Annotated in this window: 196 protein-coding genes, 4 tRNA genes and 2 riboswitches (2 of these 202 only partly in view); of the genes, 105 read left to right on the top strand and 95 right to left on the bottom strand. The window is 33.1% G+C overall.

From position 1 onward, the window contains the following. The 10 genes from V6624_RS08195 to V6624_RS08150 all read left to right on the top strand — a co-directional run. Positions 1–2,124, top strand: the 3' portion of a protein-coding gene (locus tag V6624_RS08195; protein ID WP_338841515.1) for a M1 family aminopeptidase. 453 nt of this gene lie to the left of the window's left edge; 2,124 of the gene's 2,577 nt are visible here — the last part of the coding sequence; its start codon lies beyond the left edge, outside the window; it ends in the stop codon at positions 2,122–2,124. Further along, the gene (locus tag V6624_RS08190; protein WP_111286047.1) at positions 2,121–3,047 is read left to right on the top strand and encodes a DUF58 domain-containing protein; all 927 of its coding nucleotides are present in this window, start codon (positions 2,121–2,123) and stop codon (positions 3,045–3,047) included. The genes V6624_RS08195 and V6624_RS08190 overlap by 4 nt, the downstream gene beginning before the upstream one ends. Positions 3,048–3,133: 86 nt before the next feature. Continuing rightward, positions 3,134–3,207 (top strand) — tRNA-Asp (locus V6624_RS08185). A gap of 693 nt (positions 3,208–3,900) precedes the next feature. Further along, positions 3,901–3,974, top strand: a tRNA-Asp gene (locus V6624_RS08180). A 205-nt stretch (positions 3,975–4,179) separates the two neighbouring features. Next, the gene (locus tag V6624_RS08175) at positions 4,180–5,004 is read left to right on the top strand and encodes an AraC family transcriptional regulator (protein WP_111288516.1); all 825 of its coding nucleotides are present in this window, start codon (positions 4,180–4,182) and stop codon (positions 5,002–5,004) included. Positions 5,005–5,350: 346 nt separating this feature from the next. Continuing rightward, complete coding sequence (locus V6624_RS08170; RefSeq protein ID WP_239455698.1) at positions 5,351–6,649, top strand: TolC family protein; 1,299 nt, start codon at positions 5,351–5,353, stop codon at positions 6,647–6,649. 57 nt (positions 6,650–6,706) lie between these two features. After that, on the top strand, positions 6,707–7,759 hold the full coding sequence (locus tag V6624_RS08165; RefSeq protein WP_111288512.1) for an HlyD family secretion protein: 1,053 nt from the start codon (positions 6,707–6,709) through the stop codon (positions 7,757–7,759). 1 nt (position 7,760) lies between these two features. Further along, on the top strand, positions 7,761–9,344 hold the full coding sequence (locus tag V6624_RS08160) for an MFS transporter (RefSeq protein ID WP_111288510.1): 1,584 nt from the start codon (positions 7,761–7,763) through the stop codon (positions 9,342–9,344). Between the two features lie 106 nt (positions 9,345–9,450). Beyond that, on the top strand, positions 9,451–10,464 hold the full coding sequence (locus V6624_RS08155) for a hypothetical protein (RefSeq protein ID WP_111288508.1): 1,014 nt from the start codon (positions 9,451–9,453) through the stop codon (positions 10,462–10,464). Between the two features lie 79 nt (positions 10,465–10,543). Next, positions 10,544–11,215: an HAD family hydrolase gene (locus tag V6624_RS08150; RefSeq protein WP_111288506.1), complete on the top strand. Its 672-nt coding sequence runs from the start codon at positions 10,544–10,546 to the stop codon at positions 11,213–11,215. Positions 11,216–11,496: 281 nt separating this feature from the next. Here V6624_RS08150 and V6624_RS08145 read toward each other — a convergent pair whose 3' ends face one another. Beyond that, a complete protein-coding gene (locus tag V6624_RS08145) occupies positions 11,497–12,288 on the bottom strand; it encodes a DUF6055 domain-containing protein (RefSeq protein WP_111288504.1) in 792 nt (263 codons plus the stop codon). Positions 12,289–12,477: 189 nt separating this feature from the next. Beyond that, complete coding sequence (locus V6624_RS08140; RefSeq protein WP_111288502.1) at positions 12,478–12,783, bottom strand: hypothetical protein; 306 nt, start codon at positions 12,781–12,783, stop codon at positions 12,478–12,480. 177 nt (positions 12,784–12,960) lie between these two features. Between V6624_RS08140 and V6624_RS08135 the strand changes: the two genes are divergently transcribed. Next, on the top strand, positions 12,961–13,194 hold the full coding sequence (locus V6624_RS08135; RefSeq protein WP_111288500.1) for a hypothetical protein: 234 nt from the start codon (positions 12,961–12,963) through the stop codon (positions 13,192–13,194). Between the two features lie 57 nt (positions 13,195–13,251). Here V6624_RS08135 and V6624_RS08130 read toward each other — a convergent pair whose 3' ends face one another. The 4 genes from V6624_RS08130 to V6624_RS08115 form a co-directional block, all read right to left on the bottom strand. After that, entirely contained in the window at positions 13,252–13,521 is a 270-nt protein-coding gene (locus tag V6624_RS08130) for an STAS-like domain-containing protein (protein ID WP_111288498.1), read from the bottom strand. A gap of 82 nt (positions 13,522–13,603) precedes the next feature. After that, entirely contained in the window at positions 13,604–14,506 is a 903-nt protein-coding gene (locus V6624_RS08125) for a sensor histidine kinase (protein ID WP_111288496.1), read from the bottom strand. A 214-nt stretch (positions 14,507–14,720) separates the two neighbouring features. Then, positions 14,721–15,020, bottom strand: a complete 300-nt coding sequence (locus V6624_RS08120) for a hypothetical protein (protein WP_111288494.1) — start codon at positions 15,018–15,020, stop codon at positions 14,721–14,723. A 491-nt stretch (positions 15,021–15,511) separates the two neighbouring features. Continuing rightward, a tRNA-Leu gene (locus V6624_RS08115) sits at positions 15,512–15,593 on the bottom strand. A gap of 110 nt (positions 15,594–15,703) precedes the next feature. On the opposite strand from V6624_RS08115, the gene V6624_RS08110 reads away from it, so the two are divergent. From V6624_RS08110 to V6624_RS08085, 6 genes are all read left to right on the top strand, one after another. After that, positions 15,704–17,092 carry a dipeptidase gene (locus V6624_RS08110; RefSeq protein WP_111288491.1) on the top strand — a complete coding sequence of 463 codons (1,389 nt, stop codon included), beginning with the start codon at positions 15,704–15,706 and terminating at the stop codon, positions 17,090–17,092. Between the two features lie 680 nt (positions 17,093–17,772). Next, positions 17,773–18,204: a hypothetical protein gene (locus V6624_RS08105; RefSeq protein ID WP_111288489.1), complete on the top strand. Its 432-nt coding sequence runs from the start codon at positions 17,773–17,775 to the stop codon at positions 18,202–18,204. Positions 18,205–18,223: 19 nt separating this feature from the next. Beyond that, positions 18,224–19,186, top strand: coding sequence for a DUF6624 domain-containing protein (locus tag V6624_RS08100; RefSeq protein WP_338841514.1), 963 nt, complete (start codon positions 18,224–18,226; stop codon positions 19,184–19,186). Further along, entirely contained in the window at positions 19,183–19,557 is a 375-nt protein-coding gene (locus V6624_RS08095; protein ID WP_111288485.1) for a BlaI/MecI/CopY family transcriptional regulator, read from the top strand. Before V6624_RS08100 ends, V6624_RS08095 begins: the two co-directional genes overlap by 4 nt. Continuing rightward, complete coding sequence (locus V6624_RS08090) at positions 19,554–20,756, top strand: M56 family metallopeptidase (RefSeq protein ID WP_111288483.1); 1,203 nt, start codon at positions 19,554–19,556, stop codon at positions 20,754–20,756. Before V6624_RS08095 ends, V6624_RS08090 begins: the two co-directional genes overlap by 4 nt. 59 nt (positions 20,757–20,815) lie before the next feature. After that, positions 20,816–22,027: a M56 family metallopeptidase gene (locus tag V6624_RS08085; protein WP_239455696.1), complete on the top strand. Its 1,212-nt coding sequence runs from the start codon at positions 20,816–20,818 to the stop codon at positions 22,025–22,027. 197 nt (positions 22,028–22,224) lie between these two features. On the opposite strand, the gene V6624_RS08080 is transcribed toward V6624_RS08085, so the two are convergent. Then, positions 22,225–23,589, bottom strand: a complete 1,365-nt coding sequence (locus V6624_RS08080; protein ID WP_111288481.1) for a saccharopine dehydrogenase family protein — start codon at positions 23,587–23,589, stop codon at positions 22,225–22,227. Positions 23,590–23,776: 187 nt separating this feature from the next. Between V6624_RS08080 and V6624_RS08075 the strand changes: the two genes are divergently transcribed. Both V6624_RS08075 and pckA read left to right on the top strand, forming a co-directional pair. Further along, positions 23,777–24,163, top strand: coding sequence for a DUF423 domain-containing protein (locus V6624_RS08075; protein ID WP_111288479.1), 387 nt, complete (start codon positions 23,777–23,779; stop codon positions 24,161–24,163). A gap of 302 nt (positions 24,164–24,465) precedes the next feature. Beyond that, on the top strand, positions 24,466–26,070 hold the full coding sequence (gene pckA, locus V6624_RS08070) for a phosphoenolpyruvate carboxykinase (ATP) (protein ID WP_111288477.1): 1,605 nt from the start codon (positions 24,466–24,468) through the stop codon (positions 26,068–26,070). A gap of 124 nt (positions 26,071–26,194) precedes the next feature. On the opposite strand, the gene V6624_RS08065 is transcribed toward pckA, so the two are convergent. Together V6624_RS08065 and V6624_RS08060 are read right to left on the bottom strand one after the other, a co-directional pair. Continuing rightward, positions 26,195–27,253 (bottom strand): phytase, encoded by a 1,059-nt coding sequence (locus V6624_RS08065; RefSeq protein WP_111288475.1) that lies wholly within the window; start codon positions 27,251–27,253, stop codon positions 26,195–26,197. 74 nt (positions 27,254–27,327) lie between these two features. After that, complete coding sequence (locus V6624_RS08060; RefSeq protein WP_338841512.1) at positions 27,328–30,138, bottom strand: TonB-dependent receptor; 2,811 nt, start codon at positions 30,136–30,138, stop codon at positions 27,328–27,330. A gap of 240 nt (positions 30,139–30,378) precedes the next feature. Here V6624_RS08060 and V6624_RS08055 point away from each other — a divergent pair, with 240 nt between their 5' ends. Further along, a complete protein-coding gene (locus V6624_RS08055) occupies positions 30,379–31,479 on the top strand; it encodes a DUF4407 domain-containing protein (RefSeq protein ID WP_111288472.1) in 1,101 nt (366 codons plus the stop codon). Between the two features lie 133 nt (positions 31,480–31,612). Here the strand turns inward: V6624_RS08055 and V6624_RS08050 are convergent, their stop codons facing one another. From V6624_RS08050 to V6624_RS08010, 9 genes are all read right to left on the bottom strand, one after another. Beyond that, complete coding sequence (locus tag V6624_RS08050) at positions 31,613–32,314, bottom strand: PH domain-containing protein (RefSeq protein ID WP_338841511.1); 702 nt, start codon at positions 32,312–32,314, stop codon at positions 31,613–31,615. Between the two features lie 72 nt (positions 32,315–32,386). After that, a complete protein-coding gene (locus V6624_RS08045) occupies positions 32,387–32,758 on the bottom strand; it encodes an MmcQ/YjbR family DNA-binding protein (protein WP_095928184.1) in 372 nt (123 codons plus the stop codon). Between the two features lie 38 nt (positions 32,759–32,796). Continuing rightward, complete coding sequence (locus V6624_RS08040) at positions 32,797–33,183, bottom strand: hypothetical protein (RefSeq protein ID WP_338841509.1); 387 nt, start codon at positions 33,181–33,183, stop codon at positions 32,797–32,799. A gap of 3 nt (positions 33,184–33,186) precedes the next feature. Beyond that, a complete protein-coding gene (locus V6624_RS08035) occupies positions 33,187–33,537 on the bottom strand; it encodes a DUF4260 domain-containing protein (protein WP_338841508.1) in 351 nt (116 codons plus the stop codon). Beyond that, the gene (locus V6624_RS08030) at positions 33,534–33,935 is read right to left on the bottom strand and encodes a GNAT family N-acetyltransferase (RefSeq protein WP_338841506.1); all 402 of its coding nucleotides are present in this window, start codon (positions 33,933–33,935) and stop codon (positions 33,534–33,536) included. Before V6624_RS08030 ends, V6624_RS08035 begins: the two co-directional genes overlap by 4 nt. Positions 33,936–33,963: 28 nt before the next feature. Beyond that, on the bottom strand, positions 33,964–34,758 hold the full coding sequence (locus V6624_RS08025) for a cyclase family protein (protein WP_338841505.1): 795 nt from the start codon (positions 34,756–34,758) through the stop codon (positions 33,964–33,966). 79 nt (positions 34,759–34,837) lie between these two features. Beyond that, entirely contained in the window at positions 34,838–35,974 is a 1,137-nt protein-coding gene (gene hemW, locus V6624_RS08020) for a radical SAM family heme chaperone HemW (RefSeq protein WP_338841504.1), read from the bottom strand. A gap of 64 nt (positions 35,975–36,038) precedes the next feature. Further along, complete coding sequence (gene ruvC, locus V6624_RS08015) at positions 36,039–36,593, bottom strand: crossover junction endodeoxyribonuclease RuvC (RefSeq protein ID WP_008466394.1); 555 nt, start codon at positions 36,591–36,593, stop codon at positions 36,039–36,041. Positions 36,594–36,598: 5 nt separating this feature from the next. Next, positions 36,599–38,335 carry a WG repeat-containing protein gene (locus tag V6624_RS08010; RefSeq protein WP_338841503.1) on the bottom strand — a complete coding sequence of 579 codons (1,737 nt, stop codon included), beginning with the start codon at positions 38,333–38,335 and terminating at the stop codon, positions 36,599–36,601. 125 nt (positions 38,336–38,460) lie between these two features. Between V6624_RS08010 and V6624_RS08005 the strand changes: the two genes are divergently transcribed. Both V6624_RS08005 and V6624_RS08000 read left to right on the top strand, forming a co-directional pair. Then, on the top strand, positions 38,461–39,405 hold the full coding sequence (locus V6624_RS08005) for a hypothetical protein (protein ID WP_338841502.1): 945 nt from the start codon (positions 38,461–38,463) through the stop codon (positions 39,403–39,405). Beyond that, complete coding sequence (locus tag V6624_RS08000; RefSeq protein WP_111288452.1) at positions 39,402–40,505, top strand: glycosyltransferase family 2 protein; 1,104 nt, start codon at positions 39,402–39,404, stop codon at positions 40,503–40,505. Before V6624_RS08005 ends, V6624_RS08000 begins: the two co-directional genes overlap by 4 nt. Before the next feature lie 130 nt (positions 40,506–40,635). On the opposite strand, the gene V6624_RS07995 is transcribed toward V6624_RS08000, so the two are convergent. Further along, entirely contained in the window at positions 40,636–41,121 is a 486-nt protein-coding gene (locus tag V6624_RS07995; RefSeq protein WP_111288450.1) for a hypothetical protein, read from the bottom strand. A 166-nt stretch (positions 41,122–41,287) separates the two neighbouring features. Between V6624_RS07995 and V6624_RS07990 the strand changes: the two genes are divergently transcribed. Both V6624_RS07990 and V6624_RS07985 read left to right on the top strand, forming a co-directional pair. After that, positions 41,288–41,788, top strand: a complete 501-nt coding sequence (locus tag V6624_RS07990) for a DUF456 domain-containing protein (protein ID WP_111288448.1) — start codon at positions 41,288–41,290, stop codon at positions 41,786–41,788. Positions 41,789–42,063: 275 nt separating this feature from the next. Continuing rightward, positions 42,064–42,666: a DUF937 domain-containing protein gene (locus tag V6624_RS07985; RefSeq protein WP_111288446.1), complete on the top strand. Its 603-nt coding sequence runs from the start codon at positions 42,064–42,066 to the stop codon at positions 42,664–42,666. A gap of 65 nt (positions 42,667–42,731) precedes the next feature. On the opposite strand, the gene V6624_RS07980 is transcribed toward V6624_RS07985, so the two are convergent. The 6 genes from V6624_RS07980 to V6624_RS07955 all read right to left on the bottom strand — a co-directional run bounded on the left by V6624_RS07980 (position 42,732) and on the right by V6624_RS07955 (position 48,034). Further along, positions 42,732–43,640 (bottom strand): pseudouridine synthase, encoded by a 909-nt coding sequence (locus V6624_RS07980; RefSeq protein ID WP_111288444.1) that lies wholly within the window; start codon positions 43,638–43,640, stop codon positions 42,732–42,734. A gap of 327 nt (positions 43,641–43,967) precedes the next feature. Beyond that, complete coding sequence (locus tag V6624_RS07975) at positions 43,968–44,924, bottom strand: geranylgeranylglycerol-phosphate geranylgeranyltransferase (protein WP_111288442.1); 957 nt, start codon at positions 44,922–44,924, stop codon at positions 43,968–43,970. A gap of 59 nt (positions 44,925–44,983) precedes the next feature. Continuing rightward, positions 44,984–45,574 (bottom strand): DUF502 domain-containing protein, encoded by a 591-nt coding sequence (locus V6624_RS07970; RefSeq protein ID WP_111288440.1) that lies wholly within the window; start codon positions 45,572–45,574, stop codon positions 44,984–44,986. 76 nt (positions 45,575–45,650) lie between these two features. Beyond that, a complete protein-coding gene (locus tag V6624_RS07965) occupies positions 45,651–46,589 on the bottom strand; it encodes a mevalonate kinase family protein (RefSeq protein WP_111288438.1) in 939 nt (312 codons plus the stop codon). Between the two features lie 45 nt (positions 46,590–46,634). Next, positions 46,635–46,889, bottom strand: a complete 255-nt coding sequence (locus V6624_RS07960) for a hypothetical protein (protein WP_111288436.1) — start codon at positions 46,887–46,889, stop codon at positions 46,635–46,637. Positions 46,890–46,933: 44 nt separating this feature from the next. Next, positions 46,934–48,034, bottom strand: coding sequence for a diphosphomevalonate decarboxylase (locus V6624_RS07955; RefSeq protein WP_338841499.1), 1,101 nt, complete (start codon positions 48,032–48,034; stop codon positions 46,934–46,936). A gap of 143 nt (positions 48,035–48,177) precedes the next feature. Between V6624_RS07955 and V6624_RS07950 the strand changes: the two genes are divergently transcribed. Further along, positions 48,178–48,654 (top strand): TspO/MBR family protein, encoded by a 477-nt coding sequence (locus V6624_RS07950; RefSeq protein WP_338841498.1) that lies wholly within the window; start codon positions 48,178–48,180, stop codon positions 48,652–48,654. An 18-nt stretch (positions 48,655–48,672) separates the two neighbouring features. Here V6624_RS07950 and V6624_RS07945 read toward each other — a convergent pair whose 3' ends face one another. The 17 genes from V6624_RS07945 to V6624_RS07865 form a co-directional block, all read right to left on the bottom strand. Then, positions 48,673–49,380 carry a hypothetical protein gene (locus V6624_RS07945; protein ID WP_338841497.1) on the bottom strand — a complete coding sequence of 236 codons (708 nt, stop codon included), beginning with the start codon at positions 49,378–49,380 and terminating at the stop codon, positions 48,673–48,675. Between the two features lie 10 nt (positions 49,381–49,390). Beyond that, on the bottom strand, positions 49,391–50,107 hold the full coding sequence (locus V6624_RS07940) for a hypothetical protein (protein ID WP_111288428.1): 717 nt from the start codon (positions 50,105–50,107) through the stop codon (positions 49,391–49,393). Positions 50,108–50,189: 82 nt separating this feature from the next. Beyond that, on the bottom strand, positions 50,190–50,858 hold the full coding sequence (locus V6624_RS07935) for an MBL fold metallo-hydrolase (protein WP_338841495.1): 669 nt from the start codon (positions 50,856–50,858) through the stop codon (positions 50,190–50,192). A 61-nt stretch (positions 50,859–50,919) separates the two neighbouring features. Continuing rightward, positions 50,920–51,492 carry a Crp/Fnr family transcriptional regulator gene (locus V6624_RS07930; protein ID WP_338841494.1) on the bottom strand — a complete coding sequence of 191 codons (573 nt, stop codon included), beginning with the start codon at positions 51,490–51,492 and terminating at the stop codon, positions 50,920–50,922. 1 nt (position 51,493) lies between these two features. Further along, a complete protein-coding gene (locus V6624_RS07925) occupies positions 51,494–52,141 on the bottom strand; it encodes an HAD family hydrolase (protein ID WP_338841493.1) in 648 nt (215 codons plus the stop codon). Positions 52,142–52,147: 6 nt separating this feature from the next. Then, complete coding sequence (locus V6624_RS07920) at positions 52,148–53,356, bottom strand: NAD(P)/FAD-dependent oxidoreductase (protein ID WP_338841492.1); 1,209 nt, start codon at positions 53,354–53,356, stop codon at positions 52,148–52,150. Positions 53,357–53,432: 76 nt separating this feature from the next. Further along, the gene (locus V6624_RS07915) at positions 53,433–54,110 is read right to left on the bottom strand and encodes a glycerophosphodiester phosphodiesterase (protein WP_338841491.1); all 678 of its coding nucleotides are present in this window, start codon (positions 54,108–54,110) and stop codon (positions 53,433–53,435) included. 136 nt (positions 54,111–54,246) lie between these two features. Next, positions 54,247–55,914, bottom strand: coding sequence for an alpha-amylase family glycosyl hydrolase (locus tag V6624_RS07910; protein ID WP_111288417.1), 1,668 nt, complete (start codon positions 55,912–55,914; stop codon positions 54,247–54,249). Between the two features lie 163 nt (positions 55,915–56,077). Continuing rightward, entirely contained in the window at positions 56,078–57,943 is a 1,866-nt protein-coding gene (locus V6624_RS07905) for a glycoside hydrolase family 13 protein (protein WP_111288415.1), read from the bottom strand. A 28-nt stretch (positions 57,944–57,971) separates the two neighbouring features. Then, positions 57,972–58,151 (bottom strand): hypothetical protein, encoded by a 180-nt coding sequence (locus V6624_RS07900; protein WP_111288413.1) that lies wholly within the window; start codon positions 58,149–58,151, stop codon positions 57,972–57,974. Between the two features lie 57 nt (positions 58,152–58,208). Then, positions 58,209–58,517 carry a hypothetical protein gene (locus V6624_RS07895; protein ID WP_111288411.1) on the bottom strand — a complete coding sequence of 103 codons (309 nt, stop codon included), beginning with the start codon at positions 58,515–58,517 and terminating at the stop codon, positions 58,209–58,211. A 1-nt stretch (position 58,518) separates the two neighbouring features. Continuing rightward, on the bottom strand, positions 58,519–59,220 hold the full coding sequence (locus tag V6624_RS07890; RefSeq protein WP_111288410.1) for an alpha/beta hydrolase-fold protein: 702 nt from the start codon (positions 59,218–59,220) through the stop codon (positions 58,519–58,521). Positions 59,221–59,330: 110 nt separating this feature from the next. Then, positions 59,331–61,445 (bottom strand): glycoside hydrolase family 97 protein, encoded by a 2,115-nt coding sequence (locus V6624_RS07885; RefSeq protein ID WP_338841490.1) that lies wholly within the window; start codon positions 61,443–61,445, stop codon positions 59,331–59,333. Between the two features lie 28 nt (positions 61,446–61,473). Next, positions 61,474–63,777, bottom strand: a complete 2,304-nt coding sequence (locus V6624_RS07880) for a glycoside hydrolase family 65 protein (protein WP_338841488.1) — start codon at positions 63,775–63,777, stop codon at positions 61,474–61,476. A 139-nt stretch (positions 63,778–63,916) separates the two neighbouring features. Continuing rightward, positions 63,917–64,570: a beta-phosphoglucomutase gene (gene pgmB / locus V6624_RS07875; protein ID WP_338841486.1), complete on the bottom strand. Its 654-nt coding sequence runs from the start codon at positions 64,568–64,570 to the stop codon at positions 63,917–63,919. 18 nt (positions 64,571–64,588) lie between these two features. Further along, the gene (locus tag V6624_RS07870) at positions 64,589–65,944 is read right to left on the bottom strand and encodes an MFS transporter (RefSeq protein ID WP_338841485.1); all 1,356 of its coding nucleotides are present in this window, start codon (positions 65,942–65,944) and stop codon (positions 64,589–64,591) included. Positions 65,945–66,121: 177 nt separating this feature from the next. Continuing rightward, positions 66,122–67,153 (bottom strand): LacI family DNA-binding transcriptional regulator, encoded by a 1,032-nt coding sequence (locus tag V6624_RS07865; protein ID WP_274255178.1) that lies wholly within the window; start codon positions 67,151–67,153, stop codon positions 66,122–66,124. Positions 67,154–67,389: 236 nt separating this feature from the next. Between V6624_RS07865 and V6624_RS07860 the strand changes: the two genes are divergently transcribed. From V6624_RS07860 to V6624_RS07845, 4 genes are all read left to right on the top strand, one after another. After that, entirely contained in the window at positions 67,390–70,365 is a 2,976-nt protein-coding gene (locus V6624_RS07860) for a TonB-dependent receptor (RefSeq protein WP_338841484.1), read from the top strand. Positions 70,366–70,400: 35 nt separating this feature from the next. Then, positions 70,401–72,008, top strand: coding sequence for a RagB/SusD family nutrient uptake outer membrane protein (locus tag V6624_RS07855; RefSeq protein ID WP_111288400.1), 1,608 nt, complete (start codon positions 70,401–70,403; stop codon positions 72,006–72,008). 23 nt (positions 72,009–72,031) lie between these two features. Further along, positions 72,032–72,847: a SusE domain-containing protein gene (locus V6624_RS07850; RefSeq protein WP_111288398.1), complete on the top strand. Its 816-nt coding sequence runs from the start codon at positions 72,032–72,034 to the stop codon at positions 72,845–72,847. An 80-nt stretch (positions 72,848–72,927) separates the two neighbouring features. Continuing rightward, the gene (locus V6624_RS07845) at positions 72,928–75,804 is read left to right on the top strand and encodes an alpha-amylase family glycosyl hydrolase (RefSeq protein WP_338841483.1); all 2,877 of its coding nucleotides are present in this window, start codon (positions 72,928–72,930) and stop codon (positions 75,802–75,804) included. Between the two features lie 61 nt (positions 75,805–75,865). On the opposite strand, the gene V6624_RS07840 is transcribed toward V6624_RS07845, so the two are convergent. The 4 genes from V6624_RS07840 to V6624_RS07825 form a co-directional block, all read right to left on the bottom strand. Beyond that, positions 75,866–76,093, bottom strand: a complete 228-nt coding sequence (locus V6624_RS07840) for a DUF6814 family protein (protein ID WP_111288546.1) — start codon at positions 76,091–76,093, stop codon at positions 75,866–75,868. A 13-nt stretch (positions 76,094–76,106) separates the two neighbouring features. Next, entirely contained in the window at positions 76,107–77,600 is a 1,494-nt protein-coding gene (locus V6624_RS07835; RefSeq protein WP_338841482.1) for an MFS transporter, read from the bottom strand. Between the two features lie 347 nt (positions 77,601–77,947). Then, on the bottom strand, positions 77,948–78,235 hold the full coding sequence (locus tag V6624_RS07830; protein WP_111288392.1) for a GIY-YIG nuclease family protein: 288 nt from the start codon (positions 78,233–78,235) through the stop codon (positions 77,948–77,950). A 51-nt stretch (positions 78,236–78,286) separates the two neighbouring features. Continuing rightward, a tRNA-Phe gene (locus V6624_RS07825) sits at positions 78,287–78,359 on the bottom strand. Between the two features lie 103 nt (positions 78,360–78,462). Between V6624_RS07825 and V6624_RS07820 the strand changes: the two genes are divergently transcribed. The 7 genes from V6624_RS07820 (at position 78,463) to V6624_RS07790 (ending at position 85,417) form a co-directional block, all read left to right on the top strand. Continuing rightward, positions 78,463–79,197, top strand: coding sequence for a type III pantothenate kinase (locus V6624_RS07820; RefSeq protein ID WP_338841481.1), 735 nt, complete (start codon positions 78,463–78,465; stop codon positions 79,195–79,197). Further along, entirely contained in the window at positions 79,190–80,419 is a 1,230-nt protein-coding gene (locus V6624_RS07815) for a hypothetical protein (protein ID WP_111288388.1), read from the top strand. The genes V6624_RS07820 and V6624_RS07815 overlap by 8 nt, the downstream gene beginning before the upstream one ends. Positions 80,420–80,470: 51 nt before the next feature. Beyond that, complete coding sequence (lptC, locus tag V6624_RS07810; protein ID WP_338841480.1) at positions 80,471–81,025, top strand: LPS export ABC transporter periplasmic protein LptC; 555 nt, start codon at positions 80,471–80,473, stop codon at positions 81,023–81,025. A gap of 8 nt (positions 81,026–81,033) precedes the next feature. Next, positions 81,034–81,228: a hypothetical protein gene (locus V6624_RS07805; RefSeq protein ID WP_111288384.1), complete on the top strand. Its 195-nt coding sequence runs from the start codon at positions 81,034–81,036 to the stop codon at positions 81,226–81,228. A 2-nt stretch (positions 81,229–81,230) separates the two neighbouring features. Next, positions 81,231–82,487, top strand: a complete 1,257-nt coding sequence (locus tag V6624_RS07800; protein ID WP_338841479.1) for a hemolysin family protein — start codon at positions 81,231–81,233, stop codon at positions 82,485–82,487. A 107-nt stretch (positions 82,488–82,594) separates the two neighbouring features. After that, positions 82,595–84,694 (top strand): peptidylprolyl isomerase, encoded by a 2,100-nt coding sequence (locus V6624_RS07795; protein WP_111288380.1) that lies wholly within the window; start codon positions 82,595–82,597, stop codon positions 84,692–84,694. Between the two features lie 276 nt (positions 84,695–84,970). Beyond that, on the top strand, positions 84,971–85,417 hold the full coding sequence (locus V6624_RS07790; protein ID WP_338841478.1) for a hypothetical protein: 447 nt from the start codon (positions 84,971–84,973) through the stop codon (positions 85,415–85,417). Between the two features lie 18 nt (positions 85,418–85,435). Here the strand turns inward: V6624_RS07790 and V6624_RS07785 are convergent, their stop codons facing one another. Together V6624_RS07785 and V6624_RS07780 are read right to left on the bottom strand one after the other, a co-directional pair. Beyond that, a complete protein-coding gene (locus V6624_RS07785) occupies positions 85,436–86,344 on the bottom strand; it encodes a GYDIA family GHMP kinase (RefSeq protein ID WP_338841477.1) in 909 nt (302 codons plus the stop codon). Positions 86,345–86,444: 100 nt separating this feature from the next. Further along, positions 86,445–87,758: a hydroxymethylglutaryl-CoA reductase, degradative gene (locus tag V6624_RS07780; RefSeq protein WP_111288376.1), complete on the bottom strand. Its 1,314-nt coding sequence runs from the start codon at positions 87,756–87,758 to the stop codon at positions 86,445–86,447. Between the two features lie 182 nt (positions 87,759–87,940). Here V6624_RS07780 and V6624_RS07775 point away from each other — a divergent pair, with 182 nt between their 5' ends. The 6 genes from V6624_RS07775 (at position 87,941) to V6624_RS07750 (ending at position 95,227) form a co-directional block, all read left to right on the top strand. Then, entirely contained in the window at positions 87,941–90,112 is a 2,172-nt protein-coding gene (locus V6624_RS07775; RefSeq protein WP_111288374.1) for a S9 family peptidase, read from the top strand. A gap of 37 nt (positions 90,113–90,149) precedes the next feature. Then, complete coding sequence (locus V6624_RS07770; protein WP_111288372.1) at positions 90,150–91,841, top strand: peptide MFS transporter; 1,692 nt, start codon at positions 90,150–90,152, stop codon at positions 91,839–91,841. A gap of 4 nt (positions 91,842–91,845) precedes the next feature. Continuing rightward, positions 91,846–93,330 (top strand): peptide MFS transporter, encoded by a 1,485-nt coding sequence (locus tag V6624_RS07765; RefSeq protein WP_111288542.1) that lies wholly within the window; start codon positions 91,846–91,848, stop codon positions 93,328–93,330. Between the two features lie 51 nt (positions 93,331–93,381). After that, complete coding sequence (locus V6624_RS07760) at positions 93,382–93,849, top strand: thioredoxin family protein (RefSeq protein ID WP_111288370.1); 468 nt, start codon at positions 93,382–93,384, stop codon at positions 93,847–93,849. 221 nt (positions 93,850–94,070) lie between these two features. After that, positions 94,071–94,523 (top strand): thioredoxin family protein, encoded by a 453-nt coding sequence (locus V6624_RS07755; RefSeq protein ID WP_111288368.1) that lies wholly within the window; start codon positions 94,071–94,073, stop codon positions 94,521–94,523. 254 nt (positions 94,524–94,777) lie between these two features. Next, positions 94,778–95,227, top strand: coding sequence for a thioredoxin family protein (locus V6624_RS07750; RefSeq protein WP_204251691.1), 450 nt, complete (start codon positions 94,778–94,780; stop codon positions 95,225–95,227). Positions 95,228–95,229: 2 nt separating this feature from the next. Here the strand turns inward: V6624_RS07750 and V6624_RS07745 are convergent, their stop codons facing one another. The 5 genes from V6624_RS07745 to surE all read right to left on the bottom strand — a co-directional run bounded on the left by V6624_RS07745 (position 95,230) and on the right by surE (position 100,027). Beyond that, positions 95,230–97,263, bottom strand: a complete 2,034-nt coding sequence (locus tag V6624_RS07745) for a ComEC/Rec2 family competence protein (protein WP_111288366.1) — start codon at positions 97,261–97,263, stop codon at positions 95,230–95,232. A 48-nt stretch (positions 97,264–97,311) separates the two neighbouring features. Beyond that, a complete protein-coding gene (locus V6624_RS07740) occupies positions 97,312–97,797 on the bottom strand; it encodes a C40 family peptidase (RefSeq protein ID WP_111288364.1) in 486 nt (161 codons plus the stop codon). 2 nt (positions 97,798–97,799) lie between these two features. Then, entirely contained in the window at positions 97,800–98,918 is a 1,119-nt protein-coding gene (gene lpxB, locus V6624_RS07735) for a lipid-A-disaccharide synthase (protein ID WP_111288362.1), read from the bottom strand. 67 nt (positions 98,919–98,985) lie between these two features. Then, the gene (locus V6624_RS07730) at positions 98,986–99,255 is read right to left on the bottom strand and encodes a hypothetical protein (RefSeq protein ID WP_111288360.1); all 270 of its coding nucleotides are present in this window, start codon (positions 99,253–99,255) and stop codon (positions 98,986–98,988) included. Next, a complete protein-coding gene (surE, locus tag V6624_RS07725; protein ID WP_111288358.1) occupies positions 99,248–100,027 on the bottom strand; it encodes a 5'/3'-nucleotidase SurE in 780 nt (259 codons plus the stop codon). Before surE ends, V6624_RS07730 begins: the two co-directional genes overlap by 8 nt. A gap of 213 nt (positions 100,028–100,240) precedes the next feature. Between surE and V6624_RS07720 the strand changes: the two genes are divergently transcribed. Both V6624_RS07720 and V6624_RS07715 read left to right on the top strand, forming a co-directional pair. Next, complete coding sequence (locus V6624_RS07720) at positions 100,241–102,424, top strand: carboxy terminal-processing peptidase (RefSeq protein WP_111288356.1); 2,184 nt, start codon at positions 100,241–100,243, stop codon at positions 102,422–102,424. A 93-nt stretch (positions 102,425–102,517) separates the two neighbouring features. Continuing rightward, positions 102,518–103,303 carry a DNA/RNA non-specific endonuclease gene (locus V6624_RS07715; protein WP_111288354.1) on the top strand — a complete coding sequence of 262 codons (786 nt, stop codon included), beginning with the start codon at positions 102,518–102,520 and terminating at the stop codon, positions 103,301–103,303. Here the strand turns inward: V6624_RS07715 and rpe are convergent. The 8 genes from rpe to V6624_RS07675 form a co-directional block, all read right to left on the bottom strand. After that, positions 103,280–103,942: a ribulose-phosphate 3-epimerase gene (gene rpe, locus V6624_RS07710; RefSeq protein ID WP_111288352.1), complete on the bottom strand. Its 663-nt coding sequence runs from the start codon at positions 103,940–103,942 to the stop codon at positions 103,280–103,282. The two genes, V6624_RS07715 and rpe, sit on opposite strands and share 24 nt — an antisense overlap. Positions 103,943–104,302: 360 nt before the next feature. Beyond that, complete coding sequence (locus tag V6624_RS07705; protein ID WP_007804760.1) at positions 104,303–105,166, bottom strand: sigma-70 family RNA polymerase sigma factor; 864 nt, start codon at positions 105,164–105,166, stop codon at positions 104,303–104,305. A gap of 199 nt (positions 105,167–105,365) precedes the next feature. Continuing rightward, positions 105,366–107,159, bottom strand: coding sequence for a hypothetical protein (locus V6624_RS07700; RefSeq protein ID WP_338841464.1), 1,794 nt, complete (start codon positions 107,157–107,159; stop codon positions 105,366–105,368). Between the two features lie 17 nt (positions 107,160–107,176). Continuing rightward, positions 107,177–108,364, bottom strand: coding sequence for a DUF4249 domain-containing protein (locus tag V6624_RS07695; RefSeq protein WP_338841463.1), 1,188 nt, complete (start codon positions 108,362–108,364; stop codon positions 107,177–107,179). A gap of 14 nt (positions 108,365–108,378) precedes the next feature. Beyond that, complete coding sequence (locus V6624_RS07690; protein ID WP_338841462.1) at positions 108,379–109,605, bottom strand: DUF4249 domain-containing protein; 1,227 nt, start codon at positions 109,603–109,605, stop codon at positions 108,379–108,381. Between the two features lie 4 nt (positions 109,606–109,609). Beyond that, positions 109,610–112,390: a TonB-dependent receptor gene (locus V6624_RS07685; protein ID WP_338841461.1), complete on the bottom strand. Its 2,781-nt coding sequence runs from the start codon at positions 112,388–112,390 to the stop codon at positions 109,610–109,612. Next, complete coding sequence (locus V6624_RS07680; protein WP_111288342.1) at positions 112,391–113,134, bottom strand: hypothetical protein; 744 nt, start codon at positions 113,132–113,134, stop codon at positions 112,391–112,393. A gap of 149 nt (positions 113,135–113,283) precedes the next feature. Beyond that, the gene (locus V6624_RS07675; RefSeq protein WP_111288340.1) at positions 113,284–114,246 is read right to left on the bottom strand and encodes a hypothetical protein; all 963 of its coding nucleotides are present in this window, start codon (positions 114,244–114,246) and stop codon (positions 113,284–113,286) included. Between the two features lie 102 nt (positions 114,247–114,348). Between V6624_RS07675 and V6624_RS07670 the strand changes: the two genes are divergently transcribed. Then, a complete protein-coding gene (locus V6624_RS07670; RefSeq protein ID WP_111288338.1) occupies positions 114,349–114,948 on the top strand; it encodes a CDP-alcohol phosphatidyltransferase family protein in 600 nt (199 codons plus the stop codon). Positions 114,949–115,018: 70 nt separating this feature from the next. On the opposite strand, the gene V6624_RS07665 is transcribed toward V6624_RS07670, so the two are convergent. The 4 genes from V6624_RS07665 to V6624_RS07650 form a co-directional block, all read right to left on the bottom strand. Further along, positions 115,019–117,154, bottom strand: a complete 2,136-nt coding sequence (locus V6624_RS07665) for a polyribonucleotide nucleotidyltransferase (RefSeq protein WP_338841460.1) — start codon at positions 117,152–117,154, stop codon at positions 115,019–115,021. Positions 117,155–117,333: 179 nt separating this feature from the next. Beyond that, positions 117,334–117,600 (bottom strand): 30S ribosomal protein S15, encoded by a 267-nt coding sequence (rpsO, locus tag V6624_RS07660; RefSeq protein ID WP_111288334.1) that lies wholly within the window; start codon positions 117,598–117,600, stop codon positions 117,334–117,336. 177 nt (positions 117,601–117,777) lie between these two features. Then, positions 117,778–118,473, bottom strand: coding sequence for a hypothetical protein (locus V6624_RS07655; protein WP_111288332.1), 696 nt, complete (start codon positions 118,471–118,473; stop codon positions 117,778–117,780). Positions 118,474–118,506: 33 nt separating this feature from the next. Then, positions 118,507–118,962, bottom strand: coding sequence for a GAF domain-containing protein (locus V6624_RS07650; protein ID WP_338841459.1), 456 nt, complete (start codon positions 118,960–118,962; stop codon positions 118,507–118,509). A gap of 70 nt (positions 118,963–119,032) precedes the next feature. On the opposite strand from V6624_RS07650, the gene xrtF reads away from it, so the two are divergent. The 6 genes from xrtF to V6624_RS07620 all read left to right on the top strand — a co-directional run bounded on the left by xrtF (position 119,033) and on the right by V6624_RS07620 (position 123,757). Next, positions 119,033–119,569: an exosortase family protein XrtF gene (xrtF, locus tag V6624_RS07645; protein ID WP_111288328.1), complete on the top strand. Its 537-nt coding sequence runs from the start codon at positions 119,033–119,035 to the stop codon at positions 119,567–119,569. After that, the gene (locus V6624_RS07640; RefSeq protein WP_111288538.1) at positions 119,559–120,005 is read left to right on the top strand and encodes an exosortase F system-associated membrane protein; all 447 of its coding nucleotides are present in this window, start codon (positions 119,559–119,561) and stop codon (positions 120,003–120,005) included. Before xrtF ends, V6624_RS07640 begins: the two co-directional genes overlap by 11 nt. A 46-nt stretch (positions 120,006–120,051) precedes the next feature. Next, a complete protein-coding gene (locus tag V6624_RS07635; protein ID WP_111288326.1) occupies positions 120,052–120,450 on the top strand; it encodes an HYC_CC_PP family protein in 399 nt (132 codons plus the stop codon). 117 nt (positions 120,451–120,567) lie between these two features. Continuing rightward, positions 120,568–122,574, top strand: a complete 2,007-nt coding sequence (locus V6624_RS07630; protein WP_111288324.1) for a TonB-dependent receptor plug domain-containing protein — start codon at positions 120,568–120,570, stop codon at positions 122,572–122,574. A gap of 28 nt (positions 122,575–122,602) precedes the next feature. Next, a complete protein-coding gene (locus V6624_RS07625) occupies positions 122,603–122,947 on the top strand; it encodes a heavy-metal-associated domain-containing protein (RefSeq protein ID WP_111288322.1) in 345 nt (114 codons plus the stop codon). A gap of 129 nt (positions 122,948–123,076) precedes the next feature. Further along, complete coding sequence (locus tag V6624_RS07620; RefSeq protein WP_111288320.1) at positions 123,077–123,757, top strand: DedA family protein; 681 nt, start codon at positions 123,077–123,079, stop codon at positions 123,755–123,757. A 236-nt stretch (positions 123,758–123,993) separates the two neighbouring features. On the opposite strand, the gene rodA is transcribed toward V6624_RS07620, so the two are convergent. From rodA to purH, 6 genes are all read right to left on the bottom strand, one after another. After that, entirely contained in the window at positions 123,994–125,229 is a 1,236-nt protein-coding gene (rodA, locus tag V6624_RS07615; RefSeq protein WP_111288318.1) for a rod shape-determining protein RodA, read from the bottom strand. Between the two features lie 15 nt (positions 125,230–125,244). Continuing rightward, complete coding sequence (mrdA, locus tag V6624_RS07610) at positions 125,245–127,218, bottom strand: penicillin-binding protein 2 (RefSeq protein ID WP_111288316.1); 1,974 nt, start codon at positions 127,216–127,218, stop codon at positions 125,245–125,247. Continuing rightward, on the bottom strand, positions 127,215–127,721 hold the full coding sequence (locus tag V6624_RS07605) for a rod shape-determining protein MreD (RefSeq protein WP_111288314.1): 507 nt from the start codon (positions 127,719–127,721) through the stop codon (positions 127,215–127,217). Before V6624_RS07605 ends, mrdA begins: the two co-directional genes overlap by 4 nt. Beyond that, positions 127,714–128,544 (bottom strand): rod shape-determining protein MreC, encoded by an 831-nt coding sequence (gene mreC / locus V6624_RS07600; protein WP_111288312.1) that lies wholly within the window; start codon positions 128,542–128,544, stop codon positions 127,714–127,716. Before mreC ends, V6624_RS07605 begins: the two co-directional genes overlap by 8 nt. A gap of 111 nt (positions 128,545–128,655) precedes the next feature. Then, positions 128,656–129,684 (bottom strand): rod shape-determining protein, encoded by a 1,029-nt coding sequence (locus tag V6624_RS07595; protein ID WP_008466528.1) that lies wholly within the window; start codon positions 129,682–129,684, stop codon positions 128,656–128,658. 57 nt (positions 129,685–129,741) lie between these two features. Further along, positions 129,742–131,268: a bifunctional phosphoribosylaminoimidazolecarboxamide formyltransferase/IMP cyclohydrolase gene (gene purH / locus V6624_RS07590; RefSeq protein WP_111288310.1), complete on the bottom strand. Its 1,527-nt coding sequence runs from the start codon at positions 131,266–131,268 to the stop codon at positions 129,742–129,744. A 165-nt stretch (positions 131,269–131,433) separates the two neighbouring features. Here purH and V6624_RS07585 point away from each other — a divergent pair, with 165 nt between their 5' ends. Together V6624_RS07585 and V6624_RS07580 are read left to right on the top strand one after the other, a co-directional pair. Beyond that, positions 131,434–132,681, top strand: coding sequence for an ABC transporter permease (locus V6624_RS07585; protein WP_111288308.1), 1,248 nt, complete (start codon positions 131,434–131,436; stop codon positions 132,679–132,681). A gap of 89 nt (positions 132,682–132,770) precedes the next feature. After that, positions 132,771–133,652: a cupin-like domain-containing protein gene (locus tag V6624_RS07580; protein ID WP_338841458.1), complete on the top strand. Its 882-nt coding sequence runs from the start codon at positions 132,771–132,773 to the stop codon at positions 133,650–133,652. Between the two features lie 40 nt (positions 133,653–133,692). Here V6624_RS07580 and V6624_RS07575 read toward each other — a convergent pair whose 3' ends face one another. The 4 genes from V6624_RS07575 to V6624_RS07560 all read right to left on the bottom strand — a co-directional run bounded on the left by V6624_RS07575 (position 133,693) and on the right by V6624_RS07560 (position 138,973). Then, entirely contained in the window at positions 133,693–134,229 is a 537-nt protein-coding gene (locus V6624_RS07575) for a hypothetical protein (protein ID WP_338841457.1), read from the bottom strand. Positions 134,230–134,323: 94 nt separating this feature from the next. Further along, complete coding sequence (gene accD, locus V6624_RS07570; protein ID WP_026728501.1) at positions 134,324–135,178, bottom strand: acetyl-CoA carboxylase, carboxyltransferase subunit beta; 855 nt, start codon at positions 135,176–135,178, stop codon at positions 134,324–134,326. A gap of 111 nt (positions 135,179–135,289) precedes the next feature. Beyond that, entirely contained in the window at positions 135,290–136,357 is a 1,068-nt protein-coding gene (fbaA, locus tag V6624_RS07565) for a class II fructose-bisphosphate aldolase (protein ID WP_035645669.1), read from the bottom strand. Between the two features lie 60 nt (positions 136,358–136,417). Next, positions 136,418–138,973, bottom strand: coding sequence for a BamA/TamA family outer membrane protein (locus V6624_RS07560; RefSeq protein ID WP_338841455.1), 2,556 nt, complete (start codon positions 138,971–138,973; stop codon positions 136,418–136,420). A gap of 37 nt (positions 138,974–139,010) precedes the next feature. On the opposite strand from V6624_RS07560, the gene V6624_RS07555 reads away from it, so the two are divergent. Further along, positions 139,011–139,739 (top strand): RNA methyltransferase, encoded by a 729-nt coding sequence (locus V6624_RS07555; RefSeq protein WP_338841454.1) that lies wholly within the window; start codon positions 139,011–139,013, stop codon positions 139,737–139,739. Between the two features lie 9 nt (positions 139,740–139,748). On the opposite strand, the gene V6624_RS07550 is transcribed toward V6624_RS07555, so the two are convergent. The 4 genes from V6624_RS07550 to V6624_RS07535 form a co-directional block, all read right to left on the bottom strand. Beyond that, positions 139,749–140,471, bottom strand: a complete 723-nt coding sequence (locus V6624_RS07550; protein ID WP_111288296.1) for a porin family protein — start codon at positions 140,469–140,471, stop codon at positions 139,749–139,751. Position 140,472: 1 nt separating this feature from the next. Next, entirely contained in the window at positions 140,473–141,204 is a 732-nt protein-coding gene (gene ubiE, locus V6624_RS07545) for a bifunctional demethylmenaquinone methyltransferase/2-methoxy-6-polyprenyl-1,4-benzoquinol methylase UbiE (RefSeq protein ID WP_338841452.1), read from the bottom strand. Between the two features lie 582 nt (positions 141,205–141,786). Then, the gene (locus V6624_RS07540; protein ID WP_111288292.1) at positions 141,787–142,269 is read right to left on the bottom strand and encodes a dihydrofolate reductase; all 483 of its coding nucleotides are present in this window, start codon (positions 142,267–142,269) and stop codon (positions 141,787–141,789) included. Positions 142,270–142,281: 12 nt separating this feature from the next. Then, entirely contained in the window at positions 142,282–142,626 is a 345-nt protein-coding gene (locus tag V6624_RS07535; protein ID WP_111288290.1) for a 2TM domain-containing protein, read from the bottom strand. 240 nt (positions 142,627–142,866) lie between these two features. On the opposite strand from V6624_RS07535, the gene V6624_RS07530 reads away from it, so the two are divergent. Beyond that, positions 142,867–143,163: an isoamylase early set domain-containing protein gene (locus tag V6624_RS07530; protein WP_111288288.1), complete on the top strand. Its 297-nt coding sequence runs from the start codon at positions 142,867–142,869 to the stop codon at positions 143,161–143,163. A 35-nt stretch (positions 143,164–143,198) separates the two neighbouring features. Here the strand turns inward: V6624_RS07530 and V6624_RS07525 are convergent, their stop codons facing one another. The 4 genes from V6624_RS07525 to V6624_RS07510 all read right to left on the bottom strand — a co-directional run bounded on the left by V6624_RS07525 (position 143,199) and on the right by V6624_RS07510 (position 146,781). Next, on the bottom strand, positions 143,199–144,050 hold the full coding sequence (locus V6624_RS07525; RefSeq protein WP_111288286.1) for a thymidylate synthase: 852 nt from the start codon (positions 144,048–144,050) through the stop codon (positions 143,199–143,201). A gap of 75 nt (positions 144,051–144,125) precedes the next feature. Next, the gene (locus tag V6624_RS07520; RefSeq protein WP_008466556.1) at positions 144,126–144,749 is read right to left on the bottom strand and encodes a bifunctional nuclease family protein; all 624 of its coding nucleotides are present in this window, start codon (positions 144,747–144,749) and stop codon (positions 144,126–144,128) included. A 164-nt stretch (positions 144,750–144,913) separates the two neighbouring features. Then, the gene (locus V6624_RS07515; RefSeq protein WP_338841450.1) at positions 144,914–145,882 is read right to left on the bottom strand and encodes an electron transfer flavoprotein subunit alpha/FixB family protein; all 969 of its coding nucleotides are present in this window, start codon (positions 145,880–145,882) and stop codon (positions 144,914–144,916) included. A gap of 152 nt (positions 145,883–146,034) precedes the next feature. Further along, entirely contained in the window at positions 146,035–146,781 is a 747-nt protein-coding gene (locus tag V6624_RS07510; protein ID WP_111288282.1) for an electron transfer flavoprotein subunit beta/FixA family protein, read from the bottom strand. Positions 146,782–147,283: 502 nt separating this feature from the next. Between V6624_RS07510 and V6624_RS07505 the strand changes: the two genes are divergently transcribed. The 5 genes from V6624_RS07505 to V6624_RS07485 all read left to right on the top strand — a co-directional run bounded on the left by V6624_RS07505 (position 147,284) and on the right by V6624_RS07485 (position 154,949). Then, positions 147,284–148,261: a pyruvate dehydrogenase complex E1 component subunit beta gene (locus V6624_RS07505; RefSeq protein WP_008466560.1), complete on the top strand. Its 978-nt coding sequence runs from the start codon at positions 147,284–147,286 to the stop codon at positions 148,259–148,261. A 70-nt stretch (positions 148,262–148,331) separates the two neighbouring features. Then, positions 148,332–150,833: a DUF5686 and carboxypeptidase-like regulatory domain-containing protein gene (locus tag V6624_RS07500; RefSeq protein ID WP_111288280.1), complete on the top strand. Its 2,502-nt coding sequence runs from the start codon at positions 148,332–148,334 to the stop codon at positions 150,831–150,833. Positions 150,834–151,074: 241 nt separating this feature from the next. Continuing rightward, positions 151,075–151,674 (top strand): DNA-3-methyladenine glycosylase family protein, encoded by a 600-nt coding sequence (locus V6624_RS07495; protein ID WP_111288278.1) that lies wholly within the window; start codon positions 151,075–151,077, stop codon positions 151,672–151,674. A gap of 111 nt (positions 151,675–151,785) precedes the next feature. Continuing rightward, complete coding sequence (locus V6624_RS07490; protein WP_111288276.1) at positions 151,786–152,316, top strand: inorganic diphosphatase; 531 nt, start codon at positions 151,786–151,788, stop codon at positions 152,314–152,316. Between the two features lie 113 nt (positions 152,317–152,429). Beyond that, positions 152,430–154,949 carry a sodium-translocating pyrophosphatase gene (locus V6624_RS07485; protein WP_111288274.1) on the top strand — a complete coding sequence of 840 codons (2,520 nt, stop codon included), beginning with the start codon at positions 152,430–152,432 and terminating at the stop codon, positions 154,947–154,949. A gap of 175 nt (positions 154,950–155,124) precedes the next feature. Here the strand turns inward: V6624_RS07485 and V6624_RS07480 are convergent, their stop codons facing one another. Together V6624_RS07480 and V6624_RS07475 are read right to left on the bottom strand one after the other, a co-directional pair. After that, entirely contained in the window at positions 155,125–155,739 is a 615-nt protein-coding gene (locus tag V6624_RS07480) for a deoxynucleoside kinase (RefSeq protein WP_109191639.1), read from the bottom strand. Beyond that, on the bottom strand, positions 155,739–156,554 hold the full coding sequence (locus V6624_RS07475) for a hypothetical protein (RefSeq protein ID WP_338841449.1): 816 nt from the start codon (positions 156,552–156,554) through the stop codon (positions 155,739–155,741). The genes V6624_RS07480 and V6624_RS07475 overlap by 1 nt, the downstream gene beginning before the upstream one ends. A 213-nt stretch (positions 156,555–156,767) precedes the next feature. Between V6624_RS07475 and V6624_RS07470 the strand changes: the two genes are divergently transcribed. From V6624_RS07470 to V6624_RS07460, 3 genes are all read left to right on the top strand, one after another. After that, a complete protein-coding gene (locus tag V6624_RS07470; RefSeq protein WP_111288536.1) occupies positions 156,768–157,673 on the top strand; it encodes a GLPGLI family protein in 906 nt (301 codons plus the stop codon). A 36-nt stretch (positions 157,674–157,709) separates the two neighbouring features. Then, a complete protein-coding gene (locus V6624_RS07465) occupies positions 157,710–160,397 on the top strand; it encodes a carboxypeptidase-like regulatory domain-containing protein (protein WP_111288270.1) in 2,688 nt (895 codons plus the stop codon). Positions 160,398–160,489: 92 nt separating this feature from the next. Further along, positions 160,490–162,742: a hypothetical protein gene (locus V6624_RS07460; RefSeq protein WP_111288268.1), complete on the top strand. Its 2,253-nt coding sequence runs from the start codon at positions 160,490–160,492 to the stop codon at positions 162,740–162,742. 121 nt (positions 162,743–162,863) lie between these two features. Here the strand turns inward: V6624_RS07460 and metK are convergent, their stop codons facing one another. Next, complete coding sequence (gene metK / locus V6624_RS07455; protein ID WP_111288266.1) at positions 162,864–164,114, bottom strand: methionine adenosyltransferase; 1,251 nt, start codon at positions 164,112–164,114, stop codon at positions 162,864–162,866. A gap of 779 nt (positions 164,115–164,893) precedes the next feature. Here metK and V6624_RS07450 point away from each other — a divergent pair. From V6624_RS07450 to V6624_RS07405, 10 genes are all read left to right on the top strand, one after another. Then, a complete protein-coding gene (locus V6624_RS07450) occupies positions 164,894–165,079 on the top strand; it encodes a hypothetical protein (RefSeq protein WP_111288264.1) in 186 nt (61 codons plus the stop codon). Between the two features lie 76 nt (positions 165,080–165,155). Next, positions 165,156–166,460, top strand: a complete 1,305-nt coding sequence (locus V6624_RS07445; protein WP_111288262.1) for an O-acetylhomoserine aminocarboxypropyltransferase/cysteine synthase family protein — start codon at positions 165,156–165,158, stop codon at positions 166,458–166,460. Between the two features lie 145 nt (positions 166,461–166,605). Further along, positions 166,606–167,694 (top strand): aspartate kinase, encoded by a 1,089-nt coding sequence (locus V6624_RS07440; RefSeq protein WP_111288534.1) that lies wholly within the window; start codon positions 166,606–166,608, stop codon positions 167,692–167,694. A 642-nt stretch (positions 167,695–168,336) separates the two neighbouring features. Continuing rightward, positions 168,337–168,540 carry a hypothetical protein gene (locus tag V6624_RS07435; protein ID WP_111288260.1) on the top strand — a complete coding sequence of 68 codons (204 nt, stop codon included), beginning with the start codon at positions 168,337–168,339 and terminating at the stop codon, positions 168,538–168,540. Positions 168,541–168,730: 190 nt separating this feature from the next. After that, positions 168,731–168,838: riboswitch (SAM riboswitch) on the top strand. Positions 168,839–168,915: 77 nt separating this feature from the next. Then, positions 168,916–169,899, top strand: coding sequence for an alpha/beta fold hydrolase (locus V6624_RS07430; RefSeq protein ID WP_239455693.1), 984 nt, complete (start codon positions 168,916–168,918; stop codon positions 169,897–169,899). A gap of 1 nt (position 169,900) precedes the next feature. Beyond that, complete coding sequence (gene thrA, locus V6624_RS07425) at positions 169,901–172,315, top strand: bifunctional aspartate kinase/homoserine dehydrogenase I (protein WP_338841444.1); 2,415 nt, start codon at positions 169,901–169,903, stop codon at positions 172,313–172,315. 71 nt (positions 172,316–172,386) lie between these two features. Then, positions 172,387–172,812: an OsmC family protein gene (locus V6624_RS07420; protein ID WP_281634721.1), complete on the top strand. Its 426-nt coding sequence runs from the start codon at positions 172,387–172,389 to the stop codon at positions 172,810–172,812. 140 nt (positions 172,813–172,952) lie between these two features. After that, positions 172,953–174,125 carry a trans-sulfuration enzyme family protein gene (locus V6624_RS07415; protein WP_248729237.1) on the top strand — a complete coding sequence of 391 codons (1,173 nt, stop codon included), beginning with the start codon at positions 172,953–172,955 and terminating at the stop codon, positions 174,123–174,125. A 140-nt stretch (positions 174,126–174,265) separates the two neighbouring features. After that, positions 174,266–174,769 carry an RDD family protein gene (locus V6624_RS07410; RefSeq protein ID WP_338841443.1) on the top strand — a complete coding sequence of 168 codons (504 nt, stop codon included), beginning with the start codon at positions 174,266–174,268 and terminating at the stop codon, positions 174,767–174,769. 124 nt (positions 174,770–174,893) lie between these two features. Continuing rightward, positions 174,894–175,304 (top strand): RrF2 family transcriptional regulator, encoded by a 411-nt coding sequence (locus V6624_RS07405; protein ID WP_008466594.1) that lies wholly within the window; start codon positions 174,894–174,896, stop codon positions 175,302–175,304. A 73-nt stretch (positions 175,305–175,377) separates the two neighbouring features. Here V6624_RS07405 and V6624_RS07400 read toward each other — a convergent pair whose 3' ends face one another. Beyond that, a complete protein-coding gene (locus V6624_RS07400) occupies positions 175,378–176,160 on the bottom strand; it encodes a sulfite exporter TauE/SafE family protein (RefSeq protein WP_338841442.1) in 783 nt (260 codons plus the stop codon). A 310-nt stretch (positions 176,161–176,470) separates the two neighbouring features. On the opposite strand from V6624_RS07400, the gene V6624_RS07395 reads away from it, so the two are divergent. The 22 genes from V6624_RS07395 (at position 176,471) to V6624_RS07290 (ending at position 205,869) form a co-directional block, all read left to right on the top strand. Then, a complete protein-coding gene (locus tag V6624_RS07395) occupies positions 176,471–177,373 on the top strand; it encodes a sulfite exporter TauE/SafE family protein (protein ID WP_338841441.1) in 903 nt (300 codons plus the stop codon). Between the two features lie 25 nt (positions 177,374–177,398). After that, positions 177,399–178,109, top strand: coding sequence for a phosphoadenylyl-sulfate reductase (locus V6624_RS07390; RefSeq protein WP_338841440.1), 711 nt, complete (start codon positions 177,399–177,401; stop codon positions 178,107–178,109). A 140-nt stretch (positions 178,110–178,249) separates the two neighbouring features. Continuing rightward, complete coding sequence (gene cysD / locus V6624_RS07385) at positions 178,250–179,149, top strand: sulfate adenylyltransferase subunit CysD (RefSeq protein WP_008466601.1); 900 nt, start codon at positions 178,250–178,252, stop codon at positions 179,147–179,149. 161 nt (positions 179,150–179,310) lie between these two features. Further along, entirely contained in the window at positions 179,311–180,555 is a 1,245-nt protein-coding gene (locus V6624_RS07380) for a GTP-binding protein (RefSeq protein ID WP_121362448.1), read from the top strand. Positions 180,556–180,636: 81 nt separating this feature from the next. Next, positions 180,637–182,727: a HEPN domain-containing protein gene (locus V6624_RS07375; RefSeq protein WP_338841439.1), complete on the top strand. Its 2,091-nt coding sequence runs from the start codon at positions 180,637–180,639 to the stop codon at positions 182,725–182,727. Beyond that, the gene (gene cobA / locus V6624_RS07370) at positions 182,720–183,493 is read left to right on the top strand and encodes a uroporphyrinogen-III C-methyltransferase (protein WP_338841438.1); all 774 of its coding nucleotides are present in this window, start codon (positions 182,720–182,722) and stop codon (positions 183,491–183,493) included. The genes V6624_RS07375 and cobA overlap by 8 nt, the downstream gene beginning before the upstream one ends. A gap of 132 nt (positions 183,494–183,625) precedes the next feature. Continuing rightward, entirely contained in the window at positions 183,626–184,207 is a 582-nt protein-coding gene (locus tag V6624_RS07365) for a precorrin-2 dehydrogenase/sirohydrochlorin ferrochelatase family protein (RefSeq protein ID WP_111288238.1), read from the top strand. 97 nt (positions 184,208–184,304) lie between these two features. Then, positions 184,305–185,357, top strand: coding sequence for an NAD(P)/FAD-dependent oxidoreductase (locus V6624_RS07360; protein ID WP_044047573.1), 1,053 nt, complete (start codon positions 184,305–184,307; stop codon positions 185,355–185,357). A gap of 133 nt (positions 185,358–185,490) precedes the next feature. Next, positions 185,491–186,354, top strand: coding sequence for a hypothetical protein (locus V6624_RS07355; protein ID WP_338841437.1), 864 nt, complete (start codon positions 185,491–185,493; stop codon positions 186,352–186,354). Positions 186,355–186,479: 125 nt separating this feature from the next. Beyond that, positions 186,480–186,596, top strand: a riboswitch (SAM riboswitch). A 337-nt stretch (positions 186,597–186,933) separates the two neighbouring features. Continuing rightward, the gene (locus V6624_RS07350; RefSeq protein WP_338841436.1) at positions 186,934–187,938 is read left to right on the top strand and encodes a homocysteine S-methyltransferase family protein; all 1,005 of its coding nucleotides are present in this window, start codon (positions 186,934–186,936) and stop codon (positions 187,936–187,938) included. Positions 187,939–188,004: 66 nt separating this feature from the next. Beyond that, positions 188,005–188,424, top strand: coding sequence for a hypothetical protein (locus tag V6624_RS07345; protein WP_338841435.1), 420 nt, complete (start codon positions 188,005–188,007; stop codon positions 188,422–188,424). Positions 188,425–188,643: 219 nt separating this feature from the next. Continuing rightward, positions 188,644–191,319 carry a methionine synthase gene (metH, locus tag V6624_RS07340; RefSeq protein WP_338841434.1) on the top strand — a complete coding sequence of 892 codons (2,676 nt, stop codon included), beginning with the start codon at positions 188,644–188,646 and terminating at the stop codon, positions 191,317–191,319. Between the two features lie 68 nt (positions 191,320–191,387). Beyond that, positions 191,388–191,744: a four helix bundle protein gene (locus tag V6624_RS07335; RefSeq protein WP_338841433.1), complete on the top strand. Its 357-nt coding sequence runs from the start codon at positions 191,388–191,390 to the stop codon at positions 191,742–191,744. Between the two features lie 70 nt (positions 191,745–191,814). Next, positions 191,815–192,771, top strand: coding sequence for a methylenetetrahydrofolate reductase [NAD(P)H] (gene metF / locus V6624_RS07330; RefSeq protein WP_338841432.1), 957 nt, complete (start codon positions 191,815–191,817; stop codon positions 192,769–192,771). A gap of 154 nt (positions 192,772–192,925) precedes the next feature. Beyond that, positions 192,926–193,978: a serine hydrolase domain-containing protein gene (locus V6624_RS07325; RefSeq protein ID WP_338841431.1), complete on the top strand. Its 1,053-nt coding sequence runs from the start codon at positions 192,926–192,928 to the stop codon at positions 193,976–193,978. A gap of 82 nt (positions 193,979–194,060) precedes the next feature. Then, positions 194,061–194,714 carry a class I SAM-dependent methyltransferase gene (locus V6624_RS07320; protein WP_338841429.1) on the top strand — a complete coding sequence of 218 codons (654 nt, stop codon included), beginning with the start codon at positions 194,061–194,063 and terminating at the stop codon, positions 194,712–194,714. A gap of 78 nt (positions 194,715–194,792) precedes the next feature. Further along, the gene (locus V6624_RS07315; protein WP_338841428.1) at positions 194,793–196,016 is read left to right on the top strand and encodes a dicarboxylate/amino acid:cation symporter; all 1,224 of its coding nucleotides are present in this window, start codon (positions 194,793–194,795) and stop codon (positions 196,014–196,016) included. A 133-nt stretch (positions 196,017–196,149) separates the two neighbouring features. Then, a complete protein-coding gene (locus tag V6624_RS07310) occupies positions 196,150–199,218 on the top strand; it encodes a T9SS type B sorting domain-containing protein (RefSeq protein ID WP_162614983.1) in 3,069 nt (1,022 codons plus the stop codon). A 75-nt stretch (positions 199,219–199,293) separates the two neighbouring features. Next, positions 199,294–200,697 (top strand): pyridoxal phosphate-dependent decarboxylase family protein, encoded by a 1,404-nt coding sequence (locus tag V6624_RS07305; protein WP_111288532.1) that lies wholly within the window; start codon positions 199,294–199,296, stop codon positions 200,695–200,697. Positions 200,698–200,994: 297 nt separating this feature from the next. After that, the gene (locus V6624_RS07300; protein ID WP_338841427.1) at positions 200,995–203,358 is read left to right on the top strand and encodes a TonB-dependent receptor; all 2,364 of its coding nucleotides are present in this window, start codon (positions 200,995–200,997) and stop codon (positions 203,356–203,358) included. A gap of 24 nt (positions 203,359–203,382) precedes the next feature. Next, a complete protein-coding gene (locus V6624_RS07295; RefSeq protein ID WP_111288218.1) occupies positions 203,383–204,612 on the top strand; it encodes a DUF4374 domain-containing protein in 1,230 nt (409 codons plus the stop codon). 99 nt (positions 204,613–204,711) lie between these two features. Next, the gene (locus V6624_RS07290; protein ID WP_111288216.1) at positions 204,712–205,869 is read left to right on the top strand and encodes a PepSY-associated TM helix domain-containing protein; all 1,158 of its coding nucleotides are present in this window, start codon (positions 204,712–204,714) and stop codon (positions 205,867–205,869) included. Positions 205,870–206,099: 230 nt separating this feature from the next. Here V6624_RS07290 and V6624_RS07285 read toward each other — a convergent pair whose 3' ends face one another. Together V6624_RS07285 and gldA are read right to left on the bottom strand one after the other, a co-directional pair. Beyond that, a complete protein-coding gene (locus V6624_RS07285; RefSeq protein WP_338841426.1) occupies positions 206,100–208,217 on the bottom strand; it encodes an outer membrane beta-barrel family protein in 2,118 nt (705 codons plus the stop codon). A gap of 381 nt (positions 208,218–208,598) precedes the next feature. Continuing rightward, complete coding sequence (gene gldA / locus V6624_RS07280; RefSeq protein ID WP_111288212.1) at positions 208,599–209,495, bottom strand: gliding motility-associated ABC transporter ATP-binding subunit GldA; 897 nt, start codon at positions 209,493–209,495, stop codon at positions 208,599–208,601. A 148-nt stretch (positions 209,496–209,643) separates the two neighbouring features. On the opposite strand from gldA, the gene V6624_RS07275 reads away from it, so the two are divergent. From V6624_RS07275 to V6624_RS07265, 3 genes are all read left to right on the top strand, one after another. Then, a complete protein-coding gene (locus V6624_RS07275) occupies positions 209,644–210,225 on the top strand; it encodes an outer membrane beta-barrel protein (protein WP_111288530.1) in 582 nt (193 codons plus the stop codon). Positions 210,226–210,448: 223 nt separating this feature from the next. Then, positions 210,449–211,036 (top strand): outer membrane beta-barrel protein, encoded by a 588-nt coding sequence (locus tag V6624_RS07270; protein WP_111288210.1) that lies wholly within the window; start codon positions 210,449–210,451, stop codon positions 211,034–211,036. Positions 211,037–211,239: 203 nt separating this feature from the next. Continuing rightward, the gene (locus tag V6624_RS07265) at positions 211,240–211,830 is read left to right on the top strand and encodes an outer membrane beta-barrel protein (RefSeq protein WP_111288208.1); all 591 of its coding nucleotides are present in this window, start codon (positions 211,240–211,242) and stop codon (positions 211,828–211,830) included. Between the two features lie 105 nt (positions 211,831–211,935). Here the strand turns inward: V6624_RS07265 and V6624_RS07260 are convergent, their stop codons facing one another. Together V6624_RS07260 and metE are read right to left on the bottom strand one after the other, a co-directional pair. Then, positions 211,936–212,910: a polyprenyl synthetase family protein gene (locus tag V6624_RS07260; RefSeq protein WP_111288206.1), complete on the bottom strand. Its 975-nt coding sequence runs from the start codon at positions 212,908–212,910 to the stop codon at positions 211,936–211,938. A 179-nt stretch (positions 212,911–213,089) separates the two neighbouring features. Continuing rightward, a complete protein-coding gene (gene metE, locus V6624_RS07255) occupies positions 213,090–215,411 on the bottom strand; it encodes a 5-methyltetrahydropteroyltriglutamate--homocysteine S-methyltransferase (RefSeq protein WP_338841425.1) in 2,322 nt (773 codons plus the stop codon). Positions 215,412–215,569: 158 nt separating this feature from the next. Here metE and V6624_RS07250 point away from each other — a divergent pair, with 158 nt between their 5' ends. Together V6624_RS07250 and V6624_RS07245 are read left to right on the top strand one after the other, a co-directional pair. Next, positions 215,570–216,031: an Lrp/AsnC family transcriptional regulator gene (locus tag V6624_RS07250; protein ID WP_338841424.1), complete on the top strand. Its 462-nt coding sequence runs from the start codon at positions 215,570–215,572 to the stop codon at positions 216,029–216,031. A gap of 78 nt (positions 216,032–216,109) precedes the next feature. After that, positions 216,110–217,456, top strand: coding sequence for a deoxyguanosinetriphosphate triphosphohydrolase (locus V6624_RS07245; protein WP_338841423.1), 1,347 nt, complete (start codon positions 216,110–216,112; stop codon positions 217,454–217,456). A 72-nt stretch (positions 217,457–217,528) separates the two neighbouring features. Here the strand turns inward: V6624_RS07245 and V6624_RS07240 are convergent, their stop codons facing one another. The 4 genes from V6624_RS07240 to V6624_RS07225 are packed head-to-tail and all read right to left on the bottom strand — an operon-like array spanning position 217,529 to position 221,813. Next, a complete protein-coding gene (locus V6624_RS07240; protein WP_111288198.1) occupies positions 217,529–218,530 on the bottom strand; it encodes a DUF3078 domain-containing protein in 1,002 nt (333 codons plus the stop codon). 31 nt (positions 218,531–218,561) lie between these two features. Next, the gene (locus V6624_RS07235) at positions 218,562–220,349 is read right to left on the bottom strand and encodes a 1-deoxy-D-xylulose-5-phosphate synthase (RefSeq protein WP_338841422.1); all 1,788 of its coding nucleotides are present in this window, start codon (positions 220,347–220,349) and stop codon (positions 218,562–218,564) included. A 52-nt stretch (positions 220,350–220,401) separates the two neighbouring features. Then, entirely contained in the window at positions 220,402–221,043 is a 642-nt protein-coding gene (locus tag V6624_RS07230; protein ID WP_338841421.1) for a hypothetical protein, read from the bottom strand. Continuing rightward, positions 221,043–221,813 carry a hypothetical protein gene (locus tag V6624_RS07225; RefSeq protein WP_338841419.1) on the bottom strand — a complete coding sequence of 257 codons (771 nt, stop codon included), beginning with the start codon at positions 221,811–221,813 and terminating at the stop codon, positions 221,043–221,045. Before V6624_RS07225 ends, V6624_RS07230 begins: the two co-directional genes overlap by 1 nt. 61 nt (positions 221,814–221,874) lie before the next feature. Between V6624_RS07225 and V6624_RS07220 the strand changes: the two genes are divergently transcribed. From V6624_RS07220 to pbpC, 5 genes are all read left to right on the top strand, one after another. Continuing rightward, positions 221,875–222,318, top strand: a complete 444-nt coding sequence (locus tag V6624_RS07220; protein WP_263524154.1) for a nucleoside deaminase — start codon at positions 221,875–221,877, stop codon at positions 222,316–222,318. A 12-nt stretch (positions 222,319–222,330) separates the two neighbouring features. Next, positions 222,331–222,963, top strand: a complete 633-nt coding sequence (locus tag V6624_RS07215; RefSeq protein ID WP_338841418.1) for a hypothetical protein — start codon at positions 222,331–222,333, stop codon at positions 222,961–222,963. A 287-nt stretch (positions 222,964–223,250) separates the two neighbouring features. Beyond that, entirely contained in the window at positions 223,251–228,953 is a 5,703-nt protein-coding gene (locus V6624_RS07210) for an alpha-2-macroglobulin family protein (protein WP_338841417.1), read from the top strand. A gap of 67 nt (positions 228,954–229,020) precedes the next feature. Beyond that, positions 229,021–229,611, top strand: a complete 591-nt coding sequence (locus V6624_RS07205) for a transposase (RefSeq protein WP_338841416.1) — start codon at positions 229,021–229,023, stop codon at positions 229,609–229,611. A 150-nt stretch (positions 229,612–229,761) separates the two neighbouring features. Then, a protein-coding gene (gene pbpC, locus V6624_RS07200) for a penicillin-binding protein 1C (protein WP_111288182.1) crosses the window boundary here: on the top strand, positions 229,762–230,686 show its 5' portion. It continues 1,451 nt past the right edge of the window; only the first 925 of its 2,376 coding nucleotides appear in the window; it begins with the start codon at positions 229,762–229,764; its stop codon lies beyond the right edge, outside the window.

The following is a 230,686-nucleotide window of genomic DNA, read 5'->3' as shown; positions in this document are numbered from 1 at the left end:
GCCAGTACTTTATTTCCCTGTTTTGATCAGCCCGATTTAAAAGCAACTTATAAGCTTAGTCTTTCTGTTCCAAAAGATTGGAAAGTTTTGGCTGGAGCCGATGTGAAAGAGAAAATTGAAAAAGGAGATTTTACGTTATACGCTTTCAAAGAATCAGACAAAATGAGCACCTATTTGTTTTCGTTTGTAGCGGGAAAATTCAACAATGTGACGCAAAAGCCAGGAAATCTGGAAATGACAATGCTTTATCGTGAAAATGGCGCTGATAAAATAAAAGCAAGTGTCGATACAATTTTCAATTTACATCAACAATCTCTAGATTTTTTGGAAAAATATACCAATTATAAATTTCCTTTTCAGAAGTTAGATTTCGCTTCGATTCCCGTTTTTCAATATGGCGGAATGGAACATGTTGGTGCGATTCAATACCGAGAATCAACTTTATTTTTGGATAATAGTGCTACCGATAGCGAAAAATTAAACCGAGCAAAACTCATTGCGCACGAAACCTCACACATGTGGTTTGGCGATTTGGTAACCATGAAATGGTTTGATGATGTTTGGATGAAAGAGGTTTTCGCCAATTTTATGGCAGATAAAATTATGAATCCGATTTTCCCGAAAGTCAATCATAATCTGCAATTTTTTACAGCGCATTATGCTAGCGCTTACGCGGAAGATCGATCTTTGGGAACGCATCCGATAAGACAGCATTTGGCAAATTTGAAAGATGCTGGTTCGCTATATGGCGCTATGATTTACAACAAAGCACCAATTATGATGCGTCAATTAGAAGCTTCAATGGGAAAAGAAGCTTTTCAGAATGGAATTCAAAAATACATTCAGAATTATGCCAATGACAATGCCGATTGGAATAATCTCGTAGAAATTCTTGATGCAGAAACGCCTTTGGATATGAAGAAATGGAGCGAAGTCTGGGTAAACAAATCTGGAAGAGCTATTTTTTCAGATAAAATAGAATATGACACGCAAAATAAAATCAAGAAGTTTGAAATTATACAGCAAGCTGAAGATAAATCAGATAATATCTGGCCTCAGGTATTTCAAATAGGTTTAGTTTATTCTAATGATGTAAAAGTGCTAACGGCAAATATCGTAGATAAAAGTTTGATTCTAAAAGAAGCTATCGGACTTGAAAAACCGCTTGCAGTTGTTTACAATTATAATGGTTTTGGATATGGTGTTTTTCCGCTTGACGGGAATAATTTAAATTATATCGCAAACCTAAAAGATGAGGTAGCAAGGGCTTCGTCATACAGCAATCTTTATGAAAATACTTTAGTTGGAAACGTTTCTCCAAATCAAGCTTACGAATGCTTTTTAAAAGGAATTCAATCCGAAGAAAATGAATTGGTTTTGCGAATTGTTTCTAACAATCTAAACACTATTTATTGGAGATTTTTCACCGAAAAACAGCAAAATGAAGTTCAAAAACAGCTTGTAGGTATTCTGTATGAGCGTTTGCAAGCTAATTTATCTTCGAATATCAAAAAGACATTGTTTGGCTTATTTACTTCGGTTGCTTATTCTGAGTCAGGAAAAGCGAGTTTATATAAGGTTTGGAATAGAGAAATCTCAATTACAGGTTTGAAATTAAATGAAGACGATTACACGAATATGGCAATGAATCTGGCTATTTTCAAACATCAAAAAGCCGATGAAATTTTGGAAACAACTAGAAATTCAATTTCAAATCCAGACAAAAAGAAACGATTTGAATTTTTGCTTCCATCTTTATCTAAAGACGAATCGGTTCGAAATACTTTTATAGAATCATTAAAAGATGATGTAAATCGTGAAAAAGAATCTTGGGTTTCTGTAGGTTTGGCAAATGTAAATCATCCGCTTCGTCAAAGAAATGCACAAAAGTATATTAGATTTTCACTAGATTTGGTTGACGAAATTCAGCGAACGGGAGATATTTTCTTTCCGAAAGATTGGCTCGATAATACCGTTGGAAAGTATTCGTCGAAATATGCTTTTGATGAAGTACAGCGATTCTTAAAAGAAAACCCTAATTTTAGTCCGATCTTGAAGCGTAAATTGTTTCAGGCGACAGATTTGCTTTATAAAGCACAAAATATTAAAAAAGAAACCGAATGAAAATTGAATCGGAAATAGAGAAAGTCTCGAGTTTTCAGCATCTGGAAATGCTGGCAAATCAGGTTGTGGAAGGTTTTATATCTGGAATGCACAAGAGTCCGTTTCATGGATTTTCGGCCGAATTTGCCGAACATAAAGTTTATAATGCAGGCGAAAGCACCAAACATATCGACTGGAAATTGTTTGCCAAAACCGATCGTTTGTACACGAAACGTTTTGAGGAAGAAACCAATTTGCGTTGCCATTTGATTGTCGATAATTCGTCATCAATGCATTATCCTGAACTGAAATCGAATCAGCCTTTTTATGAAAAGAAGATTGGTTTTGCAGTTTTGGCTTCGGCGGTTTTGATGAATATTCTAAAGAAACAGCGTGATGCCGTTGGTTTAAGCGTTTTCTCAGATCATTACGAATATTACGCTCCAGAAAAAGGAAGCGATCGCCATCACAGAATGCTTTTGAATAAATTGGAACAATTATTAGAACAGCCAAAAGCAAAGAAAACGACCGACACGATTACCTATCTGCACCAAATTGCAGAGAAAATGCATCGTCGTTCTATGATTATTTTGTTTACAGATATGTTCCAGACGCAAGATGACGAGAAATTATTCAACGCATTACAACATTTGAAACACAACAAACATAAAGTAGTTTTGTTCCATGTGGTTGATAATCAAACTGAATTAAAATTTGATTTTGATAATGCACCAAGAAAATTCATTGACTTAGAATCGGGCGAAGAGGTTTCGATTTTTGCTGACAATGTAAAAGAAGAATATGAAAAAAGGGTAGAAGCTTACTTTAAAAACTTGGCTTTAACCTGTGCGAAGAACCAAATTAAGTATGTTTCGGTAAATGTGGGCGATAATTTTGAAAAAATATTGACTACATATTTGGTTGAAAAACAAAACTTTGGATAAAGATTTGAAAATTTATTTCATTTTTTTTACAAAAACACTTGCAGAAACGAAATTCTGTTATATCTTTGCAACCGCAATAACGCAGAGGTTTGGTAGTTCAGTTGGTTAGAATACATGCCTGTCACGCATGGGGTCGCGGGTTCGAGTCCCGTCCAGACCGCAATATTGGGAAAAGCCTTTCTGTAAAGAAAGGCTTTTTTGCCCAAAAACGGTATCTAAGATTAGTTGTGTTGTTTTGCTACGACTTTGTAACTCGTAGCTGGTTTAGTAGTTAGACCAATGAAAAGCTTTCCACTTTTGTGGATGGCTTTTTTGATTTAAGACACTTTTGGTTTTGCTTAAATACGATGAAAATTTTACCGCAAAGAGCGCTAAGATTTACGCAAAGTTCACAAAGATATTTTCTAAAGAATGCAAAGTTCGCAAAGCTTACAATTGAGAAAGCTTTGCGATTTTTTTTGCTTAATCCCAACTTTAACGCAACAGTTTGTCATTTCGACGAAGGAGACTCGAGTGATAGCGAATAGGCGAAGCAAATCTCCGCAAGTAACGCTACAAAGATTTTCTATTTATAATATTAAAATATAGCCCGTGGTTTCAACCACGAGAATACAATGTATGCAATACGTTTTCTGTGGTTGAAACCACAGGCTATGTTAATGAAAAACTTGCGGACTTTGCGTAGATCTTAGCGCGCTTTGCGGTCAAAAAGAAAGAAACTTCTTCTTTTTTGATTTCGATACCAATTTTTAAAATATTGGAATTTAGCCAATTAAAAATTTCTCAAATTTTATTTGAAAAAACGCTTGCAGAAACGAAATTCTGTTGTATTTTTGCACCCACAATAACGCAGGGTTTGGTAGTTCAGTTGGTTAGAATACATGCCTGTCACGCATGGGGTCGCGGGTTCGAGTCCCGTCCAGACCGCCTAAGTTTGTAAAATGCCTCTCATTACGAGAGGCATTTTTTTTATATGGCTTTTTAAGGAAATCGTCTAGCTTTGTCATTCCGAGGAACGAGGAATCACACTAGGAACTCCATAACAGTACGTGAATTTCGTGTGAGATTCCTCGTTCCTCGGAATGACAAATTGTATGGAATTTGGAATTTATTTCTTTCCTATCTTTATATTATGGAACAATTAACATTCAAAGTAGACAAATATTATCTCCATAAAGTAGATGCCGATAAAAAAAGCATTTACTGCCATCATAATATAATGGGAGAATTACTTGTTCCAACACATAAACATAACAAAGCGCAAATGCTTTACGCAGAAGGCGACGTCGTTTTTGTGACAACTGAAACGAAATCATATTTTTTGCCTGCAAGACATTTTATCTGGATTCCCGCGGGAGTAGAACATAGTATCGAACCAAAGTCGGAACATGTGATGATGCGAAATTTGTATTTTCCGGTTGAAAAAAATGAGGATGATTTCTATAAAAGTGAAGGTATTTATCCGGTGAATAATCTACTGCTTCAAATGATGATGTTTACCAATCAGTGGAACGGTGATTTGAAAAAGGGAAGTCCGAGTTTTGTTATTGCGAAAGCCATAAAAGCGATTCTTCCGCAAATATGTCATACCAATTTGCCTTTAGAACTTCCTCAGCCTAAAGATAAACGACTAGGAAAAATACTTCGACATATTGAAAACAATCTAGGAGAAACGATTCTTTTTGCCGATGTGGCACATGAATTTGGCTTTAGCGAACGTTCTTTGTATCGCTTATTTCAGAAAGATCTCAAAATGTCTTTTATTCAATATTATACCATTCGAAGAATTCTTAAAGCAATCGAGCTTTTATTAGAAAGAAAACTTTCGGTGAAAGAGGTAGCTCTAGAAGTTGGGTACAATAGTGTCCCGACTTTCAGCAATACTTTTTTTAAGATTTTGGGTCAAAGACCTTCTGATTACTTAAACGGAGAAGAGATTTTAGAACGAGGTAAATAGTTTTTGTTTCACGCAGATTTGAGCAGATTTTGCAGATAATTGTTTGATTTTACGATTGTAAAAAATAAAAATCTGCGCATATCTGTTTAAATCTATTAAAATCTGCGTGAAATATCACAATCCAAATCTATTTTGTAATAAATTGTTTTTCAGTGTTTTAATATAACGTTTTCGAAAAATGGAATTTTAACATTTGTCCGAAATGAATATGTTATTGACTTTTTAGAATCATCAGCCAAGGAAAAAATGAAGGAACTTTGCAGCATAAAATATTCAAATATTCATGTTCCTTAAAAAAACAAACTCTAAAGAAGATTGTTTTCCCAGAAGCTTATTGATTTTACTAATGGTATTAGTATTCAGTAGTTTACATGCTCAGGAAGTTCATACCGTTTCTTTACAAGAAGCGATGAAACTCGCGAAGGAAAACAACAAAAAAGTCCTTAAATCTCAACTGGAGATTACGCTCGCTGAGCAAAACATCAAAGAAAGAAAAGAACTTAGATTACCGGATGTACAACTGAACGGAATGTACTCCAGAATTACCAACATTACAGAATTTAAAGGAGATGGTTTCTTAAACGGAAAAGAAGTTACGAAAGCAATTCCTGAAATCTATGAGGTAAATTCAACTTTTAAAATGCCAATTTACGTTGGAAACAAGATTAATAACGCAATCAAAATTGCGAATCAGGAAAACGAAATTGCGAAAATAAAATCGGAAAAAACAGAAAATGATATTGAACTGGAAGTTGTTGCAAACTATCTGGCGATTTATAAAATGATGGAACTTCAAAAAATATTTGAAGAAAACATCAAAGAAGAAAAAAGCCGATTAAAAGAAGTGCAATCGCTTCAAAAACACGGTACGGTAACCAAAAATGAGGTTATACGTGCCGAATTACAGCTCTCAGATCGTGAGTTGAATGCGCTTACAAACTCCAAAAACATTCAAATAGCGCTTCACGATCTGAAAACTTTAATTCAGATTCCTGAAAACGAAGAAATTGCAATCGACACAACTGCAAGTCTGGATGAAATGAACGGTTTAGATCCGTATGATTTTTATCTGAATAAAGCGATGCAGAACGAAGAAATGCGAATTGCAAGTCAGGAATTAAACATTAGTAAAACCGAAATGCAATTGGTAAAAGGTAATTATCTGCCAAGCGTAAACTTCTTCGGGAATTATGGCTTTTATTATCCAAACTACAAATTCTTTCCGCCAAATCCGTATTTGTATACTTTAGGTCAGGTGGGAATCGAGGCGCGTTTTGATCTTTCAGCTTTGTATAAAAACAAAACGAAAGTGGCAAAAGCGAGTACTAAAATCGATGTGCAGAAAATGCAGACTGAAATTATAAAAGAAGAAATTCAAGATCAGTTATATAAAGAGCATACGCAGTATCAGGAAATCCTCGAAAAATTTGTCGTGGTTGACAAAGCTTTGGATTTAGCTGAAGAAAATTACCGAATAGTAAAGCTGAAATACTTAAACCAATTGGTTTTAATTACGGAAATGGTCGATGCTGATAATGCGTTGCTTCAGGCAAAATACAACAAAATCTCTACCCGATTGGATGCTATTTTGAAACATTACCAAATGATGCACACGGCAGGAATTATGCCTAATGCAGGAAGTTAAACTGAAAAGCTAGAGGAAAGATTTTAAAGAAAGAACTAAGATAAAGAGATAAAAAAGATGGTTAAGATAAAAAATGAAACTAAAAGAAATAAAACGTTTCATATACTAATAACAATTATTGCGTGTGCGCTGGTAATAAGCGGGGTTATTTTAGGAATTTGGTTTTATGTGTTTAACCGAAACCATGAAGAAACCAATGACGCGCAGGTAGAACAATATGTTACGCCAATTATGTCTAGAATTACAGGTTATGTGCAAGAAGTTCGTTTTGACGAAAACCAATTTGTGCATAAAGGAGATACTTTGGTGGTGATCGATAATAGAGAATATAAATCGAAATTGAATGTGGCTCTTGCCGATGTTCAAAATGCGCAGCAAAATAGCGTTGTGGCTCAAAAAAACGCCATTAATACAGCAAGTGCAACAGCAATTAACGAGTCGCAATTAGAAGCTGCAAAATCAAATCTTTGGAAAACCAAACTAGAATACGAAAGATACAAAGCTTTGGTGAGCGAAGAAGCTGCAACTTCTCAACAATTAGAAAAAGTTAAAGCAGATTACGAGTCGGCGCAAGCACATTTTCAGGAAATGAGAAATAGAATTCATTCGGCAACTTTAAGCACTTCTGTTGCCGAAGCGAATGTTCCGACAACGCAAACGAATATTGCTTCAAAACAAGCTGTTGCAGATAATGCGGCATTATTTCTTTCTTATACTGTAATTACAGCGCCTTATGACGGCTGGGTTGGAAAAAGAACTTTACAGCCAGGACAAATGGTAAAAGAAGGTCAGTCGCTGCTTTCTATCGTGAGTAAAGAAAAATGGATTACAGCCAATTTTAAAGAAACTCAACTGCAATATTTAACTGTTGGGCAAGAAGTAGAAATCAAAGCTGATGCAATAAACGACAAAGTTTTTGTGGGAACAATTGCTTCGTTATCGCCTGCAAGTGGTGCGAGATTCTCGTTGCTTCCTCCAGATAATGCGACTGGAAACTTCGTAAAAATCGAACAGAGAATTCCAGTTAGAATTCAGTTAAAAGAACAAGACAAACAAACCGATTTTTTAAGAGCAGGAATGAACATTACGGTTGTTGCTGCACACAAATAAAATGGAAGATAAAAGTATATTTAAATCATGGGTTCCAAAATGGGCGATCATTATTATTTTGTTCGTTTGTTTGTTGCATTCTATGATTTTATTGGGAGTTTATACGTCAAACGTAACCTATGCGGCGAGTTTTTTGGACATTGAGCCAGAAGATTTGCAGTTTGGGATGTGTGTTACGTATGGAACTCTGTTGGCAACCATTTTGATAGAAAGCCGATTTTCGAGTTTTTTCCCTGCAAAAAATTACCTGATGGCAGTTTATTCCTTAATCGGAATTACGATTGTTTCATCGGCCTATATTACCAATTTTTCGGTTTTTTTATTGATGAGGCTTGCCGAAGGAATATTGATGGCACTTCCTGTTATTACGATCAGACAATTGCTTATTGAGCAGTTCAATACTAAAAATGCCATTATTATCGGGTTTTCATTTTACTACGGCGCGCTGTTGTTGTCTACGCCTTTTATTATGAATATTGCCGTGTGGTTTCTCGATCATTACGACTGGAAATACATGTTGTACGTTTCGGGCGGACTGCAGGTTTTAAACGTTTTTTTAATCTTAGTTACTTTCAGAGGGCACCGAATTACGAAGAAGATTCCGTTGTATCAAATCGACTGGATGAGTTATTTTTTGGTTTTAATTTCGATTCTTTGCGGTGCCTACTTTTTTGTTTATGCCGAAAAGAAATATTGGTTACAGTCTTCAGAAATGGTTTTAATACTGATGATTTCGCTCATTACAGGCGGATTATTCATCTTTAAAGAACGTTTGGTAAAAAGACCGAGTTTTAATTTTGAAGTTATAAAATACGCCAATCTGCGAATAGGATTTTTATTGTTTTTCCTTTTCTATATCAGCAGAGCAACGTTGAGTCTTTGTCATTCGGCGATGTTTTCCATTTGGAATTGGGATCCATCGCGTGTGGCGGGCGTTCAGTATATAAACGGATTAGGAAATGTAATCGGACTGGTTCTGGCAGCTTTTTTCTTGATGAAATCTGTTTCGACAAAAATTATTTTCATGATTGGTTTTACGCTTATTGCTATTTTCCATTTCTGGTTTACGTTTCTTTTTGTGCCAGATATTGCATTGAGCGATATTATCATTCCCTATATTTTGCAAGGAATCGGTGTTGGGTTTTTATTTGTTCCGCTCATCTTATTTACCACATCATCGGTTCCAGCAAATATGGCGGTTTCTTCGGGAATTGTTGGAGTTTCAGGGCGTTTTTGGGGAAGCACAATTGGCTTCTGCGTAATGCAGAATGCAATGGTTTTCTTAAATAAAAAACACTTCTTGAAATTAAGCCAATTCGTAACAGGCGAAAATCCCGAAGCACAGCAAACCATTGCAAGCACAACTCAAAGTTTTATTGCCAAAGGATATTCGGCAGATAATGCAAATGTTTTAGCCATGAAAAAGGTTTTCAGTACAATTACAAAACAATCGACTTTATTGGCCGATATGGAAATTTATACCATTGTAGGTTATGGTTTAGTGGTTTTGATTATTCTAATTGCTTGTAATCAGCATTTGAGACAAACTATGACTTTAGTGAAAAGTAAAATTTGGATTGGGTAAGAAAGTAAAATTGTAGTTTTTTTATTGGAAATAGTGTTTTTTGAAAGATTATTCTATTAGTTTTGTTTTAACTAATTCAAAACCAAATCAAAAATCTTAAGAACCTATGAAAAAAATTATCTTTTTTCTATTTACTATCGCAATGATTTCTTGTTCAAGTGATAATGACAATGAAAATTCAGCTCTTATTGAGTATGATAAAGTCAGCACTGTTGCGGCAGGTGTGTTTAAGCCGAGAGATTTATATGCTACCGCATTGACTATAGACGGAAATGGAAATATATATGTAGCAAGTTTTGAATCTGATCAAATAAGAAAAGTAGATAAAAACGGTATTGTCACAGTTCTTGCTGGATCTGGAGAATATAGTGAGATAGATGTAAATGGGCAGGGCGAAGAAGCTGTTTTTACAACAATTGTTGATTTAAATACAGATTCTAAAGGAAATATATACTTTTCAGGTTCTCATGATAGAACTTTGCGAAAAATTACTCCAGACGGCTTAGTAACTACTTATCTGACAGAAGCAGAAATGGGACGCCAGGCTTTTGGCTTTCTTATTGATAAAGAGGATAATTTGTATATTTCTGATGCAGCATCCATATTAAAATTTAATCCAAAAGGAACATCAACTATTTTAGCTGGAAAACCAGATGCATGGGGACATAATGATGGTAAAGGTGAAGAGGCGCGTTTTAGTTCTGCGCAGTTTATTGCTAAGGATAGTAAGGGTAATTTATATCTGAAAGAAAATGTTGGAGCTGAAGGAATTCGAAAAATAACACCAGAAGGACTTGTAACTACAATTAAAATTACGGTAAAACAAGATGGAGTCTATGTGCCGTATGTAGGTTTAGAAGACGCACAAGGATTGGCTATAGATAAAAATGATATTATATACATATCGACAGCCAATAATAATATTTTACAGATTACACCTGACGGAAAAGGGAAATATTTATTGGGAGAAGGTGATAGACCTAGCGGATATAAAGATGGTTTGGTTGGTGAAGCACTAACCTCTAATATAGGAAGAATCGCTTTTGATGAAAATGGGGATCTTATTATAATCGAGAATAGAAAAAACGGAATTAATGTACGTAAATTATCTCGAAAATAATCAAAATTTAATTTTATATAGTGAAGCTAGATAAAGCGATTCAGTATATTTGAAGATAATAAAACAACAAAACAAATATATGAGCCAGCAATGTGTAATTTTTGATATGGATGGCGTGATTTCGCACACCAATCCGCATCATGTAATCGCTTTTGAAAAGTTTTTCGATAAATATAATATTCCGTACACTCAGGAAGAATTTGAAGAGCATATGTACGGAAAACACAATAGTTATATCATGACTCATTTCTTCAAACGTCCAATTACGGGAGAAGAATTAATCAAACTGGAAGACGAAAAAGAAGGAATGTTCCGTGAGATTTATAAAGACAAAGTCGAAACGATTCCACATTATATGGATTTTTTAAACGAATTAAAATCTCGTGGTTTCAAAACCGCAGTTGCGACATCGGCGCCTCGCGCGAATTTGGATTTGATTGCCAATTTTCTGAAACTCGGCGAAAAAATGGATTCGATGATGTCCAGCGAAGATGTTAAATTTCATAAACCAAATCCAGAAGTATATTTAAAATCGGCAGAAAGAGTTGGAGTTTCTCCTTCGGATTGCGTGGTTTTCGAAGATTCTTTTTCGGGCATTACTGCAGGATTAAATGCGGGAATGAAAGTCGTAGGTGTTTTGAGCACGCATAAAAAAGAAGAACTTCCGCCATGTGATTTTTATATAAATGATTATAGTGAAGTGAATGTGGATAAGATAATTGAAATATTAAATTCCAAATTCCAAGATTAAAGAATTTTTATTTCACGCAGATTCTGCAGATTTTAGCAGATTTATTTTGATTTTAATAATATCTGCGTTTATCTGCTTAAATCATTTTAAATCTGCGTGAAATAAAAAAACGAATCAATACTTCTCCTCCAAAAAAGCAATCCAGCCTTTTTCAAATTCCAAGATTAAAAAATTTTTATTTCACGTAGATTCTGCAGATTTTAGCAGATTTATTCTGATTTTAATAATATCTGCGTTTATCTGCTTAAATCATTTTAAATCTGCGTGAAATAAAAAACGAATCAATACTTCTCCTCCAAAAAAGCAATCCAGCCTTTTTCAAATTCTTCGGTTGATACATTCAATGTTTTTTCGATGTTGCCGAAAGACGCAATTAGTTTTGGCAGAATGTCTTTTCCCCATTTTTGAGTGAGATATTCGATTATCGTGTAGCCAATATTATAAATCTGATTGCTGTGATTTAAATCTTCCAAAGTCAGGTTTTTGCTTTTAGCATATTTCACGCTTAACGTATTAACTTCTTTCGCTTCAAAAATACTAATCGATTCCCAGAGCCAGCGCGGATATTCGGCTTTGAATTTTTTATCAAATTCCCTTTCAAAAGTCAGTCGGTCTTGGGTGATGATGGTGTCTTTTGCTTTATAAATTAATATGTTCAGCTGAACGCAATGCGTAAACTCGTGCAAAGCCGTTTTGAGCGGATCGTCTGGAAAGATGGAATTAAACCAATTTGTCCACACAAAATGGAATTCATTTGGACCACGACTTGTGCCTTTTGTGTTTTCTGTTAAACCTGTGGCTTCATTAAACTTGAATTGCGAACCATAAACAGAAACCTTTATAGGGTCGTGTTCTATATCTTTTAGATTTTCTCTTATTCTAGAATAATTTGCCTCGAGATGTTTGCTGACTTTTTCGGCCTCGCTTTTGTAAATTCCGTTATAGGAAACAATAAAATGCTCCGATTTAAGAGTTTTGGTTTCGTGCTGAACAGTAAAGCTTCGAATCGTTCTCGCAAAATAAAAAATAGCAATAATTGCTAAAAGGATAACTAATAATCTGTATTTTCTCATGTGTTCTAAATGTTTTTTGAGATTTAAAAACAAGCGAAATTTTGAGATTTAGGTTTTTGGTATTTTAAAAATAAGAATATTTAGAGATTAAAACATAAAATAATTAAAGAAATTTCTGAACTTTCAATCGTTGTGGGTTTTAATCTCGCAATCCCGATAGCTATCGGGAGCAGAGGCGCGAAGTTTTTTTCATTCCTTCAACTTCAAATATTCTTTAGGAACACTTAACAATTCTTGATAACACCAGCTGTTTGGGCATTTGTCATTTAATTCAGAATGTTCGGCTATTCTGATTTCGATGGTTTCTCCGTTGTTTTTTCCTTTAAAAGTTTCTCCAACCTTAAAAGTTCGGTCACGTACGCCAACAAAACCTCCAACGGTTATTTGAGTGGTGTATTCTTTAGTAAATTCAAAGTTTTTAGAAGCCTTTTCTTCAGCCGAAGAACAAGCAAACATTCCTAAAGTAAGAATCAAAAAGCAAATCAATTTTTTCATAACGATCTTTTTGTATTTAGATGTTTGAATATCAGATTGGTTGCGTGAAATTAAGAAAGATTTTTGTTTTGAGAGCGACCGTTTGGTATACGAAAAAATAAAATAGAGTTGAACGCATATATGGGTTCAAATGAAATAAATTTAGAATGATTTTTGCAATATTTTAAATCTAAAATTATGAGTACAAATCATTTTTCAGAAGAAGTTGAGGCTAGGCTAAGAGTTTTTTTTAATGAAATTATTGATCCAAAAGATATGGCGAAAACAATCCGAGAGGTAAATTATCTTCTTTCTTTATATTTCATGCGAAGTCATAAAACTGATGAAACGGAATTGCCTAATATAGATGATAATTTTTATTGGATGAATAGACTAGCAGAAGTTCTCGATCCTTATTTCGATGTTGAATGAATATGCTATAATAAAAAAAGCCATATATTATGGCTTTTCATTTTGTTTATAGATTTTTTATAAAGCAGAAATAATCACTCTTTGTACAAAATCATTTGTATTTAAAAAAGTAATTTTAGACCTAAAAACATCTAGGGTAATATTATCTTTTAGTTTACTAAAACATTCGTTTGCAAAAGAGTTAGTGACTACGTCAACTCCTTCAAAATCCAAATATACTTTCTCGTTTGTTTCTATTTTGTCTATAATAGAAAGACGTATTTTTGCCCCTAAATCTCTTGTCCCAAGACTTGGGCTAATGTCTTTAAAAAGGATTGTGTGTGTCATTTTAATATATTTGTTATGTAAAGTTATATCTTTTTTATAGATAAGTACGTTTAATTTTTGTTATTAATTTGCGCAAAAGTAATTAATTCTCAAATAAGTTTTCAAAAACTTGTTTTTTATAATCATAAAATTGACTGGTAAATTCTTTATAGTCAACTTCGACATTAGTATTTATTCTAATGTAAACACAAGTACCTTGCCAGTTTGGAATATCTTTTACAACTGTCTTTTTCTCACTAACATTAAGTTTCTTTTTTCCAGAAATTAAACTTAGCCATCCTTTATTAAGACGTATAAAAGAAGCGGTAGCAAATAAGCCATGTCCTTGACCTTTTCCATTTGTAACTCCACTTTCAATACATTTAGTTATAGCTTCTTCTTCTGTAAAATTGTGTTTTTGGTTTAAAGATTTATGTATTCCCAATCCAAAATCGCAGACAATTAGTCTAATTGAATTTAAATTCTGAAAGTATTGTGCTACTACCCATCCTACTTTTTCCTCTGTATGATTTAATACGTTGTCTAAAATTTCGTTAAAGCAGTAATCTAAACTTGCGTAAACATTGTCATGCATAGCGCTTTTTTCTCTTAAAACTTTAAGGATTCTATTTAATACTTCGATTTGATTTTCTGAAGTATATTTTTGTATTTGGACAGCATTATTATGATTAAATTTTGGCAGTGAAATTGGAAGTTTGACATTCAGATTTTCAAAGAAATTCATTTTTGCCAAATATGTAACTATGCTTTTATTTGAATCTAGTTTTATATTTCCACTAACGGTATAGCCTAAGTGTTCAATATATTTAATTGTACATAGTAATAAAATGGCATAATCAGGATAAATAAATTCACAATTTGAAAAGTCAATTATTAGTATAGTATTAGGATTTTCTTCGTAACGTTTTACTAATAAATCGCAAACTTGTAAAGTTTGATTATGTGATTTTGCTATATCTTTAATAAAAATTGTATATGAATCCATTTAAAAAAAATAAAACAAAGATAGTTAATTTTATTAAGATTTTTATTGTATTTTTTTAGTGTTAATTTAGCAAAATCTAAATATTTTTTTAATTAAGTTAAATTTATTTTAGTTGTTTATAAGCTTATAAAATCTTTTCCAGTGTCTGTTACTATATATGTGCCGTTGACCTGTCTATAATAATATAAGATTCTAGCAATGTTACAAACTTTCGTTACATCTGTTTTGTCAATTGGAGAATAGTCTCTTTGAATATAAGAAATGATATTTTCATATTCTTTAGTTCCTTAGGGTTGTTTTTTATTCGATCAGTAAAAACAAACAATTCATCTGCTGTAGAATTCTCAGTATCATTAAGAGTTTTTTCTAAAATTAGAGGGTTGCTTTTATGATACTCTTGTAATTCTAGATTTAATTGTTTTATTTCTAGTTTTTTATCTTCAACTAATTTTGCAAATCTTTCTTCTTGTCTAGAAATTTGTTCTCTTAATTCTATTGATTGTTCAATGCTCAATAATTGCTTTCCGTCTACAATGTTTTTTTGGTCAACCCTCCATTTATTAAATTTTAACGAAAGCCAATATGTCCCATTTGTTATAAATGGGAACTATGGTAATGATAAATATTGATGAGAGGAATGGAAAAATAAGGATGTTTCCAACGTTAGAAAAATTATTGATGATATAATCGATTTTATTTGTATCAATTTTATTTTGAGAAACAAAAAAGGTTAGATATATAATTTTCCAATTCCATAAAGACCATGAAATTATAAAAGATCCATAGAAACGACTAGTAGTTCTTTCGTGTATTATTTGATCAAATGATTTTTTTAAATCATCTATCATTCTTTAAATATGAATTATTGTATCTGTTTCAAAAGTAGAAATAGAAAACAATAAATTGATATTATAGTAAATTGCTTATCAACAACTTTAATAACAAAAAGTAGAATGCAGTAAAAACAAAAAAGCTTCTGAAAATCTATTCAGAAGCTTTTTTTTGTGCGGATAATAGGACTCGAACCTACACGCCTTGCGGCACCAGATCCTAAGTCTGGCACGTCTACCAATTTCGCCATATCCGCGGTAATTGTGGGTGCAAAGATAGGCATACTTTTGAATTATCAAAGACTTTTTTGAAAATTTTTTTTAATTCTCTTTTTTGTACATTTGGGTTTCTATAAAAATAATTTAAATGGAAAATATTAAGTCCTACGTTCAACAACATAAAGATCGGTTTATCAATGAATTGATCGAATTATTAAAGATTCCGTCGGTTAGTGCCGACACTGCATATTCTCAAGATGTTATTGACACAGCAGAGGCTGTAAAAGAAAGTTTATCAAAAGCAGGGTGCGATTATGTCGAAACTTGCGACACTCCAGGTTACCCAATTATCTACGGAGAGAAAATTATAGATCCAAATCTTCCAACGGTTTTAGTTTACGGCCACTACGACGTACAACCGCCAGATCCATTAGAATTATGGACTTCACCACCTTTTGAACCAGTAATTAAAACTACAGATATTCACCCAGAAGGAGCAATCTTCGCGCGTGGAGCGTGTGACGATAAAGGTCAGATGTACATGCACGTAAAAGCGCTTGAGTTAATGGTGCAAAGCAATACGTTGCCTTGTAACGTAAAATTCATGATCGAGGGTGAAGAAGAAGTTGGTTCTGCAAGTTTGGCTTGGTTCGTAGAGCGTAATCAGGAAAAACTGAAAAACGACGTAATCTTGATTTCAGATACAGGAATGATTTCAAACCAACAGCCATCGATCACGACAGGTTTAAGAGGTTTGAGTTATGTTGAAGTAGAAGTTACAGGTCCAAACCGCGATTTGCATTCAGGTTTATACGGTGGAGCTGTGGCAAACCCAATTAATATTTTGGCAAAAATGATTGCTTCGCTTCACGACGAAAACAATCATATTACAATTCCAGGTTTCTACGATAAAGTTCAGGAATTATCTGCAGAAGAAAGAGCCGAAATGGCAAAAGCGCCTTTTAGCTTAGAAAAATATAAAAATGCTTTAAACATTGCTGATGTTTATGGTGAAAAAGGGTATGTAACCAACGAACGAAACTCAATCCGTCCGACTTTAGACGTAAACGGAATCTGGGGCGGTTATACTGGCGAAGGTGCTAAAACGGTTATTGCGAGTAAGGCTTTCGCTAAAATCTCAATGCGTTTGGTTCCAAATCAGGAATGGGAAGAAATTACAGAACTTTTTACAAAACATTTTACAAGTATTGCTCCAGCTGGAGTTACGGTAAAAGTAACGCCTCACCACGGTGGTCAAGGTTACGTAACGCCAATTGACAGCATCGGTTATCAGGCAGCTAACAAAGCATATACAGAAACGTTTGGAGTTCCTGCAATTCCAGTTCGTTCTGGAGGAAGTATTCCAATTGTGGCTTTATTCGAAAAAGAATTAAAAAGCAAAACAATCTTAATGGGATTTGGTTTGGATAGTGATGCAATTCACTCGCCAAATGAGCATTTCGGAATTTTTAATTACTTGAAAGGTATTGAGACTATTCCGTTGTTTTACAAGTATTTTGTGGAGCTTTCTAAGTAGTTTTTTTAACGCAAAGAACACAAAGATTTACGCAAAGTTCGCTAAGATTTTTTAAGTAAGATTTTATAAAAGTTCGCAAAGCTATATGATTAAGCTTTGCGAACTTTGCGTTTATAAACGTAATCTTAAATAAAAATCTTGCGTTCTTTGCGGTTAAGCTTTTTTAACCGCAAAGGACGCAAAGGTTTACGCAAAGTTCACTAAGATTTTTTAAGTAAGATTTTATAAAAAGTTCGCAAAGCTATATGATTAAGCTTTGCGAACTTTGCGTTTATAAACGTAATCTTAAATAAAATCCTTGCGTTCTTTGCGGTTAAGCTTTTTTTAACCGCAAAGAATGCAAAGGTTTACGCAAAGTTCGCTAAGATTTTTTTAATAAGATTTATAGAAGTTCGCAAAGCTTAATCACATAGCTTTGCGAACTTTGCGTTTATAAACGCGATCTTAAATAAAATCCTTGCGTTCTTTGCGTTTAAATTTTCAGCATTATTTTTAGATACAAATCCGTTCAGAAATGAGCGGATTTTTTTGTTTTCGTCTTTTTTTGTTGAGGTTCAGAGTAGAAAAACCTTTGTCACTTTGTCTCTCTGAACCTTTGTACCTAAAAAAAAGACCTCTTTTTCTTGCATATTTAAAATTTAACTCTACATTTGTAGAAACGAATCTATAATTGTAGAGCAATGATGAATTTGAAAAACCTTATTTTACTATTGTTTTGCGGTTCAATGCTTTTGAGTTGTAAAAGCAAATTGATTAATCAGAAAATTGACAAGAAAAAAGAAGGTGTTTGGATTGATGATTATACGCAAGATGGTACAAATTATAAATCGTATGAGTATTATAAAAATGATCTTCCTGTAAAAAAGTGGAAATCGTACATTAATGGGAAAATCTACAAAACGGAGAAATATAAAAACGGAATTTGTTTCGTAAAAAGTTATTACGAAAACGGAAAATTAGAATCGAAAGGGAAAACAAAATTAGAAATGAATTCGGTTGAAACGCATTGGTTTTATTTTGGAGAATGGAAATTCTATTCAGATAACGGAAAGTTAAAAAGCATCAAAAACTATGAAAAAGGAGAATTAATCTCAGAACAAAAAATACAATAAACCATTAACTATTAAATCCATGAAAAAATTACTTGCTTTCTTTTTTATTGTAATCAACTGTATTTTCGCGCAAGCGCAATCGTATAAAGAATGGGTTCAAAAAGCCGATTCTTGCTACAATGCACAAAATTATAAGTTGTCTGTTGCTAATTATGAAAAAGCCTTTAAAATAGAACAGAAAGATTATGGTGATTTGTACAATGCGGGTTGTTCTGCGTCTTTGGCAAAAGAAAAGAAAAAGGCATTTAAGTGGTTGAATTTATCTATTGATAAAGGATATGAAAACATTGCACATATTCAGATAGATGGTGATTTGAAATCTCTTCATTCAGAAAAAGAATGGAAAAAGACAATTGATAAATTACAAAAGAAACTGGATATTATTGGAGCAAATTACGATAAGGTGCTGGAAAAAGAACTTTCAGAGATTTATGCTGATGATCAAGAAATTCGTGGCGAATTTATGAATGTTTATAAGGCTCAAAATCCTGATAAGAAGAAAATGGACAGCATTGGTAAAATTATGGGAAAGAAAGACAGTATTAATCTTATTAAGGTAATGAAAATACTGGACGAAAGAGGTTGGTTAGGAAAAAATGTTGTTGGCGGTCAAGGAAATAAGACTTTGTTTTTGGTTATTCAGCATGCTGATTTAGAATACCAGCAAAAGTATTTACCTATGATGAGAGAAGCAGCTAAAAATGGCAATGCAGATCCAGGAAATTTGGCATACTTGGAAGATAGGGTAGCTTTGAGAGAAGGAAGAAAGCAAATTTATGGCAGTCAGGCGGCAAAGAATAAAAAGACTAATAAAATGTACATATCGCCAATGATAGATCCAGATAATGTAGATAAAAGGCGTGCAGAGGTTGGACTTGGCACTATCGCGGAATATGCGGCTAAACTTAATATTAAATGGGATTTGGAGACTTATAAGAAAGAATTGCCAGAAACGGAAAAACTCGAAAATATAAAACAATGACACAATTATCAAACGCAGAAGAACAGTTAATGGAGTATTTATGGAAACTTGAAAAGGCTTTCATGAAGGATTTGCTCGAAGCTTATCCAGAACCAAAACCCGCGACAACTACTGTTGCAACGCTCTTAAAACGAATGATCGACAAGAAATTTGTGGCATATAACGAATTTGGGAATTCTAGAGAATATTATCCTTTAGTGAAAAAAACAGATTATTTCTCGAAACACGTTAAAGGGTTAATTAGCAATTTCTTTAATAATTCGGCATCGCAATTTGCTTCGTTTTTTACTACCGAAACCAATTTGTCGGCTTCGGAATTGGAAGATCTTAAAAAAATAATCGATTCAGAAATTCAAAAGAAGAAGAAATGATAGCTTTTATTGTAAAATCAACAGTCGCTTTATGTGTTTTTATAGCTTTTTATCATTTGATATTAGAGCGAGAAAAAATGCATCAGTTTAATAGATTCTTTTTGCTTTTTTCAATTGTGATTTCCGTTGCAATTCCGTTTATCTCATTTGAAATTATCAAAGAAATTCCTGTAGATTTTTCAAGACAAGTTGCTATTAGTCAGCATACAATAAATACGTCGATTAATCAAACAGCAGAAAAAGTAGATTATAAATCCATTCTTTTATGGACTTTATACGCAATCGTAACGCTGTTGATGGCAATAAGATTTGGAAGAAACATTTGGAAGATTTTTTCCAGAATTGGCAATTCTCCAAATGTAGAATTTAAGAATTCAAAATTGGTTTTGGTAAAAGAAAAAATATTGCCACATACCTTTTTGCATTACATTTTTATCAATTTAGAAGATTATAAAAAGCAAAATATTGAAGCCGAATTGTACACGCACGAATTGGTTCATGTGCATCAAAAGCATACTTTGGATATTCTTTTTATAGAGCTTTTAAAAGTTGTTTTTTGGTTTAACCCTATCTTTTTGTTTTATAAAAAAGCAATACAGCTCAATCACGAGTTTCTTGCCGATCAGGAAATTGTGAAAACTTATAATAATGTTCCGTTTTACCAAAATTTACTTTTAACAAAAGGAAGCGAGAAACAAACGATTTACTTGGCCAGTAATTTGAATTATTTAGTAACAAAAAAACGATTAACAATGATGAAAAAAAGAACATCAAAAAATACAGCGTTTTTAAAGAAAATTGCTGTAGTGCCTCTAGTCACGATTTTAATGTTGCTGTTATGCATAAAAACAGTTGCGCAAGAAGTGAAAACAGAAGCGAAAAACAGCACAAGTAAAAATTCTTTTGATGAGAAAACAGTTATTTCAAAAGATAAAAAACAAGACGTGGCTGTAAAGGAAAAATCTGCTAAGTCAACAGACAAGAAGAAAACCAAAGTTTCGTCTCAGCCAGCAGTTGCTTCAAAAAAAACGCAGGATCTAAAAGAGAATGAAACTTTAAGCACTAAACAAGAATCTGGTTCTGAGGTGAGTACTATAATTAGTGAAAGTGAAGGAAGAGCAAAAGAACGAAGAAAATCTTATGGTTATCAAAATATTCAGTTTGATACTACAATGTTTAGAAGACCACAAAATCCTTGAGAATAAAACATTCTTAAAAACGTAAATAATCGATTCTGAAATATCAAAAAAAATAAAAAATGATAACATATCTTTTAAAATCAGGTTTACTGCTTATTGTATTTTTTGCGGTATATAAATTACTGTTGGAAAACGAAAAAATGTTTCGCTTTAATCGTGTCTATCTTCTTGCGAGTTTGATTTTTAGTTTGATTATTCCGTTGCAATTGTTTTCTATTGAACCGCTTTTTTCAACGAAAATTAGAGCAGTTCAATTGGATGAAATTATGATTGTAACCAATAAATCATTGCTAAATGAAATCTCTTTAAGTGAAATTCTAACATTTTTATTAAGCGTGGTTTATGGTGTTATTGTTTTGATTTTGTTTGTTCGATTTGCTATTAATGTCTCTTCTTTTTATATAAAAATGAAGAAGAATAAAATTGAGTTTATAAAAGGCGAAAGAGTTGTTTTGATGAAAGAATCAATTCTGCCGCATTCTTTTTGGAACGCTATTTTTATTAATGAAAAAGACTTTAAAAACGGAAAAATCCCATCAGAATTAATTGCTCACGAAAAAGCACATTTAAATCAGAAACATACTTTGGATATTCTTTTTGTTGAGGTTTTGCAAATTGTGTTTTGGTTCAATCCTTTATTTGTTTTGTTTGAAAAAGCAATCAAACTCAATCATGAATTTTTGGCTGATGAAGCAGTAAATAAACAATTTGGAGAAATAAAAAATTACCAGAATTTATTGCTGGATTTTGTTTCACAGAAAAATACTGTTGCATTGGCAAGTAATATTAATTATTTAATAACTAAAAAACGTTTAATTATGATGACTAAAAAAGAATCTACTATAAAATCTGTATTTAAAGTTTTGGCTGTTTTTGCAGTTTGTATCGTATTATTGTTTGCTTTCAGTACAGAAACTGTAGCACAAGAAGTGGCTAAAGAGAAAGATTTTAAGAACGTGACAGATGTGGGCGTACAGCCTTCGTTTCCTGGAGGAATAGTTGAGTTTTATAAATTTGTAGGTCAAAATTATAAAATGCCTGAAGAGGTTATTAAACAAAAACTAAATGGAAAAGTCTATGTTCAATTTATGATTGAGACAGATGGTTCTTTAACAGGTATTAAAGTGTTAAGAGACAAATTGGGTTATGGCTCGGGAGAAGAGGCTGTTCGTGTTTTGAAACTTTCTCCAAAATGGACTCCGGCTTATGATCAGGGAAAACCAGTTCGTGTAATGTATAGTCTGCCAATCAAAGTTCAGGCGGCTAAATAAGTTTTTTTTTTAGGTTCAAAGTTGCAAAGGTTCAAAGGGACAAAGGTTTTTAAGATTAAAAAAAACTAACTCTGTTCCTTTGAACCTTTGCAACTTTGTACCTTATTAAAAAGAAAAAAAATCCGCTTCTGTTTTGAGAAGCGGATAAAATTAAAAACTAATTAAAAAAAATTCTAAAAATAAAGATGTAATCCAGATTAAAACAAGTCTGGATTATAACCAAAATAAGGCACTTTTTGCTCATTAAAAATAACCCCATATTCTTCTAACTCTTTCAAAATAGGCTCATAAACTTCTTTTTTTATTGGAAGCTGTACGCCTGGAGTTGTAATTTTGCTGTTTAAAATCAATAATGTTGCAATTGCAACGGGAAGCCCGACTGTTTTTGCCATTGCGGTATAAGTTTGGTCTTCGCCAATACAAACCATTTTAGAATCGATTTGTTTCTTTTCTCCATTCAATTCATAACCAAATTTGTGATACATCACGATCATATCTTTGTCATCTGGTTCTAAAGCCCAGCTGTCGGTTAAGATTTTTTCTAAAATTTGCGCAGGAGTTGCATTTGGCAGATTTACTTTTTTGTTTGGGTTAAATAAATCCAGTTCCAAAAGTTTATCCCACATAATATCGTCCTGATCGATTTTTAAGATCAATCGGGTTTTAATTTCGGCAGAATCTGTTGGATGATACGGAAGAAAAGAATTGATAAATTGACGATAACTCATGTTTTCAGAATCTTCTATAACATAACTATCATCAGTCATTCCGAGTTGTACAAACATATTCCAAGCTCGTGAAAAACCAACTCTTCGAATAGTTCCTCTATATAAAGTCAGAACATCATCTAAACCATAAACCGAACGGTATTTAAGAGAATCCCGATTCGAATAAGCTTCAAATTTTCCGTAACCTTCAACTTCCAAAAATTCAGTTCTTCTAAATAAAGCACTGTACGGAATATATTTATAAGTTCCTTCCTGAATAAATTTTGCAGCACCTCCTTGTCCTGCTAAGACAACGTTTCTTGGTGCCCAAGTAAATTTGTAATTCCATAAATTATTGTCAGATTCAGGAGCTACAAGTCCGCCACAGAAAGATTCAAACAAAAGCATTTTACCGCCTTTTGATCTAATATCGTCAATAACTTTCATGGCGCTCATGTGGTCGATTCCAGGATCGAGACCAATTTCGTTCATGAAAATCAGATTGTTCTTGATGGCTTCTTCGTTTAAAGCTTGCATGGCATCACTTATATAGGAAGCTGTAACAAGATGTTTTTTAAATTCTAAACAATCTTTTGCAATTTCGATATGCAAATGCGCTGGAAGCATCGAAATTACTATAGAAGCATTTTCGATAGCTTTTCTTCTTTCGTCGGCATTAAAAATATCCAAGGCAAGCGGAGTCGCATTAGGATGATTCTGAGTCTTTGCTTTCGCAAGATTCAATGAAAGATCGGCTACGGTTAAATGCAGCTTTTCCTCATCGGATTTTGATAATAAATAGCGAATAAGCGAAGATGCAGATCTACCTGCTCCAATTATTAAAACGTTTCTCATGCTTTAAATATTTAACACAAATATATTTAAATGTTATAAATATAACAATCTAAATTAAATAAAATTGAATTTATTTTTTGAATCCTGATAAAAAATAATTTGATTTTGTTCTAAATAATCTCAAAACTAAAGCGGTTTTTCGGTTCGTTTGAAGTATTTTTGTGTCAAATTTCAAAAGAGATATATTATGAAAAGAAAAATCGTTCTAACTGGAGCTTTTATAGGTATGTTGGCTATTATTTTGGGTGCTTTTGGTGCTCATTTATTGAAAAAATATCTTTCAGTTGATCAATTAAATACTTTTGAAGTTGGTGTTCGTTACCAAATGTATCATGCCTTATTTCTTCTCTTTTTATCTACTCAAAAAGATCTTGCAGAAAAAACACTAAAAACAATCTATGGTTTTATAGTTGCTGGAGTTGTTCTTTTTAGCGGTTCAATCTATTTGGTAGCCACAAAAGACTATACTTTGTTTTATTCTAAAATTATCGTATTCGCAACTCCAATAGGTGGTTTTCTATTAATTATTGGCTGGGCGCTATTATTCTTTGCGATTTTGAAGAGAAAATCATAAAATCCCGAAAAAAAAATTCTGTCTAAGAATTAATCTTTAATTTTGTCACATAAATAACATATAACTTTATTTGTGTGACTTTTTTGTATTTTCTATTGTTAAACAAAAATAATATAACAAATTCGCTGATAAGGTTGTAATAAAACAAAATACAAGCAGTTATTTTTTTCTTTTTGTAATTTTTAAAGTGAAATTTCTCTTTTTTCGTATAAATCAAAGTGAAATTTAAGTATTTTAAAAGAAATAAAAATTAATCTGTAATTTTGCTTCGTTAATAAAATATCACACACAACTTAAAATTTATGGACACTAATACAGTTTTCTCGAAATCGATTTCGTTAAAAGAATTAGGAATTGAAAATGCAAAAGTTCGTTATCAACTATCTGCAGATGAGCTTCATGCAATTACTTTGCAATCAGGGCAAGGTGTTGAGAATTCTACTGGGGCGTTAGCAATTAATACTGGTGAATTTACAGGTCGTTCTCCACAAGATCGTTTTATCGTAAAAGATGATATTACAAAAGATCAAGTTTGGTGGGGAAATGTAAATATTCCGTTTGAACCTGAGGCTTTTGAAAAGCTTTATAAGAAGGTAACAGCATTTTTATCAGACAAAGAAGTTTTTGTTCGTGATTCTTATGTGTGTTCTGATTCAAATTATAGATTGAATGTTCGTGTTGTAACAGAAACGGCTTGGTCTAATTTGTTTTGCTATAATATGTTCTTACGTCCTGAAGAGTCGGAACTAGCTAATTTTACTCCAGAATGGACAGTTGTTTGTGCACCAAGTTTTATGGCAGATCCTGCTGTAGATGGAACACGCCAGTCTAATTTTGCGATTTTGGATTTTACTAAAAAAATCGCTTTAATTGGAGGAACTGGTTACACAGGAGAAATGAAAAAAGGAATTTTCTCTGCTTTGAACTTTATTCTTCCAGTTTTCAAAAATACACTTCCAATGCACTGTAGTGCTAATGTTGGTGAAGACGGAGATACAGCAATTTTCTTCGGATTATCTGGAACAGGAAAAACAACTTTATCAGCAGATCCAGAGCGTAAATTAATCGGAGACGATGAACACGGATGGACAAACGAAAATACAGTTTTCAACTTCGAGGGAGGCTGTTATGCTAAAGTAATCAACTTAACAGAAGAGAACGAACCAGACATTTTTAGAGCAATCAAAAAAGGAGCGCTTTTAGAAAATGTGGTTTTCAAAGAAGGAACAAACGAAGTTGATTATGATGATGTTTCAATCACTCAAAACACTCGTGTAAGTTATCCAATTACACATATCGATAATGTACAGCCAGGTTTGGTTGGACACAATCCTAAAAATATATTTTTCTTAACGGCTGATTCTTTCGGAATTCTGCCTCCAATCTCAAAATTAACTCCAGGTCAGGCTGCTTACCACTTTATTTCTGGATATACTGCAAAAGTTGCGGGTACAGAAGCTGGTGTAACTGAGCCTCAGCCTAATTTCTCTGCTTGTTTTGGAGCTCCATTTATGCCTTTACATCCAACGCGTTACGCTGAAATGTTAAGCAAAAAAATGAAAGATGCAGGAGTAAAAGTTTGGTTGATCAATACGGGTTGGACAGGCGGACCTTACGGAATTGGAAGCCGTATGAAATTGAAATATACTCGTGCAATGATTACTGCTGCTTTAAAAGGAGAATTAGACAACGTAGAGTATGTAGATCACAAAGTATTTGGACTTGCAAAACCACAATCTTGTCCGAATGTTCCAGAGGAGATTTTAAATCCTAGAAATACTTGGGAGGACAAAGATTTATACGATAAAAAAGCGTTAGAATTAGCTCAGAAATTCAAAGCTAATTTTGCCAAATTTGAAGAGTTTGCAAATGCTGAAATCTTAGCAGGCGCACCGATTACAGAATAAAAGGAATTATTTAATTCAAATAAAAAAGCTGTTCATTTCTGAACAGCTTTTTTTAGTTGGTTTCCAATCGCAGTAAAAAAAAATAGACACTGAACACTGAACCGCGACTGAAAACCTTGAAACTTTATTTTTTAGCTTCGTCTATGCGTTTTTGGATTAAATCCCAAGCATAATAATGGAAAGTCATTCCGTTACTCATTGCTACGAAAAGTCCGTTTTTGTATTGTCCACCAAGGTTAACGCTTGTTACATCAGCACCGTCACATTCGATTGTAGAAGTTGGAACTTCGGCTAACAATGGATGATTGTTCGGATTTCCTTTCGCGCCTTCTCTTGGATAAACCATAAAAGAATTTGCCTGCTGATTCGATACTAAAATATATCCTGTAGAATCTGTTTTTTTGTAAATCGCAATTCCTTCGTGATCTGCTTTGAAATCTTTCTGACCAAAGAAAGCCAATTCTTTATTATCGTTTAAAGCTGGATCTGCTTTGTATTTTCTAATTCCAGCTTGTTCATCACAATAGTACACGAAACCTAATTCGTTATCTACAGCAATAGCTTCAATTTCTTTTTTACCGCTGTATGTTCCGAATTTACGAACCACTTTTGCTGCAGCAAATTTTCCGTTTCCAGAAAGTTCATATTGCCATAAATAACTTCCAGAAGGGCCCGTTTTTCTTCCCACAATAGCAAAAATCTTACCATCGCTTGGGCGTGTATATAAAGCAACTCCCATTGGATCGCGTTGCGCTTCTCCATCAAAAACAGGAATTCCGCCGTTATCAATTGGTTCTAAATCAGGTAAACTGAAAATTCTGATTTTATTTTCTTCACGTTCAGTTGTAACCGCAACGTCTACTTTTTTTCCGTCAATAATTAATCCGTAAGCGATATCAACATTGTTTGGACGTTTTAGCGGAATTGATTTTTTAAGGATTTTTCCATTCAAATCAAAAGCATACAAACCTCCGTCTGTGTCTTTATCTGTTCCAACAATAATACTTTTTGAAGCATCAGTTGGATTAATCCAAATTGAAGGATCATCTGTATCGTGAGGTAAAGCTTCTGTAACAATTGTAGGTTTTACTGCGTTTGGCTGAACTGGCGCTAATTTATCGTTTTTGCAAGCTGTAAATGCTAAGCTTAAAAGTAAAAAAGCAACTAAAGATTTATTTTTCATTATGTTATATATTTTAATGCAATTAGACAGAGCGCTAAACTCTGTCTAATTTAAGAATTTTAAAAAAGTGCAGATTACAAGTCTAATTTCAATCCGAAATTGTAACGTGGCTGGTAATATTCAGCTTGTTTTGTATGTGCAGCAACTCCTTGGTAGTAACGTAACGGTTGGTTTGTTAAGTTATTAGCTTCAGCAAAAAAGCGAAGTTTTGGAGTAATTTTATAAGAAGCATTTGCATCTAAGAAAAACTGCTTGTCATAGTAGCTGTCTTTGTAAGACTCAGAACCTAATTCATCTAAATAATCAGATGTAAAGTTTGTTGAGATTCTTGCAGAGAAACGTTTGTTCTCCCAAGATAAAGATCCGTTAAACATGTGCGGAGTAGTACCTGGAAGACTGATGTCATTTCTTTCGTTTCCATCCTCATCAGCAATACCTTTTGCTTTAGATTGCGTGTACGTATAGTTCAAATAGATAGCAAAACCTTTTAAGAATTTACCTGGTAAGAAATCTAATTGACGTTGAAATGCAACCTCAAATCCATAAACATCAACATTTTCACCATTTCTAGATTGTAAGAAAGACCAGTTTTCTCCTGCTGGAATTGGGTTTACTTGATTAGGGAAATCTGCAGCAAATTTCGCATCAGTATATTGATTATCGCTGTAATTGTAAATGAAATCATTTAATCTTTTGTAGAAAACACCTCCAGAAATTAAACCAACAGATTTGAAATAGTTCTCAGCCATGAAATCATAATTGTATGAATAGGTAGCTTTAAGATCTGGATTTCCAGCTGTAATTTCTTTATCAGCAGCGATATTGTTTACATAAGGAGCCAATGCATAATAGTTTGGTCTAGCCAACGCAGTTGTAGCAGCAGCTCTCAAAACTAAATCTTTTGTTGCGTTGTATTGGAATGAAATACTTGGCAATAAATTAGTGTATGAGTTTGTATTGTTGATTTTACTTTCTAATTCTTCCTCGTCTAACACACGGTTTCCTGTATAATCAATATGAGTATTTTCAACACGGAAACCTAAAACCATAGAAAGTTTATCGTTAAAATCTTGATCCCATCTTACATAAGCAGCAGTAATTCTTTCTTTAGCATTATAGTTTACAGCTAAATATTCTGCTGGATCTGCTTCTTTTTCAAATAGAGAAGCATTGTTTAAATCTAAACTTCCTAAGAAAGAAGCCGAAGCGAAAGTTCCTGGCATATATTTGCTTCCTGGATTAAATCCGTTTCCATCATAATAAGATGTTGGAACTTGCGATAATAATTCCATGTCGTCGTTAATTGGAGTATAAGAATAGAACATATTGTTTCTTTCTTTTTCTTTTAAACGAAGTCTAAGACCTGTTCTCAATCTTCCTTTTTCACCTGCAATTACAGAGAAAGGGAAACGGATGTTTACTTTAGCACCAAATTCGCTTTCGCTTGTTTCATCTGTATTTTCAGTAACAGAATCAAATGTAAATTCATCAACAGATTCTCCAACAGTTGTCATTAAAGGAAATCTGATATCTGATAAATCTTGGAACATTTCTAAACCTTTTTGACGGTATTCGATATAACGCTCACCTGGACGGTATTCTCTAGCTTTTGCATAGTTAGCAGACCAATCTAAATCTAATGTAGAATTGATTAAATGCTCTCCGCGAATAGAGTAGTTTTGAACTCTTTGATCCTCTAATCTTCTGTTTTTGTTTCTACTATTGTCTAAACCACCTTTTGTCTGACGTTTTACACGGCCTTCAAAACCAACAATTTCTTCACCATTATAAAGTGGCTCAATATCATCGTAAGTAGTTCTGAAACGGTTTTCTCTATCATCTCTCCAGTTGTAGATTGCATTTGCAAAAATCGTATTGTTGTCATTAAATTTATAATCTAAAGCAACAGACGCACTACGACGGATACGTTGTACATCATATTTTCTGATTTCTGAAGCTTGTAGATATTCATTTCCAAAATCATCTTTTACCCATTCGTTTTCGATGTTATCAGAACCGTAATCAACATTGTTGTAAGATCCGCTGAAAACAACTCCTAATTTATCATTTGCAAAACGGTTACCATAAACAAAACCAGCTGTGTAAGAAGCGTGATCGCGAATTGGCAAATAACCTCCTGCAAGAGTTGCAGAAATTCTTTCTCCGTTTGGAGTTGCTCTTGTAATTAAGTTTACAGAACCTCCAATTGCGTCAGCATCCATGTCTGATGTAAGCGTTTTGTTTACTTCGATTGTAGAAATCATATCAGATGGAATTAAGTCCATTTGTACGTTTCTATTATCTCCTTCAGCAGACGGAATACGGTCACCATTTAAAGTTACAGAGTTCAAAGATGGAGCTAAACCTCTAATAATAATGTTACGCGCTTCACCTTGATCATTCTGCATTGTGATACCTGGAACACGTTTTAAAGCATCTCCAACGTTAGCATCAGGAAAACGTCCCATTTGATCTGAAGAAATTACGTTTCCGATGTTTTTGTTATTTTTTTGTTGATTCAGCGCTTTTGCCTGACCTTTTAAGATATCTCCAACAATAACCTCTTTCAGTTCATTTTCAGAAGCTTTAAGAGAAAAATCAATTACGTTGTTTTTTCCTTGCTCCACTTTTATTTCTTGAGTTAAAGAAGTATATCCAATATATTTTACTTCAACTTGATACGTTCCTTCATTAATGTTTAATAATTCGAAACGACCGTTGTAGTCTGAAACGGTGTATTTTTTCTCGCCTACAATTTGAACCATTGCTCCAGGAAGAGGCAGTTTGTCATCGGCGTCTAATATCTTTCCAGATATAATCGCCTTCTGAGCAAAACCTGTAAAGGCGAATAAAAAGAATGCAGTTAATAAATAGAATTTTTTCATTGTGTGTGTGTTTGGTTTTTATTTTGGTTGCGAAGCTAGAACCCTATTATTACTAAACCCTTGAAAAAAAATTAACATAGTGTTATGATTAATCCCAATGTGTTAAGATTTATTAATCTTTAAATAACATGAGAAGCATCAAATAATTGATTCCCAGTAAAAAGAAAAATGATATTTTGGTTGTATTTGAAAATTTGGCGTTAAATTTGCCGTATCAATCACAATCAAAAATCATCAATCATGTTAAAACAATTTTTTATCCTATGTTCAGGAGCCGACCGTGATCTCTTGAAAGACTGCTCAGAAGGCGAACAAACCAAATATGTTGGTATTGGTGCCACCGTATTCTTTACAGCAGTTATGGCTTTTTTAGCCAGTGCTTATGCACTTTTTACCGTTTTCGATTCTATTTATCCCGCTTTAATTTTTGGATTTGTTTGGAGTTTACTAATCTTCAATTTAGACCGATTTATTGTTTCTACGATTAAAAAGAGGGATCGTTTTATGGATGAATTCCTGCAAGCAACTCCACGTATTATATTGGCGATTATTATTGCGATTGTAATCTCTAAACCTTTAGAAATTAAGATTTTCGAAAAGGAAATCAATACTGTTTTGTTGAAAGAGAAAAACGAAATGGAATTGGCCAATAAAAAACAAATTGGGACGTATTTTAAAACAGATTTAGATAAAAATAAAGCAGAAATCGCAGCGCTTAAAGCGGATATTGTAAAGAAAGAGAAAGAAGTAAACGCTTTGTATTCGGTTTATATTACCGAAGCCGAAGGGACTGCCGGAACTAAGAAATTAGGGAAAGGTCCAGTTTATAAAGAAAAACGTGAAAAGCATGATGCAGCTCTAAAAGAATTTGAAACGCTGAAAAAAACAAACGAAGCTAAAATTGCTGAAAAAGAAAAAGCAGGCGTACAGCTTCAAGCCGATTTGGACAAAAAGGTTTCACAGACTCAGCCTATAATAGAAGGTTTTGACGGATTAATGGCGCGTATCAATGCGTTAAACAAACTGCCTTGGCTTCCGTCATTTTTCATTATGCTGTTGTTTTTAGCAATTGAAACTTCTCCAATTATTGCCAAATTATTAGCACCAAAAGGTGAATTCGATTTCAAACAAGAAGAAGCCGAAACGGCTATGAAAGCGACTTTAGCCCAAAACAAATACCAACGAGATTTATTGGTTAAAACAAGCGCCGAAATGCATGATAAAGTGTACGCTGATATTGCAGAAGATAAAGGTTTATTCGATTTACAGCGAAAAAATGCCAAAGAGTTACTGGAACTGCAATCGCATAAATTTGTAGAAAAACAAAAAGCGACTTTATAAGTACAAAGTGCAAAGTTTCTAAGTGCAAAGTTTAAATGCAAAGCCCGAAATAGAATCTCTATTTCGGGCTTTTTTTATTTTAGACAAAGTCAATAATCTTTGTACTTTGTACTCAGAACTTTGTACTTTTAAATTACATGTAGCTTAAAATCTCTTTTTTATAAGCATCATATTCTCCTTGCATGATCAAACCATTATCAAGAAGTTTTTTGTAATTCTGTAATTTATCAAAAAGTTCTTCTTTAGATAAATCACTTAATTTACGTTCTCCAGCTGGCTGAGTCGGAAGCGGTTCATAAGTTTCTGTAACAGCAGGAGTAGCAGGTAAAATTTCTGCAAAGCTTGTTACTTCTTCAGTTTCAACTTCTTCGATTTCATCTTCAAATTCTGGTTCTGCTTCTTCAACAATTTCCTGAACTGGCGTTCCTGCAGAAACTGGATTTTTCAATAAATCCAATTGTTCTTTAGCATAAGTATAAATTTTTCTAGCCTGAATTTTCGGAATATAATCAATAGAAACAGCTAAATCTGTTTTTGTGCCAAATGAAAACTCAGAACCTAAGATGTTTTCTTTTACAAAAGTACTTGCAATATCATCCCAAGTGTAATCAGTAAAATCCATAGAAAGACCTAAATTTTTAGGTTTACAGATAATGATACGCTTGTTTGTTAATACAATACTGTCTGGAAAAACAGTAATTGCAGGTTTTTTTTGTACTGCGATATAACCAACTTCTTCACCTTTCATCAATAAATCTGTAAGTTTAGAAGTGATTTTTTCAATCGCTTTAGGATCTTGTTCTTCGTTCAGAAATTTTTTAAATTGTTCTTTCATGATTCTCTTAATTGCTAATTTGCAAATTGATTGGGGTTGTTAAGTTTTTATCTCACCGTGCAAATGTAATGCCTAATTTTCTAATTCGATAATTTCATTCTGAATTTTCTTTGTCAAACTTTTGAAAACCAATTCGTACGAATGATCTATAAGTTCCTTCACGAATTTATCAGGTAAATTTCCGTTCAAAGCCACGGTATTCCAGTGTACTTTGCTCATATGAAATCCAGGCTGTATTTCGTCATACTCTGCTCGAAGTTCCTGTGCGCGGTCTGGGTCGCATTTTAAATTTGCTGATTGCTCATTTTTTTCCCATTGAGAAAGCGAAGACAAAGCAAACATTTTTCCGCCCACTTTAAAGACCAAAGTGTCTTCATCAAAAGGAAAATGTTCACTGACTCCTTTTTTTGAAAGACAATATTCGTAAAACGTTTCTAAATTCATAACTGTTTATTTACCAATTTCACCTAAAAATAAATTGTTCATTTATAATGTGATTCACTAAAAACAAAACTTTCCTCTGCTAAATTGTGTTTTTTTCGATATTGATTTTCCCATTCGAAATAGTCTTCGGGTTCATCAGAACTGATTCCTTTTAGCCAATATTGATCACCATGCGAAACCAACATTGCCCAATGATATTCTGATTCATTACAGTAAAAGAATACATTGCTATAATTTTCTACATGAAAATTTTTGATAAGAAATGAAGAAAACAATATATCTTTTGCTTCATCATTTGTTTTTAGTGCGAACTTCTCTATTATTGCTTCAATAATATGAATCCAAGATTTCAGATTAAAAACAATCGATTGACTTTTATTATCTGGATTAATGAATAATATGTTGTCTTCTAATTTATTAATCATAGTTTATTTACCAATTTCACCTAAATGTGTGTATTTAAAGCCTTTTTCGTATTTAAGACCGTAACCAAAAATACGATCCATTGCCGAATGTGAAAATAAAATAATTCCCGCTAATTGCACCATTTCGATACTTAAATAAAATCCGATGGCATAAATTAAAAGCGCAACTCCTTTGTGATGAAGGATGTTATATAGAAATGCTCCAGCTTTGTTTCCAAAAACATAACCCATCATTGATAAATCGGGAGCTAAAATTAAAGTAAGAAACCACCACCATTCATAATTTAAGCGGTTAAACAAAAAGATTCCAAGAAAGAATAAAGCAACTTCCTCAAGCTTTAAAACTGTTTTCATTTGACTATTTTTTCCATCATCTTTTCAGGATGATTTAGTTTTGTAAATCCGAATTTCTCGTATAAAAAGTGAGCATCAGTTGTTGCCAATCGCCAGATTTTAACTTCTTGCAATTGAGGCTCATTCATCATCGCTTGAATTAAAATTGATGAGTAGCCTTTTCCGCGATGTTCTTCATCAATAAAAACGTCCATTAAATAAGCGAAAACCACATAATCGGTTATCACGCGTGCGAAACCAATTTGTTTGTCATCTAAATAAATTCCAAAACAAACTGAAGCATCAATCGTACGCTGGACTTCTTGAATAGTTCGTCCCGCAGCCCAGTAAATGTCTTTTAAAAAGTTCTGTATAAACGGAACGTCGAGTTTGGTTTTATCTGTAGAAACGGTTATCATTTTAATTTTAGATTTTAGAATGTAGATTTTAGATTTTTGAAGTAGAGTAATCTAAAATTTTATATAATAAAGGTTTGCTTGGACTTGCATCATTTTCAAACGAAGCGATTTGAAGATTTAGTATGTAATTTCCATCTTCAATTTCGTCTGAAACGTAAATCATTTCTGTGATTGTTGCGTTTAATCTTGCGTCAGAATTTAGATTATGCGTGTCTTTTACATTCCAAAACGCTTTATGCGCCAATAATTTTCCTTCGTCATGTTCTTTGTCAACACTTGGCAAATCGATCAGTAAATGCTGAATTTCGCTTTCGCGGATGAAAATCGCGGCATCTTCAGCTAAATACGGCGGATTGGTATTGGAATATTTTCGAGACTTTTTTTCTTTTAAATTTGGAAGTGTTCTGATGATAATTGCTTCAGGGTTTGTTACGCTGAGCGGAGTCGAAGCGCTCAAAGCTTTTTGAACTTGATCTTTTGTAATAACAAAATCATCTTCAATCTTTTCAGGTTCAACCGTAATCAGTTTAGCAAAAAAGAAAAACTGTTTCAACGACTGATTAATGCTGTAAAAATCATTTGTAATATGTCCCAAACATTCCGTATGTGTTCCATGCCCATGCGGATTGAAGAAAATATTATTAAAATTCGTAGATGATTTTCCTTCCGAAACTTTCCCAATCCAGTCGCCAAAAACTACTGGTTCAATGACTGGTTTTTCGATATACCAAGCAATCGGGTTTTCGTCTGTATTTGTTAATGGAATAGAGATATCAATGGGTTTTGATAAGTCGATTTCGAAGTTGTTGATTTTTGCTAACACAAATTTGGATTTTATGCCGCAAAGACGCTAAGTCACAAAGTTTAATAAATTTGAGTCTTTGTGTCTTCGTGGCTAATTTTTATTCATCCAAATTTAGATAAAATAAATCTGAAGCAATTCCATCCGTTAAAAATTTTCCTTTTGGAGTTGGTTTTAAAATGTTGTTTTCGATAGAAAGCAAATCGTCGTTTAAAAACTTTTGAGATTGTTCTAGTAAATAATTCAAATATTCTGATCCGAATTCCTTTTCAATTCTGTCTAAAGAAACGCCCCAAATCGTTCGTAAACCCGTCATGATATATTCATTATAACGATCTGAAACAGTCAGGACTTCACTTTCAATTGGAAGTTCATCGTTTTGAATTGCTTTTAAATACAATGAATTGTTGGCAATATTCCAGCCTCTTTTCTCGCCATCATAACTATGTGCCGAAGGTCCGATTCCGATATATTTTTTACCAAGCCAGTAAGCCGAATTGTTTTTGGAGAAATAATTTTCCTTTCCAAAATTCGATAATTCGTAATGTATAAAACCATTTTTCTGAAGCATTTCGACCAAAATCATAAAATGGTTTGAAGCCACTTCATCTTGTGGTTCAGCCACTTTTCCGGTTTGAATTAATTTACTTAAAGCTGTTTTTGGTTCAACCGTCAAAGCATAGCTTGAAATATGCGGAATTCCAAAATCCAAAGCTGTTTGTATATTTTGTTTCCACATTTCGTCGCTCATTCCTGGAATTCCGTAAATTAAATCCAATGAAATATTATCGAAATATTTTGTCGTTTCTTCTAAACATTTTTTGGCTTCCGCCGAATTATGAGCGCGATTCATCATCTTCAAATCTTCTTCATAAAAAGACTGAATTCCGATGCTTAAACGATTTATCGGACTTTTAGATAATTCTAGAATTCTTTCAGAAGATAAATCATCAGGATTTGCTTCCAAAGTAATTTCAGGATTTTCGATAACTTTATAATTTTTATAAACCTCTGAAATTAAAAAGTTTATTTCATCATTTGACAATACAGAAGGAGTTCCGCCTCCAAAGTAAATTGTTTCTACAATTTCTTCTTTAAATTCATTTTTACGCATACCAATTTCTTTGGCCAAAGCCAAAACCATATCGTCTTTCTTTTTCATCGAAGTCGAAAAATGAAAGTCACAATAATGACAAGCCTGCTTGCAAAAAGGTATGTGAATGTAGATGCCGCTCATATTTAGTATTCAGTCTCAGTTTTCGGTCTCAGTCTCAGCTGTAACCTGTGACTGCGACTGAAAACTACTTTTTAATTCGATCCTCGTTTTGTTTCACAAAAGCATCCCAGCCAGAATAGCTTTTTCCAGCTACGACTTTTCCTGAATTAAAGTGATGACAAACCGCAGCTGCCAAACCGTCTGTTGAATCGAGATTTTTTGGTAATTCTTTTAAGCCTAAAAGCTGTTGAAGCATTTTAGCAACCTGTTCTTTGCTGGCGTTTCCGTTTCCGGTGATCGCCATTTTTATCTTTTTTGGTTCGTATTCTGTAATCGGAATGCCTCTTGAAAGTCCTGCTGCCATTGCAACACCTTGAGCGCGACCTAATTTCAGCATCGATTGTACGTTTTTGCCAAAGAAAGGCGCTTCAATCGCAATTTCGTCTGGGCAATGCGTTTCGATTAGTTCGATCGTTCGTTCAAAAATGATTCTTAATTTTTGGTAATGATTGTCGTATTTGGAAAGTTGCAATTCGTTTAATTGCAGAAATTCCATTTTTTTATTGATTACTTTAATCAATCCGAAACCCATAATGGTGGTTCCGGGGTCAATACCTAATATGATGCGTTCTTGTGTCAATTTTTTTAATTGTAATAATAAGAGAATTTATTTTCTACTTCATTTTTGGAAAGATCCGATTTAATTACTTCATTTTTATCGTTTATTATCGAATATTTTCCATTCTTCAAGACGTAAAATTCAGTTTCTTTTTTCTTTGAAAAGAAACTCGGCTCCAGATATATTTTTTCATACATAAATGGAATTACCTGTTTATTTTGAATCGTAACAACACCATATTTACCATTTTTAGATAGAATAATTATTTTATCACTATCATAAAAAAGACTATCATAGATTACTGGGATAACTGTTTTTCCTTCTCTAGTAATTAAACCATGTTTGTTATCTTTTGTTACGAAATGATAATTTTCACCAGGACCATATTCAACCCAATTGGACATTTCACTATATTCAAAAGCGATAATTATTCTTCCTGCTCTGTCTATAACGCCAAATTTATCGTTTTGTTTAGCAATAAATCTATTTTTTGTATCGTAAAAGCAAGGGGATAAATCCTGAAAATCAAAATTAAAAATTGGTTTTAGATTTTTATCAATCACTCCATACTTGTTATTTCTTTTTATAACATAATAATCTAAATCTCTTCTGTCGACTGAATAGATTGATTCATTTTCAATCGGGTAAGCTGTTTTGTTATCAGAATCGATTAATCCAAATTTCCCTTTATACTTTACAATCGCATTGTAATTACTTCCAAAATCTTGAAATTCATCATAAATAACAGGAATTATCAATTTTCCTTTCGTGTTAACCGCACCATATTTTCCATTCAAATCCTGAACATGATAGATTTTTTCAATTTTCTTATTAATACGGCAGTAATCAAAAGAGAAGTCTTTTATGTTATCATAGATTTTCTTCCCATGTTCATCTAGTAAAACGAGATTAGTGCCCTTTTTAGCAACAAAAATTTCAGATTCATGATAGGATTCTTCAGGATGTTCGATGGCATCATATTCTGGTTTTACTCGCTCTTTTCCAAATTCATCAATGATTCCGTATTTATGATTTTTAGAAACAATGGCAATTCTGTTATTATTGAATCTTTCGCCGGTGTTGTATTTTCCAAAAGGAATTACTTCTTTTAAATTTTTGTCCAAATAAGAAATTTGTTTGTTTTTTCGAACTAAAATTAACCCATTCTTCCAAAAGGTACTTTCACCTTCTCCGTCAATAGTAATATTAGTTAAAGCAATTTCATCATAAATAAAATCAGATTTTTGCTTTCCAAACGAATCAAAAAATGCCCATTTTCCTTTTTTACTCAAAGAGATTAAACTGTCTGTAGTACCTTCATTTGCGTTTTGATAAATAATAGGAATTATTTCTTTTCCTTGTTTGTTTATAAAACCATAGAGCTTGTTTTTCTTGACCAGAGCTAATCCTGTTTTTTGAAAATAGGTTTCATCTTCAAATTGAATAGAAATTACAATTTTTCCGTTTCGATCAACAAAACCATATTTATTGTCCTTTTTTACACAAGCGAAATCTTGACTAAACAGGTTAATATCATCATAATCAAAAGGAACAATTACATTTTCATGAATGTCAATATAACCATGTTTGTTCTTTAATTCGGCTAGTATCATTCCTTTCTCATCCAATGGATTTAGGAATTTATATTTTCCTAAAGGAATAATTACATTTCCTTTTTCATCATTATATCCCCAAGAGCCTTTCCCCATGATTCTAACATACTGTTTTGGCGCATCATTGTCAATTTTGCTACATGAGATCATTAGCATTAATAAAAAAACAAATATGATGCGTTCTTGTGTCAATAGATTTTGGTTTCAAGTTTCAAGTTTAGAAAATTGACTCATTTTCTCACTTCCTAATTGCCACATTTGATTACTTTTGCGGCATGATTTCAATTCCTCACAAAGCTAAGCAATTCCTAGTTCTCGTAGTCAAACTTTTAATTGTTGGCGGCGCATTTTATTTTATTTATAATCAGCTGGCAAACAACGATAAATTAGACTGGCAGAAATTTATTGCTTTATTCCAAAAAAATCAGTCGGTTTTAGGAATTGGTTTTATTCTGCTTTTGAGTGTTTTGAATCGCTATTTTGAGATTTTGAAATGGCAGAATCTGGCTCAGGTTATTCATAAAATATCAGTTTACGAATCTACGAAACAGGTTTTAGCAGCGCTTACAGCTGGGATTTTTACTCCAAATGGAGTAGGAGAGTATGCAGGAAAAGCGTTGTATTATCCAAAATCTGAAGCCAAAAAAGTGGTTTTCTTAAACTTAATCTGCAACGGAATCCAGATGATTCTAACGGTAATTTTTGGAATTTTTGGATTACTATATTTCAATGCGCAATTTAATGTAATTACGACCAGAACAGTTTTGATTCTTTTTGGTGGATTTGTATTGATTCTAATTATTTTGTTTTCAATTAAAAAGATAAAAGTCAAAGGATATTCAATTGAAAAACTGATTCATAAAATCAATGAAATTCCAAAACCAGTTCATCAGAAAAACATTTTTTTAGGAATCTGCCGTTATTTGGTTTTTTCACATCAATATTACTTTTTGTTTTTAGGTTTTGATGTCGACTTGCCTTATTTAACTTTGATGGCAGCGATAACATCAGTTTACTTTTTAGCTTCTTCATTGCCAACTTTTCAGTTTTTAGACTTTGCAGTAAAAGGAAGTGTTGCGATTTATTTCTTCGGAATTTTGGGTGTCAACGAATGGATTGTTGTATTTATAAGCACTTTAATGTGGTTTTTAAACGTAGTTCTTCCAGTAGTTTTGGGAAGCTATTTTGTGCTGAATTTTAAAACGAAAACTCCAGAATGATTTTCGGATTATTCACCATATTAGCAATTTATGTAATTAGCATTGCGTTGCTGATTTATGGTTTTTTAAAAATAAAAAAATATCAAAAACAAGATTTAGAACCAAAAACAAGTTTTACGATTATAGTTCCTTTTCGGAATGAAAAAGAAAATTTGCCAATACTTTTAAAAAGTTTTTCAAAGCTAAATTATCCAATAGATTTATTTGATGTAATTTTAGTTGATGATGCTTCAGATGAAAAATTTCAAGTCTCACATTTCACATTTCACATTTCACAAATAAACAATATTCGTGTTTCCAAATCTCCTAAAAAAGATGCTATTACAACTGCAATGCAACACGTAAAAACCAATTGGGTTATTACAACAGATGCAGATTGTATTGTTCCTGAAAACTGGCTTTTAACGTTTGATAATTATGTTCAGGCAAATAATGTTTCGATGCTTGCGGGCGCTGTAACGTATAAATGCGGAAACTCATTCTTAGACCATTTTCAGCAATTGGATTTGACGAGTCTGCAAGGCGCTACAATTGGAAGTTTTGGTTTGAGTAAAGGTTTTATGTGCAATGGAGCTAATTTTGCTTATACAAAAGCATTCTTCGAAAGTTTAAATGGTTTTGAAGGGAATGATAAAATTGCCAGCGGAGATGATGTTTTTTTACTGCAAAAAGCGATTCAAAAGTTTCCTGAAAAAGTTCATTATTTAAAAGCAGAAGAAGCAATTGTAACAACAAAACCAACCGAAAACTGGAAATTTTTATTTTATCAAAGAGTGCGTTGGGCGGCGAAAACAAGTTCATATAATAGCACTTTCGGAAAGTTTCTGGGATTGATAGTATTCTTTGGAAATTTGAGTTTTGTAATTGGATTTTTCTCACTTCTTTTCGGAATTTGGTTGTATCCAATTTTTGTGATTTTTGCCTTTTCTAAGTTTGCAATTGATTATGTTTTGCTTTCAATAACGAATCAATTTTTGACAAAAACTAGAATAAAAAGCCTTTTATTGAGTAGTTTGCTGTATCCATTTTTTAGTTCGGCTGTGGCTTTGTATAGTTTGTTTGGTTCTTACGAATGGAAAGATCGTCAGTTTAGAAAATAGCTTCTTTTGAAATTGAGTGCCCTAGCCCTGATGGGAGCGGCATCTCCCGATTTAGAAAAACAAGGCTTTTTAGCCGTAGTTTTTGTTTATCGGGAATATAGCGGACAGCAGGAATGAGCTCCTCATAAAACTATTTATCGTCTTTTGCTTTTATAATAACGGGCAAAATAAATTGCGTTTTTACTGGAATACCACGTTTTATAGCCGGATTTACTTTTGGGAAATCGACCAGACGTGCACGCAGAATGCTATCGATTTTTATGGTGTCATAGACTACAGAATCTTTAGGAAACTGAGGCTCAAACTTCATCTTAGAGTTAGGAAAAACAGTTATTTTTACCTCGATTGTATCCAATTCCGGATACATTATGGATAAGCTGTCTATATTTAGTTTTTCCTGAATAAGACTAGACATAACTTCAAAAAAACATTGCTGACGCAATTTTTTATCAGTAATTTTTTCGCAGCTTGGAACCGATGGATATTCGTCAACTTCTTTCCAATTAATTGATTTCAATTCTTTCTGAAGTAACTCTTTTTCAGACGGAACCTGCTTCTCAAAATATTGACAAGAATGAAAAGTAACGCATATAAAAAGAAGAAAAAACTGCCTCAAGATTTTGGTGTTGAATGAATAAACAAATGATGATATAAAAATACGATTATTTTTTTGAGAATCTTTCTCTAACTTTGAATCTTAACCTTTGCAAGAATACATTGTAAAAGCTGTATTTGTAAAGAATAAATATAGTAATTTGTAAGAACAAATTTATAAAGAATATATGGATTTATTACTGCTCATTCTTGGTTTTATATGCGTAATTGTTGGTGTTCTTGGAAGTTTTATTCCCGTTCTTCCTGGTTTGTCCAGTTGTTGGGTTGGATTGCTTTTACTATATCTTACCAAAGCAGTCGAAAATAATTATTGGGTTTTAGGGATTACTTTTGTTCTAATGGTCATCATTACTATATTAGATTACGTGATTCCGTCTAAAGGAACTAAAAAATTTGGCGGAAGCTCTTACGGAGTATGGGGAACGAACATTGGTTTGATTATTGGAATTATAGCTCCGATACCTTTCGGAATCATAATTGGGCCTTTTGTGGGAGCATTTATTGGAGAGTTAATTTATGATTCTCAAAACCATAAACGAGCGTTAAAAGCAGCTACAGGATCTTTACTTGGATTTCTTGCTTCGAGCTTTATAAACTTTCTTTTTTCAATCACTTATTTGGGTATTTTCTTGAAAATTGTGTGGGAATATCGAAACATTTTTTTTTAATTATATAACAATTTTGACTCTCTTGCGTTGCTAAAAAAAATAAATGTGAAGTTTTTCTGATATTTTTTTCTTTTGTGTTTGAATACGAAAGGGTTGTGTTTATTGGTGTTAACACATTTTTACTGTTAAGAACTGGTTACTAGGTAGGCAAATTTTTAACTTAATTTTTGGAAATGTTAAAATATTTTATATTTTTATCACGATAAACGATAAAAAGCCTCACTTTATCGATTATTTTAAACGAGTATAAATAATCATTTTTTTAAGTTATGAGTATGACCCCAAACCTACAAATTGAACTTAGACGCTTTATTTCTTCTAATGTTGTCTCCAAGTTAAACAAGTTTTATTTTGAGAACGATGCACTTTTAATCAAGGGAATAGACGTCTCGATTGGCACAATTTTAATGGGACTCTACAACAAAGCCGAAGAATCTGATTTTTACTCTGAAATAGTTTCACTAATCAAAGAAGATTCTACTTTTTACCAGGAAGTAGATTTTAATGCAGGCAGAATTTTATCAGTCGACGACTGTTACCGTTTGGAAGGAAATGTTTTACTGAAAGAATTATTCGAAAATAAAAAAGGAAGAATTTCAGAAATGGTTTCAAACGAAGTAGGTATAAAAAGCGAAACAGCTCGCGAAATACTTAACTTTTCAGCATTACTTGTAATGTCTTACTTAAGATTCAATCTTCAATTAATAGAAAGTTTAAAACTCCTTTTAGACGATCAAAAAAGAGATATCCTAAACAGCATTCCTCCCGGAATCAAAATCATCCTAGGTTTTTCAAATTACGAAACAGTAGAAGAAAAAAACCAATCTATCGGAAGATCAATATTTACCCTTTTCGGACATAATTTCTTTAGTTTCTAAAAAATAAAAAATCCCATTTTCAAAAGAAAACAGGATTCATTATAATTTTACAATTTGAAAAACAATTACATGTTTTTCAAATTGATAATTTCTTGATCGGTCAAAAAGCGCCAGTTTCCGCGAGGGAGATTCTTTTTGGTCAATCCGGCAAACGAAACACGATCGATACGTAATACATTATATTCGAAAGACTCAAAAATAGCACGCACTACTTTTACGTTAGAAGTACGCAGTTTAAGACCAACTTCGCTTTTTGGTTCATTATCAATGTAGCTTACTTCTTCAACAAAAACGCGGTGTCCGTCAAGAACTAAACCTTTGCTGATTTTTTCTAAATCTTCAAATTTCAGGTTTTTGTCTAAAGAAACTTGATAAATCTTAGGCGATTTTTGATTCGGCAACGTAAATTTACGAATCATATCAGTATCGTTAGTAAACAATAATAAACCAGTTGTATTCTTGTCCATTCTTCCTACAGCAGCAATTTTTGCATTTGTAGCGCCACGAACAAGTTCAAGAACGTTACGATATTCCTGACCTTCGTCAAAAGCTGTCGTAAAGTTTTTAGGCTTATTCAATAAAATATATTCTTTCTTTTCAGGAGTTAATGTAACGCCGTCAAAGTTTACAACATCATTCAGTTTTACTAAATAACCCATTTCAGTAACTACAGTACCGTTAACTTTAACGTTTCCAGACTGAATATAAATGTCGGCATCACGACGAGAACAAACACCAGAATTAGAGATGTATTTGTTTAGACGAATTTCATCTGAAGCCTTTTGTCTCTTTGCTGGCTGATTTTGTTTTCTAAATTTTTCAGCAGCAGCTTCCTGAGCAGCTTTAACTTCAGGTTTTACTTTTTTAGGCCCTTGCGCGCGCTTAGCCATAGGAGGTTTTGGCTTGTTAGAGTTTGGTCGTGAGCTATTTGGTCTCGATCCGCCTCTTTTATTGTTGCCTTCCTTGTTGTTCATAGAATCATTAATTTGTGCAAAGATAGTTTTTTCCTGCTAATAAATCTTAAGTTCAATGTTCTTAGATTAATAGCGTTTTGTTTTAAGATGTTCAGAAGCAGTACAATTGGATTTTTTTGAGATATGGTTTCCCGCTTTTCGTTTCAATTTTTTATTTTTTAAAGGAAAAAATAAAAAGATTTCCACTGCAAACAAAGTTGACTGAACTCCTATGAAAATAAATATTAAGTGAAGTAATCGGGGCTAAAATCAAGCAATTGGCTTCTCTTTAAAGATTTTGATTATATCACAGACATTCACAAAAGCTGACTTCGCAGAATAAAAATCTTAATAATTAGAAATCAATTCCTTTCCGTGCCATAAAACACTAGGATTAATCAATACAATGCAAAAAACACCGGAAACAATAAGGAATTTTAAAACATTATGAAGTTTTAAAAACTGCTCTTTAGAATTTGATCTCCATAGATAAATCAAGAAAAAAAGTAAAACTCCAAAACAGACATAAAAGTAAATGTCCATGTAACCAACATCATGAATATTAACCAAAACATAAACCGGTAAAATAGTCAAAAGGGTCAAAGCCGTAATGATTTGCTTAGAGATTTTTTCGCCATACAAAACTGGGATTGTTCGATATTGGGTTATTAAATCGCCTTTTAGATTTTCTAAATCTTTAATCATTTCACGAATTAGTAAAAGTAGAAATAAGAAAATAGCATGCGCCGATATGACTATAAAATGGCTCATGTGATTCTCAATTTCTTCAAAAGAAATCTTATTGTAAAAATACAGTAAAATGGCAAAAAACGGAGTCACAGCGAGCAACGCCGACATTAAATTCCCAATAATCGGATACTTTTTTATTTTATGAGAATAAAACCAAATTAGGAAAATATAAGCAGAAAAGAACAGAAAAGCCCTCCATGAAACAATGGAAGCCATTAAAACAGCAAGAAAGTTTAAGCTAAAATAAACGTTCAATTTTGTTTTCTGACTAACCAAACGATCCAGCATCGATTTGTTGGGTCTATTAATTAAATCTTTCTGACTGTCGTAAAAATTATTGATGATGTACCCGGAAGCGATCGTAATAGCCGAAGCAAAAACAATTAGAAACAAATAAAAATCAAGAAGAATATCCAATGCTCTAATTTCTGGCGCCAATATAAAAATCGCAGATAAATATTGAGCTAAAACAATTATAGGAATATTATAACCCCTAACCACAGAGAACAGACTAACAATTTTCATTATTAAAAGTTTTTGTTGTCTGCTTAACATAAAGTTTGGTTTGTTGGGTTAGATGAGGGAAGTTAAAAGATATTTTTTAATTCAAAAATTTAGAGTTTGTTTTTTAACAATTCTTTAGAACCATAACCTAGTTTTCTAATACAGGCCAAAGCTTGTTTTTGTGTAATATCGATTTCTGTAATATCTTTTTTATCTACAAAAACCACTGATCCGCTCCACGGATTTGGAGCATCTGGTATAAAAACGGTAAATTTTTCATCGCTAACTTGCTCTATTAAAAAAGCAAATTGTAAACCAGCATCTGTAGGAACTAAAATTACTTTTAAATCATCTTTAGATTCTAAACCTAATATATTTTCATTCATGCTTTTCATAAATGAATAGCCAGGAACAAAACTTAAAATTCCGTCTTCTAATTTTTGGACTAATTTTTCTGCAGCTGCAGTTCTTGCCAGTAATCCAGCAACAAAACAAATTAGAATTATGATCAATATTCCGATGAGTTCTTGAATAGCAAGTCCTAAAACACTTATTTTTGGTAAATTACTTACTAGCGGAAGTGTTGTTTTTTGTACAATACCATATCCTTTTTCCAAAACAATTAATAGTACAACCAGCGGCACTAAAAACAGAATTCCTCCTAAAAAAGTTGCTTTAATGATTTTTAAAATACTTTTCATAGGCAATAATTTTTTAAGATTAAATGTTAGGAAAGGGTATTCAGTAAATCACAACAATATTTTAAGAGGTTCAACTTTAAAATTGATAAACTACTTCTAATTTATAGTCTTTCAAAGAAGCTTTGGCTCTTTCTAAATCTTCGGTAAAACCTAGAATGTAACCGCCACCGCCAGAACCGCAAAGTTTTAGGTAATAATCGTTTGTATCAATTCCATGCTGCCAGATTCCGTGAAATTGCTCTGGAATCATTGGTTTGAAGTTATTTAAAACAACTTTAGAAAGTTTTTTAGTATTACCGATCAAAGACTTCATGTCGCCATGCAGGAAGTTGTCGATGCAGATATCTGTATATTTCACAAATTGGTTTTTAAGCATTGCACGGAAACCTTTGTCTTTTAGGCTTTCCATAAAAATGCTGATCATTGGAGCGGTTTCTCCAATAATCCCAGAGTCTAATAAGAACACAGCACCTTTTCCGTCCAAGCTTTGAGTTGGAATGCCAGTTGTCTGAATATTATCTTTAGAATTAATTAAAATCGGAATACTTAAATAGCTGTTCAATGGATCTAAACCAGAGCTTTTTCCGTGGAAGAAACTCTCCATCTGAGAAAATATATTTTTTAACTGTAAAAGTTTTTCACGTGTCAAATTCTCTAGAACTGTAATCTTGTTCTTAGCATATTTATCGTAAATCGCCGCCACAAGTGCACCGCTGCTTCCAACACCATATCCCTGCGGAATACTAGAATCGAAATACATTCCAGTTTCGACATCATTTTTAAGGTTTTCTAAATCGAAAGTAACCAAATCTGGCTGCTGTGTATGTAAAACTTCAAGGTAAGAAGCAAAACTTCTCAAACTTTTATTTGAGGCAATGGCTTCGTCTGATGGTTCTTCAGATTTTTTAAGTGCGCCATTGTAAAAGTTATAAGGAATAGCAAGACCTTTTGAATCGCGGATAATTCCGTACTCTCCAAAAAGTAATATTTTTGAATAAAATAATGGTCCTTTCATGATTTATTTTATGTCTTTTTTTATCAGGATTTTTTCTGTTGATTTTTAGCCTTTAATATATAATCCAATAATCATCATGGCCAATGCAAAAAATAGACCAACAAACCATTTAATCATATCATTTTTAGCATCTATAATTTCTTTTTTCACAAAATCTTTAGTAGCTATCTCGTTTTTATCTTGTCTTATTTCTTCGCTGATAGTTCTGTCAATTGCTTCGACAAATTCTTTAGTCTTACTCTCATCAAGATTAAGTTCTTTTCTAAATAAATCGTAAAGTTTTATAGTTGCAGTATTCATGTTCTGACTTAAAAATATGTATTATTGTATAAAGATACGCAAAATTATAAAGCAATTGCGCCACTTCCAATTTTGTCGCAAATGTACTGACGATTCTGACAAAATACAACTAATTCGTCTTGAATAAATTGTAATACTTTTTCGGTAACGTTTTCGGGATAAAGGACATGCACATTTGCTCCAGCATCAAGCGTAAAACAAACCGGAATTTGAGTTTCATTTCTAAATTTCCAAATTGCATTTATGATTTGTAGCGTATTTGGTTTCATCAAGATAAAATACGGCATTGAGGTCATCATCATAGCATGTAAAGTCAAGGCTTCACTTTCTACAACTTTGATGAATTCGTCTAAATTTCCATTTTCAAAAATGGCAATTAACTTATCTAGATTTTCATGCGCCTGAGCAAATCTTCTTTCAGCGTACGGATGATTGTGCATTAAATCGTGTCCAACGGTACTCGAAACCTGTTTTTCGCCTTTATCAACCAATAAAATGGTATCTTGATAATTCTTGAAATTTTCGTGAATCCTATATGGAAATTCAACACCAAACAAATCTGTACTTCCTTCAATATTCGTTTGATTTCCCCAAACAACGACATTTCCTTTTACGCTTCGGCAGGCACTTCCAGAACCTAAACGAGCCAAAAATGAAGCTTTTTGATAGAAATAATCCTCTGTCATTTCTGGGTTTAGTTTTCTTTCCAAACTCATAAAATTCATTGCCAAAGCTGCCATTCCAGAAGCCGAAGATGCAATTCCTGAACTGTGAGGAAAAGTATTCTGAGTATCAATTGTAAAATGATACTCTTTCAAAAATGGCAAATAAACTTCAACTCTTTCTAAAAACTTCTGAATCTTTGGTTTGAAATCTTCTTTTGGTTTTCCTTCGAAAAGTAAATCAAAAGAAAAACCATTTGTCTCGCTGAGCGGAGTCGAAGCGTCTTTTTTAGAAAAAACCAATTTCGTAATTGTTTTACAGTTGTTAAGCGTAAAACTAACAGATGGATTTGCTGGAATCTGGTTGTCTTTTTTCCCCCAGTACTTTACCAATGCAATGTTGCTTGGAGCGCTCCATTCAAAGTTTCCGTTTTCGATTGTTGAAGTATATGGATTTGGTATAAAATCAGCTGCTGAATACATGAATTATAAAATTTTGGCAAAGATAGTTTTTTCAACATATAAGTAATATAAGAAAATATAAATTGACTTTGCTAGAATGAACTTATATCACTTTTATGGTTTAAATTTTCTTTTGACTATTTTTGAATTCAAAATTTGATAAAATGAATAAGTTCGTAAAAATAGCTATAGCCTTAATTATTTGTTTAACAGTAGGATATTCTGCAAGTTTGGTTACAAGACCAAGTATTGAGACTTGGTACGTGACATTAGAAAAGCCAGTTTTTAATCCGCCGAATTGGATTTTCATGCCAGTTTGGACAGTTCTTTACATTTTTATGGCAGTTGCTGCAGCTTTAGTTTGGGACAGAATAAAAGAAAACACAGAAGAGGTTAAAAAAGCACTTCTTTTCTTTATCATTCAATTGATTTTAAATTCAATTTGGTCTTATTTATTCTTCGGATTAAAAAATCCTATGTTAGCATTAATCGAAATTGTTCTTCTATGGCTGATGATTTATGAAACGTATTTAAAATTCATCAAAATCAATAAAACTGCAGGCTATTTATTAATCCCATATTTAGCTTGGGTTGGATTTGCTACTGTTCTGAATGCTAGTATTTGGTGGCTGAATAAGTAGTTTTTTCGATTTTTAAGCCTATTCCAGTTTTTTAAATTCTTCATTTTTAGTATATAAAAAGTCCATTATAGACAACACATTCGGATGATCTATAAGTGTTTTAGATTTTGGATCGGCATCGCAGAATTCTAGAAAAAGTTGCTTTTGTTCTTCATTCAATTTTAAATTATTGCGAAAGAAATCTGGCGGACAATATGCAGTCGCCATTTTTTTAAAACGTTCATCAATTTCATATCTCTTCTTCGGTTTTCCTCCTCCTAAGGGGAAAGATATTTGTGCAGGATTTCTTATTGTGCCATTATTAACTCCTGTATAAGAACTTAAGTCTCTGGATTGTTTATCAACATAAATTTTGTTTACAGCTTCTCTATCAAATTCTACTTTTTGAAATTTCACTTGTGTGATAACAACATCATCTAGTTCTTCTGGTTTAATGACCATATTAACTGTAATTTTATTAGTCTCAATGTCTTTGGCTTTCAATTTTAATCGTGTGAAATAGTAATCTTTAGAAAAGAAAAGCAAACTGTCTTGCGCTTTTACTAAAATAGAGAATTCTCCAGAATCGTTGGTTTTTGTACTTGTCTTGGCCGTTTTATTAATGACTTCGACGTCTTTAATAACAGAATTTTGATAAACGACCTTTCCATGAAGTAATTTTTCGGTTTGAGAAATACTAAGCTGATAAGTAAGAAAAGAAATTGTAGTAAGTAATTTTACCTTCATGTAATGGCTTTTAGTTTTTAATTCCTGAATTTAATTTTTGAAACTCTTTGTTTTTAGTATGCAGAAAATCCATTGTGTAAAGTAAATTTTTCTGCTGTACAAGAACTTTAGCTTGCGGATCAGCATCACAAAATTGTAAAAACAGTTCTTTTTCTTCTGGCTTTATTTTCAAATCATTTGTAAAGAAATCTAATGGAACAGTTGCTTCGGCTAATTTTTTGAAATCCAATTCCTTGAACTTAAATTGCTCTTTTTTTCTTTTTCCTCTAAACAAATTGAAAATAGCGACTAAATCCATTCCATTTGGGATAGTTCCGCTGTAAACACCTGTAGATATTGGTCCCATTGGTACAATAGTTGAATTTTCGTCAGCCGGTCCAACTTTGGGAAATTTTATGTTTGTTATTAAAACCTCATCCAATTCTTCAGGTTTCAAAATCATAATAACTACGATATTATTTTGATCAATATTTTCTTGGGAAACTTTTAATCTTTTAAAAAAGTAATCTTTAGAGAAAAAAAGCAAACTGTCTTTTGGACGAACGAGAATCGAAAATTCACCTAATTCATTTGTCGTCGTACTCGTTTTTGCAGTTTTATTAATCACTTCCACCTTGTTAAGCGGAATATTCTGCGAAAGAACCTTCCCAGCTAATACTTTTTCGGTTTGAGAAACGCTGATTTGATATGTGAAAATAGAAATTGTGGTAAGTAATTTTACTCTCATAAAGAATTGATTAGTTGAGAGTAAAATTATTAGAATAGTCTTAACGAAAACTTACAGAACATGTAAATTCGTGTTAATAAAATCATTTCAGATTTTGAACAAATTTTTCCAGTTCTCCATTATTAAATAAAACAGGTCCGTGACCAAAACAAAGTATTTTTGGTTTTAGCGAAGCCAATTTTAGAATGGACTTTCTATTGGTTTCTTTATCAGCGGTAAACAAATGTGGAGGTTCATTCAAACCGATTTTTGTAGTTAAAAGATTCATATTGGTCATCACATCTCCAACGATTAAAACGCCGTCTTTTTCTCTGAAAAAAGATAAATGCCCGCTAGAATGTCCCGGAGTTTCAATCACAGTGAATCCGCCAATTTGATCTCCTTCTTTTAAAGTCTGAGAAACCGAATGTCCTTTTCCTGCCCAGAAATTCTTCTGAAATTTTGAAATAAAATGATTCGGATTTGGGTATTCTGTAATTACATTTCCGTTTTCAGCGAATTCTTTTTCAGGTTCACTACATAAAAGCGGAATGTTCAAAGTTTCACAGATCGCTTTACTGCTTCCCTGGTGGTCGGCGTGAGCATGCGTCAATGCATGTTTGCTAATGGATTTACCTTTAATTGCTTTTATTATTTTATTGGCAGAAGTTCTAATTCCTGCGTCAATTAAAACATCTTCAATCAAATAACAATTTATAGCGTTTCGCGGGAATAATGGAATTTGGTAAACGTCTTTGGCGATATTCTTCATCTTTTTCAAATTTTATTTTGGCAAAGATTCGAATTCGATTTTTCAATACACTTGATAAATGTTAAGAAATGTCCTGACGGATTCTGCTCAGCGATTCTGGAGTAATTCCAAGAAAAGAAGCGATATAAATTAAAGGTGTTCGCTGAATTATTTTGGCTGGAGCCGAAGCCAAAAAAGTCTGGTATTTTTCTTTGGCAGGAATCATTTGCAGTTTTAAAACGCGATCGGCCATGCAAAGGTAATTCTGCTCGGCGAGAATTCTTCCAACACGTTCCCAATTTGAGATTTCGCTATATAGAAATTGCATTTTTTCGAAAGTAATCGAAAGCACTTCGCAATCTTCAATACATTGAATATTTTCAAAAGATTGCGTCTGATTGATGAAGCTAGAATACGAAGCAATAAAGCCTTCATCAGAACTTAAATACGTTGTGATTTCTTTTCCGTCTTTGAGATAATAAACTCTCGCCAATCCATTTAGAATAAAGAAAATCTTATTGCTGATTTTTCCCATTGACGAAAGATATTCTTTGGCATTAAACTTTTCATATTCAAAACAAGAAGCAATTGTCTCGATTTCATTTTCAGAAAAAGAGGCAATTGCTGTGATTTGTTTTTGTAATGAAAGATGCATTTTATAGAATCTCAATTAACTCTGAAGCGCTATTGACAACCACTTTAGCACCGCTGTTTTTTAATTCTTCTTCTGTTCTGTAGCCCCAAGTAACGCCAACAGGAAACATATTGGCATTTACAGCCGTCTGCATATCAATATCAGAATCACCCACAAAAAGAATTTCTTCGGGTTTTAAATTCCATTTCTTGCCAATTTCTAAAGCCTCAAACGGATTTGGTTTTTTAAGTGCTTCTGTACTTAAGCCAACTGCTGTATCGAAATGATTTGGAAAAATTTCAGATGCTATTTTCTTCGTCAATTCATCGGCTTTGTTGGAGAAAACAGCCATTTTGATATTTTGCGAAGTCAAATTTTCTAACAACTCAACAATTCCATCATAAGGTTTTGTTTTCAGCGTGCAGATTTTAGTGTATTCTTCAACCATACATTCAAAACAACTTTCGATTTCATCATCAGAATTGTTTGTAGCAGGTAAAGCTTTACTTACCAGATTTCGTAAACCGCTCCCAATAAAATATTGATAAGTGTCGTAAGTATGTGTAGGATAATTTAAAGCGGTAAGTACTTTATTCATTGCATCTGAAATGTCTTCTAATGAATTGACTAATGTGCCGTCTAAATCAAAAATAATTCCTTTAAATTTCATTTTGTATTAAATATTTTGAGCCAGAATAAACCCGCTTGTCCAGGCATTCTGAAAATTAAATCCGCCTGTAATAGCGTCGATATTTACAATTTCGCCAGCAAAATAAAGATTTTCATGAATTTTGCTTTCCATGGTTTTGAAGTTGATTTCCTTTAAATCGATTCCTCCTGCGGTTACAAATTCTTCTTTAAAAGTGCTTTTTCCGTTTACTTTAAATTCGGCTTTTGTTAGTTGTGAAGTTAAATTCAGCAATTGGTTTTTAGATAAATCTGCCCACTTCGTTTCAGAATCAATTCCCGAAGCCAAAACCAAACTTTCCCATAAACGATTCGGAAAATCGAAAGGAGATTTTTTAGAAACGGCTTTTTTAGCGTGTTCCTGTTTTAAATCTTTGAGGATTTTTTCGGCATTTTCAAAATCAACATCATTTAACCAATTGACGAAAATGGTAAACTGATAATTTTTATCGTGCAAAATGCGTGCGCCCCAAGCCGAAAGTTTCAAGATTGCTGGTCCGCTCATTCCCCAGTGCGTTATTAGTAAAGGTCCTGTCGATTCTAGTTTAGTGTCTTTTACATTAACCGTAACTTGTGCAGAAACCCCTGGCAACTCTTTAATTCGAGAATCTTTGATGTTGAAAGTAAATAGGGAAGGGACTGGGCTAATAATTGCATGGCCGTGTTCTTGTAGCATTTCCCATATTTTTGGATTGCTTCCTGTTGCCATTACTAATTTTTCGGTAGCATAATTATCAGTTTGTGTATCAATTTTCCAATGGTTTTCTTTTTTGAAAATGGATTGTACACTTTGTCCAGTCAATACTTTTATGCCTAATTTTTCTGTTGCTTTTAAAAAGCAGTCAATAATAGTTTGTGACGAATTAGAAACGGGAAACATTCTTCCGTCTTCTTCGATTTTTAATTCTACGCCATGTTTCTCGAACCATTCAATTGTATCGCCCGAACAAAATTGATGAAATGGACCACGAAGTTCTTTTTCGCCTCTCGGGTAAAATTTAACCAATTCGTTTGGCTCAAAACAAGCGTGTGTCACGTTGCATCGTCCACCACCAGAAACACGAACTTTGGAAAGAACTTCTTTTCCTCTTTCTAAAATAGCGATTTTGAGTTTCGGATTTTTCTCGGCAATATTAATTGCAGTAAAAAAACCAGCAGCGCCTCCGCCAACGATTATTATGTCGAAATTTTTAATCATATTTTTTGTTAGCCACGAATTCACGAATTTTTTATTGAACCCTGATGAACTTTGTCAAAGTTTCTCGTAGCGGATTTTATATTTTATCTGGATTATCAGAGATAATTCCGTTTACTTTATAACTTTTTATTTTTTGAATGTCTTTTTCTGAATTTACAGTCCAAGGCAAAATCAGAAATCCTTTTTCCTGAATTTGAAGGACATTCTTTTCATTCAATAACTGAAAATCCGGATGAATGGCTTTTGCTTTTATTTTTTCGGCGAAAGCCAAAGCGGTATTTAAATCTTCTTCTGTTAAAACACCAATTGGAATATTTGGATTTAGATTTGATGTTTCCTCCAACATATTCCATTCGAAACTTGAAATAATAAAATGCTCGTAATTCCAGTTTTTTTCGGAGATGTATTTTTCAATTAACTGAACAACTTTAGGTGCAGTTCCTAAACCTTTTAATTCGATATTGATCAGACATTTTTTGTCAACCAAATCAAAAACCTCGTTTAAAGTTGGGATTTGATATTTTCCATCAATTAAAAATGATTTTAATTCTGCTAAAGTAAAATCATTTACAAGACCTTTTCCATTAGTGGTTCTGTCTATTGTTTCGTCATGAATTACGATGATATGTTCGTCAGAGCTAAGGTGAACGTCGAGTTCAATTCCGTCTGAATTTAGATCTAATGCTTTTTGAAAAGCTTGTAAAGTATTTTCAGGTTCGTAGGCTTTGGCGCCTCTGTGAGCTATTTTTAGCATTCTACAGTTTTTTTCTTAACCGCAAAGGTCGCAAAGTTTTACGCAAAGGACACAAGTTTTTTTATTTAATTAAAAAGGTTCGCAAAGATTTTATAAACCTTTGCGAACCTTGCGTATGTCTTTGCGAACTTTGCGGTTAAATTAATTCTAATAAAACAATATCAAAATCGTTGTCTATAATCACTTTTCCATCAATGACTTCAACTTCTTGATTCGAATAAGCATCTTTTAGTTTTGTTCCGTTTGGGAAGAGGTCACCAACTGGAAGTTCTTTTCTGCCTTTTGGTAAATCTACTCCCATAACAACTTTATCTGTAAAAGAGCCTTGGGTAAATGTTCTGGAAAAAGTATAAGGATACGGATTAATTAATTTATGAACACCAGCTCCAACAGCAGGATGATTTCGTCTAAACTGACCTAATTTCTGCCAGTGTAAAAGTGTTTTCTGTATTTCAGAATTATTCTGAATTTCGTCCCAATTCATGTTTGACCGTAAAGTTGCATCGCCATTTGTACCTTCAACAACTAAGGAACGATTTGATTCGTCGCCATAATAAACTTGCGACATTCCTGGCGAAAGCAAAAGTTTAGTTCCCGTTTCAATTCCTTTTACACGGTTTGCATCAAAAGGCTGACCATCGTCGTGCGAAGACATATAGTTTAAAACCGAATAACCTTTTAATTCATTATTTAAAGCATTCGAATATTTAGAAAATAAACCTTCGTAATCGTTTTGAGCCGCATTCCATTTAAATTCAAAATTGATCATGCTGTCAAAACCATTTTGAAAATAATTGACTTTTCGATCTCCAAAATCATAATCCTGCCCACCGCTGATTCCATAACCGTAAACTTCGGCAATGGTATAAAACGGATTCTGATCTAAAACCTGTAAAGGATGGTGTTTTTTCCAAGTTTCAAATGCATAATCACACTCTTTTTTAAAATCGGCCCAAACGCCTTCTTCGGTGTGTTTTACTGTGTCGGCACGGTAACCGTCAATTCCAAATTCTACAATATAATCGGTAAGCCATTTTATAATGTAATATTTCGGACTTCTTGGATAACCTGTTCTTTTGAAGAATTCATCCAATGAAGCAATTTCTTTTTCGTAACGACCTTCTTTTTTCCATTTTTCGATTAAAAAAGGAGGCAGTTCTACGTTTTGAGTACTTTCAGTTTTTACATCAGGAAGATTTTCAACCAAAGTACACATTGTAGTATTTTCGAATGATTTATAATCGCAGACAACGCCAGTTCTTACCCAGTCAGAAGGCCAAACGGGATCTTCTGGAGTTACTGGTCCAGTATGATTGATTACGCCATCCAAAACTATTCTGATTCCTTTTTCGTGTGCTTTTTTTACCAGATTAGCTAAATCTTCTTTGGTTCCAAAGTTTGGATCCAGAGCTGTCCAGTCTTTTGCCCAGTAGCCGTGAAAGCCGTAACTCAATCCGGTTCCTTCATCAACTCCGTCGTGAATCTGTTCGACAATCGGCGTAAGCCAAATAGCATTTATCCCTAATTTTTCAAAATAACCTGATTCGATTTTTTTAGTGATTCCGATAATATCTCCGCCTTCAAATCCGCGTAGTTTTCCAGAAGTTTTAGTTCGGTTGAAATTTAAATCGTTCGATTTGTCGCCGTTGTAAAAACGGTCTGTAAGTAAAAAATAAACATTTGCTCCTTCCCAAACGAAAGGTGTTTTCGAAGTGTTTTCGTTATTCATTGTAACTGATTTTGAGCCAGAACAACTCATTGTTAAGTATACTAAAGATAAAAAAAGGAAAGTGTATTTTTTCATTATTTTAGAATATTTTAGGATGGATTGTGTTGAAAAAAATAGCCACGAATTCACGAATTATTTTTTAAAATCTTTGAGAATAAAAATTCGTGAATTCGTGGCGGAAAAACTTTGCGTAGACGCACTGCAGTGCGTCTCTACGTTATATGCTGTGTGTTTAAAATTATTCCAATTCTAAAACCAAAGCTGATTTTGGTTCTAAAGTAATTTCAGAAGCTAAATCGAATGTTTTTCCTGAAATAACATCTTTTCCTGATTTGTAGTTTTTAATGCTTTCTTTAAAACGGTTAGTTTTTACAACTTGCTCTTTTGCATTATTATTAAAAACAACCATAACCGTTTTAGAATCTGTATATCTGAAATATACATAAGTGTTGTTTTCTGGAATATAATGCTTCATTTTTCCGAAATGAACCGCTTCGTTTGTTTTTCTCCAGTTGAACAATTTCGAAGAGAAATCAAAATAAGCAGCTTGCTCTGCCGTTCTTCCTGCTGCCGTAAAAGCATTGTTTTTGTCGCCAGCCCATCCGCCTGGGAAATCCTGACGAATATCGGCATCACCGCCTTTACCTTTATCACCGCCCATTCCGATTTCTGAACCGTAATAGATTTGCGGAATTCCACGAACGGTAGCTAATAATGTCATTGCCAGTTTGTATTTTGGTAAATCATATTTGAACTTTTCGTTCATACGATCAGTATCGTGATTTTCGGAAAAAACCAAAATATTATTGGTATTTGGATATAAAAAATCCATTGCAAAATTGTTGTAGAATTTAATCAATCCGCTGTCCCAATTTGGTGTGTCTTCGCTAAAGGCAGAAGTAATCTGACTTTGAAGCGTAAAATCCATTATAGTTGGAAGATTTGAATTGTAGTTTTCAATTGCTCCAATTTTACTGTCTTTTTGCCAAAAAGCTAAATTCGCTTGATTGTGCATCCAGATTTCACCCACAATATTAAAATTTGGGTATTCATCTGTAATTGATTTTGCCCAATTTGCCATTGCTGTTTTATCCGAATAATTATAAGTGTCAACTCTAAATCCATCAAGATTTGCAAATTCAATCCACCAAATAGCGTTTTGAGTTAAGTATTTTGCAACAAGAGGATTTCTTAAATTTAAATCGGGCATAGAAGGTACAAACCAACCGTCTACACAAACTTCCTGATCTATTTTTGAAGCATGAATATCTGTAATTACTTCACGACGGTGATGTGTTTGTGTGAACGTTTCGAATTGATTGAACCAAGTTTTAGTCGGAATATCCTTCATCATCCAGTGTGTAATTCCCCAGTGATTCGTAACATAATCCATAACCAGTTTCATGTCTTTTTTATGCATTTCTGTAGACAAACGAGCATAATCATCGTTTGTTCCGTAACGCGGATCGATTTTGTAAACATCCGATTGTCCATACGTATGATACGAATGTTGTTTGTCGTTGTCTTCGCATAAAGGTGTGCTCCAAATTGTTGTCGCGCCAAGAGACGAAATATAATCTAAGTTTTTAATGATTCCTTCGATATCGCCGCCGTGGCGTCCGCTTGGATCTTGACGATTTCCTTTCTCTGTTAAAGAAGCATCACTGTCGTTTTTAGGATTTCCGTTAGCAAAACGATCCGGCATGATTAGGTAAATCAAATCAGAGGCATCATAACTTTTTCTATCTGCCGAATTTGCTCTTCTTTCTTTCAGAACATATTTTTGTTTAAAAGCAACTTTATTATTGTTTTTGAAAGAAAAAACCAATTCAGAAGCTTTTACGTCTTTCGTATCGATTGTTACGAAAAGGTAATTTGGATTTTCTGTTTTTTCTACATTTTTAATCGCAACATTGTTAGAAACTGAAGCTTCGTATTGTGAAATGTTTTTTCCGTAGAACATAATTTGCAGTTCCGGATTTTTCATTCCGGCGTACCAGAAAGGTGGTTCTACTTTTTGGATTTGTGCTTTTGCGGAAGCGGAAAACAACAAAACCAATAGAAGTAATTTATAGATATGATGGTTTATTTTTAGGTTGTTCATAGTTTTTGTTTTTAGTTCAATTTGAACATTAATTATTGATGTTTTTTACTGGAGGAGGCAGAGGTGGCTTTAGAAAAGAAATTATCTTTTCACTTTCAAAGTGAAGATTTTTTTTGGTTTCCTTTAATATAAGTTTTTGCTTTAGATTATTTACCAATATTGCAATTGAATCAATTTCTTTAGGCGCACCACCATAAACAGATATCATTTTGTTTTTATTATCCTTTGTTATGCTAATTATATAAGTGCTTCCATCAATAATATGTTATAAAGAATATTCAGATTTGTATTTGAATAGATTAACTTTTTCTATATAATTAAATAGTTTTAATTTTTCTTTCTTATTTAAAATTGCATAGTAGTTTGTTTTATCTTTTGGGTCAGAAATACCATTTTTCAAACGATAGCCCATCCATTCTTGATGTATATAAACGGTATCCGTTTGATTTATTTTTAAAGAATAAACTTGACTAAAAGTTCCAGAAAAAGAATAATCTAATAAATCAATTGTATTTTCTTTTTTACTACAACTAAAAAGTAATAAGCTTGTAAAAATTATTATTGACTGTTTCATACTATTTTGATTTCTTCTGTTCAAGCATCCATTTATATATTTCTGGATTTTTCTCATACAGATATTGAATCTCATGCCCTTCATTTTCTAAACGAGTAAACTTGAATTTATTCTTAGTTTCACAAAATTCAAGACCTTTTGCAATTCTTTCAGTTTCACTAATCGGAATTTTATCATCTGCAGTTCCGTGAAAAGCCCAAATAGGAATTTTACTGAGATTACAGATTCTAGTTAGATCACTGTCGTTAATTCCTCCACAAAATGCAACAACTGCAGCGAATTTATCAGGGAAATCTAAAGCTGTAATGTAAGCTCCGTAACCGCCCATGCTAATTCCGGTTATGTAAATTCTGCTTTTATCGATTCTATATTTTGCTTCTAAATCGGCATATAATGTTTCGAACCAATTTTCAGATGACCAGTATTTATTGTCTGGACATTGAGGCGAAGCAATTATAAAATCGAAATCTTGACCTTTTTCTACTAAATAGGGAAGACCGTAGATTTTCAGTTTATTTAGATCGTTTCCTTTTTGCGAACCACCATGTAAATAAATTACAAGTGGATATTTTTTGGTTCCTTTTGTATAGTCTTTCGGCAAATACAAAAGATAATCATAAGATGCTTTTGTTTTGGTTTGGGAATACGTATTAAAACCAAAAAAGATAAAAAGGAAAATCAAGAAATTAAGTTTGAAGCTCATATTAAATTTATCTAGAGATGAAGAAAATAGTTACCTCAAATTTAATTTCTTAATTTGAATTTATAGTAAAAAGACAAGTAATCTTGGGGTTAATTACTTGTCTTTAAAAATTATTTATTTTCAATAATGCTTATCGCATAACCTCCACCAGGAGCAGAAAACTGAGATAATTTTGATTTATTAGTTACAGCAATTTTCTTGATTGTATAAGCTTGCGGATTCGTTTTGTAATGCGCATCTTTTGCATCAGCATAAATGGTTGCTGTATATTTTTTACCTTTTTCAAGGAAACTGAAATCGATGTTTGAAGTACGTGGAGTTTCTCCGTTTACGTTTCCGATAAACCAGTTATTTGTTCCTTTTGCTTTACGCGCAACTGTAATAAAATCTCCAGGTTCAGCTTCGATATATTTACTTTCTGACCAATCTACAGCAACATCTTTAATGAATTGGAATGCATCTGGAAAACGGTTGTAGTTTTCTGGGGTATCAGCAGCCATTTGCAACGGGCTGTACATTGTAACGTATAATGCCAATTGGTTACAGATTGTACTGTTTACATGCGATTTGTTGTCAGGATTCATTTTGCTAATATCCATTTCGAAGATTCCAGGAGTGTAATCCATTGGACCACCAATTAAACGTGTAAAAGGTAAAACCGTTACATGGTTTGGTTTAGAACCTCCAAAAGCTTGGTACTCTGTTCCTCTTGCCGCTTCGTTTCCAATTAAGTTAGGATACGTTCTTGCAATTCCCGTTGGACGGACTGCTTCGTGAGCGTTCACCATAATTTTGTAATCTGCCGCTTTTTCGATTGCATATTGGTAGTGGTTTACAATCCATTGGCTGTAGTGATTTTCGCCTCTTGGCAAAATATCACCTACGTAACCGCTTTTTACAGCATCATATCCATTATCATTCATGAATTTGTAAGCTGCATCCATGTGGCGCTCGTAGTTACGAACAGAACCTGAAGTTTCGTGGTGCATGATGATTTTTACACCTTTAGATTTTGCATATTCGTGAAGACCTTTTACATCAAAATCTGGGTAAGGCGTTAAGAAATCAAAAACATAATCTTTTGAGTGACCAAACCAGTCTTCCCAACCTTCGTTCCATCCTTCAACTAAAACAGCGTCGAAACCATTAGCAGCAGCAAAATCAATGTATTTTTTTACGTTAGCATTGTTTGCTCCATGTGTTCCGTTTGGTTTTGCTTTTGAAAAATCTGAAACTCCCAATTGAACTGTAGGGAAATCGTTTGTGTATGACCAAGAGCTTTTTCCTGTAATCATTTCCCACCAAACACCAACGTATTTTACTGGTTTAATCCAAGAAGTATCATCAATTTTTGAAGGATCATTTAAATTATAAGTCATTTTTGAAGCTAAGATTTCTCTAGCGTCATCACTTACCATAATCGTTCTCCATGGTGAGTGGCTTGGCGCTTGCATATAACCTTTGTCACCTTTTGCATCTGGTGTTAGCCAAGAGTTGAAAACGAAGTTTTTGTCATCTAAATTCAAGTGCATACAAGAATAGTTGATTAAAGCCGCTTCGTGAAGGTTGATGTAAATTCCGTCGTTAGTTTTTAACATCAAAGAAGTCTGAACTCCTGTTGGAGAAAAAGATTTTTGCGAAACGTTTGCCGTATAAGCTTTTTGAGATAAACCTCTAATTTCAGATAATTTCGATTTTGTATAATCGTATTCCTGAGTATCATAATCTCCTGGAATCCAGAAAGCAGTATGATCTCCAGTCATAGCAAATTGAGATCTTTCTTCTTTAATTACAAAGTAAGTAAGATTCTTTTGCGCTGGGAATTCATATCTAAATCCTAAACCGTCATCAAATAAACGGAAACGGATAATAATTTGTCTGTCTGTTCCTTTTTGGTTTAAAGTCACAGCCAATTCATTATAATGATTTCTGATGTGATCTACTTCTCCCCAAACAGGTTTCCAAGTTTCATCAAAAGTTGAAGTTTTTGTATCAGCAATTGTAAAATCATTCAATAAAGATTTTTTATCATCTTTAAGTTCAAGACCTAATTTACTGGTTTTTACAACTTCTTTGTTTTTGTATTTTAAATTGTACGTTGGAGTTCCGTCGTTTTGAAGAGAAAATTCCATTACGAACTTGCCTTCGGGTGATTTTAATTGTTGTGCTTCAGCGATTGAGCTAAAAGCAAACAAGATTAAACTTGCGAAAAATAAGTTTTTCATGTTTTTTAGATTTTTAGTGTATTGTAATTTAATTTATTTGTACAAATTTACTTGCAATTTCAGGTTTTCCATTAACAATAATTGTTAAATCTTGATCGCCGTCTACAGTAAATGTTGTTTCGTTATGATTTACAGCTACTTTCAAAATTTGATTTCTGAAATTAATTTTAAACGAATAGCCTTTCCATTCTTTTGGAATTTTTGGAGAGAAATGCAATTGATCATTTTTCACTCGCATTCCTCCAAAGCCTTCTACAATACTCATCCAGGTTCCAGCCATCGACGTGATGTGACAACCTTCTTCAACCTCTTTATTATAATCGTCCAAATCTAAACGAGATGTTCTTAAGTAGAAAGTATACGCCATATCCATTTTATCTAAAGCTGCTGCTTGAATCGAGTGCACGCAAGGCGAAAGTGAACTTTCGTGAACGGTAAATGATTCGTAAAACTCAAAATTGCGTTTTAATTCTTCTTTAGAAAAATGATCTTCGAAGAAATAGAAACCTTGTAAAACGTCAGCTTGTTTAATATATGGCGAACGTAAAACGCGATCCCAAGACCATTTTTGGTTAATTGGACGCTGCGAACGATCTAAATCTTTTACCGGAACTAAATCTTTGTCTAAGAAACCGTCTTGCTGTAAATAGATTCCCAGTTCTTCAGAAATAGGGAAGTACATGTCGTCTGCTACTTTTTTCCATTCTTTGACTTCTTCTGCAGAAAGACTTACTTTATCCATCACTCTTTTGTGATCTGCAGGATATTCTGAAGCTACTTTTTCAATTTGTTCAGCAGCAAAATCAATACACCATTTTGCAATATAATTGGTGTAGAAATTATTGTTGATGTTGTTTTCGTATTCGTTTGGACCTGTAACTCCAAGGATTACATATTGATTTTTATCTTTAGAAAAAGAAGCTCTCTGATGCCAGAAACGCGCAATTCCGATTAAAACCTCAAGACCTTTTTCTGGAATATAAGAGTAATCTCCTGTGTAACGGTTGTAATTGTAAATCGCAAAAGCAATAGCGCCATTTCTATGAATTTCTTCGTGTGTGATTTCCCATTCATTGTGGCATTCTTCACCATTCATGGTCACCATTGGGTATAAAGCAGCGCCGTTTTTGAAACCTAAATTATCTTTAGCGTTTTCAATCGCTTTGTCCAATTGATTGTAACGATAAGTCAACAGATTTCTTGCAACCTGTTGGTCTTTTGTCGCCATGTAAAATGGAATACAATAAGCCTCAGTGTCCCAATAAGTTGATCCGCCGTATTTTTCTCCTGTAAATCCTTTTGGACCAATGTTTAAACGAGAATCTTTTCCTGAATAGGTTTGGTTTAATTGGAAGATATTGAAGCGAATTCCTTGTTGTGCTTTTACATCACCTTCAATAGTAATATCTGACATTTCCCAGATTTTCGCCCAAGCTTCAATTTGATTTTGAAGTAAAGTATCGTATCCTAAAGCAACAGCAGATTTGATTACTTTTTCGGCTCCAGCCAAAGTATTTTCGTGGTTTAAAGAAACCGTGTAACCTCCAATTTTTTGAATTGTTGAGGTTTGTCCTTTTGCAATTATAGTTCCGTAAGTATATTGAACTTTATCTACAGTTGAATCGATCGTCGATGGCGAAACGTTGATATTTTCTCCATTTGCCAAAATCGTATTGTGCATGAAAGTCGTAACTTTAAAATGCGTTTTAAACGTTTGAGCGGTTACAAAAGCTTCGTTTGTGCCTTTTTTAACTTCAAGCGGTTCCCAGAATTTTTCTTCCCAGTTCGCATCTTCATTAGTTACACCAGCATCAATATAAGGTTTATAAACAATTTTTGCATCTTTGTTTAAAGGTGTAATATCGTATTTGATAACTCCAGCCTCGTCTAAATCTAATGAAAGAAAACGACGAACATTTACCGCAATTTCAGTTCCGTTTTTTAGAACTGCCTCAAAAGAACGGTTGTACCATCCTTCTTTCATGTTCAATTCTCTACGAAAGTTTCTAACTTCGGTACACGTATTTAAATCAAGATTTTCTTCGTTGATTTCAATATCAATTCCAATCCAGTTTGGAGCGTTTAGAACTTTGGCAAAATATTTCGGATAACCGTTTTTCCACCAGCCCACTTTTGTTTTGTCTGGATAATAAATTCCTGCGATATAACTTCCTTGAAAAGTTTCTGCGGAATAAGATTCTTCAAAATTTGCACGCTGTCCCATAGCACCGTTTCCGATACTAAAAAGACTTTCAGAAGATTTTACTCTCTCTGCGTCAAATCCTTCTTCAATAATAGACCAATTGTCTGGTTTTATATAATCTTGGTTCATCTTTTAAATTAGATAATTCGGCAATTTGGTAATTAGATAATTGCCTTGGTTTCTTATTCACTTTTTACATTCATTTGAGTAATTGTTGCATTAGAATATTTGTCGATGAGAAGAATTATCTCATTGACACATTTTCTAATTATCCAATTAACTCATCAATAAAGCTTGTTTCGATTTGGGTAAAATCTTTAAAAATATGATCAGCTTCATGTAAAATTGTTTCCTCACCAATTCCCACACTTACCATTTCTGCGATATTTGCTGCCTGAATTCCGGCAACAGAATCTTCAAATACAATTGAATTTTTTGGATCAATGTTTAATAATTGAGCCGCTTTTAAGAAAACTTCAGGGTCTGGTTTTGCATTGCTCACATCATTACCGTCAACAACAACATCGAAGTAAGACAGAACACCTGTTTTTTCTAGAATTGGTCTTGCATTTTTACTGGCAGAACCCAATGCAATTCCCTGATTTTTATCTTTTAATAGTTTTAGAATTTTTAAAACTCCTGGAAGAACCTCACTTTCATCCATGTCAACTAAATAAGATAGGTAATCTTCATTTTTTTGAATTAACCATTGATCTTTTTGTTCTTGAGTAGCCTGAACATTTCCTAACCCAAGTATAATGTCTAGCGAACGAACGCGACTAACACCTTTTAGAAGTTCGTTGTCTTCATGGGTAAAATTGATATTTAACGATTTGGCAATTTTCTGCCAAGCCAAAAAGTGGTATTTAGCGGTATCAACGATCACTCCGTCAAGATCGAATATGAATGCTTTTTTGCTCATTGTATGGAAAATTCTTAATTATGATTTTTGAGTAAAGTCGTCTACGTCTTTTACTTTAGATACTAAAGCTGCAGCAATTAGGAAACTGACACCGCTTGTAACCAAAGCATAAATGGCATCTCCGTTGTAAAGGTATTTTACAATTGGACCACCTATAAGAGCGTTTACAATTTGAGGAATAACAACAAAGAAGTTGAAGATTCCCATGTAAACTCCCATTTTTTTAGGTGTAATAGAACCCGCGAGAATAGCGTAAGGCATTGCCAGGATACTCGCCCAAGCAACTCCGATTAAGATCATTGGCAGTACAACCCAATCTTCATTTGGCATGAAATAAATGGAGATTAATCCAATTCCTCCAATAACCAATGAAAGTGAGTGAGTTGCTTTTCTTCCGATTTTTTTAGCGATATAAGGCAAGAAAAACAAAGCGACAATAGCCGAAACTAAGTTGTAAACACCAAACAGAATCCCAACCCAGTCACCAGCGTCTTGATATTGCTGACTTGATGTGTCTTCTAACGGTAATCCGTAAATGTGATGTGCGATTGCTGGAGTGGTAAAAACCCACATTCCGAATAATCCGAACCAAGAGAAAAACTGCACCCAGCTAAGCTGACGCATGGTTGTTGGCATTTTTGCAAAATCGGTAAAAATGTCTGTGATTTTTGATTTCTCCTCAGAATCAGAAATTGCTTCACTTTGCGGATCTTCAAATTTTGCCAGTTCTTCTGGTGAATATTCTTTTGTTGTGAATAGCGTAACTAGGATAGAACCAATTAAAACTGCCGCACCAATGATAAATGACAAAGTCAAGTTTAAGGGTACGCTTCCTGGAATTGTGCTGTTTGGCACACCAAAATACTTCGTTAAAATATATGGTAATGCAGAACCAATTACAGCTCCAAAACCAATTAAAGAAGTTTGAATACTAAATCCTGCAGTACGCTGATCTGTTCTTAAATTGTCTCCAACAAGTGCTCTGAAAGGCTCCATTGCAATGTTAAAAGAGGCGTCCATAATCATTAACATTCCCGCTCCAACCCATAAGGCAGGTAAAATAGAAATGAAAATGTTAGCCTGTGGCATTAGAATTAATCCCACCGAAGCTAAAACGGCTCCCACTAAAAAGAAAGGTTTTCGTCTGCCGAATCTTCCCCAGGTTTTGTCGCTATAATGACCAATAATAGGCTGCACTATTAATCCCATAAGGGGAGCAATAATCCAGAACCACGAAAGTTCATGTACGTCGGCACCAAAAATTTGAAGAATTCTGCTGGCATTTGCATTTTGAAGTGCAAACCCCATTTGGATTCCTAAGAAACCGAAACTCATATTCCAGATTTCCCAGAAACTTAATTTACGCTTTTCCATTATCGTAATTTGTAAAAAATTATACGATAAGCGCTTTGCTTATCAAAACTTACTGTTTTTTCGAAGTAAAAGTAAAAGCCTTGACGGGCGTAAAAGTATTAATTATTTTTTTATTTATGCTAATAAAAAAGCCATAAATATTTTTTATGGCTTTAGAAAGTATTGATTTTAAGAAAATTAGTCAGTAGATTCTCTTTTTATTAGATGTGTTTCTATCACTTCTGTAATATAATTTTCATTGTGTTCTTCGTCGTCATCTTCTTCGGCTTCTATTCTTTCTATAAGCATTTTAGCTGCTTTATTCCCCATTTTTTCACCGCTTTGGCTTACTGTTGTAATGCTTGGAGTGGAATATTTTGAAATAATTCCATCGGTAAAAGCAATTACAGCCAAATCTTCAGGAACTTTTAATCCCATTTTATTGGCTGTTTTGATAATAGTTACTGCAAATAGCTCATTTACAGCAAAAACAGCATCAAAAGCTCTAGCGTGCAGAAGCTCAGAAATGGTTATTTCGCAAGTATCTACATCTTCAATCTTTATGATTAAATCTTCATTGAAAGGTAATCCGTTATCTAATAAAGCTTTTTCGTAGCCGTCTGTTCTCAGTTTTCCAACGCTTACATAATCAACAGTTGTTACGAGCGCGATTTTTTTACGTCCACTGTCAATTAAACTCTGAACCGCTTCATAAGCTGCAGATTTATCATCAATAATCACTTTATCGCACAAAATATCGTTGGTAACTCGGTCAAACATGACTACGGGCATTCCTTGATTTATAACTTCTGTAATGTGATGGAAGTCGCCTTTATACTGCGTTTCTTTAGAAAGAGACATGATAAAACCGTCAATGCTTCCGTTGGCCAACATCTCCATATTTAGGACTTCTTTATCAAAAGAATCATCAGATACACAAATGACTACGCTATATCCATATTCGTTTGCTACCTGTTCAATTCCGTTGATTACAGTAGAGAAAAAGTAGTGTACAATTTCGGGAATAATGATGCCGATACTCTTCGTTTTTCGGTTTTTTAAACTAAGAGCAATATTGTTTGGTTTGTAGTTGTAAAACTTTGCAAAAGCCTGAACTTTTAGGCGTGTTTCTTCTCCAATTTCGAGACTGTTTCTGAGTGATTTTGAGACAGTTGAAATGGATACGTCAAGTTCCTTTGCAATCTGTTTGAGGGTTATTTTACGTTTCATGGAGTTAATCGAAAAAAATCTAATTAATAATAAAGGTGTATAATATTTTTGGTATTTGCAATTTTAACACTGAAAGATTACAAAAAATAGAAAGTTTTCAACACTACCACGTTTTCGTAAAGCAATAAAAAGTGCCTGCTGTCGAGCATGTTAATAAATTCATAATTTTGAAATTCGAAGTAAAATTAAAAACTTAACTAACATTCAAAAACTCAAAACTAATTTAAACAAAAAGTATGAAAACAATTTACAAAAAGTTGTTATTTTTATTCCTATTGTTGCCTTTTACAGTGTTGGCTCAGAACACTTTAAAAGGGACTGTTGTTGATAAAACGACAGGTCAGCCAATACCAGGGGTAAATGTAAATGTACAAGGTGCTCCAAACGGTGCATCAACAGGATTTGATGGAAATTACCAGCTGTCAAATGTTAAAAACGGTAACAAAATTGTTGTTTCTTTTATTGGTTACAAAACAGAAACAATTGAGTACACTGGTCAAAAAACACTTAACGTTACTTTAGAAGAAGATACCAATCAGCTTAAAGAAGTTGTGGTACAAGTTGGTTATGGTACTGTTAAGAAAAAAGATGCAACAGGATCTGTTTCTCAAATTTCAGCAAAAGAATTTAATAAGGGAATTAACGTAACTCCAGAAACTTTGATCAGCGGACGTATTGCTGGTGTGAATGTAGTAGGAGGAGGAGCTCCAGGTGCTAAAGCTGATATTAGAATTCGTGGAGGATCTTCATTAAGTGCATCAAATGAGCCTTTAATTGTATTAGATGGGCTTCCATTAACAAATGATGTTCCTAGTGGAGCAACAAGTATTTTGTCTACAATTGATCCAAATGACATTGAGTCTTTTACAGTATTGAAAGATGCTTCTGCTGCAGCGATTTATGGATCTCGTGCTGCAAGTGGTGTAATTGTTATTACTACTAAAAAAGGATCAAAAGGTGGAGTAAAAGTTAATTTTAGCTCTCAAGTTGGTATTAATACAGTTGCTAATCAAGTTGATGTATTAAATGCAGATCAATTTCGTGCGTTAGTTAACGAAAAAGGTTCTGCTGCTCAAAAAGCATTGTTAGGAACAGCAAATACAAATTGGCAGGACGAAATATTCCATACGGCTTTAACAACTAATAATAACATCTCTGTTAGTGGGGCTTTGTTTGATAAATTACCTGTACGTTTATCTGTTGGAAATGTTGATAATCCTGGAATCTTAAGAAACACTTCTTTTGAAAGAACTACGACATCGATATCGTTAAACCCTGTGTTGTTTGATAATCATTTGAAAATTGATATTAGTGGAAACTTAGCTTTTGGAAAAAATCAATTTCAAGATGAAAATGCTGTTATTGGAAGTGCTATTGGATTTGATCCAACACAATCAGTTTATGAAGAAGGATCTCGTTATGGAGGATATTTTGAATGGTTAGAAGCTAATGGAAATGTACCATTATTACCAGCAAGAAACCCTGTCGCAAGATTAAATCAAGATAACAGAAGAGCTACTTCGACTAGAAAATGGGGGAATGTTAGATTGGATTACAAATTTCACTTCTTTGAAGATTTAAGAGCTGTTGTTGAAGCTGGTATCGATAGATTTGACAGTAACGGAAATACTACAGTAAGTACTGAAAGTATTTTAGGTTATCAGCCAAAACCATTTAATGGTCCTGATTATGTGAACTATGGAAACTATTCTAAGTACACAGATATGCTTCAGAACAAAAACTTAAATGCTTACTTTAATTATACAAAAGATTTAGGTAAATTTAAAGTTGATGCTACAGCTGGTTACAACTACCAATTATTTCAAAGAGAAAGATATCAATCTGGAGAGTTAAGACAGCCAAATCCTAATGAAGATGTTAATACAAGTCCAGATATTAATTTACAATCTTATTTCGGTCGTGTTAATTTAGGATATGACAGTAGATATTTGGCAACCATAAATTACAGAAGAGACGGAAGTTCTCGTTTTTCTGAGAAATACAGATGGGGAGATTTTGGTGGAGTTGCTTTAGCATGGAATGTTGCAGAAGAAGCATTTTTAAAAGACAACCAAACATTATCAAGTCTTAAATTAAGATTTGGTTATGGAACAACTGGTCAGCAAGATATATCTGCAGCATATGATTACTTGAAAAGAGTAACATTAGGTACAATTAATACTCAGTATATTTTTGGAGGTCAGATTTATTCTACTGCAAGACCTGAAGGTTATAACGAAAATATTAAGTGGGAAGAATTGGCAGAGATGAACATTGGTATCGATTTCGGATTCTTAAATGATAGAATTACAGGATCAGTAAACTACTTTGATAAAAAATCTAGTGATTTATTAGCAGATGTAGTGGTGCCAGATGGAGCAAATATTAGAAACTCTGGAACATATAATATTGGTAGCGTAAGAACAAAAGGAGTTGAGTTTAGCATTCAATCAGATGTTATTAAGAATGATAAATTAACATGGAATGTTGCTTTTAATACTACTTATATTGACCAAAAAATTGATGATTTAGGAGTTACAGTTCCTGGTTTCCAAGGTTATTTAACAGGTGATAATATTGCAGGAGGTTCAGGAAATCAAATACAAGTAAACTCAGTAGGTTATGCTCCAAGATCATTCTTGGTTTATGAGCAATTATATGATGCAAATAAAAAGCCTATTGCAGGTGCTTATGTAGATAGAAATGGTGACGGAAAAATTGACGCTTCAGATCGTTACAGATTCCATAAGCCTGCCGCAGATTACACTTTTGGTTTGTTTTCTACTTTGAATTATAAAAAGTTTGATTTCACAATGAACTGGAGAGCAAGTTTAGGAAATTATATTTTCGATAACGTAAGCTCAAACTTAGGATATTCTGATGCCGCGTTAAGAAGAGATACTGACTTATCTAATGTTAGTGTTGATTATCTAAATACAGGTTTTAGATATGAAGATAATGGTACACAACGTTATTTGTCTAATTACTACATTAAAGATGCTTCTTTTATCAAATTAGACAACATTACTTTGGGTTATACTTTCGATAAAAATTTATTAAAAGCTGCTTCTTTAAGATTTACAGCGGGAGTTCAGAATGTATTTGTATTAACAAAATACAATGGTTTAGATCCAGAGAGATTCAATGGAATTGATAACAATGTATATCCAAGAGCTAGAACTTTCTTGTTTGGTGTAAATGCAAGCTTCTAGTAGATTTTTGAAAAACAAATTTAAAAAAACATAAAATGAAAATATCATTTAAATATATATCTTATTTTTTCCTACTTGTTTTAGGATTGAATATGACGCTTACTTCATGTACGAGCGACTTGAATGTTACTCCGACTGATGATGATGAATTTTTATCAGAGCAGTTCTTTCAAGATCCAGCATCATATAAACAAGTCTTAGCGAAATTATATGCAGGTTTGTATGTTGGAGGTAACGATGGAGATGGTCAAGCAGATATCTCTGGAATTGGAGGAGATTTTAGTAGTTATTTGCGTTTGCTTTTTGTAACGCAAGAGTTTACTACCGACGAGGCTATTATTGCGTGGGCAGATGGAACACTACCAACTTTAAATTCTCAAACTTGGTCTCCTGCAAATGAATTTTTGGCAGGAACATATTCAAGAGCATTCTATGAAATTAGTGTTGCCAATGAATTTTTAAGACAAACGACAGAAGAAAAATTAGCTTCAAGAGGTGTTGATGCTAGTTTGAAAGCTGAAATTGCTACATTCAGAGCAGAGGCTCGTTTCTTAAGAGCTTTTTCTTATGTTAATTTGATGGATTTATTTGGGAATGTGCCAATTACAACTGAGGCTGATCCAGTAGGATTCTTTTACCCTGTGCAAAAAACAAGGGCTGAAGTTTTTGCTTTTGTTGAAGCAGAATTAAAAGATTTAGACAATAGTTTAGCGGCTTCAAGAACAAACGAATATGGAAGAATTGATAAAACAGCAGCTAAATTTTTATTAGCGCAGATTTATTTAAATTCAAAAGTTTATACTGGAACTGATAGATTTAATGATGCTGGTACATTATGTGCTGATATTATTAATAATTCAGGATATACATTTGCAAATGTTCCATATAGCTATTTATTCTCTGCAGATAACGATGTAAATGGAGCTCAATCAGAATTTATTTTCCCAGTTATAAGTGATGGTAATGCTATTAGAGCTACAGGAGGAGGAATGAGTTTTATTCTTCATGCATCTATCGGAGGTAGTATGGATGCTGCTTCAAGAGGTATGGATGGTGGCTGGCAGGGAATCAGAACTCGTAGAGAGTTTGTGAATTTATTTCCTGATGAAACTGCTACTGGAGATAAAAGAGGAACTTTTTATACAAATGGGCAATCAAAAGATATTAAGAATGTTGGAACATTTACAGATGGTTATGCTGTAACGAAATACATTAATAAAAAATCAGATGGATCTGCAGCTCAAAGAAATGATATTCCTGACACAGATTTTCCAATGTTCAGATTATCAGATGTATATTTAATGTATGCTGAGGCTGCATTAAGAGGAGCTTCATCTGCAAATACAGGAACTGCGGTAGGATATATCAATCAGCTTCGTATGAGAGCAAATGCTGCAACTATTACTGCATCACAATTAAATCTTGATTTTGTTTTGGATGAAAGAGGAAGAGAATTGTTTTGGGAATGCCATAGAAGAACCGATTTAATTCGTTTTGGTAAATTCACAGGAGGATCTAAAATCTGGCAATGGAAAGGTGGTTCTATAAATGGAATTGCTACTGATTCTTATAGAGATTTGATGCCAATTCCTTCTAGAATTATACAAGCTAACCCAACTTTAAAACAAAATCCAGGATACTAACTAACCTTATAAAAATATTAAAAATGAAAAATATACATAAAATTTTAATTGCTTTCATCGGTGTTTTAGCAGTTTCATGTAATGCTGATGATGTAGAAGACAGACCTGTAATCGAAGCGTCAACAGCTCCTGTTTTATTGAATCCTAAATCTGATTTTACAATTGTACTTTCAAAAGAAACGGAGAATGATGTAGCAACAACTGTTGTGTGGGATGATGCAGCATACAGCGGGATGCAAACTGTAGTAAACTATACTGTTGAAATAGCTAAAGAAGGAACAAATTTTGCTACTCCTATTACAGTAACAAATACAACAGAGAAATTTGCAACCTTAACAGTATCTGAATTAAATTCAGCATTAGTTAATGGTGGTTTTGTTGAGAAAGAAGCTAATAAGGTTGATATTCGTATCAAAGCTGTTGTTGGAGCTTCTGGACTTCCACAATATTCTAATTCTTACACTATTACAGCTACGCCATATCATGTGCCATTAGCAAGTTCTCACTGGTTAGTTGGTGCAGCTACCCCAGGAGGCTGGACATGGGCTGGTGATGCAGAAACAGAATTCCCATTAGTAGTTGGTACAACAAATATTTATAAAGTAACAATTGTTCTTAACAGCGGAGAAGCTTTTAGAGAATTCTTAGGTAACAACTTTACAAGTGATGGTAACTGGGATCAAAGTCATAACTATACTTACTATTCAAACTTAGGTTATGAAATAGATGATGAATTAGTAAATGCAAATGATGGAGACAGTAACTTTAAATATACTGGACCAACAGGACCAAGAGTTTTAACTATTGACAATGCTGCGAAAAAAATAACATTAGATTAGTTTTAATATAATTTACAAAAGGGCTATCTCCAGATAGCCCTTTTTTAATCAAACGAACTATTTAGCTAACCACTATAACTATGAAAAGAATTTTACTATTAACGTTTTTATTGTTGTCGTTAGCTGTTTCTGCTCAAGTGCAGACAGTTACGTACTCAATAAATCCGGCAACATTTGATGACACTACACCCATAACTATCACAATAAATGGGACAAGTGTTGATGAAACTTCATGGGGAATTAGTACAACTCATGCATTGTATCTTTGGTCATGGTCTTATGATGTAAATGATACAAATCAGGCAGATAGCCCTTCAAACGGATCTTGGACAGCATCAAACGAGGCTAGTAAGTTTACTTATAATGCAGGAACAGATACTTACACTAAAACAATAACGCCATCTGTTTATTTTAATAGAAATGGAATAGGAAGAATAGGTTTTCTTGTTAAAACAAAAGACGGTACAGGTGATAAAAAATCACAAGACATTCTTGTTGAAGTAGGTTCGTTTCAAGTTTCGTTAACTTCACCTGTTGAAAATAGTACTTCAATTATTTCTTCAGGAGCCAATTTTAATATAGCTGCAACAAATACAAATGGAGTGGCAAGTTATACTTTGAAGGCAAATGGCGTAACTGTCAATACAAACGCAAGTACTTCAAGCTATTCTTATACGCATACAGGTCTTACAAGTAATCAAAGCTATGAATTGATTGCAACACAAGGAACAACAACAATTTCTAAGAAATTTTCGGTAGTGGTAAATCCGAATACTGTTTCTGAGGCGATGCCTGCAGGTTTGGTTGACGGAGTTAATTATAATACTTCAGATGCTACAAAAGCCACTTTGGTATTAGATGCTCCTTTAAAAGATTTCGTTTACGTTGCAGGAAGTTTTAATAACTGGCAACCTACATCGGCGTATGCCATGAAAAAAGATCCTTCTTCAGGAAAATTTTGGTTAGAAATTACAGGTTTAGTATCAGGAGTAAACAATACGTATCAGTATTGGGTTGTCGATACAACTCCACTTGCTAATTCGCCATCAATGGTAAAAACAGCAGACCCATATTCTACTTTAGTATTATCTCCTTATGATGATCCTTCAATTCCTGCTTCAAAATATCCAAATATGCCTGTATATCCTGCAGGACAAAGTTTTGAAGTTACGGTTTTAAAAACAGGACAGACTCCTTATAATTGGCAAGTGACTAATTTTGTTAAACCTGAAAAAGAGAAATTAGTTGTTTATGAAGTTTTGGTTCGCGATTTTGATGCTGGAAGAAGCTATCAAAATTTAATTGACAGAATAGATTACTTTAAAAATCTAAAAATTAATGCAATAGAATTAATGCCAGTAATGGAATTTGAAGGCAATGAAAGCTGGGGGTATAATACTTCCTTTCACATGGCTTTAGATAAATTCTATGGTACATCAGATAAATTAAAAGAGTTTATTGATTTATGCCATCAAAACGGAATTGCTGTAATTCTTGATGTGGCGCTAAATCATGCTTTTGGAAGAAATCCAATGGTAAGAATGTGGATGAATGATCCTGATGGTGATGGTTTTGGCTCGCCAACAGCAGAAAATCCATATTTTAACACGGTAGCAAAACATTCTTATAGTGTAGGGGAAGATTTTAATCACCAATCACTGAAAACTCAATATTATGTAAACCGTGTAATTAAACAATGGATTGAGGAATACAAAATTGATGGTTTCCGTTGGGATTTAACGAAAGGATTTACTCAAGCTTGTACAGCTTCAGACGAAAGTTGCACCAATAGCTATCAGCAAGATAGAGTAGATGTTTTGAAAAAATATGCCGATTATTCATGGGGTCTAGATCCAACGCATTATACCATTTTTGAACACTTAGGAACTGATACTGAAGAGCAACAGTGGGCAAATTACAGAGTGGCAGAAACCCCAAGTAAAGGAGTTATGATGTGGGGAAAAATGACAGATCAATATAATCAATTGTCAATGGGATATTCATCAAGCAGTAATATTTATAGAATGAATAGCTCAAGTCGTGGTTTTACAGCAAATCGTTTAATGGGTTATGCTGAAAGTCATGATGAAGAACGATTAATGTATAAAAATGTGCAGTACGGAGCTTCAAGCGGAAGTTATAATGTGAAAACATTAAATACAGCTTTGTCAAGAATGTCTGCAATTGGAGCAGTTTCATTATTAATTCCTGGCCCAAAAATGATTTGGCATTTTGGGGAATTAGGATGGGATGATTCAATTTATACATGCAATGACGGAACTGTAAATGATAATTCATCAACAATTTCAGGCGATTGTAAATTAGATACAAAACCACAGCCACAATGGACAGAAAATTGGCTTGGCGATTCTAATCGAAATAAAATTTACAATGATTGGGCTAAGATGATTACGCTTAAAAAATCAGAACCTGTGTTTTTAGGAACTGCAACTATGGCTAATACAGCAACTTTGTCTGTAAATATCAAAATTACAAATAGTAATTTAACTGCTGCTCAATTAAAAGATGTTGTGATTTTAGCCAATTTTGATGTAACTACACAAAGTATGGTTCCTGCATTTCAATACACAGGAACTTGGTATAATTTAATGGATAACACCACGATTAATGTTACTGATGTGAATGCAACAATTAGTCTTGCTCCAGGAGAATATAGAATTTATGGTAATAAGCAAGCAAATCTGGCAATAGAAAATTTTGAAAAAGGAAATGCAGTTAGTTTGTATCCAAATCCAGTTGCAGATTATTTTACCCTAAATTTTGCGGCTTTAAAAGTAGATGTTTATTCTGTTTCAGGACAATTAGTAAAAACATATAATGCAAACGGTAATGCAGATTTTCAATTTTCAGTAAGTGGATTAACTTCTGGATTATATCTAGTAAAAGCGTTTGACGAAAACAATAATGCTCGCGTTGCGAAGTTTATTAAAAATTAGGTTTGGTTAGTAATGAAAAAAGGGCTGTCTAGAAATAGACAGCCTTTTTTTGTTTTTATATTTATTTCTTTTTGTTGTTATATTCTCCAATCAAAGAATAATAACCAAATGTTCCTAATCCCATAACTATAAGTGGGGTTAGTATAAAAAGAATTATTACGCCAAATACTAAATCATCTTGTTGGTCTGAAAGTAATTTTGGTAAACCAAATTCAAACACACAGAAATATGCAGCCGCCGCTGCCAAAGCAATCCAAAACGCCCCTAAAACTTGTTTAATCGCATTCATTTTTTTGTAAATTTTAAAGGTGAGTAATTTTGTTTTTGTTGTCAATATAAATCATCCCAATAACAAAGCAGATTCCGGCAATAATTATTGGATACCATAAACCCTCCAAATAAAAATCGGCTTTGCCTGCTGTTTTGGCGTGTGATACAAAATAGGTAGAAATAGCAGGAAGTAAACCTCCAAAAATTCCATTTCCAACATGGTAAGGAAGAGACATAGAAGTGTATCTAATTTTAGTTGGAAACATTTCGACTAAAAATGCAGCAATCGGACCGTAAACCATTGTTACAAATAGCACTTGAATAAAAACCAAGAAAATTAAAGTCCATTTATCGCTTGAATTAATTGTAATTGAGAGGCTTGTTTGCACATCTTTTTTCTCCATGTACGTTTTTTTCTCAATTACAGTTGTACCGTCCGTATATTTTTTTTGAGTTATGGTAACCGAACTTCCATCATCCTTATGTTCTGTGGTTTCTCTTGGGTTTTCTAAAACTTCAGTTTTTTGATTGATATCTGTGGTGTTGTACATCGTTTTGTAAATAGGCCTATAAGATAAAATAGCCAGAAGCATTCCAAACATCATGATGTATTTGCGTCCAAACTTATCACTGAGCCATCCGAAAGCAATAAAAAATGGTGTACCAATTAAAAGAGTTATTCCTAATAATTCATCTACTTGTGAAGAATCAACATTCATTACTGTCTTCATAAAACTCATGGCGTAGAATTGTCCTGTATACCAAACAACACCTTGTCCCATTGTCGCACCGAACAAAGCCAAAAGAACAAATTTTAGATTATATCTATTTCCAAAACTTTCCTTTAACGGATTTGTGCTTGTTGTTCCTTCCTTTTTGGCCTTCGCGAAAACTGGAGATTCGTCCATATTTTTTCGAATTAAATACGAAACTCCAACCATAGCGATTGAAACCCAAAAAGGAACGCGCCATCCCCATAAATCAAAAGCCTCTGCAGAAAGTACACTTTTAGTGGCTAGAATAACCATTAAGGAAATAAATAAGCCAACAGTAGCCGTGGTCTGAATCCAAGAAGTCCAATATCCTTTTTCTCCAGCTGGTGCGTGCTCAGCTACGTAAGTTGCAGCTCCGCCATATTCTCCTCCAAGAGCAAGACCTTGCAGTAAACGTAAAACCAGAACTAATAAAGGAGCTAGAAAACCAATAGATTCATAACTGGGAATACAGCCAATTAAAAAAGTAGAACCACCCATTAATAATAAGGTAGCCATGAAAGTATATTTTCGACCAATAATATCACCAAGTCTCCCAAAGAATAAAGCTCCAAACGGGCGAACTACAAATCCAGCTGCAAATGTGGCTAAAGTAGATAAAAATGCTGCGGTTGGATTATCACTAGGGAAAAATTTGGTTGAAATAACAACGGCTAAACTGCCAAAAATGTAAAAATCATACCATTCGATCATGGTGCCCATAGAAGAGGCTGAAATTACTTTCCAAATGCCCTTAGTAGAAGTTTTGCTCATAAAACCGCTTTGAGATCTTGTTAATAAATTAAATTTAAAAATAGAGTTTTACGAATATAAGAGATATTTGTTTATTCGCTTAATACTTTTTTAACAAAAACTTATTATTTGTTGACATTTGATTTTCGAAGTGAAAAAGATTTAACCGCAAAGAGCGCAAAGATTTACGCAAAGGTTCGCAAAGTTTAAAACTAACTTTGCGAACCTTGCGCTTTTTTTCTTTGCGCTCTTTGCGGTTAGGCAAAACAGAAAAGTATAAAAACAAAAAACCCGAATCCCGAAGCCTCGGGACTATTCGGGTTTTGTGGTACCTCCAGTCCCGAGGCTTCGGGAGAACCAGAGACACATTATAATTTTCTCTTAAGAAGAATATCTTTTAAGATTGATGGATCTGATATTATTTTAGCATTAAAGACTTTGCTTTTCATTCTTTTAATAAACTTTTCAAGATATAGTGCTTCACTTTTATTATCACACATAAAAGTTAAGACTACTTCCCAGTCTGAAGCAATTTTAGTGAAAGAATTTGCATAAAAATGATTTTGATGTTTAAAAATTCGTTCATCGATGTTGTTTGTTTCACCGATATAGAACTTTTGAGTAGAACTAGAATACAGGATATATAAGTAATGCATCTATAAAAAAGTATAAAAACAAAAAACCCGAATATTACTATTCGGGTTTTGTGGTACCTCCAGGGATCGAACCAGGGACACATGGATTTTCAGTCCATTGCTCTACCATCTGAGCTAAGGTACCGTGCTTGTTTGTTGCGGGTGCAAATATATAATCATTTTTGGTTTGTGCAAAACATTTTTTAGAAAAAATCTATTTGTATCTTCGCAATAGCAAAAATAGAAATATGATTTTAACGGTCGATGTTGGAAATACCAGAATTAAAGCGTCTGTATTTGAGGGTAATACTTCTTTAGAAAATTTTGTTTTTGAGAAAAATGAACTCGAAAAAAAAATTGAAAATATTTTAGAAAAATACCCAAATTGCTCCGATTTAGCTGTTGCTTCGGTTGGAAGTATCGAAAAACAATCTTTTTTAACTTTCGAAAATCGGTTAAAAGTTCATTTTTTTTCTCACGAAGATGTTTTTCCTTTTCATAATAAATACGCAACACCAAAAACTTTAGGTATCGATCGAATGATTTTGTCTGCTGGAGCAACCTTACAATTTCCAAAACAAAATCGTTTAGTTATTGATGCTGGAACTTGCATTACCTACGATTTTATCGACGAAAATGATAATTATCTAGGAGGAGCCATCTCTCCAGGCCTTCGTTTGAGATACGAATCACTTCATAATTTTACAGCCAGACTGCCGTTGTTAACATTAGAGACGCCTGATACATATATAGGAAACTCAACAGCACAAGCCATACATTCTGGCGTTGTTAACGGTTTCGTCTATGAGATTGACGGTTTTATCGATGAATATCGCAAAGAGTTTTCAAATTTTATCATAATTTTAACGGGAGGCGATGCAGATTTTTTGGCTAAACGATTAAAAAATACCATATTTGCCAATTCAAATTTCCTACTGGAGAGTTTGAACCAAACATATCAATATAAAATCGACAATGATTAAAAAAGTAATACTAAGCGCTTGTTTGCTTATATCGTTCGTTTCATTTGCTCAACAAGGTACTGCTTCGCCTTATTCTTTTTTCGGAATAGGAGATGCAAGATTCAAGGGAACCCTTGAAAACAGATCTATGGCTGGAGTAGCAGTCGAGCAAGATTCGATTCACTTAAATTTAGATAACCCTGCAAGTTATGCCAGCTTAATGCAAACCACTTTTACAGTTGGAGGAACATTTGCAACTTCTAATTTAAAAACAAGTTCTAAATCAGAAAAAGCACAGCGCAGTACTTTCGATTACTTGGCATTAGGAATCCCAATGGGAAGATTTGGTGCTTCATTTGGTTTAATTCCAGTAAGTTCAGTTGGATACAAAATTCGTGAGGATAATTCAGCTACAGAAGGCGCAACCAGTACACAGCTTGATGGAAAAGGTGGTATAAACAAAGTGTATTTCGGTTTAGGATATAAAATTATGAAGAACTGGAATGTTGGGGTTGATGCGCAATATAATTTTGGGAAAATTACAACAACAAGTATAGAGGCTATTACAGGAGTTCAAAATGGTACTGCAGAGGTAAATTCTTCAGAACTGTCAGGTGTAGCTTTTAGTCTTGGAACGATGTACCAGCAAAAAATCGATAAAAAAATCAGCATATTTTCTAGTTTAAGCTATTCATTTGCAAGTAATTTAAATTCAGATAATACGAGAGTCATTTCTGTTCAGGGAGATCCAGATCCTTATGAATATCCTTCAAGCTCAACTAAATTGAAACTTCCAAACAAATTAAGCATTGGTTTAGGAGTAGGAGAAGCAAGAAAATGGCTTGTAGGAGCAAATATGACTTTTCAAGGAGATGGTCAGTTAGCAAACTATTATAACACTATGAGTAATGTAAGATACGAAAGCTATTCTAAATATGCTCTGGGTGGATACTATCTTCCTAACTACGCTTCATTTACAAGTTATATGAGCAGAATTACATATAGAGCAGGTTTGAAATACGAAAAAATTGGTCTTATAGTTAATAATGAGTCAATTAAAGATGTTGGAATGACATTGGGAGCAGGAATTCCAGTTCCAGGAACTTTTTCAAATGTGAATCTAGGAATTGAGTTTGGTAAACGTGGTACAACTGCATCAGATTTAGTACAAGAAAACTACGTGAATTTTAGTTTGAGTTTCTCTTTCAACGACAAATGGTTTGTGAAGAGTAAATTCCAATAAACATAATATTTTATCTTTTCTAAGCTCATTACAATTTACTACATTTGGCAAATGAATTTACCAAAAAGATATAGTCTAATAATTGTCACAGTATTTGCTGTGACAATGTTTTTTGGATGCGAAAGTAATTTTAAAGAAGTTCAGAAAATTAACTTCTCAGAGTTTGTTCCGGCAAGTGACGCCGATACAGTTAATATTAAATATACAGATTCTGGACGCATTACAGGGGTTTTAATTAGCCCTAAAATGCTTGATTATTCAAATCTTGATTTTCCATTTACAGAATTTCCTAAAGGAATAGATGTTACTTTATACGATAAAAAACAAAAACGTACCTTTATAAAAGGAAACTACGCAGTTTCGTATAAAAATACGGGAATTATTGATTTGATTGGAAAAGTAAAAATCACATCTGAAGCGGGACAGACTTTGGAAACAGAACAATTGTACTACGATCAGAAAAATGAGTGGTTTTATACCGAAAGGAAATTTAAGCTGACTGATGCAAAAGGAATTTCTCACGGTCAGGGAATAGATTTTAGTAAAGATTTTAAAGTGATTAATTCACAGCGAATAAGCGGTGAAATTGAATCAGATGAAGAATAAATAAAATTATGGGTTATTTAAAATATACACAATACGTTTACATCCTTTTTGCAGTTTTCTTTGCTTATGATGGTATCGTAAAGCTAAATGAAGGAGACGAGAGTTATCCTTTCTATTTTGTGATTGCAGGAATGGCAATTTTTATGTTTTTCTTTAGGAGAAGATTCCTTAACAAGCACGACAATCGTAATAAAAAGCAATAAAAATGGAAATTAGTATTATAATAATATGTTTAATACTAGCGGCCTTTTTTTCTGGAATGGAAATCGCTTTTATTTCCTCCAACAAAATTTATCTTGAAATAGAAAAGAAACAAGACGATTTTTTGTCTCGTATCTTGACCAAACTTACCGAAAATCCGTCCAAATTTATTGCAGCCATGCTTATTGGCAACAATGTCGCTTTGGTGGTTTACGGTTTTTTTATGGGCGATCTGATCTTAAATTGGATGGTTTGTTTTGGATTTGTTTTCTCAGAATGGTGGAATGTACTTATTCAGACACTTCTGGCAGCATTTATTGTTTTGGTGACTTCAGAATTTTTCCCGAAAGTATTTTTTCAGATTTATGCCAATTCTTTAATTAAAATTTTGGCACTTCCCGCTTACTTATTTTACAGGTTATTCTACTATATTTCTACTTTCTTTATTTGGATTGCAGATTTTATACTCAGCAAATTCTTTAAAACAGAGGGAAGTCAGATTCATTTATTCAGCCGAATTGAACTCGGAAATTATATTACCGAACAAATGAGTACTGTTGAAGAAGAAGATGAAGTAGACTCTGAAATTCAAATTTTTCAAAATGCATTAGAATTTTCTGCCGTAAAAGCACGAGATATAATGACGCCAAGAACAGAAATCGTTGATGTTGATTTGTTTGATACGGTAGATGATCTTAAAGAATTATTTATAGAAACAGGTTATTCGAAAATCATTATAAGCCAAAATTCATTAGATGATATTGTGGGTTATGTGCATTCGTTTGATTTATTTAAAAAGCCATCTACAATAAAGTCAGTTTTAATGACAGTTGAATTTGTTCCAGAAACAATTTTGATAAAAGATGTTTTGAACTTATTAATCAAAAAGCGAAAAAATGTAGCTGTTGTTTTGGACGAATATGGAGGAACTTCTGGAATTATCACAATTGAAGATATTGTAGAAGAACTTTTTGGAGAAATTGAAGATGAACATGATTTGGATGAAGAGCTAATTGAAGAAGAAATAGGCGAAGGCGAATATTTGTTTTCAACCCGATTAGATGTTGAATATCTAAATGAAACCTACAAATTGATGATTCCAGAAGAAGACTCTTATGGCACATTAGGAGGTTTTATTGTTAATCATACAAAAGAAATCCCACAAAAAGGAGATAAAATTGTAATAGATAGGTTTCATTTTTTTATAAAAGAGGCGTCAAATAAGAAAATAGAACTAGTCAAATTGACAATAAAAGATTGATTTTTTAAATTAATGAAAAAAAATGTGTAAAATAAAACGCTAGTTGTATTGTTATTAACTAGATAATTGTATTTTCGCAAACTGAATATAAAATTAACGATAATAAAATGGCAGTTTTAGCAAAAATTAGACAGCGTTCCGCTTTATTGATAGGAGTTATTGCACTTGCATTATTTGCATTTATAATACAAGATCTATTCACAAGAGGAACATTTGGTCAAAGTTCAAAAGATGTAGGAAGCATCGATGGAAAAGATATTTCATTTGAAGACTTTAGAGTTAAAGTTAGTAATGTTGAAAAAAGTGGGCAAGGAATAACTTCCACTGAAGCTGCAAACAGAGTTTGGGATCAAGAAGTTTCAATCGCTTTATTGTCATCTCAATTTGAGAAATTAGGATTGAGAGTTGGTGAAAAACACTTATTAGAGGTTTTAAAATCAGATCCAAACATTGGTAAAAACCCAATGTTCTTAAATGCAGCAGGAATTTTTGATGTTGTTAAGTTTAAAGATTACTTTAAATCAAACCCAGAAGCAGCACAATACATCGCTCAAAAAGAGAAAGATGCTGAATTGAATGCAAAATTTCAAATCTATAATACTTTAATTAAGTCAGGACTTTACACAACTGCTAGTGAAGGAAAATTAAAGTACGAAATGGAAGCTAATAAAGTGACTTTTGATTTTGCAGGAGCTCCTTATTCTTCTATTAAAGATAGTGAAGTGAAAATCTCTGATGATGAGATTATAGCTTACATGAAGAAAAACGAGAAAAAATTCAAAGCGGATGCAACTCGCGAAATTCAATATGTTTTAGTTGAAGACAAAGCTTCTAAAGAAGATGAGGCTGAAATTAAATCTAAATTAAATGCATTATTGTCAGGAAGTGTTGTTTACAACGCAAAAACAGGTAAAAACGATACATTACCTGGATTTAAAAATGCTGCAAACATTGCTGAATTTGTAAACGCAAATTCTGATGTTCCTTACGATTCTACTTACGTTCCTAAAAATGCATTACCTGCAATCGACGCTGATAAATTATTCAGCTTACCTGCTGGTGCAATTTACGGACCATACGTATACGGAAGATATTATGCTATCTCTAGATCTCAAGGATTTAAAGCTGGTGTTAATGCAAAAGCAAGTCATATCTTAATTGGTTACGAAGGATCTCAAACTCCAAATCCAAAAGAGAAGAGAACTAAAGAAGAAGCTAAAGCTAAAGCTGAAGAAATTTTAGCTCAAGTTCAAGCTAATCCAGATAGTTTTATGATGTTGGCTTTTACAAGTTCTGATGATTCATCTGCACAGCAAGGTGGTGATTTAGGATATTTTGGTCCTAACCAAATGGTAAAACCATTCAATGATTTTGTATTCAGCAACGGAATTGGTAAAATTGGTTTAGTAGAAACTCCATTCGGATTTCACATTATCAAAATTACAGACAAACAAGACGGAATTCGTTTAGCTACAATTGCTCAAAAAATTGAGCCATCTGAAGCTACTTCTGATAAAGTATTTACATTAGCAACTAAATTTGAAATGGATGCTGCTGATAAAGATTTTAATGCTGCTGCAAAAGAATTAGGTTTAAAAGTTGCTCAGCCAGTAAATGCAAAAGCTATGGATGAAGCGTTTGGACCATTAGGAAATCAACGTAACATTGTAAGATGGGCTTTCGATAAAGAAACAAGTACTGGAGATGTAAAACGTTTTGAAATTGCAAACATCGGACACGTTATTGCACAATACAAAGGTGAAAACAAATCAGGTTTAGTTTCTGTTTCAATGGCAAGACCTTATGTTGAGCCAATCTTGAAAAACAAGAAAAAAGCTGAAATCTTAAAAGAGAAAATGAAAGGTTCAAGCCTTGAAGCTATTGCTAAAGCTGCTGGAGTTGCTGTACAACAAGCTGCAGATTTAACTTTAGACAATCCGGTTTTACCTGGAGGAGTTGGACAAGAGCCACAAGTTGTAGGAAATGCATTTGCTTTAACTGCTAACAAAATTTCTGCTCCAATTGAAGGAAATACAGGTGTTTATGTAGTTAAAAACATTAAAACTGTAAAAGCTCCTGCAATTGCTAATCATGCTGCTTATGTAGAGAAAGTAAAAGCTCAAAGCGCATCTGATGCAAACAGAGTATTGCCAGCATTGAAAAACAACGCTAAAATTGAAGATAACAGATTACAATTCAACTACTAAGAATTAGTAAATCATCTTAATAAAACCCGAAACGTCTTTGATGTTTCGGGTTCTTTTTTTATTAAAATACTGGAATTCTGTTTTGTAAGCTTTTTTTGTTAATTTTCTAATAGTATATAGGAATAATCGAAATTTAGTCGGAAAAATTTGTGATATTGAAATTAATACAGTTAATTTGTCCGAATTTTTATTTTAACATATTTTTGGCACACCAAAAACATCGAAATAAAAAGGAATCAGGACCCAATTGACAAATATTTTATAATCAAACATTTAATGTTTTTTACTTTTAATTTTTTTCGAAAAAAGCAGAGAGTATATACCAAAATTGAAAGTCATATTTTCGGGATTATTACAGAGCTTTTAAAAGTTGGCAGCACCGACATCAATGTTGATGAATTGGGTGGAAAATATTATTTGAGTAACGAAGAGCAACATTTTAAAGTTACAATCTTAAGTAACGATTATGTTATTAGATTAACCAATACGCATGATTCTGTAGCAGAAAAATACGATAAAGTTTTTGTCGAAGATGTTTTGCGAGCTGTAAAAGAAGAAAAACACCGCCGAATGGAAGTTGTTTATGATTCTATCACAAACAGCATCGAAAAAATGGCAGAACGCTTGCATAACAGACTTATAGAATCAAATGAGCAAGAAAGTAAATCTGTTCGTCGTTTAGAGACAAAAGATCTTGAAAACGGTCAAAAAGTAAATTGCTAAATCTTTTTGAGGTATTTTTTACAAGATCATTTCCTCATACGTTAAGATAGTTTCATAGCCTTTATTCAAAAAGTACTCTTTTGGGTTGTTGTTGGATACAACCATTACGAAATCGCCTCCCCAAGCCCCAAGGCTTTTAATTACACCATTAAAATCAGGAAAAACAGCTTCTTTGATAGTCTGCATTTCTAAGATATTGCTTAAATGAATTTCATGTTTCTGAACTGCAGCAGCAAATTCTTTTAGCGTTTTTGCGTGAAGAATTGAATTGGTAATCTTGTTGTTTTCAGCAACTTTTTCAGTCAAATGATTATTCTTATGATTGTTGTATGAATATATGGCTGATTTGCTGTTTTGTTTTTTATTAAGATAAACAAAATAAATATGGTCTTTAAAATCTGGGTTAAATTCAACCTGCTCAACAAAATTATCTTTTATACGGTACAAAACAGGAGTATTGTTTTGTGCACAAGCAATATCATAACCACTTCCGCCAAAACTATTCTTTAATAGAGTATAAGCATTAATTCCTGCCCATTGCGCAATATTATTGATAAGCGTCGAAGAAGTTCCTAAACCCCAATTTCTTGGAAAAGTTAAATGAGTGCTTACTTTATATCCGTTTGCACTATCTATAAATTTTGGGTTTAAAACATAAGCTTCATGTAGAATATTAACCAAGGTTGATTTTACAGTATCAATTGCTGGATCTGATCCTTTTATGACTTCATCAAATGAGATAGTTTCTTCAAACCATAAGTGTTTGTCGTAATCATAACTTTTCCATTCGATCTGTTTGTTATCTAAATCTTCAATGACTAAATCCTGACCAAATTTTGTAGGTAACGCAAAAGCATCTGCTCCGTCTAAAACGAGATATTCACCAGCGATAAAAAGTTTCCCGTTGCTATAAAAGGTTGTTGACATATTTTTTTCATTATATAAATTCCAAATCTCAAATTCCAAGTGCAAACATTGGAATTTGGAATTTATCCCGAAATTTAGGGATTGGAATTTTTTAACTCGGTTATTTTCTTAAGTTCTCAATAAATTCTACTACAGCACTGTGAGAAACGGCTGTTTTTTTGAAGTGCGCTTTAATTAAATGGCGTTCTTCGTCAGTAGCTTCAAATTGATTGATGATATTATTAAGGTGCATTTTCATATGGCCTTCCTGAATTCCTGTAGTCGTTAACGAACGTAATGCTGCAAAGTTTTGTGCTAAACCAGCGACAGCAACAATTTCCATTAATTCTGTAGCAGAAGGTTTTTCTAAAATATCTAGACATAATTTTACCAACGGATGTAAAGAGGTTAATCCTCCAACTGTACCCACTGCAAGCGGAATTTCAAGCCAAAAAGTAAAAATGCCATTTTCGATTTTAGCGTGCGATAAACTTGCATATTGGCCATTTTTTGCAGCATAAGCATGAACACCAGCTTCTACAGCTCTGAAATCATTTCCAGTTGCTAGAATTACAGCATCTACACCATTCATGATTCCTTTATTATGTGTGACCGCTCTAAAAGGCTCAACTTCTGCAATTTGAACAGCTTGAACAAAACGTTCAGCAAATTCTTGCGGATTTGTAATGTGTTTTTCAGCCAATTCTTCAATCGGGCAAGAAACTTCAGCTCTAACAAGGCAATGTGGGACATAATTAGATAAAATACTCATAATGACTTCTAGCTTTTCGCCATTTTCACATAAGTCACAGTTTTGAGCTTCTTCTTTTAAAGTCGTTGCAAATTGTTCTAAACACGAATTTATAAAATTCGCCCCCATGCTGTCTTTGGTTTCAAAAGTCGCATGAAGCTGATAGTAATTTTCAAGTAAACTTCTCTTGTCTTTCAGTTTGATATCTAAAATACCACCGCCACGCTGCTGCATGTTTTTAGTAATGCTTTGCGTTTCTGAAAAGAATTTAGGTTTTATTTGGTCAAAAAACTGCGTTAGTTTTTCTGCGTCCCCGCTATAAGTAAAATGAACCTGACCAATTTTTTCGGTATTAATAATTGTAGCTTTAAAACCGCCTCTTGTCGACCAATATTTTGCTGCTTTTGAAGCTGCGGCAACCACAGAACTTTCTTCAATTGCCATTGGAATGGTTTTGTATTTTCCGTTGATTAAAAAGTTAGGAGCAACTCCAAGTGGGATATAAAGGTTTGTAATGGTGTTTTCGATAAATTCGTCATGAAGCTGTTGAAGCTTTTCGTCTGAATTCCAGTAATTTCTTATAATATTTTGAGCCTCTTCAGGGTTCGAAAAATATTCATTTGCAATCCAGTTAATTTTTTCTTTTTTGGATAATTTAGAAAATCCGGCAACAGCGTTGTTCATTCTCAGTATATTAAATAATAATGTTGCGGCAAATATACCATTTTAAGAGATTTGTTTAAAATCTATTTTAAAATACAGAACTCCGCAATCGTTATTTTTTTTAACATTTAACACTTAAAATGTGTATTATGTTTATTTTTTTCACTAAAATTGGGCTCTTTTTTATATTTAAATTAATTGTAATGAGTACAAGTAGAATTACTGTAATACTTTTATTTCTAGTCGCGACCGTTTTTGGTCAACAAAAAATCACTATCGATAATATTTACGGCGGAACATTTCGAGCAAAAGGAATGGACCAAATGCAATCCTTAAAAAATACGAATCAATATACTGTTTTAAATGTCGATCAGGCTAGCAGAAGTATGCAGGTTGATTTGTATGATTTTGCAACTTTAAAGAAAGTTTCGAATTTAATTGACACAAAAAACTTTGCAGCACTTGCAGGCGGAATTGATGGTTATACTTTTGATGCTTCTGAAAAAAAGATGCTAATCGCTTGTAATTCAAACAAAATTTTCCGTCACTCTTTTACTGCAGATTATTTCGTTTATGATATCGCAGGGAAAACATTGACAAAATTGGTTGACTCTCAAATTCAAGAACCAACTTTCTCGCCTGACGGAACAAAAATCGCTTACGCAAAACAAAATAACCTATATGTCTACGATGTAGCTGCTAAAAAAGCTGTGGCAATTACAACAGATGGTAAAAAGAATGCTGTTATAAATGGTATTACGGACTGGGTTTATGAAGAAGAATTTGCTTTTGTTCGTGCTTTTGACTGGAGCAAAGACAGTAAAAAAGTAGCTTATATTCGTTTTGACGAAAGCCAGGTTCCTGAGTTTTCAATGTCAATATTTCAGAAAGATTTGTATCCAACAATCGAAACTTTTAAATATCCTAAAGCAGGAGAGAAAAACTCAGAAGTTTCATTACATATATATGATGTAGTTGCTGGAGCAACAAAAAAAGTTGATTTAGGTAATTATAATGATTTCTACATTGCTCGTTTACAATGGACAAATAATGCAAATGTTCTTTCTGCACAAGTTTTAAATCGCCATCAAGATAATTTAGATTTATTGTTTGTTGATGGAAATACTGCCGCTGCAAAAGTAGTTTTAAATGAAAAAGATAAAGCTTACGTTGATGTAACAGATAATTTAACTTTCTTAAAAGATAACAGTTTTATCTGGACGAGCGAAAAAGATGGTTTTAATCATATTTATTTATATGACAAAACAGGAAAGCTTAAAAATCAAATTACAAAAGGAAACTGGGAAGTTACTTCATACTACGGTTTCGACGAAAAAACAAAAACTATTTTCTACCAATCTACAGAAAATGGTTCAATCAATAGAGATCTTTACAGAATTGGATTAGACGGAAAAAACAAATTACGTTTATCTAAAAAAACAGGAACAAGCGCTGCAACTTTCAGCCCTAACTTCGAATATTTCATTACAACTTTCTCAAGTAATTTAGTACCTACGACTTATACTTTAAATGAGTCAAAAACAGGAAAAGAAATTCAGGTTATCGAAAACAATCAAGCTCTTGCTGATAAATTGAAAGGTTATAACCTTCCTGCAAAAGAATTTTTTGTTCTAAAAACGGCAAAAGGAAATGAATTAAATGCATGGATTTTAAAACCAAAAGATTTTGATCCTTCAAAAAAATATCCAGTTTTAATGTACCAATATTCTGGTCCTGGATCTCAGCAAGTAAATAACGATTGGAACAATTCTGATGATTATTGGTTTGTATCTCTTACTCAGCAAGGTTATATCGTAGCTTGTGTTGATGGAAGAGGAACAGGTTTTAAAGGAGCAGATTTCAAAAAAGTAACTCAAAAAGAATTAGGAAAATATGAGGTAGAAGATCAAATCGATGCTGCTAGAGTAATTGGTTCTTATGCTTATGTTGATCCTGCTAGAATTGGAATTTTCGGATGGAGCTTTGGAGGTTTTATGGCTTCTAATTGCATTTTCCAAGGAAATGATGTTTTCAAAATGGCAATTGCTGTAGCTCCAGTAACAAACTGGCGTTTTTATGACAGTGTTTACACAGAAAGATATATGCAGACTCCACAAGAAAATGCTAGCGGATACGATCAAAACTCACCAATCAATCACGTTGATAAACTGAAAGGTAAATTTTTATTGATTCACGGTTCTGCTGATGACAACGTTCACGTTCAGAATTCGATGCAAATGATGGAAGCTTTAATTCAAGCAAATAAACAATTTGATTCTCAAATTTATCCAGATAAAAATCATGGTATTTATGGCGGAAAAACTAGAGTTCAGCTATATAATAAAATGACTAATTTCATCAAAGAAAATCTATAATCTAAATCTTTTATACTTAATTAAATAAGCGAATAATATGGGAGAAACTCAAGTAAAAACTGCACATCCAAAAGGGCTTTGGGTATTGTTTGGAACGGAGATGTGGGAGCGGTTCAATTTTTATGGAATGCGGGCTTTATTGACTTTATTTCTTGTAAATTCATTATTAATGAAAGAAGAAGAGGCTTCTTTAATTTATGGAGGTTTCCTTGGACTTTGTTATTTAACACCAATGTTAGGTGGTTTTATTGCCGATCGTTTTTTTGGAAATAGAAATTGTATCCTATTAGGAGGTTTAATGATGGCTGCAGGACAGCTGTGCTTGTTTACAAGTGGAAGCATTTTTAGTGAAGATATGGGTACGGCAAACATATTTATGTGGGCTGGTTTAGGAGTGATTATTTTTGGAAATGGGTTTTTTAAGCCAAATATTTCCAGTATGGTAGGAAGTTTATATCCAAAACAGGAAAAAACAAAATTGGATACTGCTTTTACTATTTTTTACATGGGAATTAACTTAGGAGCATTTTTTGGACAATCAATTTGCCCATTTTTAGGTGATAGAGTGGTTAACGGAGTTCAAAATGTTCATGCTTTTAAGTGGGGATTTTTAGCAGCGGCTGTAGCAATGCTTTTAGGAACTATTGTTTTTTACTTTTTAAAGGATAAATATGTTGTGGGTCCAGATGGAAGACCATTAGGAGGTTTGCCGTCTAAAAATATAGCATCGGATTTTGAAGAAGGAGAAGCACAAAAAGCCGTGTTTTCTACTAAAGCTCTGATAATTGCAGTAGTAGCATTTGTTGCATTGTTTTTTCTATTTAGATTTTTATTGCATGGAGAAAATTTTATTCAAACTTTAATTTTTCCTGTAATTTATTCTAGTGGTTTGACATTAGCGGGATTAATTATTTCAGATTCATCTTTGACAAAAATTGAAAGAGACCGAATTCTTGTGGTCTATATTGTGTCGTTTTTTATTATTTTCTTTTGGGCTACATTTGAGCAAGCAGGTTCTTCTTTGACATTTATTGCGGCAAATCAAACGGACAGAACATTTATGTTTGGTTGGGAGATGCCAGCGTCAATGGTTCAAGTTTTTAATGGAATTTTTGTTTTTGGTTTTGCATTACCATTTAGTATATTATGGGATTACTTAAGAGCTAAGGGTAAAGAGCCAATTTCTCCAGTGAAGTTAGCGGTTGGATTGGCTATAATTACTATCAGTTTTTTTATGTTGGCATATCAATTTAAATCTTTGGGGACTTCAGGATTGTTAAGTGTTAAATGGTTGATTTTATTGTATTTGCTTAATACTTTTGCTGAATTATGTTTGTCTCCTATCGGATTGTCATTAGTTGGTAAATTATCTCCAAAACGTTTTGCATCATTATTGTTTGGTGTTTTCTTTTTGTCAAATGCAGCTGGATACGCTTTGTCTGGAACATTAGGTTCAATATTGCCTGCAACTAGTGATAAATTTGTGAAAGCCAAAAAGTTTGGTGTTGATTTGCAACCAATTTTAGATAAAACAGTTACTCCTACTGCAGATCAATTAAAAATATTAGCAGATAATCACATAAGTGATCATAATCCAAAATTTGCTGGTTTTGAAATCCATAATTTATTTGAATTTTTTATGGTTTTTGTTGGATTAACTGGTATTGCGGCAATTATATTATTTGCTTTGACTCCTTTACTGAAAAAAATGATGCACGGTGTTAGATAATAAAATGGAAAACAAAATTACTCTAGAAGAAATTCAAAATTTCGAAGGCAAGTACCCAAAGCAATTGTGGTACTTGTTTTTTGTTGAAATGTGGGAACGTTTCTGTTTCTACGGAATGCGTGGTGTTCTTACCATTTTTATGGTAGATCAGCTTTTTTTAAAAGATGAGCATGCCAATTTACAATATGGAGCTATTCAGGCTTTTGTATATGCTTTTACTTTTGTCGGAGGTATTTTTGCTGATAAAGTTTTAGGATTTAAAAAATCATTATTTTTCGGAGCAATCGTCATGATTCTTGGAAATCTTTTGATTGCTTTTTCTCCACAGGAAATGTTTTACTACGGAATTGCTTTCTCTATTATTGGAACAGGTTTTTTTAAGCCAAACGTTTCATCAATGGTTGGAGAGTTGTACAAAGAAGATGATGGAAGAAGAGATGCGGGTTACGGAATGTTTTACGCGGGAATCAATGTTGGAGGTCTTTTTGGAGGTGCTTTATGTGTTTATTTAGGAAAATATTATTCATGGCAATTGTGTTTTTTATCGGCAGCTTTGGTAATGTTATTGGGATTGATCACATTCTTGTTTACTAAAAAATATTTAGGTCCAATTGGAGATTCTCCATTATTAGATTTAAAACCATCTACAAGAAGAATCCGTGAAATTGCTGTATATGTCCTTTCGCTTTTAAGTATTCCGTTTATCTTCATAATGGTTAAAAATACCGACTATACGGATTATTTCATGTATACGATTGGTATAATTGCAGTTACGTATTTTTCGTATGAATTAATAAAATTAGGAGACATTAAACTTCAGAAAAAGCTTTTTGCAGCTTTCTTATTTGTCTTTTTCTATTTATTATTTAACGCGATTTACGAACAAAGTGGAGGATCTTTATCTCTTTTTGCTAAAGATAATTTAGATAGTAAATTATTGTTTTTTACAATCGATCCAAATATAATTAACAACAGTTCTAATACTTTCTTTGTTGTTGTATTAAGTCCGCTGATTGGTTTATTGTGGATTTGGATGGGGAAAAGGAAAATTGAGCCAAATACATTGATCAAATTCGGAATTGGATTTTTGTTTTTAGCAGCTTCATTTTACATTTTCTATTTAACTAGATTTTTTGCTAATGCCAAAGGAATTGCTTCTTTGAATGTATTTACGTTTGCTTATCTAGTTACAACAATTGGTGAGCTTTGTTTAGGGCCAATTGGAATGTCTATTATTACAAAATTATCTCCAAAAAGATTATTTGGAATGATGATGGGATTGTGGTTCTTAGCTGCAGCATTCGGACAATTGTTTGCTGGGAAACTAGGAGCTGAAATTTCAAGATCAAATACAGGAGATACTTTATTGTCTAAATTGCAATCTTATACAGAAGGTTACTATCAATTGGCTATTTATTCTCTTGTTGCAGGAGTTGTTTTAATTGCACTTTCGCCTGTAATTAAAAAATTAATGCAAGAAGTAAAATAGCAGTGTATTTTGCAATCTGATTTTATGTAAATTTGTGGAAAATTTCTCATTATGAAAAAAATAGTACTTATTGCTTTGTTTTTAATTGGCGCAGCTAATCTACAAGCGCAAGAATTAAAATGGTACACAGATGTAAGAGAAGCGATTGCTGTAAGTAATAAAGAACAAAAACCTATGTTGATGTTCTTTACAGGAAGCGATTGGTGTGGTTGGTGTATTCGTTTGCAAAATGAAGTTTTAAAAACTGCTGAGTTTAAAAAATGGGCAACAGATAATGTAGTTTTAGTAGAATTAGATTATCCAAGATCTGTTCCTCAAACTCCAGAACTTAAAAGTCAGAATAACGAATTGCAGCAAGCTTTTGCAATTCAAGGATTTCCAACTATTTTCTTCACAAGTGCAGAAACTAAAGATGGAAGAGTTAATTTTAAAGGTCTTGGTAAAACAGGATATGTTGCAGGTGGGCCATCTGCTTGGTTGACTGTTGCCGAAGGAATAGTTCATCCAAAGAAATCATAAGTTTAAAATTTAAATAAAAATAAGAAAAGCCTCTTACGAATTGTAAGAGGCTTTTTTGTTGTTTAGTAAGAAAAATTCTTTGGTTTGTGGGGGGTGTTTGCGTATTTTGTATTTTATTATAGATAAAAAAACACATAATGTATTTTTTGTGTCAATAAAAATTGGATAATTAAAATATAATGTTAATTTCGTCTTGCTAATCTAACCAAAACCAAATTTATATGACTAAAAAATTACTTATCCTACTGTTTTTTTTAGGTTCATTTATGATGCAAGCACAAAATCTAGCATGGAGAACAAACATGACAGATGCTATTGCTATAAGTAATGAACAGAAAAAGCCAATGTTGATTTTATTCACTGCCTCAGGTGTACCAGAAAATCTCCAAAACGAAATCTTTAAAACGCCTGATTTTGCTGTTTGGTCGCGTGATAACGTGGTCTTAGTAAAATTAGATTTATCTGACATGAATGCTTCAGATAGTGACCGCGAACAAAATGCAAAATTGAAAAACGCATTTGGAGTTCAAGATCTTCCAGAAGTTTGCTACGCAATGGCTTCTATCAGAAAAAATAAAACAACGTTCAGTGCTTTAGGCAAAATTGCCTATAAACCTGGCGGAGCAAAAGCTTGGATTGCAGAATCGAACGCGATTTTGCATCCGGCAGAATAGTTAAGGATTTCATTTGACTTTTATTTTAATTTTTTTAATCCCTTTCTGTTTTAATAGAAAGGGATTTTTTTTAAACACTATCGAAAATTTGATTATTTTTATTAGTGTTTATTTCACATTTATTAAAAAAACGTCAATTTATTGTCAATTTAATTTTAATGCTTAAATATTGGTTTTTAATTGATTAAAAAGTTCATTGGATGCTGTTTTTGTATTATTTTAGACCTTATTAACATAACCAAAACCAAAATTATATGCCTAAAAATCTACTTATCCTACTACTATTATTAAGTCCTTTTTTTATCAATGCGCAGACTGTAACTTGGAGAACAGATATTAATGATGCTGTTGCTGTAAGTGCAGAAAAAAGAATGCCATTGTTGATCTTTTTCACTGGCCAAGGTGTTAGTCCGCAACTGCAAAATGAGATTTTTTCTACTCAAGATTTTGAGGAGTGGTCCCGTAAAAATGTTATTTTGGTAAAACTAGACTTATCAGATCCTTCAATTCCGGATGCAACCAAAGAACAAAACTTGATGTTAAAGAATGCTTTAGGTATTGAAGAAATTCCGCAAGTGTGTTTTTCCGAAGTTACAGTTAGAAAAGGGAAAACCAATTTTAATAAATTAGGACTCATTGCTTATGTGTCATCAGGTGTCAAAGCCTGGATCTCCGAATCAAATTCGATCTTAAATCCAGAATAAAATTATAATCTATAATATCCCTTTTCATTCGTTGCATGAAAAGGGATATTTTTTTTGGAACAGCTAATTTTCCAATTTTTCTGAATTGTTTTTGAATTAGAACCATCGGCAATAACAATTTTTGGCTGTATATCTTTTAGTAATCTATCCAAATTTATTTTAGGATCTTGAGTAAGAATTAATATGTCTGGCTTTAGTTTGCTTGAATAAATTTTAGTGCTGTCAATGATTAAAATTCTTGATTTCTTGAAATAGAGTAAATTTTTAAGTCCTTTTACTTGGTCCAAAGTAATTGAGTTGCCTACAAGGTATGAATTCACATTTCTATTGTTTTCTTTTTTATTGATAACAGTATCTCGGGTAAAAAGTGTCAAGTTTCTCCCGATACGTTCAGAAATGAGCGTGTTCTTTTTCTCATTATAAACAATCAATTCTTCTTCATTTTCGACTTGTATTTTAGTTAAAATAAAAGCAAGTTGAACAGTAATGATGGAAGTAAACAGAAATATTAGTTTGTTATAGTTTGGCTTTTTAACCCAAATAATAGAGAATATTATAAAGAATGAAATGGCTATTAAATGATAAAAATTAAAGCTGATATCTCGTATTACAAAAGAATCGATTGAAGCAACTGCGTGAATCATTAGATTTAGGAGGTAAATGCTTTTCTCAAAAATCATGGTTATAAACAGTGGAGGACTGGTGAAAATTGCAATAAGCATAACCACAATTCCAGCAATCATTATAAACGATAGAACAGGAAGTATGATAATATTCGTCACGAAAAATAAACCTGGAAATTGATGGAAATAATATAAACATAACGGTAAAGTGCCAATTTGCGCCGCGAAAGAAACTGTCAATGCTTCCCAAATGTAAACCGTTAATTTATTTTTTGGTTTGTAGATGTTTTTTAGAATTGGCTGTAGCCAAAGAATAAAAAATAGGGCGATGTAACTCAATTGAAAACCAACATCAAATAAAAAATAAGGTTCAAAGAGTAATATCAATAAAATAGAAACTAATAAAGTGTGATAGATATTGCCGTTTCTGCGCAAATGATTTCCAATTGCAACAAAAGAAAACATAACAACAGATCTTAGAACTGAAGGTGATAAACCAGAAATAATAGCAAATCCTGCTAATGATATTAGAATTGAAGCAAGTTTAAAAAAAGATCCTTTCTTCGTATTTGGAATTGGCTTAAGAATAAAAGTGATAAAAAGCATTATAAAGCCCACGTGCAACCCCGAAACAGATAAGATATGTGTAGCTCCAGAATATTGATAATCTTGGATTATATCTTGCGAAATTTCCTGTTGTTGACCTAAAATTAAAGCCAAAGCAACATTCATTTCAGATGTGCTGAATTTTGATTTTTCGAGATTTGAAATTATTCTTGAATGCAGTTTGGCGCAGTAATACCAAATGTCTTTTTGAATAGTTTTATTTACTAGAATTTCATTTTTTTGACAATAGATTTGAGCATAAATCTGTTTGTCTGCCAAGTATTTGCTGTAGTCAAATTGATTCGGATTTTTATTTGATTTGTTTCGCTGTAAAGTGTTTTTGACTTTAATAGTATTTCCAATGATTAAATGATTTATACTACTGTCTTTTTGGACGTTTACAATTATTTTTCCAGAATAAGTCTTTCCAGAAATTGTTTTTATTAGACCAATATAGCGATCAGCATAATCGTTGCTTTTTAATTTTTCTCTTAAAATTAAAGTAACAATTTGTGGTTTTTCAAAAGCAATTTTACAATTAAAATAATGGTTCTTCTGAAGATTCTCGGTATGGCTCAGAAGAGTTAGTGCGCCAATGCAGAAGGATAAAAAATAAGCAGAAAGTCCGAAAAGAATAGATTTATTATTATGCTTTAAATTGAGAAAATATGCTATGCAAAATAATATAAAGCAGAATGATAACGAAAAAAGTATCGTTGAAATAGGGAAATGCAAATAATAGGAAGCGATAACGCCCAATATAAAGGCGATTGTAATTTTTACTAACGGAAAATCTAATACTTTCATGGCCTAAAAGTATTAAATATTTTGTAAGAAAAATAATAAAAAAGTAATTTAAGGAATAACTCGATTTACCTGTTCAAAAGAATTTTTATAGTATGGTTCTTTTGTCGATGAAATGATTACGCCTTTGGATGTAGAAGAATGAACAAATTTTATTTCATCAGAATTAACTTCTGTAATTAATCCGACGTGATTGATTTGCCTGCTTTTATTGGTTTTAAAGAAAATTAAATCGCCCTTTTTAGCATCATTTAACGGAATCACTTTTCCAACTTTAGCTTGATCGTAAGAACTTCTAGGAAGTTTTATGTTTTCGCTTTCAAAAGTAGTGTAAACTAATCCAGAACAGTCAAATCCGCTTTTTGTAGTTCCGCCAGCTTTGTAACGAACTCCAATATTATCAGTTGCTTTTTCTACAAGATTATTAACCAGTGATCTGTTTTCCTTTTTCGATTCGCTTTTGTTTGCAACCGAAGAAGTCGATTTACATGAAGTAAAAGCAACTGTCAAAAGCAGAAAAATGATTATTCTTTTCAAAATTAATTTTGTTTTAAATCTGTAACAATAAGTTTTGCGGTGTTTTTGCTTGCGCCAACTCCTCCAAGTTTTTGCTCCAAAGTATCATAGTTTTGAAGTACTTTACTACGATATTCAGGATCTAATAACTTTTGAAGCTCCTCTTTAATTCGCTTTTTATTGCATTCTCCTTGAATCAATTCGGTTACAACTTCTTGATCCATAATTAAATTTACAAGAGAAATGTATTTTAAAGTAATGATACGTTTTGCAATTTGGTATGAAACTTCGCTTCCTTTGTAACAAACTACTTCAGGCACTTTAAAGAGTGCTGTTTCGAGAGTTGCTGTTCCAGAAGTCACTAAAGCAGCTGTTGACGAACGAAGCAAATCGTAAGTTTTATTCGAAACAAATGCTATGTTTTTGTTTTTTATAAATTGCTGATAAAACTCGTAATCTTGACTTGGTGCGCCAGCAATAACAAATTCGTAATCCTGAAAATCATCAACAACACTTAGCATTACGCTCAACATTTTGGTAATTTCTTGTTTACGGCTTCCTGGAAGAACGGCAATGATTGGCTTTTCTCCTAACTGATTCTCTTTTCTAAATAAAGTTTCGTCAAAATCAGGCTGATTTTGGATTGCATCAATCAACGGATGCCCCACAAAATCTACAGGGAAATGATGTTTGTCTTCGTAAAAGCCTTTTTCGAAAGGCAGAATTACAAACATTTTATCGACGTCTTGCTTTATGGCATTAATTCTATTTTCTTTCCAAGCCCAAATTTGAGGAGAAATATAATAATGGGTTTTATAGTTTAATGCTTTTGCCCACTTTGCAATTCGCATATTAAAACCAGGATAATCAATAAAAATAATTACATCAGGTTGAAATTCTGTAATGTCTTTTTTGCATATTTTAATGTTGTTTAAAATAGTCTTTAAGTTAAAAACTACTTCAATAAAGCCCATAAAAGCCAGTTCGCGGTAGTGTTTTACTAGAGTTCCGCCTACTTTTTGCATTAAGTCTCCACCCCAAAATCTAATTTCTGCCTGAGGATCCTCAACGTATAAAGCTTTCATTAAATTAGAACCATGTAAATCTCCAGAGGCTTCTCCTGCAATGATGTAATATTTCATGTTGGTTTTTTTGAAAATATGCTAAAGTTGTAAGTCCGTAATAACGGTGACTTAGCAAAGATAAGATTTAAATAACTAATGTAGAAATTGCTAGTACAATCACCGCTAAAATTACACCTTGAGCCATTAATTCTTTATTTCTTTTTAAAAGAACAGCAAATACGGCAAGATCTAAAAGTGTTCCTAAAGTGATTATTTTTCCCATATATCCTTGTTCTCTTATCATTTGAAATCCTGCTGAAATATCGAATGTTGTGAAAAAAGTGATAAACAGATAACTTCCTAAAAGCGCTGTAAAAATTCCGATTAAAAAACCGATTAGTATTTCTTTAGTCATTTAATTTCCAAGTATTAAGTTGTTGAATAGAGTGGTGGGCAGTCAAATCAAATTGAACAGGAACTACTGAAATATAGCCGTTTGCCAAAGCCCATTCATCAGTGTCTTCGCCTTTATCTTCGTTTACAAATTTTCCGGCAAGCCAGTAATAATCTTTCCCGAAAGGAGTTTGTCTTTTGTCAAATTTCTGCGCATAATATGCTTTCGCTTGACGACAAACTTTAATTCCTTTAATTTCTGATTCCTTCAATTTTGGAAAGTTCACATTTAAAACTACTCCAGGCGGCAATTTATTGGCTAAAGTTTCTAAGGTGATTTTTTTGACAAAAGACTTTACAGGCTCAAAATCGGCATTCCAGTCAAAATCTAAAAGAGAAAAACCAATTGCTTGAATTCCTTCTATTCCAGCTTCAACTGCAGCGCTCATTGTTCCAGAATAAATAACATTGATCGACGAATTTGATCCGTGGTTAATGCCTGAAACACAAAGGTCTGGTTTGCGTTTAAGTATTTCGTTTACTGCCAGTTTTACACAATCAACAGGAGTTCCAGAGCAACTGTATTCTGCAATTGTGTCATTATCTTTAGAGATTTTATCAATAAATAAAGTATTATTGACTGTTATAGCGTGTCCCATTGCGCTTTGCGGTTTGTCTGGAGCAACGACAATTACTTCGCCGATTGTTTCCATGACACTAATAAGAGCTCTAATTCCAGGAGCCAAAATACCATCATCGTTAGTTACCAATATTAGCGGTTTCTCAGCTTTCATTTTATAAATATTATGTGTAATTTTAACAATTGTAAGATTTTAAAAACAAATGTAGTGACAGATTTTTCGAGATAAGTCACAAATATTGTAAAATTTGTCAAGTAAGGTAAAGAACTTTTTTGCGAATTAAACATTTTTATATCTTTAACAAAAAATTATCGTGACGTTAGCTCTCGTGGCATGGTTTTTAACGTAACTTAGATTAAAAAATTGATGAATGCTATTATAAAGTTTATGAAAAGAAATTATAAGATACTCATAGCCGTATTGTGCTTATCGCTTACCTTGTTTGCATTTAAGATGAATGCCGATAGGACAATCGACCCAGATCCAAATAGAGACAAGACACTTTTAGAATTATTAGCATTTGTTATTGATAAAGGACATTATAGCCCAGCAGAAATAAATGATGAATTTTCGAAAGGTATTTTTAAAGATTATATTGATGCGTTAGATCCATCAAAAAGATTTTTTCTACAGTCTGATATTGATGAGTTTAAGCAATATGAATTAATGCTTGATGATCAATTCCTGAATAAAGATATTACTTTCTTTAACCTTACTTATACAAGGTTAATGAAACGTATGGAAGAAAGTAAAAAACGTTACAAAACGATTTTAGCTCAGCCTTTTAATTATAATGTTGATGAGACTTTTAATGCAGATTATGAGCACATTCCGTATGCTAAAAACCTAACTGAAATCAACGAAAGATGGAGAAAGCAAATTAAATTATCTACTCTTTCTTCTTTGGTAACAAAACAAAAAATCGAGGAAGAAAAGAAGAAAAAAGATCCTGCTTACAAAGAAAAATCTTTTGAGACTTTAGAAAAAGAAACTCGCGAAAGCTCTTTAAAATCTTTAGATGATAACTTTAGTGTAATTAAAGATTTAAATAGAGAATACTGGTTTTCAGTGTATTTGAATTCTATTATGGCTCGTTTTGATCCGCATACAAGTTATTTTGCACCAGAAGAAAAAGACCGTTTTGATGTAAATATCAGTGGTAAATTGGAGGGTATTGGAGCTCGTTTGACTAAGAAAAATGATTTCACTCAAATCGATGAATTAATTTCTGGAGGTCCAGCTTGGAAAGGAAAACAATTAGAAGCAGGAGATTTAATCTTGAAAGTTGCTCAAGGAAATGAGGAACCAGTTGATGTTGTTGGAATGCGTTTGGATGATGTTGTGAAGAAAATTAAAGGTCACAAAGGAACTGAAGTAAAATTGACAGTTAAAAAAGTTGACGGTTCTATCAAAGTAATTTCAATCATTAGAGATGTTGTTGAAATTGAAGAAACGTATGCTAAGTCTAGTATTGTGGAGAAAAACGGTTTAAAATATGGAGTTATTTATCTTCCTAAATTTTACATCGATTTTGAAAATAAAGACGGACGCGATGCAGGAAAAGATATTGCTCGTGAAGTAGAAAGATTGAAACAAGAAAACATTAACGGTATTGTTTTAGACGTTCGTGATGATGGTGGAGGATCTCTTTCTACAGTTGTTGATATTGCTGGATTATTTATCGAACAAGGTCCAATTGTTCAGGTAAAATCTGCTGGTAAAAAGAAAGAAGTTTTATACGATAAAGACAAGAAAATCGAATGGGATGGTCCATTGGTTATCATGGTAAACAGTTTTTCTGCTTCTGCATCTGAGATTTTAGCAGCTGCAATTCAGGATTACAAACGTGGTGTAATTATCGGAAGTAAACAAACTTACGGTAAAGGAACAGTACAAAATGTATTAGATTTAAATCAGTTTGTGCGAAATGCAAACTATGGAGATCTTGGTGCATTGAAAATTACAGGACAAAAATTCTATAGAATCAATGGAGGTTCTACTCAATTAGAAGGTGTTCATAGTGATGTTGTTATGCCAGATCGTTATGCTTACCTAAAAATGGGTGAGAGAGATATTGACAATGCAATGCCTTGGGATAAAATCGATCCAGCTGATTACAGCACTTGGAATTCTAATGAGAATTTTACTAGAGCAATCATTAATAGTAAAAACAGAATTGCTCAAAATGCTCAATTTAAATTAATTGATGATAACGCTAAATGGATCGATGTTAAAAACAAAGAGAATACATATAGCTTAAACATTAAGAGTTTTAAAGAAACTCAAGAGCAGGTAGAAAATGAAGGAAAAAAATATAAACCAATTTTAGATTATAAAAACAGTTTAATTTTTGAATCTCTTCCTTATGAACAAGTTGAAATGGCAAATGATGCTACTTTAAAAGAAAAAAGAGAAGCATGGCATCAAGCATTATCTAAAGATGTTTATGTAGAAGAAGCTTTAAATGTGTTAGATGATTTACAAACTAAAAGTGTGGTAAAAAGTACAGTTAATCCTAAAATGAAAAAGGATAAACTAGTGAAGTCTTAAGTTCTAAATGAATTTAATTTGTTTAAAAACGCTCTATAAATTTTGAATTTATGGAGCGTTTTTTTGTAAGTTTATCGGCTAAAATTATTATTTATGAAAGGTTTTCTAAGTCTGGTTTTGATGAGTTTTGCGTTGTTGTCTTGTAAAAAAGAGAATGTTGAAAGCAAAGAAAATATAAGTAATGCAGAAGCGGTTTCCTTTGCAGGAAAATCAAACAGCACAGATTCTTTATATACGATTGCTTATCTTCCTACTTCGACAACAAATCAGGTTGTAAAACATCAATATTATACTTTATCTTATAGTGAAAAGTTTGAACAAGCAGAATGGGTTGCTTACGAATTGAAAAAAGAATATCTAAAGAATCACGATTATAAAAGACCTTATTTTATAGAAGATCCAAAAGTAACGACAGGTTCTGCAGATTGGAGAAACTATAAAAAATCAGGTTATGATAAAGGACATCTTTGTCCTGCGGGTGATATGGAGTTTAATAAAGATGCTTATAATGATACTTTTTATACTTCAAATATTTCTCCACAAAAGAAAGAATTTAATGCTGGAATTTGGAATAGACTAGAGCAGAAGACACGTTATTGGGCAGGAAAATACAATGATATTTATGTCGTTACTGGCGGGATTCCGAAAGATTCAGATAAAAAAATAGGAACAGAAAAAGTTGCTGTTCCTAAATATTTCTATAAAATCATTTTAGCTAAAACTGGTAAAGAACACAAAGCAATTGCTTTTTTGGTTCCAAATGAAGAAAGTGATAAATCTATTTACGATTTTGTTGTTCCGATTGAGACTGTAGAAAAAATGACCGGAATTGACTTTTTTCCAAATCTTAAGAATTTAAAAAGTAGTAAGGATTTTTAAATCTGCGATTGTTTCTGTTGGGTTTTCAGCTTTAAAAACAAAGCTTCCAGCAACTAAAATATCTGCACCAGCTTCTACTAATTGTTTTGCATTTTTGCTAGTCACACCACCGTCAATTTCAATTAATGTTGAAGCATTTTTGCGTGTGATCAAAGCTTTTAGTTTTCGAACTTTGTCATAAGTGTTTTCAATGAATGATTGTCCACCAAAACCAGGATTTACACTCATGATGCAAACTACGTCGATATCATTTATGACGTCTTCTAGTAAGTCAACATTTGTATGCGGATTCATTGCTACTCCAGCTCTCATTCCTTCTGCTTTTATTGCTTGAAGTGTTCTGTGTAAATGTGTGCAAGCTTCATAATGTACAGTTAGTCCATTTGCTCCTAAACCGGCAAAAGTCTTAATGTAACGATCTGGATCAATAATCATTAAATGTACATCGATATATTTTTTTGCATGCTTTGAAATAGCTTCTAAAACTGGCATTCCAAAAGAAATATTCGGAACGAAAACTCCATCCATAATATCGATATGGAACCAATCAGCTTGACTGTTGTTGATCATTTCGACATCACGCTGTAAATTACCAAAATCTGCAGCAAGAACAGAAGGAGCAATAAATGTATTTTTCATTGTGTGTTGTTTTGTAGCAAAGATAAAGTTTAACCGCAAAGTTCGCTAAGATTTACGCAAAGTTCGCAAAGTTTTTTGTTTGTAATTGTTTAAGAAAATAAAGTTCACAAAACTTTGTGTTCTTTGAAAGCTTTTGGATTAACAGTTAAAATAGCTTTGTGGACTTTGCGAAAAACCTTTGTGCACTTTGCGTTAAAAAAAAGAATAAAAATAAAAAACTCCGGTAATCAGCCGGAGTTTCAATCATCAATCAAAAAACGAACAGTCAATCAAACTGTTGTTTGCTTTACAAAGGTTTCATGTTTCATGTTTCAAGTTACACGAAGCAACCTGAAACTTTAAACCTGAAACAAATATTGTTTATCCTAAATAAGTTTTAAGGATTTTACTTCTAGAAGTGTGTTTCAATCTACGGATTGCTTTTTCTTTAATCTGACGAACACGCTCACGAGTAAGGTCGAAAGTTTCTCCAATTTCTTCAAGAGTCATTGGGTGCTGATCGCCAAGACCAAAATACAAACGAACAACATCTGCCTCTCTTGGAGTTAATGTTTCTAAAGAACGTTCGATTTCAGTACGAAGAGATTCGTGAATTAATTCTCTATCTGGATTTGGAGATTCGCCAGAACGTAATACGTCATAAAGGTTAGAATCTTCTCCTTCAACAAGAGGAGCATCCATAGATAGGTGACGTCCAGAGTTTTTCATAGACTCTTTTACGTCATTTACAGTCATGTCAAGTTCTTTTGCAATTTCCTCAGCAGAAGGCGGACGCTCGTTAGATTGCTCTAATAACGCATACATTTTGTTGATTTTATTGATAGAACCAATTTTATTTAATGGTAAACGTACAATACGAGATTGTTCAGCTAAAGCTTGAAGAATCGATTGACGAATCCACCATACAGCGTAAGAAATGAATTTGAAACCACGAGTTTCATCAAAACGTTGAGCCGCTTTAATTAAACCTAAGTTTCCTTCATTAATTAAATCTGGAAGAGTTAATCCTTGATTTTGATATTGTTTAGCCACAGATACTACGAAACGTAGGTTGGCTTTTGTTAGTTTTTCTAAAGCTCTTTGATCACCAGCCTTTATTCTTTGTGCTAATTCTACCTCTTCATCAGCGGTAATTAGGTCAACTTTTCCAATTTCTTGTAGATATTTATCTAACGATGCAGTTTCACGATTAGTTACCTGCTTGGTGATTTTAAGTTGTCTCATGTTGTTGTCTCCCTATTTTTAAAGTGTACAAATGGTTATACGTAAGGAGTATCAAAAAAGTTACAATAATTATTTATTTTTTTTTAAATAAATCGTAATTATTTGTAAATGAGTAAATTTATGCTGGTAAATTAAATAAAAAAAGCCTTGTTCTCATTTCTGATTAAGGCTTTTTTGTGATCTTTAAAGAGTAGAATTGCTATTTTACAGTAATGTTTTTAGAAACATAAATTGGCTGTCCGTTTTCGGTAAAACCTTCTAAAACAACTTCAAAATTTCCTTTAATGTCTGAAGTGTAAAAAGATAATTGATCTTCTTTAGTTTGTAATTTCACATCAGGTTTCCATAACAATTGATATCTGTAATCTGGAATACGCTGCAATTTATTTCCGGCAGCATAATCTGGATTGTTGTATACTTTCTGAGGATTTGGACGCTGAATTTCCATTGTTTTCAAATATTTCTTTGCATAATTCTCTGAAAATTCATTGTTTTTAGTTTCAAAACTAATCAAACCTCCATATAGATTTGGACCATAAACGTAAGGTTCAGAAATTAAACTGACTTTGTTTACGTTCCCCATATTGTATTCAAAAAGATCACTTGGATCTTGAATTAATAATCCGTCAACAAGCACCATTGGCGGGCCGTACATTTCTAGGTCTTTATGGTCATTTCTAATGTGAAGTTCATATTTTCCGTTATTTCTTCTGTAATACAGTTCAATAAGAACTTCTACAATATTTTCTTTTAAAGTAGGAAATCTTGTGTAATCGTCTAAAATATAGGTTTTTTCAATTGTACTGAAGAATGGATTCATAACTGCTTCAGTAACTAAACTATCTTTTTTAATTTGATAGTAAGCGTTTTGAATTTGGCTAGCCGTAGATCTTTCTTCAATATCTTTTTTAAGTTCTGGTGATAAATTAAGTTTTGAAGTGAACTGTAATGAAGACGCATCAAATTTTGGAAAAGCATCTAAATTAACCGTATAATCACCTCTTTTCTCGTCTATTACTTGTAAAATCGCATTAGAGAAATTAGGAAATTGATCTAATAAAAATGCAAATTTTCCTTGCGCATTTGTCTTTACAATTTTTAAAACATATTCTTTTCCAGGCAATGATAAAGCAATCGATTTGTCACCAACATTTTGATTACTGCTTGATGTAATGTAGCCTGTAATAAGTTCAGACCTTACTTCTGGAATATAAGTAAACGAACCTGCCGTAAAATTAACATAGCTTTCTGCAGATTTCTTAGCAAATTCTGCTGGCGTAAGCTGTTTTAAAGTTGGAATTTGATCTGTTTTTCTAATAGAAACAGAATAATTTCCTTTTTCAATGGTTTCAGTTAAAGACTTCAGTTTTAAATTGACTTTTTCTCTCGTGTAATAACTTTCTTTGTCAAATTCAAAATCAATTCTTTTGTCATTTCCTGTATTTGAATTTATGGTTTGAATTGCCGTTGCAGTATTTTGCGGGTTAATAAGATCAAATGTGATATTATCATTTGGCTCTTGAGTTTGAAATGGATTGATAATGAAAATATCTATTTCATGCTTTTGTGAATTTGGATTATTCAGCATCCATTTTGTATAAGCAATGACTTTGTAATTTCCAGTTTTTAAAGTCGTTGGAATAAAGTATTCGCCAGTTCCAATTCCGTTATCAAGGTATATTTTATTTTTTTGAAGTGATTTTTTCTCACTGTCAATTAATTCAACATAAGCAATTTTACTTATTTGGCTGGGTTTATTGTTTAAAGGATTTAAACAATATAGTTTGAAATACATTGTTTCTCCAGTTAAAAAGCTACTTGTGTTCGAATGAAGAAAAATAGTTTCTTGCGTTGAAGTGGTTGGTATATCGTTTTTGTTTTGTGAATTCTGAGCATAGATAAATCCGTTTTGAATTAATAAAAACATCAAAAGCATCAAATGTTTAATTCTGCCTAGAATATTAGTCTGATTATATATTGAAAAGTGTTTCATGAGATTTAAAAAGTATATTAATCTATCCAAAAAGAAGGAACGATATTAGAAGAAAATGTAGTGCAGTCTCCACAAGGAGTATTTACCATATAGTAAAGGCTTTGTGCCTCATTTGCGGAATAGTGAGCTAGAGTGTAAGTGTTAATTCGTGAACGCAGAATTGCTCCTTTGCATTCCGGATTCTCTGAATCATCACAATTTTTAAATTCCTGTATATCACAATTGCTTTCATAATATGGAGGTAGAGGTTCATTTGGGAATAAATCAGCATAATTAAAATAAATTCTTTCAGAAGAAACTGCCGAAACTTCAAAAAAACCAATAACTTTTTCGTCTGGATTTTCATCAGATTTGATATTTCCATAAAAGAAACCTGGTTGCTTTGGAGAAAGAACACCTCCGGAAGATGATAAATCTCTTAATGTTTTATAAAAGGTATAAGCTGCCAGATTTTGGATATATTGCTTTACGAAAATTGTATATCGGTGAGATATAATATAGTTTTGGTCACTAATAAAGCGAACTGGAAAATGAACTCTATCTTCACTGAGGCTATTTGTGCTATTCACTATAATTTCGTCCGATTTTTTAGTAGAATAACAAGTTTTAGTTTCTTTCGTTCTCGGGCTTATAAAAATACTGGTTCCGTTTGTTGTTGTTTGTCTAAAATCCCACATTGGAGCTATGATTTTATACGTCTCGGTATATTCATATCTGTAATACTTTGAAGTGTTAGTAGGATCGTAACCATTTACATTTATTTGAACGCCTCTTTGACCATTAACCGTTTCTACAGTTGCGGTTACATTATCTATTTTAGTTTCCGTGGTTAATGTTTGTTGGTCAGAAGAATAGCTTTTACCCTCTTTTGTTGTGATTTTTAATTGATATTTTTTTCCTGGCTCAGCTTTAAATGGAGTTATAGAAGTATAAACAGTGTCTTGTTCTTCAAATTGATATTCTGTTCCTTGGTCATCTAAAAGATAAACGTTTGCTCCTGATTCAAATTTTGGACCTGTTTCTTCGAGTTGAAACACTTGGGAGAGCCTGATAACTTGATTTTTAAATTCATTTGTAATCGTTCCCTCAACAACAAGTGCACTTTCAAAATCACCATTTTTAAAAGCATACTGTTCTGTACAGCTGTTTAAAACAAGTGCCAGAAAAAATATGGTTATTATTTTATATTTAATATAATATTTCATGTTTTTAATAGAATTTATTCTACCCAAAAAGGAGGAACAATATTAGATGAAAATGTTGTACAATCTCCACACGGAGCTTTAACCATAAAATACTTAAGCCCGCTAGAAGATAAATACACTATGCCACGACCTCTAATTGCTGAACGTAATTGTGTGCCACTACATGGCGGATCACCTAAGCAGTCGGTATATTCTCGGATATAACAATCGCTTTCATAATAGGGAGGTAATGGTTCATTAGGGAATAAATCTGAGTAATTAAAGAAAATCCTTTCTGAAGAGACAGAAGAAACTTCAAAAAAGCCAATTACTTTTTCATCTGGATTATCAACAGATTTTATATTTCCATAAAAAAAACCTGGTTGTTTTGGAGAGAGAACACCTCCTGAACTTGATAAATCTTTTAAAGTTTTATAATAAGTGTATGCCGCTAAATTTTGAACATATTGTTTTACAAAAATGGTGTAGCGGTGTGTGATTATATAGTTTTGATTGCTAATAAAACGTACAGGGAAATTCACTCTGTCTTCGCTAAGACTATTTGTGTTGTTTAGAATTATTTCATTCGATTTTTTAGTAGAATAGCATGTCTGGGTTTCATATTTTCTCAGGCTTATAATAATATCTTCCCTCGCAGGAGAACCAGGGAAATCTTCATCTGGATTTGCTGGAACTGCCGGTACATCGATAACATTTGTTTCAAAAGGACTCCATAAAGGGGCTTCAATCTTATAAGTTTCTACATATTCATATCTGTAATATTTAGAAGTATTACTTGGATCAAAACTGTTTACATTAATCTGGGCGCCTCTTTGTCCATTAAAGGTTGTTGCGGTTGCTGTAATATTATCAATTTTGGTTTCTGTAGTTAAAACTTGTTCATCTGAAGTATAGTTTTTTCCTGCACTTGTTCTAATTTTCAATTGGTATTTTTTACCAGGTTCTGCTTTAAAAGGAGTTATAGATGAATATAGCGTATCTTTTTCCTCAAATTGATACACATTTCCTTGATCATCAGAAACAGATACACTTGCTCCTTTTTCAAGTTTAGGACCGCTTTCTTCAAGTTGATAAACCTGAGAAAGTCTTATAGTTTGATTTTTAAGCTCATTTGTAATAGTTCCTTCCACTACAAGTGCACTTTCAAAATCATTATTCTGAAAAACATACTGTTCAGTACAACTACTTGCAGCAAATACAAGAGTTAACAAAAGAGTGATTTTATATGCAAAATTTTTCATGATTTTAGAACTTGAAATTATAGGTAATACTTGGAATTGGAATAGAGAAAATAGATGTTTTATAGGCCTTGATTTGTCCCTCTTTTGTAACAAAGAACACAGAATAAGGATTATTGCGCCCTAACACATTATAAACTGAAATATTCCAAAAGCTATGTGCTAACTTTTTGATTTTATGATTTCCTTCGATGTTCAAGCCAATATCAAGTCTGAAATAATCAGGAATTCTGTATTTATTACGATCACTATAAACCGTATATTGCTCGTTTCCATAATCGTATTTACCGATTGGATAGGTAATAGGCCTTCCTGTTTGATAAGTAAAGTTACTTGAAAAACTATAACGTTTTGTAAACTTGTAGTTTAAAACAGCGCTAAAATCATGTGGTTTATCAAAATTAGAAGCAAAATATTTGCCGTTGTTTACTTTTTCTTCGTTAAACTGACTGTCAAGTTTTATTAAAGATCTTGAATACGTATATCCAAGCCATCCATTTAATTTACCAACTTGTTTTTTTACTAATACTTCGACTCCGTAAGCTTTTCCTTCGCCTTGTAAAAGTTCTGTTTCGATATTATCATTCAATAATAATTCAGCACCAACTTTGTAGTCTAAGATATTTTTAGATCTCTTGTAATATCCTTCTAAACTAAGTTCAATATCGCCATCTTTTAAATTTTTGTAGAAACCTAAAGAAACTTGTTGCGCACTTTCTGGCTTAACATTTAAATCTGAAAGTTTCCAAATGTCTGTTGGAGATTGCGTTGTATTATTTGATAATAAATGAATGTACTGATAAGTTTTATCATAACTCGCTCTGACCGAGAAATCATCTGTAAGGAAATATCTAGCGGCAATTCTAGGCTCTAAACCTCCGTATCTTTTAATTACTTCATTATTACCATAGGTTTTTGTATCAATAACAGTTGCATCACTAATAGGAACATTATCTTCATAAATTCTTTGAGTAGATTTCCCTAAAGCAGCAAAAGTGGAATATCGTAAACCAAAATCAAGCAAGAATTTGTCGCTTATTTTAAAATTGTCGCCAATATATGCCGCAGATTCTAATCCTTTTTCTGTTTCAACATCAACAGGAACTAATGTCGATTCAGGATTTTTAGGATTCAAATATCCTGGGTCAACAGAATATAATTTTGTCGAAAGACCATAGCTGAATTTATGCTTTTCGTTGTATAAATAATTCATTTTCAGCATCGCCTGAGTTTCATTGATTTTATAGCCAAAATCAAAATTATTAACCCCTTCAGATTCGTAGTCAATGTTGAATTTGTATTCGCTATTAGTAACAACCAAAGAACCTTTGTTTTTCTCGTTGAAAGTATGATTCCATTTTAAAGTCGCTAATCTATTGCTGTATTTATACAATGAATCTGATGATACACTAAATTTATCATGGCTATAGTAAAGCGTAGATTCGATATCATTGTTGGCATTTATTTTATGATTGTATTTTAGAATGAAATCATAAAAAGAAGCTTGACTGTTTTTCAAGTTTTCGTCATCTAAGCTTTTTAAAATCCAATCAGAATAAGTTGCTCTTCCTCCTACAACCAAACTAGATTTTCCTTTTACAACAGGAGTAGAAAGCATTAAATTGCTGGTTACTGGCCCAATACCGCCTTCACCTTGAAACTCATCGAAACTTCCAGTTTTAGAAGTAATGTCAAAAACAGAAGATAATCTTCCTCCAAATTCAGCTGGAATACTACCTTTATAAATGTCAACTTTTTTAGTTGTATAAGGGTTTAAAGCTGTAAAAAAGCCGAAGAAATGTGACGGATTGTACAACGTAGCATTGTCAAGCAAGAATAAGTTTTGATCTTCTTTACCACCTCGAACATTATATCCAGCAGAACCTTCACCAGCAGTTTTTATTCCAGGCATTGTCAAAGCCACTTTAAGAATGTCACGCTCGCCTAGCACCAAAGGAACATTTTTAATTCCTTCAGCATCAATCGTAGTTACACCAGTAATTGCTGATTTTGCAGTTTTACTTTTGTTTGTTTTAATTAAAACTTCATCAAGCTGATTTATATCTTCGGTTAACGAAAAGTTCAACGATCCATCGTTATAAACCATGATATTTTTAGTCACTTTGTTATACGAGAATGTCTCCGTTTCAACAACATTTAAGCCTCCTGGAACTTGTAGACTATAATATCCTTTTTTATCAGTTGTGGCAGAATATTCTGTGTTTGGTATTTTTACTAAAACATTAGCAATTCCAGCATTGTTTTTTCCGCCTCTAATAATACCAGATAAGGTATAAGTTTTCTTTTTCTGATTTTTTACTTCTTTACCAATTAAAACAATATCCCTAATATTTTTATTTGGGTTTCTTGAATTGGTCTTTTTGATCGAATCATATTGTTGATAGAAAATTGGGCTGATCATTCCGTTTTCGTCTCTTTCAAGAGGAATTCCGAAATAATCATCAGGCAATTGACTGTAGATGATACTGTTATTTGTAACTATAACTTTGTTTTCTGAAACGTAAAAGTTGAAGCTTGTGTTCTGAAAAACATCTTCCAAAACTTCACCAATTCTAACTTCTTTATATTGTTTAGATATTGAAGTGCTGTCGTTTTCTAGCCATTTTTCATCAAAATAGAATTTGAAATAAGATACTTTTTCGATGTCTTGAATGGCAGTTTTTATATTTGCATTTTTAAATTCAACCGTTATTTTGTCGCTGATTACTTGAGAATAAATTATTTGTTGAAAGGCAATTAAAAATAGAATAAGAGTAATTTTTTTCATTTAATTAGAACTTTTTTTTAAAAGACCATTGATTTGTTTTGTTAGATTTTCCATGAATTTCATCTTATCGGAACGCTCTAATTTTTTATCAGTATTATAAATAGTGCTGATATCTTTTTTATAGTCAGGGAAAATTTTCTTGAAATCTTTCTCCGATTCTACTTTGTAGAAATGGTTGTTGTACTTTAGGAAGTAATTGATTTTATAGATGAAATTGTAGTAAACACCGTCAGACTGGAAGACTTTTACCTTTTCTTTATAATGTTTAATATAAAGAGAGACGTTGTCGCCGGCGTAGTTTTCTTCATAAAAACCTGGAGCAATATCATTAACTTTATTTAGGTCAGATTTTATGTTGACAAACTTTTTGTTTTTAATGAAAAAATAATCAACTTTTTCACTGATTAGATTAATCGGTAAGTTTTCTGAAGATCCAGTTTGTTTGTAAACAACTTGGTCAGTTAAAATGTCGTATTTAAGATTAACATTAGAATAAATCTGACCTTCAAAACTGATGTCGCCAATATTAAACTCTTCAGTATAATACCTGCTTTTACCAGCAATTGGGCGAAAAGGTTCGCTATGAACTATTCCGTTGTTAATATTTAAATTGTCTTTTCCGACTGTTTGGTCGAAGTAATCGTATAATGAAGATTTTTCAGCAGATTGTGAGTACAGATACGATATATTTAATAGGCTTGCAAATAGCGATATATAAATCGCTTTTTTTTGGTGATTTTTCAAAGGAAATGTGATTTTTTGTTTTTGGATTGATTGGTTCCAAAAGTATTAAAAATATGTTATAAAAATCACTTTATAGTGTTAAAATGTAATAAAAATTTTATTTTATTAGGTTGAATTGGGTGAAAATTATACTTAAAGTATATTTTACGTTAAAAATGCAAATCCACTTGCGAGTTTATTTTTTCGATGTAGTATTCAATTTTTCGAATCGTTCGATTAAAAAATAAATTTTGCTCTTTTATGCCAGACTTCTTAAGCGGTATTGAGTTTTGAATTTGTTGTTTAAAAAACTGATGAACGTTTTTGCAGCTTTCTTCATTATCGGTAATAAAATACCCTAACAATGTATATGGAATAAACATGGTTAGTTTTTGATCTGTTACGATAAGCATATTATTGTTTAATAATATGAGTTCGTTGTAATAAATCGAAAAGTTATCTTGTGAGTTGTTACATTTTTCTTGTATTAAATTCACAATTCGTTTTAAGTCTTTGCATAATGCATTTGCACTATTTAAACTAAGCAGGCCAGCTTCATAGAAATATAAAATCTGTTGTAAACTGCTGTTTATAGTTGTGTCATTCCAAATTTCGTTGACAATTGTCTTTTCGTAAACCTTTTTTAGCTTCTGCATATATTCAGAAAAAGATTCCTCGATTACGAAGTTTTCAAATGAGACTTTTTTTTGATTATTATTTAAAAGATTAATCCAAACAAAAGCTTTGAATTTTGAAAGAATCGTTCCTTCCATAAAATAAAATAAAGGAATGTCTTTTGCAGAATAATAAAGAGTTGTTTTGGGATTTTTGGTTAATATTTCAATTTGTTCTGCCGATGATTTGAAATATTCCAACATATCTTTCATCGTTGTAATTTCAATTGTTTTCTCTACAATTACTTTTTCTTTCTTTGAAAATAATTTATCTAAAGAAATATTGAAATGATCAGCTAGTCTGACGGTTTCATCTATTGAAAATTTACTTTTTTGAGATATTCTGCGATGAGAAGCATCGTAACTAATTTCTAAAACAGAAGCTACTTCTTCTATTATAGAAACTGATTGTGGAATTTTATTCCGAATAGCTTTTAAAAATGATTCTTGGTGTTTCATATTTGCGATAATCACAAATATATGAATTTGTTTTATTGATTACTGCAAAATTAAATGCGATAACTGCAATAAGTTTGTTCGTGAAATTTAAAAAACGTAATTATGAAAAACCTACCTATTTTACTTATTGGCTTTAGACTTTTGCTTGGGCCAGTTTTAATACTATTGACTTATAATTTTGGCAGTGAACTCAGAAAAGAATTAGTTGTTTTAATCTTTCTTGGATTATTATCTGATATTTTTGATGGAATAGTTGCACGTCGATTAAGTATTTCGTCTGAGAAGCTTCGTCGAATGGATAGTCAGACCGATTTGGTGTTTTGGCTTTGTGTGGCTTGGTGTTCTTGGCTGTTGAATCCTGAAATAATAAAAGAAAATGCAGTTGCAATCGCTGTAATTTTTATAATGGAGGCAATGACTTATTTTTTTAGTTTTCTGAAATTTGGAAAAGAAACCTGTACGCATGCTCTTCTTTCTAAATTTTGGGGTATAACTTTACTGTTGGCATTTGTCGGAATGATTGGCTTTGGGTATTCAGGAATAACTTTTTCATTGGCAGTTATTTTTGGAATTATAGGGCATATTGATGTTTTATTAATTATTTTAATTCTGCCCAAATGGACATTTGATGTGCCAAGTTGTTATCATGCCTATTTGATTCGAAAAGGTATTCCATTCAAAAAAAATAAGCTTTTTAACTAAACTGAAAAACCCCAATTCGATTAAGAATTGGGGTTTTCTATGAATAAACCTTTAGTAAACTAAGATCTGATTACTCTTTTTTATCCTCACGTGGAGGTCTTGGAACAAGTGCTTTTTTAGACACTTTTTCTTTTTTAGTTTTAGGGTCAACTCCTAAGTATTTCACTTGGAAAACATCTCCCATTTTAACTACATCAGCAACGTTTTCAGTACGTTCCCAAGCCAGTTCAGATACGTGAAGCAATACTTCGTTTCCTGGTGCAGCAGTATATTCTACTACAGCTCCAAAATCTAGCATTTTGATTACTTTTACTTCGTAAGCTTCTCCTAATACTGGTTTGAAAGTAATAGAAGCAATTTTTGCTAATACCGCTTCAATTCCAGCAGGATCTGTACCTAAGATTTCGATAACACCTTGTTCGTCAACTTCATTAATAACGATAGTTGTTCCAGTAGCTTTTTGTAATTCCTGAATTACTTTTCCACCAGGTCCAATTAATGCTCCAATAAAGTTTCCAGGAATAGTTCTGGTAATGATTTTTGGTGCGTGAGCTTTTACGTCAGCTCTTGGCGCAGCGATAGTTTCAGTTAACTTTCCTAAAATGTGTAAACGTCCATCACGAGCCTGAGCCAAAGCTTGCTCCATAATGTCATAACGTAGACCATCAATTTTGATGTCCATTTGGCAAGCTGTAATACCGTCAGCAGTTCCAGTTACTTTAAAGTCCATATCTCCTAAGTGATCTTCGTCACCTAAGATATCAGACAATACAGCAAATTTCTCACCGTCAGTAATTAATCCCATAGCAATTCCAGAAACTGGTTTCACCATTTGAACTCCAGCATCCATCAAAGCCATTGTTCCAGCACAAACTGTTGCCATAGAAGAAGAACCGTTAGATTCTAATACTTCAGAAACAACACGAATTGTATAAGGACAATCTGCAGGAATCATATTTTTTAAAGCTCTTTGAGCTAAGTTACCGTGACCAACTTCTCTTCTTGAAGTTCCTCTTAATGGTTTTGCTTCACCAGTTGAGAAAGGAGGGAAGTTATAGTGTAAGTAGAATTTCTCTTCACCTTGCTCGCTAGGCGAGTCGATTTGGTTTGCTTCTCTAGAAGTTCCTAAAGTTACAGTTGCCAAAGCTTGAGTTTCTCCACGTGTGAATAAAGAAGAACCGTGAACTCTTGGTAAATAATCAGTTTCACACCAGATTGGTCTGATGTCTGTAGTTTTTCTACCATCTAAACGAACGCCTAATTCTAATACTACATTACGAACAGCTTCTTTGTTTGTTTTGTAGAAATATTTAGAAACTAAATCCCCATCAGCAGCTAATTCTTCTTCTGTAAATAAAGCTTTTACTTCTTCTTTAACTTCAGCAAATGCAGCGCCTCTTTCGTGTTTTGCAGAACCAACTTTTGCAATAGCATAGATTTTATCATATGCTGCAGCTTTTACTTTTGCGTAAATTTCTTCGTTTTCTCTCTCTCCTTCGTAAGTGCGGATTTCTTTTTTACCAAAAGCTTCCTGTAAACGATATTGAGCTTGAATTTGAACTTTGATAGCTTCGTGAGCAAACTTAATAGCTTCGATCATTTCAGCTTCTGAGATTTCTTTCATCTCACCTTCAACCATTGCTACAGAATCCATAGAAGCTCCAATCATCATATCGATATCAGATTTTTCTAATTCTTCTCTGCTTGGGTTGATTACTAATTTTCCGTCGATACGTGCTACACGTACTTCAGAAATTAAGTTGTAAAATGGAATATCTGAAACTGCTAATGCTGCAGAAGCAGCTAAACCAGCTAAAGCGTCTGGCATAACAGTTTCGTCATGAGACATTAACTGAATCATAACTTGTGTTTCAGCATGGTAATCGTCTGGGAAAAGCGGACGCAATACACGGTCAACTAATCTCATTGTCAATACTTCGCTGTCGCTTGGACGTGCTTCTCTCTTAAAGAAACCTCCTGGGAAACGACCTGCTGCTGCGAATTTTTCGCGGTAATCTACCGTTAACGGTAAAAAATCAACGCCTGGGTTTGATGTGCGAGCTGAAACTGCTGTTGCAAGAATCATAGTGTCGCCCATTCTTACTACTACAGAACCGTCAGCTTGTTTAGCTAAACGTCCTGTCTCGATTGTGATGCTTCTGCCATCACCTAAATCGATCTTTTCTACAAATAATTGTGGAATCATAAATTTTTTCCTTATTGATTATACAATGGGTTTTAGTTGTGTTGTAGTGTTGTTGTGTGTAGTTGTTGTTATCTAAAACCCAATGAAAAACCAAACTTTTTTTCTTGTAATATGCTTATTATAAATAGCTATAATGTAAAAACAAAAAGAGGCACTTTCGCACCTCTTTTCTATATTGATTATTTTCTGATATTCAATACTTTGATAATCTCACGATATCTGTTGATATCTTTCTTTTTCAAGTAGTCCAACAAAGCTCTTCTTTTACCTACTAATAGGACAAGAGAACGCTCAGTGTTGTAATCGTGACGATTTTTTTTCAAGTGTTCAGTTAAGTGAGAAATTCTATAAGTGAACAATGCAATTTGACCTTCTGCGCTTCCAGTGTTTGTTGCACCACCGTGTTGTGCGAAAATCTCTTCTTTCTTTTCTTTGCTTAAATACATTCCAATATTATTTTAATGATTTTTATGTATGTCAATACAACTTTTGTAAGACGGGTGCAAAATTAGATTAAAAAATCAGAAAAATCAAAAAAAAATAAAAGAATCTAAAAATTAGGGCTAAGAAATTTATTTTTAACAATTTAAATTAGCTTTTTTCTGTCTGATTCCAGTTGTTCTTTACTTTACTTTCTGAGCTTTTTTTCCTGATTGCTTTTCACTTAAAGACGAATAAGAAAATTTGACATTGTTTTCATCCGTGCTTACGCCAGAAATTAGCATTCCTTTATTATAGTTGTCAACAAATGTAATTTTTCGCAAAATATCATTTCCTTCCCAAACACCTTGTTTTAAACCGTCTTTAAGGGTTCCTTTTTGGGTTCCAAATTTATCTGATTCTTCATAATCTCCATTTCCATCAACTACGGTTTGACTTTTATTTTCATCCCAGCAGTTAAGAATTAGAGTTTGCAGTTTTTTTGTCTTCGGGTCCCAAACATTCTGCTTTTCACACTTTTTACTCTGATTTTCATACCAAGTAATTTCTTTTCCGGTTTTATGATCTTCAGAATAATTTATGACAGACTCTTTCCCTCCATTTTTATAGTAGCAAATAAACTCTCCGTCTTTTTTTAGAACATCACGATCTAAAGTTGAGCCGGTCATTTTCTTTCTGCCATTTTTATAAAAGTCCGTCACAACATAACGTACGCTTTTTTGAGAATAATTGGTAATTACTCTTGTGTAAGCATAATTGTCTGGCGTGCATTCGCGATTTAAAGAATCTAAAAAGATTTTTTTAGAAACCATATTAATTTGCGCAGGCAGATTAACTGAAATTATCAGAAGCAAAAAGATGAAGATGTTTCTTTTCATTCAGTTCTATTTTTTATTCTAAATATAACGTTTTTAGAATAATTTAGCAACTTCTTGATTTACAAATTCTAAAAACCTTTCGTCAGCTTCTGTAAATGGATCAATAACGTGGCTGTCAATATCGATTTGGCCAATATTTACTCCGTTCACAAAAAGAGGAACTACGATTTCTGATTTCACAGTCAAACTGCAAGCAATATAATTGTCTTGCGCCTTAACGTCTGGCACAACAAAATTAGCATTGCTTTCTGCTACTTGACCGCAAATACCTTTTCCAAATGGAATAACAGTATGATCTGTTTCTGCACCAACATACGGTCCTAAGTGTAAAGTTTTGGCATCATGATTGGCAAAATAAAAGCCTACCCAATTGTAATACTCTACATTTTCGTTTAAAAGCTGGCAGATTGCTAATAATTTTCCGTCTCTATTTGTTTCATTGTCAGCGACAATTGTACTTATCTTTGGTTGTAATTCTTGAAATGTCATGATATAAAATTTTATACAAAAGTATTTAAAGCTGAACTCAAAAAATATATAAATTTGAAAAAAAAATCTCTTGAAAAAATATTTAGTTCAGTTTAAGCCATTTTTGATTTTTGTTAGCATCTTTTTCCTGACATATATTGTCCTTACTTTGCTTTACAAATTTTATTTGAATAGTTATCAAGCCGAAGATCTTGATGGCATAACTGTAATTGCTGGAAGAAATACAGAACAATTGTTAGAGCTTTTTAATTATGATATAATAATTCAAAAAAGCTCTCAAAATCCGTGGCTGGATATTCTTTTGAACAATAGATATATCGCCCGAATCACTGAAGGTTGCAATGCTGTTAGCGTAATGATTCTCTTTGTGTCGTTTGTCGCTGCTTTTTCTGGAAATATAAAAAAGACTTTACTGTTTATAGCTTTAGGACTTGTGTCTCTTTATATTCTTAATATTATTAGAATTGCACTTTTGATTGTGCTAATGTATTATTTTCCAGAGAAGAATAAGTTTCTTCACGGTGTTTTGTTTCCATTGATTATTTACGGATATGTTTTTATTTTATGGATTTTCTGGATCAATAGATTTTCAAAATATGCTAAATAAATTAAAACATAATAAGTTTAAAATCCTTACAGCTGTAATTGTTGTAATATGTTTTGCTGTAATCAGGATGTTTGAAAGGAAGTTGTTTTATGATCCTTTTGTAACTTATTTTAGCGCCGATTTTCTTTCTATTCCTTATCCTCCAGTTGAAAATCTTAAGCTTTTCTTCGGATTATTTTCTCGTTACTTTTTAAATTCAGCTTTATCTCTTTTGTTGATTTATGCATTATTTCGAGATCGAGATATTTTGAAAGTCAGCTTGTTTATGTATATCTTTTTTCTGGTAATACTTTTGGGAGCATTTTTTATAATTCTCGAATTTTTTCCAGACGGAAGCTGGCTTCTTTTCTACGTTAGAAGATTTATAATTCAGCCTGTTTTGGTGCTATTATTTATTCCAGGATTTTACTATCAGCTTCAAAATTCTAAAAAATAACATTTGTTTTAGTTTTTTATCGCTGGTTTTTGAATAGCTTTGCAATATGAATTTGAAAAAGTGTACAGGTCTCTTTTTAGCGCTCCTACTATTGGTTTCCAATATTGGGTTTGCTTTTGACGTACATTATTGTGGCGGAAAAATTGCTTCGGTTTCTTTAAAAACTACTGCAGAACCTGTCGTTGAAAAAAAATGCTGTGGTTCTAAAGAGAAAAAGAACTCTTGCTGCAAAGATAAAGTTGTTCATTTCGAAAAGAAATCAGACGATGCAACGATCAAATTCTTCTTTTTCCAATTTGCTTTCCCAGCAGTTATACAGGATTACAAACCTCTTGTCTTTTTAGAACTTCCAAATTTTAAAAAGAAAGAAGTTCTTTCGTATTATGCTGATGCGAATGCGCCCCCCTTATTTAAGTTATATCATCAGTATATCTTCTATTCCTGATTTTAATGTTAAGATGCAATGCAAGTCTTGATTAAGACTTTGTATTTACATTTTGATTGTTTTCGCTTTGAACAAACATCAAAAATGTAATTCTATTCAACATTAAAATCATTTTTTATGCAAAAAAATATAATGCTTTTTGCTGCGTTTTTGCTTTCTGTTTCTATGTTTTCGCAAGAAGATTTAGAGGAAGTAAAAATCACTAAAAAGCAAAAAGGAATTAAAAAATCCTATACGTTAACGGCCAATACTTCTGTTATTACCAGCAAAGAATTGCTTAAAGCGGCTTGTTGTAATTTAGCCGAAAGTTTTGAAACAAACCCATCAATCGATGTCAATTTTTCTGATGCCTTAACAGGAACAAAACAGATCAAAATGCTTGGACTGACTAGTCCGTATTTAATGATTACAGAAGAGAATATTCCTTCTGTACGAGGAGCTTCACAAGCTTATGGATTGTCATTTACTCCTGGAACTTGGATTGAAAGTGTTCAAATTACAAAAGGAGCGGGGAGTGTTATAAATGGTTACGAAAGTATTTCGGGCCAAATTAATACAGAACTTTTAAAGCCTTTAAGCGATATTCCGTTCTTTCTGAATGCTTACGGTTCAACTGATTCTCGTTTTGAATTAAATACCCATTTCAATAAAAAATTATCAGATAAATGGGCTACAAGTTTATTTGTTCACGGAAATGCGCGTGTAGCAAAGAACGACATGAACAATGACGGATTTTTAGATAATCCGTTAGGAAAACAAATCAATGTTTTAAATCGTTACCAATATTATAATCCAGAAAGCGGTTTGGTTAGTTTTATCAATTTCAGATATATGAATGATAAGAAACAAACTGGAGAAGTTGATTTCGACAAAGATCGTGATCGCGGTACGACAAACTATTGGGGTTCAGAAATCAATACAGAACGCTTTGATGTTTCAACAAAAATTGGATATGTGTTCAAGGATATGCCATATCAAAGTATCGGATTTCAAAATGCTTTTAATAGCCACAAACAAGATTCTTATTATGGTTTGAATCAATACGATATCAAGCAGAATAGTTTTTATTCTAATTTGATTTTCAATTCGATCATTAATAATACTATGAACAAGTTTACAACTGGTTTGAATTTTACTCACGATCAATATCAGGAATTTGTGAATCTAACAGATGTAAGCAGAATCGATAATTCAGTTGGAGCTTTCTTTGAATATACCTATGACAATACAGATAATTTCAGTTTAATTTTAGGAGGAAGGATAGATAATCATAACCGATTAGGATTCTTTGTTACGCCAAGATTACACATGCGATATAATCCTTGGAAAAATGGGGTAATTCGTTTTTCTGCTGGAAGAGGAAAACGTTCTGCTAATATTTTTGCAGAGAATCAGCAGCTTTTTGCTAGTTCAAGAACGTTTTCAATTTTAGATTCTAATGGAAAAGTCTACGGATTAAACCCAGAAATTGCTTGGAATTATGGTGTAAGTTTTTCGCAGAAATTCCGTCTATTCAACAGAAACGGCGATGCTGGTTTCGATTTATACCGCACCGATTTTCAAAATCAGGCAGTAGTAGATGTGATGCAGAGTCCGCAACAGGTTTTATTTTATGATTTAAAAGGAAGTTCATTTGCGAACAGCCTTCAAGTTGAATTTAATTATGAATTGGTTCATAACTTAAATTTGAGAACAGCTTACAAATATTATGATATTCAAACTGATTATTTAAGAGGAACATTCCAGCGTCCGCTTCAGGCAAAACATCGTTTCTTGGGAAATTTAGAGTATGAGACAACAATGAATGATGATAAGCAATGGAAGTTTGATTTTACCTATAATTGGTCAGGGAAACAACAATTGCCATATACAGCTACAAACCCTACAGATGATCAGTTTCCTGATTTTTCACCAGCTTATGCTGTAATGAATGCACAAGTAACTCGTGTTTTTTCTTCAGTTTTGGAAGTATACGTAGGCGGAGAAAACATTGGAAACTACAAACAGCAAAAAGCAATTTTAGGAGCAAATGATCCTTTTGGACCTAATTTTGATGCATCAATTGCATACGCTCCAATTTTTGGGCAAATGTATTATGCAGGTTTAAGATTTAAAATTAAATAAGAATTTCAATAACAATAAATTAAATACAATGAATAAAATAGTTTTAATCGCAATAATGATATTTTTAGGTTTTTCAGTTCAGGCTCAAACCAAAAAAAATAAAAACTTAAAATATACAACTGAAGTAAATGGGAACTGTGAACAATGCAAGAAACGAATTGAAAAAGCAGCTTATGGTGTTCCAGGAGTAAAAACAGCAACTTGGGATGTTAGCTCACACCAACTTTCTGTGATTTTAAATGAAGAGAAATGTTCTCCTTCAGATTTGAATAAAGCAATTGCAAAGGCAGGTCATGATACTAAGGAAGTTAAAGCTGCAGCAGCAGATTATGACAACCTTCACAGCTGTTGTAAATATGTGAGAGAAGAATAATAGGAAGGCCCAAACGACTAGTTTGGGCTTTTTTTAATAGTTAATTTATGTTTAAAATACTGCATTTTATTGCGGTTAAGGTAAATTATTGTTACTTTCACGAACTATAAAGATAACCAATCTCGTTTTATGAATAATTTTGAATGGACCCAGTTACTAAACCCTGAATTTTATATTACTTTAAGCGTCGGAGGTTTTCAGATTGGGTTATTTATTGTGCTGTTTATAGTTTTTGCTGAAACAGGACTTTTTGCAGGTTTTTTTCTACCTGGAGACAGTTTGCTTTTTTTGGCAGGGATTTACAGCCGTGACTTAATAGAGAATGTTTTATTTATTCCAAATGATTTCTTAAACGTATTTCTGCTTGCAACTGCAGTCGCTATAATGGGAGTTTTAGGAAATATGACGGGTTACTGGTTTGGTGCGAAAAGTGGTTATTATTTATTCAAAAAAGAAGATACATTTTGGTTTAAGAAAAAATATCTTCTTCAGTCAAAAGATTTCTTTGAGAAGTATGGAGGTAAAGCAATCATTTATGCACGTTTCCTACCTATTTTTAGAACATTTGCTCCAATCGTTGCAGGAATCGTTTCAATGGACAAAAAGAAATTTATGTTTTATAATATCTTGAGTTCTTTCCTTTGGTCATTTATCTTAATTTTTGCAGGACATTATTTATATGGCGTCTTCTTAAAACAAGGAATAGATTTGAAAAAACACATAGAATATATTATCATAATTATCATCGTTATTTCAACATTCCCAGTTTTATTAAAACTATTGAAAAAGAGACCAAACGAACAGATATAATCTAATAAAAGCATAAAAAAAATCCGAAGCCTAAACTTCGGATTTTTTTATATTTTATATTCAGTAGAATTTAATTTGTAGAAATAAGTTTCGTAGTATTTAACTAAACTCAAAAATGTAAGTTGTCAAATATGAGAGTGACGAAATAATCTTAGAAAAATTTCAGATAACAATTAACAATTAACAATTAACAATTAACAATTAACAATTAACAATTAACAATTAAATATTAAATATTACCATTCATTCACTTTATTCGCGTCCATTTTAAGGAAAATAAACAATAAAATAGTGAATCCCCAGAGTCCGGAACCTCCGTATGAAAAGAATGGAAGAGGTACTCCAATTGTTGGGAAAATTCCAATTACCATTGCAATGTTTACAAAGAAGTGTATAAAGAGAATTCCTGCAACACAATAGCCATAAACCCGGCTGAATTTTGTTTTTTGCCTTTCGGCTAAATAAATAATTCTAAGCAGTAAGCTTACAAAAAGCAAAATCACTACTAAAGAACCAGCAAATCCCCATTCTTCACCAACAGTTGTAAAGATATAATCGGTATGCTGTTCAGGAACGAATCCTCCTTTAGTTTGTGTTCCTTCAAGAAAACCTTTTCCAATCCATCCTCCAGATCCAATTGCAATTTCAGATTGGTTGGTATTGTATCCAATACCTTTCATATCAACAGTTTTACCTAATAAAATGTTGAAACGGTCCCTGTGGTGCTGTTTAAAAACGTTATCAAAAACGTAATCAACAGAAAAAACAAATCCCGCAATTAAGAGCAATAAAATACCGCTCTGAATAATATTTCGATCAACAACCCTACCTTTAAAATATATAATTGCCAGAACAATAAACGATATTCCTATAACCACATACGGCTCTAAAACTAATGTTAGAACGAAAAGGGCAATGGTTATAAAAGCAGTCCATACGTACCAAGAAGGCAAACCTTCTCTATACAAAACAAGGATGAAAACACTGTAAATTAAAGCACTTCCAGGGTCTGGCTGTGGTAAAATCAACATTACAGGCAACAGCATAATGGCCAAAGCCTGAATTTGCCTATTTGTTTCTTTTAGATTGATTTGCGTATCACTTAAATATTTTGCTAAAGCTAATGAGGTCGCAGCTTTTGCAAACTCAGAAGGCTGTAAAGTAAAACTTCCAATCGCATACCAGCATCGTTGTCCAGCAATTGTTTTTCCAAATAGAAATAATCCTGCAAGAGATAATAAGGAAACTCCAAAGATGATACTGGCATATTTTTCGTAAAATTTACCATCAACAAAAAGCACAACAAATATCAAAGGAATTGTACAGCAAATAAAAATAAACTGTTTTTGATATGTGCCATCAGTTGACAATAAAGACGACGAATAGATATTCAGCCAACCTAAAGTTACCAGCGAAATGTAGATAAAAACACTTATCCAATCGATATTATTTTTTACACTTTGATTTTTCATTTGAAATAATCTTTCTTAATTTTCTTTAGTAGTGTCTACCGCTGTTTTTTTAACTTCAGTTTTTGTTGTTGCTGTAACAGGAGCTTTTGGTTTTACAATTTTAGCTTGTAAAACAGAGTCTTTTGGAACAGATTCGATTTTAAGAGCCTCGCTTATTCCTCCTAATTTAGCATATTCCGAAAGTAAGCTTTTGTTTAATACTCTCACTTCTAGATCTGTTCTTGTAATCTTCTTTCTTAGATATTTTTCAATCATCAAACTGGCAATTGGTCCCGCAACTGTTGCTCCAAAACCTCCGTTTTCAATCATAACGGCAATAGCAATTTTTGGATTGTCTTTTGGTGCAAAAGCCACAAAAATAGAGTGGTCTTTAAGCTTTTCTCTTTTACCGTTTATTTTGGCATAGTTTTCAGCTGTTCCAGTTTTTCCGCAAATGTCAATTCCTTCTACTCTAAGAGCGTAAGCTGTACCTTTGTTATATACATCAAAGAGTCCGCTTATAACAGGCGGATAATATTTTTGATCAATTGTAGTTACGTGTTTTGTCGTAAACTTTTCGTCTATTTTTTCTCCCTCAATTTTTTTAATGATATGAGGAGTATAATAATAACCTTGATTTGCAACAGTCGCCATCATATTGGCCAATTGAATAGGTGTCATTAAAACCTCTCCTTGTCCAATTGCATTCGATACAATAGTTGAACTTCTCCATCCTCCGTTAGGGTAAATTCTTTTATAGGTTTTAGAAGTTGGGATATTTCCTCGTTTTCCAATAGGTAAATCATATCCCATAAATTGTCCTAAACCGAAACTTTTTACGTGGCTGCTCCAAACATCAACAGCCTGACCAGGGTCTTTATACTTATTGATTGTAAGCATATAGGCTTGTCCAAAATAAGTGTTGCAAGAATTATAAATTCCGTTATGTAACTGATGCGGACCAAAACCGTGACATTTCATGAATCGGCCTCCACCATAACTAAATCCGTGATGGCACATAAAAGTAGTCTGTTCATTTATTACGCCTTCTTGGAGTGCAACTAAACCAGTTAGGATTTTGAATGGAGAACCTGGAGGGTATTCTGCCAAAAGTCCTCTGTCATATAAAGGTTTTGAAATCGAATCGTTATATAAAAGTGTATAATTTTTAGATCTTTGGCGTCCTACCAAAATACCTGGATCATAAGAAGGAGCAGTAACTAAAGCAAGAATTTCACCTGACTTAGGTTCAATTGCCACAATACCACCTCTTTTATTAATCATCAATTCCTCGCCATATTTTTGAAGCTCAGCATCAATAGTTAAATTAATATCTTCTCCAGCTACAGCAATGGTATCGTATTTTCCTTCTTTATAAGGGCCAATTTCTCGGTTATATTTGTCTTTTTGAATGTATTTTACCCCTTTTATTCCGCGTAAAATTTCTTCATAACTTTGCTCAACACCTTGTTTTCCAATTAAATCTCCACTATTGTAGTATGGATTCTTCGCAATTTGTTTTTCATTTACCTGAGTAATAAAACCAAATATATTTGCACCATAATCTACTTCGTAATCACGTAGAGACCTTTTCTGGAAATAGAATCCATCGTATTTTCTGATTTTTTCCTGAAAGGCAGCAAACTCATTTTTATTTAACTGAGATAAAAAAACAGAAGGAAGTCTTGGGCTATAAACTTTTGCTTTTTCAATACGTTTATGATATTCTTCTTGTGTGATGTTCAGAAGTGTACAGAATTCTGCAATATTTAAATCTTCTTTTACCTCTCTAGGAATAACCATAATATCGTAAGAAGCCTGATTAGCAACAAGAAGTTTTCCGTTACGATCATAGATGTAGCCTCTTTCAGGATAGTCATAAACTTTCTTAATCGCATTATTTTCTGATTTCAATTTGAATGAATCATCGATGATCTGCAGATAAAAGATCCTGATCACTAGCAAAGACGCTGCAATAATAATTATAGTGGGCAGCAAGACTTTTCTCATCGTTTATTGGGCTTAATAAGATAAATTATTATTATTGAGGTAATTATAGTAAAGATAGAACTAAACAAGGTTCGAAGTAAAATGTCCCAGACAAATTTGAATTGAAATGCTTCAAGAACAAACAATACAATGTGGTGCATTAAAACGGAAACCAATATAAATGAGAATCGCTCTGGAGTTAAAGACTCGTTTAGTTTTATCGTTTGATATTCGTAACTCAGTCCAAAAGAAAATTTGAAAATATAAGGTCTGTAATATGCTAGGATCACACAAGCTGTTGCGTGTATACCACCCGAATTACAAAACATATCCATAGTAAGTCCAAGCAAAAAGCTTGAAATTATTAAACCAGCTTTGTTACTATTTACCGGATACAAAATAATGTACAGGATATATGGAAAAGGACTTATGTATCCTAGGAAATTCATATTATTGAAAATAACAATCTGAATTGCCAGCAGCATAATAAATCTAAAAATATTTACTAAAACAGCGCTACTCATTCTTTTCCTTGCTTTGGTTTTCTAGATTAATAATTTCTTCTCTGTCTTTACTTTTGATAATATAAACGTGACCCAGATTGGTCATGTCATTAAATAGTTTCACTCTTATGACATAAAAACTGGTGTTGTTTTTCTTGTATATATTTTCAACGGTTCCGATATTGATTCCTTCAGGGAAAATAGAAGATTGTCCACCAGTAACAATAGTATCTCCTTTTCTGATAGAAGCTAGTCTAGGAACGTCTTCTAATTGTACAAATCCAGTACTTTTTCCATCCCAAGTTAAAGAACCAAAGTGATTTGATTTCTTTATTTTGGCATTAATACGAGACTTCATATTCAAAATACTAACTACAGTTGAGTAATTTGCAGAGGTGTTATCAACAACTCCGATAATTCCTAAACTGTTAATTACTCCCATATCTTGTTTTACTCCTTCATTGTTTCCAGAGTTCAAAGTGATATAGTTTTCGTGCGTGTTGTATGTATTATGAATTACTTTAGATACAATTATATCAGCAGGTTTTACACCTTTAATGCTATCTGGCAGTGGTGCTTTGGTAGTGTCTTCTTTGTTAAATAGAAGGCTTTTTAACCTTGCATTCTCTAATACAAGTTCGTCATTTTCGGCTCTTAAATTCAAATATTCGTTTACACGATTAATTCTTTCATAAACACCTCCGCTTAAAAAATTAGCTGAACTGATTACTCTGCTTCTATGATAGGAATGCGATTGAATTGTGAGCGTCAACGAAATACCTAAAAGCAGCAAAAACAGCAATCGATTACTGTTTCTTATAATGAAATTAAATATTTGCTGCATTTCTTGTCTGGTTATTTTGTTTCAGGATATGCTTGAAGGTTTCAGTTTTTACAAGGGTCAAATATTAAAAATTCAACCCTTATAAAAGTAAATTGATTGTTATTTTGAATCTTATTTGATTAAGATACTTTTAAATTTTGCAATGTTTTTAAGTGCCATTCCTGTACCACGAACAACAGCTCTTAATGGATCTTCTGCAATGTAAACAGGTAAATCTGTTTTTTGAGAAATACGTTTGTCAAGTCCTCTCAACATAGATCCTCCACCAGCTAAATAGATACCAGTGTTGTAGATATCTGCTGCTAACTCAGGAGGAGTTTGAGATAATGTTTCCATTACCGCATCCTCAATACGCTGAATAGATTTGTCTAAAGCTTTTGCAATTTCACGGTAAGAAACATCTACTTGCTTTGGTTTACCAGTAAGCAAATCTCTACCTTGAACTGACATATCTTCTGGCGGACCATCTAAATCTTCGATCGCCGCTCCAATTTGAATTTTAATTTTTTCAGCAGTACTTTCTCCAACAAATAAGTTGTGCTGTGTACGCATGTAATAAACGATATCATTTGTGAAAACGTCACCTGCAATTTTTACAGATTTGTCACATACAATTCCGCCTAAAGCGATTACAGCAATTTCTGTTGTACCACCTCCGATATCCACAATCATGTTTCCTTTTGGTTGCATAATGTCAATACCAATACCAATTGCCGCCGCCATTGGTTCATGAATCAAATAAACTTCTTTTCCGTTTACTCTCTCACAAGATTCCTTCACCGCTCTCATCTCCACTTCAGTAATACCAGAAGGAATACATACAACCATACGTAAAGCTGGAGTAAACATTCTTTTTTTCAATGCAGGAATACTTTTAATGAACATATTGATCATTTTTTCCGAAGCATCAAAATCAGCGATTACACCATCTTTCAAAGGCCTTATAGTTTTGATGTTTTCATGTGTTTTACCTTGCATCATATTGGCTTCCTTACCAACAGCAATGATTTTGCCTGATACTCTATCACGTGCAACGATAGATGGACTATCAATGACAACTTTATCATTATGAATGATTAAAGTGTTTGCGGTTCCAAGGTCTATCGCAATATCCTCGGTCATGAAATCAAAAAATCCCATAAGTTTTTTTTGGGGTTTAAAATGTTATAAATTATTTATCGAACAAAGTTAAACAAATTAATGTTTAAAATGACGAGTTCCTGTAAATACCATTGCAAGATTATTTTCATTGCAATAATTTATGCTTAATTCGTCTTTAATCGAACCTCCTGGCTGAATTACAGCAGTTATTCCTGCTTTTTTAGCTAATTCTACACAATCCGGAAATGGGAAAAATGCATCACTTGCCATCGAAGCTCCATTTAAATCAAATCCAAAAGCTTTTGCTTTGTCAACAGCTTGAATTAAAGCGTCAACTCTTGAAGTCTGACCTGTGCCTGATGAAATCAATGTTCCGTTCTTAGCAAATACAATAGTGTTTGATTTTGTATTCTTGCAGATTTTAGAAGCAAAGATCAAATCTTCGATCTCTTGAGCAGTAGGTTCTGTAATTGTAACGGTTTTTAAATGCTCTTTATTATCCGTAATATTATTTCTGTCCTGAATTAACAAACCATTAAGACAAGTTCTTACTTGACGAGATGGTAATTCTACCTCATTTTGAACTAAAATAATTCTGTTTTTCTTCTCTTGTAAAACTGTAACTGCTTCAGCATCATAAGCTGGAGCAATAACTACTTCGCAGAATAATTTGTTGATTTCCTGTGCAGTTTCTAAATCAATTTTTGTGTTAGAAATTAACACTCCTCCAAAAGCTGAAGTAGGATCACAAGCTAAAGCTGCTAAATAAGCTTCGCTAATTGTTTTTCTTGAAGCCAATCCGCAAGCATTGTTGTGTTTTAAAATAGCGAATGTTGGTCCGTCAGTTTTAAACTCAGCAATTAAATTAACTGCAGCATCAACATCTAGTAAGTTGTTGTATGATAATTCTTTTCCGTGAAGTTTATTGAACATTGCGTCAAAATCTCCAAAGAAGAATCCTTTTTGGTGAGGGTTTTCACCGTATCTTAAAACTTGACCGTTTGCAATGCTTTCTTTGTAAATAGTCTCGTCTGTGTTGAAATAATTAAAAATAGCTCCATCGTAGTGAGATGAAACGTGGAATGCTTTAGTTGCAAACAATCTTCTGTTTTCCAAAGTTGTTGCTCCATCTTGCTCTGTAATTAAATCTAAAAGCAAGCTGTATTCGTTTACAGATGCAACAATTACAGTGTCTTTGAAATTTTTTGCACCAGCACGGATTAGAGAAATACCGCCGATGTCAATTTTTTCAATAATATCTTGTTCACTTGCACCAGAAGCAACTGTTTTTTCAAAAGGATACAAATCAACAATTACCAAATCAATTTGAGGAATGTCAAATTCCTTCATTTGTTGAACATCACTTTCGTTATCTTGACGATTTAAAATACCTCCAAAGATTTTTGGGTGTAAAGTTTTTACTCTTCCTCCAAGAATTTCAGGGAAAGAAGTAATATCTTCGACAGGAACTACTGGAATACCAAGGTTTTTGATGAAATCTTCAGTTCCTCCAGTTGAATAAAGTGTTACATTTTGTTCGTGTAATTTTCTAACAATTGGTTCTAATCCATCTTTAGAAAAAACAGAAATTAATGCCGATTGTATTTTTTTTGTTGTGCTCATTGTGTAGTTATGATTTTGAGACTGCAAAAGTAGTTTTTTTATATATTATATTAAAAAAAATTAGTGTAACAAAATGCTAAAAAAATCTACTGATGAGTAAGTTAACTTTTATTAGGTTATTGAATTTAAATTATTGAATTTTACTTTATTGAAAAATACAAAAATATGATCGTTTATCTAAGATTATTAAAAGAAAGTCTAAGCTTCGCCATCAATGCTTTGCGAAATAATAAATTGCGTACTTTATTGTCACTTTTAGGTGTTACAATTGGTATCTTTTCAATTATTGCTGTTTTGGCTGCCGTTGACTCCTTAGATAGAAAAATTTCTAAAGATTTGAGCAGTTTAGATAAAAATACGATTTATTTAATGAAATATTGCTTTGGGCCGTCTGAAATTCCGCAATGGAAGAGAGAACAGTTTCCAAATGTAAAATATGATGAATATGTTGGTCTGAAAAACTCAATGAATAATACTGATCAAGTAGCATATCAGCTTTTTGTAAACAGAGAAAGTTTAAAATACGATTCTAAAACTGTAAGTGATGTAAATATTATTCCGTCGTCAAGCGAAATGGTAGATATCGACGGATTAAGTTTTGATAAAGGAAGATTTTACAATGAATCTGAATCTAATTCAGGAACAGCTGTTATTGTGCTTGGTTACGATATCGCTGAAGGACTTTTTGGGTCAAGCGATCCTATTGGAAAAAATATTCGTTTATACGGACAGCGATTCACGGTTATTGGTGTAATTGCCAAACAAGGAGCTGGTTTTTTTGGTGATAGCAATGATACCTCAGTTTATCTTCCTGCTAACTTTTTAAGAAGAATGTACGGAGACAGTGATGCCATGACGCCAGTAATTGTTTTAAAACCTCAAAAAGGCGTTGATATGGATGCGTACAAAGCAGAAGTGGCGCAAAAACTACGAGCAATTCGCGGAATGAAAGCAGGGGATATGGATAATTTCTTCATAAATGTACTTTCTGGATTTACTGATTTTATTGATGGAATTCTAGGTCAAATGAATGTTGTTGGCTGGATCATCAGCGGATTTTCTCTTCTGGTTGGTGGCTTCGGAATTGCCAATATTATGTTTGTTTCGGTTAAAGAAAGAACTAATCTTATTGGAATTCAAAAATCGTTGGGAGCAAAAAATAAGTTTATTTTATTCCAATTTTTGTTTGAAGCTATTATTCTTTCTGTTATTGGTGGAATCATAGGTCTGTTAATGGTTTGGGGAATCGCTGTAATCTTAACAAAAGCCCTCGATTTTGAATTTGTTTTAAGTTTAGGGAATATTCTTTTAGGAACTGGTTTAGCGGCTCTTATTGGCTTGATTTCTGGAATTCTGCCAGCGGTTTCGGCAGCAAATTTAGATCCGGTCGAAGCAATTCGAACTGGAATGTAATATTGTTTTTGTGTTATTTTACTGTAAATTTTGATGGCTCGAAATAATTAGATATTTTTGATAGACCAAGAACCTAAACCATTAATCCAATGAGCTTTAATCTTAGATCTGTCGATACAGTTGAGTCTATTTCTAGAGAAGATTTCAAAAGAAATTATTTAGACAAAAAGAAGCCCTTAATTATAAAAGGACTCACAAATGATTGGCCTGCAAAAGAGAAATGGTCGACAGAATATTTTAAGGAAATTGCCGGAGATATTGAGGTAAAATTGGTTGATAATTCTAAAGCAGATCCTTCAAAAGTAATTAATGCTTCAATCGCAAGCATGAAATTTGGCGAATATTTAGATCTCATAAAAAGAGAACCAACGCAATTGCGCATTTTTTTCTTCAATCTTTTTAAGCATAGACCAGAATTGGTTAATGATGTGAGAGTTCCAAAAGAATTAATGGGAGGTTTTATAGAAAGTATGCCTGCTATGTTTTTTGGAGGTTCAAAAGCAATTACTTTTTTGCATTATGATATCGATTTACCGCATCTTTTTCATACCCATTTTGGAGGAAGAAAACATATCATACTATTTGATAATAAATGGAAGAAAAGGCTCTATTGTATTCCCAACACAACTTATGCTTTAGAAGATTATGATGTTGCCAATCCCGATTTTGAAAAATTTCCAGCTCTAAAAGGAGTAGAAGGTTATGAAGTTTTCTTAGAGCACGGAGATACTTTATTCATGCCAACAGGGATGTGGCACTGGATGCGTTACATAGACGGTTCTTTTTCGCTTACACTTCGCGCATGGGATCAATCTGTGTCAAGAAAAATTGCGAGCGTTTGGAGCTTATTTATGCATGGAGCAGTAGATAGCGGTATAAAAGTGATTTTTAGAAAGCGTTATGCGATTTGGCGTGAAAAGAGGACTTTTATAATAGCAGAAAAAGAACTTCGAAACAACAAGCCGAAATAATAAATATTGTTTTTTCTTCGAATTTTAATCTATTATGGATTTAGTAATAGTTAAAGGGATAATTGTTTAATAGAGTAATACTAATTTCTTTTAATTTCTCTTCATATTCTACTATAAGATGTTTGTCAATTTTATCTTGATTTATGAGAAGAGTATCAAGTTGATTATTGATATCTGCAAATTGCAGCCATTTTTCAAAGTTTAAGCCAGTATCTAAAAAGTTTTCAGGACTCATTTCTTCTTGATCATGATCGTAAAAATGAATGTTGTTTTCTTTATCAAAAAGCCAAAGGTCGCCTTGTCCATTATTTGCAAAAAACCAATAGCTCGAAATTTCTTCATTTGTCAAATTTGCTTTCCAATATTCTGCATTTGAAAATTCTTTGTTTTTATTAAAAGATTGAACGCTGTCTAGTAATATGCATTCGGCAGAAATTTCGATAGTTTTAATTTGAGTAACTATTTCATTATACAAATTGTCAAATACAAATTGAGCAGATTTAGGAAAGTTTCTTAATTGTTGTTTTTGAGTCAAAAGCTCATGTTTTAATTTTTCTACAGGTTTAATTTCAAACATAAAAATAAGTTTTATATTACATAAGCGAATATACTACCAAAAAAAATCCCAAGAAGCAATTTCTTGGGATTTTCTATTTTAAGTAGTTTTAAAACTATCTGATATCATTGTTTTGAATCAAATCGATGTATAAGTTGATCTTATCTTTCAATTCTTTTCTAGGCGTGATAAAGTCTAAGAAACCGTGTTCTAATAAGAACTCAGCAGTTTGGAAACCTTCTGGTAAATCTTTTCCTGTAGTGTCACGTACAACACGCGGACCAGCAAAACCAATCAAAGCGCCTGGCTCAGAGATGTTGATGTCTCCTAACATAGCGTATGATGCTGTTGTTCCTCCAGTTGTTGGATCTGTACAAAGAGAGATGTAAGGTAATTTAGCTTCAGCTAATTGAGCTAATTTTACAGAAGTTTTTGCTAATTGCATTAAAGAATAAGCAGCTTCCATCATACGAGCTCCACCAGATTTAGAAATCATTACAAATGGAAGTTTGTTTTTAATAGCGTGATCAATACCTCTCGCAATTTTTTCACCTACTACAGCTCCCATAGATCCACCGATGAATGCAAAATCCATACAGCAAATTACAAGTTCTCTTCCTTTAGATTTTCCTACTCCCGTACGTACAGCGTCTTTAAGATGAGTTTTTTCCATTACATCTTTTAATCTTTCTGCATATTTTTTTGTATCCACAAAATGCAAAGGATCTTTAGATGTCATGTTTTTATCTAACTCAACAAATTCGTTGTTGTCGAATAAAATTTCAAAATAGGTTGCGCTTCCAATTCGAACGTGAAAATCATCTTCAGGGCTTACGAATAAATTTCTCGCTAATTCGTCAGCATCAATAATTTTTCCAGTAGGAGATTTGTACCACAATCCTTTCGGAACGTCCATCTTATCTTCTGTCGCGGTCGTAATCCCTTTTTCTTGTCTTTTAAACCAAGCCATTTTTTTAATTTTAGAATGTAGATTTTAAATTTTAGATTTTTCAATCTGAATTCAAAATTTAAATTTCAGGCTTCATTAGAAATCTGAAATCTAAATTCAAAAATCTAAAATTTAAAGTGTGTTTACGTTATTTAAATCTGCAAAAGCTTGTTCAAGTCTTGCATTGAATGTTACTTCGCTTTCACGAACCCATCTTCTTGGATCGTAATATTTTTTGTTTGGAGCATCAGCACCTTCTGGATTACCAATTTGTGATTTTAAATAGTCAAGGTTTTTAACCATATAATCACGGATTCCTTCAGTGTATGCAAATTGTAAATCTGTATCGATATTCATTTTGATAACTCCGTAGCTAATTCCTTCTCTAATTTCTTCAAGTGTAGAACCTGAACCTCCGTGGAAAACGAAATCAACTGGATTGTGTCCTGTGTTGAATTTGTTTTGTACGAAATCCTGAGAATTTTTTAAGATTTTTGGAGTTAATTTTACGTTTCCTGGTTTGTAAACACCGTGAACGTTTCCAAAAGCAGCTGCAATTGTAAATTTAGGGCTCACTTTAGATAATTCTTCGTAAGCGTAAGCTACTTCTTCTGGTTGAGTGTATAATTTTGAGCTATCAACATCAGAGTTGTCAACACCATCTTCTTCACCACCTGTAATACCAAGTTCGATTTCTAATGTCATACCCATTTTGCTCATTCTAGCTAAATATTCTTTACAGATCTCGATGTTTTCTTCGATTGGCTCCTCAGACAAATCGATCATGTGAGAACTGAATAATGGTTTTCCTGTTTCTGCGAAGTGTTTCTCAGATGCATCTAATAAACCATCAATCCAAGGCAAAAGTTTTTTTGCACAGTGGTCTGTATGTAAAATTACGGTTGCTCCGTAAGCTTCTGCTAATGTATGAATGTGTTTTGCTCCCGCGATTCCTCCTGCGATTGCTGCTTTTTCACCTGCATTTGATAATCCTTTTCCAGCGTTGAATTGTGCTCCTCCGTTAGAAAATTGAATGATAACCGGTGCATTTAATTTAGCTGCAGTTTCTAGAACTCCATTGATTGTGCTAGATCCTGTAACGTTTACTGCAGGTAATGCAAATCCTTTTTCTTTCGCATAGTTAAAAATCTCTTGAACTTGATCTCCTGTAGCTACTCCGGGTTTGATATTGTGTGCCATTGTAATTTTTTTTATAGTTGTTTTTAGTTTTTAGGTTGCAAAAATAAGAATTAATTAGCATTAGAATGGATAATTTATACCAAAATTTAAAACAGAGTGTCCAAAATTGTATTCTTTAAACCATCGATCACCTTTCTCATGCGCTGGATTATAGGTCTTAAAGCCTAAATCTAAACGAACAACAAAAAAGCTTAAATCGTATCTTAAACCAAATCCTGTACCCAAAGCAATTTCTCCTAAATCGTTTAAGTTGTCAAATCTTGCTTTCGGATCGATGACATTATCGAGTACATTCCAGATATTTCCGGCATCTGCAAAGAAAGCTCCTTTTACATCTCCAAAAACTTTGAAACGAAATTCTGCACTCGCAGCAATTTTCATATTGGCCTCATTAAAGTCGTTTACCGCATTTGTGCTTCCAGGTCCTAAAGCATAAGGTTGCCAAGCACGATTATCGTTGGAACCTCCTCCATAATAACTTCGTGAAAACGGAATATAATTTGAATTTCCAAACGGAATTGCAATTCCCAAAAAGCTTCTAACCGCTAAAACTTTTTCTTTCCCAAAATCCCAGTGTTTGATATAATCAAATTCAGTTTTAACATATTCTGAATATTCTAGGTTGAAGATTTCGTAATTTCCTTTAGAATTTTTTTGAAGATTTCCGAGTTCCGAAACTACAGATAATAATGTACCTGCCGATTCTATTTTTGTTCTAAATTGGTAGAAATTATTATCGGCCAAATCTTTTTTAGTTGTTTTGGTAAAAGAATAACTGGTTGCTAGAATGAAATCATTTTCAGTCAGACGAACCCTTCTCTCTTCAATACTTTCAACTTCTTGATATTGTGTATCAGTAGGCGTTAAAGCCGTTTGACCTGTTAAAACATTATTAGTAAATCCTGTTGTTCCTGTTGGTACAATTAAGTTTCCATGCTCATCAACGTTCGTAGGTACTTGGTTGTAATTTTGTGCAATTCCATTCAAGTCATCATAAGAAGATGTATAGACATTAAAGTAATTGTCTGGATTTAAGTTACGAACAAATTGCGCATTTAATAGTTCTAGTTTCGCTGTATTATGGCGTTTTGGAGTCCAGTTATATGAAATACCTCCTGTAAAGTTTTCTTTATCCAAACCAATATTTCGCTGTTTAGAAAAACCTGAAGTTATTGAGGTATAAGGAATCATACTTTTTGGAATAATTTTCTCTGTTCCAAAAGGCAGCAAGATTCTTGGAAAATTCAGTTTTAAATCTAAACCATATTCAGAAACATTGAAAAAATTATTGTTTGGATTTGCCATATCTCTAGAAGAACCCACGTTTAAACGAGCTGAAATTTCGAGAGTTTCGGCACGGTTAAATACATTTCGAATGGTTTCAGAAACACTGGCACCAATTCCGAAATCCTGAATATTAGAATGTGTCAAGTCAAGCGTAGCTCCAAAACTGTATTTTTTTCTTGGCGTTAAATAAACATTCGCAATAAGTGATTGCGCTGTAGAATCTCTTTTGTCTACTTCATATTGTATAGAAGGATAGTTGAAGATTCTTAAATTGTTTAAATATCGTGAAGAAAGAGTTGTTCTAAAATCGGCATAAGTGCCTCCTTTAGTAATAAAAATAGCATCGGTTATAGCTCGTGGTTTGTATTTTAGTGTTTTGTAACTGTATAAATTAAAGTTGTTGTATGAAACACTATCAGTTGGTTTTTTCTTAGAATTTGCAGCAGAATAATCAGTGTAAATATTTACATCGCTGATCGTATATAATTTAAAAGGTTCTGTACGACTAGAATCTCTTTCTTGTATTGTATTATTGTTTATAATCAAAGTAACATCTGCTTTCGCCTTTTTGCCAATGGTATCAATGTCAAAAGTTACATAAGTAGGCTGAAAATAATAAGCACCATGATTTCTAAAATAAGTTGTAATACGGTTTTTTTCCTCTTCAAAATCAGTAGTTTTGTATTGATTTCCAGATTTTAATAAAGAAGGTTCGCTATTAGTTCTATATAATGAATCTAATGCAGGAGTCATTATTTTAGTTCTAATAGTATCTATTTTGTAAGCTGGCCCTGTGGTGATATTATAATTAATTGCAGCTCTCTTTTTTCCAACCGTATCAATAGTATAATCGGTTTGAACATTAAAATAGCCATTATTAAAATAATAGTATTTTAAGCGCAATAATGATTTTCTGGTTTTTGAAGTATCAATAATTACAGGCGGTTCACCGGTATTTTTCAAAAATTCGTGAATTCCTTTATAGTAAAAAGACTGTCCAAGGCGATCTACTTGTTTTGCAGAAAATATTTTGGACATTCGTTCATACTTTCCAGGATTATTTTTGAATTTTGCCTGATAAGTAGAATCCGGATTTAAATTGGCTAAATTGTATAAATTTAAACGAAGCTTATAACCCAATAATTTACCATTTGGTTTTTGGTACATTTGATTAGAAGCAGTTTCATCATTTGTTGATTTTCCGTTAACTAAAATATTATTTTTTACAAGAAGACTTTTTCCATCGGGAACTCTTTTTACGGCATTACAAGCGCAAATTAATATTGCTATTAGAAGAAATGCTATTATTTTTGTGGAATTATTTTTCAAGTGTTTTTTAATATTTAATTCAAAAGTACATTATTTTATGGTTAGTAAAAACCAAATAAAGCTTATCTCAAGTTTACATCAAAAAAAGCAGCGTTTTGCTAATCAATTATTTTTTGCTGAAGGAGTAAAAGTAATTCAAGAATTGCTGCAATCCAATTTTGAATTAGAACATTTATACACTACATTAAATGATTTCGAGGCGGTTCACGCTTCAAAACGAACTCTTATTAACGAACAAGAACTGAAAAAAATAAGCGCTTTGTCGACTCCAAATTCTTGTTTGGCAGTTTTTAAAATTCCAGCCGAAAAGAAAATAATCGATTCGGGTTTAATTTTAGCTTTAGACGATATTAGAGACCCAGGAAATCTAGGGACTATTTTACGTCTATGCGATTGGTTTGGTATAAAGCAGGTAATCTGTTCTAAAGAAACAGTAGATATTTACAACCCAAAAGTAGTACAAGCGACAATGGGTTCAATTACCAGAGTAAATGTAAGTTATGTTGATTTAAAACTTTTCCTTGCTCAAACTAAACTGCCAGTTTTTGGAACTTTTATGGACGGGGAAAATATTTATCAATCCAAATTACCAAACGATGGTATCATTATTATGGGTAATGAAGCCAATGGTATTTCAGAAGAGATTGAAAAAACTGTAACCAGCCGTCTTACAATTCCTAGATTTGGAGAGCTTCAAAAAACCGAAAGTTTAAATGTAGCTACCGCAACAGCAATTATTCTTAGTGAATTTAAACGAAATAGTTGAGATTTTGTTTTAATGAAAAGTGAAATTTATTAAAATAGCTCTCGATTTCATTGAATCAATGTTATCTGTATAAGGACTAACAGGGTGTTCTGGCGTTACGTTATCGCGAATTAATTCATCTGTAATACCAAACATACCTCTAACAGAAGGAGAAAAAATAAAATATTCAGTAAAGATATCAATTCCAAAACCTACTTCATAAGCTGCAGTCCATTGTTTCACTCTGAATTTTTGCTGCCAGTTATCGTCTTGAGATTTTGCATTGCTCGATAAATTCAAAGTAGTAGACATGCCACCAACCAAGTAAGGGCGGATGTTTCCTGTGCGTAAGGCAGAAAATTTTAATAATAAAGGGAAGTGAATATAAGTACTGTTTACTTCTCTTAAATAGTCGGTTTCTGAACTTCCTACGCCAGGAAAATAAAGATCACGTTTAGTATAATACAATCCTGGTTCAAAACGAAGGTTGATATATTCCTGCAGTCTTAAATCGGCTACGACACCTACATTAAAACCCGTAGTTTTTTTTACCTGAATATCTTGCTGTACAGGAGTTTTGTAATCAAATTTAAAGTCAAAACTATTAAAGCCAAGATAATAGCCAAAGTAAATACGCTGCTTTTGCCAGTTTTCAAGGTTAATAATAGGATCTTTACTAAACATATTTTTAGCAAATTGTGCGTGCCCTTTTGCCGCTAAGACTAATAAAAATAAGATTACAGCTTTTTTCATACTATTTTTTAGATGCAGAATAAATCGTTGCGACACCAAAAGTTTGAGGCATTGCCACAACATCTATAAACCCAGTTTTTCTCAAAATATTGTTCAGAGCTTCTCCATAAGGAAAAGAGGCAGCTGATTCAGATAAATAGCCGTACGCGTCATTATCTTTAGAAAATAATTTACCAATTAATGGAAGTATATTTTTGCTGTAGAAATTATAACCTTGTTTGTAAGGGAATTTATCTGGAACAGAAGTTTCTAAGATAACAAAAACACCATTTGGCTTTAGAACTCTCAAGATTTCTGCAAAACCTTTTTCAAGATTTTCAAAATTTCTAACACCAAATCCAACTGTGATTGCGTCAAAATAATTGTCCTCGAAAGGCATATTTTCAGAATCGCCTAAAACTAACTCAATAACATTTGAAAGCTTTTTTTCTTCTACTTTCTTTTTTCCAACTTCTAGCATTCCTGCTGAAATATCCAATCCAATAATTTTTTCAGCATTGGTTTGAGAAAGTAAAATTGCTAAATCTCCAGTTCCTGTTGCAATATCAAGAATAACTTTTGGTTTTTTGTCTGATACAATTTTCAATACTTTTTTACGCCATTTAACGTCAATTCCAAATGAAATTACACGATTCAAATTATCGTAATTCCCAGAAATGGTGTCAAACATTTGGGTTACTTGCTCTTTTTTACCTAAGGTAGAGTCTTTATACGGAGTTACTTTTTCAGACATTTTTTTTATTTAGGCAAATATAAACAATCTAGTTTAACTGTAATTGAGTTTTTTAATTTGTAAAATAAATGTTTTAAAAGATTTATTTTAAAGTTAAAAAAGAGGGTATTTTAAGCATCCCTAAATCTAGGTATTTTGTAAAAATCACTAAAAGTTGGTATTGTCTGTCGTGTCTTTTATGAGCAACTTTGCTAAAGTAAAAATGATTAAAGTTTTAATGATTGGTAGTGCCAATGACTTAAGCAAATGATTACTTTTTTTGCGCTGGTAATTCATTTGTTCATGAAAGAGTTTTGTAAAGTATTGTTCTTGGGGGGAAATACTATTTTAAAGTGCAAAGTACGTTCTTAGGATTAAATTTGTTTTTGGAAATTTTAATTTTCTGCCTTTAATATCTTAGTGGTATTTGTTATTAGAGGCGTTTTTGAGATTTAGGTCTCAAATAACATTAAATGTTATTCAGTTTTACAAGTGTTCTTAACATTTGTGATTTTTAAACAAACACTTTTTCTTGAGCGAGTCAGGTCTAAAAAAAATCAATCGTTTTAAAAACATCCTCCCTAATAAGAGGATGTTTTTTATTTATTTTCTAATGTAAGTTTCATACGTATAATCATAAAGATGTTTTTCGTCTTTATAATTTTCTTCAGATTCTACTAACAGCCATTCACTTTTATTAATTTTTGGAAAGAAAGCATCTGCATCAAAAGTGTGGTGAACTTTTGTTAATTCAATAATATCAGTAAATGGAAGGGCAAGATTGTAGATTTCTCCGCCTCCTATAACATAGCTGTCATCATTTTCCGGGCAAATAGCAATTGCTTTTTCAATGCTATCTACTACAATACATCCTTCAGGTTTGTAATTTTCTTGGCGTGAAATTACAATATGAACTCGATCAGGTAATGGTTTCGGAAAACTTTCGAAAGTTTTTCTGCCCATAATAATATGATGACCTGTAGTAAGCGATTTAAATCTTTTGAAATCATTTGGCAAATGCCATACTAATTCATTGTTTTTTCCAAGCGCATTATTTTCGGCTGCTGCCGCTATCATTATAATCATGGTATGCTTAAACTAAATTTTATTTTCATTCTCTTCATTAATAGAAGATTCAAGCTGACTGATTCTTTTTTGCTGTAAAGCTACTAATCTATCAATTTGTTCTCTTTCCCATTTTTTATTCATAAAACGGTCAGTAATATACACTTTTATAAAATGCAGAATAAAAAGGAAAAGCCAGATTGTAATACCCCAGATGCACCAATTTTGAGTTGTACCTTCTCCAAAGCCAAAAAATTTATTGGCAATAAATAAAAATAAACTTCCTAAAAGGAAAAGAACAAAATGAAAATATAAAACCTTTTTTTGTCTTAATCGGCGCCTTGCGTATTCGTATTGTTCGTGTACTTCTTTTTCCATAAGATAAAAATGAGATTATAAAGTTAAAATTTATTTTTGAAAGTCAATATTTTGGATGTGGAATATTTGCTTTAAAAAATTGTAAGAATTTGAATTACAAAATTTTAACCGCATTAAATTGCAGATTAAACGAAAATTATATCCTCTTTTTGTTATTATGATAAATCGGCTAGAGGAGTAGTGAGTGTTTCGTTGAATTTAATTAATTTTAGGGTGTATAAATCTAAAAACGAAATAGTTATGTCTTTAAAGAAACAATTTGTGAAAACGAAACCAGTTTGTAAAGTTACGTTTTCGATAGATGCCAAAGATGCAAGTTCTGCTTCTGTTGTTGGAGATTTCAATAATTGGAATGCCGAAGAAGGTGCTTTGAGTAAATTGAAAAATGGCACTTTTAAAGCTACTTATGACTTGGTTAAAGATGCTATATACGAATTTAAGTATCTAGTAGATGGGGCTTATGTAAATGACCCGGAAGCTGATTCTTATAAATGGAATGATTTTGCTGGAAGTGAAAACAGTGTTTTAGTTGTATAAAAAAATCCGCTTCATATTAAGCGGATTTTTTGTTTTTATACTGCAACACTTCCTTTTATAGCAGGATGCGGATCATAGTCAACAAGTGTGAAATCACCATAATCAAAATCAAAAATGTTTTTAATCTCTGGATTTAAAATCATTTTTGGTAATGGTTTTGGTTCTCTAGAAAGTTGTAATTCTAATTGCTCAAAATGATTGTTGTAAATGTGGGCATCACCAAAAGTGTGAATAAAATCGCCAGGTTCTAAATCACATACTTGTGCAATCATCATAGTTAGCAATGCATAAGAAGCAATATTAAAAGGAACTCCTAAGAAGATATCTGCACTTCGCTGATACAATTGGCAAGATAATTTTCCTTTAGTTTCTCCTTTTTCAAGATCTGGACTTGCTACATAAAATTGAAAAAAGGCATGACATGGAGGTAATGCTGCTTTGTTGTTAGCAACATTTTCTTCAAAAGACTTTTTAGTATCTGGCAAAACCGAAGGGTTCCATGCTGAAACCAGCATTCTTCTGCTATTTGGGTTTGTCTTTAATTCTTTAATTAATTCAGAAATCTGATCAATTTCTTCACTGTTCCAATTGCGCCATTGATGTCCATAAACTGGCCCTAAATCGCCATTAGAATCAGCCCATTCATCCCAGATTTTTACTCCGTTTTCTTGAAGGTATTTTATATTCGTATCGCCTTTTAAAAACCAAAGCAATTCGTAAATAATCGATTTTAAATGTAATTTTTTGGTCGTAACCATTGGGAAACCTTCACTTAAATCAAAACGCATTTGGTAACCAAAAACACTTTTTGTTCCTGTTCCAGTTCGGTCTCCTTTTTGATTGCCGTTTTCTAAAACGTGTTTTACTAAATCTAAGTATTGTTTCATGATTGTTTATTCGGTTAATTGTTTTAATCGTTTAATCGACTCAACGAATAAACGGTTTAACGATTAAACATATATTTATCTTCTAGAGATTTCGTCTCTAATTTTTGCAGCTTTTTCGTAATCTTCCTGAGAAACGGCTTGATCTAAAAGTTCATTTAATTCTTGTAAAGAATGTTTTGCATAAACGTCTCCAGATTGATTGCTTTCTTCTTCATGTCCAAAAGTTTCTGGATTTGAAAGAACGTCATCAATTTCTTGAGCACCAGAATCTGTTTCTGCAGTATTTGATTTTAAATAAATACCAGCCTTGTCCAAAATGTTTTTATAGGTAAAAATTGGAGCGTTGAATCTCAATGCAAGTGCAATTGCATCAGAAGTTCTAGCATCGATAATTTCTTCGATTTTATCTCTTTCGCAAATTAAGCTAGAGTAAAAAACACCGTCAACAAGTTTGTGTATAATTACTTGTTTTACCACGATATCAAATCTTTCGGCGAAATTTTTGAATAAATCGTGAGTTAAAGGACGTGGCGGTTTTATTTCTTTTTCTAAGGCAATAGCGATTGACTGCGCTTCAAAAGCACCAATTACAATAGGTAATTTTCTTTCGCCATCAACTTCGTTCAAAATTAAGGCATAAGCGCCATTTTGAGTTTGACTGTATGAAATTCCTTTTATGGATAATTTTACTAGACTCATATATCTTTGTAAAACGGGCACTTAGCACCGCATTTTAATACTTTTTTTGATTGGAAAATAAAGGTGCAATTTTAATCAAAAAATATGGAACAAAAAAGCTGCCTTAAAACAAAGATACGATTATCTTGTTTTTAGGCAGCTATATTTTTAGAGAGAATTTTAAATTAAGAATGCTGAGCTTTGAAAGCTTTTAATTTCTCTGTTAGTTGTGGTATAATTTCAAAAGCATCTCCAACTACACCGTAATCAGCCACTTTAAAGAAAGGAGCTTCAGGATCATTATTGATTACCACTTTTACTTTAGATGAGTTGATACCTGCGATATGCTGGATAGCTCCAGAAATACCGATAGCAATATATAAGTTTGTTGCAACTGGTTTTCCTGTTTGTCCAACGTGCTCACTGTGAGGTCTCCAACCTAAATCTGAAACAGGTTTAGAACAAGCAGTTGCAGCGCCAAGAACAGCAGCAAGATCTTCAACTAATCCCCAGTTTTCTGGTCCTTTTAGTCCGCGTCCGCCAGAAACTACGATATCCGCGTCAGCGATAGAAACTTTTCCAGATACTTTTTCTACAGATTCTACTTTTACACCAAAATCATTGTCTCCAATTGTTGGGTTAAAATCTTCTGCAGCAGCAGCTCCTGCGCTTTCAAAAAGTCCGTAAGAGTTTTTAGCTAAACCAAGAACTTTTACATCTGTACTGATTTCTGTAATGTTAAAAGCTTTGTTTGAGAAAGCATTTCTTTTTACTTGGAAAGGAGAAGTGCTAACTGGTAATCCAACAACATTTGATGCGAAACCAGCATTTAAAGCTACCGCAACTAGTGGAGAAAGATAAATACTATCTGTTGTAGAAGAAAGCAAAACTAATTTTGTTCCTTCCTTTTCAGCTGCTTGTTTAATTACATCAGCATAAGCTTTTGCATTAAAGCCAGCTAATTTATCGTTACTTACTTTAAGAACTTTATCAACTCCGTATTTGCCTAATTCGCTAACATCGCTAATGTTTACAGTTAAAGCTGTAACAGTTGTTCCTAATGATTCTGCTACTTTTTTAGCGTAAGAAGCTAATTCGAAAGCAACTTTTTTAAATTTTCCTTCTGCAGATTCTGCATATATTAATATTGACATAATAATTTTAGATTTTAGATTTTAGATTTCAGATTTTTGAAAATTGAAATCTAAAAATGATTCTTATTTCAGATTAATGATTTTGGATTTGAATGAGGAAAAGATGTTAGAGCTGTGTTCAATCAGCAATCTAAAATCTAAACTCTACAATCTTAAATAACCTTCGCTTCGTTGTGTAATAAATTGATTAACTCATCTAAATTATCTGCAGAAACTAATTTTACTGCCGATTTTGGAGCTGGTTTTTCAAATTTCACTGCTTTAGTGTTTACAGCTGCATCAACTGGCTCAAGAATAGTAAGCGCTTTAGTTCTTGCAGTCATAATACCTCTCATGTTTGGAATACGTAAATCTTTTTCTTCAACAAGACCTTTTTGTGCTCCAATGATTAATGGAAGAGTAGTGCTTACAGTTTCTTTTCCACCGTCGATTTCACGAATTCCTTTTACGTTGTTTCCTTCAACAGTTAAACCTGTACAAGAATTTAAGAAGTTTGAACCTAAAATACCAGCAATCATTCCAGGAACCATTCCGCCATTATAATCTAAAGATTCTTTTCCAGCAATTACTAAATCGTAACCACCATTTTTAATTACTTCTGCCAATTGTTTTGCAACGAAAAATCCGTCAGTTGGATTTGCGTTTACACGAATTGCTTCGTTAGCACCAATTGCTAAAGCTTTACGTAAAGTTGGTTCAGTATCAGGACCTCCGACATTTACTACAGTTACAGTTGCACCTTGTTGTTCTTGGAACCAGATTGCACGTGTAAGTCCAAATTCGTCGTTAGGGTTAATTACATATTGTACGCCATTAGTGTCAAATTCTGAATCACCATTGGTAAAGTTAATTTTTGAAGTAGTATCAGGCACATGGCTGATGCAAACTAGTATTTTCATAAGTATATATTTTGAATTTATAATATGCTTTTACAAATTTAGAATTTAATTTGGAATAATTATACTATGCATGCATAATATTTTTTAAAACTATTACGATTTCGCAGATTGCTTGCTTTTGAATGGTTTTCATTGAGATTTTAAAACAAATAAACCCTCCTTTTGTCTGATTGTTAGGAATTTTACAATATATGTATGATTGTAAATAAACTAATTTTTGTCTTATAAATACTAATTTTTGCATTTTTACGTTCTGATGAATGGATTTTAGAAGAAATAAGAATTAAACAAATAGATTAAAGTTTGTCTAAAAAATATTTTTATAAAATAAATGTGGTTTTAAGGTGTGTTATAACGATTTCGTTAATATCACAATAAAGATTAAAAAGTTAAAACCTGAGAACAGATAGAAGTTCATGCGATTTTAAATTCAATTTTTGCTTTTAAGTTATTTAAAATATTTATTTTTGCTCTTCAGAAAATTCAACATACAATATAAAATATGAGAACAATACAATTTAGAGAGGCCATTTGTGAAGCGATGAGCGAAGAAATGCGTCGCGATGAATCCATATATTTAATGGGAGAAGAGGTTGCAGAATACAACGGAGCTTACAAAGCTTCTAAAGGAATGCTTGCTGAGTTTGGTGAAAAAAGAGTAATTGATACTCCAATTGCTGAGCTTGGTTTTTCAGGAATTGCAGTAGGTTCTGCAATGAACGGAAACCGTCCTATTGTAGAATATATGACATTCAACTTCTGTTTAGTTGGTATTGATCAAATTATAAATAACGCTGCTAAAATGCGTCAAATGACAGGAGGACAATTTAATGTGCCTATCGTTTTCCGCGGACCAACAGCTTCTGCTGGTCAATTAGGAGCTACTCACTCACAAGCTTTAGAAAACTGGTTTGCTAACACTCCAGGTCTTAAAGTTGTTGTTCCTTCAACTCCTTATGATGCAAAAGGACTTTTAAAATCTGCAATTCGTGATAACGATCCAGTAATTTTCATGGAGTCTGAGCAAATGTACGGTGATAAAGGTGAAGTGCCAGATGGAGAATATACAATTCCTCTAGGTGTTGCTGATGTTAAACGTGAAGGAACAGATGTAACTATCGTTTCATTTGGAAAAATCATCAAAGAAGCTTTTATCGCTGCTGATGAATTAGCTAAAGAAGGAATCTCTTGTGAGATTATCGATTTAAGAACAGTTCGTCCAATGGACAAAGATGCAATCTTAAAATCGGTTAAAAAGACAAATCGTTTAGTAATTCTTGAGGAAGCTTGGCCAGTTGCCAGCCTTTCTTCTGAAATATCTTATATCGTTCAAGAACAGGCATTCGATTTCCTTGATGCGCCAATTCAACGTATTACAACTGCAGATACTCCTGCACCTTACTCTCCAGTATTATTAAAAGACTGGTTGCCAAATGCAGGTGATGTAGTAAAAGCAGTTAAAAAAGTATTATACAAATAATACACATTTAAAATACTCACAAAACTTCATCATTCATAGTTAATTGATGAAGTTTTTTTTTGCCCAGACAATGAAAAGAATAATTTTACTCAGCCTATTTTTTGTATTCGCATTTGCGACTATTGCTACTGCACAAACGAAAGTGAGTGGAATTGTTTTGGACAAGTCTAATCAGCCAATACCTTTTGCAAATGTTGTTTTTAAAGGTTCTAATACGGGAATCGTTTCTAATGAAGATGGGCGTTTTTACTTAGAATCACCTAATACTTATACAGCATTAATAGTTACTTCTGCAGGATTTTCAGATAAAGAAGTTCCTTTAGAAAAAGCAGTAAATTATAATTTTAAAATTGTTTTAGGCGAAGCCGAAGCACTAAACGAAGTTGTAATTTACACAGGAAAAACTTCTAAGAAGAACAATCCAGCGTTGGATATTTTGAGAAAAATTTGGGCAAGAAAACGTAAAAACGGATTGTACCAATTCAATCAATATCAAATGCAGAAGTACGAAAAAGTAGAGTTTGACATGAATACCATTGATAGTGCGTTCATGAAAAACAAACTTTTTAAAGGTATGGAATTTATCTTTAATCATGTTGATACTTCAGACGTTACGGGGAAAACCTATCTGCCAATTTTTATCAATGAATCGGTTTATGATGTTTACGGAGATAATAAATTAAAGAAAGTAAAAGAAAATATTACAGGAAATAAAATGTCTGGTTTTAACGGAAACCAGCAGATTTTATCTTTCGTAAAAGATCTTTATTCAGATTACAATATTTACGATAATCACCTTAAGTTTTTTGATAAAAGCTTTACTAGTCCGCTTTCGCGAACTGGGATTGATGTTTACAACTATGTATTGAAAGACAGTGCTTTTGTAGATAAAAAATGGTGTTATAATATTGTTTTTTACCCAAGACGTAAAAATGAATTAACTTTTAAAGGAGATTTTTGGGTTAATGATACCACTTTTGCAATCAAGAAAATTAATATGGGTGTTACGAAAAGTGCCAATATTAACTGGGTAAAAGATATTTACATCGAACAGGAATTTGAGGTTGAAAACGATTCTGTTTTCCTTTTGACTCGTGATTACATGATGTCTGATTTTGCTTTAAACAAGAAAGAAAAATCAAAAGGAGTTTATGGAAAAAGAACGACATTATATCGTAATCATAAATTTAATATTCAAAAACCAGAGAAGTTTTATAAAGAAGAAGTCAATTTTATAGACAACGCCGTTTACGATCGACCGCCCGAATTCTGGGAAGAAAATCGTTTTGAAAAATTAAATAAAGACGAACAGGGAATTTATAAAATGCTTGATACATTGCAAACAGTCAAGCGATTTAAGCAATTATATAATCTCGTCTCGATTTTAGGAAGCGGTTACGTCGAGTTTAAAAATTTTGATTATGGACCAATTTTCTCAACTTTTGGATATAATGAAGTCGAAGGTATAAGGCTAAGAGTTGGTGGAAGAACCTATTTTGGACCTAATGATCCTTGGCGTATTCAAGCCTACACAGCTTACGGATTTGATGATAATAAATTCAAATACGGAGTTTCAGGAAAATGGATGGTTGATAAGAAAAACCGAGTTATTATTTCTGGAGGAAATAGGCGTGACATTGAGCAAATAGGTGCGAGTTTAACCACTACGAATGACGTTTTAGGACGAAGTTTTGCATCTTCTGCCTTATTTACAACAGGAAGTAACGGAAAATTAACCAATATCAATTTGAGTAATATTTCTGTTGAAATGGAGGCGAAAAAGAACTTCATCGTTCAAGCAGGCCTTTCGTATCGAACATTAGAATCGGCTTCAAAGACATTTAGTCTGGATTATTATACGACCTTGCCAAGTGCATCAAACCCTATGGGAGTTGTAAAAAGCGATGTAAAACAATCAGAAGCGAATATTCAGTTTGAATATATGCCAAATCGTAAAACGATTGGTTATGGAGTTGAGCGTGATTTAGTTGATAGTCCTTTTAGTCATTTCTTTGTGAACTTTAGTTATGGTTTAAAAGGTGTTTTTGATAGCGATTTTGCTTATGAAAAAATCCAGGTTTTTTACAAACAGCCTATTATTATTGGACCTTTAGGAAGATCAAATATTATTCTGGAAACAGGAAAAACATTTGGTACAATTCCGTTAGGTTTGATGAGTGTAATTCCGGGTAACCAGACTTATTTTACGATCGAGAATACATTCAGTAACTTGAATTTCTACGAATTCGTTACGGATCAATACACTACTTTGCAATGGAATCATGATTTTGGAGGAAGATTATTCGCAAGAGTTCCTTTTATGAGAAAACTGAATTGGAGAGAGTTTGTTGGAGTAAGAGCTGTTCACGGAACAATTTCTGATGCCAACCGCGCTATTAATGCTTCTGGATTACCTTACAATGCTCCAGAAAAAGTGTATTATGAATATCATGCAGGAATTGGAAATATATTTAAAGTTTTCCGAATTGATTTTTCTTGGAGAGGAAATTATCTAGATATGCCAGATGCTCATAAATTTGCAGTAAAAGGATCTTTCGGATTCTATTTCTAATTTTAAAAGAGGCAAAGGTTCAAAGTTACAAAGTCGCAAAGGTTTAAAATCTTTGCGATTTTTTTTATGCTTATTTTTTTTGCACGCAGATTTTGCAGATTTAAGCAGATTTATTTTTACAATTTTAAATTATTTAATCTGCGTTTATCAGCTTAAATCTGTAAAATCTGCGTGAAACCAAAACTATCATTTACTAAATACTTTTTTATTTAATTTTGAAATAGATTTAAAAACGAAAGTAATGCAAGAAGCTATCGATTTCTTAACCAATAAAAATCCGATATTTCGGGAAATAATCGAAAAATACGGATTGCCGCCAATTCCAAAACGTCCACAAGGTTTTGAAACTTTGGTGCTATTAATTTTGGAACAGCAAGTTTCTATCGATTCGGCAAAAGCTACATTTTTAAAAATTAAATCTTATACTACTTGTAATCCTGAAACAATGGCAATTTTGCCAGACGAAGAATATCGAAATCTTGGAGTAAGCCGCCAAAAAACAAAATACATTAAAGTTTTAGCCGAAGCGATTTTAAACAAAGAATTAGATGTTGAAAGCTTGCCTTCAAAGTCGGCAAAACAAGTTCGTGAAGAATTAATTAAATTAAAAGGAATTGGAAATTGGACCATCGATATTTATTTAATGTTTTGTCTGGAAGAGCCAGATTTGATTCCGCTTGGTGATATTGCAGTAATTAATACCATAAAAGAATTGCTCAATATTCACGATAAACAGGAAATGGAAATTCATGCCGAACAATGGAGTCCGTATCGTTCTTATGCGACCTATTTGCTCTGGCATTATTACTTGAAAAAAAGAAATCGAACAATTAGCTATTAAATGCTTGTTTTTTAAACTCTAATGCGGATAATTTAACCTTCTTTTTTATTGTAGAACTAGATTCTTTAGTTATTTTTGCAACCGAAATTATAGAAATAATAAAAAACGAAAATGACCGCAGACAAATTAACGACTTTCGATGTATTAATCGAAATACCAAGAGGAAGCAGAAATAAATACGAGTACGATTTTGAAATTAAAAGAATGCGTTTTGACAGAATGTTATTCTCTTCAATGATGTACCCAGCAGATTACGGATTTATTCCAGAAACTTTAGCTTTAGATGGTGATCCTCTTGACGTATTAGTTTTGGTAAACGAACCAACTTTTCCTGGATGTGTTATGGAAGTTAAGCCAATTGGTGTATTCCACATGGCAGATGATAAAGGACCAGACGAGAAAATTATTTGTGTACCAGTTTCAGATCCAATCTGGAATTCATTAAATGATCTTTCTGATATTAACCCACACTTAGTAAAAGAAATCGAGCACTTTTTCCAAGTTTACAAAGATCTTGAAAACAAAAAAGTAGATGTAGAAGGATGGGGAGATGTTAAAGAAGCTTACGATATTATCGCTGAGTGTACAAAGCGTTTCGATGACATTGAAAATAAACCGGCTGGATTATTTAGCATTAAATAATTTTAACCGCATTCTAATATAAAAAAAGCAATACTACCGTCAGGAGTATTGCTTTTTTGTTTAAATTCGTTTTAGTTAGATTGTTGACTATTAACCAAAACCATTAAAATATTATGAATGCATTTATGATTTACCTGCCAATTATAATGGCAGTTTTAGGATTACTTTTCATGGGAATAAAAAGGAGTTGGGTTTTAAAACAAGATGCCGGGGATGGTAAGATGAAAGAGATTTCAGATTACATTTATGAAGGGGCCTTAGCTTTCCTAAAAGCAGAATATAAGTTACTAACCATTTTCGTAATTATTGCCAGTTTAGCTTTGGCAGGAATTACATTTATTCCAGGAGTTAAAACACATTTATTAATCGTAATTGCATTTATTTTTGGTGCTTTATTTTCAGCTTACGCTGGAAATATTGGAATGAAGATCGCAACTAAAACAAACGTTAGAACTACTCAAGCGGCACGTACAAGTTTGCCACAAGCTTTAAAAGTTTCTTTTGGCGGTGGAACCGTAATGGGACTTGGCGTTGCTGGTTTAGCTGTTTTAGGATTAACATCCTTTTTTATCATTTTCTTCAATCTTTTTTCTGACGGAGTTTGGAAAGATACAGATACTATGACTGTTGTTCTAGAAACTCTTGCAGGATTTTCACTCGGAGCAGAATCAATCGCTTTATTTGCACGTGTTGGTGGTGGAATCTACACAAAAGCAGCCGATGTTGGAGCTGATTTAGTTGGTAAAGTTGAAGCAGGAATTCCAGAAGATGATCCTCGTAATCCAGCTACAATTGCTGATAACGTAGGAGATAACGTAGGAGACGTTGCAGGTATGGGAGCAGATTTATTTGGTTCTTATGTAGCAACTGTTTTAGCGGCAATGGTTCTTGGAAATTATGTGATAAAAGATATGGGAGGAAACATCAATGACGCTTTTGGCGGGATTGGCCCAATTTTACTTCCAATGGCAATTGCTGGTTTCGGAATTATATTTTCGATTATCGGAACTCTTTTAGTAAAAATTTCAGACGATAATGCTAGAGAAGCCCAAGTACAGAAAGCATTAAATATAGGGAACTGGGTTTCTATTGTTTTGACTGCTGTGGCTTGTTTCTTCTTAGTGCAATATATGCTGCCAGAAACAATGCAGATGAGTTTCTTTGGCGAAGGATCTAAGGCAATTTCATCAATGCGTGTTTTCTATGCGACATTAGTCGGATTAGTTGTGGGCGGTGCTATTTCATCAGTAACAGAATATTATACAGGATTAGGAACAAAACCAGTTTTGGCAATCGTTCAAAAATCGTCTACAGGAGCGGGAACAAATGTGATTGCAGGTTTAGCAACAGGTATGATTTCGACTTTCCCAACTGTATTATTGTTTGCTGTGGCAATTTGGATTTCGTACGCTTTAGCAGGATTTTACGGAGTAGCTTTAGCGGCTTCAGCAATGATGGCTACAACAGCGATGCAATTGGCGATCGATGCGTTCGGACCAATTTCTGATAATGCTGGAGGTATTGCAGAAATGAGCGAATTACCAAAAGAAGTTCGTACAAGAACTGATATTTTAGACTCAGTTGGAAATACAACGGCAGCAACAGGAAAAGGATTCGCCATTGCTTCTGCAGCTTTGACTTCATTGGCTTTATTTGCTGCGTATGTAACTTTTACAGGAATAGACGGAATCAATATTTTTAAAGCACCAGTTTTAGCGATGTTATTTGTCGGTGGAATGATTCCGGTAGTTTTCTCTGCTTTAGCAATGAATTCTGTTGGAAAAGCTGCGATGGATATGGTGTACGAAGTTCGTCGCCAGTTCAAAGAAATTCCAGGAATTATGGAAGGAACAGGAAAACCAGAATACGGAAAATGTGTTGAAATTTCTACAAAAGCTGCTTTAAGAGAAATGATGCTTCCAGGGATTTTAACGATTGGATTTCCAATATTGATTGTGCTTTTAGGGAAATTAGTTTACTCAGACAACAATCAGTTAATTGCAGAAATGTTAGGAGGATATATGGCTGGAGTTACTGTTTCTGGCGTGCTTTGGGCAGTTTTCCAAAATAATGCAGGAGGTGCTTGGGATAATGCTAAGAAATCTTTTGAAGCTGGAGTAATGATCAATGGTGAAATGACATACAAAGGTTCTGATGCGCATAAAGCAGCTGTAACAGGAGATACAGTTGGAGATCCGTTTAAAGATACTTCTGGACCTTCAATGAATATCTTAATTAAATTAACTTGTTTGATTGGATTGGTAATCGCGCCAATTTTGGGTGAAGGCCACGCGCCATCAGACATCGCAGGAAAAGCATCTTGCTGTGCTAAAACAGAAATGCATGCAGGAATATCTAAATGCGGTGATATGTCTGGAATGACAAAAGAAGAATGTATTAAAATGTGTAAAGAAAAAGGTTGTTCTGAAGAAGAAACAGCTAAATGTCTGGCCCATTTTGATGCGAACGGAAAATATGCTCATGCAGAAAGTGAATCAGTTCGTGTTGAGGTTAAAAATATAGACGGAAAAACTACTGGAACTGTTACCAAAACTGTAAATGGTAAAACAACTACAGAAGTTTTTGAAGGAACTGAAGAAGAAGTTTTAGCAAAAGTTGAAGCTGCGAAATAATTTACGATCTATCCTAACAGGTTTCCAAAACCTGTTAGGTTTTATATTTAAAAGATTAGAATAAAAAACATACCTAACAGGTTTTGGAAACCTGTTAGGATAATCAAAAAAAGAAAATGCCTCTAAAAAATTAGAGGCATTTTTTTTATTTCGTGCAAATCTGTGTAATTCGTGTTTAAAACAAACCGTTCAATTCAGCGTCAATTCTATTAATGATATCACCTAAATCTTCAGGGTTGTCAACAAAATTAATATTATCAACATCAATAATCAAGAGTTTTCCTTTACTGTAAGTCTGAATCCAAGCTTCGTATCTTTCGTTCAAACGGCTTAAATAATCGATGGAAATAGAGTTTTCATATTCACGTCCGCGCTTGTGGATTTGTCCAACTAAATTAGGAATAGAACTTCTTAAATAAATCAATAAATCTGGAGCTTTTACTAAAGATTCCATTAATTCAAACAAAGACGTGTAATTTTCAAAATCACGGCTTGTCATCAAACCCATCGCATATAAATTGGGTGCGAAAATATGCGCATCTTCATAAATCGTTCTATCCTGAATGATTTTTTTTCCGCTTTCGCGAATTTGCTGCACTTGGCGAAAACGGCTATTTAGGAAATAAATCTGAAGATTAAATGACCAGCGTTCCATCTGATGGTAAAAATCATCCAAATACGGATTATCAACTACATCTTCATAATGAGGTTCCCATTTGAAATGTTTCGCTAATAATTTGGTCAGAGTGGTTTTTCCTGCGCCTATGTTTCCTGCTATTGCTATGTGCATTACGGTGTTACGATTTTATAATTTGATATATCTGTAGCTGTAAAAATAGATAAAATTTGGTCTTTGTAATAAAAATTGTCAAAGGTTTTTTCTGAAATTTTAATCTCAGAAATTACTTCTGGATTTGATTTATTAAAACCTTTAAAATACAACAAATTATCTTTACTGAAAAGATATTGATTAGAATTTGTTATTTCAATTTTGTCAAAATCTGTGACTTTCCCCAGAGATGTAATCTTTCCGAAAATATCGCAAGAGTACCAGTTGTTTTTCTTATCAATCCAATAAAAAGTATTAAAATCAGTTTGATAATATTGAATGGCTTCTGTCAGCGGAATTGAAACCGTTTTGTATTCATTTTTTAAATAATCAAAAAGACCAATTTGTTGATTTAAAGTATTGTAAATCCATAATTGATTTTGCGTCGACATTCCGATAGCACTTACTACAATTGGAGTTGCATTCTGCGAAAAGTTAATTTCGGTCATTTTATTTAATTGGTTATCCAATAAAACAACACTATTGAAATCCTCATAAAATAGTACAATTTTTAACGGATTCTGAAGATCAACTTTTGTAATTTTTCCCAAAGAGACATTCTTATATTCGAAGATTTCTTTCCCTTTAATTTTACTAAAAACGTTGTTTGTGATTTGGTAGGAATATCCAAAAGTATCATATCCTAAAAACTCATCTGAAGTATTTTTATACTGCGAAATTAAAGTTGGATTTATGCTCAAATCCTGAGCTGAAAGCGCCTGAAAAGTGCAGAAAAGAAATAAGCAGAATAAAGTTTTTTGCACCGTTTTATACATTAGAAATTGATTTATAAGATTACCAAATTACAAAAAACTCTTGTTAGAATTTCAAAATAGGCTCTTAAACCTTTTTAAATTCTAATAGTCTAAAAAATAAGCGGTTCTATCTATTCCTTGATACCGTTAATATATTTAGTTTTTTGGATTTTAAAATAAATAATACATTTGAATGTAAGTTTTATCGGATTTACTCACTTTAAAGAAAATAAAATGAAAAAAATATTTTTATATATGACTTTGATGCTTGTTGCAACACAAATTCAAGCTCAAAAAGATTTTCAAGGAATGGCTGTTTACGAGTCAAAAACCCAAGCGCCAAAGTTTGAAGGAATGCGCGGAAACAGAGATATTACGCCAGAAATGCAGAAAAATATGGAAGAGCGTATGAAAAAAATGCTCGAAAAAACATTCATTCTAAACTTCGATAAATCGGCATCTATTTATAAAGAAGAAGAAAAACTAGAAGCGCCAGGTCAGCAGCAAGGCGGTTTTCGTATGATGTTTGGTTCGCTTACTGGAGGCGGAGGTACTTTTTATAAAGATGTAAAAACAAAAACATATACCGTTGATAAAGAATTCATGGGAAAAGAATTCCTTGTTGTGGATTCTCTGCCAAAATTAAATTGGAAATTAGAACAAGAAACCAAACAAATTGGAGGCTACAACTGTTATAAAGCAACAGCTGTCAAAGAAGCCAGCAAAACTGATTTTAGAAACTTCAGACCTAAAAATAATGATGATAAGAAGGATGAAGCTAAAAAAGATGAAACTAAAAAGACTTCGGGAGATACCAAAACGAATTTTGCTGATAACTTCGAAATTCCAAAAGAAATTGTAGTAACAGCTTGGTATACGCCTGAAATTCCTATAAATCAAGGGCCAGAGAACTACTGGGGACTTCCAGGTTTAATTTTAGAAATCAATGACGGAACGACGACAATCTTATGTTCAAAAATTGTTTTGAATGCGAAAGATAAAGTGGAAATAAAACCGTCTAAAAAAGGAAAAGTAATTTCTCAGAAAGAATACGACGAAACAGTAATTAAAAAAATGGAAGAATTTAGAGAGATGAACCGTGGTCGTGCGGGCGGACCTCCACCTCCTCCAGGAAGATAATCCTAAACTTAATTATTTATTCTAAGCATTTTTTTAATGAACAAATTATATTTTTTCATCGCCTTTTTGATCACTTCTTTTTCTTTTGCGCAAAGCGTTCGTTTTGATGGTTTCATTCAAGATGAACAGAAAAATCCATTGGAAATGGCCAATATTATGGCTATTAATAATGGCACAAAAGCAATGGATTCATACGGAATTACCAACGACAAAGGAAAGTTTCAACTGACTTTAAAACCAAATACGGCTTATACCATTAAAGTAAGTTATTTGGGAATGAAATCTAAAGAAATTGCAGTATCGACAAAGTCTGAAAATTTGACTCACAATATTGTTTTGGATGGTTCTGGAATTGAATTGGAAGGTGTAGAAATTGTTCGAGAAATGCCTGTTTCTATAAAAGGTGACACAATTGTTTACAATGCAGATTCTTTTAAATCGGGAACAGAAAAAAAGCTTGAAGATGTTCTGAAGAAATTACCAGGGGTTGAGGTAAATGCCGATGGTGAAATCGAAGTTGAAGGAAAAAAAGTCAGTAAATTGATGGTTGAAGGAAAAGACTTTTTTGACGGAGATACCAAATTAGGCGTTAAAAATATTCCAGCAGATGCAATTGATAAAGTTCAGGTTTTACGAAATTACAATGAAGTAAGCGCGCTTAAAGGTCTTGAAAACGATCAGGATAATGTGGCGATGAATATCAAATTAAAAGAAGGAAAAAAGAACTTTTGGTTTGGAGATGTTACCGCAGGAATTGGCGTTGCAGAATTGGACAGCCGTTATATCATTAACCCAAAATTATTCTATTACAGTCCAAAGTACAGTATTAATTTAATTACCAATTTTAATAATATTGGCGAATTGCCTCTTACGGCTCAAGATTACTTTAAGTTCACAGGCGGATTCAAAAATATGATGAAAAAGGGAGGAAGCAGTTTTAATGTTTCTTCAAATGATTTAGGGATTTCATTATTGCGAAATAATCGTGCGAAAGAAATTGAAACTAAATTTGGCGCAACAAACTTTGCTTATTCTATTAATAAAGCTTGGAATATTAGTGGTTTCGGAATTCTTTCGACTTCGAAAACAGATTTAGAAACGAAATCTCAAACCACGATTTTAGATTCTGGAGATCAGCAGAAACGTGATGAAATGACACATCAAAAGAATAATTTGGGACTTTTTAAATTGAGTTCAACTTATAAGCCAAATGATAAATTTCAGTTTGATTATGATATCTTGACTAAATTGTCAAAACAGAATGAAGATACAGATTTACTTCGCGAATCGGTTGTAGATAATGTTTCGGCGGTTGAAACCATTTTAACTGAAAAGAAACAAGATCCAACTTCTATCAATCAGAATTTGAGTTTGTATTATACGCAAAGCGATAAAAATATTTTTGCTTTTGAAATGCAGCATTTGTATCAAGACGAAAATCCTTTTTATAATGCCAATTTAAGATCGCAACCTTTTGATTTATCAGGATATATTACGGAACAAAATCGCAACGATTTGAATCAGGATCGTTTTGTAAAAACCAATAAATTGGATACTAAATTGGATTACTATTATATGGTAACGCCAAAAAGCAATTTTAATGTTACGTTAGGAAATACCTATTCGTATCAAAACTTCAATTCTCACATTTTCCAAATGTTAGATAATGGAGATAAAAACGACTTAAATGATCCTGAAAATAATAACGATGTCGATTATCGTTTTAATGATGCTTTTCTAGGTTTTCATTATAAAATTCTAACGGGGAAATTTACATTTACGCCAGGTGTTAGTTTGCATACCTATCAAATGGCAAATGGACAATTGGGATCCGACTATTCTCAAAATTTCACCAAAGTATTGCCAGATTTCTTTGCTTTATACCAAATCAAAAAATCGGAAACTTTGACGTATAATTTCTCTCTAACGAATGATTTTACTGATATTAATCAATTGGCTGCAGGTTATGTTTTGTCTGATTATAGCAGTTTGTTTCGCGGAAATCGTTTCTTAGAAAATGCAACTTCTCAAGTGCATTCGCTTCGTTATTTTAAATATAATATGTTCAATTTTGAGAACATTTTTGCCAATGCCACTTATACAAAAAAAGTAGATGCGATTAAAACAAAAGCTAATTTTGACGGAATTAATCAATCTTCAGTTCCTTATAATTCTAATCTAGCCGATGAAACTTTTACCGGAATGGGAAATTACGGACGCTCGTTTTTAAAGAATTATAAAGCTTCTGCAAATGTTAGTTTTAATTGGTCGAAATTCAACAATATTCAAAACAATCAATTATCTACTACAGAAAGTTTCAGCCAAAGCTACACTGTGAAAGCGTCAACAAATTATAAGAATCTTCCAAATATAGAATTTGGTTATAATCTTTTGGTTAACAAATACAGCGGTTCAACTTTTTATACAGATAAGCCATTTGCAAGATTAGATTATTATTTCTTAGATAGTTTCTCTTTTGTTTCAGAATACGAATTCTATCATTATTATAATGGAGACAAAACGGTTGACAACGAATATGATTTCTTAAGTGCGAGTTTGGTTTATCAAAAGAAAAACAGCAAGTGGGAATATAAAGTTTCGGCAACCAATTTATTGAACACGACTTATCTAAACGATGATAGTTTTTCTCAATTCTCAACGCGAGTTTCTCAATACACCGTTCAACCGCGTTATATCATATTTTCTATGAAATATAATTTATAGTAATTTAATTACAAGATTTAAGTTTTTGATGTTTTATTCCAAAAGAATCAAATATCTTTGCGCTTCTACTATTAACAACCAAAATTTTAATTATGCGCAATTTTATTTGGAGTTTATTACTGTTGTTTTCTGGAATCTTTATTTCTTTTTCTCAAACAAAAAACATTGAAAAAGGAACCTATTTATCGACTAATAAAGGTCAAAAAATCAAGTTGAATTTGTTAGATGATAATAAATACGAATTGGTTTTTTATTCAGGCGGTTATGAGGTAAAAGGAGATTCTTTGCTGTTTGCTAAAAATGCAACGGCAGAAACCAGTTTTGACCTTTCTTTCAAAGTCGACAAAAAAGCTAAAAATATAAAAGTAATATTCAAAGATCCAGCTTATTATTCTTTCTTTATTGGAACTCAAAAAGGAAAAGAAGAAGTTAAATATCAAAGAGTTTCAGACATTAAAAGTAAAATTGATCCAGAATGGAGTAAAGTCGATTTGGATTTTGAAATTGAGAAAGCAGACTTTTTATATTTAGTATATGAAGAATATGGCGGAAAAAGCAATGTAAATAAATACGCTTTACCAAAAGACGTTTCAGAAATAACGATCAATTATGAATTGGCAGTTTTAGGCGATTTACAGATTGCAGGATTTTATGATAAACATACAAATGAGCTGAGAATATCAGAGAAATCAGGATTAAATCCACTAGTATTTGTCAATGAAAAAGATCCGCAGCCAGTTAAGAAAACGCCGAAAGTTCTTCCTCTTGAAAGTCAAACTATTACCAATTGGACTTATCCAGGAAAAGACGTTTCTACAGAAGATTATGGAGTAATAGTTGACAGCGCCGCTGCAGTTGTAGAGGCTGCTGCTATAGACGCCACAAATGCTTCATCGACATACAACAAATATGATTTTAAATTAAAGGTCGAAGACAATCTAAAAAAGGCAATAGAATCTACAAAAACAGCTAGCAATAAGTTTTTGGTTGTTGTTGTAGACAGCAAGAATAAAACAGCCAAAGAAGGTTTTGATGCTTTTGTAAAAGAGCAAGAAACCCAAACGGGATATAATATGTACGATTCTTATAATGCTCTTTATGATATCTATAATTATTATTTGGCTGGAGCCGATGATAAAAAATGGCTTAAAAACAATAAAATTACCAGCGATCCAAGTATAATTATTTTAAACGGAGAAGGCAATCAACTTGCTATTGCAAAATCAGATTTGGCAGCGCAACAATATCAATTTAGCTATTATGGAGATTTTTATAGAAGACTTCAGAGGGCAAACGCCTTCCTTTCAATAAATAATGTTTTAAAGAATAAAAAAGCATCTGATACCGATTTGATTGCTGCTTTTAATAAAGCCGCTTTACTAGAATCTTCTTATGATTATGAAGGAGAATCTGCTGTAAGCGATCCAAATTCGGCTGAGTTTGTAGTTACTAAAACATCTTTAAATCAGAAAGAAGTCGCTCAATCATGGAAAAAATTAATTGAGGCGCATCAGAAAGATAAAAATGTAGATATGTATTTGGTTGAAACGATTTTGAAAGAAATCAAGAATCAAGGATTTACAAAACAGCTTTTTAGTGCAGACAGAATTTTGAATGATACAGATTTCTTAGCAATCGATTATGTATTAAAACATTCAGATGAAATTGAAAATATTCGTTCTGGTTTTAATACTAAAATAGGAGAGACTCATACTATTGGAAATCCAATTTCTGAAGTTTCAGATGCCTTACAGCAAAACCTTTATCTTTCTCAAGATGGAGCTTCTGGCGAAATAAATAGAGATAAAGTGAATTCGCTTTACAAAAGAATTATCGCTTCTGGAAAAGGAAATTTTGATGTATATAGAAACTATTTTTATTATTTGGCACAACTTCAAGAGAATGACGGTTCTAATGCAACTTTCTTAAAAGAGTTTAATTCTTATTTTGATTCGACTTTGGCAGGAGCAAGTCCAATTGAAAAATTAGATGCAATCTTTTCAGGATTAGATTCAAGTTCAAGTTATTCTTATGATGGATGGAATTCGTTTAAAGATTATCATTCAAACCTTTGCAATAATGCAGCTTGGACAGTGGTAGAGAATTCTCAGAATTCAAACTTTACTAAAGATGCTATTAAATGGTCCGAATATAGTTTGGTTGTAACCAAAAACAATCCTTATTATTTAGATACTTTGGCTCAGTTGTATTACAAAGACGGACAAAAGCAAAAAGCGATTGAAACGCAAACTTTGGCAGTAAAATATTTGAATGATTATGTTGAAGGAGAAACGGCAAACCAAATGAAAGAAGTTTTGACTAAAATGCAAAACGGGACATATTAAACAATTACGAAACCCGACAAGTTTTTAAAACCTGTCGGGTTTAATTTATAAATTAGCCAAAAACAAAAAAGGCTGTCTAAAATTTTAGACAGCCTTTTTAATATTTAAGATTCAGATTGAATTACAATCCAAATGCAGCTTTTACTTGGTCAACAAAATCAAGTTTTTCCCATGTAAACAATTCAACAGTAACTGTTTTTTGGTTTCCGCCAGGAGCAGAGAAAGTTTTAGTTACAGTTTCTGGTTTACGCCCCATGTGTCCGTAAGCAGCAGTTTCGCTGTAAATTGGATTTCTTAATTTTAAACGTTGCTCAATAAAGTAAGGACGCATATCGAAGATAGCTTCTACTTTTTTAGCGATTTCACCGTTAGTTAAGTTTACTTTAGAAGTTCCGTAAGTTTCAATGAAAATTCCCATTGGCTCAGCAACTCCAATTGCGTAAGAAACCTGAACTAAGATTTCGTCAGCAACACCTGCTGCAACTAAGTTTTTAGCGATATGACGTGTAGCATAAGCAGCACTTCTATCTACTTTACTTGGATCTTTTCCAGAGAATGCACCACCACCGTGAGCACCTTTTCCACCGTAAGTATCAACGATAATTTTTCTTCCTGTTAAACCAGTATCTCCGTGAGGTCCTCCAATAACGAATTTTCCTGTTGGGTTAATGTGGTAGTTGATTTTATCGTTAAATAAATGAGCGTGCTCTGGGTTTTTAGCGATAATTCTTGGAATCAAGATTTCAACAATATCTTTTTTGATTTTAGCCAACATTGTAGCTTCTTCATCAAAATCATCGTGTTGAGTAGAGATAACAATTGCATCAATACGAGTAGGTTTGTTATCGTCGCTATATTCTAATGTAACTTGAGATTTAGCATCTGGACGTAAATACGTGATTTCTTTGTTTTCACGTCTTAAAATTGCTAACTCTTGTAATAATTTATGAGATAAATCTAATGCCAAAGGCATGTAGTTTTCAGTTTCGTTTGTAGCATAACCAAACATCATTCCTTGGTCACCTGCACCTTGCTCTTCTGGCTTAGCTCTGTCAACACCTTGGTTAATATCTGCAGATTGCTCGTGAATAGCTGAAAGAATTCCACATGAATTCGCTTCAAACATATACTCACTTTTAGTATATCCGATTTTACGGATTACTTCTCTTGCAATTTGCTGAACATCAAGATAAGTATTCGATTTTACTTCACCTGCTAAAATAACTTGACCAGTTGTAACTAGTGTTTCGCAAGCTACTTTAGAATCAGCATCAAATGCCAAAAAGTTGTCAATTAATGCATCCGAAATTTGATCTGCAACTTTGTCTGGATGCCCTTCACTAACAGATTCTGACGTAAATAAATAAGCCATAATAATGTAAAAATAATTGTTTTAATTAAAATTATGCGGGAAAAAGTAATTGCTAAAAGGGCTAAAGGAGAGTTTCTGCTTTAGCATTTTTTACTACTGAAATGAATTTTTCAGCATTCATAACGAAATCATTTCATTATGAAGAGGTTGCAATCAGTTCAAATTTTTCCTCTGTTTCGGGTGCAAAGGTATGAAACCATTTTGATTTGCAAATTAAAGTTCAACTTTTTTTATTTTTAAACGTATAAATTTAACACAAACATACTAAATTGATAGGGTAATGGAAATTATTTAAGTTTTTACTTGGCTGATTAAAAAATAGTTCGCAACTTTGCCACGTTAAAAGAAAAGAAAGAAATGAAATTTACAGTTTGCAATATGATGTCTTGTAAGATGCCGGAATTATCCGCAGAGACACTATTGTAGTTATTTTTCAAATACTATATAAATAGAACCTCTGCCGAATAGCAGAGGTTTTTTTATGGCCTAAATAAAAGGTTTAGAAAAAAATATAAGAAAATTTCAATTTTAATTTGGTGGTTAAATAAATATTACTACTTTTACTCTATAGAAATAGTCGAGTTTAAAACAAGATAATTTTAAAAAATGAAAACAATAGCAAAAGGAAATATGATGTGTTGTAAAATGATGCAAATGTGCATCCCTCATTGCTGTTGCCAAAAGTGAAAGAGTAGAATCTTTGTTATAGTTAAGCTATAAGCCCTTTTGGTCGCCATCCGAAAGGGCTTTTTTATTTCAACACATTTAAAATTAAAATCATGAGAACATTAAATTCAATTGCATTAGAATATTTATTGAGAAACGATTCTCAACAAAACAATCATACATCAGAAGAAGTAACAAGAGAAACAACAAGAATAGAAAAAGAACAGAATGTAAAGCAAAAATCGTTGCTGTTCCAGTTGTATGAGCTTGAAGAAGAAGCGGAAGAATTCTTGGCTTAAAACTTCAAATTATAAAATTTCAAAAATCAATTACAATATATAATAGTATTAACAATATTAAAAAAACTAAGAAATCATGAGTACACAAAAATTTGCAACAAACGCACTACATGCAGGACACGATGTTACTAAAAATGCAGGAACAAGAGCCGTGCCTATTTATCAGACATCATCATACGTATTTAATAACGCAGATCACGCTGCCAATTTATTTGGTCTTGCAGAAGCTGGATTTATTTACACAAGATTAAATAACCCAACAAACGATGTTTTGGAACAGCGTTTAGCTGCGCTCGAAGGCGGAATCGGGGCTGTAGTTACGGCTTCTGGAGCATCGGCAATTTCGACAACTTTATTGACTTTGCTTAAAGCAGGAGATCATATTGTTGCATCAAACAGTTTATATGGAGGAACTTATAATCTTTTAAAAGTTACTTTACCAAGATTAGGAATTACAACAACATTTGTTGATCCTTCAAAACCTGAAAACTTTACCAAAGCAGCAAAAGAAAATACAAGAGCATTTTTTGTTGAATCTCTTGGAAATCCAAAATTAGATATATTGGATTTAAAAGGAATTTCGGCGGAAGCCAAAGCATTCAAAGTGCCATTTATAGTAGACAATACAGTTGCGACACCTTATTTATTAAACCCAATTAAATATGGTGCCGATATTGTAATTCACTCCTTAACTAAATATATTGCTGGAAACGGAACTTCATTAGGAGGCGTTATCATTGATGCTGGAAACTTTGACTGGTCTAACGGAAAATTCCCTGAATTTACTGAACCGTCTGCAGGATACCATGGATTAGTATATCACGAAGCTTTAGGAAATGCGGCTTTTATTGCAAAAGCTCGAATTGAAGGTTTACGTGATTTTGGTGCTGCTTTGAGTCCATTTAATGCTTTCCAGATCATTCAAGGATTAGAAACGCTGCCAATCCGAATCAAGAAACATAGCGAAAATGCTTTGGCTCTAGCTGAATGGTTAGAAAAACAAGATGAGGTAGTTTGGGTAAATTACCCAGGTTTAAAATCAAGCAAATATTACGATTTGGCTAAAGAATATTTACCGCAAGGCCAAAGCGGAATTATCACTTTTGGATTAAAAGGAGGTTTTGATGCTGCTAAAAAAGTAGTAGATGAAACTAAATTATTCTCTCTACTGGCAAATATTGGTGATACAAAATCATTAATTATTCATCCAGCAAGTACAACGCATCAGCAATTGACAGATGAAGAGCAAATAGAAACAGGAGTTTCTAAAGATTTGGTTCGTCTGTCTGTGGGAATTGAAGATATTGAGGATTTAATTGCTGATCTGGAAGCTGTTTTTGAGAGCGTTAAACTTTCTCAATACAGCATCAATAAAAATTAGGTTTTTTTGTTTTTTGTTTGAAAGATTGCCTTTAGCCATTGTGCTAAAGGTAATTTTTTGTGAAAAACATCTTTATAAATTAAACCATGTAGAGGCGCACTGCAGTGTGTCTTAATTGTGGTTAAAAACTAAAATGTTAGAAATTATGTCAAAGCTTAAAATAAACATTATCCTTTTCGGAATTGGAAATATCGGAAGCACTTTGATTAATCAGATTATTGAAAGTCAGGAATTTTTTCTTGAAAGCAAAAATGTTGATTTTCATTTTCCAATTATAACCAATTCAACGGTTGCTTTTTTTGAGAAAGAAGGTGTTGGGTATTCTTGGGAAACCAATTTCAGACAATTGGCAGTTCCTTTTAAGGTAGAAGATATTGTCGAGTTTGCACAAGAAAATGAATTCGAAAATCTAATTGCCGTTGATGCAACAGCTAGCGACGAACTCGTAAAACATTACAACACTTTAATTCAAAACGGATTTAATATTGTAGCAGTAAATAAGAAAGCCAACACGCTTCCGATCGATTTGTATAAAGAATTGCGTGCAAATCTTAAAAAGTACGACAAGGAATTTCTTTACGAAACTTCGGTCGACACTGGAATTCCAGTTTTACAGACTTTAAGAGATTTATATTATTCGGGAGAAAAAATCACTAAAATCCGAGGTGTTTTTTCAGATAATTTAAGTTATGTCTTTAACCGATTTTCATCTGAAGATGTTTCATTTTCATCTGTTTTAAAAGATGCAAGTCTTTTAGGTTTGATGAAATCGACATTTAAAGAGGATTTATCTGGAAATGATACCGCAAGAAAGCTTCTGATTTTGGCGAGAGAAATAGGAAAAGATTTTGAGCTTTCAGATATTAAAGTCAAACCCTTTATTACTGAACAGCATTTGGAGAAAAATGGCATCTTGAATAAAGAGGAAGTCGATAAGTCTTTTAAAATTGCTAAAATCACGCAAGCCGAAAATCATGTTTTGAGATTTGTTGGCGAATTTGATGTTGAAAAAGGAACTCTCGAAGTCAAATTAATTTCTGAACCAACAGATTCTCCAATCGGTCAATTGAAAGGCTCGGATACCATTTTTGAAATTTTCACGAAATCTTACGCGAATGTTCCTATTGTAATTCAGAGCGCACCGGCATGTAAACAAGCAATTTCGAGAGGAATTATAACCGATATTCTAAAAATTGCAGAAAGAATTAGAAATAAAGAGGCTATTTGGTCTTAAATTTTCTCAAAAAATAGAAAAATATAACCAATGTTCTTTGATAAACTGATTTGTTATAGGAAGTTTTAGAAGCGAAAAAAGCTTAATTCTACATTTTTTGTTCTTATTTATCTTACAATTGTATTTGTAAGGTGGTTTTTGTCGTGAAAAAACACATTTTCAACGAAATTTGTAATTAAATTCTTGAATTTCATTTGTGTAATAAAAAAAATATTTGCATATTTGTTATACCCAAAAACTACTAGAAATCAAATGAACTTAAAAGTCAACAAAATGTTTTGCGCCATTTCGGTTATTACCGAGGCTGGGTTGTCTATTGCTTAATAAATTGTAAGAAAACAATATATAGTAAGAGCCTCCCATAAAATATTTGGGAGGCTTTTTAATTTAACACAAATGCAAAATTTAAAATTACAATATAAATCACAGATGAATAAATCCTTACAGATGAACAAGATGTTTGCTGTCGCGCTTATTTGCGTACACGTCTGTCGATACTAAAAGTATAAATGAGTTTAAAAACTTAAACCCTTTTGGTATCTAAAAATCCAAAAGGGTTTTTTTATTCCCGAAAAGGGCTTAACACAAACATAAAAGAGAAATAAAGATTATAAAACGCAAACTGAACTAAAACTTAATATCATGAGCACATTGAACTACTTAGCAGAGAAAATTTCAAACTTGAAAAACAGAAGGACAAGAAAAAATAATCCGCCACCGCCAACAAACGAATTGGCTCACCCAAGATTCGGAATTACAGAAGAAGATAAAAGTACTGTAAAAAAAGTACCAAATTCTTTATTGTTTTTAATGTATTCAAAAGAGAATGAAACGCTTTTCATCTAAACAGAAAAGCGACATAAATTAGGTTAAAACCTGCATAATTTTACTGGGCATTTATGTTCGGTAAATTTTTGCGTATAATAGTTTTTGCTAAAGTAAGTCTCAGAAATTTAACAAACACTTTTAGATAAAATTTGTTTGTTAGAGAAATTAGTAGTTAATTTGCACTCGTTAAGTTCAAACACGTATTGAAATGTTATAAAGAAAGGACGAGGGATTAGACCCGATGAAGCCTTAGCAACCCTTCGGTAAAACGAAGAAGGTGCTACATTCTACCACGCCAAACGTGGAAAGATAACAACAAGATTTTTTCTAGTTAAACCTAGTTTTTCTTTCTAATATTTCCATATACAAATCAATAATACAACAGATTTGAAATTGGAAAATATACCAAATCCCATTATAATTCAAGATTTCATCACAGAAAGTGGTGCAACTTATCATTCTATACCATTAAGCTTTACGCTGGCAGGACAACCGCTGCACAGCGCGCCTATTGTTTTGGTTAATCATGCTTTAACTGGAAATTCGCAAGTTACTGGAGAAAATGGCTGGTGGAATGACTTAATTGGTCAAGGTAAAACCATTGATACTGATGTTTATACCATTTTGGCTTTTGATATTCCAGGAAACGGAAGCAATTCTTTCTTAATCGAAAATTATCTTGATTTTACAGCAAGAGACATTGCAAGAATCTTTATTGAAGGTGTAAAAATTTTAAATATCGAAAAGCTTTTTGCGGTTATCGGAGGTTCTGTTGGTGGCGGAATTGCTTGGGAAATTTTAGCTTTAGCGCCAAATATTACAGAAAATCTTATTCCGATTGCGAGTGACTGGAAATCTACGGATTGGCTTATCGCCAATTGCTTCCTGCAAGAACAGATTCTAAACAATTCTTCAAGACCAATTGAAGATGCGAGAATTCATGCCATGTTGTGTTACCGTTCGCCAGAATCATTTAAAGAAAAATTTCAGCGAACTGTAAATCAAGATCTTTTGATTTTTAATATCGAAAGCTGGCTCGCACATCACGGAAAAAAATTGCAGAAAAGATTCCAATTGTCTTCTTATAAATTAATGAATCAATTGCTTAAAACAATTGATATTACTAGAAATAGTGAAAGTTTTGAAAACTTATTGTCTAAAACAAAAGCTTCAATTCATATCGTAGGAATCAATTCAGACTTATTTTTTACGGCCAAAGAAAATGTCGAAACCTATGAGGAATTAAAGAAGTTTAAAGACAATGTTTTCTATAGCGAAATTGATTCGGTTCACGGACATGACGCTTTTTTAATCGAGTACAAACAATTAGATTATTTACTTGCCGACATTTTTAAGGCAGAAACAATAAAGAAATAAAATGAAAGTATTAAAATTTGGAGGTAAATCGTTAGCAAACGGAGAAGGACTTAATAAAGTTGTTTCAATCATTTCTGATAAAGTAAGTCAAGGTGAAAAAATTGCCGTTGTAGTTTCTGCACGTGGAAACGCTACTGATGAATTAGAATTTATTTTAAGCATTGCTGCTAAAAATGGCAGTTATAAAGAATTATTAGAAAATTTCAAAAAATATCAAATATCAGATTATCCGAATGTAGATTTATCGGAAGAATTTAATGTATTAGATAAACTTTTTGAAGGTGTAAGCTTAATTGGCGATTACAGCAAAAAAATCAAAGATCAGATTTTGTCAAAAGGAGAATTGCTTTCGGCTAAATTATTGACGGCTATTTTATTGGAAAAAGGAATTCCAGCCAATTTTGTAGATACGAGAGATTTGTTGAAAACCGATTCTAAATTTGGTGATGCACAGCCTTTAGAGCAGCTTTCAAAGAAAAACGTAGTCAATTATTTTAAAGAACATAACGGCGAAACGGTTAATATAGTTACGGGCTTCATTGGCTCAAACAACAACAACGACACAACTACTTTAGGTAGAAATGGCAGTAATTATACCGCTTCGTTAATCGCAAATTATTTAAATGCTGAAGAATTACAAAACTTCACGCACGTAGACGGAATCTATACTGCAAATCCAGATTTAGTTGCTGATGCGAAGAAAATTGAATATTTATCATTCAACGAAGCAAATGAGCTGGCAAATTTTGGTGCAACGATTTTACATGCTAAAACAATAATTCCGTTATTAGAAAAAAACATTCCGTTACGAATTTTAAATACGTTCAACCACGAAAACCGTGGAACTTTAATTACATCTGATTCTTCTAAAGAAGGAATTAAAACGCTTTCTGTTTTAGAAAATGTATCATTAGTAAATCTTGAAGGACGCGGATTACTTGGAAAAGCGGGAGTTGATGCTCGAATTTTTAAAGTAATGGGCGATCACAATATTAGTGTAAGCATCATTTCTCAAGGTTCTTCAGAAAGAGGAATCGGACTTGTTGTGGCAACAGAAAAAGCTACTCTTGCAATGGTGGAATTAGAAAAAGAATTCGAAAATGACTTTTATTCTAAAGACGTAAATCAAATTACGGTAACAGATAATGTATCAGTAATTTCGATTATTGGACAGGATTTGAGTACTTTTCATAAACCATATACCGCTTTAATCAAAAATAAAATTGTTCCGATTTTGTTCAACAACACGGTAACGGGTAAAAACGTGAGTTTAGTTGTTAAAAAAGAGGAATTAAATAAAGCTTTAAACGTAATTCACGGAGAGATTTTTGGTGTTTCTAAAAAGATCAACATTGCGATTTTCGGCCACGGATTAGTTGGAGGGACTTTAATCAACCAGATTTTAGAATCGGCTGCTGCAATTGAAAAACGTAAAGATATTAAGCTAAATGTGTTTGCAATTGCAAATTCTAAAAAACTGCTTTTGAATAAATACGGTGTTAACAGCAATTGGAAAAACGAAATTGCGACTAAAGGCGAGGCTTACACCATTAAAGATATTATCGCTTATGCGAATGAACATCATTTAGAAAACTTAATTGCAATTGACAATACAGCAAGCGCTACTTTCGTTGAGAATTATATCCCACTTGTAGAAAGCAGTTTCGATTTGATTTCTTCGAATAAAGTAGCAAATACGTTAACTTATGGTTTTTATAAAGAACTAAGAAAAGCTTTGGCAGAAAATCAAAAGAATTACTTATATGAAACCAATGTTGGAGCAGGGTTGCCGTTAATTGATACCATTAAATTATTGCACCTTTCTGGAGAAAACATCACAAAAATAAAAGGAGTTTTCTCTGGGACATTAAGTTATTTATTCAATAATTTCTCAGCGAAAGATGCGCCGTTTAGCGAAATCTTGCAAGAAGCAATTGATAACGGATACACAGAGCCAGATCCACGTGAGGATTTATGCGGAAATGATGTTGGTAGAAAATTATTAATTTTAGCTAGAGAATTGGATTTGCAAAATGAATTTGAGGAAATCTCAATTCAGAATTTAATTCCAGAACACTTACGTGAAGGAAGTGCCGCAGATTTCTTAACGAAATTAAAAGAATTTGATCCAATTTATGCTAAAATAAAAGCAGAGCAACAGCCAAATCACGTTTTAAGATATATTGGTGAATTGTCTGGAGATTTGCAGAATGATAAAGGAAATTTAGAAGTAAAATTAGTTTCAGTACCAAAAGATACTGCATTGGGCGGATTAAAAGGTTCTGATTCTTTCTTCGAAATTTACACAGAATCTTACGGAGATCGTCCAATTGTTATTCAGGGAGCTGGTGCAGGTTCTGCGGTAACGGCGAGAGGAGTTTTCGGAGATATTTTGAGATTATCTGATAAAGGGTAATTGATTTTAGATTGCAGATTTTAGACTGTAGATTTTTGATTTGAATTAAAAAACAAAAAAATAACAACACAATGAAAGTAACTTTAAACAGAGTAAATGACGCATTTCATTTTAAAGTAAAAAATGAACGCGGACACATAGTTGACGTTGACAGCAGAGCCGAATTTGGCGGAAGCGATTTAGGTGCAAGTCCAATGGAATTGGTATTAATGGGAGTTGCGGGATGCAGCGCTATTGATATGATTTCAATCTTGAAAAAGCAACGTCAGGAAATTACTTCTTTTAATGCTGAGGTTGAAGGAACACGAGTTCAGATTGAAGAAGCAAAACCTTTCAAAGAAATCGATGTGGTTTTTTATTTAGAAGGAGAAATCAACCCTGATAAAGCAAAAAAAGCGGCACAGCTTTCTTTCGAGAAATACTGTTCGGTAGCTAAAACGGTTGAACCAACAGCGACAATTAAATACAAAGTTGTCTTGAACAACGAAGCTTTATAAATTAGATAATTAGTCAATTAGAAGATTAGATAATGCTTAAGCTTAGCATAAATAATTGACTTGTTTTAATTTGAATTTCAGTTTTTAAAACTTGAAACCTGAAACCTCAAACTTGAAACAAAAAAACAAAAAACAACACAATGAATACAGAAGAATTTGGTTTTGAAACACAAGCCATCAGAACACAATTAGAAAGATCTCAATATTTAGAACACTCGGTGCCTTTGTACCTTTCGTCAAGCTTCGTTTTTGAAGATGCTGAAGACATGAGAGCTTCTTTTACAGAAGAAAAAGAAAGAAATATTTACAGCCGTTTCAGCAATCCAAACACTTCAGAGTTTGTAGACAAGATCTGCAAAATGGAAGGGGCTGAGTCTGGTTATGCTTTTGCAACAGGAATGGCGGCAGTATATTCTACTTTTGCAGCGTTATTGAATTCTGGAGATCATATTGTTTCTGCGAGCAGTGTTTTTGGTTCGACTCATGCTTTGTTTATGACTTATTTTCCAAAATGGAATATCGAAACTTCTTATTTCGAAATCAATAAGCCAGAAACAATCGAAAGTTTCATTAAACCAAACACAAAAATTTTATACGCAGAATCTCCAACAAATCCAGGAGTTGATGTAATTGACTTAGAATTGTTAGGAAATATTGCTAAAAAACACAACTTGATTTTAATAATCGATAACTGTTTTGCAACGCCTTATTTACAGCAGCCAATTAAGTTTGGAGCACATTTGGTTATCCATTCAGCAACAAAATTAATCGATGGACAAGGTCGCGTTTTAGGCGGAGTAACAGTTGGAGATGCAGAATTAATCAGACAGATTTATTTGTTTTCAAGAAATACAGGTCCAGCTTTATCGCCGTTTAATGCGTGGGTTCTTTCAAAAAGTTTAGAAACATTAGCAGTTCGTGTAGATAGACACTGCGAAAATGCTCTAAAAGTAGCGGAATTTTTAGAAAGCCATCCAAATGTAAATAGTGTAAAATATCCTTTCTTGAAATCGCATCCGCAATACGAAATTGCTAAAAAACAAATGAAAGCTGGTGGAAACATCATCGCATTTGAAATTAAAGGCGGAATCGAAGCGGGAAGAAAATTCTTGAATTCAATTCAACTTTGTTCGTTATCAGCAAATATTGGAGATACAAGAACAATTGTTACGCACCCAGCTTCTACAACGCATAGTAAATTATCTGAAGAAGATCAATTAGCAGTTGGAATCACGCAAGGTTTAGTTCGTGTTTCTGTTGGTTTAGAAACGGTTGAAGATGTAATTGCAGATTTAAAACAAGCATTGGCTTAATTTTAAATATTTCAATTTTCGATTTAATTAGACGATTTTTGGCTGTAAATTTAATACAGTTGAAAATCGTCTTTTTTTTAGATTGTTTGATAAAAAACATACTTTTGTTTTAGACGGAAATTTTTAATTTAAATAAGTTTATGGGTGACAGTATGTATATTCTAGATAAAAAGTTATTTGCTTCAGAAAGAAAACGTTTTGTAGGAGGCATTGTTGATTTTATCTTTGTGTTTGTTTCGGTCTTTATTTCGGGTCTTATAATTGTAATAATCGGAAATATTTTTAATTGGGATATATTCTCTATTTGGGGTCGATTTATTAATGATTCCACTTATTTAGCACTTTTTACTTTTCTAATGTTTAATTATCTGTTTTTGGAGAGTTTTTTTGGAGCAACAATGGGTAAATTTGCTACAGGTATTATAGTTGTTACAGAAAATGGTACGAAACCAAATTTCGGTAGGATTTTCATCAGAACTTTATGTCGTTTAATTCCTTTTGACGTATTCTCATTTTTAGGAAAATCTGGAATGTTTTGGCATGATTCTTTTTCTAAAACCTACGTTGTCGATAAAAGAGGCTTAGAAAGAGATTTGGAGAATTTTTATTCTATAGATTTAATTGGGCAAAACGAAGTAATTTGATGGATTTAGTAGAATTTAACTTTATTCTTTTGTGATAGTTCAAACAAAAAGCATACTTTTGTTATTCAATAATTTGTGAGGGTTTGATCTGAGGTTAAATTCTGCAATCTAAAATTTTACATTAGTGCTTTCAAAGAAAACAAAATACGGAATTAAAGCTTTAACATATTTAGCCAGACGTGAAAATAACGAACCGGTACAAATAGCTGAAATTGCGAAAAGCGAACATATTTCGATTAAATTTTTAGAAAGTATTTTGTTGCTGTTAAGAAATTCTGGTTTCTTGGGCGCAAAAAAAGGAAAAGGAGGAGGCTATTATCTGATAAAAGATCCAAAAGATATTAGTATGGCTAAAGTCTATCGTATTTTAGAAGGTCCAATCGCGTTATTGCCTTGTGCGAGTCATAATTTTTATGAGAGATGTGATGACTGCGATGACGAATCAACTTGCGCAGCACGACGTTTAATGACAGAAGTTCGTGATAATACACTTAAAATATTAGAAAGTAATTCTTTAGCAGATATTGCGTTTTAGAATTTTGCAATCAAATAATAAAAAGACCATTTCAGTAAATTTGAAATGGTCTTTTTATTTTTATCTAATGTTTTTAAAAAATCAATTTATATCCCGCTAAGAAAAGCATTACTGCGATTGCGTTTCTAAGAAATTGGTCAGGAACTTTTCCACTTAGCATACTTCCCATGTATATTCCAGGAAGTGATCCCATTAATAATTGACCCAATAATCCTAAATCTAAATTCCCCATAGAAGCATGACCAATTCCAGCAACTAAAGTTAAAGGGACAGCGTGCGCAATTTCGGTTCCAACTAAACGAGGAGTTGGTAAAAGTGGATAAAGGAAAAATAAAGTTACAGTTCCAAGTGCTCCGGCACCAATCGAAGTTAAGGTTACGGTTGCTCCTAATAAAACTCCAATTCCAATTGTCAGCATGTTTTGAGTGGTACTTTCGTTATGAAATTTATCTCCGGCATGTCTTTGAGAAAAAACTAAAAGTTTCTTTTTGAATATAATCGCTACCGAAGTAAACAATAGCGCCCAGCCTAAACTGTATTTAATAACTCGATTTATAGTTTCGATATCGGTCTTAATGCTGTGTAAAATCCATAAAGTTACTAAAGCAGCGGGAACGCTACCTAAAGTCAGCCAGCCTGTGATTTTCCAGTTGATGTTTCCTTTTTTATTGTGTACAAATATTCCTCCAGCTTTGGTAAAAGCAGCGTATAGTAAATCGGTTCCTACTGCGGTTGTTGGAGAAATGCCGAAATATAATAAAATAGGAGTCATTAAAGAGCCTCCTCCAACACCTGTTAACCCAACAATAAAACCAACTGCTAAACCTGCTATTACAAGACCGATCTGAAAATCCATGAAAAATTATTTGCCGCTAAAATAATAACAATTTTATAATTATCCTATAGATTTTGTAGAGATTAAATGTGTATTTTTGTGGATCACAAAATTGGAGCATGCTGTTAAAATAGTAAGAGACAGCATTTAATTTGTTAAAATAATCACTAATTCTTTTTAAATCTCTTTTAACTTGGTTTATAAGACGATAGCTAATGTAAAAAAGTAAATATATTGTTTTGATATTTCGAAATATATAGTACTTTTGCAAAGTAATCTACTAAGCCGATAGGGCAATGGATTTTTAAGAACAAAAAACAATTCTTAAAATATGGAAAATGAACTTAAGTTAAACAACGCTATAGTAAAGTCTGATTCTTTATTAAAGGAAAAATTGTGGGTAGTAATACCTGTTGTTTTGTTGTTGGGTTTGGCAGTTACATTAATTTATAATCATCACGCTGAATTTTCGTGGGATGGTTTTGTTCAGGGACTTGATGAAAATCTTTTAGCGTTTTTCTTAATTGGTGTTTTTGCTCAATTAGTAGATGGTGCTTTAGGAATGGGATATGGAGCAACTTCTACGTCATTTTTATTGGCTTATGGAGTTTCGCCAGTTTTGAGCAGTACGGCAGTTCACGTTTCAGAGATGTTTACAACTGGAGCATCGGCGCTTTCGCACCACCGCTTTGGAAATATCAATAAAAAACTAGTCAAACATTTATTGATTCCAGGAGTTTTAGGATCAATTACAGGAGCTTATTTATTATCAGATGTTATTGACGGAGATATTATTAAGCCATTTATTGCGGTTTACATGATTATTCTGGCAGCTGTAATTATTAGAAAAGCTTTGAGAAAAAGCGTGGTAAAAAAGAAAACTAAAAAACTAGGTGCTTTAGCAGTGTTTGGAGGTTTTATGGATTCTGTTGGAGGAGGAGGCTGGGGCCCAATTGTGACTTCAACATTATTAGGAAGAGGAAGAAATCCGAAATATACAATAGGATCTGTGAACGCGGCCGAGTTTGCCATTTCGTTTGCAAGCGGAATTACTTTCATGCTTTTTGGCGGAATTCACGGCTGGCAGATAATTTTTGGATTGATTTTAGGGGGAGTTATTTCAGCGCCAATAGCGGCTTATTTGGTAAATAGAATTAAAAGAAAACCAATGATGATTGCTGTTGGAGTTCTAATTATAATATTGAGTTTAAAAACATTATCTAAATTATTGTAAAAGATAATTTTAGAAAGGAGAGATTATGAGTGCGAGTATTGTACAAGAATTATTAGAGAAAACTGCAGCTCTTTCGCTTGACGAAACCTTAGTTTTTTTAGCAAAAGAATTTCCGGGAAAAGTAATTTTCTCAACTTCTTTTGGTCAGGAAGATCAGGTAATAACTGATTTCATTGCAAAAAGTAACACAGATATTACGGTGTTTACTTTAGACACAGGAAGATTATTTCAGGAAACGTATGATGTTTTTCATAAAACATTAAAAAAATACAAAAGACCAATCGAAGTTTTTTTCCCAGAAGCGGCTTCAGTTGAAAATCTTCTGAAAACAAAAGGGCCAAACAGCTTTTACGATTCAGTTGAAAACAGAAAAGAATGTTGTTTTATTCGAAAAGTTGTTCCGTTAAGAAAAGCTTTGGCAGGAAACTCAGTTTGGATTACGGGATTAAGAGCCGAACAATCAGAAAACAGACAAGATTTACATTTGTTTGAGTACGATGGAAACTTCGAAATCATAAAATTCAATCCGTTACTAAAATGGACTTTAGAGGAAGTTGAAACGTATTTATCTGAAAACAATGTTCCGCAAAATGCATTGCACAAACAAGGTTTCGTAAGTATCGGTTGTGCACCTTGTACGAGAGCAATTTTCCCTGGAGAAGATATCAGAGCTGGAAGATGGTGGTGGGAATCAAGCCATAAAGAGTGCGGGCTTCACAGTGCCAAAAAAGAATAAAGAAGCAAGAGGCAAGACTTCTTTAGAGAATAGAATAAAGATTATAGAATAAAGAGTGGAGATTTTAGATCAGGCAAAAAACTTGAAACTTTAAACCTGAAACAAAATTTTTCACAAACAAAATATCAAACAAAAAAACAATGAGTTCAGTATTAAAAACAAATGCTTTAGAGAGTGAAGCGATATACATTTTCAGAGAAGTAATTTCACAGTTTGACAAACCGGTTTTACTTTTCTCAGGAGGAAAAGATTCTATCACATTAGTGCGTTTGGCGCAAAAAGCATTTTTCCCTGCTAAAATTCCGTTTCCTCTATTACACGTTGATACGGGACACAATTTTCCTGAGACAATCGCTTTCAGAGATAAATTGGTAGAAGAATTAGGTTTAGAGCTAATCGTTCGTAATGTTCAGGATGCTATTGATGAAGGAAAAGTGGTTGAAGAAACTGGAAAATATTCTAGTAGAAACAGCTTGCAGACTACAACACTTTTGGATGCAATTGAAGAATTTAAGTTTGATGCTTGTATTGGTGGTGCGCGTCGTGATGAAGAAAAAGCAAGAGCTAAAGAACGTATTTTCTCAGTTCGTGATGACTTCGGACAATGGGATGAAAAAAATCAGAGACCTGAGTTGTTTGATATATTAAATGGAAAAATTGAAAATGGTCAAAACGTTCGTGTTTTCCCAATTTCAAACTGGACAGAATTAGATGTTTGGAGTTATATCGAGAAAGAAAAAATCGAGATTCCGTCAATCTACTTCTCACATAAAAGAAAAGTTTTTTTGAGAGACGGTTTAATCTGGTCGCATTCTCCTTTTGTGTACCAAGAAGAAGACGAACAAATCGAAGAAAGAATTGTTCGCTTCAGAACCGTTGGAGATATGAGCTGTACAGCAGCTGTTGAATCTTACGCAGCAACAATCGAAGAAGTAGTTGGAGAAATTAGATCATCAACCATTTCTGAAAGAGGAGCCAGAATTGATGATAAACGTTCTGAGGCTGCAATGGAAAAGAGAAAACAACAAGGATACTTTTAATAATTGTTAATTATGAATTGTTAATTGTAAATGCAATTCAGAACGAAATTTTAAAAGTAAAAATCAAGAAAACAAAAACATACAGATTTAATTTTTAGCTCAAAGACAAGCAACGTGAAACTTGAAACAAAAAAATTAAACCTGAAACAAAATATTACAGAATGGACGTTTTAAAAATAGCAACAGCAGGAAGTGTAGATGACGGAAAAAGTACTTTGATCGGGAGATTATTGTATGATACAAAATCATTGACAACTGACAAAATAGAAGCAATCGAAAAAAGCAGTAAACAAAAAGGTTATGATTATCTTGATTTTTCTTTGGCAACTGACGGATTAGTGGCAGAGAGAGAACAAGGAATCACGATTGATGTTGCGCATATTTATTTTTCGACTGCAAAGAAAAGTTACATTATTGCCGATACTCCGGGTCACGTAGAATATACAAGAAACATGGTTACAGGAGCTTCGACTTCTCAGGTTTCTATCATTTTGATTGATGCCAGAAAAGGGGTTATCGAGCAGACTTACCGTCACTTTTTCATCAATAATTTATTGAGAGTAAAAGAAGTAATTGTTGCGATTAATAAAATGGATTTAGTTGATTATTCAGAAGAAGTTTTCAATAAAATCAAAGCTGATTTTCAGGCATTAAATGCAAAAAGTACTTTCAAGGAACAAAATGTAAGTTACATTCCTTTAAGTGCAATCAACGGTGGAAACGTGGTTGATAAATCAGAGAATATGCCTTGGTATGACGGACAAACTGTATTAGAACATTTAGAAGGATTGCATGCTTCTGATGTTTTTGAAGCAGGAAAAGCACGTTTTCCAGTTCAGACTGTGATTCGTCCAAAAACTGAAGAATACCATGATTTTAGAGGTTACGCTGGAAAATTATACGGAAACTCAATTAAAGTTGGAGATGCCGTAACGGTTCTTCCATCTTTAACAGAATCAAAAGTATCTAAAATTCACTTTTTCGATAAAACATTTGACGAAGCCGTTGCAGGTTCTTCAATCACAATCGAATTAGAAAATGATATCAATGTTACGAGAGGCGATATGATTGTAAAATCAGATGAACTTCCAAAAATTGAAAAAGACATTACCACAACAGTTTGCTGGATGGACAGCAAAAAACTGGTTCCAGGAACAAAATATTTGGTACAACACAATACAAACAGAGTTTTAGCAAAAGTAGAAAGCATTAAAAATACAATTGCAACAGATTACTCTGGAACGACAGAAGCTTCACAATTAGCCATCAACGAAATTGGAGAAGTAACGATCAAATTAAGCAAACCGTTATATTTTGATTCATACAACGAAAACAAATCAAACGGAGCCTTCATTTTAATTGATACAGCAACAAACACAACAGCAGGAGTAGGATTCATTCGCTAGTTGATAGTTGATGGTTTTTGGTTGATAGTATTCTGCCAGCAAACCAACAACCAGCAACTGACAACCAACAACTAAAGAGAAATGGAAAGTTTTAGAACAGAAATAGAAAATCCGGTAGTTCAGAAGGAGATTATCGAATTAGAAAAAAAGATTCACTTATTCCGTGGAGGAAAAATTGATGATGAGCGTTTTCGTAGTCTTCGTTTAGCGCGTGGAATCTACGGTCAGCGTCAGGAAGGCGTTCAGATGATTCGTATCAAATTGCCTTATGGAAAAGTGACCAGCGAGCAATTAGTGCGTATTACACAAGTTTCTGATAAATATTCTACAGGACGTTTACATATTACAACACGTCAGGATATCCAGATTCACTATGTGAGTTTAGACCGAACACCAGAACTTTGGGCAGATTTGGCTAAAGACGATATTACACTTCGTGAAGCTTGTGGAAACACAGTAAGAAATATTACAGGAAGCGAATTGGCTGGAGTTGACGTAAACGAACCATTTGATGTTTCACCTTACGCACACGGACTTTTTCAATATTTGTTAAGAAACCCAATTTGTCAGGAAATGGGACGTAAATTCAAAATTTCGTTCTCGTCTTCAGACGAAGATACGGCGCTGAGCTATTTACACGATTTAGGATTTATTCCTAAAATTAAAGACGGACAAAAAGGTTTCAAAATCATGTTTGGAGGAGGTTTAGGATCTCAGCCAGCACATGCGGAATTGCTTTCAGAATTCGTTCCAGTAAACGAAATCATTCCAACGGCAGAAGGAATCATCCGTATTTTTGACAGATATGGAGAACGTGCAAAAAGAATGAAAGCGCGTATGAAATTCTTAATCAAAGAAATGGGAAGAGATGTTTTTCTTGATTTGGTTGAACAAGAGAAAAAAGCCATCGCTTTTGAAACATACGAAATTGATACAACCGCTTTTGATGGTCCAATTCCAGAACCAGTATTAGAAGTTCCACAAGTTACAATCGAAGATACAAAAGCGTATGAAGCGTGGAAAAATTCGAATGTAATTAAGCAGAAACAAGACGGTTATTATGCAATTGGAATCAAAGTTTTATTAGGGGATTTTTATACTGATAAAGCTAGATTATTAGCCGCTTTAATTAAAAATTACGGAGCAAATGAATTACGTTTTTCATTGCGTCAAAATATTGTAATACGTCACATAAAAGAAGAGAATTTGCCTTTCTTTTATCAAGAGTTAGCCAAATTGGATTTTGTTCAGTTAGGATATAATTCAGTTGGAGATATTACGGCATGTCCGGGTACTGATACTTGCAACTTGGGGATTGCAAGTAGTACCGGTATTGCAGAAGAATTAGAAAGAGTTTTAACAGCTGAATATCCTCAGTATTTAAACAACCGCGAAATCGAAATTAAAATTTCAGGTTGTATGAATGCGTGCGGGCAACATAATATGTCTGCAATTGGATTTCAGGGGATGTCTATCAACTCAGGAAAATTAGTAGCTCCGGCTTTACAAGTTTTATTGGGTGGAGGAAGATTAGGAAACGGAGCAGGACGTTTTGCTGATAAAGTAATTAAAGTACCTAGCCGTAGAGGTCCAGATGCGTTGCGTACCATCTTAAATGATTTTGATGCCAACGGAAGCGGACAAAAATTCCTTGATTATTATGATACAAAAGGAGAAAAATATTTTTACGAAATCTTAAAACCGTATGCTGATGTAACCAATTTAACAGAAGCTGATTTTGTGGATTGGGGTAATGCAGACAACTATGTAAAAGCAGTTGGTGTTGGAGAATGTGCCGGAGTAGTGATCGATTTAGTAGCGACATTATTGTTTGAAGCTAAGGAAAAATTGATCCTGGCTCAAGAATCTTTCGACGAGAAAAAATGGTCAGATGCAATTTATCATGCTTACGCAGGATTTGTAAACGGTGCAAAAGCTTTATTATTAGCAGAAAACCAAAAAACAAATCACCACGCAGGAATTGTTGACTTGTTTGATACTGTTTTTATCGAAAATAATAAAATCGAATTAAACTCAACTTTTAAAGACTTGGTTTACCAAATCAATAAAAATGAACCATCTGAAGCTTTCGCTAAAGATTACATTGCACAAGCAACAGTTTTCTTTGACAAAATCGAAACTTTCAGAGCACAGGAATTAGCAAATGCATAATATAAAACCCAAAATAACTTTAGTCGGTGCAGGTCCGGGCGATCCCGATTTACTTACGCTAAAAGCTGTAAAAGCATTGGCTGAAGCAAATGTGGTTTTATATGACGCTTTGGCCAACGAAGAAATTTTGGATTACGCACCTAAAAATGCCATTCGAATTTTTGTTGGAAAAAGAATCGGAAATCATGCTTACACGCAAGATCAAATCAATCAATTGATTGTTGATAATGCACTGACCTATGGAAACGTAGTTCGATTAAAAGGAGGAGATCCATTTATTTTTGGAAGAGGAGGCGAAGAAGTGGAATTTGCAGAAAGTTTCGGAATTGAAACGATCGTAGTTCCTGGAATTTCATCTGTAGTTGCCGTTCCTGCAAGTCAGGGAATTTCGATTACAAAGCGTGGCGTTTCAGAAAGCTTTTGGGCGATTACTGGAACAACTTCTGATAGAAAATTATCGTCAGATGTAGCTTTGGCAGCACAATCTTCTGCAACAGTGGTAATCTTGATGGGAATGCACAAATTGCCTCAAATCATCGATTTATTTCAAAAAGAAGATAAAGGAAATTTACCTGTTGCGATCATCCAAAACGGAACAACAGCAGAAGAAAAAGTAGGCGTAGGAACCGTAGATTCTATTTTAGAAGTTGTAAAACAAAAAGAATTAGGTTCACCAGCTATTATTGTTCTTGGAGAAGTTGTGAGAGAAAGCAATAAACTAAAAGGATTTTACGAAGAATTTCTATCAAAAGAAGAAATTCGTTAGAATTTCATGTTCCGACAGGAACAATTCGTTGGTAGAAAACAATTCGTAGGTAAGCGTTTCCAATAAAAATGTTCCGATAGGAACATCTGATTGGTAAATCATCTAACTTTGAGTGGATGAAAATAAATTAAAATGGAACAAAACGAATTATATCCAATATTTCTAAAGCTTCACAATTTAAATGTTTTGATTGTAGGTGGAGGAAATGTAGGTCTGGAAAAGCTTTCTTTCTTGCTAAAGTCAAGTCCGAATGCTAATGTTGAGGTAGTTGCACCTGATTTTCATTTAGAAATTAAGGTTTTAGCAGAAAAACATTCTTCAATTAAATTGACGGAAAAAAAGTTTAAAAAGAAAATGCTCAAAAAACGTCACATGGTAATTGCCTGTACAGACGATTTGAAAGTGAATAAAAAGGTTTACGATTTAGCGAGAAAACGTTATTTGATTTGCAACATTGCCGATACGCCAGATTTATGTGATTATTATCTGGGCGGAATTGTTACAAAAGGAAATGTAAAAATTGCCATTTCAACCAACGGAAAATCGCCGACTACAGCCAAAAGGCTTCGAGAGTTTTTTGAAGAAGTAATTCCAGAAGACATCAATCAAATGGTTGAGAATCTGAATGAATACCGAAAAACTTTAAAAGGTAATTTTGAAGAAAAGGTTAAAAGAATGAATGAGATTACCTCTTCATTAAAAAATAAAGAGTAAAAAAGTTTCGGAAAGAAATTAATGATAAAAATCATTGAAAGTACAAGGATTTATTCGTTTCTTTGCGTTATTAAGAATGATTATAAACAACAACATAATGATTAAAACAGATATACTTATAATTGGAGCAGGACCAACAGGTTTATTTGCCGTATTCGAGGCAGGATTGTTAAAATTAAAATGCCACATTTTAGATGCACTTCCACAACCAGGGGGACAACTATCAGAGTTATATCCAAAAAAGCCAATTTATGATATTCCAGGTTTTCCAGAAGTTTTAGCCGGAGATTTAGTTGACGGATTAATGGAGCAAATCAAACAATTTGAGCCAGGATTTACTTTAGGAGAACGTGCTGAAACAGTTGAAAAGCAAGAAGACGGAACTTTCATTGTAACATCAAACAAAGGAACTAAATTCCACGCGCCAGTTATCGCAATCGCTGGAGGATTAGGAAGTTTCGAGCCTCGTAAACCACTTATCGAAGATATCGAGTTTTATGAAGATAAAGGAGTAAAATACTTTATCAAAAATCCTGAGAAATTCAGAGATAAAAGAGTTGTTATTGCAGGAGGAGGAGATTCAGCATTAGACTGGAGTATCTTCTTGGCAAACGTAGCTTCAGAAGTAACTTTAATTCATAGAAGAAATGAATTTAGAGGCGCTTTAGATTCTGTAGAAAAAGTTCAGGAATTAAAATCAGCTGGAAAAATCAAATTAATTACACCAGCAGAAGTTATTGGAATCAATGGAGCTGAGCATGTTGAGTCATTAGACATCGAAGAAAATGGAGCACACCGTAAAATCGAATGCGACTATTTCATTCCACTTTTCGGATTAACGCCAAAATTAGGTCCAATTGGAGACTGGGGATTAGAAATCGAGAAAAATGCAATCAAAGTAAACAATGCATTAGATTACCAAACTAATATTCCGGGAATCTTCGCTATTGGAGACGTAAATACATACCCAGGAAAATTAAAGTTAATCCTTTGTGGTTTCCACGAAGCAACTTTAATGTGCCAAGCTGCATACGGAATCATCAATCCAGGTAAAAAATACGTATTGAAATATACAACAGTTTCTGGTGTAGATGGTTTCGACGGAACTCGTAAAGAAGCGCCAAAAGCAGTTGTTAAGGCGATAGTTTAATCTGAGATACTAAGTCACTAAGGTACTAAGATTTTTATATAGAAAGCTCAAACTTTTAGTTTGGGCTTTTTTGTTTTAAATAAAATATATTATTTTTCTTACTTTTGCGATTCTTTTATATAAATCATAATCAATGAAAAATATCATTCTATTTATATTAGCTATTAATATTTTGACTGCTTGTAAAAATAAAAAAGAGACAAATGCCCAACAGCTTGAAGTTTCAGTGGTTAGAAAATCAAATGAAGATTCTACAGCTATTAATAATGAAAACTCTCCAAAACAAATTGAAAAAGAATTAATTAAAGATTGCTTGCCATTATTAATTGATGATCCAAAATTGGAGAAAGAAAAAGTAATATTTTTTGATAGCCGAAAGTGGGGAGGTGAATATTGGGTAGATAAATCAAAAAATGAACTAAATAAAATTGAAGCGCTTTTTCCTGCGCTTACCGACAAAAGTGTCCCTAGTCCATTAGCGGCATACACAGTAAGTTACTTGCCAAAAAAGTATATCAATCAGGATGGAGTTGTAAAGCAATTAGATTTTAAAGAGCCACTAGGTCAAGATGAATTTTACCTATTATATGCTTATTATCTTAAACAAAAAAACGGAGATTCGAAGTATAAGGTACAGAGAGATAAATTAGTTGATTTATATAATGCAATAAATGAGATTTATGTTTCATGGAGCCAATCATTATTATATTATGATCATCAAGGATTTCGAATCTATGCTTGCGCAGAATACTCAATTTTTCTTTTAGACCAATATAAAGAAGACTTTGATTCAGATTTTATCGAACAAAAGAAATTGTATTTAAAATCTTTAAAACAATATGCCCAAGATCAGTTTAAAGGATCGAAAATTTATGATGGGAATAGAATAAAGGAAAATATAGCAATTTTAGAAAAATTAATTACAAACTATTACTATTTAGAACAAGTACGAACTTTTGAAATCGAATATTATAGAAGTAGAACAATCTATTTATAAAATTATTTATTAAAAGAATTATAAACTTAGCATCTCAGGAACTTAGAACCTCAGAACCTTAGAAAAAAAACATTTGCAAATCGAAAGCCTATTTCATACCTTTGCACTGTTCTTAAAATTATTGTCAGTTATCACGAAAGGCGGAGGGATAGACCCGATGAAACCTTAGCAACCCTTTATCATAAAGAAGGTGCTAAATTCTACTTTATACGACATTTTCCAGTATTAAAGATAGATAACACAAATACATACTCGTATTTCTCAAAACTTTTCTCGATAACATATAATATTTACTGAAACAGATTCTGTATCAGGAGCGAATCATTGGCGCATTTTTGCAGTCAATAGTTCCCGCTTTTCGTGGCAATCATTTTGCTTTTTAAAGGAAAAAGCAAAATGATTGCCACTTCAATCGGGGCTAATGAGCCAGCAATAGTGTGTTTTTGGAATTAATGTGAAAAAATATCCGAAGCAAACCTAACAGGTTTTTAAAACCTGTTAGGTTTAAACTTCACAATCATAATAAAAAAAACTTAGCATCTTAGAACCTTAGTGTCTTAGCAGCTAAAACAAAAAAATATGGCAATAACAATTCAAGAAGCAATAAAAAAAAATATCCTAATCCTTGATGGAGCAATGGGAACAATGTTGCAACGCTATAATTTCTCAGAAGAAGATTTCAGAGGAGAGCGTTTCAAAGATTTCCCACATCCTTTAAAAGGAAACAACGATTTATTATCCCTAACACAACCACAAGCGATCCGCGATGTTCATGCCGCTTATTACGAAGCTGGTGCTGACATTGTAGAAACCAATACTTTCTCTGGAACGACAATCGGTATGGCCGATTATCACATGGAAGATTTGGTTTACGAGTTAAACTACGAATCGGCAAAACTTGCACGCGAGGTTGCCGATGAGTTTACCGCAAAAAATCCAGAAAAACCTCGTTTCGTAGCAGGTTCAATCGGACCAACAAACCGTACTGCAAGTATGTCGCCAGACGTAAACGATCCGGGTTACAGAGCAGTAACATTCGACGATTTACGAATTGCGTACAAACAACAAGCAGAAGCTTTAATGGATGGCGGTTGTGATTTGCTTTTAGTAGAAACAATTTTTGATACACTAAATGCAAAAGCTGCGCTTTTTGCAATTGAAGAAGTAAAAGAAGAACGCAATCTAGATATTCCAATCATGGTTTCAGGAACAATTACAGATGCTTCAGGAAGAACGCTTTCAGGACAAACTGTTGAAGCGTTTTTGATTTCAGTTTCGCATATTCCGTTATTAAGTGTAGGATTCAATTGCGCTCTTGGAGCCGATTTGCTGAAACCGTATTTAAAAACATTAGCGCATAATACAAGTTTTAATGTTTCAGCGCATCCAAACGCGGGATTGCCAAACGCATTCGGACAATACGATGAAACGCCAGAGCAGACTCAGGCTTTCATTAAAGAATATTTAGATGATAATTTAATCAACATAATTGGTGGTTGCTGCGGAACAACTCCAGATCATATTCGATTAATGGCTGAGGTTGCGAAGGATTATAAACCTAGAGTGGCGCCTGTTATTGAATAATTTTCATGAAGTTTAAAAATGAAGAAAATTTTGTTCTTGGAAAGCAAAAAATAATTGTAAAGCGAAATGAATAATTGGAAGACTATTTTTTTATTTATGATAGCTGGCTTACTAATATATGAAGTATATAAGAATGTTCAGCAAGATGATTATAGAAAATCTTTCAAAGGTGAAACAATTGCATTAGTAACTATAAATGAAGGTTCAAGAGAAGACAAAGTTTTAAGATATTATTTTTATACAGATCGAAAAATTTTAGGAAAAATTGGAAATAGATCACGTCATAGTAATTTATATAAAGAGATAAATAAGTTTTATAAAGTAAAATACGATTTGAATAAACCTGAAGAGAATGAAATTTTCTTAGAAGAGGAAGTAAAACCTGATTCTTTATCACTCGTTAAAGCGGGTTTTACTAAAACTAAATATTATGAATATGATAATGGTGTGACGGGTAAATATTTAGAAAAATCAAGATGGAAATGAACAGGAAATACAAAACGTGTTTTGAAACCGAGTGTGCGTGAGGGATAGAAGTGAAAAGCCCACAGCCTGACGAAGGAAGTGCGAGGACTTGTAACGGATAGCCCGACCCGGAGGGGCACGCCCAAATTAATAAAAGATTACAGGTTTAAAAGCCTAAAAAATATAGAATAAAAAACTTAGAACCTTAGCATCTTAGGATCTCAGTAACTTAAAAAAGAAATGACAGAAAAAAGAAAAGACCTTGTATTATCAGGATTAGAACCGTTGATTATTACGCCCGAAAGTGTTTTCGTGAATGTTGGTGAGCGTACAAACGTAACGGGTTCAAGAAAATTCCTAAGATTAATCAAGGAAGAGAAATATGACGAGGCGCTTGATATTGCAAGACAACAAGTAGAAGGAGGAGCACAGATCATCGATATTAATATGGATGAAGGAATGCTTGACGGTGTTACTGCAATGACTAAATTTTTAAATTTAATTGCTGCAGAACCAGACATTTCGAGAGTGCCGATTATGATCGACAGTTCGAAATGGGAAATCATCGAAGCAGGTCTAAAAGTAGTACAAGGAAAAAGCGTTGTAAACTCGATTTCGTTAAAAGAAGGCGAAGAAGCTTTTATTCACCACGCCCGATTAATCAAACGTTACGGAGCGGCGGCAATTATCATGGCTTTTGACGAAGTTGGTCAGGCGGATAATTACGATCGTAGAGTGGAGATTTGTCAGCGTTCGTATGATATTTTGGTGAATAAAGTAGGGTTTCCTCCGCAGGATATTATTTTCGATTTGAATATTTTCCCAGTTGCAACAGGAATGGAAGAGCATAGATTAAACGCTTTGGATTTCTTTAGAGGAACAAAATGGGTTCGTGAAAATCTTCCGCACGCGCACATCAGCGGTGGAGTGAGTAACGTTTCGTTCTCTTTTAGAGGAAACGATACCGTTCGTGAAGCGATGCACTCGGTGTTTTTATACCACGCAATTAAAAACGGAATGACGATGGGAATCGTTAATCCAGAGATGTTGACGATTTACGATGATATTCCGAAAGACTTATTAGAACACGTTGAAGACGTAATTTTAGATAGACGCGACGATGCTACAGAACGACTTTTAGATTTTGCAGAAAATGTAAAAGGTGAAGCAAAGAGCGATGAAAAAGTAGTTCAGGAATGGCGTTTTGGAACGGTTCAGGAGCGTATTACCCATTCATTGGTAAAAGGAATTGATGCTTTTATTGAAGAAGATGTTGAAGAAGCGCGTTTAGCAGCTACAAAACCAATTGAAGTTATTGAAATCAATTTGATGACAGGAATGAATGTGGTTGGAGATTTATTCGGAAGCGGAAAAATGTTCCTGCCTCAGGTTGTAAAATCAGCTCGTGTAATGAAAAAAGCGGTTGCTTATTTATTGCCATTTATTGAAGCAAGTAAACAAGCGGGAGACAAACAAGGAAACGGAAAAATCCTGATGGCAACCGTAAAAGGCGACGTTCACGATATTGGTAAAAACATTGTTTCGGTGGTATTGGCTTGTAACAATTACGAGATTGTAGATCTTGGTGTTATGGTGCCTCCGGAAAAAATTATTGCAGCGGCGATTGAACACAATGTAGACATTATCGGATTAAGCGGACTGATCACACCTTCGCTTGACGAAATGGTATATTTAGCCAAAGAACTGGACAAACAAGATATTAAAATCCCGATTATGATTGGCGGGGCAACCACTTCGCGCGCGCATACAGCCGTGAAAATTGCACCTCAATATAGAGAAACTGTAATTCACGTAAACGATGCTTCGAGAGCTGTTACCGTTGCAGGAAATCTGTTGGATCATAACCGAAAAATATATGCGGCTGATATTCGCGCAGAATACGATTCGTTTAGAGAAACATTCTTAAATCGTTCAAGAGATAAAAACTTCCTGACGATTGAAGATGCCCGCAAAAACAAATTACCATTAGATTGGTCTGAATACACGCCAACTAAACCAAAAGTAATTGGCGCACAAACTATCGAAATAGAACTGGATGTTTTGGTTCCGTATATCGACTGGACGCCATTTTTTCAAACTTGGGAATTGTACGGTAAATATCCAGCAATTTTAACGGATGAGGTTGTGGGTGAACAAGCAACTTCTGTTTTTAACGATGCTCAGGCGATGTTAAAAGTGATTTTAGAAGAGAAAAAACTGAAAGCAAAAGGTATTTACGGAATTTTCCCTGCGAATCAGGTTGACGACGACGATATCGAATTGCGTGATGAAAACGGAAAAGTTTTAGAGAAATTCTTAACGCTTCGTCAGCAGTCACAAAAAACAAAAGGCGCTCCAAACATTGCTTTAGCTGATTTTATTCTGCCAAAAGAAAGCGGAATAACCGATTATATGGGAGCTTTTTGCGTAACAACTGGTTTTGGTGTAGATGAATGGGCTGCAGAATATGAAAAGAATCTAGACGATTACAATTCGATTATGGTAAAAGCGCTTGCCGATCGTTTTGCTGAGGCTTTCGCCGAATATCTTCACGAGAGAGTGCGTAAAGATTTCTGGGGTTACGATTCAGAAGAATCTCTGACCAACGAAGAATTGATCAAAGAAAGTTATAAAGGAATTCGTCCTGCTCCGGGTTATCCGGCTTGTCCTGATCACTTGGAAAAACCAACAATCTGGAAGCTTTTAGATGTTGAAAAACAAATAGGGGTGAAATTGACAGAAAGCATGGCGATGTGGCCAGCTTCCTCGGTTTCTGGTTATTATTTCGGAAACCCAAAAAGCAGATATTTTGGACTCGGAAAAATAAAAGAAGATCAGGTTGTAGATTATGCCAAACGACGTAATGTCCCAACAGATTATGCCATGAAATGGTTAAACCCTAATATAGCAGATTAATTTGGTTGATGGTTGATGGTTGTTGGTTGATAGATTTGAACTCAAAGGGCCATCAACCAACAACTAAAATGGAATACAGTAAATTGGAAGTTTGGATTGAAGCGCGGAAGTTGGTGAATTTATTGTATAACTCTTCTAAACTGTTTCCGAAGGAAGAATTATTTGGATTGACAAATCAAATGAGAAGAGCGGCAATCTCAATACCTTCAAATATAGCAGAAGGGTGTGGAAGGCAGACTTCAAAAGAAACAATACATTTTCTGCATATATCCAGAGGATCGTTATACGAATTAGAAACCCAATTTTATCTAGCATTAGATCAAAAATATATTGAAGAAAATAATTTTAACGTTGCACTTAGTCAGATTCAAACCTGCAAAAAGTTATTAAACGGGTTTATTAACTACTATAAAAAATTAATATAGTTGAGGTAATAATTGTAAAGTTCCAAAAAGAACCATCAACCATCAACCCAAAACTATCAACTAAAAAAGAATGAAAGTAACAGAACATATAGAAAACGCCAAAGGAAAAACATTATTCTCATTTGAAATTATTCCGCCTCAAAAGGGGAAAAGTATTCAGGAGTTGTACGATAATATCGATCCGTTAATGGAGTTTAATCCGCCGTTTATTGATGTGACGACTTCTCGTGAGGAGTACATTTACATTGACCGCGGTAACGGACTTTTGGATAAAAAACTGACTCGTATGCGTCCAGGAACGCTTGGAATTTGCGCTTCTATAAAACACAAATATAATGTTGATACGGTTCCGCATTTGCTTTGCGGTGGTTTTACAAAAGAAGAAACCGAATACATGCTGGTTGACTGTCATTATTTAGGAATCAATAACGTAATGGCACTTCGTGGAGATGCAATGAAAGATGAACAGTCTTTTGTGCCAAAAGCAGGGGGAAATCATTATGCAATTGATTTGGTTAAACAAATTAAAGATTTAAACTGTGGACAATATCTGCACGAAGTAATCGATGCTGATAACAAAGCTGATTTCTGTATTGGAGTTGCGGGTTACCCGGAAAAACATTTAGAATCACCTTCTTTACAATCAGATTTGAAAAGATTAAAAGAAAAAGTAGATGCAGGAGCTGATTACGTAGTAACGCAAATGTTTTTTGACAACTCAAAATATTTTGCCTTTGTAGAAAAAGCAAGAGAAATGGGAATCACAATCCCAATTATTCCTGGAATTAAACCAATTGCTGTTCAAAGACATTTGCAAGTTTTGCCACAAATCTTCAGAATCGATTTACCAGAAGATTTAATCGACGCAGTAGACAAATGCAAAAACAATGCTGATATCAAACAAGTCGGAATTGAATGGGCGATTCAGCAGTCATTAGAATTAAAAGCAGCAGGAGTTCCGTTTTTGCATTATTATTCAATGGGTAAATCGGAGAATATTCGCCAGATTGCTAGTCAGGTTTTTTAAAGTCATTGCGAGGAACTTTGTCAAAGTTTTAAACTTTGACAAAGTTGTTGCATTCTAGTTTGTCATTTCTCCTTCAAAATGACAAAAATCCACATATCTGCTATATTAGAATAGTTAAAGCTGTAATTTTCCTATATTTATCAAAATTCACAAAATGAATACGATTATTAATAAAACTAAAATTACAATCTTTGCAATTGCATTTATAACCTGTGGCCATTTTTACGGTCAGAGTGGTAATATTGAAACAAACCTCGATACGTTATTTCAAAAAGCGCTAAAAGCAAAAACTTTTAATGGAAATGTTTTAGTTGCTAAAGATGGAAAAATAATCTACGAAAAAGCTTTTGGACAGGCTAACGCGAGCAGCACCATACCACTAAATAAAGAATACCGTTTTCACATAGGTTCTATCGCAAAAGAGTTTAATGCTGTTGGAATTATGATGCTGAAAGAGCAGGGGAAATTGAAACTAGATGACCCGATTTCTAAATTTCTACCTGAGCTTCCATCTTGGGCAAATACAATTAAAATTATCCACCTGCTTCAATATACAAGCGGACTTCCTCAAATAAAATGGAGCGAAGTCAATCAGGATTCAGATAATATGCTAAATCTGCAAAATACCTTGGTTTTGGATTTTGAACCAGGGACGAAGTATGATTATAATAATAATAACGTGTTTTTGCAAAGACGTATTATTGAAAAAATTACCAATATGAATTTTAATTCATTTGTAATAAAGAAAATATTAAAGCCTATCGGGATAAAAAATGCTGTTGTAGATCCTGATGAAAAAGAGATGCTTTTTGCAAAATCGTTTAATAATAAAGGTAAAGAGGATATTCTTAAATACAACATTTCTGGCTGGACAGCTTTAAACCTGCAGGATTTTTACAAATGGTCTGAAGCCATCAATACATTTAAAATTATTACTCCAGAATCGACACGTGAACTTTTTGAGCCTTTTTCTAAAGATAATCAAACTGGTCTTGGAGGCGGAAATATTGAAAACAATAAAGTAATAAATCATGTCCACGATGGGGCAGCCTTTAATTATCAAGCTTTATTAATCAGTAATTTGTCCTCGACAATCATTTTAATGACTAATAACAAACAAAATAACTTAGAAGAAATCAGTAATTCTATAGAATCCATTCTTGGCAGCAAACCATATAATGCAATTGAGCAATCAGTGAGAAACTAAATTTTTATTTGCAGAAATGAGAAGAAAATTCTAGCTTTTTGAAATTTGGTATTTTTTTAATTGGAATTTAAACATATCCATTATGAAACGAGAAGAACTACAAGCCATAGCCTCTCAATTAAAACATCCATCGGGAGAAAAAGGAATTGAAATGGGAAATATGATGAACGAAACGAACATCAATATGACCAAACATTCGATTCAGAATCTAAATATAGCAAACGAAAATAGAATTCTGGAACTAGGCCACGGAAACGCAGGTCATGTTGAATTTCTGTTTGAACAAGCAGAAAAACTAAAATATTACGGACTGGAAATGTCGGAACTGATGTTTCAGGAAGCACGACAGATCAACAGAAATTTTGTTTCACAAAAACAGGCTTTCTTTTCGCTTTATGACGGAAATACGATTCCGTTTGAAGATGGATTATTCGATAAAATATTTACCGTAAACACGATTTATTTTTGGCAGAGACCTGAAGAACTACTTCTGGAAATTTATAGGGTTTTAAAACCAAATGGGAATTTCTGTTTGACATTTGCCGAAGAAGATTTCATGAAAACATTGCCATTTACTCCATTTGAATTTGAACTTTACAGTACTGAAAAAGCTCAGAAATTAATTGAGAAAACAGCTTTTAAAATTGTTTACACCGAAACGCAGACCGAAAAAGTAAAAAGCAAAACTGGAGAATTGGTCGACAGGGCTTTTACAACAATTGTTCTGGAAAAATAATAAAAGGAAGAGTATTAGTTTTAATACTCTTTTTTTATTTAATTTTAATTCAAGTCTCTAATGCTTTTTTATAAATAAATGGAAATCAAAAAAATTAATTTTCTACAAAGTTATAGCAGTATCCTTTTGCTTCTTGGCGGAATTATAGTCGGAAGTATTTTTGGTTTAATTTTCAAAGAAAAAGTTGAGGTTATAAAGCCATTGGGAGATATTTTCTTGAACTTACTTTTCACAGCAATTATCCCGTTGATCTTCTTTACAATTGGTTCTTCGATTGCAAATTTGGAACAAACAGAAAAATTAGGCAAGTTATTTGGTATAATGCTGATGGTTTTTCTATCAACACTTTTGATTTCTGCAATCGTAATGATTTTTGCAGTTTATCTTTTTCCGATTCATCAGGATATGATTATTTCTAAAGTTCCAGTTGAAAGCATTCAGTCAGGATCTGTCGGCGATCAGATTGCACAATTGGTTACAACAAATGACTTCTTCGAATTATTATCCAGAAAAAGCATGCTGGCATTGATTATATTTTCATTTTTAATTGGTTTTGCCACTTTACAATCTGGAGAAAAAGGAAGCGCTTTTAAAAGTTTTCTAAATTCAGGAAATGAAGTCATGAAGCAATTGCTGAATATCATTATGAAATTTGCACCAATTGGTTTAGGAGCTTATTTCGCATATCAAGTTGGTGTTTTTGGTCCGCAGTTATTTGGTGTTTACGCAAAACCTTTAGGCGTTTATTATGCGGCTTGTGTTTTCTATTTCTTTACATTTTTCAGTTTATATGCTTTCATTGCTGGCGGAAAACGAGCTTTTAAAGTTTTTTGGAGTAACAATATTACGCCTTCTTTAACAGCAGTAGGAACTTGCAGCAGTATTGCAACAATTCCAGCCAATTTGGATGCTGCACAAAAAATGGGAATTCCAGCCCATGTTCGAAATTTGGTAATTCCGCTTGGTGCGCCTTTGCATAAAGACGGTTCAAGTATGTCATCCATTCTAAAAATTACTTTTCTGTTTGCCATGTTTGGAAAAGACTTCACAGAACCTTCAACTATTCTTTTGGCATTAGGAATTACCATAATTGTTTCTATAGTAGAAGGCGGAATTCCGAATGGCGGTTATATTGGAGAAGTTTTGGCCATTACGGTTTATGGTTTTCCAATGGAACAAGCTTTGCCCGTTGCCATGATTTTAGGAACTTTAGTTGACCCGATTGCGACTTTATTAAATGCCAATGGCGATGTGATTGCTTCTATGGTGGTTACTAGATTCTCTGAAAAAACAAAATGGTAACATTCGTTCAAAAAGTGCTTTAAAATGACTGGTAGATAATAATTTTATATATATCGAGATTTTCTGTTGATTAGTCTAAAACATTGATTTAATGGCTTATTAAACAGTAGTTTTACTGAGTAATTAATTTGTTTTGAAAGGTAAAACTATTTTTGTTGTATTTTTATTTATTGTCTGCTTCCATGTGCACGCTCAGTTGTGCACTGGAAGTTTAGGCGATGCTGTTGTCAAAATTGATTTTGGAACAGGCACTTCTTCACACGGAACGGCATTAGGAACAGGCATTACAAGTTATACTTGGACAACAGCAGATTTTCCGAACGATGGTTCTTATACAATAGAAAAAACAACCAACACGCCAGGAACTTGGTGGACTACAACAGACCATACAGGCGGAGGTTATATGATGGTTGTAAATGCGAGCCTTTCTACAACAGATTACTTTTATAAAAATACGGTAACAGGTCTTTGTCCAGATACTACGTACGAGTTCGCAGCGTGGATTATGAACTTATTGCGATCAAACGATACAAGTCCGCCTAACATTACTTTTACAATAGAATCTACAACTGGAACCATATTAGGGACTTATAATACAGGAGACATTGCACTTAATTCAAGTGCAGTTTGGAAACAATATGGTTTCTATTTTACAACTCCAACTGGAATTTCGACGGTTGTAATTAGAATGCGAAATAATAAAGCGGGTGCTGCTCCTGGAAATGATATTGCTTTAGATGATATTACTTTTCGCGCCTGTGGTCCAACAGTTACTTCGGCAATACAAAATAATACCAATACAAATCTAACGATTTGTCAAGGAGATACGCAAAGTTATACACTAACAGGAACGGTTTCTTCAGGATATTCAAATCCTGCGTACCAGTGGCAGGTTAGCAGTGATAATGGAACAACTTGGAGCGATATTTCTGGTGCAAATGCGCTAACCTATACTTTTGTACCTAATTCTACAGCAGGCACTTATTTATATCGCATGGCGGTAGCACAAAGCAGTAATATTTCATCGGCTACTTGTAGGGTCGTGTCGAATATGATTAGCTTTAAAGTCAATGAAAGTTCCACTGCCCCAACTTTCACGATACTGCAGCCAACATGCGATGTGCCAACTGGAACTATTACTATTACCACAACTGCCAATACAACTTATAGTATTGATGGAACAAATTATCAAGTTTCGGGAATATTTTCTGGACTTGCAGGAGGTGATTATAATGTTACTTCAAAATTAAATACAGGCTGTGCCTCAACTCCTGTAATTGCACATATAAACTCTGTCGCTTCATCTAGCGCTACTCCAACTTTTTCGGTTATTCAACCTGTTATCTGTTCGAATCCTTTGGGAACAATTACAATAACAAGCAGTGATTACGAATATAGTTTTGATAATGGCGTAACTTGGTCAACGAGTAATATAAAGTCAGGATTAGAAGCTGGAGATTATTGGATCAAAACTAGAAATAGTTCTAACTGTGAAACTACAGCGGTTTCAGTTTCTATTTTAGTTCCGCCGGGCTATCCGCCAACTCCGACAGTTTCGGTTGTACAGCCAGATTGTATATCAGCAACAGGAACAATTACAATTTCTGATGCTGCAACAGCTTATAGTTTTGATAACGGAGTAACATGGCAAGTTTCAAATTCAAAAAGTAATTTGGTTCCAGGAAATTATAAAGTCTTTATAAAAAACAATTTAGGTTGTATTTCTTTGGTGCCAAATGAAGTTGAAATAAAAGCGTACGTTAATCAAGAACCTCTGGTTACAGCTGTAAGTCCGCAGCTTTTTTGTGTGCAGCAAAATGCAACATTGAATGATGTGAGTGTGACTGGGCAAAATATTAAATGGTATGATGCTCCAGCAAATGGGAATCTGTTACCGAATTCTACCCTTTTAGAAAGTAAAACATATTACGCCTCACAAACAATTGCTGTTTGCGAAAGCGAAAGAATTCCAGTAGTTATTACTATTCAAAGTACTCCTGCACCAACAGGTGATGTGCAACAAGATTTTTGTACCACTCAAAAGCCTGCAATAGCAAACCTGACAGCAACAGGAACCAATGTGGTTTGGTACGATAATGCATCAAATGGAACGATTTTATCATCTACAACAAGTTTAATAAATGGGGCAACTTATTATGCTTCTCAGACTATTAATGGCTGTGAAAGTGTAAGCCGTCTGGCAGTTTCGGTTTCCATAGTTGCCCCTTCTTTATTATTTAATAATGTTTCGGCGAATGTTTGTGACGAATTAAATGATGGATCAGAAATCATTGATCTCACCAATTATAATAGTCGAATTGCAGGATGTAGTTCTTGTACGTTCACTTATTATACGACATTAACTGCAGCAGAAGATCAAATTGCAGCAAATCAAATTACTGATGCTACAAATTATAATTTATCAGCGGGCACAACTTTAATTTATGTTCGAATTGATTCTAATGATAAGTGTTATCAAATTGCCGAATTGAATCTAACTTTAGTAAATGTTCCTGTGATTTCAATTTCAGACATTGTTTCGTTATGCCAAAATAAAGACGTTGAGGTTAATGCAGGTTCTGGTTTTGATAGCTATTTATGGTCAACTGGAGCTTCTACAGAATCAATTACAATTACAGAAGCTGGAGCTTATTCGGTTACAGTTACACAAAATCATGGAGATGTTATTTGCTCCTCTACAAAAGATTTTCAGGTTAAACTTTCCAATAGTGCTACTATTCAGAACCTTGCTGTGAAAGATTGGACAGATACGGATAATGTTATTGAAGTCGAATTAACAGATGCAAGTCTAGGTGATTATGAATATTCGATTGACGGAAATACTTATCAAGACAGTAATGTTTTTTCAGGATTAGCGACTGGTGATTATATTGTATATGTGCGAGATAAAAATGGCTGCGGAACTGTAAATCAGGAAGTTTTTCTGTTGAATTATCCAAAGTTCTTTACTCCAAATGAAGACGGTTACAATGATACTTGGGGAATAAAATTCTCAGAAACAGAACCTGAAATCAATACTAAAATATTTGATAGATATGGCAAATTCATAAAGGAATTGAACGCTTATACCAATTGGGACGGAAAATTGAACGGAAGAGAATTACCAGCAACCGATTATTGGTTTGTGGTAAAGAGAGCTAACGGAAAAATTTACAAAGGACACTTCACTTTAAAACGCTAAAAAGTTTTATTTAGCGATAAATGGAAAAACAATTATTCCTTAATTTAGATGAAAAATTTATCTAATTATAGAAAAATGAATTCGATACTACAGCACGATCTAAACGATTTTGAAAATATCCTGCATACCACAAAACAACACGGAATTAATTTTTTAAATAATCTCGAAAATATTCCAACTACAAATAATTATTCCATTGATCCTAAAAAGGAATTAAACAAACTTGGATTAGGTTCGCTAGGAGCTTTAGAAGAATTTAAAAAAAGATTAGAGCCTTTATTGGTTTCTTCGCCAGGACCGCGTTATTGGGGATTTGTAACTGGTGGTTCGACACCGGCATCTATCGCGGGTGATTGGCTAGCTTCTGTTTACGATCAAAACACACAGGCTACGACTTCTCAAGGCGGAAATTCGGCTTTAATAGAATTTGAAACCATTCATTTATTATTGCAATTGTTAGGATTGCCCGATACCTTTTTAGGTGGTTTTGTTACTGGCGCAACAATGTCAAATTTTACTTGTTTAGGTGTTGCAAGACAATGGTTTGGAAAACAGCTTGGAAAAGATTTTGCTAAAAACGGAATTTCAGAAACCATTAATATATTAACAGCAACTCCTCATTCTTCTTCAATAAAAGCATTATCAATGTTAGGAATTGGGAGTCAGAATTACACCACTGTCAAAACAATAGAAGGCAATCGAGAGGCTATAGATATTGCTGATTTAGAAGAAAATATTAAGAAATTAAAAGGAAAACCATTTATTCTAATTTCGAGTGCAGGAACGGTAAATACTGCAGATTTTGATGATTTTGAAGCTATTACAAAATTGAAAGAAAAATATAATTTCTGGTGGCATATTGATGCTGCTTTTGGAGGTTTTGCAGCGGTTTCAGATAAATACAAACATTTGGTAGAAGGATGGGAAGAAGCCGACAGTATCACAATTGATTGTCATAAATGGCTTAATGTTCCTTATGAAAGTGCTTTTTATTTAATTAAAAAAGAACATATTAATCTTCAGATTGAAACATTCCAGAATTCTAATGCACCTTATTTAGGAAATCCGCTAGAGAATTTTAATTATTTAAATGTGCTTCCAGAAAATTCGCGTCGTTTGAGAGCTTTGCCAGTTTGGTTTTCTCTGACAGCTTATGGTAAAGAAGGTTTTTGTGACATTGTTGAAAAAAGTACATCGCTGGCACTTCATTTTGGGAATGCACTTATTGAAGATGAAAACTTCGAACTTTTGGCTCCAATTCGTTTAAATAATGTTTGTTTTACGTTAAAAGGAGATGAAAATCAAAACAAAGTTGCTCAATTTTTGACTAAACTTAATGATAGAGGAAAGGTATTTATGACGCCAACTTTTTATGAAAACAGAAAAGGAATTAGAGCTTCTTTTGTGAATTGGAGAACAACAGAAAATGATGTTAAAATTGTAATCCAAGAAATGATAGAAGTAGTCTCAGAGTTCTAATAGAGCGGTTTACATATTTATAAACGAAGTCCTGCTTTCAACCGAAACGGGACTTTTTTTTGATTTTTTTGTAAGTTTTTTAATAAAATGTTTTTCCTTATTTAGAATCTTTAAATGTAATTTTTAAGTAAAATTTAATCTAATCTTAATTTAATCTTAAGAAATCTTTCTTTTTTTGAAGATATCAAATTTTTATCGTTAATAATAATACTTATTTAGAATAATTAAAAACAACTTGCGTAAAGATGTTTTAGAATTTATTTTTGGGGCAATTAAAATCCAAACTTATTTTTTAAAATGCAAATTAAAAGAATTGTAATCTTGATGTTGATTCTCCTTTCTTCAATTCAAGGTTTTTCGCAAAAAAGTAGGGTAGTTTTAAACGGAGTAATTTTCGCAGATAACGGCCAGCCAACAGAAGGTGTTTCTGTAGCATTCAAAGGAACAAACTACGCAGCATTGACTAATGCAAACGGTGAATATGAAATTACAGCCGAGCCCGGCAATTATACTTTAGTGGTAAATTTCGTAGGCTACAAATCGAAACAAACAAAAATCAATTTACAATCTAACCAAACAGCACCAAGTATTACGATTGAGGAAGATATGGCAGCTTTGGACGAAGTTCAGGTTGTTGGAAAATCTAAAGTAGAACGCGTTCGTGAACAGCCTTTTAATATTGCTGCAATTGATTTAAAGAAAACGTATAATCAATCTACAGATTTAAATCAGGTTTTAGCAACAACAACAGGAGTTCGTGTTAGAGAAACAGGAGGAATGGGATCTGATTTTAAATTCTCTTTAAATGGATTTTCTGGAAATCAAGTGAAGTTCTTTATGGACGGAATTCCAATTGACAGCTACGGATCTTCATTTACACTGAATAATATTCCTGTAAACATGGCAGAGCGTATCGAAGTTTACAAAGGTGTTGTGCCTGTTGAGTTAGGAAGCGATGCTTTGGGCGGAGCCGTAAATATTATTACAAATCAGTCTGTCAAAAGATATATTGATGCATCTTACAGCTTTGGTTCATTTAATACACACAGAGTTGCTGTAAATACAAGATTTACAAGTAAAAATGGTTTTGTGTCTAATATTAATGCTTTTGGTAATTATACCGATAATAGCTATAAAGTTAGTGCTACTACCTCTAATCCAGATGGAACTTTTAATCCTGAACGCGAATACAAACATTTTCATGATGGTTACAAATCTGGTGCTATTATAGCTGAGTTTGGTGTAAAAGGGAAAAAATATGCAGATTACTTATTAATAGGTATGATGGCTTCTGCAAATAAAAAAGAGATACAAACTGGGTCTACAATGCAGAGAGTAGTTGGAGAAGCTTTTAATGATAGCAAAGCTTTTGTTCCTTCTTTGAAATTTAAAAAAGACAGTTTATTCACTAAAAATCTATCTGTAAACTTTATCGCATCTTATAATATTGTTCAAAGCCGTTCTGTAGATACATCTTCTTACAGATACCAATGGGATGGAAGCCGTACTCCAAGTGTGGTAAGTAACAGTGGAGGAGAGCTAAATGACGAGAAAACAATTTATGTATATGATGACAATTCTTTTCAAGCAAATACCAATTTTAAGTACGATTTGAATGAAAGACAATATTTTGCTTTCAATTATTCAGTTAATACTTTAAAAAGAAAAGAAGATGATGAAGTTAGAACTATTACTAAGCCTGGTTCTCCTATTATTAATAAAAACATTTTAGGACTCTCGTATAATCTTGCAGCGTTTGACAGAAAATTATCTGTTATAGCATTCGGAAAGAAATACTTTTTGAATACGGAAATGAACGTTTTAGAATATATTAATGGTAGCAATGTATATACATCCTTAAAAAGCTCTTTTGATGATATTGGTTATGGAACAGCCTTAGCTTATTTTGTTACAAGTGATATACAGTTAAAAACTTCTTTTGAACATGCATATCGTTTGCCTACTGGAGACGAGATGTTGGGTGATGGTTTAAATCTAAAACCAGCACCAACTTTGAAACCTGAATCAAGTGATAACTTTAATGCTGGTGTTGCTTATAAAAAAGGTTTCGAAAATCATTCTTTTGGTGTTCAAGGAAATTTCATTTACAGAGATGCAAAAGATTTTATTAGAATTGATGCAACCGGTGTTCAAGCTATTTATCAAAATGAATACAATGTAAGAGTTACAGGTTTTGACGCTTCTTTGCATTACGGATATAAAAATTGGCTAACAGTTGAAGTAAACGCAACACATCAAAAAACAATTGACACTAATAAATTTGATCCTCCAGGATCTAATGTTCCTAACTACGATAACGGTTCTCAATTAGCAAATGTTCCTATTTTTTATGCAAATGCAAGTGTTGCTTTTAATTTCAGAAAAATAAGAACGACCGACGACAATCTGATGATTAACCTATTTACAAACTATGTAGATGAGTATTATTTAGTATCAACAAGAAACGGAGCTCCAAGCAGTAGAAATGTGATTCCAGAACAGTTGACACAAAATATTGGTGCGTCTTATGCTTTTCAAAATGGGAAATATAATATTGGATTAGAGTGTAATAACGTTGCAGATACTAAAGTCTACGATTATTTTAAAGTACAAAAACCAGGAAGATCATTTATAGTTAAACTGAGATATTTTTTAAACTAATTATATAATTTTAAATTGAATACAATGATAACAAGAATTAAAAGCCTTTTAGCTTTAACAGTATTATCAGCTATGTTTTTTTCATGCAGCAGCGATAATGATAATTCAGAGGTAAGAAATCCAGCCGATGAAACTTATGTACTTTCATACCAAACAACTGATTGGGATGTTTATGTTTGGCAATTCGAATCTGTAGATGAATTGATGACAGGAACCATCAATATGGTTGGAAAAGGAATTGAGCAAGCAGGTGCTCTTGTACCTGTAGCTAATACATTTTTTGCTTTGACAGGAAACACAGAAGGATCTGTTGGATATTACCTAAATACTGATGGTAATTTAGCAAAAACTGCTAATTTGTTTACAGGAGATAGCTATGCTTATGGTACTACAGATGATAATAAATTGGTTATGATCAATTCTCCTTGGGATGCAAGTTCTACTCAAAACGAAATTTTGATCTACGATCCAGCGACAGTTACTATTTCTAAACGTGTTTATGATGATTTTGTAATCTCTAATGGGCACTTTTTATGGCCAACTAGCGTGAATGTGTCTGGAAACAGACTTTTTATATCTACATTTGAACGCGACAAAGATTGGAAACTTTACCAAGAAAAAGCAGTTGTAAAAGTTTACGAATATCCTTCATTAACTTACATCAAAACTCTTGAAGATTCTCGTACAACAGCTATTGGACAATATTATACTAATTCAGGTATGGTTCAAACAGAATCTGGAGATATTTACACTTTCTCTTCAAATTCAGTTTTATGTGGTTACACACCAACTGCTTCTCACTCAGGAATTCTTAAAATTAAAAAAGGAGAATCAGAATTTGATGCTAACTACTTCTTAGATATTGAAACAAGTTCTCTTAAAGGAAAAGTTCTATCTGCTTACCCAGCAGGAGGAGAAAAAGTTTTAGTAAACTATATTCCTGTAGATATCGATGCTGATCAACCAAACTGGGGATTCTTAAACTATAAATCATTCAGCCTAAAATCTGCTATTATCGATCTTAGTACAAAAGCAATTACGCCAGTTACAGGATTACCTGATCACGCTGGAGATAACTACTTCGGTTTTGGAAGTGCTTTAGTTGAAAGCGGTAAAATTTACAAAAGCTTCGTAACGAATACTGAAGGACGTGTTTACCAAATTGATATTGCAACTGGTGTAGCAACAGCAGGAGCTTTAATTACAGGTGGAGTTGATTTGCCAGCAATGACAAGATTGACAAAGAAACAATAAGAAGTTAAAATTTAATTTTTACATAATTAAGACCATATAATCATTGCTGTAAAAGCTCTGATTATATGGTTTTATTGCGTCATTAAACTAGGAATAATAATGAATGTTATCAAAAAACAATCATCAAAAACAAAAGAAAAATCACGGTTCAGTAAAATAAATGCTTGGCTTCATTTATGGCTCGGACTCGCGTCTGGAATTGTGGTTTTTATAATGGGAATTACGGGCTGTATTTTAGTTTTTGAACATGAAATAAAAGAACTGACTTCGCCTTGGTTAAAGGTTGAAGCCCAAAGTCAAGACAAAGTTTTACCACCTTCAAAAATTTACGCCTCAGTTAAAAATGCGCTGCCAAATAAAGAAATTCATGGTATATGGTATAATGGTTTAGATAAAACAATAAAAGTCGATATCGAATCGGATTCTTTGATTTATGTAAATCCTTATAACGGAAAAATAACCGGAATGGTTGATCATGAAGATTTTTTCCATGAAATTGATGAAGGTCACCGTTATTTATGGCTCGGCAAAGAACTAGGAACAACTATAACTTCTTGGGCAACTTTGATTTTCTTTTTTCTATTAATCAGCGGAATCATTCTTTGGTTTCCAAAAAAATGGAACAAAACTACCATTAACAGCAGTTTTAAAATTAAATGGAATGCACGTTTCAAAAGATTAAATTATGACGTGCATAATGTTTTAGGATTTTATACGCTTCTTTTAGCGTTTTTAATTGCGTTGACAGGTTTAATTATGAGTTTTCATTGGGTACGCGAAAGCACGTATTGGATAACGGGAGGTTTTACCAATGAAAAGGAAAAGAAAGAAGTTGTTGCAGAAATTAAACCAGATACACTTTCAAAATCTAAATATGATATGTTAACTTCTGCAGATTTTATTTTTGATAAAGTTCGAAAGGAAATTGCAAAAGAAAATAAAGAAGCTGTAATTATTCATTTTCCAGACGAACCAAAAGAGAATTTTTATGCTTGTACCGATATGCATAACGGAAATTGGAGAGATTTGTATTTCGATCAGAAAACATTAGAAATGCTTCCAAATTCAAGAAAATATATAGGAGACGAGAAATTTCACGATTGGATGAGCCGTTCTAATTACAGTCTTCACGTTGGAGCAATTGGCGGATTAACAACTAAAATTATCTATTTTACAGCAAGTTTAATCTGCGCTAGTTTACCAATTACAGGATTTTATATTTGGTGGGGAAGAAAGAAAAAAACGAAGAAAAACTAAACGTTTTAATAATTAAGTTTTTAAAGTCTTTTTAAAGTGTATAAGCTTTAGAAAGACTTTTTTTGTGCTCCCACCACAAATTTCAAATCCACAATCTAAAATCCACAATCTAAAATCTAAAATCTACAATCTACAATCTAAAATGGACTAAATATAGAAGAGCCTGTTTGAAGGAACAGGCTCTTAACTAACACAAAAAAAACAAAAACAAGGTATTTAAAGAACGAAATTTAAATTCGGTATGTAAATGCAATTGTCGCAATACGATTGTCTAGATCATATCTTTTGTCGATACTCGTTTGCGCAACTACAGACTTAATGTAGAAATTATTGGTATTGAAAACATCAGTAAAATTCAACTTGATGTTTCCTTTTTTTGCTAAAACTTGTTTAGAAATTCCGATACTGAAATCAAAGAAACCATCTCTTTGGTAAACTCCAAGATTCGATTTTGATTGATATTGTGCATTTCCTTCAGCTTTCCATGTATCTGTAATAGTAAATGAATTTTGAACACTTACATTTAAAGTCATTATCGGATCAATCGTATTGCTATTCAATACATCTCCCATGAATTTATTTTCAAAAACATTGAATAATGTATTTACAGACCACCATTTATTTAATTCTGATGAATTGGTAATGTTGATTCCATAATTATATGATTTGTCAACATTTATTTGAGTTGTAACCGTTGTATTCGTGTCTGGATTATAATTGTACACTTCCGTGAAAACATCTTTGGGACTATTAAAATAAACAGAAGCCATAAAATTACTTTTCCAAGCATAACCAATTTCCATTGCGTGTGTAATCTCTGGAATCAAATTTGGATTTCCCTGCGAATAATTGAATGAATCATCATAAAAACGAAACGGATTCAAATCGAACTGACTTGGTCTATTGATTCTTTTGCTGTAAGAAGCATGCGCAGAATGGTTATTTGTGAATTCATATTTTAAAGAAAGACTCGGAAACCATTTCAAATAATCGTCCTTGTGTTCTTCATTCAAAGTCTTCTGATCAATATTGATTGCCGTATATTCACTTCTTAAACCAACTTGAATATTCAGTTTTTCTAACTGATATTTATAATTCGCGTAAGCGGCATAAATCTGTTCGTTATATTCAAAATGATTGGTCGAATTAAAATCGATTAACCATTCATTATTTTCATAATATTCATAAACAGAAGGATTATCATTGTTTTTGATGCTGGCTTTAAAACCCCATTCCATAGATTGTTTTTCCTTAAACGGATTTACAAAATCAACTTTTCCTGTAAAAACTTTTAGCTGAGACGGAATATAACCACGACGATCATTTACCACCGTAGAATTTACGTTATTATCTGCGCTTTGAAATTGCTTTGATCTAAACTTTGAAGTTTCGTATTCAAAATCAAAATTCATATTTTTTCCTTCCTCATTAAATTTATGTGTACCAGAAAATGCATAAGTATAATCATTCCATTTTTCTTTGCTGTCATTATAAGTCAAAGCATCAAATGTGGGTTGGTTTGAGGTATTAAAAACCGTATTTGTTCCATCAGCCATATTTTCATAGCGCCCGATTTTAGCATCAACATAAATTTCTAAATTCGTTTTAGGAGAAACTTCATATTGAGTTCCAATTTTGAAATTGTTCGAAGTTAAAGGTTCATCTGTAATAGAGGTTTGATGATTGGTCGAAGCAATTTGCTGACGAGTCAAATCGGTATATTGAATTTGATTGAATTCTTTATGTTCTTCTTCGCCACGGAAAGTATAACTGTAATTTCCGAAAACGCCCCATTTATCTTTATTATAATTTAAATTGAAACCAGAGTTTGTTCTGTTTTTTCGCCCCCTTCCATAACTGGCAAAAGCAGTTCCTTTTAAGCCAGAAGCATTTGGCTTTTTCAAAATAATATTAATAATACCAGCTTTTCCAGCCGCATCATATTTAGATGAAGGATTTGTAATAACTTCTATTTGTTTAATATTTGATGAAGTAGTAGCTTTTAAATAATTCGCTAATTCTTTCTGAGAAAGCTGTGTCAGTTTTCCGTTTATCATAACAGCAACGCCTTGCTGTCCGCGAATAGATAAATCGCCGTCTTGCGAAACCACAACGCCAGGTGCGCGTGATAAAACATCAAGAGCGGTGCCGCCTTCAGAAACAATGCTGTTTTCGACATTGAAAACAAGGCGGTCAGATTTTTGAGTATATAACACTTTCTTTTTAGAGATCACGATTTCATCTAGAGCTGTTATAGTTGTTTCAACAATACTATCGGTTTCTTTTTCTGATTGAGAATATCCATATACCGAAAAAGCAAGCATTATGGAAGTTATAATATTTTTCATGTTGTTTTAAATTTGGCATATTCTAAACCGAGATTTAGAACTTAATCTTTGTAGTTTTTGAAATCAGAAATTATTGCAATACAATTTTTTCTAATTTGTCTGAAAACACTTTTTGAAGATTTAATGCTTGATTTGAAACAATTGAAATAAGTTTTTTAAGAGTGTGGAGTGTACGTAACATACCTTGGCATTTAAAGTTTGATTTGCCAAAGATATAATTATTTATAATAAGTCTAAATAAAAATAGAAATTAATTTTTCAGAAAAAGCTTTAATTTACTGATTTGGAGAGAAAAAGGACGCAATAGAAAATAAAAAAAGCGGCTTGTTTTCTATAAACAAACCGCTTTTTCTCTGAGAAACTGTGACTGTGACTGAAAACTTACTTCGTAATTTCTCTAAAAACAGCTTCAAGATTTTTATTTTTCTGATTCAGCTGAAGGGTTTTTAACCCATTGGCATTAGCAAAATCAAAAATAGCTGGACGCATATCTTTGTCAGTCACAAAAGTGAGCTCCCATGTCATGTCATGAGTATTTACGTACGAAGAAATATTTTCTAGTTTGGCTAAAAGCTGTTCTTCTACTTTATAATCAAACTCAACTTCAATGACTTGCTCTTTATCTGTCGTAACTAAATGGTCTAATTTATTGTCTGCAACAATTTGTCCTTTGTCAATAATTATGACACGATCACAAATTGCTTCAACTTCTTGCATGATGTGTGTGGACAAAAAAACAGTTTTATTTTTTCCTGCATTTTTAATCACATTACGAATTTCCATTAACTGATTAGGATCCAGACCTGTAGTTGGCTCATCCAAAATTAAAACTTCTGGATCGTGAAGTAAAGCATTTGCCAAACCAACACGCTGACGGTATCCTTTAGAAAGCTGGCCGATCTTTTTATGGCTCTCTGGTGTCAGTCCTGTCAGTTGAATTACTTCTTCAATTCTTGATTTTGGCACGTTATAAACATCGGCATTAAATGCCAAATACTCACGAACATACAAATCCAAATACAACGGATTATGCTCTGGTAAATATCCGATCGAACGCTGAACAGATTTTGGCTCCGTCATGACATCGTGGCTGTTTACAAGGGCTGAGCCTTCGTCTGCCAATAAATATGTGGTCAAAATTTTCATTAAAGTAGATTTTCCAGCTCCGTTTGGCCCTAAAAATCCGACAATTTCTCCTTTCTCAATTGAAAACGAAATTGAATTTAATGCTTTTTGTGTTCCGTAACTTTTTGATATGTTGTTTACTACTATCGACATAGAATTTTTATTTGTTACAAAAGTAACGAGAAATACCCTCGATTGCTACATTTTGCCTTCTAAAGTATTTCTTAAAAAAAATATAAAGTTCTTAATTCACGGCACTGTTGTTGTTAAAGGAAACTTAAATTTTAAAAATAAATCCCAAATGAAAAAAATGTTAGTGGTAGCTGCTTTAGCTATCTGCAGTTTTGCAAGCGCACAAAAAGGTACAATCTTAGTAGGTGGAAACATCGGATTCACTTCTGAAACTACTGATTACTCTTCATCAGAAGTAAAAACAAATGAATTTAGCTTCTCTCCTAAAGTTGGTTACCAATTTAATGATAACTGGACTATTGGAGGTGAATTTACAGTAAACTCTGCTAAAGATAATACTGGATCTGTTGAAACTAAAGACAATGGTTTCAAATTTGGTGCATTTGCACGTTACGCTGTGCCATTGAGCCAAACTTTCGCAGTTTATGCTGATATGGGCGCAGGTTTCCAAAACGCAAAAACAAAAGTTTACGGTCCTGGAAATGCTTATGCAAAATATAAAGCAGACGGTATGTATGTTGGTATTACTCCAGCTCTTTTCATTAACATGAAAAACAGTTTCGGATTAAACTTCAGCATCGGTGGTTTAGGATACGAAACATTAAGTTATGACAATAACGGACCAGACGTTAACTCTTTCTTCTTCAACTTCGGAAAAACTGTTAACATTGGAATCTCTAAAAACTTCTAATCTAAGTTTTTATATTCAATTTCAGAAAGCGCTCCAAATGGAGCGCTTTTTTTATGTCCAATGTAAATTTATTGTAATGCGGTTTTGTAATAAAACACTTATTTGTTGTTAATGCGTTTAGAACCTATTAAGTAACTGTAAATATTTGGTCTTTCCATAATTATTGACCTTTTGGTGGCATCGTTGTTGGTTATATCCTACAAATTTTAAATTATAAACCATTATGAAAAAAATGCTACTTATTCTTGCATTGTCAGTTTTTGGCTTTGCGAATGCCCAAAAGGGAACAATCTTAGTTGGTGGAAACATTAGCTATAACTCTAATAAAATTGAGCGTGAAGATGCGCCAGCGAAAACAGATGCGTTTGCTTTTTCTCCGAAAGTGGGTTATCAATTTCATGATAATTGGACAGCGGGAGTTGAGTTTGCTTTGGGATCTTCAAAAAGTACACTTGGAGAGGGTGAAGGAAAATCAAAAGATTATAAAATTGGGGGATTTGTGCGTTATACATATCCGTTAAGTGAAACTTTTTCCGTTTTTGCAGACTTAGGTGTTGGTTATCAAAACCAAAAGTTTAAAAGTTATGAGAGTGGATCTCTTACTTCTACAAATGAAGGCAAAGGTATTTATACAGGAATAACTCCAGCTCTTTTCATTAATATGAAAAAAGGCTTTGGTCTAAACTTTAGTATTGGAGGATTAGGGTATGAAACCTTAAACTATGATATTAGTGGCGGCGATGTTGATTCTAGTCAATTTTACTTCAACTTCGGAAAAACAGTAAATATTGGTATTTCTAAAAACTTCTAACCTTAAGTTTTATAAATTCAATTGTAGAAAGCATTTGCCACAGCAGATGCTTTTTAGTTTATTGTAAGAATTATGTTAAAATATATTTTGGCTTTTCTTTTAATGCATTGTTAGTCAGTATTTTACAAATATGGTTTAAATTGATTAAAAAACAACGGCATTATTGTTGCGAAATACTTACAAAATTTAAAACATATACAATTATGAAAAAAATGCTACTTATTCTCGCATTAGCTTTATGTAGCTATGCAAATGCTCAAAAAGGATCTGTTTTAGTTATGGGGAATGTCTCATATTATTCTCAAAAGAATTCAGGTTTTAATTTAGAAAATAAACAAAACGGCTTTGGTATTCAGCCTAAAATCGGGTATCAGTTTCACGAAAATTGGACAGCAGGTATTGAAAGTAATTTTATAAATATTAAGCAAACTTCTTTAGAAGGGAATAAATATAAGGATCAAGTTTATGGTTTTGGAGGATTTGTACGTTATACAAGACCTTTAGGTTCTATTTTTTCAGCATATGCAGATTTGGGTATTGGTTACCAAAACAGAAAAGAAACGTTTACAGATGCGGTGGGGCAAACTTATAATGATAATAACGGATTTTATGCGGGGATAACTCCTGCAATTTTTATTGATATATCAAAAGGTTTTGGTTTGAATTTTAATATTGGCGGATTAAATTATACGTCTTTAGATACTGATAATGCTACTGGGAGCAGTTATAGAACGAAAACATTTGAATTCAATTTCGGCCAGTCGTTTTCAGTAGGTCTTTCAAAAAACTTCTAGTTTTAAGTTTTATGCAAATAGAAAAGCGCTCCAATTGGAGCGCTTTTCTATTAGTTTGAGTTCTTAGTTTTTTTAGCTCTCATGCCTCTTTGTAATCAAAAACAATTAAACTCTTCTTCCTATTAAACTCTCAGCAAAATCTCGCAATACCGTTTTTTTATCTTCCTCAATATTGATTTTGTCTAAAATTTTAGAAGCCTTAAATGTATATTTCTTAATAGAATCCTGTGTTGCTTCAGGCACTCCAGATTTCAGAAATAATGTTGTTATGGTTTTGATTTTATCTGTGTTGTCTTCAAGACGAACAGCGTACAGTTTTGTTAAGAGTTCTTTTTCGCTTTCCGTTAAAATTTCAAGAGCTTTAAAATATAAATAGGTTTTTTTATTCGAAATAATATCGCCACCTAAACGCCTGCCAAAAGTGGGAGTATCACCAAAAAGATCCAAGTAATCATCTTGCAGCTGAAATGCTAATCCGATATTAATTCCAAAATCATAAATTAACTCGCAATTTTCATCTGATGTTTGGGCAATTATGGCGCCCATTTTCATCGATGCAGCTATAAGCGCACCAGTTTTGTACTTAATCATTTTCAGATATTCTGAAACCGTAACATCTTGGCGGGTTTCAAAATCAACATCCAAAATCTGCCCTTCGCATACTTTTATTCCCATTTTGTTAACTGCTTTGATCAAATCCTTGGCAAGATTTGGTTCGTAATTTAGCAGATATTGATAGGTTAAAATAATCATAGCATCTCCGGTAAGAATAGCAATGTTAGTATTCCACTTTTTGTGTACCGTAGCTTTTCCTCTTCTAATAGGATCTTCATCTATAATATCATCATGGATTAACGAAGAATTATGGAAAACTTCAATTGCCAAAGCAGCTGGTAATGCCATCTTATAGTCTGTTCCAAAAATTTCTGTGGTGAGCAGCATAAGCGTTGGCCGTAATCGTTTTCCGCCCAATGACATCATATATGCTATGGGATCGTATAGATTTTTAGGTTCTTTATCTATAATTTGGTTTTCTAAATAACTAATAAAAAAATTCGTGTATTGAGCTGTTGAATACATAAAATTAAAATCATTAATTTGTAAGTATCTAAAATACAGATTTTTATGATTTTATTATTTGTGAAATGAGAAAAAAACTTAGTTCATTTTATAAAAAAAAATGCCAACAAAATAAAGCGAACCGAATCATAACTAATATTCGACTTCATTTGTTGGCATAAAAAAAACTATTTAAGGTATTAAGTTACAGGATTCTCAATCGTAGCTCTCATTTCTTGAGCCGCTGCAACCATTTCTATTAATGCTTTTTTAGTTTCGTCCCAATGGCGGGTTTTTAAACCGCAATCTGGATTTACCCACAATTGATCAACTGGAATTACATTTGAAGCTTTTTTTAGTAAACGAACCATTTCTGCACTCGAAGGAACACGTGGAGAATGAATATCGTAAACTCCTGGACCAATTTCGTTTGGATATTTAAAGTTGGCAAAAGCATCTAAAAGATCCATTTGAGAACGTGAGCATTCGATTGTGATTACATCGGCATCCATATCGGCGATATTTTGGATAATGTCGTTGAATTCGCTGTAACACATATGCGTGTGAATTTGAGTGTCATCGTTTACACCGCTTGCAGAAATTCTGAAAGCACGAACTGCCCAATCTAAATATTTAGCCCATTCTTCTTTTCTCAAAGGCAAACCTTCACGAATTGCTGGTTCATCAATTTGAATGATTTTGATGCCTGCTTTTTCTAAATCAACAACTTCATCACGAATTGCCAAAGCGATTTGTGTACAAGTTTCAGAACGTGGCTGATCGTTACGAACAAATGACCATTGCAAAATAGTTACAGGACCTGTCAACATTCCTTTTACCCATTTTGGGGTTAAAGATTGTGCATATTCCGACCATTTTACAGTCATTGGATTTGGTCTAGAAACATCTCCGTAAATAACTGGCGGTTTCACACAACGGCTTCCGTAGCTTTGAACCCAACCATTTTTGGTAAATGTAAATCCGTCCAATTGTTCTCCAAAATATTCTACCATGTCATTTCTTTCGAATTCTCCATGAACTAAAACGTCGATTCCTGTTTCTTCTTGAAAACGAATTGTAGCTTCGGTTTCTTTTTCGATTAAATTATTGTATTCTTCGGTTGTTAATTCGCCTTTTTTGAATTTCGCTCTCCAACTTCTCACTTCGGCTGTTTGTGGGAAAGATCCAATTGTTGTGGTTGGGAATAATGGTAATTTTAAAGCTTCAATCTGGTTTTTTCTTCTTGTTGCAAAAGCACTTTTACGTTTGTCATCAGAAGCTGTAATTCCTGCAACACGAGTTTTAACTTCGTTATTATGAATCAATTTTGAAGTTTTACGGTTTTCATTTGCAATGACATTTCTTTCGTAATCAACAGAATCTTTTGGATCAACTTCGTTTGAAGCGAATTGTTTTAAAAGTACAATTTCGTTTATTTTTTGTTTAGCAAAAGCCAGCCATTGTTTGATTTCAGGAGTAAGCGTCTGATCGTTTGTTTCTAAATCTAAATCGCAAGGACTATGGATTAAAGAGCAAGAAGGAGCAATTAAAATTCTGTCAGTTCCTAACGCGTCATTTGCTTTTTTGATTAATTCTAAAGATTTTTTGAAATCATTTTTCCAGATGTTTCTTCCGTCAATAACTCCCAAAGAAAGGTTTACGTTTGAAGCCAATTTTCCAGATTCTAAAATATCATTTAATTGAAGCGGACAGCGAACTAAATCTAAATGAAAAGTATCAACAGGCAAAGCCAAAGCAGTTTCAAGATTTTCTCCAAAACAATCAAAATAATTGGCTAAAACAACTTTAAGTTTTGGGAACTTTTTGTTGATTTCGTTGTACACTTTAGTGAAAACACTTCTTTCTTTATCTGTTAAATTTAAAGCCAAGAAAGGTTCGTCAAGCTGAATATATTCGGCATTTTCTGCTTGCAATTTCTCTAAAATTTCGAAATAAACAGGAAGTAAAGCATCGATAAGCTCAATTCGGTTGAAACCTTCTTCTTTTTCTTTACCTAATAATAAATAAGAAACGGGTCCAATTAAAACAGGTTTTGTTTTAATCCCGATAGCATTTGCTTCTTTAAATTCATCAATTACTTTTTCAGAAAACAATTCAAATTTCTGATTTTTAGTAAACTCAGGAACAATATAATGATAGTTTGTGTCAAACCATTTTGTCATTTCCATTGCCACAACGTCTTGACCTTTTTTTTGAGATCCTCTTGCCATTGCAAAATATAAATCTAAAGCCGAGTTGTTTTTAGCAATTTCGCTATAACGAGATGGAATTGCACCCAAAGTCAGCGTTAAATCTAAAACTTGGTCATAAAAAGAAAAATCATTTGACGGAATCAAATCGACTCCAGCCTGCGATTGAAGATGCCAGTTTCTGCGGCGAATATCTTTTCCGGTTTCAATAAGTTCGTCTGCAGAAATTTTTCCCGCCCAATACAATTCAGATGCTTTTTTAAGCTCTCTATTGCTGCCAATTCTTGGATAACCTAGGTTGTTTGTTTTCATTTTTTGATTCAGTGTTTTTTACTGATCAAATTTACATTCTTAGTTTTTATAACTTATATTTGAGGGTTATTTCAGTAAAATGTATTTTTAAAAATTACTTTTAAAGATTTAATTACTTTTAAGTCGTTTAAAATGAACTTTTAGCCGTAAAAAAAACTATGGAAAATCTAGATAAAACCGATTTGCTGATCTTGAAATACCTTCAAGAAGATTGCAATATCAATACAAAAGATCTTGCAAGTAAATTATTTCTAACTGTTACGCCAGTTTATGAACGAATTAAAAGACTGGAAAGAGACGGATATATTACAAAATATGTAGCGCTTTTAAACAAACAGAAAATGAATCGAGGCATGACTGTTTTTTGCAACGTCCGTTTAAAAGAACATGCTAAAAATGTTGGAAGCAATTTTGTGAAAGATATTGTGGCGCTTCCAGAAATTATAGAATGTTATAATATTGCTGGCGATTACGATTTTATGCTGAAGATTTTAGTGCAAGATATGGCTAGTTATCAGGATTTTGTAATGAATAAATTATCAACCATCGAAAACATTGGAAATACAAACAGTATTTTTGTAATGGGAGAAATCAAATACAGTACGGCATTAGAATTTTAAACAAAAGAAAATCCTAAAATAAAACGTATTTTTGACGTTTAGATGAGAAATCTAAAATCTAAAATCTAAAATTCAACAATGAACTGGGAACAACTTTTATCATTAAGACGTCAAGGAGATACAAGCAAAAGATTACGTGTAGAACAAGATGATACTCGTTTAGGTTTTGAGGTCGATTATGACCGAATTATATTTTCTTCCGCTTTTAGAAGTTTACAAGATAAGACACAAGTTATTCCGCTTTCTAAAACAGATTTCGTTCACACACGATTAACGCACAGTTTAGAAGTTTCGGTTGTGGGGCGTTCGCTTGGACGTTTGGTTGGGAAAAAGATTATCGAGAAATATCCTTATTTGAAAGAGATTCACGGTTACCACATGAACGATTTTGGAGCGATTGTAGCCGCAGCTTCATTGGCGCATGATATTGGAAATCCACCATTTGGACATTCTGGAGAAAAAGCGATTGGGGAATATTTTTCTATTGGAAACGGACAGAAATACAGGAATCAGTTGACTGATAAACAATGGCAAGATTTAATTGATTTTGAAGGAAACGCTAACGGATTTTCAGTGTTGACTGGAAGCCGTCCAGGAATTGAAGGCGGACTTCGTATTTCTTACGCAACTTTGGGGGCTTTTATGAAATATCCTAAAGAAAGTCTTCCAAAAAAGCCGACGAATAATATCGCCGATAAAAAATACGGATTCTTTCAGTCTGATAAATTATTCTTTGAAGAAGTAGCTAAAGATATGGGAATGATCGCCAATAAATCTGGTGAAGATATTGGTTTTGAAAGACATCCATTGGCATATTTAGTGGAAGCAGCAGATGATATTTGTTACACAATCATTGACTTTGAAGATGGAATTAATTTAGGTTTGGTTTCTGAAGATTATGCTTTAGAATATCTAATTAAATTAGTAAAAGATAATATTGGCGTTGCAAAATATAAAACATTAGAAACTAAAGAAGATAGAATTAGTTATCTGCGCGCACTTGCAATTGGCTCTTTAATTAATGATGCCGTAGAAGTTTTTGTAGAAAATGAAGAAGCAATTTTGGCGGGGAATTTCCCTTATGCTTTAACAGATAAAAGCAAATACAAAGCTCAAATGAATGATATTATCAAACTTAGTGTTGAAAAAATCTATCAGAGCCGTGAAGTGATTGAGAAAGAGATTGTAGGTTATCAGATCATTCAAACACTATTAGATAAATTCATTACAGCATTCAATAATAAATTTGAAGGAACAGCTTCAAACTACGATAAATTGATTTTGAAAATGCTGCCTGAAAAACATCATTTAGACAAAACCAATTTATACGAGCGTTTATTACATATCTGTCATTATGTGTCACTTTTAACAGACGGAAATGCTTTAGAATTATATGAGATGATTCAAGGACGAAAAAAGAATTAATTTTGGTACAAATAAAAAAAACAGCCCATAAACTATTTATGGGCTGTTTTTTTTATAATTGATTTGATGTGTTTATTGAAAAGCATAAACAAGACCTACGCCAAGAACCTGTCTTAACTGCATTCGCGGTCCGTCGTTAACCTGAGTTGTAGTTCCAGTTGTTGGGTCTACAACATCTTTTTTCGTTTTAATATCATCATCATAAATTAAATGAACTCCAATATTCGCTTTTACATAAGCGTTAACAACAAGGTCTAATTTGGTGTCATAATCAATATCGACATTCCCGAATTTATTCAAATAATCGGTATATAAGCTCAGCCTGTTTTCGTAAAAAACGTTTTTGTAGATTTCGCTTCTCATATATCCAGTAAAAAGAATACCAAATTCGGCTTTTACTTTCTGACCTTCTTCAATTAAAATCTGGTTATTTGGATCTAGCGGATCTGTTTCATAAACCGCTTTCTTAACCCCGAAAGAACCTTGATTTGCAAGATATTGATCAAGTACTAAAGTGGTTTTTAACGTAATAGGAGAGAAGTAAAACGTTCTATTTTTTTCCTTGTTTGAGTTCTCAGCTCCAGCTCCCAGAAAGACGTATGCTGGTGCAAAAGGCTTAGAAATAGCAACATCTCTATTAGGATAATTATAACCGTCTGTAAACTGTGTGTTGAAGTTTAATTTTGAAGAGTAATACCAGTTTGAAGTGGAATCTTTTCTAAAACCGTAAGTAGAGTTAAATTGGAAAGCATCGTCTGTTTTTCTTAATTCGATTCCGTCCTGTTTATTTAAACCATATTTTACGATAAGTTCGTTTACCCATTTATGATTTTTCTTGGTATAAGTTCTTGAAAATTCACCTTTAAATAAGCCTGAAATAGAACTTGTTCCCCCGGCACTCCAATTTACAAATGCAATTTCGGAAATGTCAAACCCCAGCTGATTTTTTTGTGTCCAGTTAGAAGGCGGTTTAGGTGCTTGATTTGGGCTTAGAGTAGTTTGAATGATCTGGGCAAAGTTATTAGAAGTACACAGAAGCAATAATAGCAAAAGGGTAGAACGCAATAATTTCATTAGGTAATTTGTTTTTGGTGTCGCAAAATAATTATTTTGAACCGTTAGAAAAAAGATTTATCAAACTTTTAACGTCAATTTTACACAATTGTTGCAGTTGATTTACTGTTCCATGCTCAATAAATTCGTCTGGAACACCCAAAATTTCAATGTTATTTTTGAAATTATTTGATGCTGCAAACTCTAAAACTGCACTTCCAAAACCACCATTTTTAACTCCGTCTTCGATGGTAATAATACTTTCGAAAGTTGTAAAAATAGTGTGTAATATATTGATGTCTAATGGTTTAATAAAACTAAAGTTATAATGGGCAATCTCATCAGAATTTGTGGATTCTTTTAAGGCTTCTATAACATTATTTCCAATTGTTCCGGCCGACAGAACAGCAATTTTCGTACCATCTTTCAAGCATTTTGCCTCACCGAAATTAATTTTTTCATAATGTCCGAAATTTTCTACTTCCCAATTTGGCAGGACTCCGCGGCCTCTTGGATATCGAATTGCAATAGGATGATTTATTCCAAATTGAACCGTATATAAAATGTTTTGCAGCTCAATTTCGTTTAACGGAGCATAAATCCTCATATTCGGAATTGAACGTAGGTAGGCAATATCAAAAACGCCATGATGTGTTGCTCCGTCTTCGCCAACTAAACCAGCTCTGTCAAGACAAAATATAACGGGTAAGTTTTGCAAAGCAACGTCATGAATTACTTGGTCGTATGCACGCTGTAGAAAAGTCGAATAAATATTGCAATAGACAATCATTCCTTGGGTTGCCATTCCTGCAGCCAGCGTTACGGCGTGCTGTTCGGCAATTCCAACATCAAAGGCACGATCTGGCAATTCATCCATCATAAATTTTAATGAACTTCCAGAGGGCATTGCAGGTGTGATTCCGATTATTTTTTCATTTTTTTTGGCTAAATCTAGAATAGTTAAACCAAAAACATCTTGATATTTTGGAGGAAGATTTTCTTCTGATTTTAAATGAATTTCTCCAGTCGAAGCGTCAAATTTTCCAGGTGCATGGTATTTCACCTGATTCTCTTCGGCCTGAAGCAAGCCTTTTCCTTTTGTAGTTACAATATGAAGGAATTTTGGGCCTTTAATCTTTTTTAAACGATTTAATTCTTTGATTAATTTAGGAAGATCATGGCCATCAATTGGCCCAGAATAATCAAAATTCAACGATTTAATGATATTATTTTGTCGCGGATTTTTTCCGTTTTTAACCGAAGTAAGATATTGTTTTAAAGCGCCAACACTTGGATCAATCCCGATTGCATTATCATTCAAAATGACCAAAATATTAGCATCAGTAACTCCAGCGTGATTTAAACCTTCAAACGCCATTCCGCTGGCAATTGAAGCATCACCGATAACAGCAATATGTTCTTTATTAATATCACCTTTTAATTTTGAAGCAATCGCCATTCCGAGTGCCGCTGAAATAGAAGTAGAAGAATGCCCAACGCCAAAAGTATCATAAACACTTTCGCTTCTTTTTGGAAAACCAGAAATACCTCCAATTTGTCTGTTGGTATGAAAATTTTCTCTTCTTTCAGTCAGGATTTTGTGGCCATAAGCCTGATGTCCAACATCCCAAACCAATAAATCTTCGGGTGTATTAAAAACATAATGCAAAGCAATTGTAAGCTCTACAACGCCCAAACTCGCGCCCAAATGACCTTCTTTCACAGAAACGACCTCAATAATAAATTGACGTAATTCTTGAGCAACCTGAGTAAGCTGTTCTTCTTTTAAAAGACGTAAATCGGCTGGATTGTATATGTTCGAAAGTAAATCGCTTTTCATTGTAAGGTAAAAAGCAAATTTACGGTTTTAAATTTAATTTTTTTGCTTCGTCTTATTTCAATAAAATAGGGACAGAATATTGCATCCTGATTTTTTTTCCGTTCGATTCGCCCGGTTGCCATTTTGGACACAAATTTAAAACCCTGATAATTTCTTTTTGCAGAGGTTCTTCAACTGCTGGTGAACATTCAAGAAATGAAATTGTACCGTTTTTTTCTACTGCAAATGCAAGAGTGAAATTAAGTTTCCAATAACTTACGTCTTCAGGCTTTTTGTATTCTTTCATAAAAAAGTTATGAAATTGTTCTATTCCGCCAGGAAATTCTGCGTTAGAATTTAAAGGAGCTTTTGGTGCTATCGAAGCATCATCTTTTTTTGTCTTTTCAGATTTTGAAGTTTTATCTTCTTTAGCTTCTTCCTGTATTATTGATGTTGCTTTTTTAAATTCAATTTCTTCAGCTTTAGATAATGAAGGCGCTGTTTGGTTTGATTTTTTTGTCTCTGTTGGTGTTTTATCTAAAGAAACAGATTTTATTGTCGAAGTATCTGCGATAGCTTCAACATTCTCGATTTTTTCTTTTTTATCCTCTTTGTTTTGACAGCCAAACAAAAAAGCTGTTCCTATAACGGCATAAAATGCTAAAAGCAATTTGTGTTGCTTTGTCTGAGCAGTTATTTTATGGTTTATTTCCATTATTTAAATGTAATTGGCAAAGTGTAAGTGGAGCGAACAACTCGATTTTTTAGTTTACCAGGAATCCAATTAGGAGATTTTTCTAAAACCCCAATGATATCTTTTTCACTTGCTGAAGTTGTGTTTTTAAGGATGTTAAAATTACTAAGACTTCCGTCGCCTTCAATTACAAACAAAACCGATATTTCTCCCTGTTTTGCAGTGATAAGTTTTTTTGAAAAACGAGAACAAAACTTTTTTATTCCATTTTTTGGAACAGCCGCAACGTCTAAATCATTTGAATTATAAACAATTCCGTAACGTCCAGATTGAAGATTCTCTGGTCTAGATAGAGAATCTTTTTCGGTGTTTATTGTGTCTATGGGCATTAAGATAATTCCAGTAGTAGCGGGTTGTACAGGTTTGATATCTTCTACAACTTCAACTTTATCTATTTTTTGTTTATTTCCATCCTTGTCCTGACAGCTAAATAATGTAGTGCCCATAGCTATAAAAAGTGCCAATAAAAACATTTTTCGATAATGCATTTGGCTATGTAATATTTGAGAAGGAATCTGAATGTTTATTTCATTTAACTGCTCATTTTTAAGTCTTCCGCAGATATTTTTATGTGAAATAAAATACTGCTGAATCTCCTCTGGAAGCATTGACGTAAAATCAACAACCGTTTTTGAACAGCTCAAACAAAATCTGCCATTGTCTTTTGGAGTCATTTGATCCCAGTTTTCATGGCATGGTTCAGGTATTGAAATTTTATATTTTGGTTCCATAATTCAAATATCAAAGTTTAAATGTAATAAAAATATTGAGTAAAGTTTTACTTTTGCAGATATGGAAAATCCTTTTACAGACGAATATTTTATGAAAAAAGCTTTGCAGGAAGCTGAAGAAGCCTATTTAAAAGGCGAAATTCCTGTTGGAGCTGTTGTAGTTGTGGCCGATAAAGTTATTGCAAGAAGTCATAATTTGACCGAATTGCTAAATGATGTTACGGCTCACGCTGAAATGCAATCAATCACCGCGGCAGCTAATTTTCTGGGCGGAAAATATTTAAAAGACTGTACACTTTATGTAACTCTCGAACCTTGCCAAATGTGCGCAGGAGCGTTGTATTGGAGTCAGATTTCTAAAATTGTTTTTGGCGCAAGAGACGAACAACGCGGATTTCTGAATATGGGAACAAAACTTCACCCGAAAACGACTGTTGTTTCTGGCGTAATGGCAAACGAAGCTGCCGATTTGATGAAACGATTTTTTCTGGAAAGACGTAAATAATTCCAATGTAACATGACAGAATTTTCAACAATAAAAAAACTTTTCAGTATTACTGAACCTAATGGTTTTACAAATGAAGAAATTCAAGTTGTTCAAAATATTTTCGGAAAACTTCCTAACGTGTTTGTGGATTATTATACTGAATTAGGGAAAATCCAAAACTTAAATCATACACAAGATTTATTAATTATACCAGAGCGTTTTCAATATTATAAAAATGATGATTATCTAATATTTTATTCTGAAAATCAAAAAGCTTGTGTTTGGGGAATTCATAAAGAGGATTTGTCAAAATCCAATCCGCCAGTTTATATGAGTTATGATGAAAAGGAATGGAATCTGGAAACAGAAACCTTAACTGATTTCTTTATTGCAATGGCATTTTTACAAGCTGGTTTTGCTTTAGAATATACTGCTGAATGTTTTTATGAAATTGATGATGAAGGGCTAAATTTTATTGTTGAGAATTATAAAAATAAAGGTGTTTCTTTTACGCAGTGGGCAGATGGGATAAATTTCTATGGGAATCATGACGATGAGGTAATTATTGTAATGAGCAACAATCAACTTTTTTATTCATCTAATACAAAAGAACACTTTCTTGAAATGGATAAAGTTTTGTCAAAAATAGGAGATGAACTTTAAATTGGCTTATAAAAATAACTGCCCTAGCCCAGATAGAAGCGGCATCCTTTTTCCTGCTTCTTAGCAGGGAAAAGATATAGCGGATAGCTGGAATTTGCTTCAAATCATCATTACAATGCTTTCTAAGATTCAACAAAAGTTAAATAATCATTATTAGGGAATTTTCTTCTTAAATCAATAGAAAAATATTTTACTTTTAACATAATTTAAATCGCATTTTGCTGTTATGGCTTTAACGGTAATTCGTGTTAAATTTCTAGCTTGTTAACCATTAACTCTAAATAAAAGTGAAAGCAAAAGGTTTAGTTCTCGTATTTTTTGTGTTTTTTATTTTTCAATCCTGCGGGCGCAAATCAGCTGCAGATTTCAATTCGGATTTTTCGCTATTTAAAGATTACATTACCAGTTTTACGGGCGGAATCGTTTCTGCGGATTCTGATATTCGTGTGGTTTTGGCATTCGATAAAAATGATTGGAAACCTAATCAGGAATTAGACGATGATTTGTTTGATATTTCGCCAAATGTTCACGGAAAAGTCGTAGCGCTTTCGACCAATACTTTAGCTTTTATTCCAGAGAAAAAATTAGAAGCAGGAACAGAATATCAAGTTACTTTAAACTTAGATAAACTAACCGCCATTCCAAAAGAGAAAGAGGAAACGCTTTCCAAATTCAATTTTACAGTTAAAACGGTAAAACACGATTTTACCATTAATACTGGCGATATTCAATCGTACAGCAAAGAATATCAATATTTAAACTGCGTTTTGAAAACAGCAGATAATATTGATTTGGAAACTGCTCAAAAGCTGGTTGAAGCCAAACATAATGGAAATAATCTTAAAATTAAGTTTGAGAAAACAAACGGGCCGGCAAAAGAATTTCGTTTTATAATTGATAGTATTCAGCGTCAGTCAGAAGCTTCAAATTTAGAGATTATTTATGATGGAAATGATTTTGATATTGACCAAAAAGGACAAATTGATTTTCCAATTACGAGCATCAACGAATTTAAAGTTATCAAAGTTGAAGTTCCAGACGGAAACAATCAGCAAGTTTTAATTAATTTCTCTGAACCATTAGAAAAAGGTCAGGATTTTGCTGGATTGGTTTCGATTCAAAACACCAATAACCTGAAATTTTCTACACAAGGAAATTTACTAAAAGTATATTTTTCCAATCAAAATGCACCTAAAAAAGAAGAACCAGCTCCAGTAGTTGTTCAGCAAGAAACTGTTGAAGTTGCTGTTGATTCTGCGGTTGCTGCGGTTGATGTTGCTGCTGCGGCTGTCGATTCTGCCACCGCATCTGTTGAAACCCCAGTAGAAGATATAGTAGAAGTTGTTCCAGACGAAGAACCAGAACAAGTTGTTACTGGTGAATTATTATTGGAAGTTTTTCAAGGAATAGAAAGCCAATATGGTAAAAAACTAGAAAACAATTACAGCGAAAAAATCTCTTTTGATCAGATAAAACCAAACGTTCGTTTTATTAAAAACGGAACAATTCTGCCAAGTTCAAATAATTTAAAACTGAATTTTGAAGCTGTAAATCTGAGCGCTGTAGATGTAAAGGTTTATAAAATCTATAAAAACAATATTCTACAGTTTCTTCAATACAATGAATTAAACGGCGGACAAAATCTTAAAAAAGTAGCACAGCCAATTGCTAAAACGACGCTGAATTTAAGAGAAAGCACACTCGTAAATCTAGCAAAATGGAATACGTATGCTTTAGATTTATCTAAAATTATCAAACCAGAACCAGGAGCGATTTACAGAGTTGAATTTGTTTACAAAAAGAAATATTCGCTTTATAAATGTGAAACATCAGACAATAGTGAAGATGAAGCCGAGGAAGAAGAAGTTGATGAAAACGACGTAAACTATAGCGGAAACTCTTACGATGATTATTACTATTATGACGATTACGATTGGAGAGAAAGCCAAGATCCTTGTACAGACTCTTACTATTACAATGCGAGAATTGCAACTAATATTTTAGCGTCAGATTTAGGAGTTATTGCCAAAAGAGGAGAAAATAAATCGTACTTATTTGCTGTAAATAATATTGTTACAACAGAACCGGTTTCGAATGCAAGAGTAGATTTATACAATTTCCAACAGCAAAAAATAGCAACAGAAGCGACAAGCAGCGAAGGAATTGCATCTTTCCAGCTGGATAAATTCGCTTATTTTGCGATTGTAACTTTAGGCGATCAGTCGACTTACGTGAAGTTGGATGATGGACTTTCGTTATCGGTAAGTAATTTTGATGTTGCGGGTGAGACTTTGCAAAAAGGGCTAAAAGGATTTATTTATGGAGAAAGAGGCGTTTGGCGCCCTGGAGATATTTTGTATTTATCATTTATTTTGAACGATGCTGCGAATAAACTTCCGAAATCACATCCAATTAAATTCAGATTAAATGATCCGAACGGAAAAACAGTTTATCAAACAGTTCAAAAAACCAATGATCTGAATCATTATGCCATTGCTGTTCGAACAGATCAAGATGCGCCAACAGGAAACTGGGAAGCAATGGTAAGCGTTGGAGGCGCGAAATTCTATAAGAGCATCAAGATTGAAACCATCAAACCGAATCGTTTAAAAATCAAAAATACCTTTAGCAGAAAAACACTTTCGGCTTCTTATCCAAATACAGATAATCTAGAAGTAACATGGCTTCACGGCGCAATTGCGAAGAATTTGAATGTAGAAATGCAGGCTAAATTCTCTCAGCAAAGCACGACTTTTAAAGGTTATGAAAAATATACTTTTGATGATTTAGCACGTCAATTCAGTACAGAAGAAATTAATGTTTTCTCTGGAAAATTAAATGAAAACGGAAAAGCATCTGTAAATATTCAGCCAAGACTGCAAGGTCAGGCGCCAGGAATGCTTCGCGCTTCATTTATTACAAAAGTATATGAAGAAGGAGGAGATTTTAGTACAGATGTAATGTCGACAACTTATTCTCCATACAAAACTTACGTTGGACTTAAAACACCAGAACTGAACAAGTACAGTATGCTTGAAACGAGAACAAATAATCGTTTCGAGGTTGTCACAGTTGACGAAAATGGAAGACCAAAATCAGTTCGTAATCTCGAAGTACGAGTTTATAAAGTAGATTGGAGATGGTGGTGGGATTCTTCAAGCGATAATTTATCAAATTACAACTCATCAAATGCAACGACTTCATATAAAACATTTGTCATCAACACAGATTCTAGCGGAAAAGGAAGTTTCCAATTTGCGTTGACAGATGAAGAATGGGGACGTTACTTAATTCGTGTTGAAGACGGTGAAAGCGGACATGCAGCTTCTTTAACCGTAAATATCGACTGGCCAATTTGGTCTGGAAAAACACGCAATAGAGATGCTTCTACAGCTAATATGTTAGTTTTTTCTACCGATAAAAAGAATTATGCTGTTGGAGAAAAAGCACAGATTTCTTTCCCTTCAAGTGAAGGCGGACGGGCTTTAATTTCTATTGAAAATGGATCAAGAGTAGTGCAGACTATTTGGGCTGAAACTAAAAACGGAGAAACAAAAGTTGAAGTTCCAATTACAGGGGCTATGGCACCAAATGTATATTTTAATATTACCTTATTACAACCACACGCTTCAACTAAAAACGATTCGCCAATTCGTATGTATGGAATTGTGCCAATAGAAGTGGTAGATAAAAACACGATTCTAACGCCAACTTTAAATATGCCAGATGTTTTAAGACCAGAACAGCCGTTTACAGCAAAAGTAGGTGAGAAATCAGGTAAAGAAATGACCTATACAATTGCGGTTGTAGACGAAGGTCTTCTGGATTTAACTCGTTTTAAAACACCAAACGCATGGGATAGTTTCTACGTTCGTGAAGCTTTGGGCGTAAAAACCTGGGACGTTTACGATGATGTAATTGGCGCTTATGGCGGAAAAATAAATCAGATTTTTAGTATTGGTGGAGATCAGGATCTAGGAGGCGGAAAAGCTAAAAAAGCGAACCGTTTTAAACCTGTAGTATTATATTACGGACCATTTAAATTAGGAAAAGGAGAAACAAAATCGCATGAATTAAAACTTCCGAAATACATTGGTTCTGTTAGAACAATGGTTGTAGCGGGAGATGCAAATACAAGCGCTTACGGAAGCGTTGAAAAAGCAACTCAGGTTAAGAGTCCGCTGATGGTATTGGCTTCATTGCCTAGAAAAATTTCACCATCAGAAAAAGTAACGCTTCCGGTAACTGTTTTTGCAACTGAAAATAAGATTAAAAATGTAACTATTCAGGTAAAAACCAGCAACGGATTGAAAGTTATGGGAAGTGCAGTTCAAAAACTAAATTTCGCACAGCCAGATGAGAAAATGGCATATTTTAATTTAGTTGTGGGTTCTGCGACAGGAATTGCAAAAGTTCAGGTAATTGCGACATCTGGAAGCGAGAAATCAACTTATGATGTTGAAATCGATATGACGAATCCAAATCCAGTTACGAGCACTTTTACCGATGTTGTTTTAACGCCAAATAGTTCCAAAACAATTTCATGGAAAACCTTTGGAATTGCTGGAAGTAATAAAGCAAGATTAGAGGTTTCATCTATGCCGTCAATGAATTTGAACGGAAGGTTACAATTCTTGATTCAGTATCCGCATGGATGTGTCGAACAGACGACTTCATCTGTTTTCCCGCAATTGTATTTAGGCGAAGTGGCAGATATTGATGCAAAACGAAAAGATCTGATTCAGAAAAACATTGCGGCTGGAATTGCCAGATTGGGTAAATTCCAATTATCAAATGGCGGAATGCCTTACTGGCAAGGAAATGCAATTGCAGACGATTGGGGAACTTCATACGCTGGACATTTCTTAATTGAAGCAGAGAAAAAAGGATATGTGTTGCCAATTAATTTCAAATCGAAATGGTTAGGTTATCAGCAAAAAGAAGCGAAACAATGGCGTTTTGAACCTAAATACGGAAATGACTTAGCGCAGGCCTATCGTTTATACACTTTAGCTTTAGCAGGAAATGCTGATTTATCGTCGATGAACAGATTGCGAGAAACAAAAGGTATTTCAAACGAAAGTATGCTTCGTTTGGCAGCAGCTTATGTTTTAGCGGGACAAAAATCGGCAGGGCAAAGTTTGTTCTTGAGAACTAGTATTGACGGTGATTCAGACGGATATAGTTATTACTATTATGGTTCAAGTGAAAGAAATAGAGCAATGGCTCTTGAAACCATGCTTTTATTAGATCAGAAACAAAAAGCGTTTGTAACAGCCTCTAAATTAGCTAAGGAAATGTCCGCTAACCAGTGGATGAGTACACAGACAACAGCTTACTGTTTATATGCAATGTCAAAATTTGCAGTGAGCAATGGTCCAAAAGGAATCAATATTCAATTTAATAAAAACGGTAAAGGAGAGACAATCAATACAGGTAAATCAGTTGCAGATCGTAGTTTGTCTGTTGCTTCGGGTACAAACAGTATTACGTTGAAAAACAACAAAGCGAATACGGTTTATGTTCGTGTATTAAACACAGGAATTCTGCCAATCGGACAGGAAAATGTGGTTCAAAGTGATGTTACGGCTTCTATTGTTTTCAAAAATAGAAAAGGAAGTGTAATCAATGTTTCAAGAATCAGTCAAGGAACAGAGTTTGTTGCTGAGGTTACGATTAAAAACCAAAGAGGAGAAAGTGTTCAAAATGTAGCGTTATCGCAGATCCTGCCTTCTGGATTCGAAATTGTAAATACACGTTTTACAGATTATGGAGACGCCGTAAACAACATCGCTGATTATATTGATATTCGTGACGACAGAACTAATTTCTACTTCGGAATGAAAGCCAGAGAAACCAAAGTTTTCCGTATTCTGTTAAACGCGTCTTATCTAGGAAATTATTATTTACCTGGATTACAATGCGAAGCGATGTATGATAATACTTTCTTAGCCAGAACAAAAGGATTCTGGGTTGAGGTTGTGAAGTAAAATTTATTAATACACGTATCCTAACAGGTTTCCAAAACCTGTTAGGTATTATAAAAAGAATAAGATTGTGGAGAAGGATGTTTTTGAGGCAGGCCAATATTATCATGTTTATAATCGAGGAAACAATAGTGAGAATATTTTTATTGAAGAGAGAAACTATAATTACTTTTTAGAAAAACTTAAAAAATATATTTTGCCAATTGCTGATGTTTATGCTTATTGTTTGCTCAAAAATCATTTTCATATTGTTCTAAGAATAAAAGATAAAATTAATCTACCTGAAAAGTTTAAAGAAAAAATTCATCTTCCATTTTCAAATTTATTCAATTCTTATTCTAAAAGTATAAATAAAGCTTACGATAGAACAGGAAGTTTGTTTCAGGAACATTTGCAAAGAAATAGAATTGAAAATGAAGAATATTTAAGACAGTTGATCTTATACGTTCATTTAAATCCTGTCAAGCATAAATTTTCTAAAGATTTTCAGTCTTATAGACATTCTTCTTATCGTTCATATTTGTCAGATAAACAAAGTAGCATTGATCGAGAATTTGTTCTAGAATTATTCAATGATTTAGAAAATTTTATATTTTGTCATGATGAAAAAAAGTTAATTTATGCAGGAGTTCTCAATGATATAGAATTAATTGACCAATAGAAAATTGTAGTCGACTATCCTAACAGGTTTTCAAAACCTGTTAGGTATTTTAAAATAAGAGAAGAGATTTTGTTTTTCTTTTTTTGGAATGGATAAGGAATACCTAACAGGTTTTCAAAACCTGTTAGGATACGCAATAACAATTTAATTTTGAAAAATAAACTTATAGCGTTTTTCCAACGCATAATAAACTGGATTAAAAGAAATAAAATAAAATCAGCAATTGCATTTGTGCTCTTGCTGATTTACTATTTTTCGATACCTCGAACTTTATTTAAAGAGCCGTATTCAACCGTTATTGAAAGTAAGGAAGGAGAATTACTCGGTGCCAAAATTGCCCGCGATGGACAATGGCGTTTTCCTGCGCAAGACAGCGTTCCTGACAAATTCAAAAAGTGTATCGTTTATTTTGAAGATGAATACTTCTATAAACATCCCGGTTTCAATCCCGGAGCGATGATTAATGCTTTTAAACAAAACAGAAAAGCTGGAAAAGTAGTTAGAGGAGGAAGTACCTTAACACAACAAGTAATCAGACTTTCCAGAAAAGGAAAAAACAGAACCTATTTTGAAAAACTGATTGAAATTATTCTGGCAACAAGATTAGAGTTAGGTTATTCTAAAAATGAAATTCTAGAAATGTACGCGGCGCATGCACCATTTGGAGGAAATGTTGTGGGACTAGAAATGGCTTCATGGCGTTATTTTGGCGTGCAATCCAATCAATTGTCGTGGGCAGAAAATGCTGTGCTTGCTGTTTTACCAAATGCCCCAAGTTTGATTTATCCGGGGAAAAACCAAATTAAATTATTAAATAAAAGAAACCGACTTTTATTGAAACTGCATCAGGAAGGTATTATCGATAAGCAGACTTACGAACTTTCGATAGAAGAACCATTGCCTCAAAAACCGTATGATCTGCCTCAAATAGCACCACATTTACTGCAAAGAGTGGCTAAAAATGAAGAAGGAACAAGAGTAAAAACTACAATTGATTATGCTTTGCAAAATCGTGTCAACCAAATTGCGAGATATTATTACAATCAGTATAAACAGAATGAAGTGCATAATCTGG

The sequence above is a fragment of the Flavobacterium ginsenosidimutans genome, assembly GCF_037478105.1.
Classification (GTDB): Bacteria; Bacteroidota; Bacteroidia; order Flavobacteriales; family Flavobacteriaceae; genus Flavobacterium; species Flavobacterium ginsenosidimutans.
The sequence above is the reverse complement of the archived record's forward strand: the minus strand, read 5'-3'. Positions and strand labels throughout refer to the sequence as shown.

Bases quoted from the DNA above. Each gene is read 5' to 3' on its own strand.
- V6624_RS08190 (WP_111286047.1), top strand. From the start codon at position 2,121: ATGAAAATTGAATCGGAAATAGAGAAAGTCTCGAGTTTTCAGCATCTG.
- V6624_RS08175 (WP_111288516.1), top strand. From the start codon at position 4,180: ATGGAACAATTAACATTCAAAGTAGACAAATATTATCTCCATAAAGTA.
- V6624_RS08170 (WP_239455698.1), top strand. From the start codon at position 5,351: ATGGTATTAGTATTCAGTAGTTTACATGCTCAGGAAGTTCATACCGTT.
- V6624_RS08165 (WP_111288512.1), top strand. From the start codon at position 6,707: ATGGTTAAGATAAAAAATGAAACTAAAAGAAATAAAACGTTTCATATA.
- V6624_RS08160 (WP_111288510.1), top strand. From the start codon at position 7,761: ATGGAAGATAAAAGTATATTTAAATCATGGGTTCCAAAATGGGCGATC.
- V6624_RS08155 (WP_111288508.1), top strand. From the start codon at position 9,451: ATGAAAAAAATTATCTTTTTTCTATTTACTATCGCAATGATTTCTTGT.
- V6624_RS08150 (WP_111288506.1), top strand. From the start codon at position 10,544: ATGAGCCAGCAATGTGTAATTTTTGATATGGATGGCGTGATTTCGCAC.
- V6624_RS08145 (WP_111288504.1), bottom strand. From the start codon at position 12,288: ATGAGAAAATACAGATTATTAGTTATCCTTTTAGCAATTATTGCTATT.
- V6624_RS08140 (WP_111288502.1), bottom strand. From the start codon at position 12,783: ATGAAAAAATTGATTTGCTTTTTGATTCTTACTTTAGGAATGTTTGCT.
- V6624_RS08135 (WP_111288500.1), top strand. From the start codon at position 12,961: ATGAGTACAAATCATTTTTCAGAAGAAGTTGAGGCTAGGCTAAGAGTT.
- V6624_RS08130 (WP_111288498.1), bottom strand. From the start codon at position 13,521: ATGACACACACAATCCTTTTTAAAGACATTAGCCCAAGTCTTGGGACA.
- V6624_RS08125 (WP_111288496.1), bottom strand. From the start codon at position 14,506: ATGGATTCATATACAATTTTTATTAAAGATATAGCAAAATCACATAAT.
- V6624_RS08110 (WP_111288491.1), top strand. From the start codon at position 15,704: ATGGAAAATATTAAGTCCTACGTTCAACAACATAAAGATCGGTTTATC.
- V6624_RS08105 (WP_111288489.1), top strand. From the start codon at position 17,773: ATGATGAATTTGAAAAACCTTATTTTACTATTGTTTTGCGGTTCAATG.
- V6624_RS08100 (WP_338841514.1), top strand. From the start codon at position 18,224: ATGAAAAAATTACTTGCTTTCTTTTTTATTGTAATCAACTGTATTTTC.
- V6624_RS08095 (WP_111288485.1), top strand. From the start codon at position 19,183: ATGACACAATTATCAAACGCAGAAGAACAGTTAATGGAGTATTTATGG.
- V6624_RS08090 (WP_111288483.1), top strand. From the start codon at position 19,554: ATGATAGCTTTTATTGTAAAATCAACAGTCGCTTTATGTGTTTTTATA.
- V6624_RS08085 (WP_239455696.1), top strand. From the start codon at position 20,816: ATGATAACATATCTTTTAAAATCAGGTTTACTGCTTATTGTATTTTTT.
- V6624_RS08080 (WP_111288481.1), bottom strand. From the start codon at position 23,589: ATGAGAAACGTTTTAATAATTGGAGCAGGTAGATCTGCATCTTCGCTT.
- V6624_RS08075 (WP_111288479.1), top strand. From the start codon at position 23,777: ATGAAAAGAAAAATCGTTCTAACTGGAGCTTTTATAGGTATGTTGGCT.
- pckA (WP_111288477.1), top strand. From the start codon at position 24,466: ATGGACACTAATACAGTTTTCTCGAAATCGATTTCGTTAAAAGAATTA.
- V6624_RS08065 (WP_111288475.1), bottom strand. From the start codon at position 27,253: ATGAAAAATAAATCTTTAGTTGCTTTTTTACTTTTAAGCTTAGCATTT.
- V6624_RS08060 (WP_338841512.1), bottom strand. From the start codon at position 30,138: ATGAAAAAATTCTATTTATTAACTGCATTCTTTTTATTCGCCTTTACA.
- V6624_RS08055 (WP_111288472.1), top strand. From the start codon at position 30,379: ATGTTAAAACAATTTTTTATCCTATGTTCAGGAGCCGACCGTGATCTC.
- V6624_RS08050 (WP_338841511.1), bottom strand. From the start codon at position 32,314: ATGAAAGAACAATTTAAAAAATTTCTGAACGAAGAACAAGATCCTAAA.
- V6624_RS08045 (WP_095928184.1), bottom strand. From the start codon at position 32,758: ATGAATTTAGAAACGTTTTACGAATATTGTCTTTCAAAAAAAGGAGTC.
- V6624_RS08040 (WP_338841509.1), bottom strand. From the start codon at position 33,183: ATGATTAATAAATTAGAAGACAACATATTATTCATTAATCCAGATAAT.
- V6624_RS08035 (WP_338841508.1), bottom strand. From the start codon at position 33,537: ATGAAAACAGTTTTAAAGCTTGAGGAAGTTGCTTTATTCTTTCTTGGA.
- V6624_RS08030 (WP_338841506.1), bottom strand. From the start codon at position 33,935: ATGATAACCGTTTCTACAGATAAAACCAAACTCGACGTTCCGTTTATA.
- hemW (WP_338841504.1), bottom strand. From the start codon at position 35,974: ATGAGCGGCATCTACATTCACATACCTTTTTGCAAGCAGGCTTGTCAT.
- V6624_RS08010 (WP_338841503.1), bottom strand. From the start codon at position 38,335: ATGATCTCATGTAGCAAAATTGACAATGATGCGCCAAAACAGTATGTT.
- V6624_RS08005 (WP_338841502.1), top strand. From the start codon at position 38,461: ATGATTTCAATTCCTCACAAAGCTAAGCAATTCCTAGTTCTCGTAGTC.
- V6624_RS08000 (WP_111288452.1), top strand. From the start codon at position 39,402: ATGATTTTCGGATTATTCACCATATTAGCAATTTATGTAATTAGCATT.
- V6624_RS07990 (WP_111288448.1), top strand. From the start codon at position 41,288: ATGGATTTATTACTGCTCATTCTTGGTTTTATATGCGTAATTGTTGGT.
- V6624_RS07985 (WP_111288446.1), top strand. From the start codon at position 42,064: ATGACCCCAAACCTACAAATTGAACTTAGACGCTTTATTTCTTCTAAT.
- V6624_RS07980 (WP_111288444.1), bottom strand. From the start codon at position 43,640: ATGAACAACAAGGAAGGCAACAATAAAAGAGGCGGATCGAGACCAAAT.
- V6624_RS07975 (WP_111288442.1), bottom strand. From the start codon at position 44,924: ATGTTAAGCAGACAACAAAAACTTTTAATAATGAAAATTGTTAGTCTG.
- V6624_RS07970 (WP_111288440.1), bottom strand. From the start codon at position 45,574: ATGAAAAGTATTTTAAAAATCATTAAAGCAACTTTTTTAGGAGGAATT.
- V6624_RS07965 (WP_111288438.1), bottom strand. From the start codon at position 46,589: ATGAAAGGACCATTATTTTATTCAAAAATATTACTTTTTGGAGAGTAC.
- V6624_RS07960 (WP_111288436.1), bottom strand. From the start codon at position 46,889: ATGAATACTGCAACTATAAAACTTTACGATTTATTTAGAAAAGAACTT.
- V6624_RS07955 (WP_338841499.1), bottom strand. From the start codon at position 48,034: ATGTATTCAGCAGCTGATTTTATACCAAATCCATATACTTCAACAATC.
- V6624_RS07950 (WP_338841498.1), top strand. From the start codon at position 48,178: ATGAATAAGTTCGTAAAAATAGCTATAGCCTTAATTATTTGTTTAACA.
- V6624_RS07945 (WP_338841497.1), bottom strand. From the start codon at position 49,380: ATGAAGGTAAAATTACTTACTACAATTTCTTTTCTTACTTATCAGCTT.
- V6624_RS07940 (WP_111288428.1), bottom strand. From the start codon at position 50,107: ATGAGAGTAAAATTACTTACCACAATTTCTATTTTCACATATCAAATC.
- V6624_RS07935 (WP_338841495.1), bottom strand. From the start codon at position 50,858: ATGAAGAATATCGCCAAAGACGTTTACCAAATTCCATTATTCCCGCGA.
- V6624_RS07930 (WP_338841494.1), bottom strand. From the start codon at position 51,492: ATGCATCTTTCATTACAAAAACAAATCACAGCAATTGCCTCTTTTTCT.
- V6624_RS07925 (WP_338841493.1), bottom strand. From the start codon at position 52,141: ATGAAATTTAAAGGAATTATTTTTGATTTAGACGGCACATTAGTCAAT.
- V6624_RS07920 (WP_338841492.1), bottom strand. From the start codon at position 53,356: ATGATTAAAAATTTCGACATAATAATCGTTGGCGGAGGCGCTGCTGGT.
- V6624_RS07915 (WP_338841491.1), bottom strand. From the start codon at position 54,110: ATGCTAAAAATAGCTCACAGAGGCGCCAAAGCCTACGAACCTGAAAAT.
- V6624_RS07910 (WP_111288417.1), bottom strand. From the start codon at position 55,914: ATGAAAAAATACACTTTCCTTTTTTTATCTTTAGTATACTTAACAATG.
- V6624_RS07905 (WP_111288415.1), bottom strand. From the start codon at position 57,943: ATGAACAACCTAAAAATAAACCATCATATCTATAAATTACTTCTATTG.
- V6624_RS07900 (WP_111288413.1), bottom strand. From the start codon at position 58,151: ATGATATCTGTTTATGGTGGTGCGCCTAAAGAAATTGATTCAATTGCA.
- V6624_RS07895 (WP_111288411.1), bottom strand. From the start codon at position 58,517: ATGAAACAGTCAATAATAATTTTTACAAGCTTATTACTTTTTAGTTGT.
- V6624_RS07890 (WP_111288410.1), bottom strand. From the start codon at position 59,220: ATGAGCTTCAAACTTAATTTCTTGATTTTCCTTTTTATCTTTTTTGGT.
- V6624_RS07885 (WP_338841490.1), bottom strand. From the start codon at position 61,445: ATGAAAAACTTATTTTTCGCAAGTTTAATCTTGTTTGCTTTTAGCTCA.
- V6624_RS07880 (WP_338841488.1), bottom strand. From the start codon at position 63,777: ATGAACCAAGATTATATAAAACCAGACAATTGGTCTATTATTGAAGAA.
- pgmB (WP_338841486.1), bottom strand. From the start codon at position 64,570: ATGAGCAAAAAAGCATTCATATTCGATCTTGACGGAGTGATCGTTGAT.
- V6624_RS07870 (WP_338841485.1), bottom strand. From the start codon at position 65,944: ATGGAAAAGCGTAAATTAAGTTTCTGGGAAATCTGGAATATGAGTTTC.
- V6624_RS07865 (WP_274255178.1), bottom strand. From the start codon at position 67,153: ATGAAACGTAAAATAACCCTCAAACAGATTGCAAAGGAACTTGACGTA.
- V6624_RS07860 (WP_338841484.1), top strand. From the start codon at position 67,390: ATGAAAACAATTTACAAAAAGTTGTTATTTTTATTCCTATTGTTGCCT.
- V6624_RS07855 (WP_111288400.1), top strand. From the start codon at position 70,401: ATGAAAATATCATTTAAATATATATCTTATTTTTTCCTACTTGTTTTA.
- V6624_RS07850 (WP_111288398.1), top strand. From the start codon at position 72,032: ATGAAAAATATACATAAAATTTTAATTGCTTTCATCGGTGTTTTAGCA.
- V6624_RS07845 (WP_338841483.1), top strand. From the start codon at position 72,928: ATGAAAAGAATTTTACTATTAACGTTTTTATTGTTGTCGTTAGCTGTT.
- V6624_RS07840 (WP_111288546.1), bottom strand. From the start codon at position 76,093: ATGAATGCGATTAAACAAGTTTTAGGGGCGTTTTGGATTGCTTTGGCA.
- V6624_RS07835 (WP_338841482.1), bottom strand. From the start codon at position 77,600: ATGAGCAAAACTTCTACTAAGGGCATTTGGAAAGTAATTTCAGCCTCT.
- V6624_RS07830 (WP_111288392.1), bottom strand. From the start codon at position 78,235: ATGCATTACTTATATATCCTGTATTCTAGTTCTACTCAAAAGTTCTAT.
- V6624_RS07820 (WP_338841481.1), top strand. From the start codon at position 78,463: ATGATTTTAACGGTCGATGTTGGAAATACCAGAATTAAAGCGTCTGTA.
- V6624_RS07815 (WP_111288388.1), top strand. From the start codon at position 79,190: ATGATTAAAAAAGTAATACTAAGCGCTTGTTTGCTTATATCGTTCGTT.
- lptC (WP_338841480.1), top strand. From the start codon at position 80,471: ATGAATTTACCAAAAAGATATAGTCTAATAATTGTCACAGTATTTGCT.
- V6624_RS07805 (WP_111288384.1), top strand. From the start codon at position 81,034: ATGGGTTATTTAAAATATACACAATACGTTTACATCCTTTTTGCAGTT.
- V6624_RS07800 (WP_338841479.1), top strand. From the start codon at position 81,231: ATGGAAATTAGTATTATAATAATATGTTTAATACTAGCGGCCTTTTTT.
- V6624_RS07795 (WP_111288380.1), top strand. From the start codon at position 82,595: ATGGCAGTTTTAGCAAAAATTAGACAGCGTTCCGCTTTATTGATAGGA.
- V6624_RS07790 (WP_338841478.1), top strand. From the start codon at position 84,971: ATGTTTTTTACTTTTAATTTTTTTCGAAAAAAGCAGAGAGTATATACC.
- V6624_RS07785 (WP_338841477.1), bottom strand. From the start codon at position 86,344: ATGTCAACAACCTTTTATAGCAACGGGAAACTTTTTATCGCTGGTGAA.
- V6624_RS07780 (WP_111288376.1), bottom strand. From the start codon at position 87,758: ATGAACAACGCTGTTGCCGGATTTTCTAAATTATCCAAAAAAGAAAAA.
- V6624_RS07775 (WP_111288374.1), top strand. From the start codon at position 87,941: ATGAGTACAAGTAGAATTACTGTAATACTTTTATTTCTAGTCGCGACC.
- V6624_RS07770 (WP_111288372.1), top strand. From the start codon at position 90,150: ATGGGAGAAACTCAAGTAAAAACTGCACATCCAAAAGGGCTTTGGGTA.
- V6624_RS07765 (WP_111288542.1), top strand. From the start codon at position 91,846: ATGGAAAACAAAATTACTCTAGAAGAAATTCAAAATTTCGAAGGCAAG.
- V6624_RS07760 (WP_111288370.1), top strand. From the start codon at position 93,382: ATGAAAAAAATAGTACTTATTGCTTTGTTTTTAATTGGCGCAGCTAAT.
- V6624_RS07755 (WP_111288368.1), top strand. From the start codon at position 94,071: ATGACTAAAAAATTACTTATCCTACTGTTTTTTTTAGGTTCATTTATG.
- V6624_RS07750 (WP_204251691.1), top strand. From the start codon at position 94,778: ATGCCTAAAAATCTACTTATCCTACTACTATTATTAAGTCCTTTTTTT.
- V6624_RS07745 (WP_111288366.1), bottom strand. From the start codon at position 97,263: ATGAAAGTATTAGATTTTCCGTTAGTAAAAATTACAATCGCCTTTATA.
- lpxB (WP_111288362.1), bottom strand. From the start codon at position 98,918: ATGAAATATTACATCATTGCAGGAGAAGCCTCTGGAGATTTACATGGT.
- V6624_RS07730 (WP_111288360.1), bottom strand. From the start codon at position 99,255: ATGACTAAAGAAATACTAATCGGTTTTTTAATCGGAATTTTTACAGCG.
- surE (WP_111288358.1), bottom strand. From the start codon at position 100,027: ATGAAAGCTGAGAAACCGCTAATATTGGTAACTAACGATGATGGTATT.
- V6624_RS07720 (WP_111288356.1), top strand. From the start codon at position 100,241: ATGAATGCTATTATAAAGTTTATGAAAAGAAATTATAAGATACTCATA.
- V6624_RS07715 (WP_111288354.1), top strand. From the start codon at position 102,518: ATGAAAGGTTTTCTAAGTCTGGTTTTGATGAGTTTTGCGTTGTTGTCT.
- rpe (WP_111288352.1), bottom strand. From the start codon at position 103,942: ATGAAAAATACATTTATTGCTCCTTCTGTTCTTGCTGCAGATTTTGGT.
- V6624_RS07705 (WP_007804760.1), bottom strand. From the start codon at position 105,166: ATGAGACAACTTAAAATCACCAAGCAGGTAACTAATCGTGAAACTGCA.
- V6624_RS07700 (WP_338841464.1), bottom strand. From the start codon at position 107,159: ATGAAACACTTTTCAATATATAATCAGACTAATATTCTAGGCAGAATT.
- V6624_RS07695 (WP_338841463.1), bottom strand. From the start codon at position 108,364: ATGAAATATTATATTAAATATAAAATAATAACCATATTTTTTCTGGCA.
- V6624_RS07690 (WP_338841462.1), bottom strand. From the start codon at position 109,605: ATGAAAAATTTTGCATATAAAATCACTCTTTTGTTAACTCTTGTATTT.
- V6624_RS07685 (WP_338841461.1), bottom strand. From the start codon at position 112,390: ATGAAAAAAATTACTCTTATTCTATTTTTAATTGCCTTTCAACAAATA.
- V6624_RS07675 (WP_111288340.1), bottom strand. From the start codon at position 114,246: ATGAAACACCAAGAATCATTTTTAAAAGCTATTCGGAATAAAATTCCA.
- V6624_RS07670 (WP_111288338.1), top strand. From the start codon at position 114,349: ATGAAAAACCTACCTATTTTACTTATTGGCTTTAGACTTTTGCTTGGG.
- V6624_RS07665 (WP_338841460.1), bottom strand. From the start codon at position 117,154: ATGATTCCACAATTATTTGTAGAAAAGATCGATTTAGGTGATGGCAGA.
- rpsO (WP_111288334.1), bottom strand. From the start codon at position 117,600: ATGTATTTAAGCAAAGAAAAGAAAGAAGAGATTTTCGCACAACACGGT.
- V6624_RS07655 (WP_111288332.1), bottom strand. From the start codon at position 118,473: ATGAAAAGAAACATCTTCATCTTTTTGCTTCTGATAATTTCAGTTAAT.
- V6624_RS07650 (WP_338841459.1), bottom strand. From the start codon at position 118,962: ATGACATTTCAAGAATTACAACCAAAGATAAGTACAATTGTCGCTGAC.
- V6624_RS07640 (WP_111288538.1), top strand. From the start codon at position 119,559: ATGCTAAATAAATTAAAACATAATAAGTTTAAAATCCTTACAGCTGTA.
- V6624_RS07635 (WP_111288326.1), top strand. From the start codon at position 120,052: ATGAATTTGAAAAAGTGTACAGGTCTCTTTTTAGCGCTCCTACTATTG.
- V6624_RS07630 (WP_111288324.1), top strand. From the start codon at position 120,568: ATGCAAAAAAATATAATGCTTTTTGCTGCGTTTTTGCTTTCTGTTTCT.
- V6624_RS07625 (WP_111288322.1), top strand. From the start codon at position 122,603: ATGAATAAAATAGTTTTAATCGCAATAATGATATTTTTAGGTTTTTCA.
- V6624_RS07620 (WP_111288320.1), top strand. From the start codon at position 123,077: ATGAATAATTTTGAATGGACCCAGTTACTAAACCCTGAATTTTATATT.
- rodA (WP_111288318.1), bottom strand. From the start codon at position 125,229: ATGAAAAATCAAAGTGTAAAAAATAATATCGATTGGATAAGTGTTTTT.
- mrdA (WP_111288316.1), bottom strand. From the start codon at position 127,218: ATGAGAAAAGTCTTGCTGCCCACTATAATTATTATTGCAGCGTCTTTG.
- V6624_RS07605 (WP_111288314.1), bottom strand. From the start codon at position 127,721: ATGAGTAGCGCTGTTTTAGTAAATATTTTTAGATTTATTATGCTGCTG.
- mreC (WP_111288312.1), bottom strand. From the start codon at position 128,544: ATGCAGCAAATATTTAATTTCATTATAAGAAACAGTAATCGATTGCTG.
- V6624_RS07595 (WP_008466528.1), bottom strand. From the start codon at position 129,684: ATGGGATTTTTTGATTTCATGACCGAGGATATTGCGATAGACCTTGGA.
- purH (WP_111288310.1), bottom strand. From the start codon at position 131,268: ATGAGCACAACAAAAAAAATACAATCGGCATTAATTTCTGTTTTTTCT.
- V6624_RS07585 (WP_111288308.1), top strand. From the start codon at position 131,434: ATGATCGTTTATCTAAGATTATTAAAAGAAAGTCTAAGCTTCGCCATC.
- V6624_RS07580 (WP_338841458.1), top strand. From the start codon at position 132,771: ATGAGCTTTAATCTTAGATCTGTCGATACAGTTGAGTCTATTTCTAGA.
- V6624_RS07575 (WP_338841457.1), bottom strand. From the start codon at position 134,229: ATGTTTGAAATTAAACCTGTAGAAAAATTAAAACATGAGCTTTTGACT.
- accD (WP_026728501.1), bottom strand. From the start codon at position 135,178: ATGGCTTGGTTTAAAAGACAAGAAAAAGGGATTACGACCGCGACAGAA.
- fbaA (WP_035645669.1), bottom strand. From the start codon at position 136,357: ATGGCACACAATATCAAACCCGGAGTAGCTACAGGAGATCAAGTTCAA.
- V6624_RS07555 (WP_338841454.1), top strand. From the start codon at position 139,011: ATGGTTAGTAAAAACCAAATAAAGCTTATCTCAAGTTTACATCAAAAA.
- V6624_RS07550 (WP_111288296.1), bottom strand. From the start codon at position 140,471: ATGAAAAAAGCTGTAATCTTATTTTTATTAGTCTTAGCGGCAAAAGGG.
- ubiE (WP_338841452.1), bottom strand. From the start codon at position 141,204: ATGTCTGAAAAAGTAACTCCGTATAAAGACTCTACCTTAGGTAAAAAA.
- V6624_RS07540 (WP_111288292.1), bottom strand. From the start codon at position 142,269: ATGATTATAATGATAGCGGCAGCAGCCGAAAATAATGCGCTTGGAAAA.
- V6624_RS07535 (WP_111288290.1), bottom strand. From the start codon at position 142,626: ATGGAAAAAGAAGTACACGAACAATACGAATACGCAAGGCGCCGATTA.
- V6624_RS07530 (WP_111288288.1), top strand. From the start codon at position 142,867: ATGTCTTTAAAGAAACAATTTGTGAAAACGAAACCAGTTTGTAAAGTT.
- V6624_RS07525 (WP_111288286.1), bottom strand. From the start codon at position 144,050: ATGAAACAATACTTAGATTTAGTAAAACACGTTTTAGAAAACGGCAAT.
- V6624_RS07520 (WP_008466556.1), bottom strand. From the start codon at position 144,749: ATGAGTCTAGTAAAATTATCCATAAAAGGAATTTCATACAGTCAAACT.
- V6624_RS07515 (WP_338841450.1), bottom strand. From the start codon at position 145,882: ATGTCAATATTAATATATGCAGAATCTGCAGAAGGAAAATTTAAAAAA.
- V6624_RS07510 (WP_111288282.1), bottom strand. From the start codon at position 146,781: ATGAAAATACTAGTTTGCATCAGCCATGTGCCTGATACTACTTCAAAA.
- V6624_RS07505 (WP_008466560.1), top strand. From the start codon at position 147,284: ATGAGAACAATACAATTTAGAGAGGCCATTTGTGAAGCGATGAGCGAA.
- V6624_RS07500 (WP_111288280.1), top strand. From the start codon at position 148,332: ATGAAAAGAATAATTTTACTCAGCCTATTTTTTGTATTCGCATTTGCG.
- V6624_RS07495 (WP_111288278.1), top strand. From the start codon at position 151,075: ATGCAAGAAGCTATCGATTTCTTAACCAATAAAAATCCGATATTTCGG.
- V6624_RS07490 (WP_111288276.1), top strand. From the start codon at position 151,786: ATGACCGCAGACAAATTAACGACTTTCGATGTATTAATCGAAATACCA.
- V6624_RS07485 (WP_111288274.1), top strand. From the start codon at position 152,430: ATGAATGCATTTATGATTTACCTGCCAATTATAATGGCAGTTTTAGGA.
- V6624_RS07480 (WP_109191639.1), bottom strand. From the start codon at position 155,739: ATGCACATAGCAATAGCAGGAAACATAGGCGCAGGAAAAACCACTCTG.
- V6624_RS07475 (WP_338841449.1), bottom strand. From the start codon at position 156,554: ATGTATAAAACGGTGCAAAAAACTTTATTCTGCTTATTTCTTTTCTGC.
- V6624_RS07470 (WP_111288536.1), top strand. From the start codon at position 156,768: ATGAAAAAAATATTTTTATATATGACTTTGATGCTTGTTGCAACACAA.
- V6624_RS07465 (WP_111288270.1), top strand. From the start codon at position 157,710: ATGAACAAATTATATTTTTTCATCGCCTTTTTGATCACTTCTTTTTCT.
- V6624_RS07460 (WP_111288268.1), top strand. From the start codon at position 160,490: ATGCGCAATTTTATTTGGAGTTTATTACTGTTGTTTTCTGGAATCTTT.
- metK (WP_111288266.1), bottom strand. From the start codon at position 164,114: ATGGCTTATTTATTTACGTCAGAATCTGTTAGTGAAGGGCATCCAGAC.
- V6624_RS07450 (WP_111288264.1), top strand. From the start codon at position 164,894: ATGAGAACATTAAATTCAATTGCATTAGAATATTTATTGAGAAACGAT.
- V6624_RS07445 (WP_111288262.1), top strand. From the start codon at position 165,156: ATGAGTACACAAAAATTTGCAACAAACGCACTACATGCAGGACACGAT.
- V6624_RS07440 (WP_111288534.1), top strand. From the start codon at position 166,606: ATGTCAAAGCTTAAAATAAACATTATCCTTTTCGGAATTGGAAATATC.
- V6624_RS07435 (WP_111288260.1), top strand. From the start codon at position 168,337: ATGAGCACATTGAACTACTTAGCAGAGAAAATTTCAAACTTGAAAAAC.
- thrA (WP_338841444.1), top strand. From the start codon at position 169,901: ATGAAAGTATTAAAATTTGGAGGTAAATCGTTAGCAAACGGAGAAGGA.
- V6624_RS07420 (WP_281634721.1), top strand. From the start codon at position 172,387: ATGAAAGTAACTTTAAACAGAGTAAATGACGCATTTCATTTTAAAGTA.
- V6624_RS07415 (WP_248729237.1), top strand. From the start codon at position 172,953: ATGAATACAGAAGAATTTGGTTTTGAAACACAAGCCATCAGAACACAA.
- V6624_RS07410 (WP_338841443.1), top strand. From the start codon at position 174,266: ATGGGTGACAGTATGTATATTCTAGATAAAAAGTTATTTGCTTCAGAA.
- V6624_RS07400 (WP_338841442.1), bottom strand. From the start codon at position 176,160: ATGGATTTTCAGATCGGTCTTGTAATAGCAGGTTTAGCAGTTGGTTTT.
- V6624_RS07395 (WP_338841441.1), top strand. From the start codon at position 176,471: ATGGAAAATGAACTTAAGTTAAACAACGCTATAGTAAAGTCTGATTCT.
- V6624_RS07390 (WP_338841440.1), top strand. From the start codon at position 177,399: ATGAGTGCGAGTATTGTACAAGAATTATTAGAGAAAACTGCAGCTCTT.
- cysD (WP_008466601.1), top strand. From the start codon at position 178,250: ATGAGTTCAGTATTAAAAACAAATGCTTTAGAGAGTGAAGCGATATAC.
- V6624_RS07380 (WP_121362448.1), top strand. From the start codon at position 179,311: ATGGACGTTTTAAAAATAGCAACAGCAGGAAGTGTAGATGACGGAAAA.
- V6624_RS07375 (WP_338841439.1), top strand. From the start codon at position 180,637: ATGGAAAGTTTTAGAACAGAAATAGAAAATCCGGTAGTTCAGAAGGAG.
- cobA (WP_338841438.1), top strand. From the start codon at position 182,720: ATGCATAATATAAAACCCAAAATAACTTTAGTCGGTGCAGGTCCGGGC.
- V6624_RS07365 (WP_111288238.1), top strand. From the start codon at position 183,626: ATGGAACAAAACGAATTATATCCAATATTTCTAAAGCTTCACAATTTA.
- V6624_RS07360 (WP_044047573.1), top strand. From the start codon at position 184,305: ATGATTAAAACAGATATACTTATAATTGGAGCAGGACCAACAGGTTTA.
- V6624_RS07355 (WP_338841437.1), top strand. From the start codon at position 185,491: ATGAAAAATATCATTCTATTTATATTAGCTATTAATATTTTGACTGCT.
- V6624_RS07350 (WP_338841436.1), top strand. From the start codon at position 186,934: ATGGCAATAACAATTCAAGAAGCAATAAAAAAAAATATCCTAATCCTT.
- V6624_RS07345 (WP_338841435.1), top strand. From the start codon at position 188,005: ATGAATAATTGGAAGACTATTTTTTTATTTATGATAGCTGGCTTACTA.
- metH (WP_338841434.1), top strand. From the start codon at position 188,644: ATGACAGAAAAAAGAAAAGACCTTGTATTATCAGGATTAGAACCGTTG.
- V6624_RS07335 (WP_338841433.1), top strand. From the start codon at position 191,388: ATGGAATACAGTAAATTGGAAGTTTGGATTGAAGCGCGGAAGTTGGTG.
- metF (WP_338841432.1), top strand. From the start codon at position 191,815: ATGAAAGTAACAGAACATATAGAAAACGCCAAAGGAAAAACATTATTC.
- V6624_RS07325 (WP_338841431.1), top strand. From the start codon at position 192,926: ATGAATACGATTATTAATAAAACTAAAATTACAATCTTTGCAATTGCA.
- V6624_RS07320 (WP_338841429.1), top strand. From the start codon at position 194,061: ATGAAACGAGAAGAACTACAAGCCATAGCCTCTCAATTAAAACATCCA.
- V6624_RS07315 (WP_338841428.1), top strand. From the start codon at position 194,793: ATGGAAATCAAAAAAATTAATTTTCTACAAAGTTATAGCAGTATCCTT.
- V6624_RS07305 (WP_111288532.1), top strand. From the start codon at position 199,294: ATGAATTCGATACTACAGCACGATCTAAACGATTTTGAAAATATCCTG.
- V6624_RS07300 (WP_338841427.1), top strand. From the start codon at position 200,995: ATGCAAATTAAAAGAATTGTAATCTTGATGTTGATTCTCCTTTCTTCA.
- V6624_RS07295 (WP_111288218.1), top strand. From the start codon at position 203,383: ATGATAACAAGAATTAAAAGCCTTTTAGCTTTAACAGTATTATCAGCT.
- V6624_RS07290 (WP_111288216.1), top strand. From the start codon at position 204,712: ATGAATGTTATCAAAAAACAATCATCAAAAACAAAAGAAAAATCACGG.
- V6624_RS07285 (WP_338841426.1), bottom strand. From the start codon at position 208,217: ATGAAAAATATTATAACTTCCATAATGCTTGCTTTTTCGGTATATGGA.
- gldA (WP_111288212.1), bottom strand. From the start codon at position 209,495: ATGTCGATAGTAGTAAACAACATATCAAAAAGTTACGGAACACAAAAA.
- V6624_RS07275 (WP_111288530.1), top strand. From the start codon at position 209,644: ATGAAAAAAATGTTAGTGGTAGCTGCTTTAGCTATCTGCAGTTTTGCA.
- V6624_RS07270 (WP_111288210.1), top strand. From the start codon at position 210,449: ATGAAAAAAATGCTACTTATTCTTGCATTGTCAGTTTTTGGCTTTGCG.
- V6624_RS07265 (WP_111288208.1), top strand. From the start codon at position 211,240: ATGAAAAAAATGCTACTTATTCTCGCATTAGCTTTATGTAGCTATGCA.
- V6624_RS07260 (WP_111288206.1), bottom strand. From the start codon at position 212,910: ATGTATTCAACAGCTCAATACACGAATTTTTTTATTAGTTATTTAGAA.
- metE (WP_338841425.1), bottom strand. From the start codon at position 215,411: ATGAAAACAAACAACCTAGGTTATCCAAGAATTGGCAGCAATAGAGAG.
- V6624_RS07250 (WP_338841424.1), top strand. From the start codon at position 215,570: ATGGAAAATCTAGATAAAACCGATTTGCTGATCTTGAAATACCTTCAA.
- V6624_RS07245 (WP_338841423.1), top strand. From the start codon at position 216,110: ATGAACTGGGAACAACTTTTATCATTAAGACGTCAAGGAGATACAAGC.
- V6624_RS07240 (WP_111288198.1), bottom strand. From the start codon at position 218,530: ATGAAATTATTGCGTTCTACCCTTTTGCTATTATTGCTTCTGTGTACT.
- V6624_RS07235 (WP_338841422.1), bottom strand. From the start codon at position 220,349: ATGAAAAGCGATTTACTTTCGAACATATACAATCCAGCCGATTTACGT.
- V6624_RS07230 (WP_338841421.1), bottom strand. From the start codon at position 221,043: ATGGAAATAAACCATAAAATAACTGCTCAGACAAAGCAACACAAATTG.
- V6624_RS07225 (WP_338841419.1), bottom strand. From the start codon at position 221,813: ATGGAACCAAAATATAAAATTTCAATACCTGAACCATGCCATGAAAAC.
- V6624_RS07220 (WP_263524154.1), top strand. From the start codon at position 221,875: ATGGAAAATCCTTTTACAGACGAATATTTTATGAAAAAAGCTTTGCAG.
- V6624_RS07215 (WP_338841418.1), top strand. From the start codon at position 222,331: ATGACAGAATTTTCAACAATAAAAAAACTTTTCAGTATTACTGAACCT.